The sequence below is a fragment of the Parahoeflea alexandrii genome (assembly GCF_024105735.1).
GTDB classification, from domain to species: domain Bacteria; phylum Pseudomonadota; class Alphaproteobacteria; order Rhizobiales; family Rhizobiaceae; genus Hoeflea; species Hoeflea alexandrii.
On record NZ_JAAAML010000003.1, the window covers coordinates 675798 to 880693 of the forward strand.

General features: G+C 60.8%; 207 protein-coding genes, 6 tRNA genes, 5 pseudogenes and 1 riboswitch. Of the genes and pseudogenes, 122 read left to right on the forward strand and 96 right to left on the reverse strand.

Annotation, left to right across the window (positions count from 1 at the left end; all coding sequences use genetic code 11):
- Positions 1-1131: 1131 nt before the first annotated feature.
- Positions 1132-1743 (reverse strand): hypothetical protein, encoded by a 612-nt coding sequence (locus GTW23_RS18255; protein WP_252916839.1) that lies wholly within the window; start codon positions 1741-1743, stop codon positions 1132-1134.
- A 3-nt stretch (positions 1744-1746) separates the two neighbouring features.
- Positions 1747-2694: a hypothetical protein gene (locus GTW23_RS18260; RefSeq protein WP_252916840.1), complete on the reverse strand. Its 948-nt coding sequence runs from the start codon at positions 2692-2694 to the stop codon at positions 1747-1749.
- A gap of 315 nt (positions 2695-3009) precedes the next feature.
- On the opposite strand from GTW23_RS18260, the gene GTW23_RS18265 reads away from it, so the two are divergent.
- Positions 3010-3086: transfer RNA gene (locus tag GTW23_RS18265), tRNA-Pro, on the forward strand.
- 70 nt (positions 3087-3156) lie between these two features.
- Here the strand turns inward: GTW23_RS18265 and GTW23_RS18270 are convergent.
- The 4 genes and pseudogenes from GTW23_RS18270 to GTW23_RS18285 form a co-directional block, all read right to left on the reverse strand.
- Positions 3157-4421 (reverse strand): annotated as a pseudogene (locus GTW23_RS18270) (O-antigen ligase family protein).
- Positions 4418-5983, reverse strand: a complete 1566-nt coding sequence (locus tag GTW23_RS18275) for an undecaprenyl-phosphate glucose phosphotransferase (protein ID WP_193217278.1) — start codon at positions 5981-5983, stop codon at positions 4418-4420. Before GTW23_RS18275 ends, GTW23_RS18270 begins: the two are co-directional and overlap by 4 nt.
- Before the next feature lie 87 nt (positions 5984-6070).
- Complete coding sequence (locus tag GTW23_RS18280) at positions 6071-7213, reverse strand: glycosyltransferase family 4 protein (protein ID WP_252916841.1); 1143 nt, start codon at positions 7211-7213, stop codon at positions 6071-6073.
- 4 nt (positions 7214-7217) lie between these two features.
- Positions 7218-7748: a polysaccharide biosynthesis/export family protein gene (locus tag GTW23_RS18285; protein WP_382264746.1), complete on the reverse strand. Its 531-nt coding sequence runs from the start codon at positions 7746-7748 to the stop codon at positions 7218-7220.
- Positions 7749-8041: 293 nt separating this feature from the next.
- Between GTW23_RS18285 and GTW23_RS18290 the strand changes: the two genes are divergently transcribed.
- Positions 8042-10174, forward strand: a complete 2133-nt coding sequence (locus tag GTW23_RS18290; RefSeq protein WP_152009188.1) for a GumC family protein — start codon at positions 8042-8044, stop codon at positions 10172-10174.
- Between the two features lie 39 nt (positions 10175-10213).
- Here GTW23_RS18290 and GTW23_RS18295 read toward each other — a convergent pair whose 3' ends face one another.
- Together GTW23_RS18295 and GTW23_RS18300 are read right to left on the reverse strand one after the other, a co-directional pair.
- Complete coding sequence (locus GTW23_RS18295; RefSeq protein WP_252916843.1) at positions 10214-11440, reverse strand: GNAT family N-acetyltransferase; 1227 nt, start codon at positions 11438-11440, stop codon at positions 10214-10216.
- A 159-nt stretch (positions 11441-11599) separates the two neighbouring features.
- The gene (locus tag GTW23_RS18300) at positions 11600-11818 is read right to left on the reverse strand and encodes a DUF2842 domain-containing protein (protein WP_252916844.1); all 219 of its coding nucleotides are present in this window, start codon (positions 11816-11818) and stop codon (positions 11600-11602) included.
- A 253-nt stretch (positions 11819-12071) separates the two neighbouring features.
- Between GTW23_RS18300 and GTW23_RS18305 the strand changes: the two genes are divergently transcribed.
- Both GTW23_RS18305 and GTW23_RS18310 read left to right on the forward strand, forming a co-directional pair.
- Complete coding sequence (locus GTW23_RS18305; RefSeq protein ID WP_382264743.1) at positions 12072-13160, forward strand: COX15/CtaA family protein; 1089 nt, start codon at positions 12072-12074, stop codon at positions 13158-13160.
- A 58-nt stretch (positions 13161-13218) separates the two neighbouring features.
- A complete protein-coding gene (locus GTW23_RS18310) occupies positions 13219-13506 on the forward strand; it encodes a YrhK family protein (protein WP_252916846.1) in 288 nt (95 codons plus the stop codon).
- Positions 13507-13588: 82 nt separating this feature from the next.
- Here GTW23_RS18310 and argC read toward each other — a convergent pair whose 3' ends face one another.
- Both argC and speB read right to left on the reverse strand, forming a co-directional pair.
- Positions 13589-14518: an N-acetyl-gamma-glutamyl-phosphate reductase gene (gene argC / locus GTW23_RS18315; protein WP_152009183.1), complete on the reverse strand. Its 930-nt coding sequence runs from the start codon at positions 14516-14518 to the stop codon at positions 13589-13591.
- Between the two features lie 88 nt (positions 14519-14606).
- On the reverse strand, positions 14607-15557 hold the full coding sequence (gene speB, locus GTW23_RS18320; protein WP_152009182.1) for an agmatinase: 951 nt from the start codon (positions 15555-15557) through the stop codon (positions 14607-14609).
- Between the two features lie 190 nt (positions 15558-15747).
- Here speB and GTW23_RS18325 point away from each other — a divergent pair, with 190 nt between their 5' ends.
- Positions 15748-16842, forward strand: coding sequence for an acyltransferase family protein (locus GTW23_RS18325; protein WP_252916847.1), 1095 nt, complete (start codon positions 15748-15750; stop codon positions 16840-16842).
- A 184-nt stretch (positions 16843-17026) separates the two neighbouring features.
- On the opposite strand, the pseudogene GTW23_RS18330 reads toward GTW23_RS18325, so the two are convergent.
- Positions 17027-17158 (reverse strand): annotated as a pseudogene (locus GTW23_RS18330) (IS5/IS1182 family transposase); the annotation flags it as partial.
- A gap of 191 nt (positions 17159-17349) precedes the next feature.
- Between GTW23_RS18330 and GTW23_RS18335 the strand changes: the two are divergent.
- Both GTW23_RS18335 and GTW23_RS18340 read left to right on the forward strand, forming a co-directional pair.
- Positions 17350-18867, forward strand: coding sequence for an ArnT family glycosyltransferase (locus GTW23_RS18335; protein WP_252916848.1), 1518 nt, complete (start codon positions 17350-17352; stop codon positions 18865-18867).
- A gap of 73 nt (positions 18868-18940) precedes the next feature.
- Positions 18941-19443 (forward strand): annotated as a pseudogene (locus GTW23_RS18340) (transposase); the annotation flags it as partial.
- On the opposite strand, the gene rpsI reads toward GTW23_RS18340, so the two are convergent.
- The 3 genes from rpsI to GTW23_RS18355 form a co-directional block, all read right to left on the reverse strand.
- Positions 19440-19922, reverse strand: coding sequence for a 30S ribosomal protein S9 (gene rpsI, locus GTW23_RS18345; RefSeq protein ID WP_152009179.1), 483 nt, complete (start codon positions 19920-19922; stop codon positions 19440-19442). The pseudogene GTW23_RS18340 and the gene rpsI overlap by 4 nt on opposite strands.
- 2 nt (positions 19923-19924) lie before the next feature.
- Positions 19925-20389: a 50S ribosomal protein L13 gene (gene rplM, locus GTW23_RS18350; RefSeq protein ID WP_152009178.1), complete on the reverse strand. Its 465-nt coding sequence runs from the start codon at positions 20387-20389 to the stop codon at positions 19925-19927.
- 268 nt (positions 20390-20657) lie between these two features.
- Positions 20658-21095 carry a PaaI family thioesterase gene (locus GTW23_RS18355; protein ID WP_252916849.1) on the reverse strand — a complete coding sequence of 146 codons (438 nt, stop codon included), beginning with the start codon at positions 21093-21095 and terminating at the stop codon, positions 20658-20660.
- A 229-nt stretch (positions 21096-21324) separates the two neighbouring features.
- On the opposite strand from GTW23_RS18355, the gene GTW23_RS18360 reads away from it, so the two are divergent.
- Both GTW23_RS18360 and GTW23_RS18365 read left to right on the forward strand, forming a co-directional pair.
- A complete protein-coding gene (locus tag GTW23_RS18360) occupies positions 21325-22149 on the forward strand; it encodes an enoyl-CoA hydratase (RefSeq protein WP_252916850.1) in 825 nt (274 codons plus the stop codon).
- Positions 22150-22271: 122 nt separating this feature from the next.
- Positions 22272-22709, forward strand: a complete 438-nt coding sequence (locus GTW23_RS18365) for a VOC family protein (RefSeq protein WP_252916851.1) — start codon at positions 22272-22274, stop codon at positions 22707-22709.
- 67 nt (positions 22710-22776) lie between these two features.
- Here the strand turns inward: GTW23_RS18365 and GTW23_RS18370 are convergent, their stop codons facing one another.
- Positions 22777-23151 carry a hypothetical protein gene (locus tag GTW23_RS18370; protein ID WP_193217276.1) on the reverse strand — a complete coding sequence of 125 codons (375 nt, stop codon included), beginning with the start codon at positions 23149-23151 and terminating at the stop codon, positions 22777-22779.
- A gap of 140 nt (positions 23152-23291) precedes the next feature.
- Here GTW23_RS18370 and GTW23_RS18375 point away from each other — a divergent pair, with 140 nt between their 5' ends.
- From GTW23_RS18375 to GTW23_RS18385, 3 genes are all read left to right on the forward strand, one after another.
- Positions 23292-23831 (forward strand): CoA-binding protein, encoded by a 540-nt coding sequence (locus GTW23_RS18375; RefSeq protein ID WP_252917002.1) that lies wholly within the window; start codon positions 23292-23294, stop codon positions 23829-23831.
- Positions 23832-23956: 125 nt separating this feature from the next.
- Positions 23957-24415: a hypothetical protein gene (locus tag GTW23_RS18380; RefSeq protein ID WP_252916852.1), complete on the forward strand. Its 459-nt coding sequence runs from the start codon at positions 23957-23959 to the stop codon at positions 24413-24415.
- Between the two features lie 221 nt (positions 24416-24636).
- Positions 24637-25920 (forward strand): O-acetylhomoserine aminocarboxypropyltransferase, encoded by a 1284-nt coding sequence (locus tag GTW23_RS18385; RefSeq protein ID WP_252916853.1) that lies wholly within the window; start codon positions 24637-24639, stop codon positions 25918-25920.
- Positions 25921-26067: 147 nt separating this feature from the next.
- On the opposite strand, the gene GTW23_RS18390 is transcribed toward GTW23_RS18385, so the two are convergent.
- A complete protein-coding gene (locus tag GTW23_RS18390) occupies positions 26068-27000 on the reverse strand; it encodes a formate/nitrite transporter family protein (RefSeq protein ID WP_252916854.1) in 933 nt (310 codons plus the stop codon).
- A gap of 338 nt (positions 27001-27338) precedes the next feature.
- Between GTW23_RS18390 and GTW23_RS18395 the strand changes: the two genes are divergently transcribed.
- Positions 27339-27581, forward strand: a complete 243-nt coding sequence (locus tag GTW23_RS18395) for a hypothetical protein (RefSeq protein ID WP_252916855.1) — start codon at positions 27339-27341, stop codon at positions 27579-27581.
- Here the strand turns inward: GTW23_RS18395 and GTW23_RS18400 are convergent.
- Complete coding sequence (locus tag GTW23_RS18400; RefSeq protein WP_252916856.1) at positions 27569-28075, reverse strand: DUF6653 family protein; 507 nt, start codon at positions 28073-28075, stop codon at positions 27569-27571. The two genes, GTW23_RS18395 and GTW23_RS18400, sit on opposite strands and share 13 nt — an antisense overlap.
- Positions 28076-28122: 47 nt before the next feature.
- Here GTW23_RS18400 and GTW23_RS18405 point away from each other — a divergent pair, with 47 nt between their 5' ends.
- Together GTW23_RS18405 and GTW23_RS18410 are read left to right on the forward strand one after the other, a co-directional pair.
- Complete coding sequence (locus tag GTW23_RS18405) at positions 28123-28467, forward strand: cupin domain-containing protein (protein ID WP_382264344.1); 345 nt, start codon at positions 28123-28125, stop codon at positions 28465-28467.
- 9 nt (positions 28468-28476) lie between these two features.
- On the forward strand, positions 28477-29493 hold the full coding sequence (locus GTW23_RS18410; RefSeq protein WP_252916857.1) for an NAD(P)H-binding protein: 1017 nt from the start codon (positions 28477-28479) through the stop codon (positions 29491-29493).
- Positions 29494-29504: 11 nt separating this feature from the next.
- On the opposite strand, the gene GTW23_RS18415 is transcribed toward GTW23_RS18410, so the two are convergent.
- Both GTW23_RS18415 and GTW23_RS18420 read right to left on the reverse strand, forming a co-directional pair.
- On the reverse strand, positions 29505-30713 hold the full coding sequence (locus GTW23_RS18415) for a cytochrome P450 (protein WP_252916858.1): 1209 nt from the start codon (positions 30711-30713) through the stop codon (positions 29505-29507).
- A gap of 133 nt (positions 30714-30846) precedes the next feature.
- Positions 30847-31440, reverse strand: a complete 594-nt coding sequence (locus tag GTW23_RS18420) for a hypothetical protein (protein ID WP_152009166.1) — start codon at positions 31438-31440, stop codon at positions 30847-30849.
- Positions 31441-31894: 454 nt separating this feature from the next.
- Between GTW23_RS18420 and clpP the strand changes: the two genes are divergently transcribed.
- The 5 genes from clpP to dnaE all read left to right on the forward strand — a co-directional run bounded on the left by clpP (position 31895) and on the right by dnaE (position 41540).
- Positions 31895-32521 carry an ATP-dependent Clp endopeptidase proteolytic subunit ClpP gene (gene clpP, locus GTW23_RS18425; protein WP_152009165.1) on the forward strand — a complete coding sequence of 209 codons (627 nt, stop codon included), beginning with the start codon at positions 31895-31897 and terminating at the stop codon, positions 32519-32521.
- 315 nt (positions 32522-32836) lie between these two features.
- Complete coding sequence (gene clpX / locus GTW23_RS18430) at positions 32837-34117, forward strand: ATP-dependent Clp protease ATP-binding subunit ClpX (protein ID WP_152009164.1); 1281 nt, start codon at positions 32837-32839, stop codon at positions 34115-34117.
- A gap of 344 nt (positions 34118-34461) precedes the next feature.
- A complete protein-coding gene (lon, locus tag GTW23_RS18435) occupies positions 34462-36894 on the forward strand; it encodes an endopeptidase La (protein ID WP_152009163.1) in 2433 nt (810 codons plus the stop codon).
- Between the two features lie 249 nt (positions 36895-37143).
- Complete coding sequence (hupB, locus tag GTW23_RS18440) at positions 37144-37458, forward strand: DNA-binding protein HupB (RefSeq protein ID WP_267662127.1); 315 nt, start codon at positions 37144-37146, stop codon at positions 37456-37458.
- A 521-nt stretch (positions 37459-37979) separates the two neighbouring features.
- The gene (gene dnaE / locus GTW23_RS18445; protein WP_152009161.1) at positions 37980-41540 is read left to right on the forward strand and encodes a DNA polymerase III subunit alpha; all 3561 of its coding nucleotides are present in this window, start codon (positions 37980-37982) and stop codon (positions 41538-41540) included.
- On the opposite strand, the gene GTW23_RS18450 is transcribed toward dnaE, so the two are convergent.
- On the reverse strand, positions 41537-42853 hold the full coding sequence (locus tag GTW23_RS18450; protein WP_252916859.1) for a DNA polymerase IV: 1317 nt from the start codon (positions 42851-42853) through the stop codon (positions 41537-41539). The genes dnaE and GTW23_RS18450 overlap by 4 nt on opposite strands.
- 94 nt (positions 42854-42947) lie before the next feature.
- Here GTW23_RS18450 and GTW23_RS18455 point away from each other — a divergent pair, with 94 nt between their 5' ends.
- Positions 42948-43526: a GNAT family N-acetyltransferase gene (locus GTW23_RS18455; RefSeq protein WP_252916860.1), complete on the forward strand. Its 579-nt coding sequence runs from the start codon at positions 42948-42950 to the stop codon at positions 43524-43526.
- A 44-nt stretch (positions 43527-43570) separates the two neighbouring features.
- On the opposite strand, the gene GTW23_RS18460 is transcribed toward GTW23_RS18455, so the two are convergent.
- Both GTW23_RS18460 and GTW23_RS18465 read right to left on the reverse strand, forming a co-directional pair.
- Entirely contained in the window at positions 43571-44224 is a 654-nt protein-coding gene (locus GTW23_RS18460; RefSeq protein ID WP_152009158.1) for a hypothetical protein, read from the reverse strand.
- A complete protein-coding gene (locus GTW23_RS18465; protein ID WP_244615180.1) occupies positions 44221-44511 on the reverse strand; it encodes a DUF3572 domain-containing protein in 291 nt (96 codons plus the stop codon). Before GTW23_RS18465 ends, GTW23_RS18460 begins: the two co-directional genes overlap by 4 nt.
- Positions 44512-44703: 192 nt before the next feature.
- Here GTW23_RS18465 and GTW23_RS18470 point away from each other — a divergent pair, with 192 nt between their 5' ends.
- Positions 44704-45075: a response regulator gene (locus GTW23_RS18470; protein WP_152009157.1), complete on the forward strand. Its 372-nt coding sequence runs from the start codon at positions 44704-44706 to the stop codon at positions 45073-45075.
- Positions 45076-45090: 15 nt separating this feature from the next.
- Positions 45091-46464, forward strand: coding sequence for a PleD family two-component system response regulator (locus GTW23_RS18475; protein WP_152009156.1), 1374 nt, complete (start codon positions 45091-45093; stop codon positions 46462-46464).
- A gap of 435 nt (positions 46465-46899) precedes the next feature.
- Here the strand turns inward: GTW23_RS18475 and rpmG are convergent, their stop codons facing one another.
- From rpmG to topA, 6 genes are all read right to left on the reverse strand, one after another.
- Positions 46900-47067: a 50S ribosomal protein L33 gene (rpmG, locus tag GTW23_RS18480; RefSeq protein ID WP_007197024.1), complete on the reverse strand. Its 168-nt coding sequence runs from the start codon at positions 47065-47067 to the stop codon at positions 46900-46902.
- A 92-nt stretch (positions 47068-47159) separates the two neighbouring features.
- Positions 47160-48344, reverse strand: a complete 1185-nt coding sequence (locus tag GTW23_RS18485; protein ID WP_252916861.1) for an MFS transporter — start codon at positions 48342-48344, stop codon at positions 47160-47162.
- A gap of 10 nt (positions 48345-48354) precedes the next feature.
- Positions 48355-49074, reverse strand: a complete 720-nt coding sequence (locus GTW23_RS18490) for an NUDIX hydrolase (protein WP_193217275.1) — start codon at positions 49072-49074, stop codon at positions 48355-48357.
- Positions 49071-49523, reverse strand: coding sequence for a DUF983 domain-containing protein (locus GTW23_RS18495; RefSeq protein ID WP_252916862.1), 453 nt, complete (start codon positions 49521-49523; stop codon positions 49071-49073). Before GTW23_RS18495 ends, GTW23_RS18490 begins: the two co-directional genes overlap by 4 nt.
- A 60-nt stretch (positions 49524-49583) precedes the next feature.
- Complete coding sequence (rnr, locus tag GTW23_RS18500; protein ID WP_252916863.1) at positions 49584-51962, reverse strand: ribonuclease R; 2379 nt, start codon at positions 51960-51962, stop codon at positions 49584-49586.
- A 2-nt stretch (positions 51963-51964) separates the two neighbouring features.
- Complete coding sequence (topA, locus tag GTW23_RS18505; RefSeq protein WP_252916864.1) at positions 51965-54613, reverse strand: type I DNA topoisomerase; 2649 nt, start codon at positions 54611-54613, stop codon at positions 51965-51967.
- 252 nt (positions 54614-54865) lie between these two features.
- On the opposite strand from topA, the gene GTW23_RS18510 reads away from it, so the two are divergent.
- Entirely contained in the window at positions 54866-55075 is a 210-nt protein-coding gene (locus GTW23_RS18510; protein ID WP_152009152.1) for a hypothetical protein, read from the forward strand.
- Here GTW23_RS18510 and dprA read toward each other — a convergent pair.
- From dprA to GTW23_RS18530, 4 genes are read right to left on the reverse strand one after another with little or no spacing between them, the layout of a single operon-like run.
- On the reverse strand, positions 55072-56223 hold the full coding sequence (dprA, locus tag GTW23_RS18515; protein WP_152009151.1) for a DNA-processing protein DprA: 1152 nt from the start codon (positions 56221-56223) through the stop codon (positions 55072-55074). The two genes, GTW23_RS18510 and dprA, sit on opposite strands and share 4 nt — an antisense overlap.
- Entirely contained in the window at positions 56223-56831 is a 609-nt protein-coding gene (plsY, locus tag GTW23_RS18520) for a glycerol-3-phosphate 1-O-acyltransferase PlsY (RefSeq protein ID WP_152011543.1), read from the reverse strand. Before plsY ends, dprA begins: the two co-directional genes overlap by 1 nt.
- 60 nt (positions 56832-56891) lie before the next feature.
- Entirely contained in the window at positions 56892-58178 is a 1287-nt protein-coding gene (locus tag GTW23_RS18525; RefSeq protein WP_252916865.1) for a dihydroorotase, read from the reverse strand.
- Positions 58175-59110, reverse strand: a complete 936-nt coding sequence (locus GTW23_RS18530) for an aspartate carbamoyltransferase catalytic subunit (RefSeq protein ID WP_152009149.1) — start codon at positions 59108-59110, stop codon at positions 58175-58177. Before GTW23_RS18530 ends, GTW23_RS18525 begins: the two co-directional genes overlap by 4 nt.
- 179 nt (positions 59111-59289) lie before the next feature.
- Between GTW23_RS18530 and GTW23_RS18535 the strand changes: the two genes are divergently transcribed.
- Positions 59290-60948 carry an acyl-CoA dehydrogenase family protein gene (locus tag GTW23_RS18535; RefSeq protein ID WP_252916866.1) on the forward strand — a complete coding sequence of 553 codons (1659 nt, stop codon included), beginning with the start codon at positions 59290-59292 and terminating at the stop codon, positions 60946-60948.
- Here the strand turns inward: GTW23_RS18535 and GTW23_RS18540 are convergent.
- Entirely contained in the window at positions 60930-61880 is a 951-nt protein-coding gene (locus GTW23_RS18540; RefSeq protein ID WP_252916867.1) for an AEC family transporter, read from the reverse strand. The two genes, GTW23_RS18535 and GTW23_RS18540, sit on opposite strands and share 19 nt — an antisense overlap.
- A gap of 163 nt (positions 61881-62043) precedes the next feature.
- On the opposite strand from GTW23_RS18540, the gene GTW23_RS18545 reads away from it, so the two are divergent.
- On the forward strand, positions 62044-62634 hold the full coding sequence (locus tag GTW23_RS18545) for a hypothetical protein (protein WP_152009146.1): 591 nt from the start codon (positions 62044-62046) through the stop codon (positions 62632-62634).
- Positions 62631-62981, forward strand: a complete 351-nt coding sequence (locus GTW23_RS18550; protein ID WP_252916868.1) for a DUF6105 family protein — start codon at positions 62631-62633, stop codon at positions 62979-62981. Before GTW23_RS18545 ends, GTW23_RS18550 begins: the two co-directional genes overlap by 4 nt.
- Here GTW23_RS18550 and ruvX read toward each other — a convergent pair.
- Complete coding sequence (gene ruvX / locus GTW23_RS18555; RefSeq protein ID WP_252916869.1) at positions 62967-63461, reverse strand: Holliday junction resolvase RuvX; 495 nt, start codon at positions 63459-63461, stop codon at positions 62967-62969. The genes GTW23_RS18550 and ruvX overlap by 15 nt on opposite strands.
- Positions 63462-63568: 107 nt before the next feature.
- Here ruvX and GTW23_RS18560 point away from each other — a divergent pair, with 107 nt between their 5' ends.
- The 7 genes from GTW23_RS18560 to GTW23_RS18590 all read left to right on the forward strand — a co-directional run bounded on the left by GTW23_RS18560 (position 63569) and on the right by GTW23_RS18590 (position 68881).
- The gene (locus tag GTW23_RS18560; protein ID WP_252916870.1) at positions 63569-64276 is read left to right on the forward strand and encodes a metal-dependent hydrolase; all 708 of its coding nucleotides are present in this window, start codon (positions 63569-63571) and stop codon (positions 64274-64276) included.
- Positions 64277-64385: 109 nt separating this feature from the next.
- Positions 64386-64673: an Asp-tRNA(Asn)/Glu-tRNA(Gln) amidotransferase subunit GatC gene (gene gatC, locus GTW23_RS18565; RefSeq protein WP_152009142.1), complete on the forward strand. Its 288-nt coding sequence runs from the start codon at positions 64386-64388 to the stop codon at positions 64671-64673.
- Positions 64674-64677: 4 nt separating this feature from the next.
- Positions 64678-65160, forward strand: coding sequence for a GNAT family N-acetyltransferase (locus GTW23_RS18570; RefSeq protein WP_252916871.1), 483 nt, complete (start codon positions 64678-64680; stop codon positions 65158-65160).
- A complete protein-coding gene (gene gatA / locus GTW23_RS18575; protein WP_252916872.1) occupies positions 65157-66638 on the forward strand; it encodes an Asp-tRNA(Asn)/Glu-tRNA(Gln) amidotransferase subunit GatA in 1482 nt (493 codons plus the stop codon). Before GTW23_RS18570 ends, gatA begins: the two co-directional genes overlap by 4 nt.
- Before the next feature lie 168 nt (positions 66639-66806).
- Positions 66807-67076 (forward strand): hypothetical protein, encoded by a 270-nt coding sequence (locus GTW23_RS18580; RefSeq protein WP_193217274.1) that lies wholly within the window; start codon positions 66807-66809, stop codon positions 67074-67076.
- 19 nt (positions 67077-67095) lie between these two features.
- Entirely contained in the window at positions 67096-68232 is a 1137-nt protein-coding gene (locus GTW23_RS18585) for a radical SAM protein (protein WP_252916873.1), read from the forward strand.
- Between the two features lie 115 nt (positions 68233-68347).
- Positions 68348-68881: a GNAT family N-acetyltransferase gene (locus GTW23_RS18590; RefSeq protein WP_244615415.1), complete on the forward strand. Its 534-nt coding sequence runs from the start codon at positions 68348-68350 to the stop codon at positions 68879-68881.
- A gap of 139 nt (positions 68882-69020) precedes the next feature.
- Here GTW23_RS18590 and GTW23_RS18595 read toward each other — a convergent pair whose 3' ends face one another.
- Complete coding sequence (locus GTW23_RS18595; protein ID WP_152009137.1) at positions 69021-69305, reverse strand: DUF6455 family protein; 285 nt, start codon at positions 69303-69305, stop codon at positions 69021-69023.
- Between the two features lie 185 nt (positions 69306-69490).
- Between GTW23_RS18595 and gatB the strand changes: the two genes are divergently transcribed.
- The 3 genes from gatB (at position 69491) to GTW23_RS18610 (ending at position 72248) form a co-directional block, all read left to right on the forward strand.
- Positions 69491-70993, forward strand: coding sequence for an Asp-tRNA(Asn)/Glu-tRNA(Gln) amidotransferase subunit GatB (gene gatB / locus GTW23_RS18600; RefSeq protein ID WP_252916874.1), 1503 nt, complete (start codon positions 69491-69493; stop codon positions 70991-70993).
- A gap of 6 nt (positions 70994-70999) precedes the next feature.
- Entirely contained in the window at positions 71000-71665 is a 666-nt protein-coding gene (locus GTW23_RS18605; protein ID WP_252916875.1) for a YdcF family protein, read from the forward strand.
- Between the two features lie 85 nt (positions 71666-71750).
- Positions 71751-72248 (forward strand): GNAT family N-acetyltransferase, encoded by a 498-nt coding sequence (locus GTW23_RS18610; RefSeq protein WP_152011542.1) that lies wholly within the window; start codon positions 71751-71753, stop codon positions 72246-72248.
- A 14-nt stretch (positions 72249-72262) separates the two neighbouring features.
- Here the strand turns inward: GTW23_RS18610 and GTW23_RS18615 are convergent, their stop codons facing one another.
- Positions 72263-72685 (reverse strand): hypothetical protein, encoded by a 423-nt coding sequence (locus tag GTW23_RS18615; protein WP_252916876.1) that lies wholly within the window; start codon positions 72683-72685, stop codon positions 72263-72265.
- Between the two features lie 175 nt (positions 72686-72860).
- Between GTW23_RS18615 and GTW23_RS18620 the strand changes: the two genes are divergently transcribed.
- The 4 genes from GTW23_RS18620 to GTW23_RS18635 all read left to right on the forward strand — a co-directional run bounded on the left by GTW23_RS18620 (position 72861) and on the right by GTW23_RS18635 (position 74878).
- Positions 72861-73349 carry a DM13 domain-containing protein gene (locus GTW23_RS18620; protein ID WP_152009133.1) on the forward strand — a complete coding sequence of 163 codons (489 nt, stop codon included), beginning with the start codon at positions 72861-72863 and terminating at the stop codon, positions 73347-73349.
- A 4-nt stretch (positions 73350-73353) separates the two neighbouring features.
- Entirely contained in the window at positions 73354-73818 is a 465-nt protein-coding gene (locus GTW23_RS18625; protein WP_152009132.1) for a GNAT family N-acetyltransferase, read from the forward strand.
- Between the two features lie 101 nt (positions 73819-73919).
- Entirely contained in the window at positions 73920-74318 is a 399-nt protein-coding gene (locus tag GTW23_RS18630) for an NADH:ubiquinone oxidoreductase subunit NDUFA12 (RefSeq protein ID WP_152009131.1), read from the forward strand.
- 128 nt (positions 74319-74446) lie between these two features.
- On the forward strand, positions 74447-74878 hold the full coding sequence (locus GTW23_RS18635; protein WP_152009130.1) for a DUF2155 domain-containing protein: 432 nt from the start codon (positions 74447-74449) through the stop codon (positions 74876-74878).
- A 139-nt stretch (positions 74879-75017) separates the two neighbouring features.
- On the opposite strand, the gene GTW23_RS23530 is transcribed toward GTW23_RS18635, so the two are convergent.
- From GTW23_RS23530 to GTW23_RS18665, 6 genes are all read right to left on the reverse strand, one after another.
- Entirely contained in the window at positions 75018-77123 is a 2106-nt protein-coding gene (locus tag GTW23_RS23530) for an OmpA family protein (protein ID WP_252916877.1), read from the reverse strand.
- A 236-nt stretch (positions 77124-77359) separates the two neighbouring features.
- Positions 77360-77971 carry a leucyl/phenylalanyl-tRNA--protein transferase gene (aat, locus tag GTW23_RS18645; protein ID WP_252916878.1) on the reverse strand — a complete coding sequence of 204 codons (612 nt, stop codon included), beginning with the start codon at positions 77969-77971 and terminating at the stop codon, positions 77360-77362.
- Positions 77972-77997: 26 nt separating this feature from the next.
- Positions 77998-79353 carry an acetyl-CoA carboxylase biotin carboxylase subunit gene (gene accC / locus GTW23_RS18650; protein ID WP_152011541.1) on the reverse strand — a complete coding sequence of 452 codons (1356 nt, stop codon included), beginning with the start codon at positions 79351-79353 and terminating at the stop codon, positions 77998-78000.
- A gap of 12 nt (positions 79354-79365) precedes the next feature.
- Entirely contained in the window at positions 79366-79833 is a 468-nt protein-coding gene (accB, locus tag GTW23_RS18655; RefSeq protein WP_252916879.1) for an acetyl-CoA carboxylase biotin carboxyl carrier protein, read from the reverse strand.
- Positions 79834-80132: 299 nt separating this feature from the next.
- Positions 80133-80897 (reverse strand): DsbA family protein, encoded by a 765-nt coding sequence (locus tag GTW23_RS18660; RefSeq protein WP_252916880.1) that lies wholly within the window; start codon positions 80895-80897, stop codon positions 80133-80135.
- Between the two features lie 57 nt (positions 80898-80954).
- A complete protein-coding gene (locus GTW23_RS18665; RefSeq protein ID WP_252916881.1) occupies positions 80955-82352 on the reverse strand; it encodes a M48 family metalloprotease in 1398 nt (465 codons plus the stop codon).
- Positions 82353-82637: 285 nt separating this feature from the next.
- Between GTW23_RS18665 and GTW23_RS18670 the strand changes: the two genes are divergently transcribed.
- Together GTW23_RS18670 and GTW23_RS18675 are read left to right on the forward strand one after the other, a co-directional pair.
- On the forward strand, positions 82638-83753 hold the full coding sequence (locus tag GTW23_RS18670; protein ID WP_252917004.1) for a pyridoxal phosphate-dependent aminotransferase: 1116 nt from the start codon (positions 82638-82640) through the stop codon (positions 83751-83753).
- A complete protein-coding gene (locus tag GTW23_RS18675) occupies positions 83753-84328 on the forward strand; it encodes a GNAT family N-acetyltransferase (protein WP_252916882.1) in 576 nt (191 codons plus the stop codon). Before GTW23_RS18670 ends, GTW23_RS18675 begins: the two co-directional genes overlap by 1 nt.
- Before the next feature lie 423 nt (positions 84329-84751).
- Here the strand turns inward: GTW23_RS18675 and GTW23_RS18680 are convergent, their stop codons facing one another.
- Positions 84752-87718 (reverse strand): Rne/Rng family ribonuclease, encoded by a 2967-nt coding sequence (locus GTW23_RS18680; protein ID WP_252916883.1) that lies wholly within the window; start codon positions 87716-87718, stop codon positions 84752-84754.
- Positions 87719-88525: 807 nt separating this feature from the next.
- Between GTW23_RS18680 and GTW23_RS18685 the strand changes: the two genes are divergently transcribed.
- The 3 genes from GTW23_RS18685 to prfB all read left to right on the forward strand — a co-directional run bounded on the left by GTW23_RS18685 (position 88526) and on the right by prfB (position 93795).
- Positions 88526-89800 (forward strand): N-acetylmuramoyl-L-alanine amidase, encoded by a 1275-nt coding sequence (locus GTW23_RS18685; RefSeq protein WP_193217272.1) that lies wholly within the window; start codon positions 88526-88528, stop codon positions 89798-89800.
- Positions 89801-90104: 304 nt separating this feature from the next.
- Positions 90105-92555: a penicillin-binding protein 1A gene (locus tag GTW23_RS18690; protein WP_252916884.1), complete on the forward strand. Its 2451-nt coding sequence runs from the start codon at positions 90105-90107 to the stop codon at positions 92553-92555.
- A 111-nt stretch (positions 92556-92666) separates the two neighbouring features.
- Positions 92667-93795, forward strand: a protein-coding gene (gene prfB / locus GTW23_RS18695; protein WP_152009120.1) for a peptide chain release factor 2 whose coding sequence is annotated in 2 segments (ribosomal slippage) — positions 92667-92735 and positions 92737-93795 — 1128 coding nt in all. Because the reading frame shifts where the segments join, the coding sequence is not laid out codon by codon here.
- A gap of 50 nt (positions 93796-93845) precedes the next feature.
- On the opposite strand, the gene GTW23_RS18700 is transcribed toward prfB, so the two are convergent.
- The 4 genes from GTW23_RS18700 to GTW23_RS18715 all read right to left on the reverse strand — a co-directional run bounded on the left by GTW23_RS18700 (position 93846) and on the right by GTW23_RS18715 (position 97888).
- Positions 93846-94466, reverse strand: a complete 621-nt coding sequence (locus tag GTW23_RS18700; protein ID WP_252916885.1) for a LysE family translocator — start codon at positions 94464-94466, stop codon at positions 93846-93848.
- 92 nt (positions 94467-94558) lie between these two features.
- Positions 94559-95038, reverse strand: coding sequence for a hypothetical protein (locus GTW23_RS18705; RefSeq protein WP_252916886.1), 480 nt, complete (start codon positions 95036-95038; stop codon positions 94559-94561).
- A 25-nt stretch (positions 95039-95063) separates the two neighbouring features.
- Positions 95064-95828, reverse strand: coding sequence for an NAD kinase (locus GTW23_RS18710; protein ID WP_152009117.1), 765 nt, complete (start codon positions 95826-95828; stop codon positions 95064-95066).
- 176 nt (positions 95829-96004) lie between these two features.
- The gene (locus GTW23_RS18715) at positions 96005-97888 is read right to left on the reverse strand and encodes a heavy metal translocating P-type ATPase (RefSeq protein WP_252916887.1); all 1884 of its coding nucleotides are present in this window, start codon (positions 97886-97888) and stop codon (positions 96005-96007) included.
- Between the two features lie 174 nt (positions 97889-98062).
- Between GTW23_RS18715 and GTW23_RS18720 the strand changes: the two genes are divergently transcribed.
- The gene (locus GTW23_RS18720; protein WP_252916888.1) at positions 98063-99571 is read left to right on the forward strand and encodes a fused MFS/spermidine synthase; all 1509 of its coding nucleotides are present in this window, start codon (positions 98063-98065) and stop codon (positions 99569-99571) included.
- A gap of 71 nt (positions 99572-99642) precedes the next feature.
- Here the strand turns inward: GTW23_RS18720 and GTW23_RS18725 are convergent, their stop codons facing one another.
- From GTW23_RS18725 to GTW23_RS18750, 6 genes are read right to left on the reverse strand one after another with little or no spacing between them, the layout of a single operon-like run.
- Positions 99643-99942: a nitrate reductase gene (locus GTW23_RS18725; RefSeq protein ID WP_252916889.1), complete on the reverse strand. Its 300-nt coding sequence runs from the start codon at positions 99940-99942 to the stop codon at positions 99643-99645.
- Positions 99939-100928, reverse strand: coding sequence for a CobW family GTP-binding protein (locus GTW23_RS18730; protein WP_152009113.1), 990 nt, complete (start codon positions 100926-100928; stop codon positions 99939-99941). The genes GTW23_RS18725 and GTW23_RS18730 overlap by 4 nt, the downstream gene beginning before the upstream one ends.
- On the reverse strand, positions 100925-102103 hold the full coding sequence (locus tag GTW23_RS18735) for a CobW family GTP-binding protein (RefSeq protein ID WP_252916890.1): 1179 nt from the start codon (positions 102101-102103) through the stop codon (positions 100925-100927). The genes GTW23_RS18730 and GTW23_RS18735 overlap by 4 nt, the downstream gene beginning before the upstream one ends.
- 4 nt (positions 102104-102107) lie before the next feature.
- Positions 102108-102518, reverse strand: coding sequence for a Fur family transcriptional regulator (locus GTW23_RS18740; protein ID WP_152009111.1), 411 nt, complete (start codon positions 102516-102518; stop codon positions 102108-102110).
- Positions 102515-103366 (reverse strand): metal ABC transporter permease, encoded by an 852-nt coding sequence (locus tag GTW23_RS18745; protein WP_252916891.1) that lies wholly within the window; start codon positions 103364-103366, stop codon positions 102515-102517. The genes GTW23_RS18740 and GTW23_RS18745 overlap by 4 nt, the downstream gene beginning before the upstream one ends.
- Entirely contained in the window at positions 103359-104186 is an 828-nt protein-coding gene (locus GTW23_RS18750; protein ID WP_152011539.1) for an ATP-binding cassette domain-containing protein, read from the reverse strand. The genes GTW23_RS18745 and GTW23_RS18750 overlap by 8 nt, the downstream gene beginning before the upstream one ends.
- Before the next feature lie 129 nt (positions 104187-104315).
- Between GTW23_RS18750 and GTW23_RS18755 the strand changes: the two genes are divergently transcribed.
- The 6 genes from GTW23_RS18755 to GTW23_RS18780 all read left to right on the forward strand — a co-directional run bounded on the left by GTW23_RS18755 (position 104316) and on the right by GTW23_RS18780 (position 109860).
- Positions 104316-105440, forward strand: a complete 1125-nt coding sequence (locus GTW23_RS18755) for a zinc ABC transporter substrate-binding protein (protein WP_252916892.1) — start codon at positions 104316-104318, stop codon at positions 105438-105440.
- A gap of 73 nt (positions 105441-105513) precedes the next feature.
- Entirely contained in the window at positions 105514-106305 is a 792-nt protein-coding gene (locus GTW23_RS18760; protein ID WP_252916893.1) for an ATP-binding cassette domain-containing protein, read from the forward strand.
- Positions 106306-106320: 15 nt separating this feature from the next.
- A riboswitch (cobalamin riboswitch) is annotated at positions 106321-106540 on the forward strand.
- 108 nt (positions 106541-106648) lie between these two features.
- A complete protein-coding gene (locus GTW23_RS18765) occupies positions 106649-107074 on the forward strand; it encodes a DUF1636 family protein (protein WP_252916894.1) in 426 nt (141 codons plus the stop codon).
- Positions 107071-107850, forward strand: a complete 780-nt coding sequence (locus GTW23_RS18770; protein ID WP_252916895.1) for an ABC transporter ATP-binding protein — start codon at positions 107071-107073, stop codon at positions 107848-107850. Before GTW23_RS18765 ends, GTW23_RS18770 begins: the two co-directional genes overlap by 4 nt.
- An 11-nt stretch (positions 107851-107861) precedes the next feature.
- A complete protein-coding gene (locus GTW23_RS18775; protein WP_252916896.1) occupies positions 107862-108800 on the forward strand; it encodes an ABC transporter substrate-binding protein in 939 nt (312 codons plus the stop codon).
- Positions 108801-108867: 67 nt separating this feature from the next.
- A complete protein-coding gene (locus GTW23_RS18780) occupies positions 108868-109860 on the forward strand; it encodes a FecCD family ABC transporter permease (protein WP_382264738.1) in 993 nt (330 codons plus the stop codon).
- A gap of 246 nt (positions 109861-110106) precedes the next feature.
- Here GTW23_RS18780 and GTW23_RS18785 read toward each other — a convergent pair.
- The 3 genes from GTW23_RS18785 to GTW23_RS18795 all read right to left on the reverse strand — a co-directional run bounded on the left by GTW23_RS18785 (position 110107) and on the right by GTW23_RS18795 (position 111858).
- Positions 110107-110182: transfer RNA gene (locus GTW23_RS18785), tRNA-Thr, on the reverse strand.
- Positions 110183-110266: 84 nt separating this feature from the next.
- Complete coding sequence (locus GTW23_RS18790; protein WP_252916897.1) at positions 110267-110956, reverse strand: FkbM family methyltransferase; 690 nt, start codon at positions 110954-110956, stop codon at positions 110267-110269.
- 8 nt (positions 110957-110964) lie between these two features.
- Positions 110965-111858 carry a TrmH family RNA methyltransferase gene (locus tag GTW23_RS18795; RefSeq protein ID WP_252916898.1) on the reverse strand — a complete coding sequence of 298 codons (894 nt, stop codon included), beginning with the start codon at positions 111856-111858 and terminating at the stop codon, positions 110965-110967.
- Positions 111859-112120: 262 nt separating this feature from the next.
- Between GTW23_RS18795 and GTW23_RS18800 the strand changes: the two genes are divergently transcribed.
- The 6 genes from GTW23_RS18800 to GTW23_RS18825 all read left to right on the forward strand — a co-directional run bounded on the left by GTW23_RS18800 (position 112121) and on the right by GTW23_RS18825 (position 116984).
- Positions 112121-112205: transfer RNA gene (locus GTW23_RS18800), tRNA-Tyr, on the forward strand.
- 19 nt (positions 112206-112224) lie between these two features.
- Positions 112225-112298: transfer RNA gene (locus tag GTW23_RS18805), tRNA-Gly, on the forward strand.
- A 735-nt stretch (positions 112299-113033) separates the two neighbouring features.
- Positions 113034-114161 carry an ABC transporter ATP-binding protein gene (locus tag GTW23_RS18810; RefSeq protein WP_210385784.1) on the forward strand — a complete coding sequence of 376 codons (1128 nt, stop codon included), beginning with the start codon at positions 113034-113036 and terminating at the stop codon, positions 114159-114161.
- Positions 114158-115054 (forward strand): ABC transporter permease, encoded by an 897-nt coding sequence (locus GTW23_RS18815; RefSeq protein WP_152009098.1) that lies wholly within the window; start codon positions 114158-114160, stop codon positions 115052-115054. The genes GTW23_RS18810 and GTW23_RS18815 overlap by 4 nt, the downstream gene beginning before the upstream one ends.
- A complete protein-coding gene (locus tag GTW23_RS18820; protein WP_152009097.1) occupies positions 115051-115884 on the forward strand; it encodes an ABC transporter permease in 834 nt (277 codons plus the stop codon). The genes GTW23_RS18815 and GTW23_RS18820 overlap by 4 nt, the downstream gene beginning before the upstream one ends.
- 32 nt (positions 115885-115916) lie before the next feature.
- Positions 115917-116984, forward strand: coding sequence for an extracellular solute-binding protein (locus tag GTW23_RS18825; RefSeq protein ID WP_252916899.1), 1068 nt, complete (start codon positions 115917-115919; stop codon positions 116982-116984).
- A gap of 55 nt (positions 116985-117039) precedes the next feature.
- Here the strand turns inward: GTW23_RS18825 and GTW23_RS18830 are convergent, their stop codons facing one another.
- The 4 genes from GTW23_RS18830 to GTW23_RS18845 form a co-directional block, all read right to left on the reverse strand.
- The gene (locus GTW23_RS18830; RefSeq protein WP_252916900.1) at positions 117040-117282 is read right to left on the reverse strand and encodes a hypothetical protein; all 243 of its coding nucleotides are present in this window, start codon (positions 117280-117282) and stop codon (positions 117040-117042) included.
- 147 nt (positions 117283-117429) lie between these two features.
- Positions 117430-118635: an aminomethyl transferase family protein gene (locus GTW23_RS18835; protein WP_252916901.1), complete on the reverse strand. Its 1206-nt coding sequence runs from the start codon at positions 118633-118635 to the stop codon at positions 117430-117432.
- Position 118636: 1 nt separating this feature from the next.
- Positions 118637-120148 (reverse strand): phytoene desaturase family protein, encoded by a 1512-nt coding sequence (locus GTW23_RS18840; RefSeq protein WP_252916902.1) that lies wholly within the window; start codon positions 120146-120148, stop codon positions 118637-118639.
- Positions 120145-121749, reverse strand: coding sequence for a phytoene desaturase family protein (locus tag GTW23_RS18845; protein ID WP_252916903.1), 1605 nt, complete (start codon positions 121747-121749; stop codon positions 120145-120147). Before GTW23_RS18845 ends, GTW23_RS18840 begins: the two co-directional genes overlap by 4 nt.
- Before the next feature lie 100 nt (positions 121750-121849).
- Between GTW23_RS18845 and GTW23_RS18850 the strand changes: the two genes are divergently transcribed.
- The 4 genes from GTW23_RS18850 (at position 121850) to GTW23_RS18865 (ending at position 125388) form a co-directional block, all read left to right on the forward strand.
- Complete coding sequence (locus GTW23_RS18850) at positions 121850-122470, forward strand: TetR/AcrR family transcriptional regulator (protein ID WP_152009093.1); 621 nt, start codon at positions 121850-121852, stop codon at positions 122468-122470.
- Positions 122471-122730: 260 nt separating this feature from the next.
- Positions 122731-123561: a methyltransferase domain-containing protein gene (locus tag GTW23_RS18855; protein ID WP_152009092.1), complete on the forward strand. Its 831-nt coding sequence runs from the start codon at positions 122731-122733 to the stop codon at positions 123559-123561.
- 31 nt (positions 123562-123592) lie between these two features.
- A complete protein-coding gene (locus GTW23_RS18860) occupies positions 123593-124291 on the forward strand; it encodes a TetR/AcrR family transcriptional regulator (protein WP_152009091.1) in 699 nt (232 codons plus the stop codon).
- 11 nt (positions 124292-124302) lie between these two features.
- Positions 124303-125388, forward strand: coding sequence for an ABC transporter substrate-binding protein (locus GTW23_RS18865; RefSeq protein ID WP_252916904.1), 1086 nt, complete (start codon positions 124303-124305; stop codon positions 125386-125388).
- An 87-nt stretch (positions 125389-125475) separates the two neighbouring features.
- Here the strand turns inward: GTW23_RS18865 and GTW23_RS18870 are convergent, their stop codons facing one another.
- The 3 genes from GTW23_RS18870 to GTW23_RS18880 all read right to left on the reverse strand — a co-directional run bounded on the left by GTW23_RS18870 (position 125476) and on the right by GTW23_RS18880 (position 128283).
- Positions 125476-126549, reverse strand: a complete 1074-nt coding sequence (locus GTW23_RS18870; protein WP_252917008.1) for an ABC transporter ATP-binding protein — start codon at positions 126547-126549, stop codon at positions 125476-125478.
- Between the two features lie 64 nt (positions 126550-126613).
- Positions 126614-127420 carry an ABC transporter permease gene (locus GTW23_RS18875; RefSeq protein WP_252916905.1) on the reverse strand — a complete coding sequence of 269 codons (807 nt, stop codon included), beginning with the start codon at positions 127418-127420 and terminating at the stop codon, positions 126614-126616.
- A complete protein-coding gene (locus tag GTW23_RS18880; protein ID WP_252917009.1) occupies positions 127417-128283 on the reverse strand; it encodes an ABC transporter permease in 867 nt (288 codons plus the stop codon). Before GTW23_RS18880 ends, GTW23_RS18875 begins: the two co-directional genes overlap by 4 nt.
- A gap of 282 nt (positions 128284-128565) precedes the next feature.
- On the opposite strand from GTW23_RS18880, the gene GTW23_RS18885 reads away from it, so the two are divergent.
- Entirely contained in the window at positions 128566-129960 is a 1395-nt protein-coding gene (locus GTW23_RS18885) for an aminotransferase (RefSeq protein ID WP_252916906.1), read from the forward strand.
- Between the two features lie 130 nt (positions 129961-130090).
- On the opposite strand, the gene GTW23_RS18890 is transcribed toward GTW23_RS18885, so the two are convergent.
- The gene (locus GTW23_RS18890; RefSeq protein ID WP_252916907.1) at positions 130091-131293 is read right to left on the reverse strand and encodes an aromatic ring-hydroxylating oxygenase subunit alpha; all 1203 of its coding nucleotides are present in this window, start codon (positions 131291-131293) and stop codon (positions 130091-130093) included.
- 644 nt (positions 131294-131937) lie between these two features.
- Between GTW23_RS18890 and tuf (GTW23_RS18895) the strand changes: the two genes are divergently transcribed.
- From tuf (GTW23_RS18895) to rpoC, 11 genes are all read left to right on the forward strand, one after another.
- A complete protein-coding gene (gene tuf / locus GTW23_RS18895) occupies positions 131938-133113 on the forward strand; it encodes an elongation factor Tu (RefSeq protein WP_152009084.1) in 1176 nt (391 codons plus the stop codon).
- Between the two features lie 718 nt (positions 133114-133831).
- Positions 133832-134485, forward strand: coding sequence for a CatB-related O-acetyltransferase (locus GTW23_RS18900; RefSeq protein WP_252916908.1), 654 nt, complete (start codon positions 133832-133834; stop codon positions 134483-134485).
- Positions 134486-134761: 276 nt separating this feature from the next.
- Positions 134762-134837 (forward strand) — tRNA-Trp (locus GTW23_RS18905).
- A gap of 174 nt (positions 134838-135011) precedes the next feature.
- Positions 135012-135212 (forward strand): preprotein translocase subunit SecE, encoded by a 201-nt coding sequence (gene secE / locus GTW23_RS18910; protein WP_152009066.1) that lies wholly within the window; start codon positions 135012-135014, stop codon positions 135210-135212.
- A 13-nt stretch (positions 135213-135225) separates the two neighbouring features.
- A complete protein-coding gene (nusG, locus tag GTW23_RS18915; protein ID WP_007197093.1) occupies positions 135226-135756 on the forward strand; it encodes a transcription termination/antitermination protein NusG in 531 nt (176 codons plus the stop codon).
- Positions 135757-135952: 196 nt separating this feature from the next.
- Positions 135953-136381: a 50S ribosomal protein L11 gene (gene rplK, locus GTW23_RS18920; RefSeq protein WP_152009065.1), complete on the forward strand. Its 429-nt coding sequence runs from the start codon at positions 135953-135955 to the stop codon at positions 136379-136381.
- 4 nt (positions 136382-136385) lie between these two features.
- The gene (rplA, locus tag GTW23_RS18925; protein WP_152009064.1) at positions 136386-137084 is read left to right on the forward strand and encodes a 50S ribosomal protein L1; all 699 of its coding nucleotides are present in this window, start codon (positions 136386-136388) and stop codon (positions 137082-137084) included.
- A 347-nt stretch (positions 137085-137431) separates the two neighbouring features.
- A complete protein-coding gene (gene rplJ, locus GTW23_RS18930; protein ID WP_152011534.1) occupies positions 137432-137950 on the forward strand; it encodes a 50S ribosomal protein L10 in 519 nt (172 codons plus the stop codon).
- A gap of 61 nt (positions 137951-138011) precedes the next feature.
- On the forward strand, positions 138012-138389 hold the full coding sequence (gene rplL / locus GTW23_RS18935) for a 50S ribosomal protein L7/L12 (protein WP_152009063.1): 378 nt from the start codon (positions 138012-138014) through the stop codon (positions 138387-138389).
- Positions 138390-138647: 258 nt separating this feature from the next.
- On the forward strand, positions 138648-142820 hold the full coding sequence (gene rpoB, locus GTW23_RS18940; protein WP_152009062.1) for a DNA-directed RNA polymerase subunit beta: 4173 nt from the start codon (positions 138648-138650) through the stop codon (positions 142818-142820).
- A 178-nt stretch (positions 142821-142998) separates the two neighbouring features.
- Complete coding sequence (gene rpoC / locus GTW23_RS18945) at positions 142999-147207, forward strand: DNA-directed RNA polymerase subunit beta' (protein ID WP_152009061.1); 4209 nt, start codon at positions 142999-143001, stop codon at positions 147205-147207.
- A 100-nt stretch (positions 147208-147307) separates the two neighbouring features.
- On the opposite strand, the gene GTW23_RS18950 is transcribed toward rpoC, so the two are convergent.
- Positions 147308-147622: a transcriptional regulator gene (locus GTW23_RS18950; protein WP_252916909.1), complete on the reverse strand. Its 315-nt coding sequence runs from the start codon at positions 147620-147622 to the stop codon at positions 147308-147310.
- A gap of 359 nt (positions 147623-147981) precedes the next feature.
- Here GTW23_RS18950 and GTW23_RS18955 point away from each other — a divergent pair, with 359 nt between their 5' ends.
- The 32 genes from GTW23_RS18955 (at position 147982) to rplQ (ending at position 167735) form a co-directional block, all read left to right on the forward strand.
- Positions 147982-148236 carry a GlsB/YeaQ/YmgE family stress response membrane protein gene (locus tag GTW23_RS18955; protein ID WP_152009059.1) on the forward strand — a complete coding sequence of 85 codons (255 nt, stop codon included), beginning with the start codon at positions 147982-147984 and terminating at the stop codon, positions 148234-148236.
- Positions 148237-148704: 468 nt separating this feature from the next.
- Entirely contained in the window at positions 148705-149076 is a 372-nt protein-coding gene (gene rpsL, locus GTW23_RS18960) for a 30S ribosomal protein S12 (protein ID WP_007197105.1), read from the forward strand.
- A gap of 67 nt (positions 149077-149143) precedes the next feature.
- Positions 149144-149614: a 30S ribosomal protein S7 gene (gene rpsG, locus GTW23_RS18965; RefSeq protein ID WP_152009058.1), complete on the forward strand. Its 471-nt coding sequence runs from the start codon at positions 149144-149146 to the stop codon at positions 149612-149614.
- Positions 149615-149644: 30 nt separating this feature from the next.
- Positions 149645-151735, forward strand: coding sequence for an elongation factor G (fusA, locus tag GTW23_RS18970; RefSeq protein ID WP_152009057.1), 2091 nt, complete (start codon positions 149645-149647; stop codon positions 151733-151735).
- Between the two features lie 99 nt (positions 151736-151834).
- A complete protein-coding gene (gene tuf / locus GTW23_RS18975) occupies positions 151835-153010 on the forward strand; it encodes an elongation factor Tu (RefSeq protein ID WP_152009084.1) in 1176 nt (391 codons plus the stop codon).
- 72 nt (positions 153011-153082) lie between these two features.
- A complete protein-coding gene (gene rpsJ, locus GTW23_RS18980; protein ID WP_003547547.1) occupies positions 153083-153391 on the forward strand; it encodes a 30S ribosomal protein S10 in 309 nt (102 codons plus the stop codon).
- A gap of 78 nt (positions 153392-153469) precedes the next feature.
- Complete coding sequence (rplC, locus tag GTW23_RS18985; protein WP_152009054.1) at positions 153470-154174, forward strand: 50S ribosomal protein L3; 705 nt, start codon at positions 153470-153472, stop codon at positions 154172-154174.
- Entirely contained in the window at positions 154174-154794 is a 621-nt protein-coding gene (gene rplD, locus GTW23_RS18990) for a 50S ribosomal protein L4 (RefSeq protein WP_152009053.1), read from the forward strand. The genes rplC and rplD overlap by 1 nt, the downstream gene beginning before the upstream one ends.
- Positions 154791-155084: a 50S ribosomal protein L23 gene (locus GTW23_RS18995; protein ID WP_152009052.1), complete on the forward strand. Its 294-nt coding sequence runs from the start codon at positions 154791-154793 to the stop codon at positions 155082-155084. Before rplD ends, GTW23_RS18995 begins: the two co-directional genes overlap by 4 nt.
- Positions 155085-155123: 39 nt before the next feature.
- Positions 155124-155960: a 50S ribosomal protein L2 gene (rplB, locus tag GTW23_RS19000; protein WP_152009051.1), complete on the forward strand. Its 837-nt coding sequence runs from the start codon at positions 155124-155126 to the stop codon at positions 155958-155960.
- 15 nt (positions 155961-155975) lie between these two features.
- Entirely contained in the window at positions 155976-156254 is a 279-nt protein-coding gene (gene rpsS / locus GTW23_RS19005; RefSeq protein WP_035528290.1) for a 30S ribosomal protein S19, read from the forward strand.
- Between the two features lie 2 nt (positions 156255-156256).
- Complete coding sequence (gene rplV, locus GTW23_RS19010; RefSeq protein ID WP_152009050.1) at positions 156257-156646, forward strand: 50S ribosomal protein L22; 390 nt, start codon at positions 156257-156259, stop codon at positions 156644-156646.
- Positions 156646-157350, forward strand: coding sequence for a 30S ribosomal protein S3 (gene rpsC, locus GTW23_RS19015; protein ID WP_097109093.1), 705 nt, complete (start codon positions 156646-156648; stop codon positions 157348-157350). The genes rplV and rpsC overlap by 1 nt, the downstream gene beginning before the upstream one ends.
- Positions 157351-157385: 35 nt before the next feature.
- Positions 157386-157799 (forward strand): 50S ribosomal protein L16, encoded by a 414-nt coding sequence (rplP, locus tag GTW23_RS19020; RefSeq protein ID WP_097109094.1) that lies wholly within the window; start codon positions 157386-157388, stop codon positions 157797-157799.
- A gap of 11 nt (positions 157800-157810) precedes the next feature.
- Entirely contained in the window at positions 157811-158011 is a 201-nt protein-coding gene (gene rpmC, locus GTW23_RS19025; protein ID WP_152009049.1) for a 50S ribosomal protein L29, read from the forward strand.
- Between the two features lie 12 nt (positions 158012-158023).
- Positions 158024-158263, forward strand: coding sequence for a 30S ribosomal protein S17 (gene rpsQ / locus GTW23_RS19030; protein WP_152009048.1), 240 nt, complete (start codon positions 158024-158026; stop codon positions 158261-158263).
- A gap of 236 nt (positions 158264-158499) precedes the next feature.
- Positions 158500-158868, forward strand: coding sequence for a 50S ribosomal protein L14 (gene rplN, locus GTW23_RS19035; protein ID WP_035528307.1), 369 nt, complete (start codon positions 158500-158502; stop codon positions 158866-158868).
- An 11-nt stretch (positions 158869-158879) separates the two neighbouring features.
- Positions 158880-159191, forward strand: a complete 312-nt coding sequence (rplX, locus tag GTW23_RS19040) for a 50S ribosomal protein L24 (protein WP_252916910.1) — start codon at positions 158880-158882, stop codon at positions 159189-159191.
- Entirely contained in the window at positions 159184-159738 is a 555-nt protein-coding gene (gene rplE, locus GTW23_RS19045) for a 50S ribosomal protein L5 (RefSeq protein ID WP_252916911.1), read from the forward strand. Before rplX ends, rplE begins: the two co-directional genes overlap by 8 nt.
- A gap of 33 nt (positions 159739-159771) precedes the next feature.
- A complete protein-coding gene (gene rpsN / locus GTW23_RS19050; protein WP_152009045.1) occupies positions 159772-160077 on the forward strand; it encodes a 30S ribosomal protein S14 in 306 nt (101 codons plus the stop codon).
- Between the two features lie 12 nt (positions 160078-160089).
- Positions 160090-160488, forward strand: a complete 399-nt coding sequence (gene rpsH / locus GTW23_RS19055) for a 30S ribosomal protein S8 (protein ID WP_152009044.1) — start codon at positions 160090-160092, stop codon at positions 160486-160488.
- 38 nt (positions 160489-160526) lie between these two features.
- Entirely contained in the window at positions 160527-161060 is a 534-nt protein-coding gene (gene rplF, locus GTW23_RS19060) for a 50S ribosomal protein L6 (protein WP_152009043.1), read from the forward strand.
- Positions 161061-161072: 12 nt separating this feature from the next.
- On the forward strand, positions 161073-161435 hold the full coding sequence (gene rplR / locus GTW23_RS19065; protein ID WP_152009042.1) for a 50S ribosomal protein L18: 363 nt from the start codon (positions 161073-161075) through the stop codon (positions 161433-161435).
- Between the two features lie 45 nt (positions 161436-161480).
- Positions 161481-162041 (forward strand): 30S ribosomal protein S5, encoded by a 561-nt coding sequence (rpsE, locus tag GTW23_RS19070; protein ID WP_152009041.1) that lies wholly within the window; start codon positions 161481-161483, stop codon positions 162039-162041.
- A gap of 38 nt (positions 162042-162079) precedes the next feature.
- Positions 162080-162280 carry a 50S ribosomal protein L30 gene (gene rpmD, locus GTW23_RS19075; RefSeq protein ID WP_152009040.1) on the forward strand — a complete coding sequence of 67 codons (201 nt, stop codon included), beginning with the start codon at positions 162080-162082 and terminating at the stop codon, positions 162278-162280.
- Positions 162281-162296: 16 nt separating this feature from the next.
- The gene (gene rplO, locus GTW23_RS19080; RefSeq protein ID WP_252916912.1) at positions 162297-162779 is read left to right on the forward strand and encodes a 50S ribosomal protein L15; all 483 of its coding nucleotides are present in this window, start codon (positions 162297-162299) and stop codon (positions 162777-162779) included.
- A 199-nt stretch (positions 162780-162978) separates the two neighbouring features.
- On the forward strand, positions 162979-164319 hold the full coding sequence (gene secY, locus GTW23_RS19085; protein WP_152009038.1) for a preprotein translocase subunit SecY: 1341 nt from the start codon (positions 162979-162981) through the stop codon (positions 164317-164319).
- Positions 164316-164900, forward strand: a complete 585-nt coding sequence (locus tag GTW23_RS19090; RefSeq protein ID WP_152009037.1) for an adenylate kinase — start codon at positions 164316-164318, stop codon at positions 164898-164900. Before secY ends, GTW23_RS19090 begins: the two co-directional genes overlap by 4 nt.
- Before the next feature lie 345 nt (positions 164901-165245).
- Positions 165246-165614, forward strand: coding sequence for a 30S ribosomal protein S13 (gene rpsM / locus GTW23_RS19095; protein WP_152009036.1), 369 nt, complete (start codon positions 165246-165248; stop codon positions 165612-165614).
- A gap of 141 nt (positions 165615-165755) precedes the next feature.
- Complete coding sequence (rpsK, locus tag GTW23_RS19100; protein WP_152009035.1) at positions 165756-166145, forward strand: 30S ribosomal protein S11; 390 nt, start codon at positions 165756-165758, stop codon at positions 166143-166145.
- A 105-nt stretch (positions 166146-166250) separates the two neighbouring features.
- Positions 166251-167261: a DNA-directed RNA polymerase subunit alpha gene (locus tag GTW23_RS19105; protein WP_152009034.1), complete on the forward strand. Its 1011-nt coding sequence runs from the start codon at positions 166251-166253 to the stop codon at positions 167259-167261.
- A gap of 45 nt (positions 167262-167306) precedes the next feature.
- The gene (gene rplQ / locus GTW23_RS19110) at positions 167307-167735 is read left to right on the forward strand and encodes a 50S ribosomal protein L17 (protein WP_152009033.1); all 429 of its coding nucleotides are present in this window, start codon (positions 167307-167309) and stop codon (positions 167733-167735) included.
- 127 nt (positions 167736-167862) lie between these two features.
- Here the strand turns inward: rplQ and GTW23_RS19115 are convergent, their stop codons facing one another.
- The 3 genes from GTW23_RS19115 to msrP form a co-directional block, all read right to left on the reverse strand.
- Positions 167863-168318: a VOC family protein gene (locus tag GTW23_RS19115; protein ID WP_152009032.1), complete on the reverse strand. Its 456-nt coding sequence runs from the start codon at positions 168316-168318 to the stop codon at positions 167863-167865.
- Between the two features lie 110 nt (positions 168319-168428).
- Entirely contained in the window at positions 168429-169091 is a 663-nt protein-coding gene (gene msrQ / locus GTW23_RS19120; RefSeq protein ID WP_252917010.1) for a protein-methionine-sulfoxide reductase heme-binding subunit MsrQ, read from the reverse strand.
- A complete protein-coding gene (gene msrP, locus GTW23_RS19125) occupies positions 169091-170056 on the reverse strand; it encodes a protein-methionine-sulfoxide reductase catalytic subunit MsrP (RefSeq protein WP_252916913.1) in 966 nt (321 codons plus the stop codon). Before msrP ends, msrQ begins: the two co-directional genes overlap by 1 nt.
- Positions 170057-170583: 527 nt before the next feature.
- On the opposite strand from msrP, the gene GTW23_RS19130 reads away from it, so the two are divergent.
- The 10 genes from GTW23_RS19130 (at position 170584) to GTW23_RS19175 (ending at position 179405) form a co-directional block, all read left to right on the forward strand.
- Complete coding sequence (locus tag GTW23_RS19130; protein ID WP_252917011.1) at positions 170584-171879, forward strand: DegQ family serine endoprotease; 1296 nt, start codon at positions 170584-170586, stop codon at positions 171877-171879.
- Positions 171880-171883: 4 nt separating this feature from the next.
- Positions 171884-173197, forward strand: coding sequence for a replication-associated recombination protein A (locus GTW23_RS19135; RefSeq protein WP_252916914.1), 1314 nt, complete (start codon positions 171884-171886; stop codon positions 173195-173197).
- Between the two features lie 3 nt (positions 173198-173200).
- Positions 173201-174241, forward strand: coding sequence for a 2-dehydropantoate 2-reductase (locus tag GTW23_RS19140; RefSeq protein ID WP_252916915.1), 1041 nt, complete (start codon positions 173201-173203; stop codon positions 174239-174241).
- Positions 174242-174335: 94 nt separating this feature from the next.
- Positions 174336-174884 carry a flavodoxin domain-containing protein gene (locus GTW23_RS19145; protein ID WP_152009026.1) on the forward strand — a complete coding sequence of 183 codons (549 nt, stop codon included), beginning with the start codon at positions 174336-174338 and terminating at the stop codon, positions 174882-174884.
- A gap of 85 nt (positions 174885-174969) precedes the next feature.
- On the forward strand, positions 174970-175344 hold the full coding sequence (crcB, locus tag GTW23_RS19150; RefSeq protein WP_152009025.1) for a fluoride efflux transporter CrcB: 375 nt from the start codon (positions 174970-174972) through the stop codon (positions 175342-175344).
- Between the two features lie 25 nt (positions 175345-175369).
- Positions 175370-176359, forward strand: a complete 990-nt coding sequence (locus GTW23_RS19155) for an RluA family pseudouridine synthase (protein ID WP_152009024.1) — start codon at positions 175370-175372, stop codon at positions 176357-176359.
- Positions 176356-177003 (forward strand): HAD-IA family hydrolase, encoded by a 648-nt coding sequence (locus tag GTW23_RS19160; protein WP_252916916.1) that lies wholly within the window; start codon positions 176356-176358, stop codon positions 177001-177003. The genes GTW23_RS19155 and GTW23_RS19160 overlap by 4 nt, the downstream gene beginning before the upstream one ends.
- A 17-nt stretch (positions 177004-177020) precedes the next feature.
- Positions 177021-177809: an ATP12 family chaperone protein gene (locus tag GTW23_RS19165; protein ID WP_252916917.1), complete on the forward strand. Its 789-nt coding sequence runs from the start codon at positions 177021-177023 to the stop codon at positions 177807-177809.
- A gap of 134 nt (positions 177810-177943) precedes the next feature.
- Positions 177944-178399 (forward strand): DUF1330 domain-containing protein, encoded by a 456-nt coding sequence (locus tag GTW23_RS19170; protein ID WP_252916918.1) that lies wholly within the window; start codon positions 177944-177946, stop codon positions 178397-178399.
- 145 nt (positions 178400-178544) lie between these two features.
- On the forward strand, positions 178545-179405 hold the full coding sequence (locus GTW23_RS19175; RefSeq protein WP_252916919.1) for a hypothetical protein: 861 nt from the start codon (positions 178545-178547) through the stop codon (positions 179403-179405).
- A gap of 73 nt (positions 179406-179478) precedes the next feature.
- Here GTW23_RS19175 and fghA read toward each other — a convergent pair whose 3' ends face one another.
- The 5 genes from fghA to lipB form a co-directional block, all read right to left on the reverse strand.
- Complete coding sequence (gene fghA / locus GTW23_RS19180; RefSeq protein ID WP_252916920.1) at positions 179479-180312, reverse strand: S-formylglutathione hydrolase; 834 nt, start codon at positions 180310-180312, stop codon at positions 179479-179481.
- 46 nt (positions 180313-180358) lie between these two features.
- Complete coding sequence (locus tag GTW23_RS19185; RefSeq protein ID WP_252916921.1) at positions 180359-181468, reverse strand: S-(hydroxymethyl)glutathione dehydrogenase/class III alcohol dehydrogenase; 1110 nt, start codon at positions 181466-181468, stop codon at positions 180359-180361.
- Between the two features lie 82 nt (positions 181469-181550).
- Positions 181551-181934, reverse strand: coding sequence for a helix-turn-helix domain-containing protein (locus tag GTW23_RS19190; RefSeq protein ID WP_252916922.1), 384 nt, complete (start codon positions 181932-181934; stop codon positions 181551-181553).
- A gap of 215 nt (positions 181935-182149) precedes the next feature.
- Positions 182150-182512, reverse strand: a complete 363-nt coding sequence (locus GTW23_RS19195; protein ID WP_152009016.1) for a hypothetical protein — start codon at positions 182510-182512, stop codon at positions 182150-182152.
- A gap of 95 nt (positions 182513-182607) precedes the next feature.
- On the reverse strand, positions 182608-183360 hold the full coding sequence (gene lipB, locus GTW23_RS19200; protein WP_252916923.1) for a lipoyl(octanoyl) transferase LipB: 753 nt from the start codon (positions 183358-183360) through the stop codon (positions 182608-182610).
- Positions 183361-183789: 429 nt separating this feature from the next.
- Here lipB and GTW23_RS19205 point away from each other — a divergent pair.
- Positions 183790-183874, forward strand: a tRNA-Leu gene (locus GTW23_RS19205).
- Between the two features lie 126 nt (positions 183875-184000).
- On the opposite strand, the gene GTW23_RS19210 is transcribed toward GTW23_RS19205, so the two are convergent.
- The 10 genes from GTW23_RS19210 to GTW23_RS19255 form a co-directional block, all read right to left on the reverse strand.
- The gene (locus tag GTW23_RS19210) at positions 184001-184516 is read right to left on the reverse strand and encodes a Dps family protein (RefSeq protein WP_252916924.1); all 516 of its coding nucleotides are present in this window, start codon (positions 184514-184516) and stop codon (positions 184001-184003) included.
- 39 nt (positions 184517-184555) lie between these two features.
- Positions 184556-184756, reverse strand: coding sequence for a hypothetical protein (locus GTW23_RS19215; RefSeq protein ID WP_152008948.1), 201 nt, complete (start codon positions 184754-184756; stop codon positions 184556-184558).
- 52 nt (positions 184757-184808) lie between these two features.
- Positions 184809-185222, reverse strand: a complete 414-nt coding sequence (locus GTW23_RS19220; RefSeq protein WP_252916925.1) for a DUF1275 family protein — start codon at positions 185220-185222, stop codon at positions 184809-184811.
- A 4-nt stretch (positions 185223-185226) separates the two neighbouring features.
- Positions 185227-185562: a glycine zipper domain-containing protein gene (locus GTW23_RS19225; protein WP_152008946.1), complete on the reverse strand. Its 336-nt coding sequence runs from the start codon at positions 185560-185562 to the stop codon at positions 185227-185229.
- A gap of 126 nt (positions 185563-185688) precedes the next feature.
- On the reverse strand, positions 185689-186603 hold the full coding sequence (locus tag GTW23_RS19230; RefSeq protein WP_252916926.1) for a PRC-barrel domain-containing protein: 915 nt from the start codon (positions 186601-186603) through the stop codon (positions 185689-185691).
- Between the two features lie 122 nt (positions 186604-186725).
- Complete coding sequence (locus GTW23_RS19235) at positions 186726-187844, reverse strand: AI-2E family transporter (RefSeq protein WP_152008944.1); 1119 nt, start codon at positions 187842-187844, stop codon at positions 186726-186728.
- A 179-nt stretch (positions 187845-188023) separates the two neighbouring features.
- Entirely contained in the window at positions 188024-189670 is a 1647-nt protein-coding gene (locus GTW23_RS19240; RefSeq protein WP_252916927.1) for a CHASE domain-containing protein, read from the reverse strand.
- A 197-nt stretch (positions 189671-189867) separates the two neighbouring features.
- Positions 189868-190656, reverse strand: a complete 789-nt coding sequence (locus GTW23_RS19245; RefSeq protein WP_252916928.1) for a Crp/Fnr family transcriptional regulator — start codon at positions 190654-190656, stop codon at positions 189868-189870.
- A gap of 64 nt (positions 190657-190720) precedes the next feature.
- Complete coding sequence (locus tag GTW23_RS19250) at positions 190721-190918, reverse strand: CsbD family protein (protein ID WP_152008941.1); 198 nt, start codon at positions 190916-190918, stop codon at positions 190721-190723.
- Positions 190919-191031: 113 nt separating this feature from the next.
- Entirely contained in the window at positions 191032-191568 is a 537-nt protein-coding gene (locus tag GTW23_RS19255; RefSeq protein WP_252916929.1) for a pyridoxamine 5'-phosphate oxidase family protein, read from the reverse strand.
- 306 nt (positions 191569-191874) lie between these two features.
- On the opposite strand from GTW23_RS19255, the gene GTW23_RS19260 reads away from it, so the two are divergent.
- Positions 191875-193125 (forward strand): DUF2254 domain-containing protein, encoded by a 1251-nt coding sequence (locus GTW23_RS19260; RefSeq protein WP_252916930.1) that lies wholly within the window; start codon positions 191875-191877, stop codon positions 193123-193125.
- A gap of 11 nt (positions 193126-193136) precedes the next feature.
- Here the strand turns inward: GTW23_RS19260 and GTW23_RS19265 are convergent, their stop codons facing one another.
- From GTW23_RS19265 to GTW23_RS19280, 4 genes are all read right to left on the reverse strand, one after another.
- Positions 193137-193472 (reverse strand): hypothetical protein, encoded by a 336-nt coding sequence (locus GTW23_RS19265; RefSeq protein ID WP_252916931.1) that lies wholly within the window; start codon positions 193470-193472, stop codon positions 193137-193139.
- A 154-nt stretch (positions 193473-193626) separates the two neighbouring features.
- Positions 193627-194637: a sensor histidine kinase gene (locus GTW23_RS19270; RefSeq protein WP_252916933.1), complete on the reverse strand. Its 1011-nt coding sequence runs from the start codon at positions 194635-194637 to the stop codon at positions 193627-193629.
- Between the two features lie 101 nt (positions 194638-194738).
- Positions 194739-194903 (reverse strand): DUF1328 domain-containing protein, encoded by a 165-nt coding sequence (locus GTW23_RS19275; protein ID WP_152008935.1) that lies wholly within the window; start codon positions 194901-194903, stop codon positions 194739-194741.
- Positions 194904-194948: 45 nt separating this feature from the next.
- On the reverse strand, positions 194949-195761 hold the full coding sequence (locus GTW23_RS19280) for a response regulator (RefSeq protein WP_252916935.1): 813 nt from the start codon (positions 195759-195761) through the stop codon (positions 194949-194951).
- Positions 195762-195902: 141 nt separating this feature from the next.
- Between GTW23_RS19280 and GTW23_RS19285 the strand changes: the two genes are divergently transcribed.
- Entirely contained in the window at positions 195903-196100 is a 198-nt protein-coding gene (locus GTW23_RS19285) for a NepR family anti-sigma factor (RefSeq protein ID WP_152008933.1), read from the forward strand.
- Position 196101: 1 nt separating this feature from the next.
- Entirely contained in the window at positions 196102-196686 is a 585-nt protein-coding gene (locus tag GTW23_RS19290; protein WP_152008932.1) for a sigma-70 family RNA polymerase sigma factor, read from the forward strand.
- A 318-nt stretch (positions 196687-197004) separates the two neighbouring features.
- On the opposite strand, the gene GTW23_RS19295 is transcribed toward GTW23_RS19290, so the two are convergent.
- The 8 genes and pseudogenes from GTW23_RS19295 to GTW23_RS19330 all read right to left on the reverse strand — a co-directional run bounded on the left by GTW23_RS19295 (position 197005) and on the right by GTW23_RS19330 (position 203616).
- Positions 197005-197220 carry a hypothetical protein gene (locus GTW23_RS19295; RefSeq protein WP_252916938.1) on the reverse strand — a complete coding sequence of 72 codons (216 nt, stop codon included), beginning with the start codon at positions 197218-197220 and terminating at the stop codon, positions 197005-197007.
- An 18-nt stretch (positions 197221-197238) separates the two neighbouring features.
- Complete coding sequence (locus GTW23_RS19300; protein WP_252916939.1) at positions 197239-197433, reverse strand: PLD nuclease N-terminal domain-containing protein; 195 nt, start codon at positions 197431-197433, stop codon at positions 197239-197241.
- Positions 197434-197652: 219 nt separating this feature from the next.
- Positions 197653-199101 carry an aldehyde dehydrogenase gene (locus GTW23_RS19305; RefSeq protein WP_252917012.1) on the reverse strand — a complete coding sequence of 483 codons (1449 nt, stop codon included), beginning with the start codon at positions 199099-199101 and terminating at the stop codon, positions 197653-197655.
- A gap of 255 nt (positions 199102-199356) precedes the next feature.
- Positions 199357-199839, reverse strand: a pseudogene (locus tag GTW23_RS19310) (ABC transporter ATP-binding protein); the annotation flags it as partial.
- Entirely contained in the window at positions 199823-200551 is a 729-nt protein-coding gene (locus GTW23_RS19315; protein ID WP_252916941.1) for an ABC transporter ATP-binding protein, read from the reverse strand. The gene GTW23_RS19315 and the pseudogene GTW23_RS19310, both read right to left, overlap by 17 nt.
- Positions 200548-201462, reverse strand: a complete 915-nt coding sequence (locus tag GTW23_RS19320) for a branched-chain amino acid ABC transporter permease (protein WP_252916943.1) — start codon at positions 201460-201462, stop codon at positions 200548-200550. The genes GTW23_RS19315 and GTW23_RS19320 overlap by 4 nt, the downstream gene beginning before the upstream one ends.
- Entirely contained in the window at positions 201459-202325 is an 867-nt protein-coding gene (locus GTW23_RS19325; RefSeq protein ID WP_152008926.1) for a branched-chain amino acid ABC transporter permease, read from the reverse strand. Before GTW23_RS19325 ends, GTW23_RS19320 begins: the two co-directional genes overlap by 4 nt.
- Positions 202326-202401: 76 nt before the next feature.
- Positions 202402-203616 carry an amino acid ABC transporter substrate-binding protein gene (locus GTW23_RS19330; protein ID WP_152008925.1) on the reverse strand — a complete coding sequence of 405 codons (1215 nt, stop codon included), beginning with the start codon at positions 203614-203616 and terminating at the stop codon, positions 202402-202404.
- A gap of 194 nt (positions 203617-203810) precedes the next feature.
- Between GTW23_RS19330 and GTW23_RS19335 the strand changes: the two genes are divergently transcribed.
- Entirely contained in the window at positions 203811-204692 is an 882-nt protein-coding gene (locus tag GTW23_RS19335) for a helix-turn-helix domain-containing protein (protein ID WP_252916944.1), read from the forward strand.
- 22 nt (positions 204693-204714) lie between these two features.
- Here the strand turns inward: GTW23_RS19335 and GTW23_RS19340 are convergent.
- A pseudogene (locus GTW23_RS19340) lies at positions 204715-204896 on the reverse strand (gfo/Idh/MocA family oxidoreductase); the annotation flags it as partial.

Genomic DNA, 204896 nt, shown 5'->3' on the forward strand with positions numbered 1-204896 from the left:
GGCAACCCTAACTGGGAAATGCCTTGGGATTGCAATAGAGGCCCGGCAGCAGGTGCAACTTTGCCGGGCCTCGTTTCATTTGTGCTGACCCGGCAAACTGGGGCGAACTCGGCTTTCAGTTCATATAGTGCGAAGCATGCCCGAGCGATGAAGTTCAGAGAAAAGTGGGAAAAACATCAAAACCCCTTTGATTTTATGGTAATCGTGATATCTAAAGAAAACTGAATAATCCAATGTGCCAATTGGGATTGCGCATCGGCTCAGTAAGTTGGCGTTGGGTCGTCCGCTATCCCGTTCCAGATACTGGTGTTAGATGCATGTACCTCTTCATAGGGAAGCGGCCCTGCGGGTTGTGGAGCTGATGCTCGAGGATCGGCAATTGTCGAATTACATCATCACAAGAACTAATGAGCGAGTTGGTCGGGTTTGTGCCGATAGTGAGGAAAAAACTGACAGCTATTGGTGGGGAGTCCATCGCGCCATTTTTGCGGCGGTCCTATTGGAGGCAAGTGCTGAATTTGACTGGAAGCCGCGGTCTTTTTGATTCCTTTTCATGCCCTATCCAGAGCGCCCAATATCACTTCAAACCTTTGGCGACCTTCTCCGGCACGGCTACAAGCTGAACGGCCATTGCCGGGGCTGCGGCGTGCATCGCGAGATCGATCTGGCGATGTGTCCGGCTGATAGGGACTATGTCGGAGCGAGGTTCAAATGCCGTGGCTGCGCGGGCAAGGTGGAGATCAGCCTCAGTCAGATCAAGACTGGTAATGACGGACATCTGCCGGCGCTGGAGAGGTGGCGGAGATTGTAATTGGAGTGCGGAGTGCAAGCCCTTCGGCTTGTTAGCCTGGCGATTGATGCCAGCCTTCCCCCAGGATCTCATCGTCGAGAAATCCGAAGGCGGTACCATCCTGATCGTAAACACAGCTGCAGTATGCACACCGGTACCTAGCTTTCGCAGCGATAGCATCGGGCAGTTTCGATTTCTGGCCGGCTGACAGTTCGTGCTGACGATTGGAGCCAGCACCGCTGCATTTCTTTGGGCATCGCATTTTGCTGATTCTCACCTATCTATTGGGTCCCGACATCCCGCTCCAGATAACCAATTCCGTTCAAATTTTGCGACTAGGTCTAGGCCGCCTCATCACCCTGATCAGTGGTGCCGCGACTTCTATCCTGAAATCTTACCACACGGTTCGGGCGGTGGATTCGGTCTGTCAGATAAAACAATCCGAGCAGGGCGTTTGAAAGAAGGTTGCCAAGCAACAAGGCATAGACCAGCCAGAACACAACGAAACTCGCTGTGGAATAGTCCGGATAGGTCACGTCGACTACATAGGATTGGAGCGCAAAAAAGCCAAAGCCCAAGATGTATGTCGCAATCGACAGGAGGGCCAGGTAGCCGAACAAATAAGACAGAAATCGCCTGCGCGACAAAGGTACCGGCTCGCCTGTGCGGTCGTTGAGGCTGACGGGAGCCGACCCCGTCATGGGAGAGTCCATTTCGGGATTTCCGAAAGTGGCCACTGCAGCCAGCGCCGCCACAAAAAATCCGGTGAGAACGCTGAGCAGATCGCTTGAGCGTCCTAACACGTCTAATGCTTTCGCATCAGTAAGAAATCTATCCGAGAGTAGCGGCAAGGAAATCAACAACGCGAAGCATACCGGAAAAATCAAATCGAATTTGATTTTCTCCGGGTGACTGATTCTCAGGTACCTAAGTGGGACGAAGAGCCGCCACATAATTCAGGCCATCTCCTTCTTCATTGCTTCAATCAATTCGTCGCTCATTTTCGCACAAACCTCGGCCAAAGGTGTTGTGACCGTGACCTCGGCTGTTCTCAAAAAGAACGCTTCGCCAGCATCAGCCTTCGCAGTATCGACCTTGGCGCTATGGGGTTTGCTGGTGTCGTCATCCTTCCACCGGACCCGCATTGTATCATATCCCTTCGATTTGGCCCAAACCTTGACCTTGTCAAGGAAGTCCAGATAATCGCCCTGTGGGAGCTTTTTCGAGACGGAAAGGCTTAAATTTTGCCTCGCGGCCTTCAGGAATTTCCCTTCGTCCATCCCGATGTCGATTTCGGCATAGGTTATGAGTTCGAGATGCAGCAGCCTACCTTCAGATATTGATGTTTTCAGCTTCTCTGAAGCGTGACCTGCTAGTTCCACAAGAGGCCATGTTTTCAAGGGTTTCTTGTCTTCGCGAGGAAAGGTCACATCCTGATCGTCACAGATATCGCGAAACTGCGACCGTAGAAAGGTCTGGATGGGGGTTCTACCGAAGCCGGTAACATCTTCCATGACCGTTCTATAGACGAACCCGTTTGGCGTCGTAGGGCGTAGTTGAATTACAGCGTGAACCGACAGGCCGCCGACTTCATCTTCCTCTTTCTCGAAAAGCCGAACATCGCCGGTTTTGATGTTTGTGACGCCAGCATCTGCTTTTTCCTTGTCTCCAAGACAAAAAAGAAGAGCTACGGCTGGCTCACCATTGGGGAGCTCAACCTGCTTCATCGAGGACAATCGGATTACGCGCTGCTCATTGTCGATGACCTTAAATGCCAATCCGTCATCGACGCGCTTTTGAAGATGGGGAGTCAGCTGATCAAGCGGTATTGCCGGGGCCTCGCTGGGGTGCGGCTTCATTACCAAGTCGAAGAAGAGAATATGTCGTCGGTTTTTCAGAAGCATTCAACCCTCCAGAGCTAATGAGAATCTGCACAACCTCCACTGCGAGTCAATTAAATGGCTGATCGGGAGAAGATCGTTCCCCAGCCTTCGCTCCGACAACCGGACAATTGGTGCCCCTTGGACTTTCGTGCCACCAGCGAAATGAAGTCACCGGCGATCGAGTGGGAGAGAACGATCTAGGAACATTTGGTGGGGAAACTGGTGGGGCTTTTTGCGCCGGAATCCACACAATACCCCCTTTATCCGGTTTTCCCGGCAAACATGTGTTTTTGCCCTTGCCCGCAAAACCCTGATGTTCTAAGGCCTTTTTCCAGTCGGAGCGTAGCGCAGCCCGGTAGCGCACTTGTCTGGGGGACAAGGGGTCGTGGGTTCGAATCCCGCCGCTCCGACCATTTTCAAAAATCAGCAATGCTTGAAACTGCCGCACTCAATAACGGCGGCGATTGCGCGTCTCGGCAGACCTCAGGCGGGCAGGGGGCGTTGATGCAGTTCAGCCCCGGACCGCAGCCTTGACTGCCAGCGCATTTCCAGCGCGTAGCACCCCCAGACGATGCCCATCAGCAGGTAGAAATGCCGCCAGTGGTCGGTGTCGATCACGTTGCCGATGATCATGTGTCCGATCAGGACGATGTAGCCGATCATCAGGTAAGGTTGCCACGGCCGGTCGCGCAGCAGGTAACGGAAGCCGAGAACGAGCGTCCACGCAATCAGTGTCACGTAGCTGACAAAGCCCAACCAGCCATAGTCCATCAGTGCCTTGAGCCAGATATTGTGCGTATCCTCGCCCCACATCAGGCCGAACTCGAGAGGCCCGATGCCCAGCGGATGCTCCATTGCCATCAGGAAGCCGATGGCATGCCGCTCGAAGCGGCCGTGCCGCGCGCCGTCATAGGATTGCACCAGCTTGGCGCGGTCGGAGAAAAGATCGGCGATCTGGTCGAACTGCAGCGCCACGATGATTGCTCCAATCAGCAGCAGCGTGCCGATCAGCGTCATCACCAGGATCTTCAGCCGGAAGGCGCCGGTGCGTTCCTTGATCAGCATGGGAACACCAGCAGCACCATGGTGATGGCGAGCAGGCCCCAGGCTGCGCGTGAGAACGAGAAGAACACGCCGAGTGCCAGGATCACCAGGCCGATCACGCGCAACGGAGCAGCCTTCAGGGTGCCGGTCAGCAGCCCGTGCATCAGGTAGAGCGCCGGCAGCACCAGGTAGGGGCCGAACACGTTCGGGTCCTGAAAGGCGCCCATCGCCCGGCCATAGCGGGTGAACACCTCGCCGCCGGGCAGCACACCGAGATAGCCCAGGATGCCGAGAAGCGCGGTGATGATTGCGGCCGCCACATAAGCCCGGAAGATCAGCACAAGACGCCGCTGGTCGGCTTCGATGATGGCGGCGAAGAACATCGACGTGAAGGCAAGGAACAGCGACACGGCGATGTACATCGGCGTGTCCTTGACGTTGTCCATCGTCAGGATCGAGAACATGCCGCCGATGTTGAAGACCACGAAGAGCACGATCAGCGGTGCGATGTGTTTCGACAATCGGAGCCCGAACACTGCCCAGATCGCGATCAGCACCACCAGGAACAGCTCATAGGGTGCCGGTTCGTTGATCACGAAGCCCGAAAGAAAGACGCCGAAGGCCACCAGCAGCGAGGCCAGCATCGAGATCGCTGCGCGTTGCGGCTGAAACAGGGCAGGTGCTGGAAGGACGGCGCTGGTCAATAGGCGTTTTCCGTGTTGAACAGCCTGATCGGCGTCAGGAACAGGATCTTGAGATCAAACAGCAGCGACCAGTTCTCGATGTAGTAGAGATCGCAGGCCGTGCGTTTCTTGATCTTCTCGTCATTGTCGATCTCACCGCGCCAGCCATTGATCTGGGCCCAGCCGGTGACCCCGGGCTTGACCCTGTGGCGGGCGAAATAACCGTCCACCACCTCGGCAAACAGCCGGTCATGAGCCGCGGCCACCACTGCATGCGGCCGCGGCCCGACCAGCGAAAGGTCACCCCTCAAGACGTTGAAGAACTGCGGCAATTCATCAATCGAGGTTTTACGGATGAAACGGCCGACCTTGGTGACGCGCGGATCGCCCTTTGTCACCGCCGCGCGCGCCGTGGGGTCGCATTGCTCGGTGTACATCGAACGGAACTTGAGCACGGAAATGACTTCATTGTTGAAGCCATGGCGTTTCTGGCGGAACAGCACCGGTCCCCTGGAATCGAGCTTGATGGCGATCGCCGTGCCGATCATGACCGGCCAGAGGACGGCAATGGCCAGCAGCGAGAAGAAGATGTCAAAGATCCGCTTGGCCACCGAATCCCAGTCGGTGATCGGCCGGTCGAAGATGTCGAGCATCGGCACGGCGCCGACATAGGAATAGGCGCGGGGACGGAACCTGAGCTTGTTGGCATGCGCGGCGAGGCGAATGTCGAGCGGCAGGATCCAGAGCTTCTTCAACAGTTCGAGAACCCGCGATTCCGCATTCAGCGGCATCGCGATGATCAGCATGTCGATCCGCGCCATGCGTGCAAACTCCACCAGCGCGTCGATGTTTCCCAGTTTCGGGTACCCGGCGATCATCGGCGGCGACCGCCGCTCGTCCCGGTCATCGAAAAAGCCGCAGATGCGGATATCATTGTCGGCGTCCTGCTCGATCGAGCGGATCAGGCCCTTGGCGATCTCGCCGCCGCCGACGATGACCGCCCGCCGTTCCATGATCCCGTTCCGGGCCCAGCGCCTGATGCCGAAGGCGACGACATTGCGCACGATGATCAGCCCGACCGCGCCGGAGACGTACCACGCCGCAAACCAGAACCGCGAGAACGCCAGGCCATACTGCATGAAGAACGCCAGCACGGAGATGATGGCGAAGGCAATGGTCCAGGCGCTCAGCACCTTGGGCAAGGTTCGTAGCGCGCTTCTGAGTGCGGGAACCTGGTAGCCGTCGGCAATCTGGATCAGCAGCACCGCCAGGGTCGAGCCGATCAGGATGGCCGGAAGATAGAGATAGACGGTCGCATCGCTCGACAGGCCGACATAGAGGGCATGGACGATGAAACCGGTCAGCGCCAGCAAGGCGAATTCCGCAAGCCGCAGCGAACCGATGATCATCGTCGGGGAGTAGTTCTCCTGCGACAGGCGGTTGGCGGTCTGGCGTGCCAGGCGGCTCATTTCGACCGCCGGCTTGCCATCCGCGCCCTCCAGGCTCGGCTTGACCTTGATGTCGGCCAAGGCCTTGCGGATGCCTTCGGAATTGAACGCGTCGTTGCGGTCGAACTTGTTCACGGTCGAACTCTCCCCGGAAACTTACCCCTTGGGGATAGCATGCGCTCCCTAAGAAAGACTTGACACGCCGCGCTTCCCGCTGTGCCGTTATCGTCCGTCCAGGCAGTCCCGGTAGAGCGATATCATCCGGTCTGCCATTGTTTGCGCAGAGAAATTTGCTTGGAACTCCGCCATCTGCGGCATTGAGGCGGGCAGCCAGTTCGGATCGGAGACGGCGTGAGCCATGGCCGCTGCCAGCGCCTCGATGTCCCCCGGTGGCACAAATCCGGCAAATCCGTTGCCGAGAATTTCCGGGATGCCGCCGACTTCGGTCGAGATCACCGGCTTGCCGGCCGCGACCGCTTCGAGAACGATGTAGGGCATCGATTCAGCCCGCGAGGGGATGACCACCGTTCGCGCCATCGCAAAGGCCTCTCGGGCGGGCATGGCGTCGCGCATCCTTACCCGCTCGCCCAGGCCGAGCAGATCGAGCCGTGCCTGGTAGCGCGGCTTGTCATCTCCGTCGCCAACCATGACGCCGCGCAGGGGCCGTCCGGCCAGTTGCTCGGCACGCCGCAGCGCTTCGATGAACACGTCCGGCCCTTTCAGGTCGCGCATCATGCCGATGTAGAGGAAATCGACCGCATCGGCATCGTCAACGACCGGCTCGAACTCGTTTTCACGCAAGCCGTTGTGAATGAGACGCCAGGATGCGCGGGGTGTGCCGATCTTTTTCTCATAGGTTTTGCGCTCGTAATCCGAGACGAACACCAGGCTGTCGGTCCAGCGCTCTAGCAGCCGTTCGATGGCAAAGTAGGCCTGACCCCGCAGGGTCTTCTCGTTGTAGTGCAGGCTCCCGCCGTGCGGGGAATAAAAACGGGCAACGCAAGACCTTGATACCCGTAACCGTGAGCCGACCAGTCGCACGAAAGCGCCACCCTTGGCGCCGTGTCCGTGCAACACGTCCGGCTGCAAATTCTTGACTTCACGAAAGGTTTTGACTGCCGTGCTGATGTCTGACAGCCCAAGTGAGCGGCGAATGGGCAGCCGTGTCAGCCCAAGCGTCAGATGCGGCATGATGCTTTCGAAAAGCTTGTCCTCATAGGCGCCGCCGGTGGTGGAATCGCACAGGATCCCGACCTGGTGACCGGCCTTTGCATGCTCTTCCGCCAGATCCCGTACATGCCGGAAAATGCCGCCCACCGGCGACCGGAAGCAATGAAGGATCCGTAGAGGTTTGTGTGCTGTCATCAGGTTAGAACAGCCGCTCACGCACATAGATGGTGTCGCCAGCGAGGATCGGATCCGTGATCCGAACCCTGCCGGTCATGATTTTCCCGTTGATGTTCCGGGTGATATCGACATTGCGCTGGTTTGCCCGCGAGGAATAGCCCCCGGCAATGGCAATGGCGTTCTGCACGGTCATGCCGGCCACATAGGAGTATTGCCCCGCCTGTCCGACTTCGCCCATGATGTAGAACGACCGGTAGCGGTCGACTTCGATCGATACGTCTGGATCGCGCAGATAGCCCTGTCTCAGGCTGACTGCGATATTGCCTTCCAGTTCCTGCAATGTGCGGCCGCGCGCGGGAACCGCGCCGATCAGCGGGAAGGCGATATAGCCGGACTGGTCGATGGTGTAGGTTCCGGTCAATCCGTCCTGTTCAAAGACGGTGACCCGCAACCGGTCTCCGGCGTCCAGCCGGTAGGGCTGCATCACCGCCTCGTGGAAAGCCCGCGGCGCCGGCTGATAGCCTGAACATCCTGCCAGCATGACCGCGGTCATGGCGGCCGCCAGAAGATGTGTCGCTTTGGACTTGGCGGGTTTCATTCTTTTCCGTGCTCCACGCGAAACGTGCAAAATTCGAAACCCGTTATCGATCCATTAGGGTTAACGGCTGGTAAAACTCCGATCTTTTTTGCTCTGTGCGACCTGCAGGGCGGCTTCAATCAAAGCTGCTGTCCGGCGGGACCGGGGAGGAGGGCCCAAAGGTAAAGGAACTCTGACTGCAGCCTTAACCCTTGCGTTACCATGTTCCTTTACTCTTGCGGGTCAGTACAAGTACGGAGTAGCTGCGCATGTCTGTCTCGCCGATGACACAAGCTGATGTGGATATTGATCTTGGCCGCCTGGTAAAGGCGGTCTGGGAGAAGAGAGTGCTTGTGGCGGGTCTCACCGCTGCCGCCGCAGGACTGGCCTTCATCGTCACCGGTTTGCTCAATCCGCTCTACAAGTCGGAAACCCGGCTTCTGATCGAAACCCGTGAGCCGGTCTATTCCAGCGACCAGAACCAGACCAACTCCGACACGACATTTGATGACCGGGCGGTGACCAGCCAGGTCGAGATTCTTCGCTCGACCGATCTTGTGAAGCAGGTGGCGCGCACGCTCGATCTGTCCTCCCGCGAGGAATTCGATCCCGCGGCCAATCCCTCGGCGATAAGCGACATCCTGGTCATGCTCGGCCTCAAGAAGAACCCGCTCGACGTCCCCGCTGAGGAGCGCATTCTCAAGGAATTCTACAAGAAGCTTGATGTCTATGCCGTGCCTGAATCGCGTGTGATCGGCATCGAGTTCTCCTCCCAGGACGAGGCGCTTGCCGCCCAGGTGCCCAACGCCCTGGTCGATGCCTATCTGGCCTTCCAGTCCGGCGCAAAGCTTGAAACCAACACTGACGCAAGTGCCTGGCTGGAACCCGAAATCGCCAGACTGCGCGAGAAGGTCCGTGAATCCGAAAGCAAGGTCGCCGAATACCGTGCCCAGACCGGGCTCCTGCTGGTCAACCAGCAGGACACCATTGCTGCCAAGCAACTCTCTGATATTTCGACCGAATTGAGCAGGGTGAGGGGCGAGCGGGCGGATTCGGAAGCCCGTGCTCAACAGGTACGCACAGCACTGCAGAATGGCCAGGCGGTCGATGCCGTATCCGACGTGCTCGATAGCCCGGTCATCCAGCGGCTGCGCGAAAGCGAGGGCAACATCCGTGCCCAGCTTGCAGATGTCTCGACCACGCTTCTCGATGCCCATCCCCGCATGAAGGGGCTGCGCGCGCAATTGGCTGATGTCGAGCAGCAGATTGTCAGCGAGATCCGCAAGGTGCTCTCGAGCCTCGAAAGCAATGCGCGGGTTGCGCGGCTGCGTGAAGAGGAACTGGTAGCCCAGCTCAACGAACTCAAGGCCGGGTCGGCCCGCGAGGGCGAGGAGGCCGTCGAGCTGCGCTCGCTCGAGCGCGAGGCGGCGGCCCAGCGTGAACTGCTCGAAACCTATCTGAGCCGCTATCGTGAAGCGGCCTCGCGCACCGAGCCCAAGGCCCTGCCTGCAGATGCCCGGGTAATTTCCCGCGCAGTCCCGGCATCGGAAGCCTATTTTCCGAAAACCGGCCCCATCATTATTGTGGCAGCGCTCTCGGCCTTTCTGCTCTCGTCGATCGGCGTGATGCTGGGCGAATTGTTCTCCGGCAGGGCCCTGCGGCCTTCCTCGGCGCTTGTCGGTGATCCGACTGCCGCCCCGGTAATGGCAAATCAGGCTGCCGCAGTGCCCGTTGCCGCGGCTTTTGCGCCGTCCGGCGACCAGTCTGAAAGCCACTCCGCAGCATTGCCCCAGATTTCCAATGATGCGGATGATTTCAGCGTCGAGGCGGTTGCCGAGCAACTGATTACCGATCAGACGCCGGTCGCGGTATGCGTTTCACCGGAGGGAGATGAGGGCTCGGCTGCCGCGGTGATGCTCACGCGCACCGTTGCCGGCGATGGTCTCAAGACCGTGCTGATCGATCTGACCGGGTCGGCCTGCCCGACCGAACTCATGGCAGAATCGACCCGTCTTCCGGGATTGACCGACCTGATGTGCGGTGAAACCAGCATCGCGGACTCGATCCATCCCGATCGCCTGTCTTCGGCGCATGTCATCCCGCGCGGCAACGCCAATGCAAGACGCGCCATGCGCGCGATCGACCGGTTGCCGATGATCATCGACGCCCTGACCGAAGCCTATGATCTCGTGGTGGTCGAATGTGGCGCCGCCGACGCCGCTTCGGTTGCGCGGATTGCCCGTGCTGAGCGCAGCGAGATCGTGCTCTCGATCCTGCGCTCCGGTGAGGCCGAAATCGCCACCCTGCTGGCTGAGTTCAATGCACAGGGTTTCGACGATATCCTGCTGATGACACCCGGCGAACCGGTCAGCCCGCTGGGAAACCGCAGTTCAGCCGCCTGAGTTCCCAGGCTTGTTCCGATTGATCGCCGTATCCCGCGATCAATCGGTCTCCGCAGCCGGCCTGGCTTTCTCTACCGTCAAGCCCCGCAAGCGCGCGGCAATCCGGTGCAACGCCGGTGAGGTCTTGATGGTCCGCTTCAGACGGATCATGCCGGTGATCAGGGGTGCGGCCAGCCGCCCCTTGAGATTGAGCGGCACATAGCAGTCAACGAGTTCTGTCCGTTGCGGACACCAGGACCGCTTGTAGAGCTGATCGCCGACACCGAAGTCGAACACCTTGTGTCCGCTCGCCGAAGCACGTTCGATCATCAGGTAGAACAGAAGCTCCCCGGCGCTTACGTCGGCGGCCACCGTCTCGTCGATCGAACCGAACTGGCAGGTGACATGCCGGTCCTTGACGGTCAGCCCGGCCACCGAAATGATCCGGCCCGCGTGATCGCCGCCGGCAAGTTCGATGCCGTGAAGTTCGAGTGCGGGCTGTCCGTCCACGTTGCGTGTGGTCGCAAGGGAGCGCAGGAAGGCGCGAATTCCGGGATCTGCAAAAACGTTCGGAAGGCCCTGCGCGGTAAGCCGCGCCGGTTTCTGTTCGAGAAATGCATCCAGCAGCCGCAGGGCCTCGGCATCGCTGTCGCCGGTGATGTGCCGGTAGCCGCCCATCGCCTCCAGCCGTCGCTCCGAGACGCGGAACTTCTTCCGGCGGCGCTTGCCGTTGATCTGCGCCAGTACCTCGGAGAAGTCGGTAAAGAGCGGCAGCTGGAAACTCGGATTCTGGTGGAACACCCGGGGCAAGCCGGAAAACGGCGGTTGCCCGGCCGTCTCCGGCGTCATCTTGTCGAACAGAACGAGGTCTGCCGAAAGCCCCGCCTTGGTCAGGGCTGTTGCAAGCTGTTTGGCCGAAACCTGGCCGATCTTGGTCAGTTGCTTGGTGTCGATCAGGCCGGTGTTTTCGTTCGAATGGGCTGTTCCGGCGAAGCGCGCGATGCTGAGCCCACCCCTTTGTTCGATCTCGAGCGGCAGTATGGCGAACGGTACACCATCGTGCTCGAGAGAAACGACGTTGAGGCTTGCGCCGGTTGTCTTGGTCCAGGCTTCCACCCAGGCGCGGCTCTGGTGAAAGCTTGTTTTCGGATCGGCTTCGAGCGCTGACCACAGCTCTGGGATTGCCTCGGGCGCCGGTGCGATCCGCGCCGACAGCCGGTCCACGTCCGCCGCCGCATGCTGTGCTGCCGAGGCCAGGGGGGCAGTGATGTCCTGTGCATTCGCCATGGTGTCAGAGCTCTCGGGGTTTCATGCCTGCTGGAGCAAACATGAAGCACGAGACCAAAAATTCACGTAAACATCGTGTCAAAGCTGCGCAAAAGCCTGTTTGAAGGCTAATGCAGTGTTAACGCCACAAGACGCCGCCGTTTGAGGCGCCGGTTGTCGTCAGGCCTGCTTGTTCTTCGGCGGGCGTTCCATCCAGCGGATAACGAACATTGCCGGCACCACCCAGAGAACGCCAGTGAACAGGAAATAGAGCAGGTGCACATACCATTCCGATTCCGCCAGCCGGTAGGTGGCGATCGTCGTGGCCACCAGTGCGTAGACGATCACGAGTGCAACAATGATCACGGTTCCGATGAGTTTCTTCAGGCGGACAGGCATGGCGGAGCCTTGTTGTTTCGGGCGGTCTGGTTGATCTGGTACCCGACATAGCGGCTTTCGGGCTGAACGCAAGGGCAAGCCTGCGGGGGACACGCGCCGCGACGGCATGCCGCAAAGCCCTGACCCTTGCCTTGGCACGGCGTGTGGTGCACATGTCCGCCGTGTTGCTCAAGGAAAGAAACCGGACATGACTGCCACCACCGCTGCTCCGCGCGCTGAACTTCAGGATCCCCGGGCGCAGGCCGCCACCGAGATGCCGGATGCCGGGAAATTGCTGGCCGAGCAGCAGCGGATCCGCGACAACCGTGCGGTTCAGCGGGTCTGGCTTGCCATCGTGCTGGTCGCCATTTTCGCCCTTGTGCTTGTCGGCGGCGCCACTCGTCTGACCGATTCCGGCCTTTCGATCACCGAGTGGAAGCCGATCCATGGCGTGATTCCGCCGCTGAGCGAGGCGGAATGGCAGGAAGAACTCGAACTCTACCGCCAGATCCCCGAATACCAGCTGATCAACAAGGGCATGAGCCTGGATGAATTCAAGGTGATCTACTGGTGGGAATGGGCGCACCGGTTTCTTGCCCGCGGTGTCGGCGTGCTGTTTGGTGTGCCGTTGCTGTTTTTCCTGGCCACAGGCCGTGTCGAGAAACGCCTGCGCTGGCCCTTGTTCGGGCTGCTGGTGCTCGGCGGTCTGCAAGGCGCTGTCGGCTGGTGGATGGTGGCATCCGGCCTCGTCGATCGCGTTGATGTCAGCCAGTACCGCCTGGCCACCCACCTGACCCTTGCCTGCCTCATCTTCGCGGCGATTGTCTGGGTGATGCGGGGCCTGGCGCCGCACTCCTCGGACCCGGTCCCGAGTGTCGGCCTGAAGCGCGGGGCAGGGGCTCTTGCGGGCCTCATCCTGGTGCAGATCTATCTCGGCGGCCTGGTCGCGGGGCTTGACGCAGGGCTGGCATCCAACACATGGCCGTTGATGAATGGAGCCTTCGTGCCGGAGGGCCTGCTTGTGATCGCTCCCGCCTGGCGCAATTTCTTTGAAAACGAGTTGACGGTTCAGTTCGTGCACCGTCTTGGCGGTTACCTCATCTTTGCGCTCGCCTTTTGGCACATGGTGGCATCGATCCAGCGCGGACGAGGCAGCACCCATTGCCGCCGCGCCGTGGTGCTGTTTGGACTGGTCACCATCCAGGCCCTGATCGGGATCGTGGTGATTGTCACCCAGGTTCCGGTGAGCTGGGCCTTGCTGCACCAGGGCTGGGCAGTGGTTGTGCTCGGATTTGCCGTCGCCCACTGGCGCGGGTTCCATGGCGCCTATCCGATGGAAACAAACATCAGCCTGAGGAGTTGACCGGCAAGGCCTGCCGCGACGTCGGCGGCAAGGGTCCGTCTTTCCAAGGGAGAGTGCAATGACACTTTTCAAGCCGTCGCGTCGTCGAAGATATGTCTCTGACACACAATACTACGCTTGGTTCGAACTCGCCTACACGACGGTCGACGTCTGCGCGGCACTGCTGTTCGTGGTGGGGTCGGTTATGTTCTTCTCGGAGAATTGGCAGACCGCCGGGACCTGGTGTTTCCTGATCGGTTCGATCTGCTTCGCACTCAAGCCGACATTGCGCATCATCCGCGAACTTCGCTATGTCGAGGAGGATGATTACGAGGATCTGGCCAAGCGATACGAAGACGGCTCATAGAGCGTCTGTCCAGGGACAGGGCCGGCTGTCTGCGGCGAAAGACACGGCAAGGCCTGCCGCGCCATTCACCCCAAATTTCGCCTCAGCCGCCGATCATCAGGTCCATGTTCTGCACTGCCGCCCCGGACGCGCCCTTGCCGAGATTGTCGAGCGAAGCGACCAGGTTGACCTGTCCCGCCCCCTCGGTGCCGCAGACATAGAGTTTCATCCGGTCGGTGCCCGCCATTTCTTCGGGATCCAGCCGCGGCAGGCCTGACGAGACCGCAAGCGAAACGACTTCGACGACCGATCCGCTTCCGTAGTGGTCGGCAAGCGCCGCGTGTACGTTCGCCATCGACGGCTCGCCGGTCATCAGGTCGAGATGCAGCGGCACATTGACCAGCATGCCCTGTGCGAAGCGCCCGACGGCGGGCGTGAAGATCGGCCGCCGCGAGATCCCGGTATGGGTCATGATCTCAGGCACATGCTTGTGCGCCAAGGCCAGCGCATAGGCGAAATAGGTAGCCGTGATCGCATCGTCGCGGCCCGCATCTTCCATCTGCGCGATCAATTGCTTGCCGCCGCCGGTGTAGCCGGACACGGCATTGATGGTGACCGGATAGTCCGCAGGCAGCAAGCCGGCTCCCACCAGAGGCGAGATCAGCGCGATCGCGCCGGTTGAATAGCAGCCCGGGTTCGAGACGAACTGCGCACCGGCGATGCGCTTTCTCTGGGCTTGAGAAAGCTCGGCAAAGCCGAACGCCCAGTCCGGGTTGCTGCGGTGCGCGGTAGAAGCATCGATGAACCGGGTTCCGGCGTCGGACGCGAGTGCCACCGCTTCCCGCGCCGCGTCGTCGGGCAGGCACAGAATGGCGATATCGGCCTCGCGCAGAAACTGGGTCCGGACAGCCGGATCCCGCCGCTGCTCGACGGGCATCGACATCAGCTCGATGTCGCTCCGCTGCTGCAGCCGCGATACGATCTGCAGGCCAGTTGTTCCGTGTTCACCGTCAATGAAAATCTTGGGAGCCATCGGGCTTCTCCGTTCATGCAAATAGTATCAGGGACTTGTGCAGCGCTTCGGATTCAGTTCGCGAAGCTCTTGGTTGGCTTCGCGAGCGTTATCGTCGTGATCGGCGTTCTGCAAGCAGTCCCAGATAATGCATGGCAACAGAGGCTCCGGCTATCGCGGTGATGTCCGCGTGATCATAGGCTGGCGCGACTTCTACAATATCGGCGCCCTTGATATCAAGCCCCCCGAGTTTCTGAAGCACCGAGAGCATCTTGGCGCTCGAAGGTCCGCCGGCCACCGGTGTACCGGTTCCGGGGGCGAAAGCCGGGTCGAGGCAATCGATGTCGAAGGTGACATAGCAGGGCGCATCGCCGACATGATCGGCGATGGTCGCGGCAATCTGCGTCGCCGACATGTCCTCGACGTCGTAGCCGTAGAGGATGCGGATGCCGCAATCCTCCGGCGCATGGGTCCTGATTCCGACCTGGATCGAGCGGGTCGGGTCGATCACCCCGTCACGAACCGCGCGGCCGACGAATGAACCGTGATCGATCCGCTTGCCGTCGTCGAACCAGGTGTCCTGATGGGCATCGAACTGGACCAGTGCCAGTTGCCCATGTTTGGCAGCGTGCGCCTTGAGCAGCGGCCAGGTGACGAAATGGTCGCCGCCCATGCTCATCAGAAAGGCCCCGGAGGCCAGGATCTTGCTCGCTTCGCGCTCGATGGTCGCCGGTGTCTTCTGATGGTTGCCATAGTCGAGCAGGCAGTCACCGTAGTCGATCACCGCCATCGCCTCGAACAGATCCCGATCGAACGGATATTGCGGATCATTGTCGAAGATCGCCGCTGCACGGCGGATTGCCTGCGGTCCGAAGCGCGCGCCGGGCCGGTTCGACACGGCCGCGTCGAACGGAATGCCCCACACCACCGCATCGGCGCCCTTGAGCGACTTGGTGTATTTGCGCCGCATGAACGAAAGCGCTCCGGCATAGGTCGGATCAGACGCCGCCGAGGTCAGCGAACGGGTGGTGAATGCGTGGTCGATGGATTTATTGGCCATGGTCTGGTCCCGGACGCTGCGGATGTGTCCGCCTTGTCTAACCCAATAGACCCGCATGTCAAAGTCGGCCGTTTCCGGCAGCGGGGCAGAAAACCCCTAGGTTTTTGGTGTTTTAGGGTTTGGGAAGTTTTGTCTGGTAGAGCATGGGCAAGCAGGACAGTGTCCATAGATCCACAAGACGGAATTGGCCATGGGTGAAGCTAAGTCTTCATACGCTTCCACGGAGACCTTGTATTCCGTTCAGTATCTGCGCGCGGCGGCAGCGCTCGCGGTTGTTTACTACCATGTATCGGCACTGTCGCAAGAGACCTGGGGGCTCGATCCCGAGCGCATCGACCATGTTGGTGCCGCTGGTGTTGATCTGTTTTTTGTCATCTCCGGTTTTGTCATGGCGATGATCGTGGGGCGGCCTGGCGCCTTTGACGGCCGCGAATTCTGGATCCGCCGCATTGCCAGGGTTGTTCCAGCCTATTGGGTGATCACCTTTGCCGTCTTCGCGCTGGCATGGTTCATGCCGCATCTCTTCAACTCGACCACGGCCGATCTCTCCACCCTGATGACATCCTTGTCATTTCTGGCTCTCGACCATGGTGACGGCAACACGACGCCGCTGCTGGTGGTCGGCTGGACACTGAACTACGAGATCTTCTTCTATGCGATCGTGGCATTGACCGCTGGTCTGTTCGGCGACCGCAGGCTGCATGGCGCCTCGCTGCTCATCATCTCTCTGGTGGCCCTGGGGCTGTGGGTGCGCCCGGAAGATCCGAGCCTGGCGTTCTATACGGATCCGATCCTGCTTGAGTTCGTCTTCGGCATCCTCATCTACCGCACATGGAGCCGGACACGGCAACTGCATCACGGACTTGCGCTGGCCATGTTCTTGAGCGGCACGGTGCTGCTTGTTCTTCAGTGGGAACGTCCGGTTGGCGATCTGCGGATGCTGTTCTGGGGCGTACCCGCGGCTGCGGTGCTGTATGGTGCGCTGGGCACGCTGACCTTCCGCAGTCCGCTGCTGGCGCGCCTGGGCGAGTGGTCCTATGCCCTCTATCTCACCCACGTCTTCGTCATCACCCTCTACATCAAGCACATCATCTCCGCGGTGACGACGATCGAACTGCCGTGGCAGGTGCATTACCTGATCATGACCATTTTCACGGTCGCCGGCGCTGCGGCCTACCACATGGTGGTCGAAGCCCCGCTCTCGCGTTGGACCTTGCGCTCACTGCGCCGGCCGCAACCGGCCCTGAAGCAGACCGTCCGGCCGACGACTGGTCCCGCCGAATAGCTCCGACCCTGCGCGGCAAGGCCACCGACATCAGGCCTTGTCTGCAGACAAAAAAAGGTGGGGCTGAAGCCCCGCTCAAACCTGCAATTCCAGAGATGAAGCTTAACATCTGGAGAGCTGAATAAACGAATAGATAAACCAGTAAAAAATCGGAAGTTTACATGTCTTGTGGCAGGTAAAACTTTTTTGGGCATCCGGGACGGCGCGGCATTGGTCGAAAAGGCTCGGTCCATGCCCAGTCCCGGTCCGTCATCTCGCTTGCGTAGCGTGCCGTTCGCCCGGCATATTGCCGGCGGGCGGTTTCGGTCCCGATCATTGTGCTCTGCGTTGAATTACTGCAAGTCAGAAATATGATTAACCTGTTGAAATAAAACGATTATTTTGAGGTGATTTCTCAATCACGATGCTGTAGAACCCGTGAAAACAAGCCAGGAACGATGTGTTAGATTGCATCGAGATGTTCTACGATCCGAATCGCAGGCGCGTGAGAAGCAGAAAGGGACTTAAATGGTGGCTGTAAAGCCTGAAGCAACTGGCGTGGGGCTCAACAATGCCGTGCAAAAGACATCGACATTCTCGCTAACGCATTCCGAACGGCAAGTCTTGATCGCGATTCTCTGCGTCTTGCTGGTCGTGCGCATCCTGGCCATGTTCTGGTACCCTTTCGTAGACTCGACAGAGGCACGATATGCAGAAATTGCGCGAAAGATGGTCGAGACAGGCGACTGGATAACCCCTCAGTTCGATTACGGCGTCCCGTTTTGGGGTAAGCCACCATTGCACACATGGATGTCCGCTCTGGGCATGAAAATATTCGGGGTTGGTCATTTTGGCGCGCGTTTTTTCTTTCTGATCGCATCTCTTGGCCTGCTGTGGCTCTGCTACGTCTGGGTCCGCAGAGTGCGAGGCGCAGACCAGGCCTTGGTGGCAATGGCTGTCATTGCAACTGCAGGGCTGTTTTACGGAGCGTCGGCTTTCGTCGTGACCGATATGGCAATGGTGCTGGGAACGACCATGAGCATGACCGGGTTCTACGTCTGCCTCACTGACAGATCGGCTCACCGTTTATGGGGGTACCTGTTCTTTGTCGGCCTTGCTGTTGGCCTCTTGGCAAAGGGGCCGGTTGCGGTCGTTTTAACAGGAATTCCGATTTTCCTTTGGATCGTCGTAGGCAATCGCTGGCGACAGTTGTTTCGTCTTCCATGGATCACGGGTCTGCTTGTCACTGCTCTGATCGCTTTGCCATGGTATCTTGTGGCCGAAGCGAAAACGCCAGGATTCTTGAACTATTTCATTGTCGGAGAACACTACAAGCGATTCCTGGAGACTGCCTGGCAGGGCGATTTGTACGGTTCGGCTCATGCTCGCCCGAAGGGAATGATTTGGGCATATGGGACCTTTACATTCCTGCCTTGGTCATTTTTCGTGCTAGCTTTGATGCTCAGAAGCAAACAGGTTCTGGATGTCTTACGAAAAGATCAAGCCGGATGGTATAGTTATCTTTTTTTCTGGTCATTGTCGCCGTTGATCCTGTTCACGCCAGCTGCCAACATTCTTCCCGCTTATGTTTTGCCGGGAATTCCTGCCGCCGCCATTCTGTTGGTTACCGTCTGGTCAAACGTATTCGGGCCACCAGGTCGGATGACGCGGCTATGGGGATCACTTTCCATGATCAGTGTCGCGGTAATAGTACTGGGTCTGGCTACGGTTGCGTTCTTCTTGCCCAACACGCTCAATGTGAAGTCGGAACGAGAGTTGGTCCTTAGAGCACTCGAGGCGTCGCCCGATATCGCAATCACCTACTGGGCCGACCGCAGTTATTCCGCCGAATTTTACGCACAAGGCCGCGTTGGCTACCTGATGGATCCGGATGGTCTCCGCGCATTAAACACCAACAACGTCAGGGATGCCCTGGCGGTCAGTAGCCAAGACATACCCAATCTAAGGGACCAATTGGAGGCTGGCTTCGTTGATGTAGGTCGGTTCGGGCGGCGTCATTTGTTTATTGAGCCGTCGCCGCAATAACGATCCGGATGCTGCTGATGGAAGCCGGCTATCTGTGACTTGCTCCAACCCGAGGCAAGTGCTGAGCGCTGGCGCGCCGGACAGGGCGTGGGTGACTGACATCGCCTGCATCCGGACCAGGAGAGCTTTGCCTTCCTGGCCGTGACGATCGACCTGTTTTCGCACCGCGTCACCGGCTGGCCGCTGCATGGCAGGCAGGCCGCTGGCATCGCGTTGCAGGCGTTGCTTATGGCGGTATGGCGTCGAAGGCCGAAGAACATGGTTCTGGTCCGTTCCGACCAGGGCTCGCAGTTCACCAGCATGGACTGGGCGGTTTTCCTGAAGCACCATAATCCTGCGCGCTCGATGAGCCGTCGCGGCAACTGCCATGGCAATGCCGTGGCGGAGAGCTTCTTCGCTCTCCTCAAGCGCGAGCACCTTAGGGACGGGATGCGGTCACCCGTGGAGTTCGAACGGCAGCAGGAAATGCAACCCGAGGATGTCCACGAAACTCGGGGCTATTCAGCAAGCATCAAAAAAGGAGGCCCGGTGAGGGGCCTCCTTGAAAATGTTGGGATATTTGCAGTTCCAGCTTAACGCTTGGAGAACTGGAACGAGCGGCGTGCCTTGGCCTTGCCGTACTTCTTGCGCTCGACGACGCGGCTGTCGCGGGTCAGGAAGCCACCCTTCTTGAGAACGCCGCGCAGGCCGGGTTCGTAGTAGGTCAGCGCCTTGGAGATGCCGTGACGGACAGCACCGGCCTGGCCGGAGAGGCCGCCGCCGGTGACGGTGCAGACAACGTCGAACTGGCCCTGGCGGGCAGCGGCGACGACAGGCTGCTGGACAACCATCTGCAGCACCGGACGTGCGAAATACTTGACGAAGTCGCGGCCGTTGACGGTGATCTTGCCGGTGCCGGGCTTGACCCAGACGCGGGCGATCGCGTTCTTGCGCTTGCCGGTCGCATAAGAGCGGCCCAGGTCATCGACCTTGCGCACATGGACCGGGGCTTCCGGTGCAGCTTCGGCAGCGTTGACCGATGCGCCGAGCTCCTCAAGCGAATTGAGTTCAGCCATGATCAGGCGCTCCTTTTGTTCTTGGTGTTCAGCGAGGCGACGTCCAGGACGGTCGGCTGCTGGGCTTCATGCGGATGTTCCGAACCGGCATAGACGCGCAGGTTCTTCATCTGGCGACGGCCAAGCGGACCGCGCGGAACCATGCGCTCGACAGCCTTCTCGATGACGCGCTCGGGAAAACGGCCTTCGAAAATCTGGCGCGCGGTGCGCTCCTTGATGCCGCCGGGATAGCCGGTGTGCCAGTAGTACTTCTTGTCGGTGTACTTCTTGCCGGTCAGGACCGCCTTTTCGGCATTGATGATCACGACATTGTCGCCATCGTCAACATGAGGGGTGAAGGTGGCTTTGTGCTTGCCGCGCAGGCGGTTTGCAACAACAGAGGCGAGGCGGCCAACGACGAGATCTGTCGCGTCGATGATGACCCACTTCTTTTCCACCTCTGCAGGCTTCTGCGAGAAGGTTTTCATGGAGTTCTCTCTTCAATTCAGGATCCGGAACCGGTCAGGCCGGCGCGGACGTTTCTTGTTGCTTGTGTTGCTGCGGTCGAGCCCGAAGCCCAGCATCGCACCAACGATTGCGCCAGCCCCTTCCAAAGGTGCCAACGCTGCGTGCTTATAGGCGAGGGGTAAATCAGCGTCAAGCGGGCGTTCTTGGCGTGAGCCAAAAAATACCTTTCAAAAACAAGTGGTTATGAATGAGGTATTTAAATACCGTACAAATTCCGCTTGTTCCGGCTCAGTTTCGCGGCGGAATGGAGTATGTCGCTGTCGCGTGCGCCACCAGTTCACCGCTGGAATCGCGGATGGAGATGTCGGTGACGACCAGCCGTTTGCCCAGTTTCAGGATCATCGCGGTGGCGTCGAGCGGCCCGGGCTGGGGCTTCATCAGGAAGTTGATGTTGAGATTGGTGGTGACTGCCAGCGCCACGCGGCCGATATGCGCCAGGATCACAGCATAGGCCGCGAGGTCGGAGAGCATGAACATGGTCGGGCCGCTCACGGTTCCGCCGGGGCGCAGATGCTTGTCGTCGGCATGAAGCCGCACCAGCGCCGTTCCGGGCGAGACTGCCCTAACCGAGATATCGTCCCCGTTCGCCTTGATTTGCGGAAACACTTCATCGAGATAGGCCGAAACCTCGGGAGCGGACATCACGGGCGTGGCCGGTGTTGGCATGGGGCATTTTCCTGTTTTATCAGTGTATAGGTAGACTGTCGCAAGGCACTGGGCATGTGGCGGTCGCATTCATGATGAACCTTCGCCTTCGGCCTCAACCCTCACGCCAGATTCGATTTACTTCTCCCACCGTTGCGGAAACGAAGCGTCCGGTCAACGCGGTGCCGTGGGGTTCACGCCGCGATGCTGCCGCGCTAGACTTAAGCCTGAACAGAAAAGGGTCTCTCGCATGAACGTCGTTGAACTGAAACAGGAAGCACCAGCCGGCCTGGTCAAGGTGTCAAGACACGGCAGCGTGCTGCGGCTGGAGATGAACAATCCGCCGGCCAACGCCCTGTCGATCGCCATGATGGAAGCCCTCAAGGATGAATTCGACGCCGCACGCGAGGACAAGTCGGTTCGTGTGGTCATTCTCGCCTCGGCGACGCCCGGAAAACTGTTTTGCGCCGGTCACGATCTCAAGGAGCTGACCGTTCACCGCGCCGACGAGGACCGGGGCAGGGCGTTTTTCGCCCGCACCATGAAGCTTTGCGCCGAGGTGATGCAGACCATCGTGCATCTGCCGGTGCCGGTGATTGCCGAGGTCGATGGTCTGGCCACGGCCGCCGGATGCCAGCTTGTGGCTTCGTGTGACCTGGCCATGTGCACCGACACCTCGACCTTCTGCACGCCGGGCGTCAATATCGGGCTGTTTTGCTCGACGCCGATGGTGGCGCTCTCCCGCAACGTGCACCGCAAGCAGGCCATGGAAATGCTGCTCACCGGCGAAACCATCGACGCCTCCACCGCCCGCGAGTTTGGGCTGATCAACCGCATCATGCCGCGCCAGTACCTCAACCAGGTGGTGATGAAATACGCCGAGGTCATTGCCTCCAAGTCGCCACTGACGGTGAAGATCGGCAAGGAAGCCTTCTACCGCCAGGCCGAGATGACCCTGAGCGACGCCTATGAATACACTGCCGGCGTCATGGTCGAGAACATGATGGCCCGCGATGCCGAGGAAGGCATCGGTGCCTTCATCGCCAAGCGCAAGCCCGAATGGACCGGGGAGTAGTCCTGCTGCAATGATCCGGACCAATGGACTTGACGGAAGCCCGGCAAGCTGATTTGTTCTCTGTATGTTCCTTTTTGCTGGAAGCGCCCGCCGGATAGCGTCGGTGGCCGCGGGAGTGTGATATGAAGACCTTTGAACCGCGTATCTCCATGATCACGCTTGGCGTCGCCGACGTGGCGGCAGCGACCGCGTTTTACCAGCGGCTGGGCTTCAGGCGGTCATCGGCCTCAAATGACAACGTGACCTTCTTTCACATGAGAGGCACGGTGCTGGGCCTGTTCGGCCGCGATGCGCTTGCCGCCGATGCGGCGGTCGAACCGACTGTGCCGCAGGGTTTCGAGGGCGTGGCGCTTGCCCATAATCTCGGTTCTCGCAACGAGGTGGACGCAGCCTGGGACTTTGCGGTTGAATGCGGCGCGCGGCCGGTGAAAAAGCCGCACGAGGTGTTCTGGGGTGGTTACTCCGGCTATTTTGCCGATCCCGACGGCCATCTTTGGGAACTCGCGCACAACCCCTTCATGCAACTCGATGAGAATGGCCACATGACGCTGCCCGAATAGGGCAGGGACATGGACCCATCACCAGCACTATCGTCATTCTTCACGCCGGTCTGGCTGCCCGAAGGCGCTACTGCGACAGCCGCAGCAGCGGGCGGAAATTGAGCAGCCCGTCATCATCGTCCGCTGCATGCGGATCACAGCGGATCACCCGGCACGAATTGGTGTCCCGCGCCGGTACCCTGGCCCAGACACCAACCGACGGGCTCTCGCACATCAACGACGAACTGACATAACGGTCATAGATCGGCAGGCCGCGCTTCGACGTGTAGCGCAGGATCGCGGCACCCTCCCGGATAAGCGTCGCGCGGATGGCGTTGCAGTCGGTCTTCGTGGTTTCGACTCGGCTGATGGCCTGCGCCGGTGCAGTCCCGACCGCGAGGGTCGCCGCAAGTACCGCAGCAATCGGCAGGATCGTCCGGGCGGATATGATTGTCTGTCTCATGGGGCTCTCCAAAGCGGGCGTGTAGCATCACCATACAGCCAATTGTGGCGCGTATCGGGACAAAAGGTGACGCCGCCTATGCTTGACGCAATTGATGCCTGTTGCGACAACCGCTGCTCCAGGAACCCGGAACAGAGATGATGAATCACGACAGCTACGAGAACGCCTACATCTCCGGCATCCTGCAATCGGTGAAGACCATCGCGGTGGTCGGCGCTTCAGCCAACGATGTCCGCCCGAGCTTCTTCGTGATGAAATACATGCTCGACAAGGGCTATAGCGTTGTTCCGGTCAATCCGGGGCAGGCGGGCAAACCGATCCTCGGCCAGATGACCTATGCACGGCTCAGCGATATTCCCGAGCCAATTGACATGGTCGATGTCTTCCGCGCTTCCGATTCCGTGCCCGGGATTGTGGATGAAACCCTCAGCCTTGGTCCCCTCCCGAAGGTCATCTGGATGCAGCTGACCGTGCGCCATGACGAAGCCGCCGCCCGTGCTGAAGCAGCAGGCCTCAAGGTGGTGATGAATCGCTGCCCCAAGATCGAATATGCGCGGCTGTCCGGCGAGATCGGCTGGAATGGCGTCAACTCGGGCATGATTTCCTCGCGCAAGCCGGTGATGCGGTCTGGCTACCAGAGCTACGGCCTCAGGGGCAAACCGGGCGATGGGAGCAACTGATCCGACCCTGCAAAGTCCGGCACTAGGCCTGTTTGCCGATCTGATGCCACAGTTCGAGCGCAAGGAATGCCTGGGCAGACTCCATATGAGTGTCTGCCTGTTCAAGATTTGCCCGGAAGGTCATCATGGTCCGTCTCTTCAAGCTGGTGCGCACCACCGCCTTTCTCGCCGTGCTCTGCGTTTCGCTCGCCACCACGGCGGTCAGTCTCGGCGTCTGGGCCGTGTCGCTGACGGCGCAGGTGACGACGATGACCGCGAGCGCTGCCGTGGCCGCCATCGCCAACCGCAAGGCCATCGCCGCGGCCGTGCTCAGAACCAAGGCCAAGGCGCGGCTCCGGCGGGCCTTGGTGGTGGTGCCGGTGGCGGGCATCGCCGCGGCCATTGCGTTTGAGCGCGAGGACTATCTCGAATGGAAACAGGACAATCCCGATGGTGATCTTGAGACCTATGGCTGCGAGGTGAGCGCGGTGTCGGCGGAGGTTGTCGATGATGTGCTGCAGGATCTTCCCGAACAGGTGCGCCCCTCGCGCGACTGGCTGCTCTCGCGCCTGCCCGAATGTGCCACACCTGACGTGGAGAGATGAGAGGTAGCCCCGGGCCGGGTGCTCCGCTCACTCATCCTTTCGCGGACAGTAGCTCTTGCAGCATGTTTTTCCCGAAATGATGCTGAAATAACGCGACAGGCGTGTCTCTGGCTGGTTGCGCGCAAAATTCTTCTTTGACCAGCGCGCGGACATGCGGGATAAACGCCGCGACACCCAACACGGGCCGCAACTGGCCCTACAGGGCACAAGGGGAGAGGTCCATGTCGAACAATCAGCCAGGTTTCAACACGCTAGCCATTCATGCCGGAGCGCAACCCGATCCGGCAACCGGCGCGCGCGCCACGCCGATCTACCAGACCACCAGTTTCGTCTTCGATGATGCCGATCATGCAGCCTCGCTGTTTGGCCTCAAGGCCTTCGGCAACATCTACACCCGCATCATGAACCCGACCCAGGCCGTGCTCGAAGAGCGCATCGCGGCGCTTGAGGGCGGCACTGCCGCGCTTGCCGTGGCTTCGGGCCATGCCGCGCAGCTTCTGGTGTTCCACACCATCATGAGCCCGGGCGACAATTTCATCGCCGCAAACCGGCTTTACGGCGGCTCGATCAACCAGTTCGGCCAGTCCTTCAAGTCCTTCGACTGGCATGTCCGCTGGGCCGATCCCGCCGACATGGCCAGCATCGAGGCGCAGATCGACGATCGCACCAAGGCGATCTTCATCGAGAGCCTTGCCAACCCGGGCGGCACCTTCGTCGATATCAATGCCATTGCCGAAGTCGCCCGCAAGCACGGCCTGCCGCTGATCGTCGACAATACCATGGCCTCTCCCTACCTGATTCAGCCGATCGAACATGGTGCCGACATTGTCGTTCACTCGCTGACCAAGTTCATCGGCGGCCACGGCAACTCGATGGGCGGCGTCATCGTCGATGGCGGTTCCTTCGACTGGTCGAAGTCTGGCAAGTATCCGATGCTCTCCGAACCGCGTCCGGAATATGGCGGCATGGTCCTGCATGAAACCTTCGGCAATTTCGCCTTCGCGATTGCCTGCCGGGTGCTGGGCCTTCGCGACTTCGGTCCGGCCATCTCGCCGTTCAACGCCTTCATGATCCTGACTGGCATCGAGACGCTTGCGCTTCGCATGCAACGTCACTCGGACAACGCGCTTGAGGTCGCCAACTGGCTGGCCAAGCACGACAAGGTCGCCTGGGTCTCCTATGCCGGTCGGTCCGAGCATGAGAACCATGCCCTGCAGCAGCGCTACTCGCCCAAGGGCGGCGGCGCGGTCTTCACCTTCGGGTTGAAGGGCGGCTATGATTCCGGCGTCAAGTTCGTGGAAGGCCTCGAGATGTTCTCGCATCTAGCCAATATCGGCGACACCCGCTCGCTGGTCATCCATCCGGCCTCGACCACCCACCGCCAGCTCACGCCCGAGCAGCAGGTTGCCGCCGGCGCCGGGCCCGACGTGGTCCGCCTCTCGGTCGGCATCGAGGACGTCAAGGACATCATCGCCGATCTGGAGCAGGCGCTCGCCAAGGCCTGATCACCGATGTGAAGTCTGAATCTGAACGGCCCGGAACCATGTTCCGGGCCGTTTCTGTTAATTCCGTTGTCGCGCCGATGGGTGACAGCGGCTGGACTAGGTTTCACACCCGGACGGAACGCACCGGGGCCACCGCGCCTGATGGTTCTACATTTCCTGGCTCACCTGACCATAGGACAATACCGCGAAAAGCCCTGTTCCGCCGATGACGTTTCCTACAAGGACAGGCAGAATATGGTGGGTGAAAGCCGTCAGGATACCAATCTCGCCAATCGCCACGAGGCTGAAGATTTCGTTGGACCCGGCGATGACATGGGTGAATTCTCCTGCTGCAATGAGCCAGGTAAAGAGGATGATCACAATCACTTCGGAACCTTTTGCCGATGGCAGCATCCAGACCAGCGCGGCGATGAAGAAGCCTGCAGGAATCCCGCGCAGCAGCGCGTCCGCCGGCGGTATCTCGGCCACATGACGCGAGATCTCCAGAACCGATGACAGGATCTTGTCATCCAGAATCCCGCTGTGAACGGCCAGAAATGCAGTGAAGAACGTCCCAACCATGTTGGCCGCAAACACGATCCCCCACAAACGCGAGGTGTAGTAGAACTTGGAACGGGTGGGACTGGTCAGCACAGGCAGCACGACGGTGAGTGTGTTTTCAGTAAACAGCTGAAGCCTGCACATGATCACCAGGACAAAGCCGATCGAATAGCCGAAGCTCTCGATTATCGTCAGGTAGGGAAGGTCAGGTGCCAGATTGGCCCTGAGCGTGGCTTCTGCCAGAACTGAAGTCGAAATCCCGATGCCTGCCGCGACACCTGACCACCACAGCGATGTCTTCGGACGGTGAAGCTCCTCTTCACCTTCGCGCAGTATGATGGAGTAAACCGTAAGGGCGGACAGCCGGCCATGTTCAGCCACCGATTCACGTTCGTCACGGGTGAGTGACCTTTCTGATTCCGTCGGTGTCTGCTCTCGCGTCTCCCGCTCTTCCAGCTGGTCGTGGGATTGCTTGTCCGCGTCGCTGGTGCTTGAGGAGGCACCTGTTTTCGGCAACCGATTTTCATTCTCCTTGATCATGGAACTCTCCTGTTGCCTCACATTTTCAATGGCTTCTCAGATCGAATTCGCTGACAGCGCAGTGCTCCAGCCATTTCCTCCCAAACATCCAATCTAGGGCAGGCGAGAGAATAAGCACGCCCGGCTCGGATATGAGTGATCGACATTGAGGCCGGATGGATGACGTTTTCGGGTCTGCGCCTTGCCAATCCCCGGGACATCAATTCAAACCGCAATTGATCTCAGACAAGTCGCGCAAGGACCTGACACGCTAGTCTTTGGTGAAAATCACTCAGTGGAGGCCCCCCGTGTTACGCAACCATCTGCACATTCTTTTTACTGCCGCGATAACTATGGTCATGGCGTCTGCGGCATGCGCCCAGTCCGCCAATCCCGCCTGGCTTGATCAGCTCTCCGAACAGCTGGCGGTCGAAAAGGATTGCGCCGTCGAGTATTTTCTCAACATGAAGGAAGGCGAGCTTGCCGGCCGGCTGACGTTCGAGGCCCGCGCTCAATGCGCCGATGGCCGTCAGTTCGACGGTTCGCTGACCGAGCCGGCCGAGGATTTTACCATCAGTGAATGCGGCGTTCAGGTCTGCTGAGCAGCATCTCTGCCGAGAGACCGGGTCATGTCTTCCGTTAGCCAGGCCATCCGGTCGCAGAACCACAGCTTGAACATCGAGGCGAGCATAGCGCCCAGGAATGCCGCCCATGGATCGAGAACCCACAGGCCGTAGGCGAGCGGCAGCAGCGACAGGCCGGAAAGCACCGACAGAACCAGCGCCGAGCGGGCGTGGTGCGTGGGAATGGGCGTGGTCTTGCGCGCCAGCCAGAAGCGTTCACCGAGCACGGCTTTCGATGCCCAGTCGTTGAGATGAGGCGGCGGCGGAAAGGCGCGCGGATTGAAAAAGGTCCACGCTATCAGCCCGGCGACAGGCACAAGACACCACCAGCCGATCCAGACGCGCGACCAGATGGCGAGCGTCAGCAGCAAAAGGATCGGAACCCGGGTCCAGAAACTCAGGGGATTGGCATGGCGTGCCCAGGTGGCATCGTCCATCGCCATCGTGCTTTCGATTGCCTTGTCGATCCTCATGGGCTCAATATAGAAGGCAAACGCCCTCTTTGCGAGATCAAATGACCATGTCGAGTACCGCCTTTCTTGCCGTCACCGAAACCGTCGAACCCGAGGTCTCACGGCCCGATGCCGAGAAAGTCCTCTCCGGTGATCCGGTGCACACCACCTGGAACCTCGAAGAGCGCGACGGGCTCTATTCCGGCATCTGGCAATCAACCCCGGGAAAATGGCGGATCTCCTACGACGAGTGGGAGTATTGCCGGATCCTTGAGGGTGTTTCGGTCATATCCGAGGATGGCGGTGCGGCTGTCACGGTCAAAGCGGGCAACAGTTTTATCCTCAGGCCCGGCTTCAGGGGAAGCTGGGAAGTCGTTGAAACGACTCGCAAAGACTATGTGATCAGGGTGTAGGCCGTCAGCGTGAGCGCAGATCCTTCAGATCCATCACCGGGCAAGAGGATACTCCTCCTTGGAGCCACCGGAACGATCGGTCGTGCAACGGTGCGTGCGCTTGTCGAGGAGGGCCACGAAGTGGTCTGTTTTGTCCGACAGCAGCCTGCAGGAGGGACCGCGACAACGCTGCCGCCCGGTGATGGGTTTCCCGGGGGCGTAGCGGTCCGCCATGGCAGCGTTTCAAATCCCGAGAGCCTTTTGAGGGACGGCATTCGCGGCGAGAGATTTGATGCGCTTGTCTCCTGCATGGCATCACGCACCGGGGCACCCCGCGACGCCTGGGCTGTCGATTACCAGGCACATTCCGATGCGCTCAAGGTCGTCGGTGAGGCAGGGATTGGGCAGATGGTGCTGCTCTCGGCGATCTGCGTCCAGAAGCCGCTTCTGGAATTCCAGAAAGCCAAGCTCGCCTTTGAGCAGGAACTGATGGCATCAGGCCTGACCCATTCAATCGTCCGGCCGACCGCCTTCTTCAAATCGCTTTCGGGGCAGATTGACCGGGTCCGCAAGGGCCAGCCGTTTTTGTTGTTCGGAAACGGCGAACTGACCGCCTGCAAGCCGATCAGCGATCGTGATCTGGGCGCTTTCATCGCAAGCTGTGTCACCGATGAGAGCCGTTGGAACAGGATCTTGCCGGTTGGCGGCCCCGGCCCGGCCATCACCCCGCGCGAGCAGGGGGAAAAGCTGTTTGCCCTGCTGGACAGGACGCCGAAATACAGGCGAGTCCCGGTCGCCATGATGGATGTGATCATCGCCGCGCTCGATGCCGCTGGCAGGCTCTTGCCGCGCCTGCGGGACAAGGCTGAACTGGCGCGGATCGGCCGCTATTACGCAACCGAATCCATGCTCGTGCTCGATCCCGAAACCGGCCGCTACGACGAAAACCTCACCCCTTCCCATGGTTCAGACACGCTGTTCGAATTCTATGAACAGGTGATCCGGGGAAAGGCCCGCGTCGAGCGTGGCGAACACGCCGTGTTCTGAGCCGGCAGCAGCTAGCGGACGACCAGGCTTTCGAGCCCGTGGAAATGATAGCTGTCGCGGTACCGAGGCGGGGTCTCGATCTTCATCTCAGGCATCCGCTCAAACAGCACCGACAGCGATTCCTGCAATTCGAGCCGGGCAAGCGGCGCGCCGATGCAGAAATGCAGGCCCGCGCCAAAACTCACATTTTTCTGGTCCGGCCGGCCAGGCCTGAAATCATGCGGCGCGTCGAAGGCGGACAGATCCCGGTTGGCAGCGCCGAGCAGCAGGGCAACCTGCTCTCCCGGCTTGAGCGTCACCGGGCCGAGATCGACCTCCTCATAGGCGTAGCGGGTGAACATGTGCAGCGGCGCATCGAAGCGCAGCGCTTCCTCGATGGTCGCCGCGGCCAGCTCGGGCGTTGCGAAGAACCGGCGCGGGTCGCCACCCTGGTCCAGGATCGTCTTCACCGCATTGCCGGTCTGATGCACGGTGGCCTCGTGACCGGCATTGAGCAGCAGCACGCAGGTGGAAATCAGCTCCGCGTCCGAAAGTTTCTCGCCGGTGTCACGCACCGCGATCAGCGCCGAAAGCAGGTCGTCGGCGCCATTGTGCCGGTGGTCTTCGATATGGGCTGTCAGGAACGCACCGAATTCCGATGAGGCGCGATTTGCCCGCTCCTCGGTCTCGCGCGAGCGCTGCGGCACATACATCTCGCACATGGCGTGCGACCAGCTCAGGAGATCCTGGCCGCGTTCGACCGGCACGCCAAGCAACTCGCAGATCACCGTCAAGGGGATCGGCGTCGCAAAGGCGGGCAGCAGGTCGACTGCCTGGCCCGCTGGAAGGGCATCGACCAGCGCGTTGGCAAGCAGGCTGATCCTCGGCCTCAGCCGCTCCACCGAACGCGAGACGAAAGCGCGGTTGACCAGCGTCCTCAGCCGCGTATGGGCAGGAGGCTCGCGCTCGAGCAGAGAGCCGCTTTCGATCCGGTCAAAATCGGTGAGATGTTCGCGGCCCTCGACCGGGTTGAGCGGCGCGCCCCAGCGGTTTTCGCGGCCGAGCCGCCGGTCGCGCAGCAGCGCATTGACCTGATCATAGGCGGCCACGCACCACATGCCGTACTCCTCCCAGAAGAAGACGGGCCCCGCGCGGTGCATCGCGGCGTAGAACTGGTAGGGGTTCTGAACGAAGTCGGGGTTCTTGGGGTCTTGTGAGACGGAAAGTTCAGCTATGGTCATGATGCACGCATTAGCGTGGATCGGAAGCCGGCAAAATCCGGAATCTTGCCGGGCAACAGTTTTTCTCGACTATGGCTCTCAACTGCCGTGACCTTGCTGCGGCCTTCGCTGTCACGTTGCGGCGGCAGGCGGATCAGTTGCAGCGGCGTTTGCCCGAGACCTGAACCCATCCGGCGGATGCGGGCCGGACTTCGACCGTGCGGGCAACAGTCTTGACCACCGGTGGCACGTGCCGGGCAACAGTGCGCGCCGGTTCGATGACTACCGTACGGGTGCGGTGCGCGTAACGTGCCGGGATCCGCTGATGCACGGTCTGTGCCGGCTGGACCACCACCGTGTGGGCCCGCGTGGCATATTGTGCCGGATGCACCACCTTGCACAGCGTCTTCTTGCCATGCACGTGGCGCCACTCCCAACCGACGGACTTGGCGCGAACCATCACGGTCTGGTGCACGGTCTTAGTCACGGCGGGAATATGACGCGCCACCACCCGTTCAGGCTCGATCAGCACCTTCTCGGTCACCTGGCCGTAGCGGGCCGGGATCGTTTCGTGGACAACGCCGCCGGGCCTGACCACCACCTGTTGATGGATGGTCTTGTAGACTGCGGGCTGGTGAACCTGCTGGTAGCAGGCAAGCGCCTTGCCACCGGCGGCTGCCGGCGAGGCGATCGACATTGCCAGGACGACTGCGGCAACGCCGCGACGGACATGCAAGAACTCAGACATGATACACGCTCCCTTGTTGCGGCAGCGGCATTCTGTGTGCCTTCTCCGCGACTTGAGAGAGGACTTTGACTCACTCTTGCACGCAAGGAAAGCAAAACATTAACGAGTGTTAACCCGAAGTCATCCCGGACGAGGAAAACTCACATGGCGATCTGAGGTTCAAGCAGCCATGGCGCACGACCTCTGGACTATGGTTCGCATTTCGAACGACTGTTTGGAGAAGGGGCAGGCAACGGTCCGAAAACATCCGGCAGAGGGACGGAATTTGCACCGCGATCGAGACAATTGCAAAACCGTAACCTGACCTTAACACCGTTGGTGAACAACATCCCTGAGCCGTTTCGCAGCCTTGCGTCTTGAAGCGGCGGGGGGGCACACTCTATGTAGTGGGTTCAATGAGACTGATTCTGGGCAGGCCGCGCCGTCTGCCGGGCCGTTTGACAAGGGAAGCGCAATGAAAAACACAGTTGATAACGCCATGGCCCTGGTGCCCATGGTCGTTGAGCAGACAAACCGCGGCGAACGGTCATACGACATCTATTCGCGGCTGCTCAAGGAGCGCATCATCTTCATCACCGGCCCGGTTGAAGATCACATGGCGACGCTCGTCTGCGCCCAGCTTCTGTTTCTCGAAGCCGAGAACCCGAAGAAGGAAATCGCCATCTACATCAATTCGCCCGGTGGCGTCGTCACCGCCGGCATGGCGATCTACGATACCATGCAGTTCATCCGGCCCGCGGTGTCGACCCTGTGCGTCGGACAGGCGGCATCCATGGGATCGCTGCTGTTGGCTGCCGGTGAGAAGGGCATGCGCTTTGCCACGCCCAACGCCCGCATCATGGTGCATCAGCCGTCCGGTGGGTTCCAGGGGCAGGCCTCCGACATTGAACGCCATGCGCAGGACATCATCAAGATGAAGCGCCGTCTCAATGACATTTATGTCACCCACACCGGTCAGGACTACGAAACGGTCGAGAAGACTCTCGATCGTGATCACTTCATGACGGCGGATGAAGCGCTCGGCTTCGGTCTTATCGACCGGGTTATCGACAAGCGCGAATACATCGAAACTGACTCCTAAGGACGGGATAAGGGCTTTTTGTTCCACTCAAGCGTCGATTTCCGGTGCGATGCGCTTCCCCTGCAACACGTTTTCGTGTCTCCGGGGTGGCGCAGGCGTCAGAGCGCGCTAGTATGAACGTTAAGTCTATGTTCAATTTCTCTGGCGTAGCATTGCCAGATTGACGGGGATTCGTTGCCACCGGCCTCAGTACTGTTTACCTGTTCGGTCGGATTTGTACCCCAAGATTGCCTGTAAGCGCAGCGTCAGGACGCTCGTGTGGTCAGGCGCCATACATCCGGGCTTCTATGCCGGGATTGCGGGAAGGAAAGTGAAATGAGCAAGGTCAGCGGCAGCAACGGCGGCGATTCAAAGAACACCCTCTATTGCTCTTTCTGCGGCAAGAGCCAGCATGAAGTGCGCAAACTCATTGCCGGTCCCACTGTGTTCATCTGCGATGAATGCGTGGAATTGTGCATGGATATCATCCGCGAGGAAAACAAATCCTCGATGGTCAAATCCAGCGATGGTGTGCCGTCCCCGCAGGAAATCATCGCCACGCTCGACGAGTATGTGATTGGCCAGCACCAGGCCAAGAAAATCCTCTCGGTCGCGGTTCACAACCATTACAAGCGTCTCAACCACTCCTCCAAATCGGGTGAGGTGGAACTGGCGAAGTCCAACATCCTGCTGGTCGGGCCCACCGGTTGCGGCAAGACCTATCTTGCCCAGACGCTGGCCCGCATCATCGATGTGCCCTTCACAATGGCCGACGCCACCACTTTGACCGAGGCCGGTTATGTCGGTGAAGATGTCGAGAACATCATTCTCAAGCTGTTGCAGTCGGCTGATTACAACGTCGAACGCGCCCAGCGCGGCATCGTCTACATCGACGAGGTCGACAAGATCTCCCGCAAGTCGGACAACCCCTCCATCACCCGGGACGTGTCGGGCGAGGGTGTGCAGCAGGCGCTTCTGAAGATCATGGAAGGCACGGTTGCCTCGGTTCCGCCCCAGGGCGGCCGCAAGCACCCGCAGCAGGAATTCCTGCAGGTCGACACCACCAACATCCTGTTCGTCTGCGGTGGCGCATTCGCCGGTCTCGACAAGATCATCTCGGCACGTGGCGAGAAGACCTCGATCGGCTTCGGCGCCAATGTCCGCGCCCAGGACGAACGCCGTGTCGGCGAAGTGCTGCGCGAGCTCGAACCCGAGGATCTGGTGAAGTTCGGCCTGATCCCGGAGTTCATCGGCCGTCTGCCGGTGCTTGCCACGCTCGAGGATCTTGATGAGGCGGCGCTGATCCAGATCCTGACCGAACCGAAGAACGCGCTGGTCAAGCAGTACCAGCGTCTCTTCGAGATGGAAGAGGTGGAGCTGACCTTCCACGAAAGCGCTTTGCAGGAGATCGCCAAGCGCGGCATCATCCGCAAGACCGGCGCCCGTGGCCTGCGCTCGATCATGGAAAAGATCCTGCTCGACACCATGTTCGAACTGCCGGAACTTGAAGGTGTGCGCGAAGTCGTCATTTCCGACGATGTCGTCACCGGCAATGCCCGCCCGCTCTACATTTACGCGGAGCGTGATGGCGATGCCAAGGATTCGGCTTCCGCCTGATCTCTGCACCGCGCTTAAGCCGGATTGTTTCGATGCGGGCCCTTCGGGGCCCGTTTCCGTTGCCGATCGCCTGTTCAGGCGGCGCGGAAGGCTGAGCCTGGCCGCATTGAATCGCAATGAATCCGGTGGCTCCAGCTTCCCGCCACTTTCATTCTCTAATATCGTCACGAATCGGTGATGAAACACATCGCCAGAGCTGATCTGACTTGAAACCGGGGCGCCGGTTCTCCAATTAGACTGGAAAGGGTTTTCCCTTCCAAAGGACGCGAATGGCGGTTGCTGGATGAACCGGGGCCGCGTGCCGTGTTGCCACTCGGTCTGAACGGACCACGAAAGGAAATGACATGCCGGACAAAAATGTGAGTTCATCACACAGCCCTGAAGAGGCAGGTATCTATCCCGTCCTTCCCCTGCGCGACATCGTCGTGTTTCCACACATGATCGTGCCGCTGTTTGTCGGCCGCGAAAAGTCGATCCGCGCGCTTGAGGAAGTAATGGGTTCGGACAAGCAGATCATGCTTGCCACCCAGATCAATGCCAGCGATGACGACCCGGAGCCGTCGGGCATCTATGATATCGGCACAATCGCCAATGTGTTGCAGCTGCTCAAGCTTCCCGATGGCACCGTCAAGGTGCTCGTTGAAGGCCGCGCGCGCGCAGAGATTGTCGAATACACCGATCGTGAAGAGTATTACGAGGCCCGAGCCGTCGAGCTCGCCGAGCCCGAGGAAGACCCCGTCGAGATCGAGGCGCTGTCGCGCTCGGTGGTTTCCGAGTTTGAAAACTACGTCAAGCTCAACAAGAAGATCTCGCCTGAAGTTGTCGGCGCCGCCAGCCAGATCGATGATTATTCGAAGCTCGCCGACACTGTAGCCTCGCATCTGTCGATCAAGATCCCCGAAAAGCAGGACATGCTTTCGACCGTTTCGGTCAAGGGACGCCTCGAGAAGTCGCTCGGCTTCATGGAAGGCGAGATTTCGGTTCTGCAGGTGGAAAAGCGCATCCGCTCCCGCGTCAAGCGGCAGATGGAGAAGACTCAGCGCGAGTACTATCTCAACGAGCAGATGAAGGCGATCCAGAAGGAACTCGGCGACGGCGAGGACGGCCGCGACGAGATGGCCGAACTGGAAAGCCGCATCTCCAAGACCAAGCTGTCCAAGGAGGCCCGCGAAAAGGCGGACGCCGAGTTCAAGAAGCTCAAGCAGATGAGCCCGATGTCGGCGGAAGCCACCGTCGTGCGCAACTATCTCGACTGGCTTCTGGGACTGCCCTGGGGCAAGAAATCCCGCGTCAAGATCGATCTCAATGCTGCCGAGAAGGTGCTCGAGACCGATCACTACGGTCTGGAAAAGGTCAAGGAGCGGATCATCGAGTATCTCGCCGTCCAGGCCCGCTCGTCCAAGATCAAGGGCCCGATCCTTTGCCTTGTCGGACCTCCCGGCGTCGGGAAGACCTCGCTCGCCAAGTCGATCGCCAAGGCCACGGGCCGCGAATATGTGCGCATGGCGCTTGGTGGCGTTCGTGACGAGGCGGAAATCCGCGGTCACCGCCGCACCTATATCGGCTCGATGCCCGGCAAGGTCGTCCAGTCGATGAAAAAGGCCAAGAAGACCAACCCGCTGTTCCTTCTCGACGAGATCGACAAGATGGGTCAGGATTTCCGTGGCGATCCGTCCTCGGCTTTGCTCGAAGTGCTTGATCCGGAACAGAACTCGACCTTCATGGACCACTATCTCGAGGTTGAGTACGACCTGTCCAACGTGATGTTCATCACCACGGCCAACACGCTCAACATTCCGGCACCGCTGATGGACCGCATGGAAGTGATCCGTATTGCGGGCTACACCGAGGATGAAAAGCTCGAGATCGCCCGCCGGCACCTGCTGCCCAAGGCTGTGCGTGATCATGCGCTCAAGCCCGAGGAGTTCGAGGTCACCGATGAGGCGCTGCTTCAGGTCGTCCGGACCTATACCCGCGAAGCCGGCGTGCGCAATTTCGAGCGCGAACTCATGAAGCTGTCGCGCAAGGCGGTCACGGAGATCCTAAAGACCGGCCAAACCAAGGTATCGGTCGATGCGGACAACCTCTCCGACTATCTCGGCGTGCCGCGTTTCCGTTACGGCGAGGCCGAGTTCGACGATCAGGTCGGTGTGGTCACCGGGCTTGCGTGGACTGAAGTTGGCGGAGAGCTGCTGACAATCGAAGGCGTGATGATGCCCGGCAAGGGCAAGATGACCGTAACCGGCAACCTGCGCGATGTGATGAAGGAATCGATTTCGGCGGCGGCCTCCTATGTCCGCTCGCGTGCTGTCGATTTTGGCATCGAGCCGCCGATGTTCGACAAGCGCGACATCCACGTGCATGTGCCCGAGGGCGCAACGCCCAAGGATGGACCGTCCGCCGGCGTCGGCATGGCCACCGCGATCGTCTCGATCATGACCGGCATTCCGGTGCGCCGCGATGTTGCCATGACCGGTGAGATCACGCTGCGCGGCAGGGTCCTACCGATCGGCGGCCTCAAGGAAAAGCTGCTCGCGGCACTGCGCGGCGGTATCAAGACCGTGATGATTCCCGAGGACAATGCCAAGGATCTCCCCGAGATCCCCGACAATGTCAAAAACGGTCTCGAGATCATTCCGGTTGCCAAGATGGGCGATGTCCTGCGCCATGCACTGGTGCGGATGCCCGAGGCCATCACCTGGGATCCGGATGCAAAGCCGGAAACGCCGATTGCGGCGGAAGCCGGTGAAGAGGGCGGCGCAACCATCGCGCACTGATCTCCGGCAAGCGGAAAGCAGGAACTCACGGGCGGGAGAATGTCTCCCGTCCGTTTTCATTTGCACGTGGACCGGGTTGCATCTGGCTGTGCCGAAAGGGGACGCCGTGAGCACCCGCGTCGGCATTCCAGCCAGTTTCCGCTGCCGGACACACGGCAAAGTAACGTTTTCCCTGTGAAAAGCCTTTATAAAGCGCGGGTTTCCGGGGAGTTTGGTTGCACGGAACCGCGAGATGCGTAGGATCACCGCATCGAACGAAATGAGTCGACACAACGCCAGAAAGGGACGGAAATGAACAAGAATGAACTCGTGGCAGCTGTTGCCGAGAAGTCGGGCCTGAGCAAGGGTGACGCAACTTCTGCGGTTGAAGCGGTTTTCGAAACCATCACCGGTGAGCTGAAGAATGGCGGCGACGTCCGTCTGATCGGCTTCGGCAACTTTACGGTTTCGCGCCGCGAAGCGTCCAAGGGCCGTAACCCGCAGACCGGCAAGGAAGTCGACATTCCTGCCCGCAACGTGCCGAAGTTCTCGGCCGGCAAGGGTCTTAAGGACGCCTGCAACTAAGCCATTTCATGGTTCGAGTAACAGGAGCCCGGGCGGCGACGCCCGGGCTTTTTGCTGTCTGGCTACCTGTGCACGAACCTGCAGCCCGGCACGGTTCCACGGGGAATGCCGGTGTATGATCTAAGCCTGTTCAGCCGGTTGAATGGCAGAATCGACGGTGGGGAAAAATCAGATCGCTGCGATTGACATAAGAACAAAAATAGAACATAAATAAAACATAGAGCGAATTCAAAGGAGTTGATCATGACCGCATTCGCCCGTGATATTGCCGCTTTCGTTTCCATGTCCCTGTTTGTCGCCAGTTTTGCCGTTCTCGCGATGGCGTTTTGAAGCGATAGATTTTTCTCAGCCTGCAATCTTCTTTGCCTGCTGCAGCGCAGATGTGTCGGGGTGCCCGGCAGCCAATGTGAATAAGCTGTTCCCGCTCTGGACTTTGTGGTCCGGGTCCTCACAATTGGCTCCTGAGTCTTGTTCTCGTCGGCATGGTGCCGGTCGTGTCGGACGGACGGCAGAGGGCAGCCATGGCGCGGGAAAACAAGTCGGCGAAACTTCTCGCCAATCTGGCATCGGGAACAGATCAGGCACGGCAGCGCAGCGATCAGAAAGATGACCGCGACGCTGGCAGCTGGCCTGGCTTCGTGCATCTCAGGGTCCACTCGGCCTATTCGCTGCTCGAGGGTGCCCTGCCGATCAAGACGCTGATCAAGCGGGCGGTGGCTGACGATCAGCCGGCCTTGGCCATCACCGATACGAACAATCTTTTTGGCGCGCTCGAATTCTCGGTCAAGGCGATGGAAGCGGGCATCCAGCCGCTCATCGGCTGCCAGCTCGACATCGACATGGAGGATGTCCAGACAGGGGATCGCCGGTCCCATCGCGACCATCTTCAAAAGCCGCCATCCATCGTTCTTTATGCTGCAACACCGGTCGGCTATGACCGGCTGGTGGCCCTGGTCAGCCGCGCCTATCTCGGCGGAGACAGCAGCGAGCGTCCGCACATCATGCTGTCTTGGCTCGAGGAAGGCGCAGAGGGTCTGATCGCCCTGACCGGCGCTGCCGGGGGGCCTGTCGACAAGCCCATGCGCGACGGCCATACCGAGCAGGCGAGGGCGCGTCTCGATACGCTCAGGCGGGTTTTTGGCGACGGCCTCTATCTCGAACTCCAGCGCCAGTCCGGATATGACCGGGCTCATGAGGCAAAGATGATCGCGCTGGCCTACGAGGCCGAGGTGCCTCTGGTTGCCACAAATGAAGCGTTCTTTCCCGCGCCCGGTGATTTCGAGGCACATGACGCGTTGATGGCGGTGGCAAACAACGCTGTCATGTCGGATGACCGCCGTCCGCGTCTGAGCGTTGACAATTGTCTCAAGTCCCGCGCCGAGATGACCGCGTTGTTTGCCGACATCCCCGAGGCGCTTGAAAACACCATCGAAATCGCGCGGCGCTGCAGCGCCATTGTCGAGCGCCGCGCCCCGATCCTGCCGCGCTTCACCGGTGGCGGCGAAGAAGATCCGGAGGCAGCGCTGGCAGCCGAAGCGGCGGAATTGCGCCGCCAGTCGATCGAGGGGCTGGACCGGCGGCTCGAACGCATCGGGCTGGCCGAGGGCTACACCGAGGCAGATTATCGCGAGCGGCTCAAGACCGAACTCGACATCATCGAGAACATGAAGTTTCCGGGCTACTTCCTCATCGTTGCCGACTTCATCAAATGGGCCAAGGAGCAGGACATCCCGGTCGGGCCTGGCCGTGGTTCGGGCGCCGGCTCGCTGGTCGCCTATGCGCTCACCATCACCGATGTCGATCCCTTGCGGTTTTCGCTGCTGTTCGAGCGGTTCCTCAACCCCGCCCGCGTGTCGATGCCCGACTTCGACATCGATTTCTGCCAGGACCGCCGCGAAGAGGTGATCCGCTACGTCCAGCGCAAATATGGCCGCGAACAGGTTGGCCAGATCATCACCTTCGGTAGCCTGCAGGCACGTGCGGCGCTGCGCGACGTCGGCCGCGTCCTGGAAATGCCCTACGGGCTGGTCGACCGCATCTGCAAACTGGTACCCAACAACCCCGCCAACCCGACGCCGCTCAACAAGGCGATCGAGGAAGAACCGCGCTTTGCCGAGGAAATGGAGAAGGAGCCCGCGGTCGAACGCCTGCTCGATATTGCCCAGAAGCTCGAGGGGCTCTACCGTCACGCCTCCACTCATGCGGCAGGTATCGTGATCGGCGACCGGCCACTGTCCGAGCTGGTGCCGATGTACCGCGATCCGCGCTCGGACATGCCGGTCACCCAGTTCAACATGAAGTGGGTCGAGCAGGCCGGCCTGGTCAAGTTCGACTTTCTCGGTCTCAAGACGCTCACCGTGCTGAAGACGGCTGTTGGCTTCATCGCCAAGCGCAACATTGCTATCGATCTTGAAGCCCTGCCTCTGGATGACAAGCCGACCTACGAGATGCTCTCGCGCGGCGAGACGGTCGGTGTGTTCCAGGTGGAATCGGCGGGCATGCGCAAGGCGCTGATCGGCATGCGGCCCGACCGCATCGAGGACATCATCGCGCTGGTGGCGCTCTACCGCCCGGGCCCGATGGAGAACATCCCGGTATACAACGCCCGCAAGCATGGCGAGGAGGAGCTTGCCTCGATCCATCCCAAGATCGACGGACTTCTGGCGGAAACCCAAGGGGTGATCGTCTACCAGGAGCAGGTGATGCAGATCGCCCAGGTGCTGGCCGGCTACTCGCTTGGCGAAGCTGACCTGTTGCGCCGCGCCATGGGCAAGAAGATCAAGGAGGAAATGGACAAGCAGCGCGTCCGTTTCGTCGAAGGCGCGGTCGAGCGCGATGTCTCCAAGCCGCAGGCCGACATGATCTTCGATCTTCTGGCCAAGTTCGCGAACTACGGCTTCAACAAATCCCACGCCGCAGCCTACGGCATCGTCTCCTACCAGACCGCCTATCTCAAGGCGCATTATCCGGTCGAATTCCTCGCCGCCTCGATGACGCTCGACATGTCCAACACCGACAAGCTCGTCGATTTCCGCCAGGACGCCCGCCGGCTTGGCATCGAGGTGGTGCCGCCTTCGGTGCAGACCAGCTTCCGTCACTTCGAGACCGGCGAGAACAGGATCTACTACGCCCTGGCCGCCATCAAGGGCGTCGGCGACGCCGCGGTCGAGCACATTGTCGAGGTCCGCGGCGACACCCCTTTTGCCTCGCTCGAGGATTTCTGCACCCGCATCGATCCGCGCCAGGTCAACCGCCGGGTGCTTGAAAGCCTGATTGCCGCCGGCGCATTCGACTGTTTCGGTCATGACCGCGCCATTCTGAGCGGCGGGCTCGATCGCATTCTGGGCTTTGCCCAGCGCGCCCAGGAAAACCGCATCAGCGGCCAGAGCGACATGTTCGGCATCGGTGGCGGCGCGGCCGAAGCCGAGACAATCCAGTTGCCCGCCGCCACCCCCTGGCTGGCGGCCGAGAAGCTGCACCGCGAATACCAGGCGCTGGGCTTTTATCTTTCAGCCCATCCGCTTGATTCCTATAATGATCTTCTCGCCAAGATGCGGGTCCAGACCTGGGCTGACTTCTCGCTGGCTGTGAAGGCCGGAGCCACCGCCGGGCGTCTGGCCGGCACCGTGACCAGCAAGCAGGAACGCAAGACCCGCACCGGCAACAAGATGGGTATCGTCGCCTTTTCCGACAGTTCCGGCCAGTATGAGGCGGTGCTGTTTTCCGAGGGCCTTGCCCTCTACCGTGAACTGCTCGAGCCCGGCAAGTCGATCGTCATTACCGTAAACGCGGAGGAACGGCCCGAGGGTATCGGGCTGCGCATCCAGACCGCCGACTCGCTCGAAGATCGTGCCGCGCGCGGACAGTCGGCGCTCCGGGTCTACATGCGTGATGCCCGGCCGCTCAATTCGGTCTCGACCCATCTCAAGTCGCGCGGCGAGGGCCAGGTGTCCTTCGTCATGATCAAGGATGACGGCCGCCGGGAGATCGAGGTCACTCTGCCGGACCGCTACAAGATCTCGCCGCAACTGGCCTCTGCGCTCAAGGCGGCGCCGGGCGTTCTGGATGTGGAACTGGTCTAGTCTTCGTCCGCCTGCCGCGTCTTGCGCGACGTGCCGAAGGTGTAGCCGGTCTCGACGATGTTGCGCCCGAACTTCTGACGCACCTTGTCGATGGCGCTTTCCGCCACCGCGCGCCGTGCTGCCGCCGGATCGACCAGGTCGGGCGGGTCGGCCCGTTCGGCTCCCGTAAGGTCCGACACCCCGATGCCGATCAGCCGGAACCGATCCTCGCCCAGCTCGCGTTCCAGCAGATGCAGCCCGGTGCGGAAGATCCGGTCGGCGAGCACGGTCGGGTCTTCGAGTTTGAAATTCCGCGTCCGGCTCTTGAAGTCCGAGGTCTTGAGCTTGAGCACCACGGTTTGTCCGGCCACGCCCGATGCCTTGAGGCGCGCGGATACCTTTTCCGAAAGTCGCCGGAGCACCGGGACGAGATCCTTGGCTTGCGACAGGTCTGAATTGAAGGTGGTTTCCGCAGACACGCTTTTCGCCCCCTCGTTGGCGTGGACAGTCCGGTCGTCCTCGCCGCGCGCAAGGTGATAGAGCCGCTTGCCCATTACGCCGTAGCGGCGCATTAGGGCGGTTTCCTCCATTGTCTGCAACTGCCCGATGGTGCGGATGCCGTCGCGCTCCAGCGTGGCCGCGAAGGCCTTGCCGACGCCCCAGATCAGCGACACGGGTCTGGGCGCCAGGAACGACAGCGCCTCCTGCTTGCCGATCACCGAGAAGCCGCGCGGCTTGTCGAGATCCGAAGCGACCTTGGCGAGGAACTTGCAGTAGGACAGACCGACCGAAAGGGTGATTCCGATCTCGGCCTCGACCCGGGCCGCAAAGCGCGCCAGAGTGCGGGCAGGGGTGTCCTTGTGCAGTCTCTCTGTACCCGCCAGGTCCAGGAACGCCTCGTCGATCGAGATCGGCTGCACCAGCGGCGTCAGCTCCTCCATCATCCGCCGGACCTCTCGCCCGACCCGGACATATTTTTCCATGTCGGGCTTGATGACGATCGCGTCGGGGCAGGCGTCAAGCGCCTTGAACATCGGCATCGCCGAGCGCACGCCGTGAATGCGCGCAATATAGCAGCAGGTCGAGACCACACCCCGCTTGCCGCCGCCGATGATCACCGGCTTGTCGGCGAGGTCCGGATTGTCGCGCTTTTCCACCGTTGCGTAGAACGCATCGCAGTCCATGTGCGCCAGCGTCAGTTCATTGATTTCCGGATGCCGGATAATCCGCGGGCTTCCACAGGCGTGGCAGCGCTTTGCCTCGTTGCGCGCTGGCGTGAGGCAATCGCGGCAGAAGCCCGGAACCGGATCTGAAAGCTGCGGTGTTTGAATCATGGATTTGCAAATGGGAACAAAGGTTGAACATCTGCAGATTACGCAATAACCTTCAGACTCACAAGTCTGACCAATCCGCCGGAGATCAAACAGCGTGACCCTCGAAATCCGTCCTGTTACAGCCGATCTTTGGCCATTGCTCGAAACCCTGTTCGGGCCGCAAGGTGCCTGCTATGGCTGCTGGTGCAGCTATTTCCGGCTGGAGCCGAGACTGCGGGATGCCTTGAGCAGGGATGAGAAGAAACAGTTGCTCGAGCAGGCCACGCAGGAAGCTTTGCCGCCCGGGCTGATCGCGTTGGATGCAGGTGTACCCGTGGGCTGGGTGCAGGTGACGCCGCGCGCTCACGTGCCGCGCTGGAACACTGTGCGCACGGTCTCCCGGCCGCTGGACGGGGACGATCCATCCGACTCGGGTCTTTGGGCGATCTCGTGCTTTTTCATCCAGTCAAAGCGGCGCGGAGAGGGGATCAGCCGTGCCTTGCTGGATGCGGCGGTCACCCACGCCCGGCACAATGGCGCCCGCATCGTTGAGGCCTGCCCCATCGAAAAGGCCAAGCATTCCAGGTCGGTCGGCCTGTTCGTCGGTTCGGTCTCCGTGTTCGCGCAGGCCGGTTTCGAGCCGGTTGCCGAACGGAAGCCGGGACGGCCGCTGATGCGCAAAGTTCTTGCGTGATCGCCCGGTCTCTTCCTGCTGCGGGCCAGCCGCGACGCCGCCGCTCAGCGGCCGTCGAAATGGGTCTTGATGATGTCTTCGGCATGCGGCCAGTCGCACGCGATGTCCACACCGTCGCCCGGGTGCGGCGCCAGCGCGCGGAACGTGTCATTGGCCATCAGGTTGACCAGCAGTGTATCGGGTACATGTTTGCGCACCGACTGCAGATTGACGAAGATGTCGTCGATGAACACCACCGGGTGCTGCCGTTCCCCGTGCAGCGCCAGGACCGCGGGCCCCTTAGGCTGTTCCGTCGCGATCATCGGGTAATCAAAGCCATGCCGCGAGAGCAGTCTTCTGCGAACCTCGCGGTGGCGTGGCGGCATGGCGGTGAGGAACACGACATCGGCCCGCACGGAAAGCCGCGCCAGGCTGTCGGCTGCTTCTTTGACCGGCGTTTGCCAATTGTCCTGGGCTTCGAAGAAAGCCTCCAGCATCTCGCTCACGGTCTCGCCCGGCGTCTCGCTGCCGTCGGCGCGGTTGAAGACATTTCCGTGCAGGCGGAAAGACGTGGCGCGCAGCTCGTGGCCATTGTGGTCGAGATAGGCCATAAACGGACTGACAAATTCCAGCACGACTTCATCGATGTCGCAGACGATCAAAGGCCGCTCGCCCAGGTGCAGATCGTCATGTTCGGCGTCAGGGATCAACATGGTCATGCCTCGCTCGCGCCGCCCAGCGCATGGAATGCCCACGAGATGGTTTCGGGCTTGGTGCCCGTTGACGCGCAGAAATCCAGCAGCGTCGGTTCATGGCTCATCAGGAAACCGAGAACACCGGCAAGAAACCCCGGTTCTTTGGCTGCCTCGCGAAGGCTGGAGGCCTCAAGCCCGGTCAGGGCCAGGAAACGGCCCATCAGCTCAGGCTCGCCCGCAAGCCAGACAAGCACCGCAATTGCCGTTTCTTCTGCATCCGCCATCGCTGCCTTGTCCTTCCGGAGTCTCATGCACGGTATTCGAAATGACCGATTACCACTTTTTCAACCTAATGGAACTAAGGTGGCGTTGTTGACCGGGTCCGCAAAGCACGTTTTCCGGGGACAAGGCCAGCTCAAAGCCGGTGAAATCCGCCGCTGGCGGCCGGCAACGACGGGATCCGGCAGGCCGGTGGCCAGCCTGGATCGGGAATGGGATCGGATATGACAAAGCAGGTTATGATTGTTGAGGACAATGAACTCAACATGAAACTCTTCCGGGATCTGATCGAAGCGTCAGGTTACAAGACGATCCAGACCCGCAATGGTCTGGAAGCCATGGACCTTGCCCGCAAGCACCGTCCCGACCTGATCCTGATGGACATCCAGCTACCCGAGGTTTCCGGTCTCGAAGTCACCAAATGGCTCAAGCAGGATGATGATCTGCATGTGATCCCGATCATTGCTGTCACAGCCTTTGCGATGAAGGGCGATGAGGAGCGCATCCGCCAGGGTGGATGCGAAGCCTACATCTCCAAGCCGATCTCCGTGCCGAAATTCATCGAGACGATCAAGACCTATCTCGGTGACGCGTGAGGGTGGAGAGCTGACATGACCGCGCGCATCCTGGTGGTTGACGACATACCGGCCAATGTGAAGCTCCTCGAAGCAAGGCTTCTGGCCGAGTATTTCGAGGTGTTGACCGCCGCAGATGGTATGACCGCGCTGTCGATCTGCGATCAGACCCCCGTCGATCTCATCCTGCTCGATATCATGATGCCCGGCATCGACGGCTTCGAGGTCTGTGAACGGCTCAAGACCAACCCCAGGACCGCACACATTCCCGTCGTCATGGTCACCGCGCTGGATCAGCCGGCGGATCGCGTCCGCGGCCTCAAGGCCGGGGCCGATGATTTCCTGACAAAGCCGGTCAATGATCTGCAGTTGATGACAAGGGTCAAGAGCCTGATCCGTTTCAAGGCACTGAGCGACGAGTTGCGGTTGCGTGCAGAGACCGCGCGCGGCATAGGCCTGGAAACCCTGCTGGCACCCCATCAGGGCCAGCTCGAGGAACCCGGCATGGTGCTGTTGGTCGAGAGCCGCGCCAATACCCAGGACCGCATGTCGAGGGCGCTGGCGGGCATCGCGGACATCACCGCCATCGGAGATCCGCAGGCGGCTCTCTTCGAGGCTGCCGACAAGCCCTATGAGCTGGTGATCGTCTCGTCGTCGCTGGAAGATTATGACCCGCTGCGTCTTTGCTCGCAGCTGCGCTCCCTTGAACGGACCCGCTTCATCCCGATGCTGGTGGTGGCCGAACAGGGCGAGGAGGATCTGGTGATCCGGGCGCTCGAGCTTGGCGTTAATGATTACCTTCTGCGTCCGCTCGATCCGAATGAACTGGTGGCCCGCAGCGTCACCCAGATCCGCCGCAAGCGCTATTCAGACCGGCTCCGGGCCAGCCTATCGGAATCTGTTGAGTTTGCCGTCACCGACGCTCTGACCGGGCTCAACAACCGCCGCTACCTCGACACCCATCTGGCGACGCTGGTGGATCGTTCCAACCGTCGCGGACGGCCGCTGTCGGTGCTGATCACCGATATCGACCACTTCAAGTCGATCAACGACACCCACGGTCACGAAGGCGGTGATGATGTGCTGCGCGAATTTTCCAAGCGCATCCGCGGTGCCGTGCGCGGCGCTGATCTTGCCTGCCGCTACGGTGGGGAAGAGTTTGTGGTAGTGATGCCTGATACCACTTCCGAGATCGCCGCCCAGGTGGCCGAGCGGCTGCGTGACGCGGTGGCGGGCGCTCCGTTCAGGATCTCTGCCTCGGGCGCGGCGGCTGCTGTCACGACTTCCGTGGGTATTGCCACGCTGGAAGTTGATGGCGAGGGCGCCGACTCACTGTTGCGGCGCGCCGACAAGGCGCTCTACCAGGCAAAAAACAATGGCCGCAATCAGGTTGTTGGACAGGCTGCCTGACAATTTACAAGTGTTCATCTGGAAGTTGTTGCGAACCATCCCAGTTCGTCAGCATAGTTTTTGATTGTTCATGCCTGGGCGGAAATTTCGTTAAAATTGTTTCTATTATTAACCAATATAGAAAAGATGCTCGAGGCATTCTTAACAAACTATTGATTTTTTACCGGATTGATACAAATATTACGGCACATGATGCGTTTTGGGACTGCCGGGTTGGCATTCTGCGACAGCATAGGTTTTGAATACCCCATGATGTTCAGGTCCGCCGCATCTCCTGGGTCGTGGGGTGGCCGATCGGGATCAAGTGCACAGTGGCATCCTCGTTCCACGCCTTTTTTCCGGTCGGCCCTCGACACGAAAAAACCCGCTTCCGAAAGGAAGCGGGTTTTTTTGTCTGCCGTCGTCGTCCCCGGCCAATCTGGCCGGAAAGCCTGATTACTTGATCTTAGCTTCCTTGAACTCGACGTGCTTCTTGGCAATCGGGTCATACTTGGTCTTCACCATCTTGTCGGTGAAGGTACGGCTGTTCTTCTTGGTCACGTAGAAAAAGCCGGTGTCTGCGGTCGACAGGAGCTTGATCTTGATTGTGGTCGCCTTGGCCATGGTGTTTTGCCTTCTTCAAAAATGAAGCCGCGGACAGCGCTCAAGGCTCCACGGCGAAACTTGCGCGGAAACTACAAAAGCCGCAGGGAAAGTCAAGTCCGTTTTGGACGCAGCACGATACGAAACAGCGTCAGCGCCACATAAAGCGCGAAAAAGAACGCAAGTGCCCAGGCGAAACCGTGATTGCCGGCCACATCCATCGAGACCCCGATGGTTTGCGGGCCCACCAGCATCCCCAGAGCGTAGCAGAAAACGAATGCTGCATTGGCTGCCGCGAGATCCGAACCATGCAGCTTGTCGCCCAGATGCGCCAGCCCGACGGTGTAAAGCCCTGCAACACTTCCACCCCAGAACAGCAGGATGACCGCAGTTAGCAGCCAGTCGTGGATCAGGAAGGGCAGGGCCAGCGATCCCGCCAGTCCGATGAAGGCAAAAAGAGACAAGAGCGGGCGCCGGTCCTTCATTCGATCGGCAATCAGGCCTATCGGGATCTGGAACAGAACATTCCCCAGCCCCATCATCATCAAAAGCAGGGCACCCTGTGATTCGGTGAAACCCGTCCGGTTGGCATAGACCGGGAACAGCGAGAGCCCGCCCGATTCCACTGCCCCGAAGATGAAGACAGCGGCAGTGGCGGTGGGCACAAGGAACACATAACGCAGGAACGGAAGGTCGGGCGGCGTGTCTATCGCCGGGTTTTCCTTGCGCGCCATGATGATCGGGACGGCCGCCAGAAGAATGATGCCCGCGCCGATGAGGAAAGGCAGGATTCCATCCGAACCGATCACCGAGAAGATCAGCGGCCCGGCGGCAAATCCCAGCGACAGAACCGTGGCGTAGATGCCGAGTACCAGCCCGCGCCGCTTCGGCGGAGCGGCGGTGTTGATCCAGAACTCAGAAAGCACGAACAGGATCGTGATCGCGCCGTGGAACACGATGCGCAGTGGAAACCACATCCACAGCGCTTCGGCATAATAAAAGCCCAGCGCGCTCACCGACGCCGCGATAATGGAAAGCACCATCGTGGTGACAACGGAAAGCCGCTGCGCGATCATCGTCGAAAGCGGGGCGGCAACCATGGCCGCAACCCCGGCCATGGCCGAGTTCAAGCCGATCATGGAAGAGGATACACCGCGCTTTTCAAGGATGATCGAGAGCAGCGGCAACCCGAGGCCGATGGCGATTCCCACCGCCGTGATCGCCGAAACCGCAGCAATCAGGGCCGGCCAATGGATCTCCTCGCGGATCACTGGAATGCGGAGAGATGAATTGTCCATTTGGGGTCGCCTAAATCAATTCGCGAACGAATCGTCCGTTGCGGGAGTAGTAGAACGGAACCGCTTTGCCAAATGGTAAAGAGGGGTCTTGCGCGAGCGCCTGCTCGAGATCAGAGAGAATCACCCTGGTAATGCGCGGAAGCGGATGGCTTTCGTGATCATCGATCGGCAGCCATGTCAGGTCGTGCAGCTCGTTGCTGTCGCGGATATCGGCCGGATCAACCCCGACCTCGTCACAGAAACAGGCGAAGAAGCGGGTGTCGAACCTGCGGGCCTGGCCCGGAGGCGTGATCGCCCGGGCGAGAAAGCGGAACTGCGAGACATCCGGGCACAGCGATCCGGCGTGCTCCACGGGCGTCAGCGACAAATGCGCTTCCTCCATCATCTCCCGCGCGGCTGCGACGGCGAGGCCGCGCGCGGCGGGATCGCCAAACCGCGACTGGGTGCGCACCAGCAACTTGTCGAACACTTCATCGCGCAAGGGGCGCGCCAGCCGCACCCGGTTGTCGCCCGGATCACGCCGCCCGCCCGGAAACACGTAGAGATCGGGCATGAAGGCGTGCGCCTTGCCCCGCTTTCCAAGTAGCGCGCGCGGAACCTTGCCGCTGCGGTCCATCAGGATCAGCGAAGCAGCGTCGCGCGGGCTTCGCGTCGGATGCCGCTTTTCGCTGGTCCGTGACAGATGGTCCTCGGTCAGGAGTGCAGTGGTAGCGGCAGCACTGTCGCTCATCGCGCATCCTCATGGGCGGGTGCGGCGAGCATCGGCTCTTCCGACTCGCCGCCAAACCCATGCATACGCAGCGCCCATTGCAGTCCGATAACCGCGCCCTTGATGGATGGCAGCATGGCCAGTGTCAGGATCACCGTGATCGGGATCCAGATCATCAGATGCTGCCAGCTTTCAAGCACCAGCCAGGTGTCGGTTGCCATGAAGCCGGCAACAACGATGTGCCCGACGATGAAGATCGCCAGATAGGCGGGGAAATCATCGGCCCGGTGATGAGCCATTTCCTCGGCGCAGTCGGGGCAGGCGTCGACCGGCTTGAGGTAGGACTTGAAGAGCTTGCCTTCACCGCAGTTCGGGCAACGCCCCAGCAGGCCGCGCTTGATCGCGCGCCCGGTGTTGCGGGGGGCTTCCTGATGGGTGTCGTGGGCTGTCTTGCCGCCAAATTCCAGCATCTTGTCTCTCCTGCTTCCGACAGCGCGTCGCAGACGCCTGTCTTGTTCGCTCGCGCCGTGTCAGCGCCGTCCGCGAGGTGGCCGTGTCCCGGGTTTCTTCGGGGTCCCCCGGCGGGCGCGGCCTGATTTGTGAAACGATCGTGTGCCCTTGGGCATCTTCTGCCCTTCGCTCAGCATCTCAAAACGCATTGAGCCTGCCAGCGGGATCACTTCGACCAGCTTGATCTCCACTCCATCGCCCAGTCGGTACCCCAGGCCGGTCTTTTCCCCCGTCAGAGCCTGGTGTGCCTCGTCATAGTGATAATAGTCCAATCCCAAAGTTGAAACCGGAATAAATCCGTCTGCGCCAAATTGCGGCAGGCTGACGAAGAGCCCGGACTTGGTCACGCCCGAAACACGGCCGTCAAAGGCCTCGCCGAGGCGGCCCGCCAGATGGTGCGCGACGAGCCGGTCGACGGTATCGCGTTCGGCGGCCATTGCCCGCCGTTCGGTTGTCGATATCTCCGCGGCGATGTTTTCGAGCGCGGCCTCTTCGGCCGGCGTGATGCCGCCTTCGCCCAGCCCCAGCGACCCGACCAGCGCGCGGTGCACGATCAGATCCGCATACCGCCGGATCGGCGAGGTGAAGTGCGCGTACTTCATCAGGTTGAGGCCGAAATGCCCCATGTTTTCAGGCGAGTAAATCGCCTGGCTCTGGCTGCGCAGGACCATCTCGTTGACCATGTCCTGGTAGGGTTCGCCGCGCGCCTTGGCGAGGATGCCGTTGAAGGCGTTGGCCCGGATGGCCGCGCCGCGCGCCAGTGACAGATTGAGCGTACCCAGGAATTCGCGCAGCACTTCCTGTTTGGCCAGCGACGGCTGGTCATGCACCCGGTAGATCAGCGGTTGCCGGCGTTTCTCCAGCGTTTCCGCGGCCGCGACGTTCGACTGGATCATGAACTCTTCGATGAGCCGGTGCGCATCGAGCCGCTCGGGCACGATCACCTTGTCCACCTTGCCTTCCGGGGTGAGAAGGATCTTGCGTTCCGGCATGTCGAGGTCAAGCGGCTGGCGCCGGTCCCGTTCACGCTTGAGCACCCGGTAGGCGTTCCAGAGCGGCTTCAGGACAGGTTCCAGGAGCGGGCCGGACTTGTCGTCCGGATTGCCGTCCATCGCTGCCTGCGCCTGCTGGTAGGACAGCTTGGCCGCGCTCTTGATCATCACGCGGTGGAAGCGGTGCCCGACTTTTCGGCCTTCGGCGGAAAACACCATGCGCAGTGCCAGCGCCGGCCGGTCCTCGCCCTCACGCAGCGAACACAGATCGTTGGAAATCCGCTCGGGCAGCATCGGCACCACGCGATCGGGGAAATAGGCCGAGTTGCCGCGCTTGAGCGCTTCTCGGTCGAGTGCCGAACCGGGCCGCACATACCAGGAGACATCGGCAATCGCCACGGTGACGATCACGCCGCCCGGATTGTCGGGCGAGGGGTCTTCCTCGGCATAAACCGCGTCGTCATGGTCCTTGGCGTCATGCGGATCGATGGTCACCAGCGGGATATGCCGCCAGTCCTCGCGACCGCCGGAAAGGGGCGCTGGTTTCGTGTTTTCTGCTGCGGCAGTCACCTCGGCCGGGAAGACGTGCGGAATGCCGTGCGAATGGATGGCGATCATCGAGATCGCCTTTTCGCCTTCCACCGAACCCAGCACCGCGTGCACCTTGGCGCGGGGAAGACCCATGCGCCCGAGTTTCGCGGTTTCCACCTCGACCAGGTCGCCATCCTTCGCGTCTCCGGTGAAGTCCGGATCGATGGCATACTCCTCGCCGCGCCGCTCGATCGGCATCAGCCGCCCGCCGCCGCCCGGTGCCGAGCGGTAGACGCCCAGGATCAGCCCGTCGCGCCGGTCGAGGATCTTCATGATCCGCGCGGTGTAGCTCATGCCCTTGCCGTGCGGAGCGGCAAAGATCCGCGCCAGCACCTTGTCGCCGATGCTCGCGGCAATAGACGGTGAGCGGGACTTGCCGCGCTCGCGTCCGGCATTGGACTGGCGCACAGTCACCTTGGGGGCGGCACCGTGATCCTCGAGCCACTCCGCCGGACGGGCAATCAGGTCGCCGTCGCTGTCGCGCATGGTGATTTCGAGCACGGCGACTGCGGGCAGGGTGCCGGGCCGCCGCAGCATCTTCCGGTCCCGCTCGATCAGGCCGTCATCCTCAAGCTCCCGAAGAAGGTCTTTCAACTCGGCCCGAGTGTCGCCCTTCAATCCGAACGCCTTGGCAATGTCGCGCTTGGACGCGCGGTCCGGGTTCTCGCTGAGAAAACGCAGGATCGCTTCCCGGTCCGGCATGTCGCCACGACGGAAGGCCGGGCGCGTGTCCGCGTTCTCACCATCGCCCGTTCGAGGGGTCGGCTTGCCGGCTTTGGATTTGTCGGAGCCTGATTTACGGGGAGGGTGTCCCAAATTCAGTCCTTCTTGGCCTTGGCGGCAGCGGGCTTCTTGGCCGCGGCCGGTTTCTTGGCAGCTGCCTTCGCCTTCGGTTTTGCCTTGGCAGCCGCCTTTTTGGCTGGCGCCTTGGTCTTCTTGCCGGAAGCCGCAGCCTTGGCGGCGATCATTTCGAGCGCCTCCTCGACCGTGACCTCGGCGGGAACCTTGTCTTTGGGCAGCGTTGCGTTGATCTTGCCCCAGTTGACATAAGGGCCGTATTTGCCGTCACGCACCGTGATCGGCCCGCCGTCGGGATGGTCGCCAAGCGCCTTCAGCGCCGTGGGCGTGCCGCGTCCGCGGCCAGGGCCCTTGGCCTGCTTTTCGGCTATCACCGTGACCGCGCGGTTGAGCCCGATGGAGAACACGTCTTCCACCGTTTCCAGGTTGGCATAGGTGCCGTCGTGCAGAACGAACGGGCCATAGCGGCCGATTCCGGCGGAAATCATCTTGCCGGATTCCGGGTGCTGGCCAATGTCCCTCGGCAGGCTCAGCAGCGCCATTGCCTTCTCGTGATCGATGGAATCGACCGCCCACCCCTTCGGCAGGCTGGCGCGCTTGGCTTCCTTGCCGTCGCCGCGCTGGACATAGGGGCCGAACCGCCCGGTGCGTAGCGTGATCGGCTCTTCGGTGTGCGGGTCCTTGCCCAGATCCTTCGGTTCATTCGACAGCGATGCCTCGCCGTCAGCGTTCTGGTCGGCGGAAAGCTGGCGGGTGAAGTTGCAGTCGGGATAGTTCGAGCAGCCGACAAAGGCGCCGTATTTTCCGAGCTTGAGCGAAAGGTTGCCGGTGCCGCAGGTCGGGCAGATCCGCGGGTTGGAGCCGTCTTCGCGCACCGGGAAGACCAGCGGCGCCAGCGCCTCGTTGAGTGCGTCAAGAACCTGGGAAACCCGAAGTTCCTTGGTGTCATCAATGTGGGCGTGGAACTGGGTCCAGAATTCGCGCAACACGTCCTTCCAGGCAAGTTCACCGGCCGAAATCCGGTCGAGCTTTTCCTCGAGATCCGCCGTGAAGCCGAATTCGACATAGCGTTCGAAGAAGTTCTCCAGAAATGCGATGACCAGACGGCCCTTGGCCTCGGGGATCAGCTTGCGCTTGTCGATCACCACGTAGTCGCGGTCCCTCAGCGTCGCCAGCGTCGATGCATAGGTCGACGGCCGGCCGATGCCGAGTTCTTCCATCTTCTTGATCAGCGAAGCTTCCGAATAACGCGGCGGCGGCTCGGTGAAGTGCTGGGTGGAGTTGATCTTCTCCCTGGCGAGGGCTTCCCTGGCATTGATCTCGGGAAGCCGTGCATCATCATCGCCGTCTCCGTCCGACTGTTCGCCGTCTTCCTTGGCGTCGGTGTAGGCGGCAATGAAGCCATCGAAGCGGATCACCGAACCCGTGGCGCGCAGGCCTGCGGTCTTGCCATCCTTCGAGGCGGTGATCTCGACCGTGGTCCGTTCGATCTCGGCAGAGGCCATCTGGCTGGCGGTGGCGCGCTTCCAGATCAGGTCGTAGAGCTTGAGCTGGTCGGGATCGAGATACTTCTTCAGTTCATCCGGAGCGCGCTCGAAACCGGTCGGGCGGATGGCCTCGTGGGCTTCTTGGGCATTCTTGGCCTTGGACGAGTAGAGTCGTGCCTTTTCAGGCACATACCGTGCACCGAAGCGCGCATCGATCGCCGTTCTTGCTTCCTCGATTGCTTCGGGCGCCATCTGCACCCCGTCTGTACGCATGTAGGTGATCAGGCCAACGGTCTCGCCGCCAATGTCGATGCCCTCATAGAGCTTCTGCGCCACCTGCATGGTGCGCGAGGCGTTGAAACCAAGCTTCGAGGAGGCGGCCTGCTGCAGCGTCGAGGTGGTGAAGGGCGGCGACGGGTTGCGACGGGTCGGCTTGGCCTCGACGCTGTCGGCGACAAAGGACGCGCCATCGAGCATGTCCTTGATCTTGTTGGCGAGATCGCCATTGGCTACCGACATCTTGGTGATCTTCTCACCGTCATGCGAAGTGAGCCGGGCGGTGAAACCCTCGCCGCGCGGGGTCTTCAGGTCTGCCGAGATCTGCCAGTATTCCTCCGAGATGAAGCGTTCGATCTCGCTTTCGCGGTCGCAGACCAGTCGCAGAGCCACCGATTGAACGCGGCCAGCCGATCGGGCGCCGGGGAGCTTCCGCCACAGCACCGGCGAGAGATTGAAGCCAACAAGGTAATCGAGCGCCCGGCGCGCCAGGTAGGCATCGACCAGCGGCGTGTCGATCTCGCGCGGATTGGCCATCGCGTCGAGAACGGATTTCTTGGTAATGGCGTTGAAGACGACACGGGAAACGTGCTTGTCCTTGAGCGCCTTCTTCTTGTTCAGCACTTCCAGCACATGCCAGGAAATGGCTTCGCCCTCGCGATCCGGGTCGGTCGCCAGAATGAGCGAATCGGCACCCTTGAGTGCCTCGGTTATGTCCTTGAGCCGTTTGTTCGATGCCGTGTCGACTTCCCACGACATGGCGAAATCCTCGTCGGGGAGAACCGATCCATCCTTGGCAGGCAGGTCACGGACGTGGCCGAAAGACGCCAGAACCTTGTACCCGTTGCCGAGATACTTGTTGATCGTTTTTGCCTTCGCAGGCGATTCCACTACCACTACATTCATAAGATTGCTCGCATTCGGCCCGGGTTATCGGCAGGCCGCGCGAATTCGCGCCGTACCGATTTGGCCCACGAAATGTACATCGAAATCGATGCGGTCAAGCCCAACGGCCGATTTACCTCCATTTCGCAACCCGAATACAACCAATGCGCGATTGCAACCGTATTGCAATTTAAGATAATTACGGTATCGTGATTTTCGATCTGCCCGCCTCTCGGAAAGAGCCTTGCGGCAGGCAAAAGCAACGGAGCGTTGATGCAACCCCACCCTTCCCAAGGCAAGCTGGAGAATGCCCGCACAGAGCAGAACATTGCCTATATCAGGCAGATGTTGGGGGAACTGGGCACCGTTGCCCGCAACGAAAACGCCGACATGCTGTGTTACCTGATCGAGATGGCCTATCTCGAGGCGGGCGACGTTCTGGCCGGCTCGAGGCCGGTAAGCACGATCGAGAAACCTCGCTAGTCCGCATCAAAGGCCAGCGAAACCATGCCGCCCGGATGTCTGTGCAACCGCCCGGCGAGATCGAGTTCGATCAACACCAGATAGACCGTTTGAGCCGACACTCCGGTGTGCCGGATGATGTCATCGATCTCGGCGGGCGAGGGGCCCAGCGCCTCGATCACCCGTGTCCGGTCGTCATCATGCGGTTCGGTGAAGCGCGCCCCATCGTCACCTTCGGGTTCCTCGAAAAACGGCTCGTCATCTGAAAACAGGCGACTGGAGGGAGCCAGCGCCTCGATCACGTCGCCGCTGTCGGTGGTGACGATCGCGCCATCCTTGAGCAGCCCGTTGGTTCCCGCCGCACGCGGATCAAGCGGCGAACCGGGAACTGCGAAAACCAGCCTGCCGAAGTCGGCGGCACGCCGCGCGGTGATCAGCGAACCCGAGCGTTGCGCCGCCTCGATCACCACAAGCCCGAGGCCGATACCTGCAATCAGCCGGTTGCGACGCGGAAAATCGCGTGCCCGTGGCTCCCACCCCATCGGCATTTCACTGATCGCCAGGCCATTGCCGGCGCGGATCTGCGCGTAGAGTTCATTGTTTTCCGGCGGGTAGGGCTGGTCCAGGCCGCCCGCCAGTGCGGCGATCGTGCCCGCTTCAAGGCTCGCGCGGTGTGCAGCCGCATCGATACCGCGGGCAAAGCCGGAAACGACCACGTACCCGGCAGCTCCCAGTTCCCGTGCCATCCGGGCTGCCATCTTGGCGCCTGACACCGATGCATTGCGCGCGCCGACAATGCCCACCGCGGTTCGCGTCGCAAGCGCCAGGTCGCCGATGGCCGCAATCAGCGGCGGCGCGCCGTCAATGCGCCTGAGCGCCGGCGGGTAGTCCGGTTCGCCAATTCCGATGAACACCGCGCCGAATTTCCGGGCGGCCTCCATCTCCCGTTCCGCGTCATCGACGCTCGCCACCCGGATTGCCCTTGCGGACCCGCCGCGCCGCGACAGTTCCGGCAGTTGCGCGATGGCTGTTTCAGCGGAGCCGAAATGGTTGATCAGGTCTCGGAAGGTGGCAGGGCCGACATTGTCGGAGCGGATCAGCCGCAGCCAGTTCAGTCTCTGGCGATCGGAGAGGGGGACGCCGCGTCTCCCTTCCTCGCCGGCAGACATCAGCCCTTGTCCCCGATCCGGCTCTCGGTTCCCGATATCAGGCGGCGGATGTTCTCATGATGTTTGAGAATGGTGATCAGCGACATCACCACGAACAGTGATCCAACCTCCGGGCGGCCGTAGAGATAAAGTGCGACCGGGACCGCCACCGCGGCAGCGAGTGCGGCCAGCGAGGAGTAGCGGAACAGCTTGGCCATGCCGAGCCAGACTGCGGCAAACACCAGGACGATCAACGGAGCGAGGCCGAGCAGCACGCCCAAATAGGTCGCAACACCCTTGCCGCCCTTGAACTTCAGCCAGACCGGATAGAGATGTCCGAGGAAGGCGCCGAGACCGGCGATCAGCGCAGCTTCCATGCCGAGCACCTGCCGGGCAACGAGAACGGCAACCGTGCCCTTCAACGCATCGGCCAGAAGTGTGGCCGCGGCAAGTTTCTTGTTGCCGGTTCGCAGCACGTTGGTGGCGCCGATATTGCCCGATCCGATCTTGCGGACATCTCCGAGCCCGGCCATGCGGGTCAGGATCAGCCCGAACGGGATCGAGCCGCAGAGATAGCCGAACAGCAGCGAGCCGAGCATCATCGGAGCGGACAGCGTCCATTGGATCATATCAGGCACGGCGCGTCCTTCCTCCCGTGGAACCCGGTTGCGTGGCTCTCAGGCCCGCACTCAGGCGCGATGAACTGTGACACCTGCAACCAGTGTTTGCAATACTTTGCCGCTGAACCTGGCATCCTCGAATGCTGAGTTCTTCGATTTGGACACGATGTCGTCCTTGGACAGCACCCACGGGTACTCCGGGTCGAACAGGGCGATATCAGCCCGCGCGCCGACTGAAAGCGTTCCCGCATCAAGGCCGAGGATCTGCGCCGGGCGGGTCGACATGGCGTCCACCAGCCGCATCAGCGGAACATCGCCTGAATGATGAAGCCTGAGGGCTGCCGCCAGCAGGGTTTCAAGCCCGATGGCCCCGTTCTCGGCGTCCGCGAAGGGCAGCCGCTTGGTGTCGACATCCTGCGGATCATGCGCCGAGACGATGATATCGATGGCGCCGTCAGCCAGTGCCGCAACCATGGCCCGGCGGTCATCTTCGGTCCTGAGCGGCGGCGACAGCCGGAAGAAGGTCCGGTATTCGCCGATGTCGGTCTCGTTGAGTGTGAGGTGATTGATCGAAATCCCGGCGGTCACATTGAGCCCGCGCGCCTTGGCGGCGCGGATGATCTCGGCGGATTCGGGCACCGAAATGCTCATCGCGTGGTAGCGGGAGCGGGTCAGCGCCGCCAGTCGCAGGTCGCGCTCCAGCGGGATGATCTCGGCTTCGCGGGGAATGCCGGGCAAGCCCAGCCAGCTTGCAAAAAGCCCCTCGTTCATCACCCCGGCACCGCCCAGATAGCGGTCCTGCGTGGCCATCGCCACCACGGCGCCGAAATCCCGAGCATAGGTCATCGCCCGGCGCATCACCGCCGGATTGTCGACCGTATGGCGGCCGTTGCAAAGCATCACCGCACCGGCGTCGAGCAGCAGCCCGAACTCGGTCATTTCCTCGCCGTCGAGCCCCTTGGTCAGCGCCGCAGCCGGGTGCACATTGACCACGGCCTCGTCGCGCGCCAGACGCTGGACAAAATCCACCAGCGCAACGTCATCGATCACCGGATCGGTGTCGGGCATCATGATGATCGAGGTCACGCCACCCCGGGCGGCCGCACGGCTCGCCGAGGCGATGGTTTCGCGGTGCTCCGCGCCCGGCTCGCCGATATGCACGCAGGCGTCGACCAGCCCTGGAATCGCGATCAGGCCGGCGCAATCCTCAACTTCGGCATCGGCGGGAACGGAAAAGCCGGCCGCACTCGCGCCGCAAGCCGCGATCCGGCCGTCGATGATGACGATGTCGCCGGTCTCGTCCATTTGCGTCGACGGATCGACGATCCGGACATTCTTGAGGACCCGCGCGCTCATCGGGCCAGCTCCCCGTGCAGCATCAGCGTCTCCATCACCGCCATCCGCACCGCGACCCCCATTTCGACCTGCTGCTCGATCACGCTCTGCGGCCCGTCGGCAATGTCGGAAGCAATTTCCACGCCGCGGTTCATCGGTCCCGGATGCATCACCAGTGCATCTTCCTTTGCCGATTTGAGCTTTTCTGCGTCAAGGCCAAAGTAGCGGAAATACTCGCGCACCGAGGGCACGAAGGAGCCGGCCATGCGCTCGCGCTGCAGCCTCAGCATCATCACCACGTCCGCGTCCTTGAGCCCGTCTTCCATGCGCTGGAACACCTCAACGCCCATGTCGGCGATGCCGGAGGGAAGCAGCGTCGAGGGCGCCACCACCCGGACCCGCGCGCCTAGCGCGTTGAGAAGCAGAATGTTCGAGCGTGCCACGCGCGAATGCAGTACGTCGCCGCAGATGGCGACCGTAAGGCGGCCGACCTTGCCCTTGGCGCGACGGATGGTCAGCGCGTCAAGCAGCGCCTGGGTCGGATGTTCATGCGCGCCGTCGCCGGCATTGATCACCGGGCAGCCGACCTTCTGCGACAGAAGCGCCACCGCGCCCGCCGACGAGTGCCGCACCACCAGCACGTCGGGCCGCATGGCGTTGAGCGTCATCGCCGTGTCGACAAGAGTCTCGCCCTTCTTCACGCTGGAATTGGCCACCGACATGTTCATCACGTCCGCGCCAAGCCGCTTGCCGGCCAGTTCGAACGAGGCCTGGGTCCGTGTCGAGGATTCGAAAAACAGATTGATTTGCGTGAGACCGCGAAGGGTGGTGGTCTTCTTCTCGCGCTGGCGGGAGATCTTGACCGCTTCGTCCGCCTGATCGAGCAGATAGTGGATGTCCGGCTCCGAAAGCCCCTTGATTCCGAGCAGGTGGCGGTGCGGAAATGACATCATTTGTCCCGTCGGGTTGAGGTCTGATGCATGTGCTACAACATCCTGTGCGGATCCGATTTGGATGCGCGGCGCTGTAGTGCGGTCTATAGAAAGGTTCCGGGGCAGGGGCAAGCTTGCCAGAGCCGGAAATGCGCGATGTCCCCATGCAAAACCCTGCGAATCCCTGTAAGCGAGGTCCAATGAGCCCGATCCAAGCCTTTGGCCCCCAGGCCGACAATCAGAGCCCGGCCTTTTCCGGGCACAATGCCTACCGTTCCGATCCGTTGCTGAAGGACATCGCGGCCGATATGCCGCGCGCGCTTCGCACCGATTTCGAAACGGTCGGAAAGTTCGTGGCCTCCGCCGAGGCTCAGGACCTCGCCCGCATCGCCAATCGTGCCGTGCCCGAGTTGAGAACCCATGACGGTTTCGGCAACCGCATCGACCAGGTCGATTTCCATCCCAGCTGGCATGCGCTGATGCGCCGGGGCGTGGCGTCCGGCCTGCAGGGCTCAGTCTGGGAAGGCCGGCGCGAGGAGGCGGGCTATGCCCACCAGGCCCGCGCCATCCGCTTCTTCCTCACTGCCGGGCTGGAAAGCGGCCATCTGTGCCCGCTGACCATGACCAATGCCTCGATCGCAGCCATCATGGCCTCGCCGCGCATCGAGAAGGCCTGGGCGCCGCAGGTGGTGTCGCGGCGTTACGATTCCAGCCACCGTCCGGCAATGCAGAAATCCGGCGTGACCATCGGCATGGGCATGACCGAGAAACAGGGCGGCACCGATGTTCGCGCCAACCAGAGCGTGGCGACCCGCGCCGGCGAAGGCGTCTACCGGCTGTCGGGCCACAAGTGGTTTCTCTCTGCACCTATGTCGGATGCCTTTGTCATGCTGGCGCAGACCGGAAGCGACACGTTTGGCGAGCTCAGCTGCTTTCTGGTGCCGCGCATTCTCGAGGACGGCAGCCTCAACGGCCTGCGCCTGCAGCGGCTGAAGGACAAGGTCGGCAACCGCTCCAACGCATCTTCCGAAGTCGAGTTCAGCGACACCTTCGGGTTCCTGCTGGGCGGTGAAGGGGAGGGCGTGCGCACCATTCTGGACATGGTCACCCTGACCCGGCTAGATTGCGCGCTTGCCTCCGCCGGCATGATGCGCGCGAGCCTTGCTGAAGCCGTGCATCACTGCCGCCACCGGCGGGTGTTCGGCGAGTTGCTGATCGATCAGCCGTTGATGGCGCGCGTGCTGGCCGACCTGGCACTAGAGACCGCTGCGGCAACCGCGCTGTCACTGCGCCTGGCGCGCGCTTTTGACAATGCCCGCGACAATCCTGCCGAGGCGGCAATCGCCCGGCTGATGACCCCGGTGGTCAAGTACTGGGTCTGCAAGATCGCCCCGTCGGTCATCTACGAGGTGATGGAGTGCATGGGCGGCAATGGCTATGTCGAGGAACGCGCGGTGGCCCGCCATTACCGCGAGGCCCCGGTCAATGCGATCTGGGAAGGCTCGGGCAATGTCATGGCGCTTGATGTGCTCAGGGTGCTGACCCGTGGCCGTGATCTTTGCGAAGTGGCGCTCGACAGCATCAATCGAGATCTCGGTGCTGCCGGTCCGCGCACGGTTGACGTCCTGCGCGCCTGCATGGCCGTGGCCGAAAGCGATCAGGGAGCCGCACGTCTTCTGACCGAGCAACTGGCGCTGGCTGCTGCCGCTGCGGAACTGACCCGCCTGGGAGCTGGTCATGTCGCCGAAGCCTTTGTCGAAACCCGGCTCGGCGGTGCCTGGCGGTCGACCTACGGCATGCTCGATGCCCGGTTTGATGCCCGCCAGATCGTCGAAGTGCTTTATCCGCCGGCAGCCTGAGCCGCGGCCACCAGCCCCGCGCCCCACATCACGGCGGGAATGGTCAGGAAGGAAGCCGCGGTCTGCACCGTGGTTACGGCTGCGTAGAGTGGAGCGTCGCCGCCCATCTGGCGGGCGAGAAGATAACCGTTCATCGCCGTCGGCACGGCTGCGCACAGGCCCAGGATCAGAACCGTTTCGCCGCCAAGCCCGAACCCGGCCGCCAGCCCCACCATGATAATGGGAAACACGATCAGCTTGAGAGCGACAGGGGTTAGCACCGCCGGCCCGGGCCGCAACGCATCGGTGAGTTTCAGTCCGGCTCCGACCAACAGCATCCCGAGACCCAGCGATGCACGCGCGATCAGGTCGACCGAGTATTCGAGCGGCGGATAGATGTCGATGGACAGCGCATTGACCGCGATACCCGCGACACAGCCGAGAATGAGCGGGTTGCCCGCGATCCGCTTGACCAGGGTCGCCATGCTGCGCCCGCCGGTGCCGTACCAGACCAGCATGATCACATTGATGAAATTGAGCGGAATGACAATCAGCGCCAGCACCAGCGCCACGAGTACCATGCCGCTGTCCCCGGTGAGCTTTTCCGCGATCGCCAGAGCCACGAACCCGTTCCACCGCGAAGATGTCTGAAACAGCGTCGTGTAGCTCGCATCCGACATGCCCGACGCCCTGGCCAAGGGGTGAAGCGCGATCAGCAGCACCGTCATGACCGCAACCGCAAGCAGGGAAACAGCCGCGACGGTCCCCAGCTCGATGCCGGAATAGTCGGCCTTCGCCAGGGTGAGAAACAGCAGAAACGGGAAAAACAGGTAATAGCCGAGCGTTTCCAGGCCGGGCCAGACGCTCTGGTCGATAAACGGGGTACGCCGCAGGACCACGCCGAGGAGCACGATCAGGAAAATCGGCAAAATGCTTTCAAATATGGGGATCATGAGGGCCGCCGGATGAAGAATGCCCTCTCATAAGCGGCGCTGGCGCGATGGGCAATGGCAGCCGTTAACCTTAACACAAGGTTAACATTGCGTGGGCAGGTCGGCACCGTCATGGTGGAGGGACGAAATCATTCCTGCCCCACGAACCCGCAACGGACCCGTGATGATATCCAGCCGTCTCTACTATGCCTCGATGATGCTGTTCTGGGTCTGCTATCTGTCGCTGCTGGCGTTGGTCGTGATTTATGCACCGCAGGGCGGCGTCGCCTTGGCCGGGTTTACATTGTTTGCCGACACCGGTCTGATCGCGACGGCGCTCGAAGCGATGCAGGCGATCGGTCTGTCGGCATTCGGACAAAGCGTTGTCTTCGGTCTTCTCGGCGGTTTCAGCGCGGCTTCCGCCGGTCTGTTGATGTTTGCGATGATGTTTTATGTCTTTGGCGAGGAGCGCGAACAGCGCGAGGCTCGTCCGCTGGCGCAGGGGGCGGTGGCCTGCACGGCGCTCGCCGCGATGCTTGCCACCATGATCTTCTTCGCCGGCGGCGAGGCGGGCGCACTGCTCGCGCTTGAGTTCGGCGCGCTTGGTGGCCTGTTCCTGACGGTCATGTCACTTGGCCAGTCGCACATCGAACCCGACGCGGTCACGGAGAGTGATTCAATCGAGCTTGACGCGGTCATCGCCGAGCATGCCGCCAATCACGCGGCTTTCAGCGCTCAGCTTGCGTCCTTGTCGAGGCAGGGAGCCCAGTCATGAAGGTCTTCCTCATCCTCTGGGTCACGCCCATTGTCCTGCTCGGCAGCTGGTACGGCCTGTCCTACTACGACATGAATTTCGGCTTTCGCATTCTCAGCCGCGACCTGCACGACCTGGTCTTCACCATCTATGGCAACCTGCTCGGTATACCCCCCGAAACGATTCCGCCACTGGTGCTCAAGGCGATCATTCTCGACACGTTTCTGGTCATCGGCTTTATCGTGATCAAGCGCCGCCGCAAGCAGATCTGGGCTGGCATGCGCAGGATGCTGGGCTGGACCGAAAGCCGCGAAGACGCGATGCAGGTCCCCAACTCTGCCGAAGCCGAGTATTCACGGATTTCCTGATGCAGCTTTCTGCGCGCGCAATCCGGCGAGCCGGTCGAGCGCACCTTGCAGGATGAAGCTGGCGGCTGCCGAATCGATGCGCTCCTTGCGCTTCTTGCGCGAAACATCCATCTCGATCAGCGCCCGTTCGGCTGCCACGGTCGACAGCCGCTCGTCCCAGAACACGAACGGGAGGTCGGTCTTCTGCGCCATGTTGCGCACGAAGGCCCGTGTTGCCTGGGCGCGGGGCCCTTCGCTGCCATCCATGTTGACCGGCAGGCCGATCACCGCCCCACCCACCTTGTCCTGTTCGAGCGCTGCCAGCAGCGCCATCGCGTCGATCGTGAACTTCTTGCGCCGGATCATCGGCCGCGGCGAGGCAAGCCTCCACGACAGGTCCGAGACGGCCAGACCAATGGTTTCCGTTCCCAGATCGATGCCGGCGATGGTTTGCCCGGGCTTGGTGTGCTCGAACAGCTCTTCAATGGTAATGGCCGCCATTTTTTACTCTCTGCCTTTGCGCCACGGCGTCAGCCGCGCTAGATGGTGGGTTTAGCGAACAAGCCCTGGAAATGCGAGGGCTGGTCAATTGCGAGGGAGAGCAACGCATGAAAATCACCTGGCTCGGTCACGCCGCGTTCCGTCTGGAAACTGCCAAATCGACGATCCTCATCGATCCGTTCTTCACCGGAAACCCCTCCTTTGAAGGCAATGACCGCAAGGATGCTGTCAAGGACGTGACCCATATCCTGCTCACCCATGGTCACGCCGACCATATCGGTGATACCGCGGCGATCGCCAAGGAAACCGGCGCGACCGTCGTCTGCAACTATGATCTCGGCATTTGGCTCGGCCATCATCAGGGTGTCGATAAGCTCGAGATGGGCAACACCGGCGGCACCATCTCGCTTGACGGCTTCTCGGCGACATTCGTCAACGCCTTCCATTCCTCCGCGCAGATCACCCAGGACGGTATCTCGCATTCGCTCGGCAGCGCCAACGGCCTGATGGTGCATTTCGAGGATGAGCCCGGGCTTCTTCACATGGGCGACACCGACATCTTCTCCGACATGGCGCTGATCAACGAGCTGCACCGCCCGGAAATCGGCATCGTGCCGATAGGTGACCGCTTCACCATGGGCGGCGCGGTGGCGGCACTCGCCTGCCGCAGGTTCTTCTCCTTCGCCAAGGTGCTGCCCTGCCATTACGGCACGTTCCCGATCCTCGACCAGACCGCCGATGCCTTCGTCGAGGCGATGGAAGATGACGCCGAGACCGTTGCCGTGCCGAAATCCGGCGAGAGCGTGACTGTATGAGACAAGCCCGTCCGGGCGACAACCAGACAAATCGGTGCCCCGCAGTTGCGCGGCTGCGCGCTCGCGGCTATAGCGGGGCCACCTGTTCATATCACCCGATGAGGACCCGATGTCCGTAGATCTTGCCACCGTCAAACGCGTTGCGCACCTGGCCCGCATTGCGGTCACCGACGAGGAAGCCGCCCGCATGGAAGGCGAACTCAACACCATTCTGGGCTTTGTCGAGCAACTCTCCGAAGTCGATGTCGATGGCGTCGAGCCGATGACTTCTGTTACCCCGATGGCGATGAAGAAACGTGTCGATGTCGTCACCGACGGCTCCAAGGCCGAGGACATCGTCGCCAACGCGCCCGACTCCACCGACAATTTCTTTGTCGTCCCGAAGGTGGTCGAGTAGCGCAATGGCTGTTTCGGTCGCCATTGAATCCCCGCTTCAGGATGAGGTCACAGGGCTTGTCGAGGCGCTGGATGCCTATCTGGTGCCTTTGGCGCCGGTCGAATTTCATTTCGGCCTGAACATCGAGGAAATGGCGGGCGACGACACCACAGTGTTCGTGGCGCGCTCGGATGCGGGAGAGGCGGTCGGTCTCGGCGCACTCAAGGATGTCGGCCTCGACACCGGCCTGCGCACCGGCGAGGTCAAGCGCATGTTCACCGCGCCCGCGGTGCGCGGCCAGCGCATAGGCTCGGCGCTGCTCGATGCGATTTGCGCGCGCGCGCGCGATCTGGGCATTGAACGGCTGGTTCTTGAAACCGGCGTGGGCGAGGGGCTTGCGGCCGCCGTCCGGCTTTATGAAAATCATGGCTTCACCGAGTGTGGTGCCGTCCTCGATTACCCTGATTCCGGCTATTCCCGGTTCTTTGAAAAGAAGTTGTCCGCATGAGTGACCTGATCCGTCTGACCATCGCCGAAGCCCGAGACGAAATGAAGAAGGGCGCCTTTTCCAGCGTCGAGCTGACCGACGCCTATCTGGCGGCCATCGAGTCGGCCAACCCGGTGATCAATGCCTATGTTAAGATTACCGCCGACAAGGCCCGCGAGATGGCGAAAGCCTCCGACGCCCGCCGCGCCGGCGGTACGGCCGGCGCACTGGAAGGCATCCCGCTCGGCGTCAAGGACCTCTACGCCACCGAGGGCGTTCATACCCAGGCCTGCTCCCACGTGCTTGACGGCTTCGAGCCGCGTTACGAATCCACCGTCACCGCCAATCTCTGGTCCGATGGCGCAGTCATGCTCGGCAAGCTCAACATGGACGAATTCGCCATGGGCTCGTCCAACGAGACCTCCTACTACGGTCCTGTGATCAACCCCTGGCGCGCCGAAGGCTCCAACGCCAACCTTGTGCCCGGCGGCTCCTCGGGTGGCTCTGCCGCTGCCGTTGCGGCGCTGATGTGCGCAGGCGCCACCGCCACCGATACCGGCGGTTCGATCCGCCAGCCCGCGGCCTTTACCGGCACCGTCGGCATCAAGCCCACCTATGGCCGCTGCTCGCGCTGGGGCATCGCAGCCTTCGCCTCCTCGCTCGACCAGGCCGGCCCCATCGCCCGCGACGTGCGTGATGCCGCGATCCTGCTCACGTCGATGGCCTCGGTCGACGACAAGGACACCACCTCGGTCGACCTGCCGGTACCCGATTACGAGGCGGCGCTGGGCGGTTCGGTCAAGGGCCTGAAGATCGGCATTCCGCGCGAGTATCGCATTGACGGCATGCCTGAAGAGATCGAAGCACTGTGGCAGCAGGGCATTGCCTGGCTCAAGGATGCCGGCGCCGAGATCGTCGACATCGAACTGCCGCACACCAAATATGCGTTGCCGGCCTATTACATCGTCGCCCCCGCCGAGGCTTCGTCCAACCTCGCCCGCTATGACGGTGTCCGCTACGGCCTGCGCGTGCCCGGCAAGGACATTGCCGACATGTATGAGCAGACCCGCGCCGCAGGTTTCGGCCAGGAGGTCAAGCGCCGCATCATGATTGGCACCTATGTCCTCTCCGCAGGTTACTATGACGCCTATTACCTGCGCGCCCAGAAGGTTCGCAGCCTGATCAAGCGTGATTTCGAAATGGCCTTCGCGGCTGGTGTCGACGCCATCCTTACGCCCGCGACCCCGTCCTCGGCCTTTGCCATCGGGGACGAGAGCCTCGCCAGCGACCCGGTCAAGATGTACATGCAGGACGTCTTCACCGTCACCGTCAACATGGCAGGTCTGCCGGGCATTTCAGTTCCTGCGGGCCTTGACCCGAAGGGTCTGCCGCTCGGCCTGCAGCTGATCGGCCGTCCCTTCGAGGAAGAAACCCTGTTCAAGACCGCCCACGTGATCGAGCAGGCCGCCGGCCGGTTCGAAGCCAGGAAGTGGTGGTAACACGCGGCTTGATTTCGAGCTGTCAGCAGACCTGATAGGGCCTTGCTCATCATGCACCACTCTTATGCGGCGTGTGGTCATTGACGGTTGTCAATGGCGGGCAATGGAAATCGGATACAATCCTTTGGTGTTGGAGGCTTTTTGCCCCACGTCTTTGAGGAGAGTGTCATGTCATCGAAAACAGTCCGAAAGCTGCTGGAACGTGATCCCGAATTCGTTGCGAAATTTCTCACCGGACCATCGTCCGCGCTGAAGGAGTATGGCATCGATCCGGAGACCCTTCCGGAAAAGCAAGTCCATGCCCTTGAGGCGATGGTTCAGCAGACCCAGGAAAACATTCGCACCAACGCCAAGTTGGTCGGTGTGGAAATGGCAAAGTCCGAATGGGGCATTGGCATGGGATGCTGCAACGACGTCAATACCCGCTTCATGGAGTAGCCGTTGCGGCGGCTCTGAAATGAAGACCCTTGCAATATATCTGACCGGCGCCTGCAATCTTCGTTGCAAGCATTGCAGCGTCGGTTTTGACCAATACAGGCCCCGCCAGGCCCTATCGGATGATGATATCATAAGGGTGCTGGACCGGGCGCGCGAGCGTGAAGTTGAGTTCATTACCTTCCTTGGTGGTGAACCCTTCTATTCGCCGCATGACCTGCCCAGGATTTTCGGCCATGCCGAAGCATTGGGCATCAATGTATCGGTGAACACCAACCTGTTCTTCTACGAACGTCTGGAAGAGCTGTTCGGCTACACCAGTTTGCAGAATGTTGTCGTCAGCGTCGACGGCGCGAGCGCCGAGAGCCATGATGCCATGCGGGGCAAAGGCAGCTTCGAGCGCACGGTCGGCAATCTGCGCAAACTTGTCAAAACCAGAAACGCACTCCGGCCGGATATCACGATCGATGTGACGTTTGCCCTGTCCGACCTCAATCGCCGGGACAATCTCAAGATGTTCAGGCTTGCAGAGGACATCGGGATCGACTGCCTCAATGTCAACATTGTCCAGCCGATAGGTCGCGCCGGCAAGTTCAGGCAAAGGGTGATGGGGGATGATGCGGGCTACATTGAAGCTCTGGTACAGATTTTCATCTATTTTCTGGCTAGCAAGCCCGCTTTCAAGCTCAGCGTTCCAATTCCTCCGGCAGTCGCCGCCTTTATCAACCAGAAATACGCAGTGCCGATGGAGGTCTTTACCAATGAACGGATGTGCGGCGGCACCTCCGTCTACACCTATGTCGATCTTATGGGAAACCTGCTGCCATGTCCGGGTCTCTCCTATGAGGAGGGCCGGAACAGTCTGATGAACCGCAGACAATCGCGGCTTAGCATCGTTGATCACAAGATCTCCGAGATCGAGGAGAGCAGCCTGTTCCAGGCTTTTGAGACCGCCCGCAAGACGCATTCGAAGAACGCGTTGTTTGATCCCTGCAATCGGTGCGCGTTTTCCGACCGTTGTTCTCCATGCACATCTGCCTACTACAAGACCGGCGCCGATCTTGAAATCTCTCTGTGCAAGCGCGTCAGCAATCTGGTGGCCGAATCCGGTGAGCAGTTTTCGGTCTTCAAGCAAACGGACCTTTCCGAAAGCTTCTGACAGGCATGCCGTCGGAGCTTAAGTCCCCGCCGGACTTGATGGCGCACAAAATACCGGCAATTATGTTCAGACCCGTTCGCTTGGGGCGCAGCGGAGGAATCACGGAGCGGTCTTGATGATAGCTATCCGGCCTGCCAGTTCCGCGGAAGCTCAGGATCTCGCCAAGATCGGTCTGGCTGCCTGGGAAAAGGCGATACGCGTCTGGGGCGAGGATGCCGATCGCCTGCGTGAGAATGCCAGGGAAGCCTACTACGATTTCTGCACCCGCTGCTGGCCCGATATCCTGGTCGCCGAATGGGATGGCGAACTTGCCGGCTGGGGATCCTGCGAAAAAGCCGACGATTTCATCACCGATCTCTGGGTTTTGCCGGAGTTCCAGGGCAGGGGAATCGGCACCGCGCTGCTCGACAAGATTGAATCGGGCATCCGGCAGCGCGGTTTTACCGCCGCGCGGCTCGACACCCATGCGCGCAACATCGGCGCAATCCGGCTCTACAAGCGTCTGGGCTATCGGGTGAAGACCTATTTCGTCAGCTACTCCGAACCGCTTGATGAAGACATCGACAAGGTGGAGATGATCAAGGAATTCGAGCCCGGCACCGAACCTGCCGATCCCGGGACCGGTGACTATGGTCTTTACGGCATGTGATCCCGGGTGAGGGGACACGCTGGAGCGTTGCTTCTCTGCCGGGCAAAAAAAGACCCGGATGCGGTGATTCCGATCCGGGTTCCTAAGTCGGGCAAAGAAGACTTTGCCTAGAGGGAGCAGAAAATGCCTGAAAGGAAAATCAGGCCGCCGGTTGCGTGTTCGCTTCGGCGTTGGTGAGCACACGCTCGAAAAGGTCGTGGTTGCGGCAGAACGAAGGCGCTTCATCCGGATTTGCCTCGTGCGACAGCCAGTGCTGGCACGCATCCGGACGATCACAGGTCATGCAGCGGTTGGCCGCGCGGCGCAGCACGCCGGCATGATCCGGCAGCTTCCAGATCTCCTCGGCAACGCCAAGCTTCTTCATCATGGCGTCCATCAGGTCTGCCTGTTTCGTCAAGCGGCTGAAAATATCGAGTACGCTCATGATCATCTCCTCTTCGATGTTGACCACAGAATTCCATGAGACCCGTGCGGCCGCATTGATCTCGGTCAAACATTTTGCAGGTTGTATCGGGGTCTCGGGCCACCAGCAGCCCGGAAAGCCTTGCAGTCGGGCCGGCTTTGTTCTACCCGACAGGGAGCTGATCCTTGTAAGAAAATGAGCCTGCCATGAGCCTCGTCGATACCCGTACTCCCGATCCCAAACGCCTGATTTCCGGTGCCACCGGTGACTGGGAAATCATCATCGGACTGGAAGTCCACGCCCAGGTCACGAGCCATTCGAAGCTGTTTTCCGGTTCCTCGACCGAATTCGGCAAGGCCGCCAATTCCAATGTCAGCCTGGTGGATGCGGCCATGCCCGGCATGCTGCCGGTGATCAACGAGGAATGCGTGGCCCAGGCCGTGCGCACCGGTCTTGGCCTCAAGGCGCAGATCAACAACCGCTCGGTGTTCGATCGCAAGAACTATTTCTACCCTGACCTGCCGCAGGGCTATCAGATCTCCCAGTACAAGGATCCGATCGTCGGCGAGGGCACGATCATCATCTCGGTCGGTCCCGACCGCCAGGGCCAGTTCGAGGACATCGAGATCGGCATCGAGCGGCTCCACCTCGAGCAGGACGCCGGCAAGTCGATGCACGACCAGCACCCGTCTATGTCCTATGTCGATCTCAACCGTTCCGGCGTCGCGCTGATGGAAATCGTCTCCAAACCGGACATGCGCTCGGCCGACGAGGCCAAGGCCTATGTCACAAAGCTCCGCTCCATCCTGCGCTATCTCGGCACCTGTGACGGCAACATGGACGAGGGCTCGATGCGTGCCGACGTCAACGTGTCCGTGCGCAAGCCCGGCGGCGAATTCGGCACCCGCTGCGAGATCAAGAACGTCAACTCGATCCGCTTCGTCGGCCAGGCCATTGAATCCGAAGCCCGTCGCCAGATCGCCATCATCGAGGACGGCGGCACGATTGACCAGGAAACCCGCCTGTTCGATCCGCAGAAGGGCGAGACCCGCTCGATGCGTTCCAAGGAAGACGCGCATGACTATCGTTACTTCCCCGATCCGGATCTGCTGCCGCTGGAATTCGATAATGCCTATGTCGCCGCGCTGAAGGCCGATTTGCCCGAGCTGCCGGATGACAAGAAGGCCCGCTTCGTCGCCGATATGGGCCTGAGCGTCTACGACGCCTCGATCCTGGTCTCGGAAAAGGCGATCGCCGACTATTTCGAAGAGGTGGCGGCTGGTCGCGACGGCAAGATGGCGGCCAACTGGGTGATCAACGACCTGCTGGGCGCCTTGAACAAATCCGGCAAAGGCATTGAAGAGACTCCGGTTTCCCCCGCTCAGCTCGGCGCCATCATCGACATGATCAAGGACGGCACCATTTCCGGCAAGATCGCCAAAGACCTGTTCGAAATCATCTGGGAAGAAGGCGGCGATCCGGCAGAAGTGGTCGAAAAACGCGGCATGAAGCAGGTCACCGATACCGGCGCCATCGAGAAGGCCGTCGACGAGGTGATTGCCGCCAACCCGGATCAGGTGGCCAAGGCCCAGGCCAAGCCCGCGCTCGCCGGCTGGTTCGTCGGCCAGGTGATGAAGGCAACCGGCGGCAAGGCAAACCCGAAGGCGGTGCAGGACCTGGTCAAGGCCAAGCTCGGCATCGAGGAATAGGCTGCCGTGGCAGCTGGCGGTCTTTCGGTGATGGACTACGCTCAGGCTCTCTGGGATTACCACAACACCGGGACATCGCTTGAGCAAGCCGACGTTATTGTCGGTCTGGGGAGTTATGACCTGCGTGTGGCGGATCGCTGCGCAGAGCTCTATGCCGAAGGATGGGCGCCGCTGGTGATCTTCACCGGCGCCTCGGGCAACTGGACCAGCGGAAAGCTTGCAGGGTCCGAGGCCCAGGCGTTTTCAGACCGCGCTATTGCCTTGGGCGTACCGCAACACGCAGTCCGGCTTGAAGAGACGGCAACCAATATCAGCGAAAACATCAGGTTTGTTCGCGCGCACGCACCTGGAGCCGGCAAAGTGATCTGGGTCACCAAGCCGCAAACACAGAGGCGGGTGAGCGCGACGCTTCCGGTCAGTTGGCCCGGGGTGATCTCGATAATCACTGCTCCGCAGCACGGGTTGGCGGCGCAACCCGTTGCGCATCATTCGTTTGAGGCGTTGGTCTCCGAGATGGTTGGTGATACATGGCGCATGGCTGCATACGCTGACAAAGGGTTTCAGGCCCGGCAACCACTGGGGCCGGATGTGCAAATGGCTTTTGATCAGTTGGTTGCGGCCGGCTTCACGGACCATTTACCGCCAACGGTTCGTTCGCTTCTTGACCGCTGAACCCGTTGGGGATGAAACTGCTCATGCTTCCGGTGAGCGAGAGTCAATCGCAATGGGCGCATTCGCAAACACCAGGGAAAAATTGATGTTCTTCGTCCGCTCCGCATCTTCACGCGACATCCCGGCGATCCGGGAGGTGCTGGCCGAGACCTGGCGCGCCACCTACGCGCCGTTCTACGGGGCGGCGAAGGTCGAGGAGATCATCGCCGACTGGCATTCGGAAGCTGCGGTCAAGGCCTCGCTGGAGCGGCCGGACGGCGAATTCCTGGTGGCCGATGACGGTAACCGGATCGGAGGCATGGCCTTCGCCAGTCACGCTTCGGGAACCCATGTCGTCTCCCTGCATCAGCTCTATGTCAGGCCCGAATGCCAGGGGCTTGGCATCGGTCGTGATCTCTTTGCCGAGATCGAGACCTGCTTTCCCGGAGCACAGAGCCTCACGCTGGAAGTCGACCCCGGCAACGAGCCGGCGATTGCCTTTTACCAGGCGCATGGAATGAGTGAGACCGGTCGCACCGACAATTGCGGCAAGGGCCAATCGGGTATTCCCGCGCTCATCATGACAAAACCGCTCGCCGGATAGGGCGCGGCGCCTTATCAGTTTGCCTGCAACTCCTGGCCCCTGTCATCCCAGAACCGCACGGCGGAGCACTCCCGGATGAAATCCCTGCGGGAGAGATCGCAGGCGACCTCGACGGCTGCCATCAGCGCTTCCTTCGAATCCCAGCCGCACAGATACTCATGCCAGTGGATGCCTTCCTTGTGCTGGATGAAGAGATCCGCCGACCAGCCTGCCGGATAGCACCATTTCACCCTGAGGCAGTCTTGCGCCATCGCACCGCCTTCAACGCATTTCTGCCGCGCGCAGGCGAGCGTCTTGTCGGTGCTTTGTCCGGTGCATACGCCCGAGGATTGTTCCGGCGCCTCGGCGAAGGCGATGCCGATCGGGCCGTCCTGGGCGATTGCCGGCGATGCCACCGCCAGCGCGATCAGGATTGTATAAATATGTTTCAGAATCATCGGTTGTCCCCCACTGCGTGTCCTGTCCCCGGATCATGCGGGCATTTTTCCTGTGTGAACAGTCCAGAGTCCGATTGACCCGGGCAGAAGCATGCCGACAAGGTTACCGGACGACGATCTACGTAAGCTTGATTGTCGGCATCCGCAGGCGCGGAACGGCCAGGGGGCGCAAGGCATGACACAGGGTTACAAAATCGCCATACCGGTCTTCGTCCTCGGATTTCTTGCCGGAGCGGGTTTCTGGTACCTGTTTTCACCGTCCTTCATAGATCGTGTGGTCAGCGAGGAGCTGCCTGCAGGCCTCGAACTCACGGAAACGCGCAACGGCCAGTTCCGCGATGTCGATGGAGCGCACCGCGGTTCGGGGATGGTGAGGGTGCTCTCCAATGAGGCCGGCGGTGCGCTGCTGCGGTTCACCGATTTCGAAGTGACCAACGGTCCGGATCTGGAAGTGTGGCTGGTCCGGAACCCGGATCCGAAAAGATCCGCCGATGTGAGCGCCAGTCAATGGGTGTCGCTCGGCCCGCTCAGGGGCAACAAGGGTGACCAGACCTATGTGGTTCCCGAAGGCACTGACATGGCCGACTGGGGATCCGTGGTGATCTGGTGCGAGCAGTTCAGCGTGCTGTTTTCGGTCGCTACCCTCCTGCCGGCGGGAAACTGAACTGATGGCAGCCAAGGTGGAGATCCGCCACGCCGAACGCACCGATGTGGCAACCATTGCGGCGATGTTCGCCGAGGATGCGCTTGGCGGGCACGGCGACAGTGACGATCCGGCAGATCTGCCGGACTATCTCGCCGCATTCGACCGTATCGCTGCAAGTCCCAACGACAGCCTGTATGTTGCGGTCTGCGACGGCGAGGTGGTCGGCACATTCCAGACCACGCTGATCACATCGCTGACCGGCAGGGGTGCATCCAATCTGACCGTGGAAGCAGTCCATACCCGTTCCGACATGCGCGGGCACCGGATCGGCGAGGCGATGATCAGTCACGCCATCGAACAGGGCAGGGCGCAGGGTGTCCGTCTGATCCAGTTGATGTCAAACGCCAGCCGCCAGGACGCGCACCGGTTTTACACCCGTCTCGGGTTCACTCAGAGCCATTTCGGTTTCAAGTTGAAATTGCGCTGAGCTGCGGGCTGCGAGACTGGACAATACCGCTTCAGCGGGCCATAAGGCGGGTTGTGACGCGGCTGCGATTTGGCCGCCAGGTCCACGCACGAGAGGCTTTCATGAAGGCGCTACTTCTTCAGATTTTCACCTGGTGGAACGGACAGACCCTCGGCACCCGGTTTCACACCTGGCGCCACGGCAAGCGCGTCGGTGAAGATGCGGCCGGCAATGTCTATTATGAAGGCGGTTCGGACTCCGAAGGCCGCACACGGCGCTGGGTGATTTTCAACGGCCCATCCGAGCCTTCGGCGATTCCTTCCGGCTGGCATGGCTGGATGCATCACCGTACGGATGTTTCGCCCGCGGCCGAAACCTATGTGGCCAAGGCCTGGGAACAGGCGCATGAGGCCAACATGACCGGCACCGCTCGGGCCTACCGTCCGAAGGGCTCGATCCTCAATCAGGGTGCACGCCCGCATGTCACCGGCGATTATGACGCCTGGACCCCGAAATCCTGATCTGCTGCCTGAGCCTTGGCGCAGCCATGCCACAATTCATGGTTAACGCTTCATTGACGGCGGTAAGCTAGGCTTTCGGCTGGACGTGCCGGGAACGGCCCCTTGCGGCCTTGTGACGAGTGAAGCGAATGATTTTTCCCAAGAATATCCTTGCAAGAAGCGCGGGAGCGCTTGGTTTTGCCGCAGTTGCGCTGGCCGGTCCGGCAACACCGGTCGAGGCTGCCCGTATCGAGAACCCGGTTGCGGTGTTTTCAGGCATCGACAAGATCACCGGGCGAATCACCACCTTCGACGTCTATGTCGGAGAGACCGTCCAATTCGGCGCGCTGCAGGTCACCCCGCGGGTCTGCTACAGCCGCGACGAGACCGAGGCGCCGAAGACAACCACCTTTGTCGAGGTTGATGAGATCACTCTCGACCGCAAGATCCGGCGTCTGTTCACGGGCTGGATGTTCGCCGACTCTCCAGGGCTCAACGCCGTCGACCATGCCGTCTATGACGTCTGGCTCAAGGACTGCAAGCAGGAATCGGATGTTCCTGCGCCATCGCCGGGCAACTGATTTCTTCGGATCTTTGTGAAGCCTGGACATCGGTTATCCGGGCGGTCCGGCTCGATTATGATCGCTGCCGTCCCATGTCAAAACGCCGCGCATCAGATTGGATGCGCGGCGTTTTCTCTGGCTGTTCCGGTTCAGCCGCTCAGCGTGATGCAACCGGCGTTACCAGCGGGGTGATGCGTCGGATCGTGACCCGCCTGTTGAGTCGTTCCGGCGCCTCCGTGCGTACCTTCAGGTAGCGTTCGCCATATCCCTGTGTGACCAGGTTCTCCGGAGGAATGCCGAACACATCACTCAGAGCCACGGCAATCGTTTCCGCCCGCCGGTCCGAAAGCAGTAGGTTGGCCTCGTCGCGGCCAACCGCGTCGGTGTGGCCTTCGATCAGGAAGGTCTCGGCCGGATTGCGTTCAAGTATCCTGCTGATTGCATCGGCAACGTCCGCCAGCCTCTGGATCTGGTCTTCGGCAATCGTTGCCTTGCCGAATTCAAACGTCAGGCTGTCGAGGTCGACACGACGTACCTTGTCACGGACACGGGCCGAGCGCCGGACTTCTTCGACCGAGTAGAGGCGTTCGACCTGCTCCACCGGCGGCTCGAGCAGGAAGTTCAGGAACGCAGACGGCTCGGCGGACGTGGCATCAAGGATATAGTCGCCGATCGGAATCGACAGCCGCAGCGGCGGAAGCTCGCGGCCGGGGTCGACAAAGGCCTCGCGCGAACCGTCGCTCTTCGCTTCAGCGTAGAACAGGACATATTCGCGCCCGTCCGGCATCACCTTGCTGCGCTGGATGACATCGCCCCAGCGGTTGGTGATGGTGACCAGCTTGACGCCGTTCGACCTTTGGATGACTTCACGCACCCGGCCGCCGCGCAGCTGCTCATAATAGACCTCGTTGCTGCCGGCCCTCAGTCGGTTGCCGTCATCATGCTCGATGATGGTGCGGTTATCGATCTGAATGATGGTCCGGTTGTCGATCTGGTTGACGACGCTGACATTGGTTTGCGCCTCCCGTTCGGGACGTTCCTCCATCCTTTCGCCGATTTCGGCAAGTGACTGGGGTGCGGGTTCACTCGCGGTTGTCTTGGCCTGGGCGTCTGCATCTGATGTCGGCGCAGGAGCTGCCGGGCCGCTTGATGCCGGGGCGGGTGCCGCAACACTTCCAGCTTCGGGTCCGGTGTCTTCCTTGGCGCTGTCAAGCACCGGTGCGCCGTCCTCGACCGGAAGGGTGAGAACGTCTTCATCGCCTGCTGCCTCTGCCTTTTCCGGTTCTTGCGGGGTGTCTGGCGAGGCGGTGTCTGCTTCAGCTTCCGTGTTGGACCCGGTATCAGAGCCTGCGTCTGCTTCAGCGACGGGGTCTGCGGCAGGTGCCGGGTTGTCATCGGCCGAACCTTGCTGTGCCGGGGTCTCTTCGGGTTCGGAGCCGGCCGGGGTCGCATCTGCAGGCGCGGCTTCCGTCGGTTGGCTGTCTTCCGGTGCTGTGTCTGGGACAGATTCAACCACAGGCGCAGCGGCTTGCGGTTGCGTAGCGGTTTCGTCCTCCGCTTCCGGGGCGGTCTGCTCTGCGGGTGCGTCTTCGACTGGCGCCACCTCCTTCACCGCCGGCTCGGTGGCCGGCGCGGGGTCTGGTTCCACCGCTTCTGCGGGCTCTTCGGCCTGCTGCTCGGCAGCAGGGGGCGTTTGGGTGTTTTCCGGGGCCGGTAAATCGGGGTCCTCGACCTCGGGCGCTGTCGCCGCCGGGGCAGTCTCGGTCGAAGTCTCCCCAGTCGCCGCCGGGCTCTCGGCAACAGGCTCGTCGGCAACGGTTCCGGCTGCATCGCCAACCGGCGCTGCCGGCTGTCCGGCTGCGGCATCGCCCTCGGTACTTGCGTCCGCCGGCTTTGGAGCGGGAGATGAAGCCTCTGGAGCAGGGGCGGTTTCCGCTGCGGGGGCGGGCGCTTCAGGTTCCGCTTCAGTCGTGGCCTGGGCTGCGGCCTGGGCAGCCTCGAGTTCAGCCTGGGCGGCTGCGACGTCGGCCTGGGCTTGCGCGACATCGCCACCGGTAGATTCGGCGGTTGCCTGACGCTCGACAGCGCCCTTGAGCGCGGCTTCGGCATCGGCAACACTCGATTGAGCATTGATCAGGTTCCGTGTCACCACGGGCACGTTGATGTTCAGAGATCTGTTCTGGTTCATCGGCAGCGCGTGGGAAAAGCCTATGCTGCAAAGGCTGATGGCGGTGGAGGCAAGTAGAATCCGTGTTGATGTCACGAGGGCATCTCCTGTGGGTGATCGTTCCTTCCTGCCCTCAACGCCTCTGTGCACCCGGCGGTTCCATTCGCCCTGAAGTCAAATGGTATCGAACAGCAGCTTTCTGAACGGATCACGCGCGCCCGGAGCCTGATCCAGATGCCCTGGTCGTGCTGGTCATGTGAGTGGACCTTACCGCCGGAGAGGCATTTGCCAGCGCGTCGCCATGGTTTTGGTAAACGCGGGTAGACCTGCGCTCAGGGAAACGGCAGGTCTCGCCCTTCGAGCGCCTCGGCCAGCATCCCGGAGTAATCGTCCCGTGGGATATCGATGGCGCCAAAGCGCTTCAGGTGCTCGGTGGTAAACTGGGTGTCGAGCAGCACGAACCCGCGCTTACGCAGTTTCTCGACAAGATGGACGAGGCAGATTTTCGAAGCGTCCGTGGCGCGGCTGAACATGCTTTCGCCGAAGAACGCACGGCGCAAGGACACGCCATAAAGCCCGCCCACCAACTCGCCGTCCAGCCAGGCTTCAACCGAATGGGCGTGGTTGAGCCTGTGCAGCTTGCCGTAAAGCTCGGTAATGGTTGAATTGATCCAGGTCGAAGGACGATTCTCGACGCTCTCCGCGCAGGCCGCCACCACCTGGTCGAATGCCGTGTTGAACCTGATCTCGAAGGGGGCCTGCCGCACCGTGCGGGCGAGCCGCCTGGGGATGTGGAACGCATCGAGCGGCAGCACGCCCCGCAACTCCGGTTCGACCCAGAAAAGATCCGGATCGTCAGCCGAATCCGCCATCGGAAACAGGCCCGAGGCATAGGCGCGCAGCAGAAGATCTGGCGTGATCCTGTGATCGGCGCCGTGCCGCACCTCAGCCTCCCCGGGCCGGTTTCAGATCAGGACTTTTTCCCTGCCTTGGCCGCAAGGAATTTTTCAAGCCAGTGGATGTCATAGTCGCCATTTGCGATGTCCGGATTGGCAAGAAGGTCGCGGAAGAGCGGAATCGTCGTGTTGATCCCGTCAACCACGAATTCATCAAGTGCCCGCCTCAGCCGCATCATGCATTCGACACGCGTGCGGCCATGGACGATCAGCTTGCCGATCAGGCTGTCGTAGTAGGGCGGGATCTTGTAGCCCTGATACACGCCGGAATCGACCCGCACCCCCAGTCCGCCGGGCGGATGGTAATGGGTGATGGTGCCGGGCGAGGGCACGAAAGTGTTCGGATCCTCGGCATTGATCCGGCATTCGATGGCGTGACCATGGAAGCGGATGTCTTCCTGGGTCACCGACAGACCGGCGCCTGAGGCAACCCGGATCTGCTCATTGACCAGGTCGATGCCGGTAATGGCTTCCGTTACCGGATGCTCGACCTGAAGACGGGTGTTCATTTCGATGAAATAGAACTTGCCGTCCTCGTAGAGGAATTCAACGGTGCCGGCGCCGCGGTACTTCAGCTTGCGCATCGCCGCCGCGCAAATCTCGCCGATTTCCATGCGCTGGTCTTCGTTCAGCGAGGGAGAGTTGGCTTCTTCCCACACCTTCTGGTGCCGGCGCTGCAGCGAGCAGTCACGTTCGCCGAGGTGGACCGCGTTGCCTTCACCGTCGCCCAGAACCTGGATTTCGATATGGCGGGGACGGCCGAGATATTTCTCGATGTACACGGCCGCATTACCGAAGGCCGCACCGGCTTCCGAGCGCGCGGTCGACAGCGCCAGCGAAAGTTCTTCCTCGTTGTTGGCCACCTTCATGCCGCGGCCGCCGCCGCCGGCTGTCGCCTTGATGATCACAGGAAATCCGATTTCCTTGGCGATCTTGGCGGCGTCCTCGTCCGTGGTGATTTCACCTTCGGATCCCGGAACCACCGGAATGCCCAAGGCTTCAGCGGTCTTCTTGGCGGTGATCTTGTCACCCATGATGCGGATGTGATCGGCGGTCGGTCCGATGAAGGTGATGCCGTGGGCATCAAGGATATCGGCGAACTTGGCGTTCTCGGACAGGAAGCCGTACCCCGGATGCACCGCGTCCGCGCCGGTGATTTCGCAGGCGGCCACGATCTGGTGGATATTGAGATAGCTGTCGCGCGAGGGCGGTGGGCCGATGCAAACGCTCTCGTCGGCTAGGCGCACATGCATGGCATCCTGGTCGGCGGTGGAGTGCACCGCAACCGTCTTGATGCCGAGCTCCTTGCAGGCGCGCAGCACCCGGAGCGCGATCTCACCACGGTTTGCAATGAGAACCTTGGAGAACATAGGCTCGCTCACTTATTCTATCACGATCATCGGTTCAGCGAATTCCACCGGATCGCCGTCGGTAACCAGAACGCTCACCACCTTGCCGGCGCGCGGTGCGGGGATCTGGTTCATGGTCTTCATCGCCTCGATGATCAGAATGGTCTGGCCTTCCTTGACCGACTGACCGATCTCGACAAACGGCTTGGCGCCAGGCGCGGGCGAAAGATAGACGGTGCCGACCATCGGCGCAGTGACTGCATTTGCCGAAGACGGGGCTGCTGCAGGGGCGGCTTCGGCCTGGGGCGTTGTGGCAGCCTGCGGCGCCGGAGCCTGCGGTTGGGCGACCGGTGCATGGATCATCTGCGGCGTTCCCGCGCGGCTGACCCGCACGCGCAAATCATCCTGTTCGATCTCGATCTCGGTCAGATCGGTTTCGTTGAGGATATTGGCCAGATCCCGGATCAGTTCCTGGTCGATCGACGGTTTTCGTGTTGCCATCGGACTATTGCCTTTGTTTTTGTTGTTGCGGACGGCAGCTTGAGCCATTCCGCTGGTTGACTGTCCTTTACAGCCCCTGGCGGCCCGGTGACAAGCCCGGGTGGCGCTGGGAACCGCGAATAGGACCGAAACCCGGTATCAGGGGCAGGCCCTCCAGCCGACATCCATACACTGTCTGGCGGAAGTCATGGGAATCCATTCGTGGGCGCGCAGGATTGTCCACAAGCGATTGGCCCGGGTGATCAGCAATGAAGCTTCAGTTCCGGGCCTGTCAGCGGCTTCTTGGGGATGTGGGGGGCTCAGCAGACGGTGCTCTCGCACTGACGCATGTTGGCGATCTTTGCAAGCAGGGCGTCCTCGCCCACGGCGCCGAATACGGCCTCGTCGCCAATCACGAAAGAAGGCGTTCCGGAAATGCCGAGCGCGTTGGCAAGCTCGTAGGTCTGGCGGATCGACTGGTCGATCGCCGGATCACTCATGCCTTGCTTGAGGGCTTCCTCGTCAACGCCGAAGGACTTGGCAACCTCGATGGCGTGTGCCTCGGTTGCGCGAACGTCCGAGCTGAGAAGTTCGATGTGAAAATCGCCGTATTTTTCCGGCGCGAGCGTGCGGAATGACATCGCCACCCGGTGTGCCGCGAGCGAATCGGGGCCAAGGATCGGGAATTCCTTGAGAACGAAGCGGATGTTGGGATCCTTGTCCAGCATGGCGACCATGTCGTTCATGGCGCGTTTGCAGAACCCGCAATTGTAGTCGTAGAACTCGACCACGGTCACGTCACCCTCCGGATTGCCGAGCACGATGTCTTCGGGCGCATTGAAGATCGCCTCGCGGTTCTCGGAAATCGCCGCCTGTGCCATCACTCGGCTCTCGGCTTCCTTCTTGATCTCCAGAGCCTGGCTCATCTCTTCGATGAGCTCCGGATTGGCCAGCAGATATTCGCGAATTAACGCGCCGAATTCCTGTTTCTGCGCGTCGTCAAGTGCTGCGGCCGGCAGGGGCAGTGCGGTCGACATGCCAAGAAGAAGAGCGGCCACCAGGCCCTTGCGGTTGCGAAATCCCATGTCGATTGTTCCTTCTGCCTGTCCACGCGGACGCATCCCGTGCGCCGCAGATGCGTTCTAGTTTCCGATGGTTAAAATGTCATTTGCCCGGATCGATCCGGGCGACCCCTTTGGCAGCTTCTGCAGCGCGCGCGCCGCAAATGCCCTGGCTTCGCGCCGGTTTCCGGCCCTGAAGTTGCCCTCGGCCATGGCCAGTTCGGCATTGGCGATATCGCCGGCCTGGCCGTAGGCTTGCGAAAGATGGCGGTAGGCGTTGAAATTGTCCGGTTCGGCCTGCAAGGCCACCCGCAATTCTTCGATGGCGCGGTTCATGTTTCCAGGCTGCCCTGACGCCACCAGTGCAAAGCCAAGCCTCGCGCGGATCAGCGGCGACTTGCTGCGGTCGAGCTTGAGCGCCTGTCCAAATGCCTTGATCGCCTCGTCGCTTCTGCGCAGCTTGAGCAGCACTTCCCCGCGGAATTCGTGGAAATAGGCATTGTTGGGCTGTTCACGGATCAGGGCATCGAGTTTTTGCAGGGAAGCGGCCGAGTTGCCCGACAGGTCGGTGGCAATGGCCTCGCCGTAGCGTGCCGCAAGCGAACCACGGTCGGCCGAGAACATCCTGACCACCGCCTGTGCACCACCCGTATAGGCGGCGATCTTGGCTCGCATCAGTTGATGCCGCTCGTTCAGGGCGGCTGGATCCCTTGCGTCGAAATGCTTGCTCTTGCGCGCCAGTTCTTCAAGCAGCGCAATGCGTTCCCGCGGCAGCGGATGGCTTATCTGATAGGGGTCGACCTGAACCCCGGACAGCGACAGGCTGCGGGAAAAACGCTGAAACGTGGTCAGCATGCCCTGCATCGATTGTCCGGTGGCGTTGAGATAGCGTGCGGCAGCCTGATCGGCGTTCATTTCCTCCGACCGCCGGTAGCTGAGCAGATTGCGTTGTGCCAGCGTCGGCGTTGCCGTGATCAGCGCGCCGCCTGCCTGGGCGCCGGTGTCGCTGCCGGAAATGCTGCCAGCCGCCAGCGCCCCGATGCCCAGCAGGCTGCCGACGATGGAGAGCGTCTGGGCAGTGGCGATCTGTTCGCGCAATCTCTGCTGGTGGCCCCCGGCAAGGTGTCCGGCCTCATGGGCGATCACACCGATGATCTCGTTCGGAACCGTCGAATCTGCCAGGGCCCCGGTGTTGATGAACATCCGTTGCCCGTCGACGAAGGCGTTGAAACTCGGATCGTTGACAAGCACGATCTGCACCCGGCTCGTCTTCAGGCCGGCGGCCTTGAAGATCGGGTTGGCGTAGTCTTTCAGCAGCGTCTCGATTTCCGCGTCCCGGACCACTGCGACCCTGCCTTGCGCGTGGGCAGGCAACGCCAGTGCCAGCGAGAGCGCCACAGCCGTTGCTGTTGCCACCGAACGCCGCAGCCATCCCGGCCCGCGTTTGGCTTTGCCGCCTGAAAGGAATTGTGTCGCCATGATGCGTGATGTCCTTCTCATGGAACCGGAAAGTAATGGCTCGGCCCGGAAAAGCAATCGCCCGGCCGGCACAACTTGCCCATCTCTCGCTCTTGTGATGGACACGACAATCGGGCATTTGTGCGGCCATCAAAGGTCCTTCGGGCGCTGCGTGAATTATGCCGCACTAATGCGGTCACGGAGCTTCGTACAGACACGACATTGCATTTGCAGCCCGGTTGGGTGGCGACAGGAGTTCAGGATTTGACAATTAAGCGCAAGCCGTCGGTCGAGCCGTTTCATGCCATGGACGTCCTTGCGGAAGCGACGCGGCTCAAGGCGGAGGGCAAGCCGGTCATTTCGATGGCGGTTGGCCAGCCGGCCCACCCGGCGCCTACAGCAGCCCGTTCCGCCGCCAGCCGTGCGCTCGAGACCGGCAAGCTGGGCTATACGGATGCGCTGGGAACCAAGAGCCTGCGCCAGGCAATCGCTGAACGCTACAGCAGTGAATACGGTGTGGATCTCGATCCGCGCCGGGTCGCGGTGACCACCGGGTCGTCGGCGGGCTTCAATCTGGCATTTCTGCAATTGTTCAATCCGGGAGATCTGGTCGTCATCACCCGGCCCGGCTATCCGGCGTACCGAAATATCCTCTCGGCACTCGGGCTACAGGTGATCGAGATTGCTGTCGGTGAGGAGACCGGCCACACACTAACACCGGCGGCGATCGAGGCGGCCGAACGGGAAGCCGGAGCCCGCATCTCCGGTGTCTTGATTGCAAGCCCGGCCAATCCCACCGGCGCCGTTCATTCCCGGCAGGCCATAGCCGAGCTCGATGCCTGGTGTGCAGCCCGCGGCGTCGCCTTCATTTCAGACGAGATCTATCATGGCCTGACCTGGACCGGCGAGGAAGCCACCGCACTTTCCGTCTCCGACAATGCGGTGGTGATCAACTCGTTCTCCAAGTATTTCTGCATGACCGGCTGGCGCATCGGTTGGATGGTGCTGCCAGACGATCTGGTGCGGCCCGTCGAGTGCCTGGCCCAGAGCCTTTACATCAGTGCGCCCGAACTCTCCCAGATTGCTGCGGAGGCAGCCCTTGAAGGCACCGCCGAAATGGAGCGGGTGAGGGAGGGATACCGGCAAAACCGGTCACTGTTGGCCGAGCGCCTCCCGGCGCTGGGTTTGCCGTTTGCCGCGCCTATGGACGGGGCATTCTACGCCTGGGTCGATGTGTCCCGTCACACCAATGATTCGATGGCGTTTGCCCGGCAGATGCTCTCCAACATCCATGTGGCAGCCACTCCCGGCAGGGATTTCGATCCTGTCGACGGTGCTCGCTTCATGCGCTTCTCCTATGCAGGCAGTCATGACGATATGAAGATTGCGCTTGATCGGATCGAAGCGTGGATTGCTCCTTGATGAGCGACGGCGGGAAAACAGCGGTTTCCGACTGCTCCGCCGATGCGGCCGGATCCGGAATCCTGACCAAACGAACCCGCATGCGGCGCCACACGATTGACGATTTCGACAAGTCCGCAGCACTCTGGAGCGATCCCGATGTTGCCCGGTACATCTCGGGCAAACCCTCCACACGCGCCGAATCCTGGTCGCGCCTGCTGCGCTACATCGGCCATTGGGAGGCGCTGTCTTTCGGCTACTGGGTGGTCGAGGACCGCATGACCGGGCAGTATCTCGGGGAGGTCGGTCTGGCGGATTACAAACGCGACATGACACCATCAATTGAGCGATGGCCTGAAATGGGCTGGGTTTTGGCCCCTCATGCTCAGGGGCGCGGTCTGGCGACTGAGGCTGTCGCTGCAGCACTCGACTGGAGCGACCGGACGCTGGCTTCAGACCGGACCGTCTGCCTGATGGATCCCCGCCACCGCGCATCGATCCGCGTTGCGGCCAAGAATGGCTTTGTCGAGCGCTGTTCCGGTGAACTCGGCGGCAGCCCTGTCTTGATCATGGAGCGGCTCAAGCCGGCGACCTGAGCCGCTCAGAAACAGCTAACCTTCAGCCCAACAGTGATCAGATGGCCTCTTGGCTTGCCGCTTCGACCTTAGATGGTGCTTGAGCTCCACCTCCAAAGAGCCAGTGTTTCTGACATCATTCAGACATTCCGGATTTTCCGTTATGTCTGCGTGGAGAGGCTTGTGCCTCCGCGTGGGCTCTGCCGGCTTGCCGGCAGCCAAGTAGGCGTGGCTGGCGCTGTGTAGCAAGGAACCCCGGCTGGCCAAACGCTACAAGCATCGCCAACCAATCTAGGTCGAATAAACAAGTGATTACAATATATTGTTATTATATTCTAATAAATTGAATTAAGATATTCATTGGCTCTCAGAGCACGCCAGCTTGTTCCCTCAACCAGAAAGCCGGCGCTGAACGCCGGCTTTCTGGTTCTCTGGATCCCTGGCTCAGAAGAAGCCGCGCTTCTGCCACCAGCCAGCCTTCTTCGGCTTCTTCTCCTCCGCATCAGGGGAGGAGGAGGTGACAACCGGTGCGGTTGCGATCGCTGCGAGATCTGTGCGGGCGCGGCGTTCGGCCGGTGTTTCCTCACGCGTCTCTTCGCTCTCCCCGGCGTCCGTCTCCGATGCCGCGACAGCCGTTTCGGCCGCAGCCGCCGGTTCGTCTCCGCCGGTTTCGGCATCTGTATGGGTGGCAGGCTCTGAAGTCGCAGCAGCTGCCGCGGCCTCTTCCTCCGCAGCCTTGTCAGCGGCGATCTGTGCCTTGGTCCGGCGCTTCTTGCGAGCCGGCTTCGCGGGCTTTTCGTCCGCAGATGCATCAGCAGCTTCGGCCGGTGCCGCTTCTGCCACCGGCGCGTCTTCACTGACGGCTTCGGTCTCGGCGGTGTCGGTACGGACTTCGTTCTCATCGGACATGGTGTCGGATGATGCGGTCACGCCGTCCTCAGACGAGGTCTCGTCAGCTGCTTCCGCCGAACCGTTACCGTCTTCCTCGCGGTTGCGGCGGCCACCGCGTTTGCCCCTGCGGCGGCGCTTGCCGCGGCGCTGGTCGTCGCCATCGCCGTCCGAAGTGGCTTCCGCGGTGTCGCCGTCCGAAGAGCTCTCGTCGCTGGCCTCGTCCTGGTCGGAGCCATCGTCCGCGGAGGCTGACTGACCGTCGCCCTGGCCATTCTCTCCGTCCGACTTGCGGCCACCGCGACGGCGGCGCCGGCGCCGCTTCTTGCCCTGGCCGTCCTCGCGTTCGCCCCGGTCGTCGCTGCGGGCTTCCGATGTGTCTTCGGTTTCGCTGGCTTCGTCTTCGACTTCCTCGACAATGTCCAGGTCGTCATCATCTTCCGGATAGGCCGGCGAATTGATGGTGATGTGGTCGATATTGACCGGTGATTCCACCGCTGCACCACGTTCGATGGTAAAGTGGTTTGCCCCCACCGTTTCGTCGGCCGAGAAGCTGATCGAGACGCCGAAGCGTTTCTCCAGATCGACAACCGTGTCACGCTTGTGGTTGAGCATGTAGAGTGCGGTGTCGGCCGTGGTGCGCACGATGATGTCGTGGGTGGTGTTCTTGAGCAGATGCTCCTCGACACCGCGCAGCACGTGCAGTGCGACCGACGATTGCGACCGGATATGGCCGTTGCCGCCGCAGGTCGGGCAGATCTGCATGGTGCTTTCCAGAACCGAGGCCCTGATCCGCTGCCGCGACATCTCCAGAAGGCCGAAATGCGAGATCCGGCCCACCTGAATGCGGGCACGGTCGTTCTTCAGGCAATCCTTCATCCGCTTTTCAACCGCGCGGTTGTTGCGGTTTTCTTCCATGTCGATGAAGTCGATGACGATCAGGCCTGCCAGGTCGCGCAGGCGGAGCTGGCGGGCAACTTCCTCTGCGGCTTCCAGGTTGGTCTGCAGCGCCGTGTCCTCGATCGAGTGTTCGCGGGTCGAACGGCCCGAGTTGACGTCGATGGCGACCAGCGCTTCGGTCTGGTTGATGATGATGTAGCCGCCGGATTTCAGCGTCACCTGCGGCTGCAGCATCCGGTCGAGCTGGGCTTCGATGCCCGAACGCGCAAAAATCGGATGCAGGTCGCGATAGGGCTGAACCACTTTCGCGTGACTCGGCATCAGCATCTTCATGAAGTCTTTCGCTTCGCGATAGCCTTCCTCGCCCGAAACCACGATTTCGGAGATGTCCTTGTTGTAAAGGTCACGGATCGAACGCTTGATAAGGCTGCCTTCCTCGTAGACGAGGCTCGGCGCCGTTGATTTGAGCGTCAGGTTGCGAACGTTCTCCCACAGCCGCATCAGATATTCGAAGTCACGCTTGACTTCGACCTTGGTGCGGTTGGCACCGGCGGTACGCAGGATGACGCCCATGCCCTTCGGCACTTCGAGCTCACGTGCGATTTCCTTGAGCCGCTTGCGGTCGGGCAGATTGGTGATCTTGCGCGAAATGCCACCACCGCGGGCGGTGTTCGGCATCAGCACGGAATAGCGACCGGCCAGCGACAGGTAAGTCGTCAGGGCAGCGCCCTTGTTGCCGCGTTCTTCCTTGACCACCTGCACCAGCAGGATCTGGCGGCGCTTGATCACTTCCTGGATGCGGTACTGTTTGCGCGGCTTGCGCTGCGAGCGTGTCGGAACCTCTTCCATGGCATCTTCGGAGCCGACCGATTCGACCGATTCGTCGTCGCTGGAAGCGTCGTCGTCATCATTGCCCTTGCGCTTGCGGCGCGAAACCGGCTCGGAGATCTCGTCGGCTTCGACGTCCGCTGCCATCTCGGTCGGCTTGTCGTCGTCATCCTTGCCGGGGTTGGTCTCAGCCGTTGCTTCGGCCTCGTTGGCCTCTGCGGCGGCTGCAAGCTCATCGGCGGAAATCGCGCCGGCTCCGTCGACGCTGCCTTCGTTTGACGTCGCCTCTGCATCATCTGCGGCAGCATCGTCCGAGGCCTTGGCCGGATCTGCAGTCTTCTTGCCGCGGCGGCTGCGGCGTGGCCTGGATTTCGTGCTCTTGCCGTCGTCGCTGCCTTCCTCGTCCTCGGCGGTTTTAGCTTCGGATTTGGACTTTGATTTCGATCTGGATTTGGCTGGGCCTGTGTCGGCTTCGTCGGCACTTTCGAAGTCCGGATCGTTTTCGGCGTCTTCGGCTTCCGCCTGAAGCAGCGCCTGACGATCGGCCAGCGGGATCTGGTAGTAGTCGGGGTGGATTTCCGAAAACGCGAGGAAGCCGTGGCGATTCCCACCATAGTCGACAAAAGCGGCCTGGAGCGACGGCTCCACGCGTGTGACCTTTGCCAGGTAGATGTTTCCGCGGAGCTGTTTCTTGTGCTCCGATTCGAAATCGAATTCCTCTATGCGGTTTCCACGAACGACAACGACGCGGGTCTCCTCGGGATGGGAGGCGTCGATAAGCATTTTTTCTGCCATTGAGTAGTAGCTCCTCGGCGCGCGCTCGACATGAGACTCCGCTCTCCCGAAAACCGGGGCAGGGGATGGCCTGTCGATAGTACGCCGGATGAAAGATATTCCGGTACTCGGCATGGGGCATTGGTCAACATGGCTGTAACCGGAGCATTCTTTGCCCGGGGCCTGTCAACACTTGGGGAAATCCGCATTTGCACCATAAAAGCCGGCCGAAAATTCATTTGCGTGTAGTCCTTGCGGACCGATGAAAGCCCAGAAGGGCACGCGGCAACGGGGCCGCTAAGGTTGTGGCAGGAGTCCTCGCCTGCCGGGTTTGATCACTGTCGTGGCCTTGGTGCTGAGGGAGACTGACTAGCCTCTGCGCATTACGGCCATATTGCCTGGCAGGAGCAGTCAGATTTGGTTCCCGACGTGGAAACTGTGAGCTGGCCGCTCCGGGGAAGGTTTGTTATTGGACGACGGACGATCCGCACTCCTGGCGCCCTAGGCCTGTTGCAGGCGGCGGCCGGAAGGGTGACAGTTCTATCCCGTCAATATACTTACCCTAAGAAAGCTTTTATGGGCTGAGTTGCGATCTGGCAACTGAAAAACATATGCGAACCTGGTTGAGCAATTCTGCAAATTGACGTAGCGCCACTCAACGTAAGGTGCGGGCTGCGCAATCATGGTGAACGAATGGTTAACCTCGATGCGTCATGCTGGATCCGGATATGCAAGGCCAAACGTGCCATTGTCTTGACGCTGTTTGTGTCTAGGAACGGGGCTGCGGGCGACCTTGAACGGCGTCCAAGGGAAGCTGGAAGCAGACGAATGCAAAGATTTGCCAGAACGGGGCGGTTTCTGCGAGGCGGCGGCGAAAGCCTTCCGTCTGCGCGGCATGCATTGCCGCTGGTGCTGGCGCTCGTGCTGGCGGTGGCTGCTCTCCCGTTTGTTTCCCCATCACGAGCCATGCCCGACACTGCGTCGGAAACGAGATTCGTCGCTGTCGCCGCGCGGCTGGCAGGCGATGACAGCCGTGTTCGCCTGGTGCTCGATTTCGAACGTGAGCCCGAGTTCAGCCTGCATTATCTGGAAAATCCCTACCGGGCGGTCATCGATCTGCCGGAGACTGTCTTCGCTTTCGACGAAGAATCGCTTCAGCCACGCGGGCTCGTGTCCTCGGTTCGCTATGGAAACGCGGGCAAGGGCAGTGCACGGATGGTGTTCGAATTTGCCGGGCCGGTCAGCATGCAATTGGTCGAGACCTCCGAGGAAATCTCCGGCGCCATTCACCGCATGGTATTCGACATCACCACGCTTGAGGCGGAAGCCTTCTCGCAGGAGGTCTCGGCATCGAAGTGGAATGAAGCCGGCGAGGATGGTGGACAGGGACAGGCGGCGGAAATACCCGGCGACACACTGACCATCGTGATCGATGCAGGCCATGGCGGCATCGACGGGGGTGCGGAAGGGCCGGCCGGTTCGATGGAAAAGAACATCACGCTGGCTTTCGCCGAATCTCTGAAATCGGCGCTGGAGGCGCAGGACGGCATTCGCGTCGCCATGACCCGGACCGATGACAGCTTCCTGTCGCTTTCGGCTCGGGTGCGGCGGGCTCGCGATGAGTCCGCCGATCTTCTCATGTCGCTTCATGCCGATTCGATTTCGGTCAGGTCGCTGCGCGGGGCCACGGTCTATACACTGTCGGACAAGGCATCCGATGCGCTGGCCCAGTCGCTTGCCGATCAGGAAAACCGGGAGGATGCGATCGTCGGCGCAAGCCTTGAGAATGCGTCTGATGACATCGCGGCAATTCTCGTTGATCTCGCACGTACCGAAACCCGCGTGTTTTCCACCGGACTGGCGCGCCAGGTGATCGATTCCTTCGAAGGTCAGGTCAAGCTCATCAAGAACCCGTTACGCCACGCCGGGTTCCGTGTGCTCCAGGCGCCGGATGTGCCGTCCGTGCTCGTAGAGATGGGCTATTTGTCCAACCCTGAGGACGAAAAGCTGCTCAATGACGAAAAATGGCGGGAAAGCACCGCGCAACTGCTTGCTCAATCGGTGCAGAATTACCGCGAAATGATCTTGGCGGGCAGGCAATGATGGCCGATAAAGCAGAGAGTGATTCCGGCAGGCAGGATGGTTGCTGCCGCATGGGGTCAGCGTCTCTTGGTGGCGCGGTTCGATGCGCGGCACGTGGGCTCCGCGTTTCGAGACGCCCTGAGGCGGTGCGCGGGGTCAGACACGGCGCGTTGCGACGTCCGGCCCGAGGCAGGCAGGATAGGGGAAATGCCGAGGCGCCCTATTTTATTCACATTGTCCGGGCTAACCGGGCAGATGATTTGTTGGGTCCCGGCCTCGGCGTCAGCCGGGTGGGTCAACACGAGAAGCAAACGGTAGCTGGCTGATGATACGACTGATTGGATATTTCTTCGGGATTGGGACCGTGCTGTTTCTGATCGTTGCAGCCGGGATTGCCTGGTACATCGGAGATGTGTCCAAGGATCTTCCTGACTATGAGGTTCTCAACAGCTACGAACCGCCGGTGACGACGCGCGTGCATGCCTCCTCGGGCGAGCTGATGGCCGAATATGCCCGCGAGCGGCGCCTGTTCCTTCCGATCCAGGCCATCCCGGACCGGGTCAAGGCTGCATTCCTGTCGGCCGAAGACAAGAATTTCTATCATCACCCCGGGGTTGATCCGGCCGGTCTCGCCCGCGCCGTCGTCAACAACATCCGGACCGGCGGTCGCCAGGGAGCGTCCACCATCACACAGCAGGTAGCCAAGAACTTCCTGTTGTCATCCGACCAGACCTACGAGCGCAAGATCAAGGAAGCCATTCTCTCCTTCCGCATCGAACAGGCCTATTCGAAGGACCGGATTCTCGAGCTTTACCTCAACGAGATCTTCTTTGGCCTTAACTCCTACGGTATCGCCGGGGCTGCGCTGACCTATTTCAACAAGTCGGTCAACGAACTGACCATCGCCGAAACGGCCTATCTTGCAGCCCTGCCGAAAGCACCCAACAACTATCACCCCTTCCGCCATACCGAGCGTGCTGTCGAACGGCGCAACTGGGTCATCGACCGCATGATCGAAAATGGTTATGTCCGGGCTGACGATGGTGCCGACGCGAAGGCGCAGCCGCTGGGCGTGACACCGCGCAAGACCGGGTCCTACCTGTTCGCCTCGGAGTACTTTGCCGAGGAAGTCCGGCGTGAACTGATCGGCCGCTATGGCAACGACGCGCTTTACGAAGGCGGGCTCTCGGTCAGGACGACGCTTGATCCGAGGCTGCAGGCGATCGCCCGCAAGGCGCTGCAGAAGGGTCTCATCAGCTATGACGAGCGCCGTGGTTTCCGCGGCCCGGTCGAACGCATCGACATCTCCGGAGACTGGGGCGTTCCTCTTGCCGAAGTGGATCCGTTGCGCGATGTGCCCGAATGGCAGCTCGCGGTCGTCCTGTCCGCGTCGGCCGATGCCGTGGAGGTTGGGCTGCGGCCCGGGCGCGAGGTGTCCGGCAAGGTCGAGGATGAGCGGGTCACCGGTACGATCCTTGCGGACAACATGAAATGGGCGTTCCGTCTCAATCTGCCGGGTGAGAAGGCCAGCAACGTCAAGTCTGCTGCCGATGTCCTCAATCCCGGCGACGTGGTCTACGTCCAGCAGCTCGAGCAGGATGGTGCGCAGGTTCTGCGCCTGAGGCAGCCGCCGCAGGTTCAGGGGGCGCTGGTCGCCATGGATCCGCATACGGGCCGTGTTCTGGCCATGGTCGGCGGGTTCTCCTTCGCCCAGTCGGAGTTCAACCGCGCCACCCAGGCTCAGCGCCAGCCCGGTTCGGCCTTCAAGCCGTTTGTCTATGCTGCCGCTCTCGACAATGGCTACACGCCTGCCTCCGTGGTTCTCGATGCGCCGATCGAAATCGTTTCCGGTGGCGAGCTTTGGAAGCCCAAGAACTATGGCGGCGGCTCCGCCGGCCCGTCAACGCTCAGGCTCGGCATCGAGCGGTCGCGTAACCTCATGACCGTGCGGCTTGCCCAGGACATGGGCATGAACCTGGTGGCCGAATATGCCGAGAGGTTCGGTGTCTATGACGACATGCTTCCGGTTCTTGCGATGTCGCTCGGCTCCGGCGAAACCACTGTGATGCGCATGGCCTCGGCCTATTCGGTGCTCGCCAATGGCGGCAAGCAGATCAAGCCGTCGCTGATCGACCGTATCCAGGACCGTTACGGCAAGACCATCTTCAAGCATGAGGAACGCAGTTGCGATGCCTGCATTGCAACTGCCTGGCTTGCCCAGGAGGAGCCGGAGGTTGTCGACACCCGCGAGCAGGTACTCGACCCGATGACCGCCTACCAGATCACCTCGATGATGGAAGGCGTCGTCACCCGCGGAACTGCTGCTAGCAAGATCAATCTCGATCGTCCGACGGCCGGCAAGACCGGCACCACCAACGAGGAAAAGGACGCCTGGTTCATGGGCTATACCGCCGACCTGGTGGCGGGCGTCTTCATCGGCTTTGACAATCCGACGCCGATGGGCCGCGGTTCCACCGGCGGCGCGCTCGCGGCCCCGGTCTTCAACGAGTTCATGCAGGGCGCGCTTGAAGGCACCAGGCCCGCGGATTTCCGTGTTCCCCAGGGCATGAAGCTGATCGCCATCAACCGCAAGACCGGCATGCAGGCCTTTGAAGGCGAGGGCGATGTGATCATGGAAGCATTCAAGCCCGGCACCGGTCCTTCCGATGTCTACTCGGTCATCGGTCTTGAGGAGTTTGCCACCGGCGACGCCATTACAACCATATCGCCGCAGGCCAACCAGGCCGTGGTCAACGGCGTTGGCGGGCTCTACTGACGCTCCGGACAATCGTCACCTTTGACGCCTTTACATCGCGCGGAGCGGACCTTATGGTCCGCCCGCTTCGGTAAGAATGCTTGCCACATACCAGCATGGAACAAGAGAACAATGCGTGCAGAAACCCAGGTCGTTGTCGACGAAATCAAGCAGGCCATAAGCCTGCTGAGGAGGCATCTTTGACTGGGAACCTGCTCAAAAACGTCTCGAATGGCTGAACGCCAAGGCTGAAGATCCGTCAATCTGGGATGATGCTCAGGAAGCACAGAAGCTGATGCGCGAGCGGCAGCATCTCGATGATTCGATAAATGGACTGAAGCGGCTCGAATCCCAGCTCTCCGACAATCTCGAACTCATCGAGATGGGCGAGGAGGAGGGCGATGCGGACATCGTCTCCGAGGCCGAGGCGGCGCTCAAGGAGCTCAGAACCGAAGTCACACGCCAGCAGATCGAATCGTTGCTGTCGGGCGAAGCCGACAGCAACGACACTTATCTGGAAGTCCACTCCGGCGCGGGCGGCACCGAAAGCCAGGACTGGGCCAACATGCTTCTGCGCATGTACACCCGCTGGGCCGAGCAGCACGGCATGAAGGTCGAGCTGATGGAAATCCATGATGGCGAGGAAGCCGGCATCAAGTCCGCAACGCTGCTGGTCAAGGGCCACAACGCCTATGGCTGGCTGAAGACCGAATCGGGCGTTCACCGCCTGGTGCGGATTTCGCCCTATGACAGCCAGGCCCGCCGGCATACCTCGTTCTCGAGCATTTGGACCTACCCGGTGATCGACGATTCGATCGATGTCGACATCAATGAGAGCGACTGCCGCATTGACACCTACCGCGCCTCAGGCGCCGGTGGACAGCACGTCAACACCACTGATTCCGCGGTCCGCATCACCCACAATCCGACCGGCATCGTGGTCCAGTGCCAGCAGGAACGCTCGCAGCACAAGAACCGCGCCAAGGCATGGGACATGCTGCGTGCCAGGATCTACGAAGCCGAGCTGAAAAAGCGCGAGGAAGCGGCCAATGCAGAGGCCGCATCGAAGACCGAGATCGGCTGGGGCCACCAGATCCGTTCCTACGTTCTTCAGCCCTATCAGCTGGTCAAGGACCTGCGCACCGGAACCGAAAGCACCAATCCGCAGGGCGTGCTCGACGGTGATCTCGACGAATTCATGGAAGCCGCGCTCGCCCAGCGTGTCTACGGTGGCGGTGAAGACGTCGCTGACATCGACTGATCACGGTGGAGCGGTTCTTCCCGCACCAGTGAGAACCGCAGGATGCGGCTTCACCGCGTCAACGCCGAGCGGATCAGGCTGAAGCCCGCCAGCGCGAACAGGCCTGCGGCGATACCATCGATCCACCGTCTCGACTTTCGGTACCCGGCCATGAAGCCGGGCAGCGAGAAGGTCAGGGCATATCCTGCGTAGTTTACAAACCCGAGCACTGCACAGATCAGCGTGGCGGTGGCCACCGCCTGGGCATCTGTCTCCTGCCCAAGTCCCATCGACAGCGCAGCCATCCAGGCAACCACGGCTTTCGGGTTCGACAGGTTGAGCACGAGGCCGCGCCAGAACCATCCGCCCATCTGCACGCTGACGATGGTGTCTTCGGTTCTCCGTGCCGCGGACCGACCCGACTGGATTGCCAGCCAGACAAGATAGGCGCCGCCACACAATTTCAGAAGCGTCAGCAGCACGGTGGTGCCCAGCACGACGACCCCGAGTCCGGTTGCCGCCACGAAGCCCCAGAAGGCCAGCCCGGTCGACAGACCGAGCCCGAAGAACAAACCGGCCCTGCGGCCTGAATGTATTGCCACCGTTGCCAGTGCCAGATTTGCTGGGCCGGGGGATACGGTGACAATGAAGAACGCCGCAGCAATGGTCAGATAACTCTCGATGTTCTCCATCTTGTCCTCATGTGGTGCGGCAGTGAGAAGGCCGAAGGCTCTGTCCCGACATCGGCAAAGACTCGCCGGCGTGCCGGCAATGTATCACGGCATCAGTTGCTCGACTGTTCCACCTGAACGTCGCCAAACTGGTCGACATACAGGGCCCAGGTCTCCGGTTCGACCACATTGGGTGCGGTCTTGAGATAGATATAGGCGCCGAAGCCCTGCTGCGCGGCGGCCCCGGTCGAATCCTCCGGCCTGATATCGGTCACATAGGCGCCAAGGCTGTTGATCTCTTCAATGGCGGAGCTTTCCAGAAGCTGCGGCCCGTCCGGCGTCAGCGCGATGTGCTGAAGCTCCACCAGCGAACGGTTGTCTTCACCACGAACGGCGATCAGCCGGTAATAGCCGCGCTGCTGCGACCCGGCCTCTTCGCCGGTCTTTTCCCAGTAGCCGCCGCTGGTGACGAACAGGATGCGGGGAGACAGTGTGGCCGCCAACCCGTTTGGCTCCTGGGCGGATGCGGTCAGCGAAGTGGCGGGCACGAGCCAGACCAGCAACAGCAGAACTTTCGACAGGGTTCGGATCATCAGCACAACCTCCTGTTTTACGGGGTCAGTAAAGGAATTGTTCGGCCAATATGCGGTCGTTCCAGGAATGGCTTGAATCGGTGAGGATGCGGGTCGTCGATTCCTTCGATTCCGCCACCTGCACCTGGGTTACGGATTTGACCTCGATGTGATCTGCCACCGCGTTCACCGGTCGTTTTTCCGGTTCGAGCACGTCGATGGTCACCTTGACCTTGTTGGGCAGCAGCGCGCCACGCCAGCGCCGCGGACGGAACGGGCTTACCGGTGTCAGCGCAAGCAATTGGGCGTCGAGCGGCAGGATCGGACCGTGGGCGGACAGATTGTAGGCCGTCGAGCCCGCTGGCGTCGCCACCATCAGCCCGTCGCAGATGAGTTCCTCCATCCGCATCTGACCGTCGATCGACAGTTTCAGCTTGGCTGCCTGATAGCTCTGCCTGAGCAGCGAGACCTCGTTGATGGCGAGCGCCGTGTGGGTCGCTCCGTGTGCATCCCTGGCGGTCATTTCGAGCGGGCGGATGATGTTCTCCACCGCGGCCGCGATCCGCCCCGGCAGGTCCTCGTCCGAGTAATCGTTCATCAGGAATCCGACCGACCCCCGGTTCATGCCATAAACCGCCCGGCCGCTGTTCATCTGTTCGTGCAGCGTCTGCAGCATGAAGCCGTCGCCGCCCAGCGCCACGATGATGTCTGCCTCCTGAGGACGCGTGTTGCCGTAGAGCGCCGCGAGATGGACCGCGGCTGCCTGGGCGTCCGGCGCCGATGAGGCAATGAAACTGAATTTCCAAGTCATGTGATGAGCTTACTCCAACGCCTCGGCAGACAATGGCGATTGGACCGTCAGGATGCAAGGGCAGGCGGCATGAGGGGTATGAAATGCTGTGCAGGTTCGAATCTGCCGTGGCAGAAAAGGTTGCCCCGGCCTTCTGGCTGTTTTCCGATTGTCAGAAAGCCGGCTTGTTCGCAGTGCTAAACGGCAACTGACGGCGTTTGCTGCGAAACGGTCCTGCCGGTCCACGCAGGCTGGATGCGCAGGGCCCGAAGCGCATTCAAAATGACAGCGACATCGATCACTTCCTGCAGCAAGGCCCCTTCGACCGGAGTCAGATAACCGAAGGCGGCGGCGATCATGCCCGCCACTGACAGGCTGATACCCACGGCGACGCTTTCAAACGCGATCCGCTGTGCCCTCTGGGCCACTTCCAGGCCCGACAGCAGCCGGTCGAGGTGATCGACCAGCAGCACCACGTCGGCAGCTTCCGCGGAAGCGGCCGCGCCCCTGGCACCCATGGCCACCCCGATATCGGCCGCCGCCAGCGCCGGCGCATCGTTGACCCCGTCGCCGACCATCATCACCGGGCCGTTCTTGCGTTCGCTCAAGACCAGCAGGACTTTCTGGTCAGGCGTCAGGTCCGCCCGGACCGCATCGAGCCCGAGACCTTCGGTTATGGCCTCGGCGACCGCACGGCGATCGCCGGTGGCAAGCAGAATGCGCTCGATCCCCCGGCTGCGCAGGCCCGCCAGCATGTCGGTCGTGCCTGTGCGCAGGGTATCGGCCATGACCACGTGCCCTGCTGCCTCGCCGTCCACGGCAAGAACCACCATGACTTCACCGGTGTCGGCGACGGTTTTCCTGTTGAGCGGCAGCCCGAGCCGTGCGCCAATGAATCCGGCCCCCCCGACCGCGACTCTTCGCCCGTCGATTGTGCCGGTAATGCCTTCGCCCGGTGTTTCCACCAGATTTTCGGGGAATGGCAGTTTTTCTCCACGCGCCCGTGCTTCGGCCACGAGCGCCTGGGCGATGGGATGTTTGGACGCCTGGTCCAGCGCCGCGGCCAATTGGAGTATTTCGGCCTGACATAGTTCGCCATAACTTTCGATGGACACGATCACCGGGCGGCCATCCGTCAAGGTGCCGGTCTTGTCGAGCACCAGCGTCTTGATGCGCGCCAGTGCTTCGAGCGGTTTCGCGCCCTTGATCAGAACGCCGAAATGGGCGGCCCGGGACAGTCCCGCCACCAGCGCCACCGGCACCGCCAGGATCAGCGGGCAGGGCGTGGCCACCACCAGGACCGCAACCGCCCGGATCGGATCGCCGGTTGCCCACCAGGCAGCGGCGGCAATCGCCACGGTGACGGCGAGAAACACCAGGGAATAGCGGTCGGCCATCCGCGCCATCGGTGCTTTCGACTTCTGCGCCGCTTCGACCAGCCGGACGATGCCGGCATAGGTGCTGTCGCGGGCCGGGCGCGTTGCCTTCAGGTCGAACGCCTCGCCGGCATTGGTCGCTCCGCTCATCACCTCTGCGCCGCGGTCGAGCCGGACCGGCAGTGATTCCCCGGTAAGCGCGGACTGGTCCAGCATTGCCCGGTCACTTGCCACGGTTCCGTCCACCGGAGCCACGTCCCCTTGTCGGATCAGCAACAGGTCGCCCGGCCGGATATCGTCGAGCGGCACCTCTTCAAGCGTGCCGTCGCGTCGCCGAGATGCGGTGCGTGGAACCCGCGACAACAGGTTATGCATCTCCCGCCGCGCGCGCCCTTCGGCGAAACTCTCGAGGAACGTGCCGCCCGAATACATCAGTGCAACCACCGCCGCGGCCAGGGTTTCGTTGAAAACCAGGGCCGCAGACATCGACAGCGCTGCAACGATGTCGAGGCCGACCTCGCCCTTTCTCAGGCTTCTTACGATTTCGATGATCAATCCTGCCAGCACCGGCAGGACACCGGCCGTCCAGACCAGATCGGCCGCCTGTGTCAGGCCGGACAGGCTCAACGCAATTCCGCCAACCAGGCCGGCAAGCGCGATCACCAGAAGCGCGACCTTGAAACGGTCGTGAAGAAATTCTTTCATCTGAGCTGCGCTGTCCCTGTGTGGCCTGATGGTCGCCTAAACCAAGTATTAGACCAGCCAATGTCATACGGCATTGCTCGAGATCAATGTGAGCAAGTCTTCCATGGCTTGTCATGTCATGTCGGCAGGCTAATGATGCCATCATTGATGGGTTCGGGAGCGGGATGGATGTCGATGTCACATACGCAAGTGCCACTTTGGCTGCTTGTTGCGCTGCAGGCTGCGGTTTCCGGCGTCAGTCTGGTCGTTGAAATCGTCGCCGGCAGGATGCTGGCGCCCTATGTCGGCATGTCGCTTTACACCTGGACCTCGATTATCGCGGTGGTGCTCGCCGGATTTTCCATCGGTCACTGGTGGGGCGGCCATATTGCCGAACGTCCGGCCCGGCAGGCCCTCTCTCTGACCGGATGGGTGATGCTGGCGGCAGCAGTGTCAACCGCGGGCGCGCTGTTGCTGCTTCGGGTGATCGGCGGGCCGGTGCTGGCCGCGGTCGAGCACCCGGTCTGGGCCATTGTCACGCTCACCTGCGGCGTGTTCTTTCTGCCATCGCTGTTTGCCGGCGTTCCGGCGCCCGTTCTGGCGCAGATTGCCGTCATGAAAGAACAGTCCCAATCCGGCCGATCGCTGGGCGCCATGTTCGCGTCCGGCGCGGTGGGTGCGATTGCCGGAACCCTGCTTGCCGGGTTCGTCTTCATTCCGTGGCTCGGCACAGCGCTGACGCTTGCCATCGTCACCGTCATCTATCTCGGCGCGTCCGCCATCCTGTTCGCGCTCGCCCGTCCGGTCCGGCAGGGGGCCGCAGCGCTGGCCGTTGCGGCGCTGGCAATCGTGCTCGCCGGGCTATCGCTCACGCGTGTGTCGAGCTGCACCACGGAAAGCCAGTATTTCTGCATCCGGGTGCTCGACGTCTCCGCCGACCAGGAGTCCCCGGTGCGGCGACTGGTGCTCGATCACCTTTCCCACGGCACCAGCGCGCGCGACCTCCCACGCACGATGTTTTCCGAGTTTACGGCCATGTTTGATGCGATTGCCCGGGGTCGGCTGGAGCCGGGGCCGTTCTCTGCCTTTTTCATAGGTGGAGGCACCTATTCGGTGCCGCGTGCGTGGGCTGACCGCAAGACAGGCCCGATCACCGTGGCCGAGATCGATCCGCAAGTCACACGCTCTGCCATCGAGAATTTCTGGCTGGAGCCGGAACACATGATGATTGTCGACGAGGATGCCCGTGTCGCCCTGCAGAAGAGGGCCGGCGCGCGTTACGATGTCATCGTCGGTGACGCATTCGGCGACATTGCCGTGCCATCGCACCTGATCACCCAGGAGTTCTTTCAGCTGGTCCGCTCGCGCCTGGCCGACGACGGCGTCTTCCTGATGAATGTGGTTGATTTTCCCGAACGCCTTCAGGCGCTGAGCGCCATTGCCGCGACCTTGCGCTCGGTGTTTCCGAGCGTCGAGATCTGGACCGAGCAAACCCGGCCAGCCCCGGGCGAGCAGAGGGTCTTCGTTCTGGTTGCGGCAGACAGGCCCACGGCGTTCTCCTCCGTCGTTGCAGAGGCACCCGAACCGACACGCTTTGCCGCCATGGCCGACAGTTTCACCGACCAACTTATCGCCCAAAGCTCTCCGGCAATCCTGACCGACGATTTCGCCCCTATAGACCGACTTCTGGGCGGCAGTTTCTGAGACAGTTGCAGACAGTCATTTGATTGCGTTGAAGTGGAAGCCTCCATTGAAGAGGCTTCCGCTGATCTGGATCATCGCGCGCTATCGAGGCGGGGCCGAGAGTCTCCATGGACGGCTTCGGCAATTGCGTTGCGCGTCACCTCTGCCAAGGCCATATGAACCCGAATTGTCCGGATTGGCTTGTTGGCCTCCATGATGCCGATCACGGTTTCGATGTCCGGACAGCCTTCGTCCCGGCAGGCAAGTTCAACGACGCTGACCGGCGTGTCTTCTGGCAGATCCACCAAGTGGCGGACCCAGGCCCTTATCTCGGTCGATTTCACCTGAAGCCGGTTGGTCCTGGGAGCAAGCGGGTTGACGAAGCTCTTCATCCAAGGCGTCCTTCCTCGCCCGCAATGCACTTTCTGAAACCGTTCTCGATGATGTCGCGCGGCAGGTCCCGGCCTATGAACACTATCCGGGTCAGACGTGCCTCTTCGGGCTTCCATGGTCGCTGGTGATTGCCTTCCAGCAGCATGTGAACACCCTGCATGACATAACGGTCGTCATCTGCTTCGAAGGCGATGATCCCCTTCATGCGCAGCATGTCGATGCCAAAGTGCTGGGCCACGGACTGAATCCAGGGAAAGAACCGCTCCGGCAAGAGCGGCTCGTTGCTTGTGAGCGAGAAACTTGTGACGTGATCATCATGCTCATGATCGTGGAAATGCTCGAGGAAATCGGGTTCAAGTTCCAGCACCCTGTCGAGGTCGAAGGCGTTGCGGCCGATCACCTGATCGAGCGGTACCTGGCAGCGTTCGCTGCGGCTGAGGACGGCGGTCGGATTGATCCTGCGGATTCGCGCCTCGACCTTGGCCAGTTCCTGTTCGCTGACAAGGTCGATCTTGTTGATCAGGATGATGTCGGCGAACGCCAACTGTTCCTGAGCCTCGTGCGCCTTCTCGATTTCGCCCAGGAGATGCCTGGCGTCCACGACGGTTACGATGGCATCGAGCGTCGTCTTTGATCGCACGTCTTCATCGACAAAGAACGTTTGCGCCACCGGGGCGGGATCGGCGAGTCCGGTCGTCTCGACAAGGATCGCGTCGAAACGGTTCCGGCGTTTCAGAAGGCTGTCGATGATGCGGATCAGGTCGCCGCGCACGGTGCAGCAAATGCAACCATTGTTCATTTCGAAGACTTCCTCGTCTGCGTCGACGACAAGATCATTGTCGATTCCGACGTCCCCGAATTCGTTGACGATCACCGCATAGCGCTTGCCGTGATCTTCGGTCAGAATGCGATTGAGGAGCGTTGTCTTTCCTGAGCCGAGATAGCCGGTGAGGACCGTGACAGGAATTGTATTGATGGCGTTCATGAGGATCTCCGCGAAAGAGTGGTGAGATAGGAAGAAAGCCGGGAAGACAGCGCCGCGAGGGTGGCGCTGATGGGGCTCAGGAGCCGGCCGAATGGGGATGGCGTCCCGGCGATCACGGCCGAAAACAGGTCGCGAACCGGCTCGGGGTCGATGCCTGACGTGATGAACACCATGCGGGTTCGGCGGTCGCCATCCGGCCATGCTTCCAGCCGCACAGGGTCGGACATGCAATGCTGTACGCCGTGGATGATCCGGGGGCATTCGGGCTCGTCCTCAAGGCCGACGATGCCCTTGACCCGCAGCAGATGCTGTCCGGCGGACTGCTGCAGCAACGACAGGAACCGGGAGAGCCGGGCTTCATCCATGGGCGTATCGTGAATGATGCTGAAGCTTCGGATGCCTGAGCCATGCCGTGCTGGTCGCTGGCGCTCGTTTGAAGCATGCACATGGCGCGTCTCCGCCGCCAGAACTGCTTCCAGCGCTAGCCAGCCGGAAACCTCCTCTCCGCGCTCGATGACCGAGTAGGGGCGGGGCGCAAACAGGCTGGCAGGGTCGGCTTCCGCGCGGTCGACAATCGCGGCGGTCGCGTTGAACACGCGAAGGTCCTGCGGCAGGGCAGCGATGTCCGAGAGGGTCGCGGGATCCTTTGCCAGATCAGTCTTGGTCAGGACAATACGGTCGGCAAAGGCGATCTGCTTCATCGCCTCGAAGTGCCGCTCGATGCTGAGCTCACCCAGTATGATATCATATAACGTAACGAAGCCCGCCAAATAAAACTCGCTGTCGACCGTCCGGTCACGCATTGTTTGGGTATCGTTATCCTTGGCCATGAGCGCATTGACCAGGGGAGCGGGGTCGCCCAGTCCGCTCATCTCGACAATCACCCGGGAAAAGGCCGGCGCAAGTCCAGCGGACGCTGCGCAATGCAGGTCGAACAGTGTCGCCCTGATATCGGTGGTGCCTGAGCAGCACAGGCAGCCGGTAGAGGTCTGGCTGATGGTGGTTTCGCCCTGGCGCACCAGCAGGTGATCGATGGCGACATCGCCGAACTCGTTGATGATGACCGCGGTATCTTCAAAAGACGGATCAGCCAGCACCTGGTTGAGCAGCGTCGACTTGCCCGAGCCGAGAAATCCGCTCAGGAAAAACACCGGTATCCGCTCGGGCAGGGCCATGGCTTCACGCCACCTGGCACGTACGGCAGATGCCGCGCAGTTCGATGGTCGTCTTCTTCAAAGCGAAACTGGCGTCGCCCGCCAGTTGTTTCACCCGCTTGGCAAGGGCGTTGTCGGTGATCTCGTTGACCTGTCCGCACTTCTCGCAAATCATGAAGGCGATAGTGTTGTCCCCGTCGCAGCCCGGATGACTGCAGGCGACGAAGGCGTTGAGGCTTTCGAGCCTGTGCACCATGCCGAACTCCACCAGCTTGTCCAGCGCGCGGTAGACCTGGAGAGGCGCGCGAAAGCCGTTGTCTCGAAGCTGGTCGAGAATGGTGTAGGCGCTCAGCGGACCTTTCGACCGGGTCAGGGCGCCCATCACCAGGGACTGGTTCTTTGTCAGGTCCATTGCCTCGTGAACATGTTCATTCATGACCGGGCTCCTTTCTGGGGTTCGTTCGCACTCTTTACCGGCTCCATGGTCTGCGTTTTCCTGCGCGAGAAGACTGGAAAGAGTGACAGGATGAACAGAAGCAGGGCTGCGACCACGATGCTCGGGCCGGCAGGCGTGTCCCATTCCAGCGATCCGAAGAGGCCTCCAACCACCGCCGCCGACCCGATGACCGCTGCCAGCAGCGCCATCTGTTCGGGGCCTGATGAAAACCGGCGCGCGGTGGCTGACGGAATGATCAGCATCGCCGTGATCAGCAGCACCCCGACAATCTTCATCGAAATGGCGATCACCGCGGCCATCAGCAACATGAAGATGATGTTGACCCGTTCCGGGTTCATGCCTTCGGCTTCCGCCAGTTCGCGGTTGATGGTGGCGGCAAACAGCGGCCGCCAGATCACGGCAAGGATGGCGAGCACCACCCCGCCACCGAGCCAGATAATGGCGATATCCATTTTCGAGACCGCGAGAATGTCACCGAACAGGAAGCCCATCAGATCCATGCGGATCCATGTCATGAACGCAAGGGCAACGAGGCCCAGGGCAAGAGCTGAGTGGGCCAGCAAGCCGAGCAACGCGTCCGATGACAGCGTTCCCTGCTTCTGCAACAGCAGCAGGGCAATGGACACACAGGCGGAGACGCCGAAGACGGCCAGCGTGATATTGATCTCGAAGAGAAAGGCAAGCGCCACGCCAAGCAGAGCCGCGTGCGACAGCGTATCGCCGAAATAGGCGAGCCTGCGCCAGACGATGAAGCAGCCGAGCGGACCGGCCACAAGCGCCACTCCGATGCCGGCAAGGATGGCGCGGGTGAAGAAGTCGTCAAGCATCGGATTTGCCCTCGCTGCCGGGGTGATGGTGATGCCCGTCCTCTGGGTGGCAATGCTCGGTGATGCTGCCATCCCCATGCTGCACGCGTCCGTCGGGCAGATGCGTGTGATCATGATGGTGCTCGTAGACCGCGAGCGTCGACGCAGCGCGGGCGCCGAAGAGAGCCTTGTACTCGGCGCTCGAGGCTACCACCGTCGGCGTGCCCGAACAGCAGACATGGCCGTTGAGGCAGATCACCCGGTCGGTGGCCGCCATGACCACATGCAGATCATGGGAAATCAGTAGGATGCCACAATGCATCTCGTCGCGGATTCGCTTGATCAGATCGTAAAGCGCGATCTCGCCCGAAAAATCGACGCCCTGAACCGGTTCGTCGAGCACCAGAAGATCGGGTTTTCGGGCAACGGCGCGCGCCAGCATCACCCGCTGGAACTCGCCGCCGGACAGGGTGCGCACCTCCGCGTCCGCCAGATGACTGACGCCGGTGGATGCCATGGCGCTTTCTGCCGCATGAACGCTGACATGGCCGGTCAGCCGCATGAAACGGCGCACCGTGAGCGGAAGCGTCCAGTCGACGGCCAGTTTTTGCGGGACATAGGAAACCTTCAGATCGGCGCGGCGCTGAACAACGCCCTCATCCGGCTTGAGGATACCCAGCGCCATCTTCGCAGTCGTCGATTTTCCCGATCCGTTTGGGCCGATCAAGGTCACGATTTCTCCCGGCTCAATGGCAAGGTTCACACCGCGCACAAGCCAGCGGCCGGCGCGATGAATGCCGGCATTGTCCAGCGTGGCGAGAGAATCAGGTTTCTGCAGCATGAATGATATGAACGGCTTCGTGGTGATCATGACAAGGGGGTTGCGCATCCTTATTGCACACGTTATACCGTTACGCAATGTTGTAATAAGATAACGTCACAGCCACCCAAATCATTCACGGAGACTGTCATGAACCGCCTCAAGGGCCTGCTCCTCGCTTCCACGCTCATCGCGTCCTCTTCTGTTTCCGCCAGCGCCGAGGTCAAAGTGGTGGCCTCCATCAAGCCGATCCATTCACTGGTGGCGGCGGTAATGGAAGGCGTCGGTGAGCCGGGGCTGATCATCGAAGGTGCGGGCTCGCCCCACACCTACGCGCTCAAGCCTTCGCAGGCTCAGATGCTGGAGCAGGCCAATGTTGTCTTCTGGATCGGCCATGAACTGGAAGCTTTCCTGGAGAAGCCGCTGGAAACGGTCGGCGCAGACGCGAAATCGATCGAGCTGATCGATGCCCACGATCTTCTGAAACTCGGCTTCCGCGAAGGCGGCGCTTTCGAGAAGCACGATCATGCCGATGAAGCGGGTCATGACGATCATGCGCATGAGGCTGAGGCGACCCATGACCACGATCACGAAAAGACAGCCGATGCCGCGCATGACCATGACCATGACAAGACGGCCGAAGCCGCGCATGACCATGATCATGACAATACGGCGGAGGCCGCGCATGACCATGACCATGACCATGACCATGAAAAGACAGCGGAAGCCGGTCATGAGGGGCACGATCATGGCGCGTTCGACGCCCATGTCTGGCTGGATCCGGTCAACGCCAAGGCCATGGTGCATGAAATCGAGGAGGCGCTGGTCGAGGCGGATCCCGCCAACGCCGCAAAATATGAAGCCAATGCGGAAGCGGTGACCGCCAAACTCGACACGCTGATCGCTGATGTTTCCTCCGAACTCGAGCCGGTCAAGGGCAAGGGCTTCATCGTCTTCCATGATGGCTATCAGTATTTCGAAAACCGCTTCGGCGTCACCGCCTCGGGTTCGATCACGGTCTCTCCGGAGGTCATGCCGGGTGCTGAGCGGATCACTGAAATCCGTGCACGGGTGCAGGAACTGGGTGCTGCCTGCGTGTTCGCCGAACCCCAGTTCGAGCCGAAGCTTGTTTCAACCGTGACCGAGGGCACCAACGCCAAGTCCGGAACGCTTGATCCGCTTGGCGCCGAGCTCGAAGACGGAGCTGATCTCTATTTCCAGCTGATCCGCAACATGTCGACCTCGATCAAGACCTGCCTGACCGAAGCCAGCTGACGAATCGGCCATATTCAATACGGGCGGCCTGGACCGCCCGTTTCTTAATCCTTCACATGTCATGATATAACATATGTACACTATACGCCTCCCTGTCACGGTTCTTTCCGGGTTCCTCGGCGCTGGCAAGGCGACGCTGCTTGCAGCATCTTCGCGTGACTATTCCCGGCGACTTGTCGCCGCCCAGCCGTCGAATTGGCAGCAGTGCAAGGCGAGGAGAAATGGCGACGTTGCCGTGGTGTCGGCGCGCGGCCTGTCGATGGCGCGCGGAAGGGGGCGTCTGTTCGATGACATCGATCTTGATCTGAGGCCGGGAACCATAACCGGCATTCTGGGGCGCAGCTTCTGCGGCAAGACAAGTATCGGCAAAGCGCTTCTGGGCCTCATTCCATCGGCAGGCGGCACTGTCTGCCGCGCTTCGGCGATCCTGCCGTTACGCTTCCGGAAGCTCTGGCAGGTCCCATCGAGCGCATTTGCCAGGAAGATGACCGCAGGCAATGAGCTTCAGGCACTCGCCAGACTGCAAGGGGGCGACTGGCAGCGCATGGACCGGCTGCGGCAGCGATTGCGCCTTTCTGCCGATCTGCTTGACCGGCTGCCCGGCCATGTTTCGGGTGGCGACGTGCAACGCAGCGCCTTGATGCGGGCGCTGACGGTCGATCCGGTCTTCCTCTTCGCTGACGAGCCGACCTCAAGGCTCGGCCTGATCACCCGGCAGGAGGTGATCGAGATGCCGGGCGAAGTGGTGCGGGAGGGAAGTCTGGCGATCCTCGTCGTCAGCCATAATGGCGAGCTGCTCAAGCGTTTCTGCGGCCATGTGGTGAAGCTTGATGATCGCCCGGCAATGGCTCGACACGGCAATTGACGAGGTGAAAACATCAATCTAGGTTCATGGCATGGTTCCGCCCGACTCAAAGGGAAGGCGGATTAAAAGGGAACACGGTGAGGTGTAGCCAATAGGCGCTGAATCCGTGACTGCCCCCGCAACTGTGAGCGGCGAGCTTCCTCAAGATTGACCACTGGCGCAAAGATCGTGCCGGGAAGGTTTGAGTGAGCTGTGACCCGCAAGTCAGGAGACCTGCCATGACCGTCGTAACTCAACCCGGGCGGGGTGTCCGGAAAGGGAGAATTGTCATGAGCAACCGGAATTCCGGGCATCGCAAAGTCAATCATCGCTTTGGCCCCCGCACTCTCGTGCGGAGCGCGCAATGCCGACCAGACAGACAACCACAAAGCCAGCCTCCCATCGCATAACCGTCTGCACCGCGTGCCGCCACACCGGCAGCGATTGCCGTCCCGGGTACGAACTGCTTGCACGTTTGCGCGATGCGATGAACAGGGCCGGCCAGGCGACAGGCGCGCTGTTCGAGATTTCGGGTGTGGCCTGCATGGCGGGTTGCGACCGGCCCTGCACGGTTGCCTATCAGGCGACCGACAAGGCCACCTACCTGTTTGGCGATATCGATCCGGCTGACGATATTGGCGACCTGGTCCGCTTTGCCGAGCACTATGCCAGCCTTGATGACGGTTGGTGCTCGTCCACCCAACGCCCGGGCAAGCTTCGCCACACCACGCTTGTGCGCGTTCCGGCCGCGATTTTTGTGGTCGAACCGGTCGAGGGATCGCTCCAGTGAGCGCGGCCAGCCTGACTCTTGCCGGAGCATCCTGGCGTGCGCCCCGCGGCCCGGTGATCCTCCAGCCCGTGACGCTCAACCTTCCCGCGGGCCGGGTGCTCGGCGTGGTGGGGCCGAACGGCGCAGGCAAGTCCACTTTCCTGCGCCTCGTCTACCGCTATTTGAAGCCGGCGAACGGCGCGGTACTGATCGATGGTGAGGACATCTGGACCATGCGCGCCCGCGATGTGGCGCTCAAGGTCGCCGCGGTGCTGCAGGAACAGCCGACCGACTTCGCGCTGACCGTGCGCGAGATCGTCGACCTCGGCCGGCTTCCGCATCGGGGCGGTCTGGTGCGCAGCGACGCCCGCGATGCCGCGGTTGTCTCTGCCGTTCTGGACAGGCTCGATCTTCATGGATTTGCCGGACGGCGTTTCGGCTCGCTTTCAGGTGGCGAAAGACAGCGGGTGATGGTGACGCGGGCGCTGGCGCAGGAGCCTTCCCTGCTGGTGCTCGATGAACCGACAAACCATCTCGACATCCGCCACCAGCTCGAGGTGATCCGCCTGATCAGAAACCTCGACATGACGATCATCACCAGCCTGCATGACCTCAACCTGGCCGCCGCCGTTTGTGATGACATCCTGCTTCTGCAGCAGGGCCAGGCCATGGGTTTCGGCACACCCGATGAAGTTCTTGCCGACGACACCGTTTCGCGTGCCTTCGGGGTGCTCGCCCGGCGCGAGCGCCTCACACCGAGCGAGAACAGCCATTTTACCTACCAGCTTAACATATAAGGGTTTTTTCCATGAAAGCGCCTTCTCTCGCCCTGCTCGGGCTGGCATTCGTTGCCGCTCCTTCTTTCGCCGGCACAACCGTTGAAAGCTGCAATCGCAGCGTCACTTTCGACGCCCCGCCAAAGGCCGCAATTTCCAACGACGTCAACCTGACCGAAATGATGCTGGTTCTGGGTCTCGCCGACCGCATGGTGGGGTATACCGGAATATCCGGATGGAAGACGCTGGATGAGGAAATGCGCGCGGGCGTGAGTGAACTGCCGGAGCTCTCCGAAAAGTACCCCACGAAGGAGGTCATCATCGGGGCTGATGCGGACTTCTTCTTCGCTGGCTGGAACTATGGCATGAAAGTCGGTGGCGAGGTGACGCCCGAGACGCTCGAGCCGTTCGGCGTCAAGGTCTATGAACTGACCGAAAGCTGCATTCATATCGGGCCGAAGAACAAGGTCTCGATGCAGGACATGTACAACGACCTGCTCAATCTCGGGCGCATCTTTGACGTCGAGGACAAGGCTCAGGCCCTGGTGGAGAGCTACAAGGCCGAGCTTGCGACGTTTGAGGCAACCGTCAGCAAGGGTGAGACGCCGCTCAGGGTGTTCGTCTATGATTCCGGCGAGGATGCGCCGTTCACCGCGGGCCGTTACGCCATGCCGACGGCCATGATCGAGGCCGCCGGCGGTGTCAACATCATGGACGATTTCGAGAAGAGCTGGGCGACGGTCAACTGGGAAGCCGTGGTCGAACGCGACCCCGAATTGATCGTCATTGTCAATTATGGCGACGTCACCGCCGAGCAGAAGATCGATTTCCTGAAGAGCAATCCGGCCTTCGCCGACATTGACGCGGTCAGGAATGATCGCTTCGTGGTGCTCGAATATGTGGAGGCGACGCCCGGGCCGCGCAACATCAAGGCGATCAAGAAACTGGCCGCCGGTTTCTGGCCGAACTGAGTTGAAAAACGATATCAACGAAACTGGCGCCACAGCCCGTCTGGCGCCATCGGGTGCCGGGCGGGCGTTGTTCCTGCTTGCCAGCTGCATCGCCCTGTTGGTGTCTCTGACCGCCGCGGTTTCTGTCGGAGCCATCGCGGTGGAGTGGTCGACGGTATGGGGCGTGCTCGTCAACAGGATATCGCCGGGATCGGTGGAGGTGACATGGTCGCCCGGCCGCGAGGCGATCGTCTGGGAGCTTCGCTTTCCCCGGGCGCTGCTCGCGGTGATGGTGGGCGCCGGGCTGGCGCTGGTGGGCGCGAGCCTGCAGTCGGTCACCCGCAATCCGCTCGCCGACCCGCATCTGCTCGGGATTTCCTCGGGCGGGGCTTTCGGCGCCATCCTCGCCCTGCTTCACACCGGACTTTTCCTGGGTCTGCTGACCGTTCCGTTGTTCGCCTTTGCAGGCGCGCTTGTCGCCACCCTGGTTGTTCTCGGGGTGGCGCGCATGACCCATTCCACCAGCGCCGACCGGCTGGTGCTGGCGGGGGTGGCGGTGTCTTTCATCATCATGGCGCTCGCAAACATGCTGATCTTTCTGGGCGATCCGAAGGCGACCCACACGGTGGTGTTCTGGATGCTGGGCGGGCTGGGCCTTGCGCAATGGTCGCAGCTCGTATGGCCGCTCTTGGTTCTCCTGGTTTGCGCGGCGTGGCTGCGCTGGCGGGCGGGCGATCTCAACGCCATGACCGTGGGCGACGAAACCGCCGCCACTCTGGGCATCGATGTGCGGCGGTTCCGGCTTCAGGTCTTCGTCGTCGGTGCGCTGATCACCGGGGTGATGGTCGCCTTTTCGGGCATCATCGGCTTTGTCGGGCTGATGGTTCCCCATATTGTCCGCATGTTCAGCGGTGGTGATTACCGGAGGGTCCTGCCGGCGTCGATGGTGCTCGGCGCGGTCTTTCTGCTCTGGGCCGATATCGCCGCGCGCACCGTGATGGCCCCCGAGGACATGCCGATCGGCATTGTGACCGGACTGGTCGGCGGCGCTTTCTTTGTCTGGATGCTGCGACGGACATAGGGGCAAATCAGACCACCCCATCCGACGGCACAGAACGCAGGCTGCTCACTGACCCGGAAATCGAAGCATGGATTCGCCGTGGTAACGTTGCTGATGCTACCGCATCTTTCCGTCGCGCTTGCCGGCATCCACCTCCGCAGGTTGCCCAGATGAACCCGTGGCAAGGCAGGAAAAGATCCAGGCTCGCCCTGAACCAGAAAAGCCGCACTCTCCCGTTTCGGGAATGCGGCGTTCAACTGAAAGGAATGGTGCCCCCGGCAGGATTCGAACCCGCGACCCCCTGATTACAAATCAGGTGCTCTACCAACTGAGCTACAAGGGCAGCGGGGATGCGGATAGCAGCAACCGGATTCGCAAGCAAGAGGGAAATGCGCGATTGCCGGACCGGGTTCGGTGGCAAGCACCGTCAACGCCCTTCGTGAAAATCCTTGCGCATGTAGATAGACGTCAGCCCCACCTGGTAGCGGAAATCATATCCGTTGTCGGACATGATCCGGAAGGTGCCGGTCTCCATGACGGCCGGAATGGTTTGGGCATAGGTTTCGATCGCGATCATGCGCGGCTTGTGCGGCCAGTCAGCAAGCGAGGCGATCGCCTCTTCATCCATGCCCTCGATATCGATGTTCATGAAATCGATCCCGTCCGGCGCCAGTTCCGCGCTTTCGGCGATGATCGATGCCACCGAACGGCAGGGAACCGTCACGGATTTCTGCTTGCCCCGTTCGGAAGCCATATCCTGCACGACGGTGCCGGTCAGGTCCGTATGGTCTTCAGAGAAAAACTCTATCGTGTCGCGTTCCGCGGCGATCTTGTCGGAGACGACCGCGGCCCAGATCGTGTGATCCTGCTTTCGCACCCGGCGGAGAACATCGACGCTCTTGCGGTTGGCGTCGACATTGACGCCGGTCCATCCCCGAAGCCAGAGCCGGGCGGTGTTGGAATGGGCAAAGGGATGGTGGGCGCCGATATCGACGTAGAAACCGTGCTTCTGCTTGTCGAAATTGCGGTGGACGATCACATCTTCGCCCCACTGGCCGAAGCGTACCTTGATCTTTCCGTGAGGTCCAAGCAGGTGAAGCAGACGAAGGATGCGCATGGCCGGTCTCAGTTCCTGCCCAGGTGACGGCCCGCCGCATAGAGCGCGATCGCCGCGGCGTTGGAGACATTGAGCGACTTGATCGCACCGGGCATGTCGAGACGGGTCAGAATGTCGACCGTCTCGCGGGTCTTCTGCCTGAGCCCCTTGCCTTCGGCGCCGAGCACGAGCGCGATCCTGTCACCCGAAAGCCCGGCCTCGATCGGCTCCGGTCCTTCCGAATCAAGACCGATGGTGGTGAAGCCCTGCGCCTTGATCTCGTCGATCGCGGCGGCAAGGTTGCGGACCTCGATGTGGTCGATGAGTTCGAGCGCGCCGGAAGCGGACTTGGCCAGCACACCTGATTCCTGCGGACTGTGGCGCTGGGTTGTGATCAGCGCGCCGGCGCCGAAGGCCACCGCGGAGCGCATGATCGCGCCGACATTGTGCGGGTCGGTAACCTGGTCGAGAATGACCAGAAGCCGCGTGTCGCCGAGTGCAGACAGCGGCCGCGGCGTCAGGGGTGCCGCTTCCAGCAGCACCCCCTGGTGCACGGCGTCGTCACCGAGCAGCCGGTCGATTTCCTGCGGGCTGACCAGTTCGAGCGGGTAGGGCAGGTCCGCATCCTCGGCGATTTCAAGCCGCAACAGCGCATTGCGCGTGGCCTTCAGGCCGGTGATGCGGCGCGCCGGATTGTCGATCGCGGCACGCACGGTATGCAGTCCGTACAGATGGATGGTGTCCGGGGCGACGCGGTCCGTGTAAAGCGCGCCCTTGCGCGCCGGCAGGTCGCGTTTGCTCTTCGGTTGCGCCGGTGGCAGGCCCTGCTGCTCCCGCTTGGCGTCGCGGTGGGCGCGGCGCAGCTTGGCGTAATGGGTATCGCGGTTGGAACCGGGCGCGCCGGCGTCGTCATCTTTGCTCATGGCGCGCTTATACGCCAATTGCGCAGCGGTGCAATCGGCACTGTCGCCACTGGTTTTGCCGGAACGCGGGGAGGATGATTTTGGCGGGCCGCGAGCTGGTCCGGAAGAAGTGTCGGTTTTTGTTCCAATCCTTGTTGACACGGGAACCGCGCGCCGTCATAACGCCGACCGCGGAAGGGGCTTTTCAAACCAATTGCCCGGCCCGCAAAGCCTGATATGTTCGGGCTGTCCATCTTGGATGCATGACCCTGACGGTTGAACTGGAGGGATGCCCGAGTGGTTAAAGGGGACGGACTGTAAATCCGTTGGCTTCGCCTACGTTGGTTCAAATCCAACTCCCTCCACCACCGTCGCGGGGTCGTGAATGCGGGTATAGCTCAATGGTAGAGCAGCAGCCTTCCAAGCTGAATACGCGGGTTCGATTCCCGCTACCCGCTCCAAATCAAGCCATAGCCAAATCAACCAATTGATTGCATTCATCTTTTCTGCGGTTCAACAATCCAGCCAGTTCCGGGTTTCCAGGTGATTTGCGATTGGCGCATCTCGCGCCCGTCGTCGGCGATTGTGCACCACACATTCAGGCCATCGCCAAGCCTCGTTCGAGGGTTCGAGTGGCCGGCAAACTTCCCGGCAATCAAGATCCCCAATGGTTCCTCAACTTCGGTCACGGCTCCTTCAATCACAGGTCATCGAGCGCACAGACCGACCGCGCGGTGGTTCTCCACAGATTCGCATGGTCGCGAGTCCAGCAGGGCAGGACGGTCCTCTCACAGACGATCAGTGGTCCGAACTCTGGGAACGCCGTTTTCGCCAGCACATCCTGCGCGCAGCTCCCGAAGAACAGTCGCGGAAATACCGAGATACTTATTGCAACTCGCATCCGTCATCATGCGTGGCGCCGCTGGCGTTTGAGAGTGTCAACTGGTCAGACGATCTTGTCCGCTGGTTCGGGCTGCTTGGCGGGTTCCGGGCACCTTGGTGGGACACTGCAAGACGGTCGGCGCCGCCACCAAAATGGACAGTCAACTTGACATCGTCGGCTAATTGCTGAACGATCATTCAATAATTGCTTGGCCAAACAATGCTGCCTGGTGCTTGTCTTCAAGCGCCGGAAACCGCCGATTCATTCGTGGAGCACCTGGCCACATAATGTGCAGTCCCTTGAAGGAGCGCCCTTGAAGACTTCAGGATCATCATCCACTCGAGACTCCTCATCACGGCAGGATCGGTCTGCTGTCGCAGTGAAGTCCGTGAGCAAGGTTTTCGGTGCAGGCGCCCAGGCCTTTCGAGCGCTCGATGATGTCTCAGTGGATATCCGCCAGAACGAGTTCTTTACCTTGCTGGGACCTTCGGGCTGCGGCAAGACCACATTGCTGCGTCTGATTGCCGGCTTCGAGCAGCCCACCTCAGGCGAGGTGTTGCTCGACGGGCGGGACTTCTCCGGCAAGCCGCCATACCAGCGACCGGTCAACACGGTCTTCCAGAACTATGCCCTGTTCCCGCACATGACAGTTGCCCAGAACATTTCGTTCGGGCTTGAAATGCTGGGCCGCCCCAAGGACCGCATCAAGGCCGTTACGGAAGAAATGCTGCGGCTGGTTCAGCTCGAAGCGATGGCCGACAGGCGCATTACCCAGATATCGGGCGGTCAGCAACAACGTGTTGCGCTGGCGCGAGCATTGGCGCCGCAGCCCAAGGTGCTGTTGCTCGACGAGCCTTTGTCCGCACTCGATTTGCAGCTGCGCAAGGAAATGCAACTGGAACTCAAGCGGCTGCAGACCGATACCGGAATCACCTTCGTCTTCGTCACGCATGATCAGGACGAGGCGCTGACGATGTCGGACCGGATCGCGGTGATGAACCGGGGGGAAATCCTGCAGGTCGGGACGCCCCGCGAGATATACAACAAGCCCCAGCACCGGTTTGTCGCCGGCTTCGTCGGCGAGATAAATCTGCTGCCGGCAGAAACGACGGGCGTGAACGAGTTTTCTATCGCCGGAGGCGGTTGTCTGCGATCCAGCGAGGCGGCGCATGTCCCGGTTGGCGGGCAAGCCGTGCTAGCGGTCCGGCCTGAATGTATCGCACTTTCGGAGCCGTCGGACGGAAGTCTGACCGGCGTCATCACCAACGTCGTGTATCACGGCACCGACACGATCTTTCATTTCAAGCTGGCTGATGGCCAGGAATTGCGCGCGAGATCCCAGAACAACGCTGCACGGGTTCAGACATTTGCCACCGGAGATCAGATCGGCTGGTCGGTCGATCCCGCCTCGGTTTCGGTTCTGGCTGATGATCCATCATGACCCGTGCCGGCAAACATACCCTGTTTCGCATCCTGCTGATTGGACCTGCACTGCTGGCGATCACCGTTTTCATGATCGTACCGCTTTTGCTGATGGCCTACATCTCATTTCGGGGCAGGGATTATTCCGGCGGCGTTCTGTGGGATCAGTTCAGCGCTGAAGCCTATGTCAGGCTGTTCTTTGAACGCGAACTCGACGGTTCTCTGGCGCTCAATCTCAACTACATGTTCATCATTCTCAGGTCGGTCTGGCTGTCATTTGTGACAATGGTGATCTCGCTTGCCGTCGGGCTGCCGGTAGCGATGTTCATGGCTACCCGGGACGCGAAGTGGAAAGCCGTGCTCGTGTTCATGGTGACACTGCCGTTCTGGACCAATCTTCTTGTCCGGAACTACGCGTGGATCCTGTTGTTGCGCGATCACGGGACGATCAATTCGACCCTGATATGGCTTGGGATCATCTCCGAACCCTTGCCGCTGTTGCACAATTCCTTTGCCGTTGCCGTGGGGCTGACCTACTCGTTCCTGCCGTTCATGGTGTTGCCGATCTATGCGAGCCTCGAGAAGATCGATCTTCGGCTCGTCGAAGCCTCGTTCGATCTTTATGCCAATCGTTGGCAGACGATGCGGCGGGTCATACTGCCGCTTGCCTATCCGGGAATCGTGGCAGGCTGCGTCCTCGTTTTCGTTCCCGCGCTCGGCTCCTACATTACGCCGGAATTGCTTGGCGGCGGCAAGACGCTGATGATCGGCAACCTGATCGGATTTCAGTTTGGCGCTGCGCGCAACTGGCCCTTCGGTGCGGCGCTGGGTCTGTTTCTGCTTGCGCTGGTTCTCACCTCGCTGTGGCTTTATGCGCGACGCTATCGCGGTGAGCTGGAGGGGGGCAGATGAGACTCAATCCATTCCGCAGACGCGCGTTTCCCGGCGATGCCCGCCATTGGCCGGGTCTGTTTACTGCCACCGCGGTGTTCTTTGCCTATGTCTACCTGCCGATCCTGATCCTGATTGCGCTGTCTTTCAACGAGAACCGGACCGTGACCGTCTGGACCGCCTTTTCGCTCGACTGGTACCGGATGGCCTTTGCCAACCGCGATATCGTCGGCGCGGCAACCAACTCCCTGATCATCGCTTCTGTTGCCTCGGTGAGTTCGACGACGCTGGCGACGCTGGCAGCACTCCGGATGGCGAGCAATGACCGGTTTCTGGGCAAGACGGGCATAAATGCAGTGTTTGCATTGCCGATCACGGTTCCGGAAATTGTGCCTGCTGTCGCGACCCTGATGTTTTTTGCCAGCCTTGGTTTTACCTTCGGGCTCGGCACCGTGATCATAGGGCATATCGTGTTTTGCATCCCGTTCGCCTATCTGCCCATCCGGGCGCGGCTCGAGGGGATGGATCCCAATATCGGAGAGGCAGCGGCTGACCTCTACGCCAACCCGGTCCAGGCATTCTGGCGAGTGACCTTGCCGCAGCTCATTCCCGGCATTCTTTCGGGGCTTGTGCTGGCTTTCATCATCTCGCTGGATGATTTCGTGACGACCTTCTTCCTTGGCGGGGCGGGGTCAACGACCTTGCCCATCTATATTTTTGGGTTGGTAAGGACCGGCGTCACCCCGGAGGTCAATGCGATCTCCTCGCTGATGCTGCTCCTGTCCCTCTCACTTGTCTCCCTGTCCCTTTTCCTGGGACGGGATCAGAACCGGAAAAACGGGCCCGGATGAGACGTCAAGCCCGCAAACAACTGGAGCAGATCATGACCAAGACCAACAGGGTAGGACCACATACAGCCGGAATGCTGATGGCATCGGCTATTTCGCTTGGCGCCATGACCGGCGGCGCGCTGGCTGACGGCGAACTCAATCTCTACAACTGGTCGAACTATTTTTCGCCAGAATTGCTGGAGCGCTACGAAAAGGAGACCGGGACCAGGGTCACCGTCGACAATTACGCCTCCGAAGAGGACCTGCTGGCAAAGCTGCAGGCTGGCGGCGGCGGCTATGACGTGATTTTCCCCGGAACCACAACGCTCGGCGTGATGGTTGAGAAGGGCATGCTGGCCAAGATCGACGTCAACCAGATGGAGAACTTCAAGAATCTCCTGCCGGCATTCACCACCATCGCCGGCGATGAAGACCGCACATATTCGGCGCCCTACATGTGGGGCACGACCGGCTTTACCTACGATCCCGCAATGGTTCCGGGCGGCAAGCTCGAGGACAGTTGGAAGGCGATTTTCGAGCCGGCTGACGAGCTCAAGGGCAACATCGCCATGCTCAACGAGATGTCGGATGTCTGGAATGCGGCTGCCTATTACACCGGGGTCAGCAAGTGCACCGAAGATCCGGCCGAGGCCCAGAAGATCCTCGACGTTTTGATGGCCCAGAAGCCTCATGTGAAGCTTTATTCCAATGATGGGACCATCGACCGCATGATCGCCGGCGAAGTTGCCGTTCACATGCAGTGGAACGGCGCGGCGCACCGGGTCAAGGCGGAGAAGCCGAATGCCGTCTATGTCTATCCCGCGGAAGGCACCACCTTCTGGACCGATGTCATCGCGGTGCCGAAGGATGCGCCGAACCTCGAAGAGGCAAAGGCCTTTGTCAACTGGATGATGTCGCCCGAGGTCGCTGCGGCTGCCTCCAACTACACCGGCTATTCGAATGCCGTGGCGGGTTCCGGAGAATTCCTCAAGGATGATCTGAAGGCGGATCCGGCGGTCAATACCCCGGCCGAATACAATGACCGGCTGCGCGCTTTCGAGAATTGCTCGCCGGCCTCAAAAGATCTGCGCGAGAAGGTTTGGACGAAGCTCAAGTCATGATCCGAAGTTGCAACAATAGGGCTGGGGCGTTCGTTCGCTCCGGCCCTTTTGCTTTCTATTCGTCCGGATGTTCGCGAGACCGGACAACACGTTCGGGATCCTCGAAGTCCAGGTTGCAGCAGATGCGGTAGGCTTCGAGCAGCTCCGCATCCAGTTTGCCGCGCTTGTGGAAATACATCGCAGCGCCGTACCGGTGCATTCCCGACCCCGGTTCGCCCAGCGGCAGCCACAACAGGCCAAGCTGCTTCCGATCCTGTTCGTTTTCGGCCTCGATCGCCGAATTCATATCATTGTTCATCGTGTTGCTCTGCGTTCCTGGCCTCGTGTCTGATCCAATGCATTCGCACGCCGCCCATCCCAGCTTGGCTGCAAAAGAGCGCTCTTACCCTTTGATGTGAAGCATGTACGCTGTCGCTCACTTGCAACGAGCTGAACGTGCCACGCATCAGTGGTCTGCAGGCGGCGTGGCGGTGCGGCGCGGGTGTGCAAAGAACGGTTTGTCGACCAGCTTGCAGCGCACCATGCGGCGTTGCCAGCGGATTTCCTTCTGCAGATAGATCTCGACCCAGAGATCGTCGGTGACCGACTGTCCATAGGGCGCGTCGAGCCAGGCATAGGCGATATTGCGCTTGCAGGTCGGCGACCACAGTGCTGAGGTGACCATGCCTACTTCGCGGTTCTTCCGGTGATAGACCAGCGCATTATGGGCGGGCTTGTCGCGCTCGATCTCGATCGCGACAAGCTTGCGTCGCGGCGTCTGTTTTGACAGGTCGACAAGGGCGCGGCGGCCGTTGAAATGCGGCTTGTCGAGCGCCACCAGCCACTCAAGGCCGAGCTCGTAGGGGGTGTTGGCCCGGTCCGCTCTGAGCACGGTCTGAGCCGAGAGGAAATCCACCTTGGGCAGCAGGAACCCGGCCTCGATGCGGGCCATCTCGAGCGCTTCGTAACCGATGACACGCAGGCCGCGAAGCTTTCCGGCACCCATCAGCGCGTCCCAGACCTTCAACGCATCAGCAGGCCTGATCCAGAGCTCGTAGCCGAGATCGCCGGTGAAGCCGGTGCGCGAGATGGTGACAACGGAGCCGGCTATTTCAAATCCGGCGATCCCGAAAGTCTTGAGTGTCTCGATGCCCGCAAGCCCCAGATCCTTGAGCAGGGCGCAGCTTGTCGGACCCTGCAACGCCAGACCTGCGATATCGCGGGTGACATCGCTGATGGAAACATCAAAGCCCCAGGCAATATCTTCGAGCCAGGACAGCTGAGGCTCCTGGCAGCAGAGCCGGAATTCGGTCTCTGACAGGCGGAAGACCGTTCCGTCATCAACGACGTTGCCGTCCTCGTCGCACCAGATGCAGTAGGCGACCCGGCCCGGCTTGAGCTTGCGAATGTCGCGTGTCACCAGCCGGTTGACCACGGTCTCCGCATCGGGGCCGGTGATCGCGTATTTGCACATCGGAGAAATGTCGAACAGCGTCGACTGATTGCGGATGGCGAAATATTCGAATTCGACATTGTCGAGCACCGAAGGGGAGGCGTAGCCCATCCAGTTGACCCAGGACTGCTGGCGGTTATGGGCGACGAGGCGTTCATGAAAGGGGCCGGGTTCAAGCCCGAGGGCGACCTGCGCGATTGGTTTTGCCTTGGTAGCCATCTCAGTGTCCCCCGTCGCGAAGTGCTGTGCGCGCTGCATTGAAGCCGGGAGCGCCGGAAATGTCGCCTCCGGGATGGGCGCCTGCGCCGCAAAGATAGACGCCCTTGACCGGCATGCGGTATTGGGCCGCTCCATCGAACGGCCGCAGCATCAGGAGCTGGTCGACCCGCAACTCGCCGTGGTGCCAGTGCCCGCCCGACGCGCCGTAACCGGTTTCGATGTCGACGGGCGACATCACGCGGCTTCCGGTGATACCGGAGGACAGGCCGGGAAGGGCATCTTCCAGAGCCGCCATAACCGAGCGTGCGAGTTTTGACTTGGAGTCATCGGTCCAGCCACCTTTGAGATCATGAGGCGTGAACTGTGCGGTGACGCAGAGCCGTTTGGCTGCGGCATCATAGGTTGCTTCGAACACTGGACGTTCCGGCATTTCGCCATATTTGGCCGCATTGAAGGCTGTCTCGATCACCTCCATGGTGGGCGCGAACACCAGTCTCTGACCATGCTCGATCTTGCCGCCATGGTGAAGCGGCGGCATTTCTCCAATATCGAAATCGAGACGGCTGACCATGCCTTTGGATGCCATGTTACGGCAGCGCCGGACGAACTCGCCATCGAGATGCTCGACACCCAGCAGCGTCATCAGCGTGAACTTGGGCGAGGCGTTGGAGAGCACCAGGGGAGCCGCGATCTCCTCACCGGAGTGAAGCCGTACGCCTGCCGCCTTGTCCTGATCGACCAGAATTCTTGCCACGGGTGCACCGGTGCGGATTTCGCCGTCGGCGCTGGTCACGCAATGGCTCAGGGCCTTGACCAGAGCGTCCGGACCGCCTTCGGGCATCACCCTCAGGCCATGGCCGTGAGAGGATTGTGAAGCCATGCGATAAAGCAGTGAGAGCACTGTGCCGGGCGAGCGCGGCCCCATTGCGCCGCCAAGCGTGGCGTCCATGGCGAGGACACCCGCCAGTGGCCCGTCGCCGATTTCGTCGTTCAGCAGATCCCAGGCGTTGGACAGGATGATGCGCAAGAGGTCGCGCATTTCGGTCTTGCCGAGCAGGCGCATCTTCAACGCCATCCTGGCCAGTCCGGCCATTTCACCAAAACTTGCCTTGCCGAGGCCCGGCGGGGATTGCAGCATCATCACGCCGAGCGCCTGTGCCTGTCGGCCAAGGCGGGCATGAAAGGTGGCGTAGTCGTGTTCCGTGATGGCATCGGTGCCGCTTACCTGTCCGCCAATGATACTCAACGGTGCTCCTTCGGAGGAAATTGCGAGCGTCTCGACCGGCTTTGCGCCGTGGAGCCGTTTCTGGTCCAATTGCAGCACCCTGGCGATTTCCGGCCGAAGCGCGTAGGGCTGGGGGGCGACCCGAAAGTCCGGGTCGCCGAGCATGCCGCCCAAATGGTCACGGGCTTCCAGCACCAGCACCTTCTTGCCCTTGCGCGCAAGCACGGCGGCGGCAACGAGACCATTATGGCCGGCGCCGATGACGATGGCGTCGTAGCGCGCGCTCATGCCGACATCCCCATGTCGATCTTGTGGCCGAGATCGCTCAGCACCTCACGCGCGGCATTGGCGCCGGGCGCGCCCATGACGCCGCCGCCAGGATGGGTGGAGGAACCGCACATGTAGAGCCCCTTGATTGGCGAGCGGTACTGGGCATAGCCGGGCACCGGACGGTTGAACAGCAACTGGTCGAAAGTGAGCTCCCCCTGGAAGATGTTGCCCTCGGTCAGGCCAACCTGATCCTCGATGTCCTTCGGCGTGCGGATCTCCTTGTGGACGATCAGCTTGCGGAAGTCCGGGCTGTGGCGCTCGATCTTGGAGATCACGGTTTCGGCGAAGGCCTCGCGATTTGTGTCGTCCCATTCGCCGTTCGCCAGCTCATAGGGCGCGTATTGCACGAAGATTGTGGCGTAGTGCTTGCCGGGTGGGGCCATGGTCGGGTCGATCTGGGTCGGGATCAGGAAATCGACATAGGGGCTGGCCGACCATTTGCCGTCCTTCCAGTCGTCATAGGCGCGTTCGATCTCTTCCATGTCATCAAGGAAATGCAGGTCTCCGCGCAGGAACGAAGCGTCCTTGGGCGCGCCGGTGAAGCTCGGCATGCCATCGAGCGCCACGTTGAGCTTTCCCGACGAACCGCGGAAGCGGTAGCGTTTCACACCCTTGACGAACTCCTGTGGCAGTTCCTTCTCGTCGGTGTGATCGACAAAGGTGCGGCGCACGTCCATGCCTGAGACAACCGTTTCGGCGTAGAGTTCGTCGCCGTTTTCGAGTGCCACGCCACGGACTTTGCCATCCTTGATGATGAAGCGGTCAAGGCCGGAACCGGTGCGGATCTCGCCGCCCGAAGCTTCGAACGACCGGGCCATGGCCTGGGTGATCGAGCCCATGCCGCCGCGGGCAAAGCCCCAGGCGCCGATGGCACCGTCAACCTCGCCCATGTAGTGGTGCAAGAGCACATAGGCCGTGCCGGGCGAGTAGGGGCCGAGTCCGGTGCCGATGATGCCGGAGCCGGCGATATAGGCCTTGATCATCGGGGTCTCGAAGTACTGGTCGAGATATTCGGCGATCGACATTGTCCAGAAGCGGACGGTTTCAGCCATCTCGCGCGGCCCCAGATTGTGAAACCTCTTGAGGATGTAGAGCAACTCCGAGATGTCGCGGGGCTTGACCGAAGCCGGGTCCGGTGCGGTGCGCAGGAGCAGCGGCTTGATGAACTTGCACTGGCGCATCACCGCGCGGGAATAGCGCTCATAGCCGTCGGCGTCGCGGGGAGAGTGGCGGATCAACTCTCTGCGCAGCGCATCATGGTCGGACATGTAGGCGAAGTAGTCGCCTTTCGAGTTGAACACGCCGCCGCCCTCGTAGGGGATGACCTGAAGGCCGTGCTTGGGCAGCTCCAGCGCCCGGATGATCTCGGGCCTGAGCAGCGAGCAGACATAGGAGCAGTTCGAATAGGTCCAGCCTGGCGTCAGCGACAGGCTGACCGCCGCGCCGCCAACGTGGTTTTCCTTCTCGACGATCAGGGTCTTCAAACCGGCCCGCGCCATGAAACAGGCGGCGGTGAGACCGTTGTGCCCGGCGCCTGCGATAATCGCGTCATATTTCATGGCCTGCTCCAGTTACAAAAAAACCGAAGCTAGAATAAACTGAGCGTTCAGTCAAAAAAATGTTCTGTCATCTTTTCGGATGGTGGGATAGACAACGCGTATGACGCCTCAGAAAGATGTCCGGAAAGTCTCACCGACCAGCAGTCGCACGCAGGCTCGGGTTATCGAAGCCGTGGTCGAAGTAATCGCCCGCCATGGGATCAGCGGAACGACCTTTGCCAATGTTTCGGCCGCAGCGGACGTCTCGCAGGGTGTGTTGGTCTTCCATTTCAAAAACAAGGACGGTCTGCTGGCCGAGACGCTGTCGAGGCTTCTGCAGGAGTATGGTCATGCCTGGCACGATGCGATGTCAGCCGACGATCCGCTTGAACGGATCCTCGGCCTCATCCGGGTTGACCTGAGCCCGGAGATCTGCAGCCAGAAAATGCTGGCCCTTTGGTTTTCGTTCTGGGGCGAGGCCGGCGCCAAGCCGCTCTACAACAAGATCTGCGTCGAGGCCGAGAAAGAGCGCCATCAGGCAATGCTGGAAAGCTGCCGGGAGCTTGTTGAGACCGGTGGCGGCCCAGACCCGGTGTTGCTGACCAATTCAATCGATGCCTTCACCGACGGACTCTGGCTTCAGATGCACATGCAGAGCCAGCCGATCACCAGGATAGAGGCGCTGGAATCAGCAAAGTCACACCTGCGTCTACTTGTTCCGCAACACGCGCATCGGTTCTGAACCGGTCGGTCATCGCTTCCAGGGCCATGTCGGATTCTCCGCGTTCCTGCATGCGCGCGGAGGGTGATCAATATCTTGGTGAGAGGGGATGTCGAGCCCGCCGTCTGTCGCCGCAAGCCTCCTCCGACGTTTGCGAAAACCGATCGTAGATGATGACGCTGTTCCCCGTTATTGAATGAACGTTCAACAAATTTGTTGCATTGTCGGATCATTCCGCCAATAATTCGGCAATCGCGAACGAGTGAGGAACACGATCCATAATGACGGATGGCAATCCCGATTCGACAGCAACGGCGCATTCCGCACATCCTCAGGATGAGGTCGCGCCGGAGTATGACGACACCGCGATACGCTTTCTTGAGGCGCTGTGGGGCGAGGGTTTTCTGTCGCCAGGCGGGCCCGACGAGGTTCGCCGAGTGGTGGCGGATCTGGACTTCAGCGGCAAGCGGGTGCTCGATCTCGGCTGCGGGTCGGGGGGGATCACTCTGTTCCTGGCCCGCGAATACGAGCTTGCCGAGATAGTCGGCTTTGACGTCGAGCAGCCGGTCGTCGACCTGGCGACGGAACGTGCCGCGCAGCAGGGACTTGCAGATCGGGCGCGCTTCGTACGCGGCGCCCCCGGACCCTTGCCGTTTCCTGCCGAGAGCTTCGACATCGTGTTCTCCAAGGATGCGCTCGTACACGTGGCCGACAAGGAAGCGCTGTTTGCGGACATTCATCGTGTGCTCAGGCCTGCCGGGCTGTTTGCCGCGAGCGACTGGCTCACGTCACATGACGGAGAACCATCCGAGGCGATGCGAGTCTATCTGGAAGCCGAGGGGCTGAGCTTCGGCATGGCGTCGGCGTCTCGCTATGAGGGCGCGATGAAGCAGGCGGGTTTCGTCAATGTGCGGACAGTCAACCGCAATGCCTGGTACCGCGGCGTCGCGCAGCTCGAGCTCGAGCGGCTCAAGGGACCCCTGTACCAGCCGGTCGCAGAAGCAGTCGGCTCGGACTATGTCGACAAGAACATCACGACATGGAGCGCGATGCAGGTCGTGCTCGATAGCGGCGAGCATTGTCCCACTCATGTTTTCGGTATGAAACCTTAGACTGACGCTCTTGCGATCAGGGAGAATCAAATTGAGCCAGTCAGACAAGAGAGAAAACCCGGCTCCGCATACACAGGCTGCGGAAGCATCAAGGCGGCGTGAGCCCAAGGCTTTGCGTCGCGAGCAACTCATCAATGCCACGATAGATTCGCTGGCAAAGCGGGGCTATGCGGCCACGACACTGGCGGATGTGGCCGACGGGGCCGGCTTGTCACGCGGCATCGTGAATTTCCATTTCACCAGCAAGGACAATCTGCTGAGCGAAACCATTAGGCACTTGCAGGACGAGTACACGGCCAACTGGATGGCCATGGTGAGCAAGGCCAAGAGTGACACCGCCTCGCAGCTGCTTGCACTGGTGACGGCCGATCTTGACCGCAAGATCTGCACGCATCGCAAACTTGCGGCTTGGTTCGCACTGATCACCGAGGCCAAGTCCCGGCCGAACTATCAGAAGCTCGCCTGGGAGCGGGATGACAAGTACCGCACCACGCTGACAACGATCTGCCGCAGGGCAAAACAGGAGGCGGGCTACCTCTACGATTCACAGAGCACCGGGGATGCGATTTACGCAATGCAGGAGGGCCTGTGGTTGCGAATGATGCTCTTTGGCAAGGACTACAAGCGCGAGACCGCGCTGAAGGTCGTTCTTGATATGCTTTGCACGATATTTCCCAGGCACTTCGCAGATGACGGAACACCGTTAATTGTCCACGCAGAAGACGAATGAAGGAGATAGGAATGACAACTAGAACAACATCCAGAGGGTTGGTTTTCAGTTTCGCTGCCGCGCTTTCGCTCGGCGCCGCTCCCATGGTCGCATCCGCGGCAGATGGTGAGCTCACGGTCTTCGACTGGGCCGGCTATGAGGATCCCGCGTTCCATCCCGCCTATGCGGAAAAGCACGGAACGTCGCCGACCTTCGCGTTCTTCGGCGACGAGGATGAAGCATTTCAGAAACTTCGCACCGGTTTCAAGGCCGATGTGGCTCATCCCTGCTCGCAGAACGTCACGAAATGGCGGGACGCCGGCATGCTCAAGCCTCTCGATACCTCGCGCATTCCCGAGTGGGACAACATCCTGCCCGGCTTCAAGACCATGCAGGATCTTATGACGACTGAGGACGGCAGGGCCTGGCTTGTGCCATTCGAATGGGGCAACACCGCGGTCACTTACCGGACCGACAAGGTGAACGAATCCGAGATCCAGTCGCTCAAGGCCTTTGCGGACCCCAAGTTCAAGGATCGCGTCTCGATCCCCGACAATGTTGATGATGCCTATGCGCTGGCGTCTCTCGCAATCGGCGTGACCGACTGGTCGGGCATGACCGATGAGCAATTCGAGAAGGCCTCGGCGTTCCTGCGAGAGGTGCACCAGAATGTCCGTATCTACTGGACCGACAACACCGAGCTGAGCCAGGCGATGGCCGGCGAGGAGGTGGATCTGGCTTGGGCGTGGAACGAAACCGCGACCACCCTGCAGGCCGATGAAGTGCCGGTGGCAATCAAGAAGGACACCAACGAGGGGCTGTCGACATGGGTTTGTGGCTACGTGCTGCTGGAAGGCGGCGAAGGCAGCGAGGACAAGGCCTATGACTACCTCAATGCCACCCTTGCTCCGGAGGTTTCCTCCTACATCGTCACCGAATGGGGCTACGGCCACGGCAACGCCAAAGGCATGGCCGCCATTGACGCCGAAACACTCAAGGGCGCTGGGTACGATGACGTGGACTCGTTCGTCGACAAGACGCTTTTCCAGTCTCCGGTCCCGGTGGAACTGAAGCAGAAAATGATCGCTGAATTCGAGAAGATCAAAGCCGGATACTGATCACGATATTCACAATCAGAACTCGAAAAAGGCGCCGGCAAATGGGCGCCTTTTTTGTCCCCTGAGCAGCTCGGGCGAAGGTTCCGGTCAGCCCTGCATGACGATGAACGCATCCCGGTCGTAAGTGATCCGGATGTCCGAACCGACCGGGATATCGTCAGCCCCGAAGTCGTTGGTCTCGACGATCGACAGGTGCTGGTTCTGTCCCTCTATGTTCACCGCGAGCGAAGTTACCTCTCCAAAGTAATTGCGGTCGGCGACCTTGCCGGTGACGATGGGATCGGCGGTTTCGCCTTCCCAGACGATCCGCAGGCGCTCCGGACGGATCCCGATGATCGCCTTCGCGGGGTCGGAGATTGTCTTGCCTGCGAGATGTCCGGTAATGTCACCGATGCCGGGCAGCGTCGCGGCAAAGTTCTTGCCGTTGACCGAAAGGTGGGACGAGGTCAGGAAATTCATGCCGCCGAGGAAGTCGGCGACCTGCCTTGTGGCGGGGTTCTGGTAGATCTCCTTGGGTTCGGCGATCTGGGCAATCTGACCTCCGAACATCACCGCGATCCTGTCCGACATGCTCAGTGCTTCATACTGGTCATGCGTGACCAGCACGAATGTGATGCCGATCTGGCGTTGCAGATGCCTGAGTTCCACCTGCATCTGTTCGCGCAGGTTCTTGTCGAGTGCCGAAAGCGGTTCATCCAGAAGCAGGACCTTCGGGCGCATCACAAGCGCCCGGGCAAGGGCCACCCGCTGCCGCTGTCCACCGGAGAGCTGATTGCCCATTCTCGGACCAAGCTCCGACAGTTCGACCTGGTCGAGGGCTTCCTTGACGCGCTTCTCTTCTTCCGCGCGCCCCAGCCTGAGCCGCTTGAGGCCATAGGCGATGTTCTCTGCAACATTGAGATGGGGAAAAATTGCGTAACTCTGAAACACCATGTTGGTGGGTCTGAGGTTCGGCGGAATCCCCGCCATGGATCTGCCGCCGATCAGGATTTCTCCCGAGGATGGGTCGTCGAATCCACCGATCATCCGCAGCAATGTGGTCTTGCCACAACCGGAGGGCCCGAGAAGCGAGAAAAACTCGCCTTCACCAATTGTTGCATTCAGCGTGTCGAGCGCTCGGAAGGTGCCGAAGTTCTTGTCGACATTTCGGATCTCGATCATCGGGGAGGTGGTCATGGCGTTGGGGCCTGGCTGGTTTGTGTCTGGGGTAGTGTCGCATGGTCCGTCATGGGCGGAGCTCCATTTTGCGTTCCGCCCGGCGCCGGAAGATTTCTGCCGCCGTGAGCAGCACAAGCGACGCAGCAATGAGAATGGAGCCGAGCGACAGCACGTTCGGAAGCTTGGCGGCAAACCTCAACTGACCCCAGATGTAGACAGGCAGGGTCGGCTCGGTGCCGCTCAGGAAAAATGCGAGGATGAACTCGTCGAGCGATATGGTGAAGGTGACCAACAGACTGGAGACGATCGACGGCGCAAGCATCGGCAGTGTTACCCGCCTGAGCGTGCCAAAGGATGTTTCTCCCAGATCGCGCGAGGCCTCCTCCATGCTGGGATCAAATCCCTCAAATCCCGAAACCAAGACCGTGACCGAATAGGGAAGGCAGATGAGCAGATGCCCCAGGATCACAGTGACGAGCGACAGTTGCAGCCCGAGGCCGAGCAGGACCACCAAGAGCGATATGGCGATGATGATCTCGGGCAGGATCAGGGGCGCCATGATAAGGGCGCTGGCCGGGCCCTTGCCGCGGAATCGATGGCGGGTAATGGCGCGCGCGGCGCAGATTCCCAGAACCGTGCTCAAGACCGCCGCGCTCACCCCGACAATCAACGAGTTCCAGGCTGCACCCTGCATGGCAGCATTTCCAGCCAGGGATTCGTACCATCTGAAGGTGAACCCGACCAGGGGAAGCTTCGGCGTCGCGGAATCATTGAAAGAGAAGACCGGAAGCAGCAGCACCGGAAAATACAGGATCGCTACGTAGAGTATCACATAGACCGCGAGCAGCCGCCTGGGCGAGGGAAGGAACCTCATTTGAGCAGCCTCTTGAGGCCGGCAAGTGCCAGGACGATTGTGCCTGCAACCAGCGAAACGATGATCATGGTGCTCACGGCCAGCGCCGCGCCGAGCGGCCAGTTCGAGGCCCTGCCGAACTGGACCTGAATGGCGTTGGCGATCATGACGCCGTCCTTGCCGCCGACAAGTTTCGGCGTGACATAGTCGCCAACCGTCGGGATCATCACGATCATCAGGGCTGCGATGATGCCTGGTATGGTCAACGGCAGCGTTATGCGAAGAAATCTTCGCACGGGTCCATCGCCCAGATCGGCTGCGGCCTCCAGCAGAGACCGGTCGAGCTTCTCGAGCGAGACGAACAGCGGCAGGATCGCAAACGCGGCCCAGCTGTGCGCAAGCGTGATGATCACCGCGTTGACATTGTAGATCAGCGAACTCAACGGCTCGGTGATCACGCCGAGATGCATAAGGCCGGTGTTGAGCACGCCCTTGTAGCCGAGGATCACCTTCCAGGACAGGATCCGCAACAGATAACCGGACCAGAACGGTACGGTGATGATGAACAGCCAGAGCCCCTTGTAGCGACCGCCATAAAAGGAAACGAACCAGGCGATCGGATAGGCCAGCACGACGGTGACGAAGGCAACTGTCACCGAGATGAACAAGGAGCGCATCAGAAGGTCGCGATAGATCGGTTCGGTCAGCGCCGCCCTGTAGTTTTCGAGCGTGAACGTACGGTCGATGGTCAGGTAATCCTGCGACCAGAAGCTGTTTGCGACAATGACGATGATCGGCCCGATCAGCAGCAGCATGGCGTAAAGCAAAGGCGGGGAGATCGTCAGCCAGCCCTTGCCTGTTTCCGAGCGGAGGAACCGGGAGATCGATTCTCGACCGGTGCGCTGGACTGGCAGGATGGGGGCAGACGGATCCAAATTCAGTTCCTCGATTTGGCCGGGAATTCCGGTCGTAACGATCCCGCATTCGGGGTCCTGTTGCGATCGGAACGACCGCATCGGCACCCTTCAATAGGAAGTCAAAAGGCAGTTGAATGCAAGCCGTTTTTCTGCCAAATTGATTGAACAGCCATTCAATAACAGCTCCATCTGGCGCAGCGGGCTGTTGAAAAGTCTGGCGCCCGACAAATCCTCCGGAAAGTCCGCATCATGCCCGAAACGCACAACAGGATGTTTGAAAAGGCCACCCAGGATGCCGCCGATCACCTGATCCAGCCATGGCCCTCGGCGGGCTCTGTTGGCGCAGAAGCTCGCGGCATGCTTGGCTCGGGCGAGGGGGTTTATGTCCATGACGACAGGGGGCGCAAGCTGATCGATGGTCCGGCGGGGATGTGGTGCACCAATGTCGGGCATCGCAACGAGGCGCTGGCTGACGTGCTCAAGGAACAGGCGATGGAGTTGTCCTACAACTCACCCTGGTACACCTCCAACGAGCCGTCGGCGGAACTGGCCCGGCGCATTGCCGGTCATGCGCCCGGCGACCTCAACCATGTGTTTTTCACGACAGGCGGATCGACGGCGGTGGAGAGCGCTCTGCGGTTTGCGCAATTCTACAACAATGTCCGCGGTCTGGAAGGCAAGAAGAAGATCATCTGCCGTGATGGCGGATACCACGGCAGCACCTACCTGTCTGCGACCCTGAACGGCAGCCAACGGTCGAGGAACTGGATGGACTTTGCCGATGAACTCACCATTCGCCTGTCTTGCCCCGATCCGTTCCGTCGTCCCGATGGAATGAGCATCGAGGATTTCAGGGATCAACTGGTCAGGGAATTTGCTGCTGCGGTGGACGAACACGGCGCCGAAAACATCGCAGCCTTTGTCGGTGAGCCGATCATGGCCTCGGGCGGCGTGATCGTTCCGCCGGATGGATATTTCAAGGCAATTCGCGAGATCTGCACGAAGCACGACATTCTGTTCATCGCCGATGAGGTTGTGACAGCCTTCGGACGGCTTGGCCACGTGTTCGCCTCCGAAGCCTGCTTCGACGTGGTTCCCGATATCATCACCTTTGCCAAGGGTGTGACGTCGGGATACTTTCCTCTCGGTGGGATGGTGGTTTCGGACCGCCTGCTTGAAGGACTCCGCGCCTCCAATCATCCCGAAGCGATGTATGCTCATGGTCTCACCTATTCCAGTCATCCGATCGGATGCGCTGTGGCCCTGAAGAACCTCGACATTCTCGAAGACGAGTTGCTTGAGTACACACGCGGGATCACGCCCTATTTTCATGAGAGGATGAAGGCGCTGGAAGAGCTCGAACTGGTCGGCGAAGTTCGCGGAATGGGACTGATGGCCTGCGTCGAATGCGTCGCGGACCGGGAAAGCCATAATCCTATCCGGCTGGACACGGAAGTCGGTGTCCGGATCGACCGCCATTGCCAGGAACTGGGCCTGCTGGTGCGGCCGCTGGTGCACATGTGCGTGATGTCCCCGCCGCTGGTGATCACCCGCGATCAGATCGACAGCATGGCCGATATTCTCCATGAAGGGATTTCACGGACCATGCGCGACTTGCGCCACGAAGGCATCTGGAATGGCTGAGACGTCGGGCGCGCTCCTGAGCCGGCGTCTGTCAGCGCGCTTGCATGGATTGCTTGCGCGCGCCGGTCGCATTGATGGTTGCGGCCGGTCGCGACCTTGCACTGACTGGAAACAGAAGGTGTGAGCTGGATCAGGTGCCCGTGGCCATCTCTTCATTCAGTCGGGCGACATCGTCTTCAGATGGCCGTTCGTCAAGTTTGCTGACCGGCAGCACCGCACGCAGATGATCGTGATGGCTGCGTACGCCGTACTCCAGATCGGAGAGATAGAAGCCCTTGAAGGCGCTCGAGTTCATGGCCTCGTTTGACCATTCGGTCAGCCGTACATCCTCGCCCATTGTTTCATTGTCGATACGGATGGCGAGCTTTCGCGCGAGCGTCTGCTGCCGGGTCTCATCCCGGTAGCGGTAGATCGAGCCACGCAGAAGCGTCTCTCCCGTCGACAAAGGAAACTCCTGATAAAACTGGACGAGTTCGGGTGTCACCGCAATCACCGCATTTGGGAACAAGCCGTAATAGACCCAGGCGCGCTTGAGGTGCTCGGGCATGTTCGGGCGCGGCTGCATGAGCTTGAGGTAATTGCGAACGCTCCAGCGCCGGCCGTTTTCGTTGCACTCGGCATAGGATCTCGACATGCCCCCGACAAAGGGCTCATCGAAATAGGACCGGCCGTACAGATCCTGAAGCGCGGGATGGGCCAGCGCCACGTGATAGCCTTCATTGTCGACGTCGCGTACCGATTTCCAGTTGACCTTGGACACCATCGTCCAGATCTCTCCTGCGGGAACCAGGCTGCTCATATCGAAGTGGACAGTCTCATCGGCGAACGGTGCGAACAGCTCGGCCACCGAGGCCTGCGAACCCGGCTCAAAGCGGACAAAGACAAACCCGTTCCATATTTCGGCTTCAAGCGGCTGCAGCCCGAATTCAACCTTGTCCAGTTCCGGGAAGGATTTCGGCCGCGCAGCTCCTCTCAGGGAGCCATCAAGATTGTAGACCCAGCCATGGAAAGGGCAGACCAGCGCGCCTTTGCAGGCACCTTTCTCATCGGCCACCACCCGGGCGCCGCGGTGCCGGCACATGTTGTGAAAGGCACGTACCTCGCCATCAGCCCCGCGCAGCACGAGCGCTCGTTCGCCGCACATGTCAAAGGCGATGTAGTTTCCAGGGTCCGGGAGATCTGACACATGGCAGGCAATCTGCCAGTGCCTGCGAAACAATTCCTGCTTCTCGAGCTCAAGGAACGCCTTGCTGTGGTAGGTCCAGCCTGGAAGGCCGCAACGATCCCAAGTCTCGGGGATGGGGATATCTCGGCTGGAAACGGGGCGGTTCATATGGCACCTGATTAATTTGAGTGAACACTCAGAAAATAGGTCGATGGCGTCGCGAGGTCAAGTCAAACCGCCTCAGGCGGCGGTTGCCGTCCGGGTTTTCTGACGATCCCGAAAATGGAAGGAGCAATCCGAAGCAACCGTCACAGGTCCGTTCCGAACCACCCGGACCAGCACCCGGGAGAGACGTACGGTCTCAGCTATAGAGGCGATGATGCTTCGGCGTGTGCGAGATCAGTGTAGAGGTGCCAATGGTCTTTCCCTGATTGAGATCATCAACCGCTACGACGTCCTGGCTATTGTCTCCTGTACCCTGGCTCCTGGCTCCCAGATCGGCAGCCTTTGCCTGTTCGGGGTGTAGAATCACCTTCCTTTGCCAAGCCGAGTACGCGGGTTCGCTTCCCGCTATCGGCTCCAGGGTTTCCGTAGTCGAAATCAAGAGTTCCGGTGGCCGCAATCGAGCCCTCGCAACGGCCTCGGCGGAATGCCGATGGGGCAGAATGCCACGGATCGGCGGCTTTCCGGGAGCCGAGATTTTTACTTGCGAAACAAGAGCGAAAGCCTTATGTCGCGTTGACTTCTCGCGGGATCAGGGTCTAACGCCTCCGGATCCACAGTCTGCCAACAGAATTACAGGATACAGGACTATGGCAAAGGGTAAGTTCGAGCGCAACAAGCCGCACGTAAACATCGGCACGATTGGTCACGTTGACCACGGCAAGACATCGCTGACGGCTGCGATCACCAAGTATTTCGGTGACTTCAAGGCCTACGACCAGATCGACGCAGCGCCGGAAGAAAAGGCCCGCGGCATCACCATCTCGACGGCTCACGTCGAGTATGAGACCGAAGCGCGTCACTACGCCCACGTCGACTGCCCCGGCCACGCCGACTATGTGAAGAACATGATCACCGGTGCGGCGCAGATGGACGGCGCGATCCTGGTGGTTTCGGCTGCCGATGGCCCGATGCCGCAGACCCGCGAGCACATCCTGCTTGCCCGTCAGGTTGGCGTTCCTTCGCTGGTCGTGTTCCTCAACAAGGTCGACCAGGTCGACGACGAGGAGCTGCTCGAGCTCGTCGAGATGGAAGTGCGCGAGCTGCTTTCGTCCTACGACTTCCCGGGCGACGATATTCCGATCACCAAGGGCTCGGCGCTTGTGGCGCTCAACGATGGCGATAAGGCCCAGGGCGAAGACGCGATCCGCGCTCTGATGAAGACGGTCGACGACTACATCCCGACCCCTGAGCGTCCGATCGACCAGCCGTTCCTGATGCCGATCGAAGATGTGTTCTCGATCTCGGGCCGCGGTACCGTTGTGACCGGCCGTGTCGAGCGTGGCGTTGTCAAGGTTGGCGAGGAAATCGAGATTGTCGGTATCCGCGACACCCAGAAGACGACCTGCACCGGCGTTGAAATGTTCCGCAAGCTGCTCGACCAGGGCCAGGCCGGCGACAACATCGGCGCACTGCTTCGCGGCGTTGGCCGTGAGGACGTCGAGCGTGGTCAGGTTCTGTGCAAGCCCGGTTCGGTCAAGCCGCACACCAAGTTCACCGCGGAAGCCTACATCCTGACCAAGGAAGAGGGTGGCCGTCACACGCCCTTCTTCACCAACTACCGTCCGCAGTTCTACTTCCGCACGACCGACGTGACGGGCATCGTGACGCTGCCGGAAGGCACTGAAATGGTGATGCCGGGCGACAACATCTCGGCTGAAGTTTCGCTGATCGTGCCGATCGCGATGGAAGAGAAGCTGCGCTTCGCCATCCGCGAAGGCGGCCGCACCGTCGGCGCCGGCATCGTCGCTACGATCATCGAGTAATCGATGATCGTCTCGTCGGTGGCGCAAGCTTGCCGACGACATTGAATGAGAATGCAAAACGCGCCGCAAGGCGCGTTTTGTTTTGCTCTGCAGCTGGATCGATCTGATGCCGCCAGGGCAGAAGCCGCCGGCGCTTGGATGAAAACACCAGCGCGGGCTCTCAGGCCCGCGTTCTCGCTGGCAGATAGCTGTGACGGTTAAACCGAGAGGGCAAGCCGACTGGGTTGGCGCGAGTTTGATTGTTCTGCATACTCACGGTTGATCGAGGGGCTGGTCAAGGGGCAGGGGCGTTCGGCATGTATTGGGGCAAATGCGGCGTAGTCATTCTGGCGCTGGCTTTTATGGCTGTACCTGTCGAGCAGAGCCATGCCCGCTGCCCGGAGCGTCTGCCCTGCAAGGGCTGCGGTTGCAAGGGGGGACCCGGCTACAGGATCAATGCGACTGGAAAGTGTGCGGGCTTCAAGGCGCTCGAGCGCCAGTGCGGCAACCCGCCGACGCTCAGGTGCACTTTTGAAAATGCGCCCGGAACCGGCCTCAACCGGGACTGTGCCCTTGGTAACAAGTCCGAAGTGCCGGGTTGAAGTGCAGCGCTGCCGCCGCTAAACAGGCGATCTGAGCCGTGAATGGGCGCGGCATCAAAAAGCCATGGAGGCGGCGGTGAACAAGACCCTGTTCTGAAAATCCGGAATATCCCAGTTCAGATCGAAAGAGCAGATCCATGCCCCGTCCCTTTCTCGACGCGAGCGCGCGTCATCCCATCATTTTGCCCGATGGCAGTCCCCACACCGGCACAGTTCACCTCAATCAGGTGATCGATCATCCCAATATGACCATTGGTGACCACAGCTATTACTCCGGTTTCGATGCGCCCGGCGATTACGCTGCCGCGCTTGCGCCCTATCTGTATCCCGGCGCACCCGAACAGCTTGCCATCGGCAGGTTCTGTCAGATCGCCCACGGGGTGCGCTTCATCACCAGTTCCGCCAATCACGCCATGGACGGTTTCTCCACCTATCCCTTCGCGGTGTTCAATCCGGATCTGATCGGCGGCTATGCCGCCCAGATCGGCAACCGGCGCGATACCGTTGTCGGCAACGATGTCTGGTTCGGCTTCGAATCATTGGTCATGCCCGGTGTGCGTATCGGCCATGGCGCGATCATCGCCGCCCGCGCGGTGGTTACGGTCGATGTCCCCGATTACGCGATTGTCGGGGGCAACCCCGGGCGCGTGATCAGACACCGCTACCCGGAGGATGTTGTTGAACGGCTCCTGGACATCGCCTGGTGGGACTGGGATCTCGAATGGATCGGACACAATGTCGATGCGATCACCGGGGGAGACATTGCGGCGCTCGAGCGCGGTGCCGGGTGACGGACCGGCATGACCGACCGGCGTAGAAGACCCGAGTGGCAGGCCTGAGAGCAGGCCCGATAGATCGGGTCGGTGCAAGTGGTGCCGGACGCGGCATCTGACAGGGCAGGGAGGGGCGGGCGGCATGGGGGCAACGACCCGCTCTCCGGTTGCCCGAGGGCCTGTTTGCCATGCCAGATCGGCAACTGTGGAGAAAAGTGACACGCCGCGCTGATTGCCGTCACTTCTTTCTTGCATTCCCTGTGCTTTTGACGCTATCAGGTCCGCCACCGGCCTAGGGGTATAGCTCAGTTGGTAGAGCGACGGTCTCCAAAACCGTAGGTCGCAGGTTCGAGTCCTGCTGCCCCTGCCAGCCCGGCAAGCCGGATTTGAAGAGCAATCTTCGGGCCAGTTTGCCGGCTCCGGACGAAAAAAGCCCGATCCCCTCTTGTGATTTGAAGAATCGGGCTTTATGTAGACATTAACAGACACGCGGTGCGTGGAGCTGGGAGACCGGCTTTACGCGCCGTAAAAGCGTGGACAGACAATGGCATCCAAAACAAATCCGTTTACATTCCTCCAGCAGGTTCGTGCCGAAACTGCGAAAGTGAAATGGCCTTCGCGCCGCGAAACCTCGATCTCGACGATCATGGTTCTCGTCATGGTGCTGCTTGCGTCCATTTTCTTTTTTGCGGCCGACCAGGCTTTGGGGTGGGCGATCGGGCTCATTCTGAACGTTGGCGCTTGAGGCAGGGGAAAACATGACTGCACGCTGGTATATTGTCCACGCCTACTCGAACTTCGAGAAGAAGGTTGCGGATTCGATCGAAGAGCAGGCTCGCCAGAAAGGCTTGAGCCATCTGTTTGAAAAGATTCTCGTGCCGGTCGAGAAGGTCGTGGAAGTGCGTCGCGGTCGCAAGGTCGACGCTGAGCGCAAGTTCTTTCCCGGCTATGTCATGGTGCGCGCCGACCTCACCGACGAGGCCTTTCACCTGATCAAGAACACGCCGAAGGTTACCGGGTTTCTTGGCAGCGATTCCAAGCCTGTTCCGATTCCGGATTCCGAGGCCGAGCGTATCCTGACCCAGGTTCAGGAAGGCGTTGAGCGGCCAAAGCCCTCCATCGCTTTCGAGATCGGCGAGCAGGTGCGTGTTTCCGACGGTCCGTTTGCATCGTTCAACGGAACCGTTCAGGAAGTCGACGAGGAGCGCTCGCGTCTCAAGGTTGAAGTGTCCATTTTCGGTCGGGCCACCCCGGTCGAGCTCGAATACGGTCAGGTCGAGAAGGTCTGACGCCAGCTTGCCCGCACGCGTTTTCGTGTAGAGAACGCGCACGGGCTTTTGCGTTGCCGGAGTTCCCGGTGACGCATCCGCGTGGGAGGTGAGGTTGCTTTAGCCGGCATCCGGACCGAACCACGCAACCGCAGCCGCCGGTGTTCCGGCACAAGGCGATGTGTCATGCATCGCCATAACGAGAGGCAGAGAGAAAATGGCTAAGAAAGTTGCAGGCCAACTCAAGCTGCAGGTTCCGGCCGGTTCGGCGACTCCGTCGCCCCCGATTGGTCCGGCACTTGGTCAGCGCGGCATCAACATCATGGAATTCTGCAAGGGATTCAATGCCGCCACCCAGGAAATGGAAAAGGGTATGCCGATTCCGGTCGTCATCACCTACTACCAGGACAAGTCCTTCAATTTCGTGATGAAGAAGCCCCCCGTGAGCTACTTCCTCAAGAAGGAAGCCAAGCTCAAGTCCGGCTCCAAGACCCCGGGCAAGGAGATTGCAGGCTCGATCACGCGCGACCAGGTCCGCACGATCGCCGAAGCAAAGATGAAGGATCTTAACGCCGCCGACATCGAAGGCGCGATGGCAATGGTCGAGGGCTCCGCCCGCTCCATGGGCCTGGAAGTGACGGGATAAGACCATGGCCAAGATTGCAAAGCGCATGCAGAAGGTCAACGAGGGCGTTGACCGCAACAAGCTCTACCCGCTGGGTGATGCCGTGTCCCTGATCAAGGAACGCGCAATTGCCAAGTTCGACGAGACCATCGAAGTCTCGATGAACCTGGGCGTCGACCCGCGTCACGCCGACCAGATGGTTCGCGGTGTGGTCAATCTGCCGAACGGCACCGGACGGACCGTCCGCGTTGCCGTCTTCGCCCGTGGCGACAAGGCTGACGAAGCCCGTGCTGCCGGTGCAGACGTGGTCGGTGCGGAAGATCTGGTCGAAACCGTACAGGCCGGCAACATCGATTTCGATCGTTGCATCGCCACGCCGGACATGATGCCGCTCGTCGGTCGTCTCGGCAAGGTTCTCGGCCCGCGCGGCATGATGCCGAACCCGAAGGTCGGCACCGTGACCATGGATGTCACCGGCGCAGTCAACGCCTCCAAGGGTGGCGCTGTCGAGTTCCGCGTCGAAAAGGCTGGTATCGTCCATGCCGGCATCGGCAAGGCTTCCTTCGGCTCCGCGCAGATCGAAGAGAACATCCGCGCTTTCGCCGATGCCGTCGTCAAGGCCAAGCCTACCGGCGCCAAGGGCAACTACGTCAAGCGCGTGGCGATTTCGTCGACCATGGGCCCTGGCGTCAAGATTGATCCGTCGTCGCTCAGCGTCGCCTGATCTGAAATATTAGGAAAACCGGATACATATCCGGTTTTCTTCAGTTTTCGGCCTTCGGGCCGGAAAGGTCCGGAAGCAATTCCGGGCTCCCTGTCCGAGATTGCAGGTGGTGTGTCACTTTCGGCATGCCTTAATTTTCCAACCTGCATGAGACGGGTAAGATCCGTTTTCAGGAGTGAATGCTCCTACGGTTCGAACCTCGCTTGCCTTGGGCCGCTGCCGTCTATCGGTGCCGGCGTAAGGGGACAGGATCCTCAAGCGTCGCTTGCGGGTTCTTCTGGAATCCCTGGCGGCAAAGGCAAACCCGGCAGGTGGTGCGTGCATCATCTGCCAACTGGAGAAACGCAGTGGATAGAGCGGAAAAACGCGAATTCGTCGCGGAACTGAACGGTGTTTTCACCAACGCCGGTTCGGTTGTCGTGGCCCACTACGCCGGTCTTACGGTTGCGCAAATGAACGACCTTCGGTCGCGCATGCGCACAGCCGGAGGCACCGTCAAGGTCGCGAAGAACCGCCTTGCCAAGATCGCTCTTCAGGGCACGGAGTCAGAAGGGGTCGCAGATCTCTTCGAAGGTCAGACGCTCATCGCATATTGCGATGATCCGGTGACCGCTCCAAAGATCGCCGTCGAGTTCACCAAGGTCAGCGACAAGCTGGTCATCCTTGGTGGCGCGATGGGGGCGACAGTACTCGACGCAGATGGGGTCAAGGCGCTTGCCACGATGCCGTCGATCGACGAGCTCCGCGCAAAGATTGTTGGCATGATTCAGACGCCAGCAACGCGCATCGCCCAGATCGTCAACGCACCCGCTGGTGCGGTGGCGCGCGTCATCGGCGCGTATGCCCGGAAGGACGAAGCCGCATAAGGCGGAACTTCGCTGTTAATAGTTCAAAACCGGTTCGAACCGAATACAAGGAAGTAAGAAAATGGCTGATCTCGCCAAAATCGTGGAAGACCTTTCCAACCTGACCGTCCTGGAAGCTGCTGAGCTGTCCAAGATGCTTGAAGAAAAGTGGGGCGTTTCCGCCGCTGCACCGGTGGCCGTTGCTGCTGCTGGTGGCGCTGCTGCTCCTGCTGAAGCTGCTGAAGAGAAGACTGAATTCGACGTGATCCTCGCCGAAGCCGGCGCCAACAAGATCAACGTCATCAAGGAAGTCCGCGCTATCACCGGTCTCGGCCTCAAGGAAGCCAAGGATCTGGTCGAAGCTGCTCCGAAGGCTGTCAAGGAAGGCATCTCCAAGGGCGAAGCTGACGACATCAAGAAGAAGCTTGAAGACGCCGGCGCAAAGGTCGACGTCAAGTAAGACCGATACTGTGTCCGGGAGCGGTATTTGCCCGTTCCCGGACGCATTTGTTGACGAACGGATTACCCAAAAGCCTGAAAACGGCTTTTGGGTAATGGGTTCTTCAAAAGGATGGTTTCTAACCAGGCTGCAAGGCACTCCGGCCGCGCCGTTCTGGGAAATGAAACGAGATTGAACGAATTCATTTATATGACGGAGTCGCTTGGCCAGCGGCGTTCGTCTGTTGCAGGCCCGGATGCAAATTGACAAGGAGCGACGATGGCTCAGACCCTTTCCTTCAACGGTCGCAGGCGCGTACGCAAGATCTTCGGAAAAATCCCGGAAGTGGCGGATATGCCGAACCTCATCGAGGTTCAGAAGGCGTCTTACGACCAGTTTCTGATGGTGGACGAGCCGCTCGGCGGCCGTTCTGACGAAGGATTGCAGGCAGTTTTCAAATCGGTTTTCCCGATTTCCGATTTTTCCGGCAGTGCGATGCTGGAATTCGTGTCCTACGAATTCGAACTGCCGAAGTTCGACGTTGAGGAATGCCGTCAGCGCGATCTGACCTACGCCGCACCGCTGAAGGTGACGCTGCGCCTGATCGTGTTCGATATCGACGAGGACACCGGCGCCAAGTCGATCAAGGACATCAAGGAACAGAATGTCTACATGGGCGACATGCCGCTCATGACTGACAACGGCACCTTCATCGTCAACGGCACCGAACGAGTGATCGTTTCACAGATGCACCGCTCGCCGGGCGTCTTCTTCGACCATGACAAGGGCAAAAGCCATTCCTCTGGCAAGCTGTTGTTCGCCGCACGCGTCATTCCCTACCGTGGCTCCTGGCTCGACATCGAGTTTGACGCCAAGGACATCGTTCACGCCCGTATCGACCGCCGCCGCAAGATTCCGGCTTCGTCGCTTCTTATGGCGCTCGGCATGGATGCCGAGGAAATCCTGTCGACCTTCTACACGCATTCGATCTATGCGCGTGACGGTGATGGCTGGCGGATTCCGTTCCAGCCCGAGACCCTCAAGGGCCAGAAGGCCACCACCGACATGATCGATGCCGACAGCGGCGAGGTTGTCGTCGAGGCAGGCAAGAAGCTTACTCCGCGGTTGCTCAAGCAGCTCACCGAGAAGGGCGTCAAGTTCATCAAGGCGACCGACGACGATCTGGTCGGGTCCTACCTGGCCGAGGACATCGTCAACCCGGAAACCGGAGAAGTCTATCTTGAAGCCGGTGATGAGCTGGAATTTGCGGTCGACGCCAAGAGCGGTGAGCGCAAGGGCAACCTGGTCGATCTGATCGAGGCCGGTTACGACGAGATCAAGGTTCTCGACATCGATCACATCAATGTCGGCGCCTATATCCGCAATACGCTCACAGCCGACAAGAATACCTCCCGCCAGGAAGCGCTGTTCGACATCTACCGCGTCATGCGTCCCGGTGAGCCGCCGACCATGGATTCGGCCGAAGCGATGTTCAATTCGCTGTTCTTCGATTCCGAGCGCTACGACCTTTCGGCCGTTGGCCGCGTCAAGATGAACATGCGTCTCGACCTCGACGCCGAGGACACTGTTCGGGTTCTGCGCAAGGAAGACATCATCGCCGTTGTCCGCACGCTCGTATCGCTGCGTGACGGCAAGGGCGAAATCGACGACATCGACAACCTCGGCAACCGTCGTGTGCGGTCGGTCGGCGAACTGATGGAAAACCAGTACCGTCTTGGCCTGCTGCGTATGGAGCGCGCCATCAAGGAGCGCATGTCCTCGATCGAGATCGACACGGTCATGCCGCAGGACCTGATCAACGCCAAGCCGGCTGCCGCCGCGGTGCGTGAGTTCTTTGGTTCCTCGCAGCTGTCGCAGTTCATGGACCAGGTCAACCCGCTGTCGGAAATCACCCACAAGCGCCGTCTCTCGGCGCTTGGACCGGGCGGTTTGACCCGTGAACGCGCAGGCTTCGAAGTCCGCGACGTGCACCCGACCCACTATGGCCGTATCTGCCCGATCGAGACGCCGGAAGGCCCGAACATCGGTCTGATCAACTCGCTGGCAACCTTCGCCCGCGTCAACAAATACGGCTTCATCGAAAGCCCCTACCGCAAGATTGCCGACGGCAAGGTCACCAAGGAAGTGATCTATCTCTCGGCGATGGAAGAGGCCAAGTACTTCGTTGCACAGGCCAATGCCGAGCTGAGCGAAAACGGTGAGCTGGTCGACGAGTTTGTCGTCTGCCGCCATTCCGGCGATGTGATGATTACCCCGCGTGATAACATCGACCTGATGGACGTTTCGCCGCGCCAGCTGGTGTCGGTCGCTGCAGCCCTGATCCCGTTCCTCGAGAACGACGACGCCAACCGTGCGTTGATGGGATCGAACATGCAGCGTCAGGCGGTTCCGCTGGTTCGCGCCGAGGCTCCGTTTGTCGGTACCGGCATGGAGCCGGTTGTGGCGCGTGACTCTGGCGCAGCCATCGCGGCCCGCCGCGGCGGCGTTGTCGACCAGGTCGATGCGACCCGTATCGTTATCCGCGCCACCGAGGACCTCGAAGCCTCGCGGTCGGGTGTCGACATCTACCGTCTGCAGAAGTTCCAGCGCTCCAACCAGAACACCTGCATCAACCAGCGTCCGCTGGTGACTGTCGGTGATGTGCTCAACAAGGGCGACATCATCGCCGACGGTCCGTCCACGGACCTGGGCGATCTGGCGCTTGGCCGCAACGTGCTTGTCGCGTTCATGCCATGGAACGGCTACAACTACGAGGACTCGATCCTTCTCTCCGAGCGCATCGTCTCCGACGACGTGTTCACCTCCATCCACATCGACGAGTTCGAGGTGATGGCGCGTGACACCAAGCTTGGGCCGGAAGAGATCACCCGCGATATTCCGAACGTCTCGGAAGAAGCACTGCGCAACCTCGATGAGGCCGGTATCGTCTATATCGGTGCGGAAGTCGCACCGGGCGACATTCTCGTTGGCAAGATCACGCCCAAGGGCGAAAGCCCGATGACGCCGGAAGAGAAGCTTCTGCGCGCCATCTTCGGTGAGAAGGCCTCCGACGTCCGCGACACCTCGATGCGGATGCCGCCAGGAACCTACGGCACCATCGTTGAAGTTCGCGTTTTCAACCGCCACGGCGTTGAAAAGGACGAGCGTGCGATGGCCATCGAGCGCGAGGAGATCGAGCGCCTGGCCAAGGACCGTGACGACGAGCAGGCCATTCTTGACCGCAACGTCTATGGCCGTCTGTCCGACATGCTGGCCGGCAAGACCGCCATCGCCGGACCGAAGGGCTTCAAGAAGGGCGCTGAAGTCAATGCCGATTCGATCGCCGAATATCCGCGGTCGCAGTGGTGGACATTCGCCGTCGAGGACGAAAAGCTGCAGGGCGAGATCGAAGCGCTGCGTGCCCAGTACGACGATTCCAAGAAGCTGCTGGAAAGCCGCTTCATGGACAAGGTCGAGAAGGTCCAGCGCGGAGACGAACTGCCGCCTGGCGTGATGAAGATGGTCAAGGTCTTTGTCGCAGTGAAGCGCAAGATCCAGCCGGGCGACAAGATGGCCGGCCGTCACGGCAACAAGGGTGTGGTTTCCCGCATCCTGCCGTGTGAAGACATGCCGTTCCTCGAAGACGGAACCCATGTCGACATCGTGCTCAACCCGCTCGGCGTGCCGTCCCGCATGAATGTTGGACAGATCCTCGAAACCCATCTGGGTTGGGCCTGCGCCGGAATGGGCAAGCAGATCGGCGCCATGCTCGATGCCTACAATGAGGGTGGAGATATCCAGCCTCTGCGTGACACCATCGACAGCGTCATCGGCACCGGTCCTAAGGGCGAGCCGATCAAGCAGTATGATGATCCGTCGATCGTCCGTCTGGCCGAGCAGACACGCCGCGGCGTGTCGATCGCCACGCCGGTGTTTGACGGTGCGGTCGAGGCCGACATCAACGTCATGCTTGAGCAGGCGGGCCTCAACGTTTCGGGTCAGTCGACGCTTTATGACGGGCGTACCGGCGAAACCTTCGACCGACCGGTGACCGTGGGCTACATCTACATGCTCAAGCTCAACCACCTGGTTGACGACAAAATCCACGCCCGTTCGATCGGACCTTACTCGCTCGTGACCCAGCAGCCGCTGGGCGGCAAGGCGCAGTTTGGCGGTCAGCGCTTCGGGGAAATGGAGGTCTGGGCTCTCGAAGCCTATGGTGCCGCCTACACCCTGCAGGAAATGCTGACGGTGAAGTCGGACGACGTGGCGGGCCGTACAAAGGTCTACGAAGCCATCGTGCGTGGCGACGACACCTTCGAAGCCGGCATTCCCGAGAGCTTCAACGTTCTCGTCAAGGAAATGCGGTCGCTTGGTCTCAATGTCGAGCTGGAATCGAACAAGATCGACGGTATCGCGGAACCGGATGAATTGCCCGACGCGGCTGAATAAAGCCTGGAAGGCGCGGGGGACTGACGTTCCTCGCGCCAGCTTCCTTTCCGCTTCAATGCGGGCAGGAGATGACACCCGCGTGTGACGCGGTGAACATGAATTTCAGGCGATGGCCTGTTGCCGGTGTTGACCGGCGCCGTCGCAAGTCAAGGGCGAACAGCCCTAAAAGGAGACAGGCATGAACCATGAGGTCATGAATCTTTTCAACAACAATGTTCCGGCGCAGACGTTCGATTCCATCCGGATATCGATCGCCAGCCCCGAGAAGATTCTTTCCTGGTCTTTCGGCGAAATCAAAAAGCCGGAGACAATCAACTATCGGACATTCAAGCCTGAGCGCGACGGTCTGTTCTGCGCCCGCATCTTTGGCCCGATCAAGGACTACGAATGCCTGTGCGGCAAGTACAAGCGCATGAAGTACAAGGGCGTCATCTGCGAGAAGTGCGGCGTTGAAGTCACGCTTTCGCGCGTGCGCCGCGAGCGCATGGGCCATATCGAGCTCGCAGCTCCGGTTGCCCACATCTGGTTCCTCAAGTCGCTGCCTTCGCGCATCGGCACACTGATGGACATGACGCTCAAGGATATCGAGCGGGTTCTGTATTTCGAGAACTACATCGTCACCGAGCCGGGCCTGACGTCGCTCAAGGAGAATCAGCTTCTCTCCGAGGAAGACTACATGGTTGCTGTCGACGAGTTCGGCGAAGACAGCTTCACCGCCATGATCGGCGCGGAAGCCATTTACGAGATGCTGGCCTCGATGGACCTCGAGCGCATCGCCGGTGAACTGCGCACCGAACTGGCTTCCACGACTTCCGAACTGAAGTCCAAGAAGCTGATGAAGCGCCTCAAGATCGTCGAAAGCTTCCTCGATTCCGGCAACCGCCCGGAATGGATGATCATGAAGGTCGTGCCGGTGATCCCGCCGGACCTGCGTCCGCTGGTCCCGCTCGATGGCGGCCGTTTCGCCACATCCGACCTCAACGACCTCTACCGTCGCGTGATCAACCGCAACAACCGTCTCAAGCGGCTGATCGAACTGCGTGCGCCCGGCATCATCATCCGCAACGAGAAACGGATGCTGCAGGAAGCCGTTGACGCGCTGTTCGACAACGGCCGCCGCGGACGCACCATCACCGGCGCCAACAAGCGTCCGCTGAAGTCGCTCTCCGACATGCTCAAGGGCAAGCAGGGCCGTTTCCGCCAGAACCTGCTCGGCAAGCGCGTCGACTATTCCGGCCGTTCGGTCATCGTGACCGGACCGGAACTCAAGCTGCACCAGTGCGGCCTGCCGAAGAAAATGGCGCTCGAGCTGTTCAAGCCGTTCATCTATGCCCGTCTTGACGCCAAGGGGTATTCCTCGACCGTCAAGCAGGCCAAGAAGCTGGTTGAAAAGGAAAAGCCGGAAGTCTGGGATATCCTCGACGAGGTCATCCGCGAGCATCCGGTTCTCTTGAACCGCGCGCCGACGCTCCACCGTCTGGGCATCCAGGCGTTCGAGCCTACCCTGGTGGAAGGCAAGGCTATCCAGCTTCATCCGCTCGTCTGTACTGCGTTCAATGCCGACTTCGACGGCGACCAGATGGCCGTTCACGTGCCGCTGTCGCTCGAAGCCCAGCTTGAAGCACGCGTGCTGATGATGTCGACCAACAACATCCTGCACCCCGCCAACGGCGCACCGATCATCGTGCCGTCGCAGGACATGGTGCTGGGTCTGTACTATCTTTCGATCCAGGCTGAGAACGAGCCGGGGCAGGGCATGGTGTTCTCCGACATGGGTGAACTGCACCACGCTCTCGAAAGCAAGGTCGTCACCCTGCACACCAAGATCAAGGGACGCTTCAAGAGCGTTGACGCGGACGGCAATCCGACATCGAAGATCTACGAGACCACGCCTGGTCGCATGATCATCGGCGAACTGCTGCCGCGTAACGTCAATGTCTCCTTCGACATCTGCAACCAGGAAATGACCAAGAAGAACATTTCCCGGATGATCGACACCGTCTACCGCCACTGCGGTCAGAAGGACACGGTCATTTTCTGTGACCGCATCATGCAGCTCGGTTTCGGCCATGCCTGCCGCGCCGGCATCTCGTTCGGCAAGGACGACATGGTGATCCCGGACACCAAGGCGAAGATCGTTGGCGACACCGATGCCCTGGTCAAGGAATACGAGCAGCAGTACAACGAGGGGCTCATCACCCAGGGCGAAAAGTACAACAAGGTTGTCGACGCCTGGGGCAAGGCCACCGAGAAGGTTGCCGATGAGATGATGGCGCGCATCAAGTCCGTGGAGTTCCACGACAACGGCCGCCAGAAGCAGATGAACTCGATCTACATGATGAGCCACTCCGGTGCGCGTGGTTCGCCGAGCCAGATGCGTCAGCTGGGCGGCATGCGCGGCCTGATGGCCAAGCCGTCGGGCGAGATCATCGAGACCCCGATCATCTCGAACTTCAAGGAAGGCCTGACCGTGAACGAGTACTTCAACTCGACCCACGGCGCACGTAAGGGCCTCGCCGACACCGCGCTGAAGACGGCGAACTCGGGTTACCTGACCCGTCGTCTGGTCGACGTTGCGCAGGATTGCATCGTCACCCATGTCGATTGCGGCACCACCGAAGGCCTGACCATGACGGCAATCGTCGACGCCGGTCAGGTGGTGGCATCCATTGGTCAGCGTATCCTTGGCCGCACCACGCTTGACGACATTAATCATCCGGTCACCGGCGATCTCATCGTCAAGGCCGGCTCGATGATCGATGAAGCCCAGGTGGTTGATATCGAGGCCGCAGGCATCCAGTCGGTACGCATCCGCTCGCCGCTGACCTGCGAAATCCAGACCGGAATCTGCGGAACCTGCTACGGCCGCGACCTTGCTCGCGGTACGCCCGTCAACATTGGCGAAGCTGTCGGCGTCATCGCCGCGCAGTCGATCGGTGAGCCGGGTACCCAGCTGACCATGCGTACCTTCCACCTTGGCGGCACCGCCACCGTGGTTGACCAGTCGTTCCTGGAAGCCTCCTATGAGGGTACGGTCCGCATCAAGAACCGCAACATGCTGCGCAACTCCGATGGCAATCTCATTGCCATGGGCCGTTCGATGGCGATCCAGATCCTGGATGAAGCCGGCACCGAGCGTTCCTCGCAGCGCGTCGCCTACGGTTCTAAGATCTATGTCGATGACGGCGATGCGGTCAAACGCGGCCAGCGTCTGGCCGAGTGGGACCCGTATACCCGCCCGATGATGACCGAAGTCGAAGGCACCGTCGAATTCGAAGATGTCGTCGACGGCATCTCGGTTCTCGAGGCCACCGACGAGGCCACCGGCATCACCAAGCGTCAGGTCATCGACTGGCGTTCGACGCCGCGTGGCACCGATCTCAAGCCTGCGATCGTGATCAAGGGCAAGGATGGCGAGATCGCCAAGCTGGGCCGTGGCGGTGAAGCCCGCTTCCAGCTCTCCGTCGATGCGATCCTGTCGGTCGAACCCGGCGCCAAGGTCAGCCAGGGCGATGTTCTCGCCCGTGTGCCGCTCGAAAGCGCCAAGACCAAGGATATCACCGGTGGTCTGCCGCGGGTTGCGGAACTGTTCGAGGCCCGTCGTCCGAAGGATCACGCCATCATCGCCGAGATTGATGGTACCATCCGCTTTGGTCGCGACTACAAGAACAAGCGCCGGATCCAGATCGAGCCTGCGGAAGATGGCGTCGAGCCCGTCGAGTATCTCATCCCGAAGGGCAAGCCGTTCCATCTTCAGGATGGCGACTACATCGAGAAGGGCGACTACATCCTGGATGGCAACCCTGCGCCGCACGACATCCTGGCGATCAAGGGCGTGGAGGCACTTGCGTCCTACCTCGTCAACGAGATCCAGGAAGTCTACCGACTGCAGGGCGTGTTGATCAACGACAAGCACATCGAAGTGATTGTCCGGCAGATGCTGCAGAAGGTCGAGATCACCGAATCCGGCGATTCCGTCTATATCGTCGGCGACAATGTCGATCAGATCGAGCTGGACAATGCCAATGACCGTCTCGTCGAGGAAGGCCGCAAGCCTGCTTACGGCGTGCCGGTGCTGCTCGGCATCACCAAGGCGTCGCTGCAGACCCCGTCCTTCATCTCGGCGGCATCGTTCCAGGAGACCACCAAGGTGCTCACCGAAGCCGCGGTTGCGGGCAAGGTCGACACCCTGCAGGGTCTCAAGGAAAACGTCATCGTCGGTCGTCTGGTGCCGGCCGGTACCGGCGGAACCATGACCCAGATCCGTCGCATCGCAACCTCGCGCGACGATCTGATCCTGGACGAGCGTCGCAAGACCTCGGGTGCGGAAACAGCGGCTCCGATGCTGACCGACATGGCCAAGGAAGAACCGTCACCTGCCGAATAGTCAGGAAGATCTCAGACATGAAAAAAAGGCCGCCTTTCGGGGCGGCCTTTTGCGTTGCGGGAATGGAAACAGGCGCCAGGCGCCGACGTTTCAGCCTGGTTCAGCGTCCGTTGCCGGACTGGTCAAAGGCAATGACTGCGACTTCGCCCTCAAGCGCACCCTGATAGGCCGAGGCATGCGGCTCTTCATCCGGCATGCCCTGCATCAACCCGATCTGGTCGAGGTCCGCTTCGGCAAATCCCTTGGCGGAAAGCGCGTCAAGGCAAAGCCGGACGGCGGTGTCCTCGTCGGGGGCCCCCAGCATGACATGGACCGGCGCCATGTCGCCGCCCTTTTCCTGGCTGACCTGGCCGATGATGATGAAGATCGTCGCCGCGTCGCCGCCATCCCGGGCATTGTCATTGTCTGAATTCATCTGGCCATCCTTTCAGGGTCGGTGTTTGAACGACTTATTCCCATGCGTTCCGCGCAAACACAACGCCGGGCAGGGGATTTACTGCCCTGTTCCCGGTTTGCCGCTGGAACGACAGTCTGAATGAACACGCGTGCCGATATCTGGCGAGGCAGGCAGCCCCGACCAGTCTTTCACGCACCATATGTGGGCCGAGATGATTGGGGAGAGCTGAAGCCGGGTTGATGGCCGATGTTATTCATGTTTCCATGAAGTGCGGTGAAGCACAGGCCTCGCAGAGACATGCGCTCAGTCTCGTATGGGGCTGCACAGTGATTGTCTTCCCGCGAGCAGTACGGGCTTTCAGTACGGAGAGGTACATCATGGGTATTCAGGGTCTGATTGTTTTTCTTCTCATTGGCGCCGTCGCCGGCTGGCTTGCCGGTATCATCATGAAAGGCTTTGGCTTTGGCCTGATCGGCAACATGGTGGTCGGCATTGTAGGAGCCTTCGTCGCCGGTCTGGTCCTGCCTATGGTCGGCGTGTCGATTGGCGGCGGAATCGTTGGTTCCATCATCCACGCCACCATCGGTGCCGTGATTCTGCTGTTTCTCATCGGACTGGTTCGAAAGCGTTGATTCCTGATTCTTCTGGGGAGATTCGCCCGACTCGCCGATCCATCGGTTGCCGCCGGCCGAAAAACTGGTAGTGCAGAGACCGCGATGAGCCAGGCGGGCAATGAATCTCCGCGGATGCCCCGATGCGCCGCAATTTTCTTTCGCGCCTTTGCGCCGCGGAGCCCCTGTCAGCCGATGGTGACGATTATTTCGCCCATGGCCTTGACGCCATGCGGGGAAATCAGTAGTTACCGGCCACCGAGACCGATGTGAGGCGCTTTTCTTCGGGACGACACGTCCTGGAACTTGTCTCAAACACGGTTTCTTACTGCACTGTGAACTGACAATGCTGCACGCATGACACGGCCTATTGTGTCCTCTGCTTTTTTGGGCCCTCCGGCAAAACCGGATCCGGCCCTCGTTTTGCGCATACGGTTTGCGGGCATGGTGCCTGAGAGGGCGAAACATGAATTCTAAAGGGATGGTTACATGCCAACTGTAAACCAGCTGATCCGCAAGCCGCGCCAGGCGCCGGTAAAGCGCAACAAAGTTCCCGCGCTGGAGCAGAATCCGCAGAAGCGCGGCGTTTGCACCCGCGTTTACACCACGACCCCGAAGAAGCCGAACTCGGCGCTTCGTAAGGTTGCAAAGATCCGTTTGACCAACGGCTATGAAGTGATCGGCTATATCCCGGGTGAGGGGCATAACCTTCAGGAACACTCCGTGGTCATGATCCGCGGCGGCCGCGTGAAGGACCTTCCGGGTGTGCGTTACCACGTCATCCGCGGCGTTCTCGACACCCAGGGCGTCAAGAACCGCAAGCAGCGTCGTTCGAAATACGGCGCCAAGCGTCCGAAGTAATTGTGTCGGGCTGCCGCGCAGGGTGCGCGGCAATCCGTTTCGACCCATCAGTTGAAAGACGAAAAGCATGTCACGACGTCACAGTGCAGAGAAGCGTGAGATCAACCCGGACCCGAAGTTCGGCGATCTGGTCATCACCAAGTTCATGAACGCCATCATGATGCACGGCAAGAAATCAGTTGCCGAGCAGATCGTCTATGGTGCCCTTGATCAGGTTGAAACGCGTTCCAAGTCGGAGCCGGTCGCCCAGTTTCATCAGGCTCTCGACAATGTCGCGCCGCACGTGGAAGTCCGCTCGCGTCGCGTCGGTGGTGCAACCTATCAGGTGCCGGTCGATGTGCGTCCCGAGCGCCGCCAGGCTCTTGCCATTCGCTGGCTGATCGCCGCTGCGCGCAAGCGCAACGAGACCACCATGATCGAGCGCCTTTCGGGCGAGCTCATGGATGCGGCCAACAATCGCGGCAGCGCGGTCAAGAAGCGGGAAGACACCCACAAGATGGCCGACGCCAACCGCGCATTCTCGCATTACCGCTGGTAATCAAAGAACCGTTCTCGAAAGGCATTCAAGATGGCCCGCGAATACGCAATCGAAGACTACCGTAACTTCGGCATCATGGCGCATATCGACGCCGGCAAGACCACGACCACCGAGCGTGTTCTTTACTACACCGGCAAGTCGCACAAGATCGGCGAAGTGCATGATGGTGCAGCCACCATGGACTGGATGGAGCAGGAGCAGGAGCGTGGCATCACGATCACCTCTGCTGCGACCACCACTTTCTGGAAGGGCCGTACCGGCAAGATGTGCCGTTTCAACATCATTGACACTCCCGGCCACGTTGACTTCACCATTGAAGTCGAGCGTTCGCTGCGCGTGCTTGATGGCGCGATTGCGCTGCTCGACGCCAATGCCGGTGTTGAGCCGCAGACCGAGACTGTCTGGCGCCAGGCCGACAAGTACAACGTCCCGCGCATGATCTTCTGCAACAAGATGGACAAGACCGGCGCCGATTTCTATCGCTCCGTGTCGATGATCAAGTCCCGGCTTGGCGCAACCCCTGTCGTCATGCAGCTGCCGATCGGCGCTGAAACGGAATTCAAGGGCGTTGTTGACCTCATCGAGATGAATGCGATTGTCTGGCGTGACGAGTCGCTCGGCGCGCAGTGGGACGTGGTTGAAATCCCTGCCGATCTCAAGGAGAAGGCAGAGGAATACCGCGAACTGCTCATTGAGACCGTGGTCGAGGCCGACGAAGCTGCGATGGAGCGTTATCTGGAAGGCGAAATGCCTGACAATGACGAGATCCGCGCGCTGGTCCGCAAGGGCACCATTGCCGTGCAGTTCTTCCCGATGTTCTGCGGCTCCGCCTTCAAGAACAAGGGTGTTCAGCCGCTGCTCGACGCCGTTGTCGAATACCTGCCGAGCCCGATTGACGTTCCTGCCATCGAAGGCATCGACGTCAAGACTGAAGAAGAGACCACGCGTACAGCGTCCGATGATGCGCCGCTGTCGATGCTGGCCTTCAAGGTCATGAACGACCCGTTCGTTGGTTCGCTCACCTTCGCCCGCATCTATTCCGGTAAGCTCGAGAAGGGCTCGTCGGTTCAGAACACGGTCAAGGAAAAGCGTGAGCGCGTCGGCCGCATGCTGCAGATGCACTCGAACTCCCGTGAGGACATCGAGGAAGCATTTGCAGGCGACATCGTGGCGCTTGCAGGTCTCAAGGAAACCACCACGGGTGATACGCTTTGCGATCCGCTCAAGCCGGTTATCCTCGAGCGCATGGAATTCCCCGAGCCGGTGATCCAGATCGCCATCGAGCCGAAGACCAAGGGCGACCAGGAAAAGATGGGCCTCGCGCTCAACCGCCTGGCTGCCGAGGATCCTTCGTTCCGCGTCAAGACCGACGAGGAGTCCGGCCAGACGATCATCGCGGGCATGGGTGAGTTGCACCTCGACATCCTCGTTGACCGTATGCGTCGCGAGTTCAAGGTCGAGGCCAATGTCGGTGCTCCGCAGGTCGCCTACCGTGAATCGATCACCAAGGCTTACGAAGCCGATTACACCCACAAGAAGCAGTCGGGTGGTTCGGGTCAGTTCGCCCGCGTCAAGATCCGCTTCGAGCCGAACGACGAGACCGAAGAGTTCATCTTCGAATCGAAGATTGTTGGTGGTTCGGTGCCGAAGGAATACATCCCGGGTGTCCAGAAGGGCATCGACAGCGTGATGAACTCCGGGCCGCTTGCTGGCTTCCCGATGCTCGGCATCAAGGCAACCCTGATCGACGGCGCCTACCACGATGTGGACTCGAGCGTCCTCGCCTTCGAAATCGCCGGTCGTGCCTGCTTCCGCGAAAACTCGAAGTTCATGGGTCCGCAGCTGCTCGAGCCGATCATGAAGGTCGAGGTTGTGACACCAGAAGATTACGTCGGTGACGTGATCGGCGACCTGAACTCACGCCGTGGCCAGATCCAGGGCCAGGAAATGCGCGGAATTGCCGTGGTCATCGATGCCCACGTTCCGCTGGCCAACATGTTCAAGTACGTCGATACGCTGCGTTCCATGTCCCAGGGCCGTGCGCAGTACTCGATGGTCTTTGATCACTACGCGGCCGTGCCGTCGAATGTCTCCCAGGAGATCCAGGCGAAATACGCATAATTTGCCGGACTGCCGGGCCGGTGTCTGAAGACGCGGCCCGGACCGGAGACCGAAACTGTAAATTGCCCGCAACGGGCTGAAGAGAATGGAGAGCCGAAGATGGCAAAGGGTAAGTTCGAGCGCAACAAGCCGCACGTAAACATCGGCACGATTGGTCACGTTGACCACGGCAAGACATCGCTGACGGCTGCGATCACCAAGTATTTCGGTGACTTCAAGGCCTACGACCAGATCGACGCAGCGCCGGAAGAAAAGGCCCGCGGCATCACCATCTCGACGGCTCACGTCGAGTATGAGACCGAAGCGCGTCACTACGCCCACGTCGACTGCCCCGGCCACGCCGACTATGTGAAGAACATGATCACCGGCGCGGCGCAGATGGACGGCGCGATCCTGGTGGTTTCGGCTGCCGATGGCCCGATGCCGCAGACCCGCGAGCACATCCTGCTTGCCCGTCAGGTTGGCGTTCCTTCGCTGGTCGTGTTCCTCAACAAGGTCGACCAGGTCGACGACGAGGAGCTGCTTGAGCTGGTCGAGATGGAAGTGCGCGAGCTGCTTTCGTCCTACGACTTCCCGGGCGACGATATTCCGATCACCAAGGGCTCGGCGCTTGTGGCGCTCAACGATGGCGACAAGGCCCAGGGCGAAGACGCGATCCGCGCTCTGATGAAGACCGTTGACGACTACATCCCGACCCCTGAGCGTCCGATCGACCAGCCGTTCCTGATGCCGATCGAAGACGTGTTCTCGATCTCGGGTCGTGGTACCGTTGTGACCGGCCGTGTCGAGCGTGGCGTTGTCAAGGTTGGCGAGGAAATCGAGATCGTCGGTATCCGCGACACCCAGAAGACGACCTGCACCGGCGTTGAAATGTTCCGCAAGCTGCTCGACCAGGGCCAGGCCGGCGACAACATCGGCGCACTGCTTCGCGGCGTTGGCCGTGAGGACGTCGAGCGTGGTCAGGTTCTGTGCAAGCCCGGTTCGGTCAAGCCGCACACCAAGTTCACCGCGGAAGCCTACATCCTGACCAAGGAAGAGGGTGGCCGTCACACGCCGTTCTTCACCAACTACCGTCCGCAGTTCTACTTCCGCACGACCGACGTGACGGGCATCGTGACGCTGCCGGAAGGCACTGAAATGGTGATGCCGGGCGACAACATCTCGGCTGAAGTTTCGCTGATCGTGCCGATCGCGATGGAAGAGAAGCTGCGCTTCGCCATCCGCGAAGGCGGCCGCACCGTCGGCGCCGGCATCGTCGCTACGATCATCGAGTAACAAAACTGGGTCAGGGCGCATGGTCCGGGTCTCCCGGACCATGCGGTTCTCACACAAGCAAGGACAAGTCGAATGAACGGCCAGAACATCCGCATCCGCCTCAAGGCGTTTGACCACCGGATCCTTGACGCCTCCACGCGTGAAATCGTGTCGACGGCAAAGCGGACCGGCGCAAGCGTACGTGGCCCGGTGCCGCTGCCGACACGGATCGAAAAATTCACTGTCAACAGGTCGCCGCACATCGACAAGAAGAGCCGCGAGCAGTTCGAGATGCGCACTCATAAGCGCCTTCTCGATATTGTTGATCCTACCCCGCAGACCGTAGATGCGCTCATGAAGCTGGATCTCGCTGCAGGTGTAGATGTGGAAATCAAGCTTTAAGGCCCTGAGCCTTAAAGACAGGGAACGAGGCATGAAGGGGCTAGGCCCCGACAGGCTCATCTCAAGAGGATTGAACCGATGCGTTCAGGTGTGATTGCACAAAAGTTGGGAATGACGCGGGTCTACAACGACGCCGGCGAGCATGTCCCCGTAACCGTCCTGCGGTTGGAAAACTGCCAGGTGGTGGCCCAGCGGACCGAAGAAAAGAACGGCTACACCGCCGTTCAGCTCGGCGCCGGCGTTGCCAAGGTTAAGAATACGTCCAAGGCCATGCGCGGCAACTTCGCCATCGCCAATGTCGAACCCAAGGCCAAGCTGGTCGAGTTCCGCGTGAGCTCTGACAACATGATCGATGTCGGTGCCGAGATCACTGCCGAGCACTTCGTTGCCGGCCAGCTGGTCGATGTCTCCGGTATCACCCAGGGTAAAGGCTTTGCAGGCGCCATGAAGCGCCACGGCTTTGGCGGTCTTCGCGCCACCCACGGTGTGTCGGTTTCGCACCGTTCGCACGGCTCGACCGGTTCCAACCAGGATCCGGGCAAGGTCTGGAAGGGCAAGAAGATGGCAGGTCACATGGGGCAGACCCGCGTGACCACGCAGAACCTCGAGATTGTCTCGACCGATGCCGACCGTGGCCTGATCCTGATCAAGGGCGCGGTACCGGGTTCCAAGGGCACCTGGATCGTCGTTCGTGACGCCGTCAAGTCCGGCATCCCGGCTGATGCGCCTCTTCCTGCAGCCATCCGCGCTGCAGCCACCGTATCGAATGAGGGAGCCGAATAATGGATCTCACCGTCACCACTCTCGAGGGCAAGGACGCAGGAAAGATTTCGCTTTCCGATGCGATCTTCGGTCTCGAGCCGCGCCAGGACCTAATCCAGCGCATCGTGCGTTGGCAGCTCGCCAAGAAGCAGCAGGGCGGTCACAAGACCCTCGGCCGTTCCGAAGTGGCCCGCACCGGCGCCAAGATGTTCAAGCAGAAGGGAACGGGCCGCGCCCGTCACCACGCTGCAAGCGCCCCGCAGTTCCGTGGTGGTGGCCGGGCCCACGGTCCGGTCATTCGCAGCCACGCTCATGACCTTCCCAAGAAGGTTCGTGCGCTTGCCCTGCGTCATGCGCTGTCGGCCAAGGCAATGTCGTCCGACATCATCGTTGTCGACAATCTGTCCGCAGCCGAGGCCAAGACCAAGGCGCTGACAGGTTCGCTGTCGAAGCTGGGTCTGACCAACGCGCTGTTTATCGGCGGCGCCGAGCTTGACCAGAATTTCCGCCTTGCGGCCAAGAACATTCCGAACGTGGATGTGCTGCCGGTCCACGGCATCAATGTTTACGACATCCTGCGCCGCGGCAAGCTTGTCTTGTCCAAGGACGCTGTCGCTGCTCTGGAGGAGCGCTTCAAATGACGGATCTTCGCCACTATGATGTGATCGTCTCGCCGGCGATCACCGAAAAGTCGACGCTGGTGTCCGATCAGAACCAGGTTGTCTTCAATGTTGCCCGACGTGCTTCCAAGCCTGAGATCAAGGCTGCTGTCGAAGCGCTGTTCGGTGTCAAGGTAACGGCTGTCAACACGCTGGTACGCAAGGGTAAGACCAAGCGTTTCCGTGGCATCGCCGGTCGCCAGACCGACGTCAAGAAAGCGTATGTGACGCTTGCCGAAGGTCAGTCGATCGACGTCTCCACCGGTCTGTAAGGGCCGCGCGGAAGCAAGCCCCCAAAAGGGAACAGGAAAATGGCACTGAAAAGTTACAATCCGACGACCCCGAGCCAGCGCCAGCTGGTCATCGTTGATCGTTCGGGTCTTCATCGCGGAAAGCCGGTCAAGTCGCTGACCCAGGGCCTTCACAGCAAGGGCGGTCGCAACAACGCCGGCCGTGTTACCGCACAGTCGATCGGTGGCGGTCACAAGCGCACCTACCGCATGGTTGATTTCAAGCGTCGCAAGTTCGGCGTTGAAGCCACCGTGGAGCGGATGGAATACGATCCGAACCGGACCGCATTCATTGCGCTGATCACCTATGCCGATGGCGAGAAGTCCTACATTCTCGCGCCGCAGCGTCTGACTGCAGGCGATAAGGTTATCTCGTCGGACAAGGCGGTTGACGTGAAGCCGGGCAATTGCATGCCGCTTCAGTTCATGCCGGTCGGTACGATCGTCCACAACATCGAGATGAAGCCGGCCAAGGGTGGTCAGATCGCCCGCTCGGCAGGCGGATACGCCCAGCTGGTCGGCCGCGACCAGGGCATGGCGATCCTGCGTCTCAACTCGGGTGAGCAGCGTCTGGTTCAGGGTGCATGCCTTGCCACCGTTGGCGCGGTATCCAACCCCGACCACCTCAACATCAACGACGGCAAGGCAGGCCGCTCCCGCTGGAAGGGCAAGCGCCCGCATGTCCGCGGTGTTGCGATGAACCCCGTCGACCACCCGCACGGCGGCGGCGAAGGCCGTACATCCGGCGGTCGTCATCCGGTCAGCCCATGGGGCAAGCCGACCAAGGGCAAGCGCACGCGCTCGAACAAGTCGACCGACAAGTTCATCATGCGCTCGCGCCACCAGCGCAAGAAGTAAGAGAGGAAGTCTCCAATGGCTCGTTCAGTTTGGAAAGGTCCGTTTGTTGACGGCTATCTTCTCAAGAAGGCTGAGAAGGTTCGCGAAGGCGGCCGCAATGAAGTGATCAAAACCTGGAGCCGCCGCTCCACCATCATGCCGCAGTTCGTCGGCCTGACGTTCGGCGTCTACAACGGAAGCAAGCACATTCCGGTCAACGTGTCCGAGGACATGGTCGGCCAGAAGTTTGGCGAATATTCCCCGACGCGGACCTATTATGGCCACGGCGCCGACAAGAAAGCGAAGAGGAAGTAACCATGGGCAAGGCAAAAACCGAACGCCGGCTCAAGACCAACGAAGCGCAGGCAATAGCCCGCACGCTTCGCATCAGCCCGCAGAAGCTCAACCTGGTCGCTGCCCTCATTCGCGGCAAGAAGGTTGACAAGGCGCTGGCCGAGCTTGAGTTTTCGCGCAAGCGCATCGCTTCGACCGTCAAGAAGACGCTTGAATCCGCAATCGCAAACGCCGAAAACAACCACGATCTCGATGTCGACTCGCTGGTTGTTGCCGAGGCTTACGTGGGTAAGTCGATCGTCATGAAGCGTTTCCATGCCCGCGGCCGCGGTCGCTCTTCGCGCATCGAGAAGCCGTTCGCTCACCTCACCATCGTGGTGCGTGAAGTGGAAGCCAAAGGGGAGGCCGCCTAATGGGTCAGAAAATCAATCCAATCGGTTTCCGCCTCGGCATTAACCGTACCTGGGACAGCCGTTGGTTCGCCGACAATGCCGAATACGGCAAGCTGCTTCACGAAGACCTGAAGATCCGCAAGTATCTTCTGGCCGAACTCAAGCAGGCCGGCATTTCCAAGGTCGTTATCGAGCGCCCGCACAAGAAGTGCCGCGTCACGATTCACGCTGCCCGTCCTGGCCTGATCATCGGCAAGAAGGGTGCGGACATCGAGAAGCTGCGCCGCAAGCTGTCGGAAATGACCAACTCGGAAACACACCTCAACATCGTTGAAGTGCGCAAGCCCGAAGTTGACGCAACCCTGGTTGCCCAGTCGATCGCCCAGCAGCTGGAGCGCCGCATCGCGTTCCGCCGCGCCATGAAGCGTTCGGTCCAGTCGGCCATGCGTCTTGGCGCAGAAGGCATCAAGATCACCTGCGGCGGCCGTCTCGGCGGCGCGGAGATCGCCCGTACCGAATGGTACCGCGAGGGCCGGGTGCCGCTTCATACGCTGCGCGCCGACATCGATTACGGCACCGCGGAAGCAAAGACCGCTTACGGGATTTGTGGTGTGAAGGTCTGGATCTTCAAGGGCGAAATCCTCGAGCATGATCCAATGGCGTCTGAACGTCGCGCCACTGAAGGCGACGCTTCTGGCGGCAATCGCCGGCGCGAAAACGCCTGATTTTGCGCCAGGCAGATAATTCGGAGAATTAGACAATGTTGCAGCCAAAGCGTACCAAGTACCGCAAGCAGTTCAAGGGCCGCATCAAGGGCGTCGCCAAGGGCGGCTCGGACTTGAATTTCGGTTCCTACGGCTTGAAGGCACAAGAGCCTGACCGCGTCAATGCGCGCCAGATCGAAGCCGCCCGCCGGGCCATCACCCGTCACATGAAGCGTGCCGGCCGTGTATGGATCCGCATCTTCCCGGACGTGCCGGTCACGTCCAAGCCGACGGAAGTCCGCATGGGTAAGGGCAAGGGTTCGGTCGATTACTGGGCTGCAAAGGTCAAGCCCGGCCGTATCATGTTCGAAATCGACGGTGTCAGCGAGGAACTCGCCCGTGAAGCCCTGCGTCTCGGCGCAGCCAAGCTTTCGGTCAAGACCCGCTTCGTACAGCGCATCGCAGAGTAAGGAGACGGATCATGAAAGCCGCTGATGTTCGCGCCTTGAGCGTCGACCAACTCAATGATGAGCTCGCCAAGCTGAAGAAAGAGCAGTTCAACCTGCGTTTCCAGGGCGCTACCGGCCAGCTCGAAAAGACATCGCGCGTTCAGCAAGTTCGCCGCGATATCGCTCGGATCAAGACTATTGCCCGCCAGAAGGCGGCCGAATCCAAGGCCTAAGGACCGAAGAAAATGCCAAAACGCATTCTGCAGGGCACTGTTGTCAGTGACAAGAACGAGAAGACCGTAGTGGTCCGGGTGGAACGCCGTTTCGCGCATCCGGTCATGCGCAAGATCGTTCGTCGCACCAAGAACTACAAGGCACACGACGAAAACAACCAGTACAAAGTGGGCGATGAGGTTTCCATCCAGGAATGCGCGCCCATTTCCAAGGACAAACGCTGGACAGTCATCGAGACCGTCCAGGCTTGAATGAATAGGTTTTGAGGCGAGGGCACTTGCGCCCCGCCGAGAATCCTGTATGAAGCAGGCCATTGGCGCAGAACGCCCCGGAAACGGGCGTTCTTCTGCTTTCAGCGCATGGAAGGTCCTTTCGGGGAAACCACCTTGGCAACATCCTTCCCGCGCACAAAAAGAATTGATTCCTAAGCTGGCATAGGGGGCCTTTCCGCCCAACCGTGCCGGTAACAACAAGAAGGCGGCCTGATATGATTCAGATGCAGACAAACCTCGACGTCGCGGATAATTCCGGCGCTCGTCGTGTCATGTGCATCAAGGTTTTGGGCGGTTCCAAGCGGAAATATGCTTCCATCGGCGACATCATTGTCGTCTCGATCAAGGAGGCCATTCCGCGCGGCCGCGTCAAGAAGGGTGATGTGATGAAGGCGGTTGTCGTTCGGACAGCCAAGGACATTCGTCGCGCCGACGGCAGCGTCATCCGGTTCGACCGGAACGCAGCTGTGCTGATCGACAACAAGAAAGAGCCGATCGGCACTCGTATCTTCGGACCGGTTCCGCGCGAATTGCGCGCCAAGAGCCACATGAAGATCATCTCCCTGGCTCCCGAAGTGCTGTAAGGAACGAACCGATGCAAAAGATCCGCAAAGGCGACAAGGTCGTCGTTCTGGCCGGCAAGGACAAGGGCCGCAGTGGCGAAGTTCTTGCTGTCATGCCGAAGGAAGACCGTGCGGTTGTCCGTGGTCTGAACATGGTCAAGCGCCACCAGCGCCAGACCCAGACCCAGGAAGCCGGCATTATCAACAAGGAAGCTTCGCTTCACCTCTCCAATCTTGCGATTGCCGACCCCAAGGATGGCAAGCCGACCCGCGTCGGTTTCCGCATCGAGGGCGAGAAGAAGGTGCGCGTAGCTAAGCGTTCGGGAGTGGTCATCGATGGCTGATAAGTACGAGCCACGGCTCAAGAAGGATTATGTCGAGCGTATTCGCAAGGCGATGCAGGATCAGTTTGCCTACGCAAACGAGATGCAGATCCCGCGCCTCGACAAGATCGTCATCAACATGGGTGTTGGTGAAGCGACTGCGGACTCCAAGAAGCCAGCTATCGCGGCTGAAGATCTTGCAGCAATCGCCGGCCAGAAGCCTGTGATCACCCGGGCCCGCAATTCGATTGCTGGCTTCAAGCTGCGTGAGCAGATGCCGATCGGCGCCAAGGTCACCCTGCGTGGCAATCGCATGTTTGAATTCATGGACCGGCTGATCACCATCGCGCTGCCGCGCGTTCGTGACTTTCGCGGCCTGAACCCGAAGAGCTTTGACGGCCGTGGCAACTTCGCCATGGGCATCAAGGAGCACATCGTGTTTCCGGAGGTCAACTACGACAAGGTTGATCAGATCTGGGGCATGGACATCATCGTTTGTACGACGGCACCGACGGACGACGAAGCGCGGGCTCTTTTGAAAGAGTTCAACTTCCCCTTCCGTCAGTAATCGTAACGGCATTCGTAAAAAGGATATCTGATCATGGCGAAAGTCAGCGCAATCGAAAAGAACAAGCGCCGCCGCAAGCTGGTCGCACGTGACGCGTCAAAGCGCGCCGCACTCAAGGCGATCACACAAAATCAGGAGCTTCCGATCGAGGAACGCTTCCGTGCAACCCTGAAACTGGCCGAAATGCCGCGCAACGGATCCAAGATCCGCGTTCGCAATCGTTGCGAAGTTACCGGCCGTCCGCGTGCGTTCTACCGCAAGCTGGGCATGTCGCGTATCGCATTGCGTGAACTCGGGTCGCTGGCCAAGGTGCCCGGCCTGGTCAAGTCGAGCTGGTAAGGAGCACGCAACATGGCAATGACTGATCCACTGGGTGATATGCTCACCCGCATCCGCAACGGCGTTGCTCGCCGTAAGTCCTCGGTGTCGACGCCCGCTTCCAAGCTGCGCGCCCGCGTGCTCGATGTGCTGCAGGCCGAAGGCTATATCCGCGGATACACCGAAGTTGCATACGACAACGGCAAGTCCGAGCTGAGCATCGAGCTCAAGTATCACGAAGGCGCACCGGTGATCCGCGAGATCGCCCGCGTCTCCAAGCCGGGCCGTCGCGTGTACGTCTCCGTTAAGTCCATTCCGCAGGTCGCCAACGGTCTCGGCATCACGATCCTTTCGACTCCGAAGGGCGTTTTGGCCGATCATGTTGCGCGCGAGCACAATGTTGGTGGTGAGGTTCTCTGCTCGATCTTCTGATCGCGCAGGATCTCCAACTCGAACAGACAGGTTGAACAATGTCTCGTATCGGTAAAAAGCCCGTCCCAGTCCCCGCCGGCGTCACCGCGACGATCGACGGCCAGACAGTGGTCGCCAAGGGTCCCAAGGGTGAGCTGTCCTTTGTTGCTAACGACGAAGTGTCGCTGAAGCTTGAAGACAACGCGATTGTTGTCACGCCCGTGGATAACTCCAAGGACGCCCGCTCCAAGTGGGGCATGTCGCGCACCATGGTTTCCAACATCCTGACAGGGGTGAAGGACGGCTACGAGCGCAAGCTCGAAATCAACGGCGTCGGTTATCGTGCCGCCATGCAGGGCCAGAACCTGCAGCTGGCTCTCGGCTTCAGCCATGATGTCGTCTACCAGCCTCCAAAGGGCGTCAACATCGCTTGCCCGAAGCCGACGGAAATCGTCATCACCGGCATCGACAAGCAGGTGCTGGGCCAGGTTGCTGCGGAAATCCGCGCCTACCGGAGCCCCGAGCCCTACAAGGGCAAGGGCGTGAAGTATGCTGAAGAGCGGATTGTCCGCAAAGAAGGCAAGAAGAAGTAAGGAAGACGCGAAATGGCTAGCAGGAAACAATCCCTTACGCGTCGTTCCGACCGGGTACGTCGCCAGATCAAAGCGGTGGCCAATGGCCGTCCACGCCTGTCGGTACATCGCTCGTCGAAGAACATCTATGTTCAGGTTATCGACGATGCGGCAGGCCGCACGCTTGCCGCCGCATCAACGCTTGATGCCGGCCTGCGCGCCGACCTCAAGACGGGTGCCGATGTGGCTGCTGCTGCAGCAGTTGGAAAACTGGTTGCGGAGCGCGCGGTCAAGGCCGGCGTTACCGAAGTCGTTTTCGACCGTGGTGCATTCATTTATCACGGCCGCATCAAGGCCCTCGCCGAAGCAGCCCGCGAAGGCGGTCTGAGCTTCTAATCAGAACCAGCCGATTGATTCCGGAAAAGAATAAGGAACAGGACAATGGCCAAGGAAGGTCGCCGCGACAACCGCGGTAGAGACGAAGAGCGCGACAGCGAATTCGTCGACAAGCTCGTACACATCAACCGCGTTGCCAAGGTCGTCAAGGGCGGCCGCCGTTTCGGGTTTGCAGCCCTGGTGGTTGTCGGAGACCAGAAGGGCCGCGTTGGCTTCGGTCACGGCAAGGCACGCGAAGTGCCGGAAGCGATCCGCAAGGCGACTGAGTCGGCCAAGCGCGATCTGATTTTCGTCCCGCTTCGCTCGGGCCGCACCCTGCACCATGATGTGCACGGCCGTCACGGCGCCGGCAAGGTGCTCCTGCGTGCTGCCAAGCCCGGTACCGGTATCATCGCCGGTGGTCCGATGCGTGCTGTTTTCGAAACGCTCGGCATGCAGGATGTTGTGGCCAAGTCGACGGGATCTTCCAACCCGTACAACATGGTCCGTGCCACCTTTGACGCGCTGAAGAACCAGATGCACCCCAAGGACATCGCTTCGCAGCGCGGCATGAAGTACTCCACGCTCCAGGAACGCCGCGGTGTAACCGCCGGCGCCGAAGAGTAATCGGGCGTCCGCCTTTATCGTATTAGGGAGCCAAGACCATGGCTGACAATAAAAAGGGCAAGACGGTCACCGTCGAACAGATCGGCAGCCCGATTCGCCGTCCCAACGTTCAGCGTCAGACGCTGATCGGCCTGGGCCTCAACAAGATGCACCGCCGCCGGACCCTCGAGGACACTCCGTCCGTTCGTGGCATGATCCGCTCGGTGAGCCACCTCGTTCGCGTTGTCGACGAGAAGTGAGTGGGAGTGAACTGTCATGAAACTCAATGAGATCACCGACAACGAAGGTGCAACAAAGAACCGTAAGCGCGTAGGTCGCGGTATCGGTTCGGGTTCCGGCAAGACCGGTGGCCGTGGCGTCAAGGGGCAGAAGTCCCGTTCCGGCGTTGCCATCAACGGTTTTGAAGGCGGCCAGATGCCGATTTACCGTCGTCTGCCTAAGCGCGGCTTCAACAACATCTTCTCGTCCGACTTCAACGTCGTGTCGGTTGGCCGTATTCAGACTGCGATCGATGCGGGCAAGCTTGATGGCAAGGCGACCGTTGATGTTGCAGCACTCAAGGCTGCCGGCGTCATCCGCCGTACCAAGGACGGTGTCCGGCTCCTCGCCGACGGCGAGCTCAAGGCCAAGCTGGCGCTTGAAGTCGCAGGTGCCTCGCGCACAGCCATCGAAAAGGTCGAAAAGGCCGGCGGCTCGATCAAGCTGCTCGCTTCGGCTCCGGCAGCGACCGAAGAATAACAAGTTTTTGACCGCCCGGTGCTTCACATCGGGCGGTTTTCATCCCATATGGGATCAGTCGTCGCGCCAGGCCGCGTCGGCTGGGGCAGGCGCCAGGCACGGTTGAACCGGTCAGGCCGCAACGTCCGGTGAAACCAACTCAGACCCTCCGGAGATGATCGGGTTCATCAGGCGCCGGATGGGCCGCGCGGAGAACGCAATGGCATCTGCAGCCGAACAACTCGCTTCCAATTTGAACTTCGGAGCTTTCGCCAAGGCGGAAGATCTCAAAAAGCGTATCTGGTTCACGCTTGGCGCACTTCTGGTGTATCGCCTCGGAACCTACATCCCGCTTCCCGGCATCAATCCGGAAGCCTTCGCGCAGGCCTTCCAGGGCCAGGCCGGCGGCATTCTCGGCCTTTTCAACATGTTTGCCGGCGGCGCCGTCGAGCGCATGGCGATCTTCGCGCTCGGCATCATGCCCTACATTTCGGCCTCGATCATCATCCAGTTGATGACGTCGGTCATTCCCACGCTCGAGCAGCTCAAGAAAGAGGGCGAGCAGGGACGCAAGATCATCAACCAGTACACCCGCTACGGCACCGTGCTGCTTGGTACTGTACAGGCCTACGGTATCGCCGTCGGTCTGGAGTCCGGCACCAACATCGTCACCGATCCGGGTTGGTTCTTCCGCATCGCCACCGTCATCACGCTTGTCGGCGGTACCATGTTCCTGATGTGGCTCGGCGAGCAGATTACTGCACGTGGTATCGGCAACGGTATTTCGCTGATCATCTTCGCGGGCATCGTTGCAGCCCTGCCGAGCGCCGTTGCCGGCACTCTGGAACTCGGCCGCACCGGCGCGCTTTCCACCGGCCTGATCATTGCTGTTATCATCGTCGCAATTGCCGTCATCGCTTTCATCGTGTTCATCGAACGGGCCCAGCGGCAGTTGCTGATCCAGTACCCCAAGCGCCAGGTCGGTTCGCGGATGTTCCAGGGCGACACGTCGCACCTGCCGCTCAAGCTCAACACTGCCGGCGTGATCCCGCCGATCTTTGCCTCGTCGCTGCTGCTTCTGCCGGCAACCATCGCGGGCTTCGCCAATACCGGCGATCTTCCGGGCTGGGCCTCGACCCTGCTGGCGTCGCTCGGCCACGGCCAGCCGGCCTACATGGCTCTTTATGCGCTGATGATCGGCTTCTTTGCCTTCTTCTACACCGCGATCGTGTTCAATCCGAAGGACACCGCCGACAATCTCAAGCGCCACGGCGGCTTTATCCCGGGCATCCGCCCCGGCGAGCGGACCGCTGAGTACATCGACTTCGTGCTGACGCGAATCACTGTGGTTGGCGCCATGTATCTGATTTTTGTCTGTCTCTTACCCGAATTTCTAATCGCGCAGACTGGCGTTCCGTTCTATTTGGGTGGTACGTCGCTTCTGATCGTCGTCTCGGTGACGCTCGACACGGTTGCGCAGATTCAGGGACATCTGATTGCCCAGCAGTATGAAGGGTTGATCAAGAAGTCCAAACTTCGGGGAGGCAAGAAGGGACGATGAAGCTAATACTTTTGGGACCGCCGGGTGCGGGCAAGGGGACCCAGGCGCAGCGTCTGGTCGAAAAACACGGCATTCCGCAACTGTCGACGGGCGATATGCTGCGCGCTGCGGTGACGGCCGGTACGGAAGTCGGCAAGCGTGCCAAGGCAGTCATGGATGCCGGCGAGCTGGTCTCCGATGATATCGTCAATGCGATTGTCTCCGAACGCATTGATCAACCCGATTGCGCCCGTGGTTTCATTCTCGACGGTTATCCGCGCACACTGGTTCAGGCCGACGCGGTGGAAGCCATGCTTAATGCCAAGGGCATGAAGCTTGATTCGGTCATTGAACTCCTGGTCGACGACAAGGCGCTTGTCGGCCGTATCGTCAAGCGGGCCGAGGAAGCTGCAGCCGCGGGTCAGCCGGTGCGCAAGGACGATAACCCGGAAGTGTTCGAGGAGCGTCTGCGCGAGTATTACAAGAAGACCGCGCCACTGACGGGCTATTATTATGCCAAGGGGGCGCTGCGCACGGTGGACGGCATGCTCGCCATCGACGCGGTGACAGAGGAAATCGAGGCCGTTCTGGCTTCTCTGTAAGATGATTTGACAGTCCGGCGGGCGGCTCGAACAGGTCTGGCCGCCCACCGGGCGTCAAGTTTGCGTAAAATAGGACAGCGCAGAGGTTGACGAAAGCCTTGCTGTTCCGCTAAGACCCGCTCAACTCGCGACATTCCAGCGACCGGCGCGTCTCCTCGAAGGCTTGAGGATACGGCTCTGGTCGCTTTTAGTGTGTCGGGTTGCGAAGCATCCGGAGCCGCAGTGCCCAGCCGGGCAGGTCGGTTTCGGTACAGACTACCCCGCAAGGGCCGGCCTCCACCGGACGCGGGTCAACGATAACCCGCCGGCCAGATCAGATCTGTCCCGGCCCACATGGAGAAGCACATGGCCCGCATAGCTGGCGTAAACATTCCGACGAACAAGCGCGTCGTCATCGCGCTGACTTACATCCACGGCATTGGCAACAAGTTTGCCCAGGAAATCGTCGAAAAGGTCGGCATTCCGCTGGAGCGCCGCGTCAATCAGCTTTCTGACGCCGAAGTGCTGCAGATCCGCGAAACCATCGACCGCGACTACCAGGTCGAGGGCGATCTGCGCCGCGAGAATTCGATGAACATCAAGCGTCTGATGGATCTGGGCTGCTACCGCGGCCTGCGCCATCGTCGTGGCCTGCCGGTCCGCGGTCAGCGGACCCACACCAATGCCCGTACCCGCAAGGGTCCGGCAAAGGCGATTGCTGGCAAGAAAAAGTAATTGGGCTTCGCCTGGGCGGCGGTCCCGAAACCGGAGCGGTGGTTCTAACGACCACCGCTTTCAGGTTGGGGCTGGCGTTGAGGCGCATCCCGGTGGAGCCGCTGGTGCTACGGCGGTGCTGATATCTCGAAAGGAAAAATCATGGCCAAGGAAGCCGCACGCGTCAAACGGCGCGAACGCAAGAACATCTCGTCGGGCGTAGCCCACGTCAACTCGTCCTTCAACAACACGATGATCACAATCACCGATGCGCAGGGCAATGCCATCTCGTGGTCATCTGCTGGCTCCAAGGGTTTCAAGGGGTCGCGCAAGTCGACGCCGTTCGCCGCCCAGATGGCCGCTGAAGATGCTGCCAAGAAGGCTCAGGAACACGGCATGAAGTCGCTGGAAGTTGAAGTCTGCGGCCCCGGTTCGGGCCGTGAGTCGGCACTCCGCGCGCTCCAGGCTGCCGGCCTGACCATCACTTCGATCCGTGATGTGACACCGATCCCGCACAATGGCTGCCGCCCGCGCAAGAAGCGCCGCGTTTAACAGACTGGCGGTTTTCTCAACGGGCCGGGCCTTGCCTGCGCCCGTTTGATCCTCTTCTCACTTGGCCGCACGATTGGATGGTGCGGCAACAGGAAGGCAACAGATATGATTCAGAAAAACTGGCAGGAATTGATCAAGCCCAGCAAGGTCGAGTTCAACACCTCGGGCCGCACCAAGGCGACCGTGGTAGCCGAACCGCTCGAGCGTGGCTTCGGTCTGACCTTGGGCAATGCCCTGCGTCGCGTGCTTCTGTCCTCGCTGCGTGGCGCTGCCGTCACGGCCGTGCAGATCGACGGCGTGCTGCATGAATTCTCCTCGATCCCGGGTGTTCGCGAAGATGTGACCGACATCATCCTGAACATCAAGGAAATCGCCATCCGCATGGAAGGCGACGAAGCCAAGCGCATGGTTGTTCGCAAGCAGGGCCCCGGTGTGGTCAAGGCTGGCGACATCCAGACCGTCGGCGATATCGAGATCCTCAACCCCGAGCATGTTCTGTGCACGCTCGACGAGGGCGCTGAAATCCGCATGGAGTTCACCGTCAACAACGGCAAGGGCTACGTGCCTGCCGACCGCAACCGCGCAGAAGATGCACCGATCGGCCTGATCCCGGTCGACAGCCTCTACTCGCCGGTCAAGAAGTGCTCCTACAAGGTGGAGAACACCCGTGAAGGCCAGGTTCTTGATTATGACAAGCTGACGCTGAACATCGAAACCGATGGTTCGGTCAGCGGCGAAGATGCCGTGGCCTACGCAGCCCGTATTCTTCAGGACCAGCTCGGCGTTTTCGTCAACTTCGACGAGCCGCAGAAGGAAGTTCACGAGGAAACCGTTGCCGAACTGGCTTTCAACCCGTCGCTTCTCAAGAAGGTCGACGAGCTGGAGCTGTCGGTGCGTTCGGCAAACTGCCTGAAGAACGACAACATCGTCTATATCGGCGACCTGATCCAGAAGACCGAAGCCGAAATGCTCCGGACTCCGAACTTTGGCCGCAAGTCACTCAACGAGATCAAGGAAGTCTTGGCTTCCATGGGCCTGCATCTGGGTATGGAAGTTCCGTCCTGGCCGCCGGAAAACATCGAAGATCTCGCCAAGCGTTACGAAGACCAGTATTAAACCGTCAAACGGCAGGCGTGCGCCTGCATGTGAAGGAGACAAGCCATGCGCCACGCAAATTCAGGTCGCAAGCTGAACCGTACCTCAAGCCACCGCAAGGCGATGTTCGCCAACATGGCGGCTTCGCTCATCGAACATGAGCAGATCGTGACCACCTTGCCCAAGGCCAAGGAAATCCGTCCGATCGTCGAAAAGCTCGTCACGCTCGGCAAGCGCGGCGATCTGCATGCCCGCCGCCAGGCGATCTCGCAGATCCGCGACAACGAGGCAGTGCGCAAGCTGTTCGACACCATCGCCACGCGTTACGCTACCCGCAACGGCGGCTACATCCGCATCATGAAGGCCGGTTTCCGCACCGGCGACAACGCGCCGATGGCCGTTGTCGAGTTCGTTGATCGCGATGTTGACGCCCGTGGCGCCAAGGACCGCGCGCGCGTGGCTCTGGAAGCAGCCAGCGAAGAAGAAGCCGCATAAGCGGACTGCTTCTGGCAGAGACTGACAAAGGCCGGGTGCTTCGCGCGCTCGGCCTTTTGCATTCTGTGGAGTTCGCGCCGCCCTTGGTTAGATACCTCCCGAATGGGCTGGCGACATGACGTGGTTCTCAGCTGGGCGCGCGTAGCAGCGCTTCCTTTTGCTCAAGCTCAAGTATGTTTCCTTCCGGATCGCGTGCATATGCGATCCAGCACGGCTTCTCGGATGTCCCGAGATCAATGGTCTGGCCGATCTGGGTCCCGCCAGCTTGGATGATCATGGAAAGTGCATCTGCAATATCTTCCATCTGGAACGCAAGGTGACCGAAGCCGGGTTCGTTAACTCTTGGCTGATCGCGATGATGGGAGACCCTATGCTGGTGTATTTCCAGAAACGGACGTTCAAGTTCGGGAAATTTGAGCCAGATCGTGTATATCTCAGAGCCCGCTAGGCCATTGCCTCGTGAAACAGTTTCCCCATACAACGTCCTGGGCGCGCGCAGCAGTTCGCATTTCAGCACAGTTATGTAGAAGGCTGCGAGCGAGTCCGCATCGCGAGCCACCAGGTTGATGTGAGCAAGTTTCATGGCGTTCGCATCCTCGTCTATGAGACGACCATATCCGCTCGTTGAGGGCAACGGAACAAGTTGCCTTTGCAACTTCGCTCTCCGCGCGGATTCGCAGTTGAAGGTCGGCTCTAGTCCGCCCGCGGGATTGCGCTTGCAAGTTCGGAACTGCTTTGCCGTTTGCCACGTTTCCAATCCATATAGTGTCGGCGAACCAGCCGCCAGGCGATAAGAATTGTTATCAGCCCTGCATAGATCAGCTGTTCCGGCCCGATCACCTTGACCGACAGGCAGTAGTGCAGGGCGCCTGCCGCGGCGATCGGATAGATCAGCCGGTGCAGTTTGTTCCAGCCTGGCCCGAGCCTACGGATCGACCAGCGGTTGGATGTCAGCGCAAGCGGGATCAACAGAACGAAACCAGCCATGCCGATTGTGATGAACCAGCGCTTGAAGACGTCCTCGACGATCACGTCAATTGCCAGCCGCTTGTCGAGCACCATATAGGCGAGAAAATGCATCGCCACATACCAGAAGGCCAGAAGCCCCAGCGCCCGCCGGTAGCGCACCCAGTTGATGCCGAGGACATCCCTTATCGGCGAGATCAGCAGTGTCAGGATCATGAACCTTAGTGCCCATTCGCCAAGCAGGTGTTCAAAGATCTTCACCGGATTGCCGATAAGCTGCCCGGTCGCGCCGAGATAGAACGTCCATACAGCCGGGAGCAGGCCGACCGCGTAGAGCGCCCAGATCGAGGCGGGATGATACCGTTTCGGCAGGGCGGGCAGAGGCATAATCAGAAATTTACCGTCAGGTCCATGCCGTCATAGAGGCTCGCGACTTCATCGCCATAACCGTTGAACGGCAGTGTCGGGCGCTCGTTTGAGCCGAAGAAGCCGCCGCCACCGATGCGGTTTTCCTTTGCCTGGCTCCAGCGCGGATGATCGACGGCCGGATTGACGTTGGCATAAAAGCCGTACTCGTTCGGCGCCAGCCGGTTCCAGGTCGAGGCCGGCTGTTCCTCGGTTAGCGTCATCCGGACGATCGACTTGATGCCCTTGAAGCCGTATTTCCACGGCACCACAAGCCGCACCGGCGCACCGTTCTGGTTGGGCAGCGTCTTGCCGTAGAGCCCCATCGCCATGATCGTCAGCGGATGTCGCGCCTCGTCGAGCCTCAGTCCCTCGACATAGGGCCAGTCGAGCGGTTGGAATGCGCCGCGCTGGCCGGGCATTTCCTGCGCCCGGACAATGGTTTCGAACGCCACATACTTGGCGCTGCCCTGCGGCTCGACCTTGTCGAGCAGCGCCGCCAGCGGAAAGCCGATCCATGGAATGACCATCGACCAGGCTTCCACGCACCGCATCCGGTAGGTCCGTTCTTCAAGCCCCAGCGCCATGAGTGCATCGAGATCGAATTCGGCGGGCTTGCCGACCATGCCGTCAACCTTGATGCTCCAGGGCCGCGGATTGAAATCACCCGACCGGGCCTTCGGATCGCCCTTGCCGGTGCCGAATTCATAGAAATTGTTGTAGCTGGTGGCATCGGCCTCCGGCGTCAGCTCTTCACCGGGGTCGTATCCGCCGGGTGCGGCTGCAAGCGGCTCAGGTTCTGCAGCAATGGAGAGGGAGGGTGAAGCCAGTGGAGCTGCCAGTGCGAGACCGCCGGCGGCACCAAGGCGCAGGATATCGCGGCGCTGCAGATAGCTGGCTTCCGGGGTGATTTCGGACCCCGGGATGGCTGTGGGACGGTAACGGCGCATGGCGGATACTCCTCGGATCTGCAGGCAAGCGATTGGCCGGCATTACACCTTCGCAAGATACAGCACCGGCTGGCGCTGAAAAGCCGGGGCGCGACCACAATTTCGTGTAGCCGCCGTGATGCCTACACCCATCGCGGGATGTCAGGTGTACTCGGTAGATCATGCAGGCCGGCGCGCGAGGATGTGTTCTTTATTGATTGGTCATGATGCCATCAAGCCGTCAAACTGATGATGACTTTGGTATCCGCGTCGGGCCATAGTGGCCCAAATCACTGAGGATTGCCGACATGATTCCAAATCGCTCGCGCCTGCGCGTCGTTCCGTTTGCCCTTTTGGCCGTGTGTCTGCTGGTTGTGCCGGTGCTGGTTCCGGCAACGGCCCAGACCAGTGTGGAAGATTCACTGACCGATAGCATAGGCAAGATCTTTCGCGGCGTCATTGGAGAGACCGGGGAACAAGCGGCCCCCCGAAGCGAGGCCGCGCCTGTCAACGAGGTTCGACGCGAACCGCCCCGCTCGCGGGCGGACATGATGCAGTCCTTCTCGCCGCTTGTGAAGGCGACCGCACCGGCCGTCGTCAATGTCTATGCCGACCGGCTGGTTCAGCGCAGCATGTCGCCGTTTGGTGGTGATCCGTTCTTCGAACAGTTTTTCGGCCAGCGCATGCCCAACCGTACCGAAAAGCAATCCTCCCTCGGCTCCGGCGTCATCATTCAGCAAAACGGCATCGTCGTGACCAACAACCACGTCATCGAAGGCGCCGATGATGTTCGTGTGGCGCTTGCCGACGGGCGCGAGTTTCAAAGCCGTATCCTGCTCAAGGATGAGCGCTTCGACCTCGCGATCCTGCAGATCGAAGGCAATGGGCCATTTCCGATCATCGATTTTGGCGACACCGACCTGATTGAAGTGGGCGACATCGTTCTGGCCATCGGCAACCCCTTCGGCGTCGGTCAGACCGTGACCAGCGGCATTGTCTCCGCACTTGCCCGCAACAGCGTCGGCGTGTCGGATTTCGGCTCCTTCATCCAGACCGATGCCGCGATCAATCCCGGCAATTCCGGCGGCGCTCTGGTAGACATGAATGGTCGTCTGATCGGCATCAACTCCGCGATTTTCAGCCGCTCCGGCGGTTCCAACGGCATCGGTTTTGCCATTCCCGCCAATCTGGTGCGGGCGGTTGCCGAAACCGCCGAGGCCGGCGGCACTGTGTTCGAGCCGCCCTTTATCGGCGCTTCGTTTGATCCGGTAACACCCGACATTGCCGAGGCGCTGGGTCTCGACCGGGCCATTGGGGCACTGGTTGCCGATGTCACGGACTCAGGCCCCGCGGCGAATGCAGGACTGCGTGTGGGCGATATCGTGCTCGGGTTCAACGGCCGCCCGATCGAGCATCCCGACGCACTTGGCTACCGGCTGGCGACCACCGGGGTCGGTACCAGCGCGCAGCTTGACGTGCTCAGCCGCAACGGCCGCCGCAGCCTTGAAATCAAGCTTCAGCCCCTGCCTGAGGACAATCCGCGTGACCGCCGCAACCTTGAGGGCCAGAACCCGTTTGCCGGTGCGGTTGTGTCCAACATCACCCCGCGTATCGCCACCCAGCTGCGGCTGCCGTCCTCGCTGCGCGGTGTCGTGGTCACGGAAGTCCCCGGACGCTCGATTGCCGGGCGATACGGATTTCGGGCCGGAGATCTGATCGCCGTCATCAATGGCGTTGAAATCGCCAATGTCGATATCCTCGAACAGGTGCTCACCGAGGGCGCCAGCTTCTGGCGCTTCGAGATTGTGCGTGGTGGTCAGCGCATTCGCCAGATCATAAGGTGATGCGATGAGTGATCTGTTCGCCAGTCCCGAGGCCGCCCGGAGCGGGCACCGCCCGCTTGCCGACCGGCTGCGGCCGGCAAGCCTTGCCGAAGTCACGGGGCAGCCGCATCTGACCGGCCCGGATGGGGCGATCACCAGGATGATCGCCTCGGGAAGTCTCGGCTCGATGATCTTCTGGGGTCCCCCAGGCACCGGCAAGACCACCGTGGCGCGGCTCCTGGCCGGAGAGACCGAGCTGGCGTTTGATCAGATCTCTGCGATTTTCTCAGGCGTTGCCGATCTCAAGAAGGTTTTTGAATCAGCCAGGGCCCGCCGCATGAGTGGCCGCCAGACGCTGCTCTTCGTCGACGAGATCCACCGTTTCAACCGGGCCCAGCAGGACAGTTTTCTGCCGGTGATGGAGGATGGCACCATCGTGCTGGTGGGCGCGACCACAGAAAACCCCTCGTTCGAACTCAATGCAGCTCTTCTCTCTCGCGCAAGGGTGCTGACCTTCAAGCCCCACGACCAGGAGAGCCTCGAGAGCCTGCTCGTGCGCGCCGAGGCCGAGACCGGAAAGCCGCTGCCGCTGGAACCCGAGGCGCGGCTGAGCTTGCTGGGCATGGCCGACGGTGACGGACGCGCGGTTCTGACACTGGCCGAGGAGGTCTGGCGCGCCGCCCGCGAGGGTGAACTGTTTGACGTCGAAGCACTTGTGAAAGTCGTCCAGCGCCGCGCGCCTGTCTACGACAAGGGCCAGGATGGCCACTACAACCTGATCTCGGCGCTGCACAAGGCGGTGCGCGGTTCCGATCCCGACGCGGCGCTCTACTATCTCGCCCGCATGTTCGATGCTGGCGAGGATCCGCTGTTTCTCGGCCGGCGTCTGGTGCGGATGGCATCCGAGGATATTGGACTGGCCGACCCCCAGGCACTGGTTGTCGCCAACGCGGCCAAGGATGCCTATGATTTTCTGGGTTCGCCGGAAGGTGAACTGGCTCTGGCCCAGGCTTGCGTCTATCTCGCCACGGCGCCCAAATCCAATGCGGTCTACACCGCCTACAAATCCGCCATGCGCGCTGCCAAGGAAGGCGGTTCGCTGTTGCCGCCGCGGCACATCCTCAACGCGCCCACCAAGCTGATGAAGGCCGAAGGCTACAGCGAGGGCTATCTCTATGATCACGACCAACCCGACGCGTTCTCCGGTCAGGACTATTTCCCGGAGGCCATGGGCCGAAAGACCTTCTACGATCCGCCGGAGAGGGGCTTTGAGCGCGATCTCCGCAAACGCCTCGATTTCTGGTCCCGGCTCAGAAAAGAACGCTCGACAAAGGGATAGGACATGAACAGCACCACCCGTGAACCCGCGCCATTGGTCGGCATCATGGGTGCCGGCGCTATCGGGCTCTATGTCGGTGGCATGCTCGCCGTCGCCGGCGGACATGTGGTTTTCGCCGCTCGCGGGCGCACACTGGAATCGCTGTCGCGCGGCCTGTCACTCTCACGTTACGACGGTTTCAAGTCAGCCTTGAAGCCCGAGCACTATGCTGTCGGCGGTGTGGAGGGTCTCGCAAAGTGTGATGTCGTGCTGTTTTGCACCAAGTCCGGCGATACCGAAGCCGCGGCAATTGATCTCGCCAGGGTTCTCAAGCCAGATGCAACGGTCATCAGCCTGCAGAACGGCGTCGGCAATGTCGAACTGCTCAAGCGATTGGTGTCGCCCCATCAGGTCGTCGCGGGCACCGTCCCCTTCAACGTGGTCCGCCTGTCCCCGAATGCCGTACACTGCTCGATGGAAGGCCCGGTTCTGATCGGCCCGTCTGACGCCTCCGGCCCTCTGGCCAAGCTGACTGAAGGGTCGCCCTTGAAACTGCAGGTCCATGACAATCTCGACGCCATGCAATGGGGCAAGCTGCTGCTCAACCTCAACAATGGGCTCAACGTCATCAGCGGTCTGCCGCTGTTGAATCAGTTTCGGGATCCCGGTTACCGAAAGGTGCTGGCCATGGCGATGGAGGAACTGCTCGCGGCGCTTGACGCCGCCGGCATTCCGGTCATTGGTGCCACCCGCACCAATCCGCGCCTGATCCCAAGGGTCCTGCGCCTGCCGACCTGGCTCTTTCGCGTTGTCGCACGCCAGCAGCTCAGGATGGATGAGACCGCCCGGTCCTCCTCATGGGATGATCTGAAGGCAGGCCGTGAACCGGAAACCCGGTTTCTCAATGGCGCCGTCGTATCGCTCGCCGAAACGCATGGCCGCACTGCACCGGTCAACGAACTGATCTGCAGTCTGGTCGCCGAGGCCTTTGCCGCCAAGGTCTCGCCGCAAATGCCGGGTGACAAGCTTGTGGAGCTGGCTCGCAAGGTTACGGCCGAACGGTAGGCCCCGTGCTCGTTTCCAAGCCATTGACTTGCGTCAATGCCTGTCCTGCGCAAGCGCTGCATTCTGACCTCCACCGAACAAGGAGGACACACCCATGACGGTTCTGGTTCTTTACGCCACGATTGAGGGGCATTCCCGCAAGATTGCCGAACGCGCCGCTTCCAGGCTTGAGGAAGCAGGTCAGCATGTGGTGCTCGGCGACGTGCGCGAACCCGGCTTCGCCGTTCCGGGCCGCTTTGACGGCGTGTTGATCTGCGCGCCCATTCACATCGGGCGCTATCCGACATCTGTCGCCCAGTTTCTCATCGACTGGAAAGCCGCGCTTGCTGCCGTTCCCACGGCATTCATCTCGGTTTCTCTGGCCATTCACAGCGACAGCGCCGACGAGCGTGCCGAGGCGGAAACCTATCCGGCCAAGCTGGAAAAGAAGACCGGATTTCACATTGCCAAGGTGCATCATGCCGCCGGGGCGCTCAAATACCTCGAATACGATTTCTTCAAGCGGGCGTTGATGCGTCAGATTGCCAGGAAGGAAGGCGCATCGGTGGACACCAGCCGGGACCACGAATTCACTGACTGGGAGGCGCTTGATGCCTTCGTGCAGGAGTTTGCCGACGATGTGGCGCTGGCTGCCAGTGCCTAGCCGGAACGGGCAGCCTGCCGCAAGACTGCCCGAGGGCTGCGCCGAACGGCTTTCTTGATCGCCGGTTTTCCGCTAAGCAGCGGGCATGAACGTTCTCTTGCTTGTTTTTGTCGGTGGCGGTTTTGGTGCCGTGGCACGCCATCTTTCGGGAATGGCGGTCATGCGCGCTGCCGGGCCCGGTTTTCCCTGGGGCACGATGGCGGTCAACATCGCCGGCTCGCTGGCGATGGGGCTTCTGATTGCCTGGCTTGCCCGCCGTTCATCCGGCGACAGTGAACTCCGGTTGCTGCTGGCGACCGGTTTTCTTGGCGGTTTCACCACATTTTCCGCCTTTTCTCTCGATGCCGTGACGCTTTACGAGCGTGGCGCGTTGACGGCGGCGGCTGCCTATGTGATTGCCAGCGTCACAGTTTCCATTCTGGCATTGTTTGGCGGGCTATGGCTGGCGCGCCAGTTCTGATGCCCAGATCAAAGAGATAATCGATATGGCGGGCGTACAGCTCATACAGGTTGATCCCGATGAAGCGGGCATGCGGCTCGATCGCTGGTTCAAGATCCATTTTCCGGGTCTGGGATTCGGCCAGCTTCAGAAGCTGCTCCGCTCCGGCCAGATCCGTGTCGATGGCGGCCGGGTCAAGACCGATGCGCGCGTTCAGCCCGGTCAGACGGTCAGGGTGCCGCCGCTTGGTGTCGATGAGAAATCGACCGGCCCGCTGACAGCCAAGACCATCCGCAACCGCGACGATGGCGATGTGCTCAGTCAGATGCTTCTGCACGAGGACCCCAAGGTCCTGGTCTTCAACAAGCCCGCCGGCCTTGCCGTCCAGGGCGGCTCCGGCGTCACCCGCAATGTCGATGAGATGCTTGAGGCGTGGCGCAACAAGAAGGGTGAGAAGCCCAGGCTTGTGCACCGGTTGGACCGCGATACCGCGGGCGTTCTGGTGGTGGCGCGCACCCGCGGTGCGGCGCAGGCGCTGACCGCCGCCTTCCGCGAACGCACCACAAAGAAAACCTACTGGGCGCTGGTCAAGGGCGTGCCGCGCACCAAGGAAGGCAAGATCTCCACCTGGCTGATCAAGGAAGCCACCGAGGATGGCGACCGCATGCGCATTGCCAAACATGGCGAGCAGGGCGCAGACCACGCGGTGTCTTACTACCGCGTCATCGACAAGGCGGCACAGAATCTCGCCTGGCTGGAGTTCGAACCCTATACAGGCCGGACCCACCAGTTGCGCGTACATGCGTTGCACCTGGGGCATCCGATCATTGGTGACCCGAAATATTTCGAGTTCGACAAGAACTGGGAATTTCCTTCTGGCATGCAGAACCGGCTGCACCTGTTGGCGCGCCACATCTCCATTCCGCACCCTGATGGTGGCAGGCTTTCGGTCACGGCACCGCTGCCGCCGCACATGGTGCAGAGCTGGAACCTGCTCGGCTTCGACGAGGCTGCAGGCGGGGAGCACGAGGAATGAAGCTTGCCCTGTTCGATTGCGATGGCACCATTGTCGACAGCGCCGCAGTAATCCACACCTGCATGGAACGCACCTTCGAGGATTTCGGAGTTGCCAAGCCTGAAATGGCGCACACCAAGTCGATCATCGGGCTGACGCTCGATATCGCGATCGCACAGATGCTCGTCCGTCCGGTTGATGCGGAGATTGCGGCGATGACAGCCCGCTACAAGGAGCACTTCATGCTCCATCGCCAGAACGGCGGTGTGTTGGAACCTGCCTATGACGGCCTGCTGCCGCTGATTGCTGCACTTGCGGCGCGTGACGATGTGGTCCTCGGCGTGGTCACCGGCAAGTCACGCCGCGGGCTGGACGCCATCCTCGCCCACCATGGCCTGACCAAGGCCTTTTTCACCACCCGAACCGCGGACGATTGCCCCTCCAAACCGCATCCTGCGATGGTTCTGGAATGCTGCACGGAAGCAGGCATTGATCCGAATCAGACCACGGTGATCGGCGATGCCGTCTATGACATGCAAATGGCGGTTAGCGCTGGAGCCAGGGCGGTCGGCGTGTCCTGGGGCTATGGTCCGGTGGATGCGCTCAAGGCCGCCGGCGCGCATCACGTGGTTTCTCATGCCGACGAAATTGCCACGCTCATTTGACGACAGGAGACGTTTTCATGCGCGATATTCTCAGTGATCTCGATCTTGGTGACGACAAGCTGACCGATCCGGTCCGGGAAGCCCAGACCGGTCTCAACAAGCCGTTGCCAAATCGCTTCTACAAGGAAGCTGCGGTTGTCGAGGGTGAAGAGGGCGGCTTTGTCGTGGCTCTCGACGGCAAGCCGGTGCGCACGCCCTCCCGCCAACCGCTCGGGGTGCCTCACCGGGGACTGGCCGAGGCCATTGCCGCCGAATGGCAGGCCCAGGGCGACAAGATCAATCCGGCGACCATGCCGCTTACCCGCATGGTCAATACCGCTATTGACGGCGTGACGGCCGCGCAGGAAGAGGTATTCGAGGAGATCTTGCGCTACGGCGGATCGGATCTTCTGTGCTACCGCGCCGACGCGCCCGAAGGTCTGGTGGCGCGCGAGAGCGAACTTTGGGATCCCTATCTCGACTGGGCGTCGAGCATGGGTGCGCGCCTGGTTCTTTCAGAGGGCATTGTTCATGTCGAACAGCCACCGGAAGCCATACGCGCCATTGCAACCCTTCTTCGCCGCTATGCCACACCTCTGCAGCTCACTGCCCTGCACACGATCACTTCATTGACCGGTTCGTTGGTGCTTGCTCTGGCGCTGGCCGAAGGGCAGGGAGAACCATCCGAGATCTGGGCCGCGGCCCATGTCGACGAGGACTACAACATCGCACAATGGGGCGAGGACCATGAAGCAGCGGAAAGCCGCGCCAAGCGGCAGCTCGATTTCGAGGCGGCTCACCTGATTCTGCTCGCCCACCGCGCCTGAGCCTGTCGGAGATTGCAAATCACGTGCTTGCTGGTGGAGCGGCCTTTCATCAACGGGTTCTGTTCCCAATTGCCGGCGACGAGTGACTGTTCTGGATGTTCCCCAAGCGGCATCACAGCAGAGGAAGGGTTCAAATGACAAACGACGCTTCAACCGGCTACATTGATCCGACCAGGGAGGCGTTCGCGCGTTTTCGCGAGATGGACCGGCCGGGACCGGTGCATATGCTCAATCTCGTCAGATTTCGTGAGCAAGCCGCCTATGACGACGGTACGGTTGCCACCGGTGCTGAAGCCTATTCAAGCTATGCCAGCGAGAGCGGGCCTGTGTTCAAGCGTCTTGGCGGACGCCAGGTCTGGATCGGAAAGCCGGAACTCATGCTGATCGGACCTCAGAGCGAAGCCTGGGACATCGCGTTTATCGCCGAATATCCGAGCAAGGACGCATTTGTCGCCATGCTGCGCGATCCGGAGTACCGCAAGGCTGTGCGTCACCGTCAGGCCGCTGTTGCCGATTCCCGCCTGATCCGCATGGAGCCCGGCATACCTGGGACGCGCTTCGGGGCGATGAGCGAGGGTGATCAGCGCTGAACGATATGCCTGGTCTGCCACTGTGCAGCTTGGTGAACTGCGATTTCAGTACACGGCGGTCATATCCATATCTGCGTTCTTAACCATGTGCTAACCATAAAATGCGATTTCTCGGAGGGTAGGAACAGTCTTCCGGAGCATTGGCATGTTGCAAACCGACCGATTTACCTTGTGCCTGGCGCGCGCAATGGTTCTGTTTGCCATTGCCGCCACAGTTTCGGCCTGTGCAGGGAGACCGAAGCCGCTCGAACCTGCGACACCATACAATGTGACTGAAGTCCGTGTCATGGCCGACAGCATTGAAGACTTGGGCTTTGCCGGCCGTTTGCAACAGAGGCTCGAGGCAACCGCGGGCCGCGCCACTGCCGATGTCGGTCAGACATCGGCGTTGCGGATCGTGGTTCAGGATCGCCGGCAAGATCCTTCTCCGGTGAGCTTCTTTGGTGGCACGTCCCAGTCCGTTGAGCTTGATCTGACGCTGACCGATGTCGAGTCGGGCAGGGTGCTCACGGGTCGCACGCTGCGCTCCTCCTACCAGGATTTCAACGGGGCCGGCGCCGAAGCCGTCATGATCGCCCGGCTGACCGGTGAAGTAAGAGCTCTCTTGGGTCTCTCGGGCTACACGCCTTATCCGGTTGCCGGCGCCAAGCGCGAGGTGGCATGGCCGCGCGACAATCCGGAACGCTTTGACGATGAGGCGTTGCGAGCGGTCGACCCACTGCTTAACGGCACCGTGACGCCGACGACGGTCACGCTGGACGTGGAAGAGGACCCCGTCCCGGCAATGGATTTTTCCAAGCCACTGCTTGACGCGGGACAGGCCCCGAAGCCGGTCCCGGCTGCTGACCGCCCCTTGGCGTCTCCGGAACCCGTGAAGGTGACACTCGATCCCGGTAGCAAACCGCTGGCGCCGTCTGTCGAGATGTCAGCCGACGACGCAGGTACCATCGACGAGCCCTGCATCATCACGCTGGAGAATGACTGCAGCGATCCCGACAGCCGTTAGGGCGCATCCGTAGCGTGACGGATTAGGGCTGGGAAAATGCTCCGGGCCTTTCCGTTGAGCTGGGCAAAAGAGATCAGCCCAGCCGCGCGGCGTGCCACGCGAGGTGGTCGTCCATGAAGGTGGAGATGAAGTTGTAGGAGTGGTCGTAGCCCTCCTGCATCCGCAGGGACAGCTCGATACCGGTGTCGCGGCAGGCCTCTTCCAGCAGCCACGGGCGCAAGCCGTTGTCGAGAAACCCGTCGGCCGTCCCCTGATCTACCAGGAACTCGGGAAATCTGGCGCCGTCCTCAATCAGCTGCGTGGCGTCATAGCGCCGCCATGCCGCTTCGTCGGAGCCGAGATACTTCTCCAGCGCCGGGCGTGACCAGTCGGCGCTCGACGGCTGCACGATGGGTGCAAACGCCGAGCAGCTCTTGAACCGGTCCGGATGCTTGAGCGCGAATGTCAGCGCGCCATGGCCGCCCATCGAATGCCCCATGATGCCCTGGCGGCTCATATCGGCGGCGAAATGGCCGGCAATCAGCTCCGGCAATTCCTCAAGGATATGGGTTTCCATGCGGAAATGCTTCGACCAGGGTGATTGTGTCGCATCGAGATAGAAGCCCGCGCCCTTGCCGAACTGCCAGTTGTCGGGCTCGTCTGGCACATGGTCGCCACGCGGGCTGGTGTCGGGGCAGACGATGATCAATCCCAGTTCCGACGCCAGCCTGCGGTACTCGCCCTTGTCCATCACGTTGGCATGGGTGCAGGTCAGGCCGGACAGGAACCAGACCACCGGACACAGCTGTTCCTTGGCCAAGATCGGCCGGAACACCGAAAATGTCATGTCGCAGCCGCAGGCGTCCGACTCCATCGTGTAGACGCCCTGGCGTCCGCCATGGGCCTTCGCTTCCGAGATGATTTTCATCGCGATCTCTTCCGGTTGAAGTGGGTGGCAGGCGCCAAGGCTGCGGTCAGTAGACCACGACGCTGCGGATACTCTCGCCCCTGTGCATCAGATCGAAGGCCTCGTTGATACCCTCAAGTCCCATGGTGTGGGTGATCATCGGGTCGATCTCGATCCGGCCCTGCATGTACCAGTCGACGATCTTCGGCACGTCGGTGCGGCCGCGGGCGCCGCCGAAGGCCGTTCCGCGCCAGGACCGGCCGGTGACCAGCTGGAATGGACGCGTCGAGATTTCCTGGCCGGCGCCGGCAACGCCGATGATGATTGATTCGCCCCAGCCCTTGTGCGCGCATTCGAGGGCCTGGCGCATCACCTTGGTGTTGCCGGTCGCGTCGAACGTGTAATCGGCACCGCCCTTGGTAAGGTCCACCAGGTACGGCACCAGGTCGCCTTCGACTTCGCTCGGGTTGACGAAATGGGTCATGCCGAAGCGCTCGCCCCATTCCTTCTTGGAATTGTTAAGGTCGACGCCGACGATCATCTCCGCCCCGATCAGCCGCAGGCCCTGGATCACGTTCAGCCCGATACCGCCCAGACCGAAGACGACCGCCCGGCATCCGGTTTCGGCCTTGGCGGTGTTGATCACCGCGCCGATGCCGGTGGTCACGCCGCAGCCAATGTAGCAGACCTTGTCGAAGGGGGCATCCGGATTGATCTTGGCCAGCGCAATCTCGGGCAGAACGGTGAAGTTCGCGAATGTCGAGCAGCCCATGTAGTGAAACAGCGGCTTGCCATCGAGCGAGAACCGCGATGTGCCATCCGGCATCAGCCCGGCGCCCTGGGTGGTGCGAATCGACTGGCACAGATTGGTTTTCGGGTTGAGGCAGTACTCGCACTCACGGCATTCCGGCGTGTAGAGCGGAATGACATGGTCGCCTTTCTTCAGTGACGTCACCCCCGGTCCGACGTCGACGACGACGCCCGCACCCTCATGGCCGAGAATGGCCGGGAAAATGCCCTCGGGGTCGGCCCCGGAGCGGGTGAACTCATCGGTGTGGCATACGCCCGTGGCCTTGATCTCCACCAGCACCTCGCCCGCGCGCGGGCCTTCCAGCTGAACTGTTGTGACTTCCAGCGGTTTACCGGCTTCAAAAGCGACTGCTGCGCGTACGTCCATTCCCGTGCTCCCGGATAAGATCTGACAATTGAGCCGACCCTGCCAGAGCGGCAGGGTCGGCTCAACCCTGTTTTACAGCCTTCTAGTCGTTTGCCGCGCGTGTCAACGTCACAAGCCGGCTTTCCAGCGTTTCGATACAAGTAGAAATTTGAGCTGCGAGTTCGCGCAAGCGGTTGATTTCGCCGGACATCTCGTCAACAGCAACTGATATTCCCGGCGACTGCGGAGCTTCGCCGGCGCCGCTGATCAGCCATGCCGGAGAGACACCCAGAACGCCGGCCAGCGTCATGATCTTGTTGGCCCTGGGTTCGGAGCGATCCGATTCCCATTCCGACAGGGTTTCGTCGGTTACGCCGATGCGCGAGGCCGCCTCCTCGAGAGTCAGGCTGGCGAGATCGCGTGCACGCGTGATTCTTCCACCCAGCGTATCGCCATCGTCGTAGGTGTCCGCTGTCATGTCATGCATTTATTAAAGTCCCTTTGTTTTTCGGACAGGGCAGACAAAATGCGCGAGCTGGTGCGCGGGCGGCTGTCCCGTCCAGAAAGTGAAGCCTATGCAAGGACCATGTTGGTTCTGTGAACCTTGGGCCGCAAGAGATGCATGGCGATGTGATGATCCGTCACCGGCAATCCATGCGCGGCGCCCCGGGATCAAGTTTCACTGTCAAGTGAACGCCGGATCTATTGAAGCGGGGTGAGGGTTTCCGTTCCGGCCCCTGCAGTATCGGCGATTGTCCACACGCCGTCCAGTGTGCCGTCACGCATTAATTCGTAGACGACAAGCCCGATAGTGCCGTTTTCGAAGGCGTAGGCCGCTGCAAAGGCGTTCTGATTGATCATGCAGATGCCGCTTGATGACGTGCCTGTATCCCAGTGAATCCGGCAGGTGGTTGAACTGGTGATATCGATCCGCGCCGTACCCGAATACCGGCTGCCGTCCAGATTGGTGCCTTCAACCTGGTACATGCCGCCAATTTCCTGCGCCCCGACAGACGTTGCCAAGCCAAGCAGAAGCGCCAGGCCGGTCAATCCAAACCGATGCATGGAAAACCTCCCCAAAGCTTCAAGGGACCGTTTCGAAGCCTGCCGGAATCATCTGCCCAGGCGATGATATTGTCAATCGGGCCACGCGCCCCAGCTCACGGATCTACCGGTTGAGAACTCTCGAGAGGAGGGCGATCATCCCGGGTCGGTCCGAACACTGTTTCAAACGCATCACGCAGCCGGATGTCGGCTTCGTGCATGGGAATCGGCAGCCCGAGATCGACAAGGCTGGTGACACCGTGCGCCCGGACCCCGCAGGGAACGATGCCTGAGAAATGTTCAAGGTCCGGGTCGACGTTGAGTGCCAACCCGTGGAAACTCACCCACTTGCGCAAGCGGATTCCGATCGCGGCGATCTTGTCTTCCGCCATCGATCCGTCGGCAAGCCGTGGCTTGTCGGGCCGGCGTACCCAGACACCAACCCTGTCCTCGCGGCGTTCGCCTTTGACGTTCATGCTGTCGAGCGTGGCGATGATGACCGTTTCGAGCGCCGAGACGAAGGCGCGTACATCGGGCCGCCGCCGCTTCAGATCGAGCATCACATAGGCAACCCGTTGGCCAGGTCCGTGATAGGTGTATTCGCCACCGCGTCCGGTCTGGTGCACCTCGAACCGGTCTGGCGCAACGAGATCGTCGGCCTTGGCGCTGGTTCCGGCCGTGTAGAGCGGCGGATGCTCGACCAGCCAGACGAGCTCATCGGCTTCACCGCTGGCAATCCGCCCGGCTTCTGTTTCCATGAAGGCCACGGCATCGGCATAAGGTGTCAGCCCTTCCGAAATCCGCCATCTGACCGACGGATGGGCGCCCTGGGCAAAAAACCGGGTCTCAAGTGTGTCGCGCGAGTTCATGCCCTTCTCTAGAACCGTTCGCGCCCAAAGGAAACAGGCAGATGATGCGCTCCTTTCTCTCTTGCAGGTTGGCCATGGTTCGAACGTGCCGGCAGGGGCAAAACAGGGTTTTAACGCTGCTTCCTGCCGCAAAGCGTGTTCCCCGGCTTGTCCGCCTGCGGGCCCCACGCTGCGCGCTCCCCGGGAATCGACAGTTTGGTGTTTGCGCGGCTGGGTCTTTCGAAGACAAGGCTTTGCCGGTTATACCGAAGCTGCCGGAAAACTTCATTTGGAAGCGTTTCGGGACGCTGGTACTGAGCCATTTTTGCGATGCAAACGCCGTTTTCTCGCGCCTGTCGGCTTCGTGTGATTTTTGTGACGAATGCGCTTGTGCAGGGCAGGTCCATTTGCTACATGCAGCGCGCCGGACAGGTTTCGGCTCTACCACGTGCGGTCGTGGCGGAATTGGTAGACGCGCAGCGTTGAGGTCGCTGTGGGGCAACCCGTGGAAGTTCGAGTCTTCTCGACCGCACCATAAAACACCCGCTCCGGCGGGTTTTTTTGTGTCTATAAGTCATTGAAAACGTCCACAGCAAAAGGGACAGAGGCCGGTTTGGCCGTCTGTCCCCTTGAATCTGGTAATCGCGACGTCTGTCGGAGATCAGTCGGCGATCACGGCGCGGAACATCCACAACGCTTTCTCGTGGAAGGTCAGTCGAGCCGTCAGCATGTCCTCGGTGACGGAATCGTTGTTGTCGCCGGCGGTGGTGGCCGCCTTGCGCATGTCCCGGACAGCCTGCTCGTGATCCTTGATGAGGTCGGCGACCATGTCATGCGCCGAAGCCTGATCGACATCCGATTTGGTCGGCGCGAAATCCGATGCCATGCCGAGGCTGACCGGGGCCAGGTGACCCAGCGCACGGATCCGTTCGGCGATGATGTCGGTCGCACCAAAGAGTTCGTTGTAGTGCTCTTCGGTCAGTTCATGGATCGGTTTGAAGATCGGACCGACCACGTTCCAGTGATAGATGTGGCTCTTGATCGTCAGACGATAGGTTGCGGCCAATATCTCGGAGAGATCCTTGGACATCGACCTGCGGTAGTCTGCCTTGAGGCCGGTGTTGATCCGGTCGTTGGAGGCTTCGGGCTGAAGGCTGGCGATAGCTGATTTGGCCATGATGATTTCCTTTCCAAAAAACAATCTTGATTGAGATGATCAGGCAAAAGCGGGATAGCCGAGGCTCAGTTGCTGGCTGATCGAAGATGCTTCCATCGGCTGATCAACGTCTTCTGCAACGGCGCCCCAGAGAACCCACCCGGCGATAACCGCGAGGAACAGGCTTACCGCCAGGATGACGAGAACCGGCTTGCCTTGGCGGGCCTGACGAACATTGATTGGATCTGTCGGTTCATTCATTTTCTGCTCCTGGTACTTGTGTGTTGGCGACCCGTCGTGTCGGTCTCGTGGGTCAACTCCGTTCGGAGCGCACCATCGAACCTGCGACAGCGCCGAGCACGATTCCGGTCAGGATCGCTGCTGTCTTGTTGCGGCTGATGAGCCCTGAAGCGGTTGTCAGCGACAGGGCTGTCGCGCTGGTTGCCATGGTCGTCGCCATTCGTCTGCGGGACCGGCGGCGCAGCAGCGATCGAATGCCGAGCGCAAAAAGTGCGAGCACCACCGCCAGCCCGGCGGAGGCAAGCAGCCCGGTCAAGATGTCATGGCTCTGGGCCACGAACACCGCGAACGCGCCGAACAACGCCAGGCACACCACCAGCGCCATCAGACCGATGAAGCCGTAGAGGATGGCGTCACGACGTATCTGGCGGGCTTTTGCCCCGGCATAGGCCGAGGCAAGAGATGTCAGGGGGAAGGCCGGTGACATGGTCTTAGCGACGCATCAGCAGTGCTGCGAAGAAACCGGCAGCAACGGCAACGCCGAGCGCCTGCAGCGGATTGTCCCGCACCTTGGTGCTGACCTGCTGCTCGGCCCGCGAATAGTGGTTGGAGAGATCGGCAACGACCTTCTCGCCATTCTTGAGCAGCTCGTCGATCTTGGTCTCGGCCGCGTCCCGGGCGACACCTGATTGGACCGCGCCGGCTCCTGCGAGCGCTTCGCCGAGGGCTGCCAGATCCTCTCGTATGCGTGCGGCATGCGCCGCGATGTCTTCAACAGCGGGGTTGGAGTTGCCATTGGAACGTGTGGATTTGCTGGTCGCAGCCATCTTGATGTCTCCTTGTTTGATTTCACCCGACCAACGCGCCGCGTCAGTGAAGGTTCCCGGCAAAGACAAAAAAAGACCGCCGGAACGATGTCCCGGCGGTCTCAGCGGAGGGGTCAGGCTGGCGTGTTAGCCGGCCGGAACAACCAGGATCACACTGTCGCGTTCAGCTTCCCAGTTCTCCTCAGAATACTCTTTCTGAGCTTCCAGCTGCTCTTCGGTAAACGGCGTGAAGATGGTCAGCTCGCCATCGGCATCGGCGCGAATGTCCAGGTTCTCAGGCGAGATCGCGACCTGCTTCTCGCCCATGCCGAGGAAGCCGCCGACATCGAGGATGAAGCCTTCGACCTTGTTGTCGCTTGTCAGCAGCACGTCGCCGACTTCACCGATGTTCTCGTCCTGGGCGCTGTAGACCGTGCGGCCGATCAGGTTGTCGGCGCTCAGCTGGTCGGTTGAGACCGGGGTCATGGCCGAGCGGTCGAAGCCCATCGTCTGCTCGGTCCGGTTCTCGGCCGTCTCAACTGCGCTTTCGCCGTTTTCGACGTTCTCGGCGGTCCGGTCTTCAGCGGCCATGCCATTGGTCATCGCGTCGGCCGAGCGGTCGTCAGAGTAAAGCGTGTTGCGATCAAACGCGGGAGCCGCTTCAAGCTGCTCGCGCGTCATGTTGGCAACCAGCCAACGCTCGCCATCGCGCTCGACCCATTCGATGGTCTTGTACTCGACCGCAACGTCCTTTTCGCCAATGCCCAGGAAACCGCCGACGCCGACGATTACAGAGGCCACCTGGCCTTCAGGCGAGATGACGATGTCGTTGATGTCGCCGATCATTTCTGCATCCTGGGAGGATGAGCCATAGACGGACGAGCCGATCAGGTTGCTGGCGAGATTGTTGTTCATGTGCATCGCAGCGTCCTTGTCCGTCATGACAACGGTCTCGGAGCCGGAAGTGGTGGTTGCGGTGTTGGTGGTGGTTTCGCTGGCCGCCATCGCAGACGTGGTAACCATTGTTGCGAGTGCGGTACTGGCCAAAAGCATCTTGAACATGATAAATTCCTCTTTGCATCGAAAGGTGCCCGCCGGGCTGAACCGTGTGTGAGAGCGCTGGGTCGGCTCGGCGGCGTTTACAGCTCAACAACGCCGGCCCATGTCCAATGTTCCCGCCGGCATCAACTTTTTTTGTCTGATTTGTGAGCGATCCGGGCGCTTGGCGCGCCCCGCACAGGCAGGGAGTTTCTGATCACGGCATTGCCGATGAGAAGGAAAGGCACCGCAAGCAAGCCTCCCGCCGGACCCCAGATCCAGATCCAGAAAGACAGCGACAGGAAGACGAAAAACGGGTTGAGAGTGACCGATCGCCCGATCACCTGAGGGGTCACGAATTGCGCCTCGATCATGTTGAGCGTCAGATAGGCTGCCATCGGCAGGAAGATCGCCGGCGGCGAATCCCACGTCGCCAGTCCGACCCCGAGCAGGATCAAGGCCATTGCCGCCGGCCCGATATAGACGATGTAATTGAGGCAGAACGCCAGCATGCCCCACAGATAGGGTTGCGGCACGTCAAGCATCCACATGACCAGTGTCGTGGCAGCCCCGAGGCACGCATTGATCACGGTGATCGAGAGCAGGTAGCGTGAGACGAACCATTCCGCATCCCGGAACATCCGGGCTGTCCTCAACCGCGAGTGGCGGCTGAAGCACAGCGACAGCACGCTTGCCCTGATCGAATGCCGGGTCGCGAGAAAGAAGTAGAGACTGGCGAGGAACAGTATGATCTGCGCCACCAGTGCCGGAGCCAGGGTCGCGATCTCCTGAACCGTCGAAGTGTCGGCGATATCGACGGTCATCTCGGCCTTGCCGCCGGCAATGGTGCGGATCTGTTCCTGGACCCCGCCAAGCGTGTCGAACACGGTGCGCCAATTGAGCAGGTGCCGCTGCATCTCGTGCCAGATTTCGGGCAGTCTTTCGGTCCATATTGACAGCGGCATGGAAAACAGCGCCACCGCGGAGCCGATAAGGGCCACAAACAGGACAACGACGATTGCAGCTGCGAGTGAAGCCGGGATCAGCCGCTCCAGCGCCGAGGCGACCGGCGAAGCCATCAGCCCGGTCACCACCGCCAGGCAGACGGGGGCCAGGAATGCCTGTCCGAAATCAAGCGCGGCGAGTGCCGCCACGATGCCGGTTATGATCAGCGCGATCCGGGCAGTCGACTGCAGTCCGGCGTCCATGCCTGACTTGGCAGCAATGCGCACAACCGGGGGTTCCATGCGGTAAAGACGCTTCATGCAGATATCCCTTTAAACACGAACAATGCCGGCTGATGACATTGGTTCCCTGTCAGGGATCTGGTTCCGCGAGCACCTGGGAGTGTTCGCTGGCAAGGATGGTGCCTGGCAGGCAGCCTATGTGGCTAAAGGGCAGGGTGGTGTGTGCGGCTGGGATGCCCGCCTGGACTGGCAGGGCTTCAGGCCTGCTGCGCGACCTTGACCCGATCGTAGGGAACCTTGATCGTCACATCGATACCGAATTCGTCCGGGGAAGTGGTGATGCTTCCGCCCAGCTCGACGCGCATCGTGGCATCGAGCAGTTTGGTTCCGAACCCGCCTTTTCTCGTGATGGCGCTCAGGTCCTGCTCGTCAAGCGCCGTCTTGCTGCGTTCCCGCCAGGAGAAGACGAGGTGTTCCGCCCTGCCGGGCTCACGCTCTATGCGCCACCAGATGTTCAGCTCGCCTTCGTCTGATCGCGCTGAGCCATATTTGAGCGCGTTGGTGGCGAGTTCGTGGAAGGCAAGGCCGAAGGCCTGCGCGGCAACTTCGTTGAGCTTGATGTCGGGGCCTTGAAGCTGGCCTTCGTTGAAATCCGGACCGAACAATTGCCTGAGTTCCTGAACCAGCAATGTCTGCAGGTCGGCGCTTTGCCACGAGGTGCGGGCGAGAAGGTCCTGCGAGGCGGCCATTGCCTGGAGGCGGGCGCTGAAGGATTCGGTGAAGTCGCTCAGTGAATCAGCGGATCGTGCGGTCTGGCGCGACATTGCCAGCACTCTGGCAATCATGTTCTTGATCCGATGCTTCATTTCCTGAAGCAGGAACTCCCTGTCTGTCAGGGCCCGCTCGGAGTGCTGCCGCAAGGCCTCGCCGACCTCGATCGTGCGTTGCTGGGCACGGGAGGAGGCGGCAAGTGCGGCCGCCAGCAGGAAGCCGGCAATTGCCAGCATGATTGTCCGGGTCTGGTCCACCGGTGGGTGGTAGTCCTGCGAAGGCCGGATCTCGATGGTCCAGAGCCGTCCGGCAACCTCCACCGACATCACTGTAGCGGGTGAGGCATCCATCCGCGTGCTGGCCTGGCTCTCCGTGGTGTAGATCAGGTTCGCAGCTGCCGGTTCCCCGTCCCAGGCGGTGATGTGAACCGGGAGCACCGGTGGCCGCCTGAGCGCGGATTCAAACAGGTTGGGAATGCGGAACGGCGCGTAGATCAGGCCGAGCAGTCGTCCCGAGTTCGCGGCAAAGAAAGGTGTGTACATCAGAAACCCGGCTTGTGGGTTCTGCGAATCCTCCTGGACCAGTTCGACAGTACCCGAGGCGCGCAGCCGCGCTTCGGCAAGCGCCGCCAGAATGGCCGCACGGCGTGTCGGTTCGGAATACATGTCAAAGCCCAGAGCCCGCATATTGGCTTCGTTCGAGGGTTCGAGCATGACGATGGGTGTCCGGTACCCCTCGGCCGTTTCCGGCCAGGATGTGCGATCTAGCCCGTAGTTGCGGGCAAGTTCCGCCGAAATCGCCTGATCGGATGCCGGCCCGGTTTCCACATAGCGGGCAAAGCCCAGCCCCTGGACACCGCTGAACTGCTCGGTTTTCTGCAGGTGGCTGACGAACACCTGAAACTCACCGACCGAGGGAACTTCGCCTACGGCCTGGAAATGCGCCTCCACCGACTTGATGAGAAGCATGTGGTTCTCGATGCGATCCCCAACCCGTTGGACGGCGTCCTCGGCTACGTTGATGAAAGCCAACCGGTTTGTCTGATCGATAGTGTACCAAGAGGCGACCGCCGTCAGCATGCCGACAAACGCGACAACGACGAAAACCAGTACTGGCTGTAGCCTGTAAAACAAATTGCACTCTTTCGAAAAAATCTTCGTGAAACCCGCTAAGCGTTTTGTGCGAATCCTGCAAGTTGAACGGCTGTGCAGACGCAGCGTCGGGCAAGGAATGATACCAAAAGCCGCACAAAGCTCAGCCGGTCAAACGCGTTGCGCTCAGCCGTAGCTGTTTACCAGATCGGGGTCCATTACACAGGTTAAGTTGCTGCTCAGGCGTTGCGGATGTGTTTGCTGACTGCCAGCCCTTCGTCCTTGGTCTCGAACTCCATCAGGAAACGGTCGTCGAAATCGGCGAAACTGACAGATCTCGACACCTGCGGGAACATCACCGTACCCTTGTCCATCCTGATCAGGTTTTCCTTGCTAAGCCGGCTGAGCGACCGATTAACGTGGACCGTGGACAGCCCCATGCAATCGCCGATCTGCTCTTGTGTGAGTTCAAGTTCAAAGCCCTTGCCATTCGCCAGCCCGACCTGTTCGAGCCGGACCCAGAGTTCAAGCAGGAAATGCAGGATACGCTGGGCAGCCGTTCGAGCGCCGAGCGAAACCTTGTGCTCTGAAAGAATGTTGGAGTGGCGCACCGACATCCAGTCGAGTCCGGATGCAAGCACCGGAAACCGCCTGTGGATTTCGAGGATGCGGACCGGTTCGATCAAAGCGAGGGACGTGTCGGTCAGTCCGGCGGCAGAAAAAATTGCCGAGTGGGTGAAGTTCACATGCAGCCCGATGAAATCTCCGGGCAGGGAGACGCCGATAATGATCCGGCGGCCTGCAGGCGTAATGCGGTAACGGATCACCCAGCCACGCCGGACCAGAAACGTCACGCGGAGCGGTTCGCCATCATGGATGAACTCGTCGCCCTTGCCAATCGAGGCCTGGTTGACCTGCATGGTTTCGAGATAATCGACTTCTTCCGAAGTCAGGAGAACAGACCGCCCCAGCCGGCGCACGAGCGGGCTGGCATTTTCGGGAATGGCACTCTGGTTGTCAGCTGGCATCGACGCGCTTTCAGAAAGAAAAAGGCCCGGCAATCACGTTGCCGGGCCTTGGCAGGATAATAGATTACTTGCTGCCGAGCCAGTCGTCGATTTCACGTTCCGCCTCGTCGCGGGTCTTGCCGTAGCGGGCCTGGATCTTGCCGGCCAGTTCATCCCGGCGGCCTTCGACGACGTCGAGGTCGTCATTGGTGAGCTTGCCCCACTGTGCCTGAGCCTTGCCCTTGTATTCGTTCCATTTGCCTTCAACGATATCCCAGTTCATTCGAATTCTCCTTTTTGATCAAATCTTTCGGCCGTTTGCTGGAAGGTTCTTGCCGGCCTGTGCTGACAACGCGGAGGGCAGTGTTTGGTTCCCTCCTATTGTCCGTCGAAAACTCATTGTGCCGCCTGGCTGGCGGGCGCCACCGGAGGGAAGACCAGATGCGTTTTCTCGCCGACATCGGGTTCCTCGTCGGTGACATTCGCCTTGGCGATCTCCCAGGCAAATCGGATGCCACTGCCCGAGGATGCCCAGACATCTGCTTCCGATGCGTCAAACCGCAGCATGATCAGATTGGTGTCTTCCTTGCCGTCTTCAAACCAGGCGGCGACGGCGGGGGACCAGAACGCATCGATCATCGACCGGTCGGTTTCCTCGCTCATCGTGCCCGAAATGCACGCATGGTAATCGTGGTCAGGGCTGATCGCGCAGATTCGCCCGCGTGTCGGTTGCTGGCTGGCGATGGCCGAACCCATTTCCGAATCCCGCTTGGCGTAGAACCAGATGCCGCGCCGGTCCTCGTCAACCTGCGGCGCCATCGGCTGCATCCCGTGCCCGGGCTTTTCCAGGCCGGCCATCACCGCGTGGGTGTCGTCAAGGATCTCGAACAATTGCTTGATCGGTTCATGTCGTGTTTTGTGAAGATCTGCCATATGGAACCCTTTCCTTGTTGAGCCGAACCAACGCACGAACCGCCCCCAGGTTCCGTCTGCTTCCTGCACTTTGAGGTCGGATTTCGCCGGGAAGCCATCGGCCGGAATGGGTCTTTCGCCTGCCATCTCCTAGTCCGCCACGTCTGACGTTTGCTGCAGAAACTTGTCTTCATGGCATGGCGTGGCGTGCATGAGCGAAGCGCGGCGGATTGCCTATTTCCCCCATACCTCTAAGTTGTAAGACGTTATCTCCGGTTGGCTGGTCGCGCCGGTTCACCTTTCGGTTCGTTCCCAGGGATCTGCTCAATGAATTTCCGGTCATTCGTGACGCTTAACGGCCTGCTCGGCGTTCCGGGCGCCATTGCGGTGGGGCTCTGGTTGCTGGCATTCCCGATGATTTGGGTCGATACCCAGTTCACCGTCATCGGCGATCCGCTGCCGTTCTGGCTGGCGATCTCCGCTGAAACCGCGAGGGCGTTGCTGACCACGATTGCATCCGCGGCGATCACGACGCTCGGTATGGTCTATTCGATAATGCTGGTTGTTTTTACCCTTGCCGCCGGGAACATCGCCCCCCGCCTGCTGCAGCGGTTTTCGCGCGACCGGGTCAACCAGATCACCGCTGGTCTGCTGGGTGGAACCTTCCTGTACGCCTTGACCGTTCTGCGTGCCTCGGGGCCCGACCTGCGGCCGGAATTGTCAATAGCGATAGCATTCCTGCTGGCCGCCTTGTCGGTCCTCCAGGTCATTCATTTCGTTCACTCGGTCTCGCGCAGCGTCACCATTGATGCCGAAGTGGCGAAGATATCCGAGCAACTCGAAAGGCAGGTCAATTCCCTTCTCGCCGAGACCGACAATGGAAACCAGGATCTCGATGAGGAAGGGTTGGAGAGTGTCGTTCAAGCAAGGCAATCCGGCTATGTGACCATGCTCGACGAAACTGCGCTGATCAAACTTGCATGTAAACACGACACGGCGATAGCCGTACGCGTAGCGCCGGGCGATTTCGTTCTTGCCGGGCAGTGTCTTGCGGTCGCCGGGTTCCACCAGGACAATGAGGAAGCATCCAAGGCGCTCACCTCGGCGATTACCCTGCAGCCTTACCGGGGCGCGATAGACGACATAAGGTTTTCGGTCCGCATCCTGCTCGAGATAGCGCTGCGGGCATTGTCACCGGGGGTCAATGACAGTTTCACGGCGGTCACCTGTGTCGATCGCGTCGCTGCGGCGCTGGCCAAGCCTGTGTCGGAGGGATTGCGCGGCGATGTGCGTGCGGATGAGGACGGCACGTCACGTTTGAAAGTGCCCGGGCTTTCCCTTGAGGATCTCTTCAACATGACGTTGCATCCGTTGCGGCAGGCATCCAGGGGTAATATTCTGATGCTCGATCACCTCGGTGTCGTGTTGAACTCGCTTCACGCGATTGCCGGACCGGATGCGAAGAAGCTGATCGCCGAGCACGGCAGGGCGTTGCTGGATACTGCACGCGCCGGCGATCCGATCGAATCCGATCTCGAGTTCCTTCGCAAACGTCTCGATTTCAAGGTTGATGGGTGAGGCCGAAAGCCTCAGTTCAGGTTGTTGCCGGTTTCCACCTGATCGGCGCGGGCCATCGACTGGATGGCGACCTGCGGATTGATCACTTCAAGGGTGACTTCCAAGCCCTCGTTTCGGGTAACATCCCAGACGATTTCCACGTCTTCATAAAACAGGGCAGGATCGATCTCGACACATTTGCCGTAGGAATTGTCCTGCGACGCTGAAATGGTCCGCATGGCCGTTGTCAGTTCGGCCTCGCATTCCTGCACGGTCTCGTAGGCAATGGCTGGTGCGGGGATTTCATTGCATGCCTGCAGATCGTCGCTGCAAGCGATCAGGATCATAAATGCGGCAATGTGTTCCATGACACGTCTCCTTTGGCACGACAACGCCAACGCATCAGGGAAGTTCCCTTTCGCCAAGGAGAGGGGTTAAATTCAGGTAAACAAGTTGGGAAAGATGACTGCGCACCTGCGCGAGCGTAAAAGGTCATCAGCGCCCGCACTGCACCTCGTTCCGTCAGCCTTCAAGTTCGTACTGGCTGCCAGGAATGATCAACTGGTAGACCATGCTGTCGGCGTTCGTTTCGTGGTGAACAGAAGCCGAAAGTGCCTGTGGAACGATACGTCCAAGCACGGTGCCGGAAAAGCCGTTGCGTGTCTTGTTCGTTCCTTCTTTTTCTGCCTGGCGAACAGCGTAAGTTTCGGTCCACGTCAACAGCAATTCGGGCGAACCATCCGGGTTCGATTGCTCTTTGGCCGACAGCTCCACAGTTCCGCCTGCCGGCCCAAGGGCGCCTCTCGCCAGAGAATCGATCGTCAATTCATGCAGGGCCAGACCCAGATGCAAAGCCGCGTTCGGAAACAGGTAGGCGTCTTCGCCGACCATTGTGAAGCCCGAGGGCAGGTCTCCCATCAACGGCTGCAGCTGCGACTGGGTCAACGCAAAAAGTTCGGCTCCGCGCCAGTCCGAGGCGGTTACCAGATCCTGCGACTGGGCCATTGACTGGACGCGGTTTCGAAAGGCGAGAAGAAAGTCTTCCAGTCCCTGCGAGTGGCGCGCGGTCTGTGAGGCCACGGACTGGATAATAGCGAGGAGATTCTTGGAGCGGTGGCTCAGTTCGCGCAAAAGCGTCTTGAGCACGGTCTCGCGATACTTGAGATCATCTATGTCGGTAATCGTCGTGAAGACGCCGATCACGTTGTCCTGCGGATCCATGTCCGGCTCGATGTTGAGCATGTACCAGTGCCGCTCATGGTCGACATCACGCAGAATCTCGATTTTGGTTGGCTGTGCGTTGGCGATTACGCCGCGTTTGGCGCTAAGAACCTTCTCCACGTGCTGCGGTGAAAAGACGGTTTCGTCCGTACGCCCATCGAGGTCGCCGCCAAGCGACCATGTTTCCGGCAGATTGGCCGAAAAACGTATGACCAGATCGGTATCCTGATACATCATCGACACGCCGGCGCTGCGCAGTCCAGCGAGCACGAATCTCAGACGGTCAGACTCGTTTACCGATGTGCTGTTCATGATTGGACTGCCACCCGCATGCTCAGTTTGGCTTAATGTGACAAGGCGCCGGAACTAGCCCGGCGCCTCAAACGGTGTCGTCGTACCGGTCTTGGAACGGGTCAGACTTTTCGAACAAAGTTCAGGACCAGAGAAATGACCAGGAACGCCAGGAAGAGGAAGAAGAGGACCTGTGCAATGCCGGCCGAAGCACCGGCGATACCACCAAATCCAAGCACACCGGCGATGATGGCCACGACCAGAAACACAAGAGCGTAATAGAGCATCGAATTTCTCCTTTGTTGTTCGATGTCACCACAACGCCCGTGTATTTAATTGGTTCCTGTCATCTCAAGGTTTTCCTCTGCGGCGTTGAAAAACAGCGCCTGGCTGATCAGCGCCTTGACCATGTCGGGGTTGAAAGGCTTGGTCACCAGGAAGGCCGGTTCCGGTTTCTCACCGGTGAGCAGCCGCTCCGGGAACGCGGTGATGAAGATCACCGGCAGCGTCTCGTCCTTGAGGATGTCGTTGACCGCGTCAATGCCAGAGCTGCCATCCGCCAGCTGAATGTCCGCGAGGACCATTTTCGGCTTGGTGCGCTTGTAGAGATCGACTGCCTCGGCATGCGTGCGGGCGACGCCGGTGACCCGGTGGCCAAGGGCCTCAACCATGTCCTCGATGTCCATCGCTATGAGCGGTTCATCCTCGATGATCATGATGTCTGTCGCCACCTGGCGGGAAATCTCCATCGACGCGGATTGGAGCAGCTTGTTGAAGCTGTCTTCATCGACATCGAGAATCTCCGCTGCCTGGGCCGGCTTGAAGCCCTCGACCGCAATCAGCAGGAAAGCCTTGCGCGCCTGCGGTGTTACCGCTTCAAGATTTGTGGCAGCTCTTTTTTCCCAGCCGAATGGCGTCGGATTTTCCGGAATTGGAACCGAAAGCGTATCAAAGAGTTGTGAGAACAGCCGGTAAAGAGACACCCGGTCATCGCCAGTCTTTGGAAAAATGCTCAAGTCGGCGATGAGCGCTTCGAGCGTCGCGGCAACATATGCGTCGCCGGAGGTCTGTGATCCGGTCACCGCCCGAGAAAAGCGGCGGAGATAAGGAAGGTGCGGCGCAATGCGCATGGACAGTGTCGTCATTAGGTACCCCTTTGTAGTCCACTTTGACGTGGCAACTTACTCGAAACGCACCACGCAAAAAAAAGTTCCGAACACTTGGAACTTTTTTTTGCGTGGCGCATTCTCTCACTATGTGTTCATTCGGAAAGGGCTTGCAAGGGCATGATTGATCGAGACGACAACGGCGGCTCACAAAATCGGGGGGCGCGGTCCGACCTTGGGTCGACCGACGCGATAGCTTCACAACTCAAGCAGTACTACACGTCGGTTGAGCAGGAACCGATTCCGGATAACCTGCTCAATTTACTTGAGAAACTTGATGCTGCGGAACGTTCCGGTGGCTCCAATGGAGCTAATTGACATGGGTACTCCTGAGCCCATTCCTGCCGAAACAGCGAGCTTGTTTTCCTTCAAGCGCGAGATGCTGGCAGTCCTGCCAAGTCTGAGGGCTTTCGCCGTTTCCCTGGCGCGTCGCCACGACAAGGCTGACGACCTGGTGCAGGAAACAGTGATGAAGGCGTGGGGAAAACAGGAGAGTTTTCAGCCCGGGACCAGCATGCGGGCATGGCTCTTCACAATTCTTCGCAACGAGTTTTACAGCCAGATGCGCCGGAAGGGGCGTGAACTCCCCGATCCCGACGGCGTGTTTGCCGGCAATCTGGCAACCCACCCCGAGCAGTATGGCAAGCTCGACCTGGCCGATTTCAAGACCGCGCTCGACAGCCTTCCTGATGACCAGCGTGAAGCCATCGTGCTCATCGGCGCCTCAGGCTTCTCTTACGAGGAAGCCGCCGAAATTGCTGGCGTTGCTGTCGGCACGATCAAGAGCCGTGTCAACCGGGCCCGGGTGAAGCTGCAGGAACTGCTGACCATCGATGGCGAGAGCGATTACGGCCCAGACGAGACATCGAGGCCGCTCGTCAACAAGGCGTTTCCCGGACGCTGACGGTCCACACACAGCTTTTGCAAAAACCATGGACAAAAGGGCTTTGCGAACGAGTATTCGAAGGACGGCCTGCGCAAGCGGGCCGTCCTTTTGATGCTTGACGGCACTTCGACAAACGAGCCGGACAGAAGAGTGGGATGGGACCGTCCAAGGGAGCCGCCTGAGGGTGCAAACTTCCACTCTCCCGGGATTGGATGTATCACTGAATGGATGGAGAGGCGTGAATAAAAAAGGCGGGACCAGTGGGTGCGGGACCCCGGGGCGCGCCTTTTACGGACGGGAAAAGTTCAGCACGTCTGAATGATATGGGTGGCTGCACTATTCCTTTGCTGTAGGTTCGATTTCACCGTTCTGCTGTTCGGAACCCGCATTCCCCTGCCGGGTCGCTGCCCTGAGCAGCATCGCCGCCTGCATTTCCAGTTTTTCGAGCTGGGCTTCCCGGCTGGCCGGGTCGTCGGGGACATGCCTGTCGTCAGACATGACTTCCAGCCCGAGCAGTTGCGCGGCGAGTGAGGGATCAGTGTTCGATGACATTTCCGGCCTTCCTCACATTCAAGCGGTTCGGGTCTTGCCCTTGGGGCCGGCGAGGAACCAGATGATAAGGCCGAGCACCGGCAGAACAATGATCAGCACGGTCCACAGGGCTTTCGCGCCGGTCGAGGCCGAAGACTGGAAAATGCTGAAAATCGCCCAAACCATGGCGATGAGAAGAATGAGGCCGAGCAGGCCGCCAACTTCGATACCCATAATAATACTCCTTGATGCCGATTGCAGGCCGCGCAAGAGCGCACGCCCTGCCAGACAACGCCGCAGCAACGCGAATGTTCCACGCGGGGTCGGAAAGTTGATGGGCCGGATGCTTCAAGAGAGAGCAGGTGGACGGAACCGGCAGAAATCGACTGCACGGATCCCTGAAGAAGGAGGCGACCGGCGGGCGTCGATAGAGGCCCGCCGGCGATTGAACAGTCAGATCGGATAATGCGGCGTGCCATCCTGGATGGTGATCCAGCGCAGTTCGGTAAACTCGGCAATGCCCCAGTTGCCGCCAAAACGCCCGTAGCCTGAGGACTTGACGCCACCGAACGGCATCTGCGCCTCGTCGTGCACCGTCGGGCCGTTGATATGGCAGATGCCGCTTTCAATCCGCTTGGCAACGTTCATGGCCTGCATCACATCGCGGCTGAAGACGGCCGACGACAGGCCGAAATCGCTGTCATTGGCTATCCGCACGGCCTCGTCGACCGATCCGGCACGGATGATGCTGACCACCGGGCCAAAGCTTTCCTCGGTGTAGAGCCGCATGTCGGGGGTGACGTGGTCGAGGGCTGCCGCATTCAGGATGGTACCTTCGCCGCCGCCGGCAATCAGCTTGGCACCCTTTCCGACACCGTCCTCGATCAGTTCCTTGATCCGTTCCGCCGCCGTCGCGTCGACCAGCGATCCGAGCGGCGATGATCCCTCGCGCGGATCACCTGCGGTCAATTGTTCCACCTTCTTCGCAAACGCCTCGACGAACTTGTCGCCAATCGAGCCGACGGCAATGATCCGTTCGGTCGACATGCAGATCTGGCCCTGGTTCATGTAGGCGCCAAACCCAGCTGCAGCGACCGCTGCATCGATGTCGGCGTCCTCGAGCAGGATCATCGGCGCCTTGCCGCCAAGTTCCAGGAGCGCAGGCTTGAGATAACGGCCGGCCAATTCGCCGATCACCTTGCCGACGCGCGTCGAGCCGGTGAAATTGACCCGGCGGACGGCCGGATTTGCGATCATCGCTTCGACCAGGGCCGGCGCGTCTTCGGGCGCGTTGGATATGGCATTGAGCACGCCGTCGGGCAGACCGCCCTGCGCCACCGCCTCGATGATCAGCGCGTGGGTGCGCGGGCAGAGTTCGGATGTCTTCATCACCACGGTGTTGCCGCAGGCAAGCGGAGTGGCAATCGAGCGGATGCCGAGGATGACCGGTGCGTTCCACGGCGCCATGGCGAGCACGACGCCCGCCGGCTGGCGAATGGCCATCGCCATCGAGCCGGGGCGGTTCGATGGAATGATCTCGCCCTTGATCTGCGTGGTGAGCGACGCCGCCTCGATCAGCATGTTGGAAGCGAGCATCACGTTGAACCTTGCCCAGGCTTCCGTCGCGCCGATCTCGTCCTTCATCGCCTGGACGATGTCGTCGGCCCGGTTGTTGAGCGACGTCGCGGCATCCATTAGCATCTTGCGCCGTGCGGCCGGTCCGGTTTCGGACCAGGCCGGGAAGGCTGCGGCGGCCGCATCGACGGCCCGTGTCGCGTCCTCGACCGAGGCGGCGGCAGCGACCGTGACCGTCTCGCCGGTGACCGGGTTCTTCCGCTCGAAGGTCGCGTTGTTGGAGGCAGCGACGTGCTTGCCGCCGATATAGAGATCAAGATTGGTCATGTTGTTGGGCCTCTTCTGTATCTTCTCCCCGCCAAGGAAGGCGCGGATCACTGCGGGATCGTTTCGCAATTCGGATGCGGTTCCGGAGCCGGTGATCGCACCGGTCTCGATAAGGTAGGCGCGGTCGGCAAGCGCCAAGGTCGCCCGGGCGTTCTGCTCGACGATGACGATGGTCAGGCCGGTCTCCCGGATCTTTGCAAGTGCCGCGAACACTTCCTGGGCGACGATCGGGGCCAGCCCGAGCGAGGGTTCGTCGAGCAGCAGCAGCTTTGGCGAGGACATCAGCGCCCGTCCGATCGCCACCATCTGCTGTTCGCCGCCAGACATCGTCCCCGCCAGCTGGTTGCCGCGTTCGGCAAGTTTCGGAAACAGCGCATGCACGAGTTCCAGGTTCTTGCCGGCATTGGCCTCGGCGCGCCGGGGCAGGGCGCCGAGCCTGAGGTTTTCGGCGACCGTCATCTGCGGAAAGATGCCACGGCCTTCGGGAACGATTACGATGCCGTGCTCGACCACCTCGTGCGGCGGCAAGGCCAGGATGTCCTGTCCGTCATAACTCACGCTGCCGCCGGCAGGCCTTGTGCGGCCGCCAATGGCGCCGAGCAGCGAGGACTTGCCGGCCCCGTTTGCGCCGAGAATTGCCACCATCTCGCCCTTGCCGACCTCGATCGAAACCCGGTCGATTGCCACGTGTTTTCCGTAGGCAATACTGATGTCGCGGACTTCAAGCATATTCGGCATCTCCCAGGTAGGCAGCGATCACGGCCTTGTCGGACAGGACTGTCGAAGTCTCCCCATCGGCGATAAGCCGGCCCGCGTTCATGACGGCGCAGCGCGGACACAGCGCCCGGACCGCCTCCATGATGTGCTCGACCATGATGATGGTGATGCCCGAGCCCGAAAGGCTTTCAATCAGCCTTATGCCTTCCTGCAACTCGGTCGGATTGAGGCCGGCGAGCCATTCGTCGAGCAGCAGCAGTTCCGGTTCGGCGGCCAGTGCGCGGGCCAGTTCGAGCCGCTTCTGGTCGATATAGTTGAGATCGCCCGCGCTGGCGTTGGCCCGGTCGCCGAGCCCGGTCTTTTGAAGCGCCGCATGCGCCACCCGCTCGGCTTCCTTGCCCCAGTGGGCGCGGTGGCCGAAGACGGCGGGGAGCATGACGTTTTCAAGCAGCGTCAGAGACGGCAGGATCCGCACGAGCTGGAATGTCCTGGCGATGCCGGCGCGGGCGATTTTGTCGACCCGGGCACCGGCAAGGTTCCTGCCGTTGAAGATGATCTTGCCCGAGGAGGGCGCAAGGAAGCCCGAGATCAGGTTGAGCAGCGTGGTCTTGCCCGATCCGTTCGGACCGAGTAGCCCCATGATCGTGCCGCTCTCCATTTCGAAGGAGACCTGGTCGACGGCTTTCAGGCCGCCAAAGAACCGCGAAACGGTGTCGACGTGAAGAAGGGTCATTTGCCGCGCCTCCCAAGCCACGCGCGCAGATCGTCAAGGCCGGCGAGCACACCGTTCGGAAGCACGAACACCACCGCGATGAACATCAGCCCCAGGAAGATCGGATAGGTGTCGGGGAAATTCACAGACAGCCATTCGAACAGAAGGAACAGCGGAATGGCGCCCACCAGCGGTCCCCACAACCGGTTGGCTCCGCCCAAAAGCGCCATGATGACGGTCAGGAAGCTCACCGTCGGATTGAACACGATCAGCGGCTCGACATAGACCCAGCGGGGCGAGCCGACCGCGCCGACAAGCGTGATCAGCGTGGCCGAGATGGTAAAGGCGACCAGCTTGGTCCGCGCCAGGTGGATGCCCGAATGCGCCGCCACCACCTCGTCGTCGCCGATCGCCCTGAGCGCCAGTCCCAGCCTGGTGCGGTTGATCCAGGCGGTCAGCCCGATCGCGATCGCCGCCAGCGCCAGCATCTGCCAGTAGATGTCCCGCGCGGTCAGATCGAGGAAGATGTAGCGCCCCAGCGTGCCGGTGATCGAGACCTCGTACCAGGTGATCAACTGCCGGACCAGTTCTGCAAGCCCGAAGGTGAAGATGACGAAATAGATGCCCGAGAGCCTGAGCGTCGACAGTCCCACCAGCAGCGCCATGGCAGCACCAATCAGGGCCGCGCACAAGAGTACTGCCGGGTAGGGCAGACTCTCGTTGAGCACGGCGACCGTGTAGGCCCCGGTGCCGTAGAACGCCACGGTCGCCAGCGAGATATAATGCGTATGGCCGGAAAACAGCGCCCAGGCCGAGGCCAGCGCCACGTAGCTTGCCATGCCGATCAACAGCCCGAGTTCATATTCGGACACGAACCGGGGAAGGACGGCGAGGGCGGCAAGAGCCAGGAGTGCGATTGCCAGACGGATCATGAACGCCTCCCGAACAGGCCCTGCGGACGCCAGATGAGAACGACGAGGAAGATGGTGAAGGTTGCTGCCAGCGTCAGGCCGGGATCGAAGGTGGTCGCAACGAAGGTCTCGACCAGTCCCAGCGCAAAGCCTGCCGCGAGCGCCCCGGCGACATTGCCGACGCCACCCATGATGACGATGATCAGCGCCTTCATCGTGAACACCACCCCGTCATTGGCGGAGAAGGTCTGGTACATGGCAATGCTGGCGCCGCCGACCGAAGCCAGCGCGGTTCCCAGCGCAAAGCCCTGACGGCTGACCTTGTTGACATCGATGCCCACCAGTGGTGCCGAGCCCGGGGTCAGCGCCACGGCGCGCAGGATCAGTCCCCAGCGGCTCCAGTTGAGCAGGACGATCAGGCCGAGTCCCGCGAAAAGGCAGATGCCGAAGGCAATCAGCCGGTTCAGCGCCACCGAGACGCCGAGCACGTTCACGCCCTGGTCAAGATAGGAAATCGAGGTGAAATTGGCCCCGAAAAGCACCAGCATGATGCCCTGCAGCACGAACAGAAGACCGAATGTCGCCAGAATGGAATCGACTTCCAGCTTTCCGGGCTTGCCGGCGGCACGGCGGACCAGCGGACGCATCATCATGGTGTAGAGTATCCAGCCGGTCAGGTAGCCGGCGGGAGCGATCATCACGATCGCCAAGAGCGGCGGCAGGCCGGCGGTCTGGAACAGGAAAACCAGTCCGAAGGCCGCCAGCAACGTGACCTCGCCATAGGCCAGATTCATGATCCGGGCGATGCCGTATTGCAGCGTCAGTCCGAGCGCCAGCAGCGCATAGGTGCCGCCCAGCACCAGGCCGAGCACAAGCGTCGTCATAGCAGTGGTCCGCTTCTGTCAACAATGGAGAGGGAAGGGCAGCCATTTGCGGCTGCCCTCGGGCGCTTGAACCGGATTACCAGTTCGGCTTCGGGACGATCGGAGCGACGGCGCCGTCCTTGTCAGCCGGATTGACGGCGACAAAGGTGCCGTTCTGCCACTGGCCGACCCACCACAGGTCACGCAGCTGGTTGTCCTCGAGCTTGACGTCGCCGATGATGGTGCTGAACGTGCCGGTCGAGAGTTCCTGGGCCAGTTTCTCGTGGTCCAGGCCGACCCGCTCGACCGATTGCGCCAGCATTTCCAGCGACGCATAGGTGATCGCCGAAGCCCAGCTGTCAGGTGGTGCGCCGGCGCTGTCGGTGTGCCGGGCGAAGTAATCCTGGATCGCCGGGGAGGCGGCATTGACGCCGCCGATAGACATCACGCCTTCCTGCTTGCCGTCGGCGATCTTGCCGTAGATCGGAAATGCGCCGCCCACTCCGACATAGAAGACCTTCGGATTGTAGCCCATCGACTGGGCGGTCTTGGTCATGCCGAAACTGTCGGGCGGATAGGAGAAGGCGACAAAGCTGTCAGCGCCGCTCGCCTGGGCTTCCGCCATCAGCGCGGCGAAATCGGATGTGCCGAGCGGATAGGTCTTGTCGTAGACGACCTCGAGGCCGGCTTCCTCAAAAGCCGGGCGGGCGCCGTTGACCAGGTCGATGCCGAAACCGTCGGCGACGGAAACCATGGCGATCTTGTTGTTGAGCGTACCGGCTGCCACTGCGGCCTTCAGGACGCCAGCCAGCCCGTTGGCATAGTCATGGCCGCCGCCGAGCATCCAGTAGCTGCGCTTCCAGCGGGCGGCGAATTCCGGCGCCTTGTCGGTCACGGCGGTCACGCCGAGCTGCGGATAGCCGAACCGGTCCATTAGCGGTGCGATGGCCAGGTTGGAACCTGTGCCCCATGGCGGCAGGATCAGATCAACATTGTCCTTGGTGGCCAGCCGCTCGATGGCGCGGACCAGGTCTTCGTTCGAGGACCGGTCGTCATATTCGATGACCTCGATCATCCGCTTCGAGCCGTCCGGCATGGTCAGGCCGCCGGCAGCATTGACGTCCTTGACCCACAATTCATAGTTCGGGATCGTGGTGATGCCTGCGCCGGTGGCGTTGGGTCCTGTCTTTGCGACGGCATAGCCGATCGTGATCGTGTCATCGGCTGCGTGGGCGAGGTTGGCGCCGATCAGCATGGTCATGGCCACGCCGGATGCGAGCGCACGCATAGTGTTGCGTCGGGTGATTTTCATAGGTTTTCCTCCCAATTGCGGCCGGAAGCGAGGGTTTTCAATCACCTTCGCCCGATATCCGCAGTGTTTCAGCCGAACTCCCAGTAACGGCTGTGATTGAGTATCAATCAGGGTCCGGCATAAGAATATGCACTTTTGTCGCAAAGAATTGCACTTTTGCTTGCATTTCTGACCTGATCCGCGATCTTGCCGCCATGAGACCAGCAAATCTGACCGCCAGTGACGATCGCCCGATCCTGTCTCTGCTTCACATCCGCAGTCCGCTCACCCGCGTGGCCTATCGGGTCCCGGCGGACTCGGCCTGCCTCGTCTTGCTGTTTGCCGGCAAGCTGACGGTCTCAGAACCCGGCGCAGCGACCGGTACCGTAAGGGAATTCGAGGCTCCGCGACTGATCTGGATTCCGGCCGGCAAGGCCCGCGATCTCGGTGCGCCGGGCGGAACCCGCGGGATGGTCATGCTCGCTCCGCGCCAGACCCTGGTGCGTTCCCTGCCGGCAAGCCTGCTCGCCGATCAGATGGGAATCCTGCTCAGAGAAGGCATATCGCAGCCGCTGGGGCAGAACGATGCCATCGTGCGCCTGCTCGACGGCGTTGCCACCGAAAAACAGGCCAACTTGCCAGGCAGCAGCCAGGCCTTGGAGCATTATCTCGGACTGATCCTGCTGCACCTCTGGCGCATGCTGGGCACGGATATCATCTCCCGGCAGCGTTCGCCGCGGGGTCTGGCCGAGAGGTTTGTCATGCTGACCGGGCAGCACAGGCACCAGCACTGGACAGTTGAACGCTACGCCGAGGCGCTCGAGGTCAAGCGCGACCGGCTCAATGTCTCGGTCAGGCGCGCCACCGGCCTTTCGCCGCAGGCCTATCTGCACCGCGAGATCATGCGCGACGCCTGCGAGCTGCTGGCCAGCACCGGCTTGCCGGTCAGCCAGATCGCTTTCCGTCTCGGCTTTGCCGACCCGGCCTATTTCAACCGCTTCTTCACCCGCCAGTCGGGGCAGACGCCGGGCAAGTACCGCCATGTCCTGCGCAGCAGGAAGGAGCAGGGGGACCTCACCTATGCGGCCTGGCCGTAATACCCGGCCGCCGGTCCGGTGTTCAGCGCTTGTTGTAGCTGCCGAACTTGACCCATGCGCCGCCGCGTTTGGAAGACTCGACGCAGGCGGTGACGAAGGCGACGCCTGCCAGGCCCTCTTCGATGCCGGGATAGATGACGCCTTCGGGGGCAGGCTTGCCGTCGCGATGCGCGATGATGGCTTCGGCCGCCTCGTTGTAGATGG

Coding starts and splice junctions, on each gene's coding strand:
- GTW23_RS18255 (WP_252916839.1), bottom strand. CDS start 1,743: ATGTGGCGGCTCTTCGTCCCACTTAGGTACCTGAGAATCAGTCACCCG.
- GTW23_RS18260 (WP_252916840.1), bottom strand. CDS start 2,694: ATGCTTCTGAAAAACCGACGACATATTCTCTTCTTCGACTTGGTAATG.
- GTW23_RS18280 (WP_252916841.1), bottom strand. CDS start 7,213: ATGACAGCACACAAACCTCTACGGATCCTTCATTGCTTCCGGTCGCCG.
- GTW23_RS18285 (WP_382264746.1), bottom strand. CDS start 7,748: ATGACCGCGGTCATGCTGGCAGGATGTTCAGGCTATCAGCCGGCGCCG.
- GTW23_RS18290 (WP_152009188.1), top strand. CDS start 8,042: ATGTCTGTCTCGCCGATGACACAAGCTGATGTGGATATTGATCTTGGC.
- GTW23_RS18295 (WP_252916843.1), bottom strand. CDS start 11,440: ATGGCGAATGCACAGGACATCACTGCCCCCCTGGCCTCGGCAGCACAG.
- GTW23_RS18300 (WP_252916844.1), bottom strand. CDS start 11,818: ATGCCTGTCCGCCTGAAGAAACTCATCGGAACCGTGATCATTGTTGCA.
- GTW23_RS18305 (WP_382264743.1), top strand. CDS start 12,072: ATGCCGGATGCCGGGAAATTGCTGGCCGAGCAGCAGCGGATCCGCGAC.
- GTW23_RS18310 (WP_252916846.1), top strand. CDS start 13,219: ATGACACTTTTCAAGCCGTCGCGTCGTCGAAGATATGTCTCTGACACA.
- argC (WP_152009183.1), bottom strand. CDS start 14,518: ATGGCTCCCAAGATTTTCATTGACGGTGAACACGGAACAACTGGCCTG.
- speB (WP_152009182.1), bottom strand. CDS start 15,557: ATGGCCAATAAATCCATCGACCACGCATTCACCACCCGTTCGCTGACC.
- GTW23_RS18325 (WP_252916847.1), top strand. CDS start 15,748: ATGGGTGAAGCTAAGTCTTCATACGCTTCCACGGAGACCTTGTATTCC.
- GTW23_RS18335 (WP_252916848.1), top strand. CDS start 17,350: ATGGTGGCTGTAAAGCCTGAAGCAACTGGCGTGGGGCTCAACAATGCC.
- rpsI (WP_152009179.1), bottom strand. CDS start 19,922: ATGGCTGAACTCAATTCGCTTGAGGAGCTCGGCGCATCGGTCAACGCT.
- rplM (WP_152009178.1), bottom strand. CDS start 20,389: ATGAAAACCTTCTCGCAGAAGCCTGCAGAGGTGGAAAAGAAGTGGGTC.
- GTW23_RS18355 (WP_252916849.1), bottom strand. CDS start 21,095: ATGCCAACACCGGCCACGCCCGTGATGTCCGCTCCCGAGGTTTCGGCC.
- GTW23_RS18360 (WP_252916850.1), top strand. CDS start 21,325: ATGAACGTCGTTGAACTGAAACAGGAAGCACCAGCCGGCCTGGTCAAG.
- GTW23_RS18365 (WP_252916851.1), top strand. CDS start 22,272: ATGAAGACCTTTGAACCGCGTATCTCCATGATCACGCTTGGCGTCGCC.
- GTW23_RS18370 (WP_193217276.1), bottom strand. CDS start 23,151: ATGAGACAGACAATCATATCCGCCCGGACGATCCTGCCGATTGCTGCG.
- GTW23_RS18375 (WP_252917002.1), top strand. CDS start 23,292: ATGAATCACGACAGCTACGAGAACGCCTACATCTCCGGCATCCTGCAA.
- GTW23_RS18380 (WP_252916852.1), top strand. CDS start 23,957: ATGGTCCGTCTCTTCAAGCTGGTGCGCACCACCGCCTTTCTCGCCGTG.
- GTW23_RS18385 (WP_252916853.1), top strand. CDS start 24,637: ATGTCGAACAATCAGCCAGGTTTCAACACGCTAGCCATTCATGCCGGA.
- GTW23_RS18390 (WP_252916854.1), bottom strand. CDS start 27,000: ATGATCAAGGAGAATGAAAATCGGTTGCCGAAAACAGGTGCCTCCTCA.
- GTW23_RS18395 (WP_252916855.1), top strand. CDS start 27,339: ATGGCGTCTGCGGCATGCGCCCAGTCCGCCAATCCCGCCTGGCTTGAT.
- GTW23_RS18400 (WP_252916856.1), bottom strand. CDS start 28,075: ATGAGGATCGACAAGGCAATCGAAAGCACGATGGCGATGGACGATGCC.
- GTW23_RS18405 (WP_382264344.1), top strand. CDS start 28,123: ATGTCGAGTACCGCCTTTCTTGCCGTCACCGAAACCGTCGAACCCGAG.
- GTW23_RS18415 (WP_252916858.1), bottom strand. CDS start 30,713: ATGACCATAGCTGAACTTTCCGTCTCACAAGACCCCAAGAACCCCGAC.
- GTW23_RS18420 (WP_152009166.1), bottom strand. CDS start 31,440: ATGTCTGAGTTCTTGCATGTCCGTCGCGGCGTTGCCGCAGTCGTCCTG.
- clpP (WP_152009165.1), top strand. CDS start 31,895: ATGAAAAACACAGTTGATAACGCCATGGCCCTGGTGCCCATGGTCGTT.
- clpX (WP_152009164.1), top strand. CDS start 32,837: ATGAGCAAGGTCAGCGGCAGCAACGGCGGCGATTCAAAGAACACCCTC.
- lon (WP_152009163.1), top strand. CDS start 34,462: ATGCCGGACAAAAATGTGAGTTCATCACACAGCCCTGAAGAGGCAGGT.
- dnaE (WP_152009161.1), top strand. CDS start 37,980: ATGGCGCGGGAAAACAAGTCGGCGAAACTTCTCGCCAATCTGGCATCG.
- GTW23_RS18450 (WP_252916859.1), bottom strand. CDS start 42,853: ATGATTCAAACACCGCAGCTTTCAGATCCGGTTCCGGGCTTCTGCCGC.
- GTW23_RS18460 (WP_152009158.1), bottom strand. CDS start 44,224: ATGACCATGTTGATCCCTGACGCCGAACATGACGATCTGCACCTGGGC.
- GTW23_RS18465 (WP_244615180.1), bottom strand. CDS start 44,511: ATGAGACTCCGGAAGGACAAGGCAGCGATGGCGGATGCAGAAGAAACG.
- GTW23_RS18470 (WP_152009157.1), top strand. CDS start 44,704: ATGACAAAGCAGGTTATGATTGTTGAGGACAATGAACTCAACATGAAA.
- GTW23_RS18475 (WP_152009156.1), top strand. CDS start 45,091: ATGACCGCGCGCATCCTGGTGGTTGACGACATACCGGCCAATGTGAAG.
- rpmG (WP_007197024.1), bottom strand. CDS start 47,067: ATGGCCAAGGCGACCACAATCAAGATCAAGCTCCTGTCGACCGCAGAC.
- GTW23_RS18485 (WP_252916861.1), bottom strand. CDS start 48,344: ATGGACAATTCATCTCTCCGCATTCCAGTGATCCGCGAGGAGATCCAT.
- GTW23_RS18490 (WP_193217275.1), bottom strand. CDS start 49,074: ATGAGCGACAGTGCTGCCGCTACCACTGCACTCCTGACCGAGGACCAT.
- GTW23_RS18495 (WP_252916862.1), bottom strand. CDS start 49,523: ATGCTGGAATTTGGCGGCAAGACAGCCCACGACACCCATCAGGAAGCC.
- topA (WP_252916864.1), bottom strand. CDS start 54,613: ATGAATGTAGTGGTAGTGGAATCGCCTGCGAAGGCAAAAACGATCAAC.
- GTW23_RS18510 (WP_152009152.1), top strand. CDS start 54,866: ATGCAACCCCACCCTTCCCAAGGCAAGCTGGAGAATGCCCGCACAGAG.
- dprA (WP_152009151.1), bottom strand. CDS start 56,223: ATGTCTGCCGGCGAGGAAGGGAGACGCGGCGTCCCCCTCTCCGATCGC.
- plsY (WP_152011543.1), bottom strand. CDS start 56,831: ATGATCCAATGGACGCTGTCCGCTCCGATGATGCTCGGCTCGCTGCTG.
- GTW23_RS18525 (WP_252916865.1), bottom strand. CDS start 58,178: ATGAGCGCGCGGGTCCTCAAGAATGTCCGGATCGTCGATCCGTCGACG.
- GTW23_RS18530 (WP_152009149.1), bottom strand. CDS start 59,110: ATGATGTCATTTCCGCACCGCCACCTGCTCGGAATCAAGGGGCTTTCG.
- GTW23_RS18535 (WP_252916866.1), top strand. CDS start 59,290: ATGAGCCCGATCCAAGCCTTTGGCCCCCAGGCCGACAATCAGAGCCCG.
- GTW23_RS18540 (WP_252916867.1), bottom strand. CDS start 61,880: ATGATCCCCATATTTGAAAGCATTTTGCCGATTTTCCTGATCGTGCTC.
- GTW23_RS18545 (WP_152009146.1), top strand. CDS start 62,044: ATGATATCCAGCCGTCTCTACTATGCCTCGATGATGCTGTTCTGGGTC.
- GTW23_RS18550 (WP_252916868.1), top strand. CDS start 62,631: ATGAAGGTCTTCCTCATCCTCTGGGTCACGCCCATTGTCCTGCTCGGC.
- ruvX (WP_252916869.1), bottom strand. CDS start 63,461: ATGGCGGCCATTACCATTGAAGAGCTGTTCGAGCACACCAAGCCCGGG.
- GTW23_RS18560 (WP_252916870.1), top strand. CDS start 63,569: ATGAAAATCACCTGGCTCGGTCACGCCGCGTTCCGTCTGGAAACTGCC.
- gatC (WP_152009142.1), top strand. CDS start 64,386: ATGTCCGTAGATCTTGCCACCGTCAAACGCGTTGCGCACCTGGCCCGC.
- GTW23_RS18570 (WP_252916871.1), top strand. CDS start 64,678: ATGGCTGTTTCGGTCGCCATTGAATCCCCGCTTCAGGATGAGGTCACA.
- gatA (WP_252916872.1), top strand. CDS start 65,157: ATGAGTGACCTGATCCGTCTGACCATCGCCGAAGCCCGAGACGAAATG.
- GTW23_RS18580 (WP_193217274.1), top strand. CDS start 66,807: ATGTCATCGAAAACAGTCCGAAAGCTGCTGGAACGTGATCCCGAATTC.
- GTW23_RS18585 (WP_252916873.1), top strand. CDS start 67,096: ATGAAGACCCTTGCAATATATCTGACCGGCGCCTGCAATCTTCGTTGC.
- GTW23_RS18590 (WP_244615415.1), top strand. CDS start 68,348: ATGATAGCTATCCGGCCTGCCAGTTCCGCGGAAGCTCAGGATCTCGCC.
- GTW23_RS18595 (WP_152009137.1), bottom strand. CDS start 69,305: ATGAGCGTACTCGATATTTTCAGCCGCTTGACGAAACAGGCAGACCTG.
- gatB (WP_252916874.1), top strand. CDS start 69,491: ATGAGCCTCGTCGATACCCGTACTCCCGATCCCAAACGCCTGATTTCC.
- GTW23_RS18610 (WP_152011542.1), top strand. CDS start 71,751: ATGTTCTTCGTCCGCTCCGCATCTTCACGCGACATCCCGGCGATCCGG.
- GTW23_RS18615 (WP_252916876.1), bottom strand. CDS start 72,685: ATGATTCTGAAACATATTTATACAATCCTGATCGCGCTGGCGGTGGCA.
- GTW23_RS18620 (WP_152009133.1), top strand. CDS start 72,861: ATGACACAGGGTTACAAAATCGCCATACCGGTCTTCGTCCTCGGATTT.
- GTW23_RS18625 (WP_152009132.1), top strand. CDS start 73,354: ATGGCAGCCAAGGTGGAGATCCGCCACGCCGAACGCACCGATGTGGCA.
- GTW23_RS18630 (WP_152009131.1), top strand. CDS start 73,920: ATGAAGGCGCTACTTCTTCAGATTTTCACCTGGTGGAACGGACAGACC.
- GTW23_RS18635 (WP_152009130.1), top strand. CDS start 74,447: ATGATTTTTCCCAAGAATATCCTTGCAAGAAGCGCGGGAGCGCTTGGT.
- accC (WP_152011541.1), bottom strand. CDS start 79,353: ATGTTCTCCAAGGTTCTCATTGCAAACCGTGGTGAGATCGCGCTCCGG.
- accB (WP_252916879.1), bottom strand. CDS start 79,833: ATGGCAACACGAAAACCGTCGATCGACCAGGAACTGATCCGGGATCTG.
- GTW23_RS18660 (WP_252916880.1), bottom strand. CDS start 80,897: ATGGGATTTCGCAACCGCAAGGGCCTGGTGGCCGCTCTTCTTCTTGGC.
- GTW23_RS18665 (WP_252916881.1), bottom strand. CDS start 82,352: ATGGCGACACAATTCCTTTCAGGCGGCAAAGCCAAACGCGGGCCGGGA.
- GTW23_RS18670 (WP_252917004.1), top strand. CDS start 82,638: ATGGACGTCCTTGCGGAAGCGACGCGGCTCAAGGCGGAGGGCAAGCCG.
- GTW23_RS18675 (WP_252916882.1), top strand. CDS start 83,753: ATGAGCGACGGCGGGAAAACAGCGGTTTCCGACTGCTCCGCCGATGCG.
- GTW23_RS18680 (WP_252916883.1), bottom strand. CDS start 87,718: ATGGCAGAAAAAATGCTTATCGACGCCTCCCATCCCGAGGAGACCCGC.
- GTW23_RS18685 (WP_193217272.1), top strand. CDS start 88,526: ATGCAAAGATTTGCCAGAACGGGGCGGTTTCTGCGAGGCGGCGGCGAA.
- GTW23_RS18690 (WP_252916884.1), top strand. CDS start 90,105: ATGATACGACTGATTGGATATTTCTTCGGGATTGGGACCGTGCTGTTT.
- GTW23_RS18700 (WP_252916885.1), bottom strand. CDS start 94,466: ATGGAGAACATCGAGAGTTATCTGACCATTGCTGCGGCGTTCTTCATT.
- GTW23_RS18705 (WP_252916886.1), bottom strand. CDS start 95,038: ATGATCCGAACCCTGTCGAAAGTTCTGCTGTTGCTGGTCTGGCTCGTG.
- GTW23_RS18710 (WP_152009117.1), bottom strand. CDS start 95,828: ATGACTTGGAAATTCAGTTTCATTGCCTCATCGGCGCCGGACGCCCAG.
- GTW23_RS18715 (WP_252916887.1), bottom strand. CDS start 97,888: ATGAAAGAATTTCTTCACGACCGTTTCAAGGTCGCGCTTCTGGTGATC.
- GTW23_RS18720 (WP_252916888.1), top strand. CDS start 98,063: ATGTCACATACGCAAGTGCCACTTTGGCTGCTTGTTGCGCTGCAGGCT.
- GTW23_RS18725 (WP_252916889.1), bottom strand. CDS start 99,942: ATGAAGAGCTTCGTCAACCCGCTTGCTCCCAGGACCAACCGGCTTCAG.
- GTW23_RS18730 (WP_152009113.1), bottom strand. CDS start 100,928: ATGAACGCCATCAATACAATTCCTGTCACGGTCCTCACCGGCTATCTC.
- GTW23_RS18735 (WP_252916890.1), bottom strand. CDS start 102,103: ATGGCCCTGCCCGAGCGGATACCGGTGTTTTTCCTGAGCGGATTTCTC.
- GTW23_RS18740 (WP_152009111.1), bottom strand. CDS start 102,518: ATGAATGAACATGTTCACGAGGCAATGGACCTGACAAAGAACCAGTCC.
- GTW23_RS18745 (WP_252916891.1), bottom strand. CDS start 103,366: ATGCTTGACGACTTCTTCACCCGCGCCATCCTTGCCGGCATCGGAGTG.
- GTW23_RS18750 (WP_152011539.1), bottom strand. CDS start 104,186: ATGCTGCAGAAACCTGATTCTCTCGCCACGCTGGACAATGCCGGCATT.
- GTW23_RS18755 (WP_252916892.1), top strand. CDS start 104,316: ATGAACCGCCTCAAGGGCCTGCTCCTCGCTTCCACGCTCATCGCGTCC.
- GTW23_RS18760 (WP_252916893.1), top strand. CDS start 105,514: ATGTACACTATACGCCTCCCTGTCACGGTTCTTTCCGGGTTCCTCGGC.
- GTW23_RS18765 (WP_252916894.1), top strand. CDS start 106,649: ATGCCGACCAGACAGACAACCACAAAGCCAGCCTCCCATCGCATAACC.
- GTW23_RS18775 (WP_252916896.1), top strand. CDS start 107,862: ATGAAAGCGCCTTCTCTCGCCCTGCTCGGGCTGGCATTCGTTGCCGCT.
- GTW23_RS18790 (WP_252916897.1), bottom strand. CDS start 110,956: ATGCGCATCCTTCGTCTGCTTCACCTGCTTGGACCTCACGGAAAGATC.
- GTW23_RS18795 (WP_252916898.1), bottom strand. CDS start 111,858: ATGAGCAAAGATGACGACGCCGGCGCGCCCGGTTCCAACCGCGATACC.
- GTW23_RS18815 (WP_152009098.1), top strand. CDS start 114,158: ATGACCCGTGCCGGCAAACATACCCTGTTTCGCATCCTGCTGATTGGA.
- GTW23_RS18820 (WP_152009097.1), top strand. CDS start 115,051: ATGAGACTCAATCCATTCCGCAGACGCGCGTTTCCCGGCGATGCCCGC.
- GTW23_RS18825 (WP_252916899.1), top strand. CDS start 115,917: ATGACCAAGACCAACAGGGTAGGACCACATACAGCCGGAATGCTGATG.
- GTW23_RS18830 (WP_252916900.1), bottom strand. CDS start 117,282: ATGAACAATGATATGAATTCGGCGATCGAGGCCGAAAACGAACAGGAT.
- GTW23_RS18835 (WP_252916901.1), bottom strand. CDS start 118,635: ATGGCTACCAAGGCAAAACCAATCGCGCAGGTCGCCCTCGGGCTTGAA.
- GTW23_RS18840 (WP_252916902.1), bottom strand. CDS start 120,148: ATGAGCGCGCGCTACGACGCCATCGTCATCGGCGCCGGCCATAATGGT.
- GTW23_RS18845 (WP_252916903.1), bottom strand. CDS start 121,749: ATGAAATATGACGCGATTATCGCAGGCGCCGGGCACAACGGTCTCACC.
- GTW23_RS18850 (WP_152009093.1), top strand. CDS start 121,850: ATGACGCCTCAGAAAGATGTCCGGAAAGTCTCACCGACCAGCAGTCGC.
- GTW23_RS18855 (WP_152009092.1), top strand. CDS start 122,731: ATGACGGATGGCAATCCCGATTCGACAGCAACGGCGCATTCCGCACAT.
- GTW23_RS18865 (WP_252916904.1), top strand. CDS start 124,303: ATGACAACTAGAACAACATCCAGAGGGTTGGTTTTCAGTTTCGCTGCC.
- GTW23_RS18870 (WP_252917008.1), bottom strand. CDS start 126,549: ATGATCGAGATCCGAAATGTCGACAAGAACTTCGGCACCTTCCGAGCG.
- GTW23_RS18875 (WP_252916905.1), bottom strand. CDS start 127,420: ATGAGGTTCCTTCCCTCGCCCAGGCGGCTGCTCGCGGTCTATGTGATA.
- GTW23_RS18885 (WP_252916906.1), top strand. CDS start 128,566: ATGCCCGAAACGCACAACAGGATGTTTGAAAAGGCCACCCAGGATGCC.
- GTW23_RS18890 (WP_252916907.1), bottom strand. CDS start 131,293: ATGAACCGCCCCGTTTCCAGCCGAGATATCCCCATCCCCGAGACTTGG.
- tuf (WP_152009084.1), top strand. CDS start 131,938: ATGGCAAAGGGTAAGTTCGAGCGCAACAAGCCGCACGTAAACATCGGC.
- GTW23_RS18900 (WP_252916908.1), top strand. CDS start 133,832: ATGCCCCGTCCCTTTCTCGACGCGAGCGCGCGTCATCCCATCATTTTG.
- secE (WP_152009066.1), top strand. CDS start 135,012: ATGGCATCCAAAACAAATCCGTTTACATTCCTCCAGCAGGTTCGTGCC.
- nusG (WP_007197093.1), top strand. CDS start 135,226: ATGACTGCACGCTGGTATATTGTCCACGCCTACTCGAACTTCGAGAAG.
- rplK (WP_152009065.1), top strand. CDS start 135,953: ATGGCTAAGAAAGTTGCAGGCCAACTCAAGCTGCAGGTTCCGGCCGGT.
- rplA (WP_152009064.1), top strand. CDS start 136,386: ATGGCCAAGATTGCAAAGCGCATGCAGAAGGTCAACGAGGGCGTTGAC.
- rplL (WP_152009063.1), top strand. CDS start 138,012: ATGGCTGATCTCGCCAAAATCGTGGAAGACCTTTCCAACCTGACCGTC.
- rpoB (WP_152009062.1), top strand. CDS start 138,648: ATGGCTCAGACCCTTTCCTTCAACGGTCGCAGGCGCGTACGCAAGATC.
- rpoC (WP_152009061.1), top strand. CDS start 142,999: ATGAACCATGAGGTCATGAATCTTTTCAACAACAATGTTCCGGCGCAG.
- GTW23_RS18950 (WP_252916909.1), bottom strand. CDS start 147,622: ATGAATTCAGACAATGACAATGCCCGGGATGGCGGCGACGCGGCGACG.
- GTW23_RS18955 (WP_152009059.1), top strand. CDS start 147,982: ATGGGTATTCAGGGTCTGATTGTTTTTCTTCTCATTGGCGCCGTCGCC.
- rpsL (WP_007197105.1), top strand. CDS start 148,705: ATGCCAACTGTAAACCAGCTGATCCGCAAGCCGCGCCAGGCGCCGGTA.
- rpsG (WP_152009058.1), top strand. CDS start 149,144: ATGTCACGACGTCACAGTGCAGAGAAGCGTGAGATCAACCCGGACCCG.
- fusA (WP_152009057.1), top strand. CDS start 149,645: ATGGCCCGCGAATACGCAATCGAAGACTACCGTAACTTCGGCATCATG.
- tuf (WP_152009084.1), top strand. CDS start 151,835: ATGGCAAAGGGTAAGTTCGAGCGCAACAAGCCGCACGTAAACATCGGC.
- rpsJ (WP_003547547.1), top strand. CDS start 153,083: ATGAACGGCCAGAACATCCGCATCCGCCTCAAGGCGTTTGACCACCGG.
- rplC (WP_152009054.1), top strand. CDS start 153,470: ATGCGTTCAGGTGTGATTGCACAAAAGTTGGGAATGACGCGGGTCTAC.
- rplD (WP_152009053.1), top strand. CDS start 154,174: ATGGATCTCACCGTCACCACTCTCGAGGGCAAGGACGCAGGAAAGATT.
- GTW23_RS18995 (WP_152009052.1), top strand. CDS start 154,791: ATGACGGATCTTCGCCACTATGATGTGATCGTCTCGCCGGCGATCACC.
- rplB (WP_152009051.1), top strand. CDS start 155,124: ATGGCACTGAAAAGTTACAATCCGACGACCCCGAGCCAGCGCCAGCTG.
- rpsS (WP_035528290.1), top strand. CDS start 155,976: ATGGCTCGTTCAGTTTGGAAAGGTCCGTTTGTTGACGGCTATCTTCTC.
- rplV (WP_152009050.1), top strand. CDS start 156,257: ATGGGCAAGGCAAAAACCGAACGCCGGCTCAAGACCAACGAAGCGCAG.
- rpsC (WP_097109093.1), top strand. CDS start 156,646: ATGGGTCAGAAAATCAATCCAATCGGTTTCCGCCTCGGCATTAACCGT.
- rplP (WP_097109094.1), top strand. CDS start 157,386: ATGTTGCAGCCAAAGCGTACCAAGTACCGCAAGCAGTTCAAGGGCCGC.
- rpmC (WP_152009049.1), top strand. CDS start 157,811: ATGAAAGCCGCTGATGTTCGCGCCTTGAGCGTCGACCAACTCAATGAT.
- rpsQ (WP_152009048.1), top strand. CDS start 158,024: ATGCCAAAACGCATTCTGCAGGGCACTGTTGTCAGTGACAAGAACGAG.
- rplN (WP_035528307.1), top strand. CDS start 158,500: ATGATTCAGATGCAGACAAACCTCGACGTCGCGGATAATTCCGGCGCT.
- rplX (WP_252916910.1), top strand. CDS start 158,880: ATGCAAAAGATCCGCAAAGGCGACAAGGTCGTCGTTCTGGCCGGCAAG.
- rplE (WP_252916911.1), top strand. CDS start 159,184: ATGGCTGATAAGTACGAGCCACGGCTCAAGAAGGATTATGTCGAGCGT.
- rpsN (WP_152009045.1), top strand. CDS start 159,772: ATGGCGAAAGTCAGCGCAATCGAAAAGAACAAGCGCCGCCGCAAGCTG.
- rpsH (WP_152009044.1), top strand. CDS start 160,090: ATGGCAATGACTGATCCACTGGGTGATATGCTCACCCGCATCCGCAAC.
- rplF (WP_152009043.1), top strand. CDS start 160,527: ATGTCTCGTATCGGTAAAAAGCCCGTCCCAGTCCCCGCCGGCGTCACC.
- rplR (WP_152009042.1), top strand. CDS start 161,073: ATGGCTAGCAGGAAACAATCCCTTACGCGTCGTTCCGACCGGGTACGT.
- rpsE (WP_152009041.1), top strand. CDS start 161,481: ATGGCCAAGGAAGGTCGCCGCGACAACCGCGGTAGAGACGAAGAGCGC.
- rpmD (WP_152009040.1), top strand. CDS start 162,080: ATGGCTGACAATAAAAAGGGCAAGACGGTCACCGTCGAACAGATCGGC.
- rplO (WP_252916912.1), top strand. CDS start 162,297: ATGAAACTCAATGAGATCACCGACAACGAAGGTGCAACAAAGAACCGT.
- secY (WP_152009038.1), top strand. CDS start 162,979: ATGGCATCTGCAGCCGAACAACTCGCTTCCAATTTGAACTTCGGAGCT.
- GTW23_RS19090 (WP_152009037.1), top strand. CDS start 164,316: ATGAAGCTAATACTTTTGGGACCGCCGGGTGCGGGCAAGGGGACCCAG.
- rpsM (WP_152009036.1), top strand. CDS start 165,246: ATGGCCCGCATAGCTGGCGTAAACATTCCGACGAACAAGCGCGTCGTC.
- rpsK (WP_152009035.1), top strand. CDS start 165,756: ATGGCCAAGGAAGCCGCACGCGTCAAACGGCGCGAACGCAAGAACATC.
- GTW23_RS19105 (WP_152009034.1), top strand. CDS start 166,251: ATGATTCAGAAAAACTGGCAGGAATTGATCAAGCCCAGCAAGGTCGAG.
- rplQ (WP_152009033.1), top strand. CDS start 167,307: ATGCGCCACGCAAATTCAGGTCGCAAGCTGAACCGTACCTCAAGCCAC.
- GTW23_RS19115 (WP_152009032.1), bottom strand. CDS start 168,318: ATGAAACTTGCTCACATCAACCTGGTGGCTCGCGATGCGGACTCGCTC.
- msrP (WP_252916913.1), bottom strand. CDS start 170,056: ATGCGCCGTTACCGTCCCACAGCCATCCCGGGGTCCGAAATCACCCCG.
- GTW23_RS19130 (WP_252917011.1), top strand. CDS start 170,584: ATGATGCAGTCCTTCTCGCCGCTTGTGAAGGCGACCGCACCGGCCGTC.
- GTW23_RS19135 (WP_252916914.1), top strand. CDS start 171,884: ATGAGTGATCTGTTCGCCAGTCCCGAGGCCGCCCGGAGCGGGCACCGC.
- GTW23_RS19140 (WP_252916915.1), top strand. CDS start 173,201: ATGAACAGCACCACCCGTGAACCCGCGCCATTGGTCGGCATCATGGGT.
- GTW23_RS19145 (WP_152009026.1), top strand. CDS start 174,336: ATGACGGTTCTGGTTCTTTACGCCACGATTGAGGGGCATTCCCGCAAG.
- crcB (WP_152009025.1), top strand. CDS start 174,970: ATGAACGTTCTCTTGCTTGTTTTTGTCGGTGGCGGTTTTGGTGCCGTG.
- GTW23_RS19155 (WP_152009024.1), top strand. CDS start 175,370: ATGGCGGGCGTACAGCTCATACAGGTTGATCCCGATGAAGCGGGCATG.
- GTW23_RS19160 (WP_252916916.1), top strand. CDS start 176,356: ATGAAGCTTGCCCTGTTCGATTGCGATGGCACCATTGTCGACAGCGCC.
- GTW23_RS19165 (WP_252916917.1), top strand. CDS start 177,021: ATGCGCGATATTCTCAGTGATCTCGATCTTGGTGACGACAAGCTGACC.
- GTW23_RS19170 (WP_252916918.1), top strand. CDS start 177,944: ATGACAAACGACGCTTCAACCGGCTACATTGATCCGACCAGGGAGGCG.
- GTW23_RS19175 (WP_252916919.1), top strand. CDS start 178,545: ATGTTGCAAACCGACCGATTTACCTTGTGCCTGGCGCGCGCAATGGTT.
- fghA (WP_252916920.1), bottom strand. CDS start 180,312: ATGAAAATCATCTCGGAAGCGAAGGCCCATGGCGGACGCCAGGGCGTC.
- GTW23_RS19185 (WP_252916921.1), bottom strand. CDS start 181,468: ATGGACGTACGCGCAGCAGTCGCTTTTGAAGCCGGTAAACCGCTGGAA.
- GTW23_RS19190 (WP_252916922.1), bottom strand. CDS start 181,934: ATGCATGACATGACAGCGGACACCTACGACGATGGCGATACGCTGGGT.
- GTW23_RS19195 (WP_152009016.1), bottom strand. CDS start 182,512: ATGCATCGGTTTGGATTGACCGGCCTGGCGCTTCTGCTTGGCTTGGCA.
- lipB (WP_252916923.1), bottom strand. CDS start 183,360: ATGAACTCGCGCGACACACTTGAGACCCGGTTTTTTGCCCAGGGCGCC.
- GTW23_RS19210 (WP_252916924.1), bottom strand. CDS start 184,516: ATGGCCAAATCAGCTATCGCCAGCCTTCAGCCCGAAGCCTCCAACGAC.
- GTW23_RS19215 (WP_152008948.1), bottom strand. CDS start 184,756: ATGAATGAACCGACAGATCCAATCAATGTTCGTCAGGCCCGCCAAGGC.
- GTW23_RS19220 (WP_252916925.1), bottom strand. CDS start 185,222: ATGTCACCGGCCTTCCCCCTGACATCTCTTGCCTCGGCCTATGCCGGG.
- GTW23_RS19225 (WP_152008946.1), bottom strand. CDS start 185,562: ATGGCTGCGACCAGCAAATCCACACGTTCCAATGGCAACTCCAACCCC.
- GTW23_RS19230 (WP_252916926.1), bottom strand. CDS start 186,603: ATGTTCAAGATGCTTTTGGCCAGTACCGCACTCGCAACAATGGTTACC.
- GTW23_RS19235 (WP_152008944.1), bottom strand. CDS start 187,844: ATGAAGCGTCTTTACCGCATGGAACCCCCGGTTGTGCGCATTGCTGCC.
- GTW23_RS19245 (WP_252916928.1), bottom strand. CDS start 190,656: ATGCCAGCTGACAACCAGAGTGCCATTCCCGAAAATGCCAGCCCGCTC.
- GTW23_RS19250 (WP_152008941.1), bottom strand. CDS start 190,918: ATGAACTGGGATATCGTTGAAGGCAAATGGAACGAATACAAGGGCAAG.
- GTW23_RS19255 (WP_252916929.1), bottom strand. CDS start 191,568: ATGGCAGATCTTCACAAAACACGACATGAACCGATCAAGCAATTGTTC.
- GTW23_RS19260 (WP_252916930.1), top strand. CDS start 191,875: ATGAATTTCCGGTCATTCGTGACGCTTAACGGCCTGCTCGGCGTTCCG.
- GTW23_RS19265 (WP_252916931.1), bottom strand. CDS start 193,472: ATGGAACACATTGCCGCATTTATGATCCTGATCGCTTGCAGCGACGAT.
- GTW23_RS19270 (WP_252916933.1), bottom strand. CDS start 194,637: ATGAACAGCACATCGGTAAACGAGTCTGACCGTCTGAGATTCGTGCTC.
- GTW23_RS19275 (WP_152008935.1), bottom strand. CDS start 194,903: ATGCTCTATTACGCTCTTGTGTTTCTGGTCGTGGCCATCATCGCCGGT.
- GTW23_RS19280 (WP_252916935.1), bottom strand. CDS start 195,761: ATGACGACACTGTCCATGCGCATTGCGCCGCACCTTCCTTATCTCCGC.
- GTW23_RS19285 (WP_152008933.1), top strand. CDS start 195,903: ATGATTGATCGAGACGACAACGGCGGCTCACAAAATCGGGGGGCGCGG.
- GTW23_RS19290 (WP_152008932.1), top strand. CDS start 196,102: ATGGGTACTCCTGAGCCCATTCCTGCCGAAACAGCGAGCTTGTTTTCC.
- GTW23_RS19295 (WP_252916938.1), bottom strand. CDS start 197,220: ATGTCATCGAACACTGATCCCTCACTCGCCGCGCAACTGCTCGGGCTG.
- GTW23_RS19300 (WP_252916939.1), bottom strand. CDS start 197,433: ATGGGTATCGAAGTTGGCGGCCTGCTCGGCCTCATTCTTCTCATCGCC.
- GTW23_RS19305 (WP_252917012.1), bottom strand. CDS start 199,101: ATGACCAATCTTGATCTCTATATCGGCGGCAAGCACGTCGCTGCCTCC.
- GTW23_RS19315 (WP_252916941.1), bottom strand. CDS start 200,551: ATGACCCTTCTTCACGTCGACACCGTTTCGCGGTTCTTTGGCGGCCTG.
- GTW23_RS19320 (WP_252916943.1), bottom strand. CDS start 201,462: ATGATCCGTCTGGCAATCGCACTCCTGGCTCTTGCCGCCCTCGCCGTC.
- GTW23_RS19325 (WP_152008926.1), bottom strand. CDS start 202,325: ATGACGACGCTTGTGCTCGGCCTGGTGCTGGGCGGCACCTATGCGCTG.
- GTW23_RS19330 (WP_152008925.1), bottom strand. CDS start 203,616: ATGAAAATCACCCGACGCAACACTATGCGTGCGCTCGCATCCGGCGTG.
- GTW23_RS19335 (WP_252916944.1), top strand. CDS start 203,811: ATGAGACCAGCAAATCTGACCGCCAGTGACGATCGCCCGATCCTGTCT.